The sequence below is a fragment of the Curtobacterium sp. 'Ferrero' genome, assembly GCF_002412165.1.
Lineage (GTDB): Bacteria > Actinomycetota > Actinomycetes > Actinomycetales > Microbacteriaceae > Curtobacterium.
This window is the reverse complement of the sequence record NZ_NXIA01000001.1, coordinates 228,835-426,877: the sequence shown is the minus strand read 5'-3', so window position 1 is coordinate 426,877 and position 198,043 is coordinate 228,835. Positions and strand designations below refer to the sequence as shown.

Here is a 198,043-nt window from a genome sequence, read left to right as displayed (position 1 = left end):
CGGCCGGGCGGCGTGCCGCGGTGCGGGGCCCGGCCGGGCGGCGGTGCGGAGTCGGGCCGCGACCGGGCGGCGTGGCGCGGTCAGCAGCCCGTCGTCGACAGGGTGACCTCGGCGACCGAGGCGTCCGAGACCGTCGCCTCGGCGGGGCACAGGTCGCCAGCACGAACCGTGACGGCACCGAGCGGCACCCCGGCGAACGACGCCGTCCCGCCGGGGAACACCCGCTGGTGCTCGGCGAGCTTGCCGGTCGACGCGTAGACCCGGACCTCGTAGGCGTGGTCCGCCGCGTTCCCGGAGACCGTCACGGCGATCTGGCCCGTCGAGTCGTGTGCGCCGCACCCGGTCAGGGCGAACGTCGCCGCAGCGCCGAGGACGAGGACGGGCAGGGCACGACGGAGCACCGCACCAGGCTACGCCGTGCCGTCGACCGGCCGGTGCCGGGGCCCGCCGCGTCCACCGTTGTGGGGTACGCCCCTCACGGTCCCGAGCACTACCGTGGAGGGATGGACGCCTCACCAGCGCAGACCATCACCACCGGATCAGGACGGCGGGCAACGCTGCTCGCCGCGCTCGACGTGGTCGCCGGCGGCCCGGAGGAGCGGTTCGACCGCATCACCCGGATCGCGCGGGACGCCTTCGGGGTGTCGGGCTCCTTCCTCAACCTCGCCGGTGAGTCGATGCTGACCATCAAGTCGCAGCAGAGCGCCGAGCGGTTCGGGCCCGAGATCCCGCTGCAGGACACCTTCTGCGGCCGGACGCTCGGGAGCCCCGGCCCGGTCATCGTCGAGGACGCCCGAGCGGATGCCCGCTTCGCCGACATGCCGATGGTGGTCGACGACCCGAACGTGCGCTTCTACGCCGGGGTGCCGCTCCGGCTCGGTGACGACGACGTCAAGGTCGGGACACTGTGCCTCGTCGACCAGACACCGCGGACGCTCGCACCGGAGGACCTCGCGCTGCTCGAGGACCTCGGCGTCTGGGCGGAGCGCGAACTCGCCGCGGGCGCCGACGAGGACCGGTTGCGTGCGGTGCTCGCGGGCCTCGAGCCCACCGACGTGGAGCTGCCCGGCTACCGCGTGGCGGGTCTCAGCTTGCCGCACGCCGTCGTCTCCGGGGACCTCCACGACTGGCACCGCGACGGCGACGACCTCGTGCTCACCCTCGCCGACGTGATGGGCAAGGGCATGTCGGCCGGGCTCCTCGCCGCGAACGTCCGCGGTGCGCTGCTCGCCCGGGGCGGTGACCGGCCGGACCGTGCGGTGGCCGCCCTCGAAGCGCAGGTCGGCCCCGAGTTCAACCGAGCCGAGTCCTTCGCGACGCTGTTCCACGGGCGGCTCGTGCCGACCACCGGGCAGGTGGACTTCGTCGACGCGGGGCACGGGCTCGTGCTCCACCTCCGTGCGGACGGCGGCGAGGACGTGCTCCGATCCGTCGACCTGCCGATCGGGCTGCACCCGGCGGGCATCGCCCGGTCGTCGGGCTCGCTCGTGCTCGACCCGGGCGACGTCCTCGTGGTCGTCAGCGATGGGGCGCTCGAGCTGTGGGATTCCACCCTGGCGTCGATGACGCGGCTCGGGGAGCTCTACCGGCAGGCGGACGACGTCGCGGGCTTCCTCGACCGGGTGCGTGCCCGCGCGCAGGAGCACGACCCGGGGGACGACCTCACCGTGGTCGTGGTCGCCCGCGACGCCTGAGCCGTCGCCCGCGACGCCTGAGCCGTCGTCCGGGACGCCTGAGCCGTCGCGGTCGTCCGGGACGCCTCGGTCGTCGTGGCCGGGTCAGGCGCCGAGACGCTCGATGAGCTCGCGGTACCGGGCCGCCGTGCGCGCGACGATCTCGTCCGGCAGCACGGGCGGGGTGCCCTGGCGATCCCAGTGCGCGCTCAGCCAGTCGCGGACGATCTGCTTGTCGAACGAGTCGGTCCGGCTCGTGGCGGTGTCCGTCCGGGCGTCCCAGTAGCGGCTCGAGTCGCTCGTCAGGACCTCGTCCGCGATCCGGACCACGCCGTCGCCGTCGCGCCCGAACTCGAACTTCGTGTCGGCGATGACGACGTCGTGCTCGAGCGCGATCGCCGCGGCCGTGGCGTACACGTGCAACGACAGGTCGCGGAGGGTCTCCGCGTCGGCCCGTCCGACGAGCTCGACCGTCTGCTCGAACGAGATGTTCTCGTCGTGCTCGCCCTGCGGCGCCTTGTACGCGGGCGTGTAGATCGGCTCCGGCAGCCGGTCGCCCTCGGACAGCCCTGCGGGCAACGGCACACCGCAGACGCTGCCGCTTTCGCGGTACTCCGCCCAGCCGCTGCCGACCAGGTAGCCGCGGACGACGCACTCGACCGGGAACATGCGCAGGGGACGGACGTGCATCGAGCGCGCGGCGACCGCCTCGGGGACGGGGGTGCCGCCGTGGCCGTCGTCGAGGAGGTGGTTCGGCACGTCGGCGATCCGGTCGAACCAGAAGCGGGAGAGCCGCGTCAGCAGCTCGCCCTTGCCCGGGATCGGCGGTTCCAAGGCGAAGTCGTAGGCGCTGACCCGGTCCGACGCGACGAGGAGCAGCTCGTCGGCGTCCGCCACGTCGGCGGTGCCCTCCGGCACGTAGAGCTCGCGCACCTTGCCGGAGGAGACGTGCCGCCAGCCGGGCACGGCGGGGGCGCTCACTCGGCGACCTTCGCGGCGATGTCGGTGCGGTACTGCCCGCCCTCGAGCGTGATGTCGTGCAGGCCGGCGTAGGCGCGCTCGCGGGCCTCGGTGAACGACCGGCCGGTGCCCACGACGCTGAGCACCCGGCCACCCGTGGCGACGAGTCCGCCGTCGAGGCTGCCGGTCGCGGCGTGGGCGACGTGGACCCCCTCGCGGCTGTTCGCGGCGTCGATCCCGGTGATCGGTCGACCGGTGTGCGGGTTCTCCGGGTACCCCTCGCTCGCGAGGACCACCGTCACGGCGACCTCGTCACGGAAGACGGGGGCCGGCACGGAGCCGAGACGACCGGTGGCGGCGGCGAGCATGAGCTCGCTGAGCGGCGTCGCCAGGCGCGGGAGGACGACCTGGGTCTCGGGGTCCCCGAACCGGGCGTTGAACTCGATCACCCGCACGCCCTGCTCGGTGACGATGAGACCGCAGTAGAGCAGGCCGACGAAGGGCGTGCCCTCGTGCTCGAGCCGACGGACGGTCGGGAGCGCGACGAGGTCGGCCACCTCGGCCACGAACGCCTGTTCCGACTCCCACCGGTCGGCCAGCCACGGCAGCGGCGAGTAGGCGCCCATGCCGCCCGTGTTCGGCCCGGCGTCGCCGTCGGCGAGGCGCTTGTAGTCCTGGGCGGGGCTGAGCGGCCGGACGTCGTGTCCGTCGCTCAGGAAGAACAGCGAGACCTCCTCGCCGTCGAGGAACTCCTCGACGACGACCGGTCCGTGCTGCAGCCAGTACGTCGCGTGGTCGACCGCCGCCTGACGGTCCTCCGTCACGAGCACGCCCTTGCCGGCGGCGAGCCCGTCGGCCTTCACGACGTAGGGGGCACCGAGCTCGTCGAGCGCGGCGACCGCCTCGTCCACCGTGCCGGCGTACACCGGACGGCCGGTGGGGACACCGGCCTCCGCCATGATGCGCTTCGCGAACGCCTTCGAGCCCTCGAGCTGCGCGGCGGCCTTGCCCGGGCCGAACACCGGGATGCCGCGGGTGCGGACCGGGTCGGCCACACCGGCGATGAGCGGTGCTTCGGGGCCGACGACGACGAGCTCGACGTCGTTCTCGATCGCGTAGTCCGCGACCAGCGCGCCGTTCGTCGGGTCGAGGGAGACCGTCTCGACGTCGGCGGCGATGCCGGCGTTGCCGGGTGCGACCGTGATGACGTGCCCGGCCTGCTCGGCGAGGAGGGCCGTGACGATGGCGTGCTCGCGGGCACCGGAACCGAGGACGAGGATTCGCACGGGGTCAGCCTACCGAGCCGCCGGTCCGCGTTGCGATGGGGTGGCTAGCCTGGGCGGATGGCCCGCAGGACGATCGACGACGAGGACGGACGCGCCGCCCTGCGCGCCGTGCAGCAGGGGACCCCGGGCCGTCCGGAGGTGGCGACCGCCGTCCGGTGGACCCTGCAGCGGCTCGCCGAGGACGTGCCGGGCAACAGCGTCGAGGTGCGGGTCCCGCCGTTCGCGGCGGTGCAGGCGATCCCCGGACCACGGCACACCCGGGGGACGCCGCCGAACGTGGTGGAGACGGACGCCGGGACGTGGCTCGCCCTCGCGACGGGCGAACTCCGCTGGGACGAGGCGGTCGCCGCGTCGCGGGTCAGCGCATCGGGGTCCCGGGCGGACCTGGCGGCGTTCCTCCCGGTCCGGCTTCCGGCCTGACCGGTCCGGCTTCCGGCCTGACCTGCCCGGCTGCCCGCCGGGCGCGGAGCACGAGCAGCGCCACCGCACCCGCCACGAGCGCCACGGCGACGACCGGCGGGATCGTGAACGCCCCGGTCACGAGCACGGCACCCGGACCACCGCCGACGAGCGCGACCCGCCCGCAGCGCACCAGCGTCACCCCGACCACCAGCGCGACGACCGCGCCCAGGACGACCCGCGCCTCCCGTCCGGCGCGGGAGCCGTGCCCGACCCGTTCGCGACGACCCGCCCGACGCCACCACACGGCCAGCGCGGCGAGCAGCGCGAGGAGCCCGAGCGCGCTCGACGCGTCCTGCACGACCGCCCAGGCGGGGTGACCGGCGACGTCGACCCGGAGCAGCGCGACGCGCTGGACCACCCAGCCGTGCGGGTGCGAGAACGCGTCCCACGCGACGTGGGTGACGCTCCCCACCACGCACGCCACCACCGTCCACGCTGCAGTTCCCACGGCGGGGTGCGGTGGTGTCGACCACGCCTCGGGCACCCGGCGCGCGACCGCCGGCAGCGCCGCGGTCCAGGCCGGTCGGACGAGCCACCACCAGGCCGCGACCACGACGAGCGCCACCGCGAGGTCGACGGTCACCACGCCGGCCCACGAGTGGGTGAACGCGTACGGCGGCAGCCACGGGACGAACAGCACGGCGTCGGGCGCCATCGACCCGGCAGCGACCGCGGCGACGGGCAACGCGGTGCGTCGGGCGGCGAACGCGACGACGGCGTGACTCACGGTGAAGGGCACGGCAGCATCGTCACAGCCGAGGACGGTCGATCGCATCGGTCGCGCGACCTAACCGCGACGGATCCCGTCGGCGAATTAGGTAGGTCCTACCGATGTGCACCGTGTGAGCGGCTGCGTATCGTGGAAGTCGCCGGGATTCGGACCCGACCCGAACGGGTCCGAACCCGGCGACAGGGGACACGCTACGCGATGACCGGCCTCCTGTGTCAACCGGGACGGCGAGTCGTGCTGCAACCCGCAACGTCGCGCGCGGTTTGCGGTCAGTCCACCTGGCGTTCAGAGGAGCTCGGCGAGCTCCGTCCGCGCGTGCAGGTCCCACTTCTGGAACACGCGCGACAGGTGCGCGTCGATCGTCCGCACCGACAGCCCGAGGGTCTCCGCGATGCGGCGGTTGCTGAGGCCGTCGGCCGCCAGCCGGGCGACCTCGTACTCGCGGTTCGTCAGCGCCGGCTTGACGTGTCCGGCCGTGACCGCCATGCCGTGCGATGCGAGGACGCCCTGCGCCGCGATCACCCGCGCGCGGTCGCCGGAGCGCACCGCGTCGGCGTAGTGGGCGATCGCCGCGGCGAGCGGCCCGTCCACCCGCTCCGCCGCGACCCGCATCCGGTCGAGCGACGCCGCCCCCTCGCGTCCGGCTTGCAGGTCGAGTGCGTAGTGCAGGGTGAAGCCGTAGAGCACGTGCGTCCACGAGCCGGTCGCCGTGGCGCGCTCGATCACCTCGTCCATGTGCCGGAGGCCCGCCGGGTTGCCGAGCACCGACTCGGTCCACGCGATCGACACCGCGACCTGCTCGCCGACGATCCGCATGGCGCGGAGCGGCGTCGTGCGCGCCCGCTCGAGCGCCGCGGAAGCTTCCTCGAGCCGTCCGGCGTAGGCGTACGCCATCGCCAGGCGCGCCCACGGGTACGCCGCGAAGCCGCCGTGGTCGGCGATGTCGTACCGTTCGCAGGCCGCCGAGAACGCGGTGATCGCGTCGTCCCACCGCCGCTGCCCGATGGCCTGGTTGCCGTCGCCGATGAGCTCGAGGGTGAAGTCGTACTTCAGGTACGGGCTCGACCGTCGCACCGGCACCTCGGTGAGGAGCTCGGCGATGTCGCCCCGCCACACCTGCACCTGGTGGAGCACGGACACGATCTCACCGACGCTCCACGGCGCCGACTCGAGGTGCGCGACCGCGGTGGCCAGGGACCCCTTGGCGAGCGTGACCGCGTCGTCGAGCCGACCGGCCGTCGCCAGCGCCATCACCGCGCACGGCGCGAGGCAGAGGAACCCGAACGGGACGGTCGGCGCGTGCACGATGCCGCTCCGCTCGACCTCGGCGCGGACCTCCGCGAACCGCCCGCCCCACCCGAGGTGGGCCAGGCGCAGCAGGCGCAGTCGCTCGGCCGTCTCGGGGCCGACCAGCCCGATCGCCGTGTCGGTGAGGGCGACCGCGGCGAGGACGTCGTCGTCGTGGAACTGCCGGATGTTCGCCAGTGTCTCGCACGCCTCGACGACCGCGGCGTCGGCGACGGTCTCGGTGCGGGACCGCGCGATGGCCCACGCGGCCTCGGCGTCGGCGCGCCCTGCCTCCCGCCCGGTGGAGTACCCGTGCGCGAGTGAACGGAGGACGTGCGCCGTGATCCGGAGCGTGGCCGGGAGCGGGGTCCGGAGCGCGGCCGAGGTGAGCAGGACCGCGCTCTCGTGCTCCTGCAGCCGCACCGCCACCTCCGCCGCCTCGAGGAGCTCACGCGGGTCCGGGGACACGCCGCACTCGAGCGCCCAGAGCGCGGCACGGAGGCGTGCGGCGGGCGGGGCGTCCTCGTCGTGGGCGGCACGGAACGCGTTGGCCCGGGCGAAGAGCATCGCTCGGCGGGCGACGGGGACGAGGCCGCGCACGACCTCGCCGATGAGCGGGTGGGACGGCCGGACGACGGCCGACCCGTCCTCGGTCGAGGTGATCCGGACGAGTCCGAGGGCGACGACCCGGTCGATGTCGCCGCCGGTCACCAGTCCGAGCAGGCGGGGGAGCGGGATCGGGTCGGCGAGCGCGACGATGTCGACCACGTCGCGCAGGTCTTCCGGAAGCGACCCGAGCTCGGTCCGGTACATGTCGGCGAGGCTGTTCGAGGCCGTGACCCGACCACGCCAGTACCAGCCGGACGCGGTCTGCTCGAGGGCACCGGAGGCGAGCGCAGCCCGGACCACCTCACGGAGGTAGAGCGGGTTGCCGGCGGTCGCCCGGTGCACGCGTTCCGCCGACGCGTTCTCGAGCTGAGCGCCGAGCGCCGCGGTCACGAGCTCGGTGGTCTCGCGCAGGTCGAGCGGGGCGAGGTCGATCCGCTCGAGCAGGTCGTCCTGCCAGAGGGCACGGAGGGGTTCGGGCAGTGCGGTGAAGTCGCGGCAGGTGAGCACGAGCCGCGCGCCCTGGTGTCGGACGAGCCAGGCCACGTACCGGGCGGAGACCTGGTCGAGGTGGTCGGCGTCGTCCACCCGGAGCAGCACGTCGCGGTCCTCGCCGGCGAGTGCGCGGAGTCGGTCGCCCGCGTGCTGCTCGTCGACGAGGTCGGCGAACGTCGCCGGCAGCTCGCCGAAGTGGTCGGACACGACACCGAAGGGCATCGACCGGGCGGCGGCGACCGCGGTGATCGGCACCACGAGCGTCCGGCCGGAGCCGTCCCGTCCGGCGACCCGGTCGGTCACACGCTCGGCCACGGTGCTCTTGCCGAGCCCGGGGGCCCCGACGAGCGCGACGCTCCAGCCGTGCTCGGCGACGACCGCGACGGCACGGTCCTCCTCGCGCCGCTGGGCGATGGGCCACGCGATCCGCGCCGGACGTGCCGAGGACGGTCCGTGGCCACCCCGCGCCGCTCGTTCGCGCATCCGGGTCACCTCCGCACCTCCGCTCCCTGGGTGGGGACCATCCTGCCGCGGATCGGGTGCCACGCACAGTCGGGAGCACGTCCCACAGTGGGGGACAATGGACGGGTGAGCAACACCGACGGACCCGAAGAGCGACCGGCGCCGAACGCCGTCTCCACCTCCGACGAGGTGACGATCCGCCGTGCGCCGAAGTTCGGCGCGTTCATCATCGGCGGCGCGGTGCTCGGCTTCGTGGCGACGCTCGTCGTCGTGTCGGCGACCATGGGCATCGACCGGGGCGACCAGCAGGAGACCGCCTCGTTCGGGCAGCTCGTCGGCTACTTCTCCCTCTACGGCGTGACCATCGGAGCGGCCGTCGGCGCGGTCGTCGCCATCGTGCTCGACCGGGCGCTCGGGCGGCGCTCGGCAGCGCTCACCGCCGAGCGCGTCGAGGTGGAGCCGGCCACCGAGACGGTGGACGGTGAGCTCGAGGAGCCGGGTGCGCGCGGCGCAGGCCCCGGAGACGCACACACCGACGACGCCGGTCGCTGACCCGAACGCGTTCCGGACGGGAGGCCCGTGGCGGCGCCGCCACGGGCCTCCCGTCCGACCGCTGGTCGCGTCCGCGACCTAGCTGAGCTGGTTCGCCTCGACCCAGGACAGGTACTCCGGGCTGACGGTGCCCGTCACGTACTCGCCGGTGAAGCAGCTCATCTCGAGGTCGGTGACGTCCGAACCCTCGATGATCGCGTCGCGCATGTCCGCGATCTCCTGGTAGATGAGGTGGTCGCTGCCGAGCACGCGGTTGATCTCCGGGATCTTCCGGTCGTGCGCGATGAGCTCCGCCCGGGTCGGCATGTTGATGCCGTAGACGTGCGGGAACCGGACAGGCGGGGCGGCGCTCGTGAACGTCACCTCGTTCGCGCCGGCGGCACGGGCCATCTCGACGATCTCGCGGCTCGTCGTCCCGCGCACGATCGAGTCGTCGACGATGAGGATGTTCTTGCCCTTGAACTCGGACGACATCGCGTTGAGCTTCTGCCGGACGGACCGCTTGCGCTCCGCCTGCCCCGGCATGATGAACGTGCGGCCGACGTAGCGGTTCTTGTAGAAGCCCTCGCGGTACTCGATGCCGAGCTTCTGCGCGACCTGCATCGCCGCCGGACGCGACGAGTCGGGGATCGGCATGACGACGTCGATGTTCCCCGTCGGCGCGTACCGCTCGATCGTGTCCGCGAGCCGGTTGCCGAGTCGGAGTCGGGCGTCGTAGACCGAGATGCCGTTCATGATCGAGTCGGGTCGGGCGAGGTACACGTACTCGAACGAGCACGGCACGAGGCGCGGGTCCTTCGCGCACTGGCGGGCGTGCATCTGGCCGTTCATCTCGATGAACACGGCCTCGCCGGGCGCGATGTCGCGGACGATCTCGTAGCCGCCCGACTCGAGGACGAGCGACTCGCTCGCGACGACCCACTCCGGCTGGCCGGCCTCGTCGAACTTGTGGCCGAGGATCAGCGGGCGGATGCCGAACGGGTCGCGGAAGGCGAGCAGCCCGTGACCGGCGATGGTCGCGATCGCGGCGTAGGAGCCCTCGACGCGCTCGTGCACGCGCTCGACCGCGTCGAACACCTGGCCGGGGTCGAGGTCCGCGCCGCGCACCTGGCCCTGGAGCTCGTGCGCCAGGACGTTGACGAGCAGTTCGGTGTCGGAGCTCGTGTTGAGGTGGCGGCGGTCGATGTCGAACAGCTCGCGCGTGAGCTCGCGCGTGTTCGTCAGGTTGCCGTTGTGCACGAGGACGATGCCGTAGGGCGCGTTCACGTAGAACGGCTGCGCCTCCTCCTCGTTGCTCGCGGCGCCCTTCGTGGCGTAACGGACGTGGCCGAGGCCCATGGTGCCGAGCAGGGACCGCATGTCACGCGTGCGGAAGGCCTCCCGCACGTGACCACGCGTCTTGTGCATGTGGTGGATGTGACCCTCGACCGTGGCGATGCCGGTCGAGTCCTGTCCTCGGTGCTGCAGGAGGAGCAGTGCGTCGTAGATGGATTGGTTGGCAGGACTCTGGGCGACGAGCCCGACGATGCCGCACATTCGCGGTGTGCTCCAGACCGTAGAATCGGGGGGACCGAACAAGTCTGCCATGCCCCGCGGAGGACGACGCATGACGAACCCCTACGCCGAGGCCGGCGTCGACACTGCAGCCGGCGACCTCGCGGTCGAACTCATGAAGTCGGCGGTCTCGGCCACGCACAACGCCTCGGTGACGGGCGGTGTCGGCGGGTTCGCAGGGCTCTACGACGTCTCGTTCCTGAAGGACTTCGAACGCCCGCTGCTCGCGACCTCGACCGACGGCGTCGGGACGAAGGTCGCCATCGCGCAGGCGATCGACAAGCACGACACCATCGGGCAGGACCTCGTCGGCATGGTCGTCGACGACATCGTCGTGGTGGGCGCGAAGCCGCTGTTCATGACGGACTACATCGCGTGCGGCCGGGTCGTGCCGAACCGGATCGCGGACATCGTCGCCGGCATCGCCCGCGGCTGTTCGGACACCGGGACCGCCCTGGTCGGCGGCGAGACCGCGGAGCACCCGGGGCTGCTCGGTCCGGACGACTACGACGTGGCGGGCGCCGCGACCGGCGTGGTCGAGGCCGGTGAGCAGCTCGGCGCGCACCTGGTGCAGGACGGTGACGTCGTCGTGGCCATCGCGTCCTCGGGGCTGCACTCGAACGGGTACTCCCTCGTGCGGCACATCCTGTCGACGCGGGGCGTCCAGTACACCGACCAGCTGCCGGAGTTCGGCGCGGGCGTCTCGGTCGGCGAGGCGCTGCTCGAGCCCACCCGGCTCTACACGACCCCGCTGCTGTCCCTGCTCGCCTCGCACCCCGGGGCGGTGCACTCGCTGTCGCACGTCACCGGTGGGGGCATCGCCGCGAACCTCGCCCGCGTGCTGCCGGTCGGCTCGTGGGTCGAGGTCGACCGGTCGACCTGGACGCCGCTGCCGGTGTTCCGGGTGCTCGCCGACATGGCGGGCACCGCGCTCGAGGACACCGAGGGCACGTGGAACCTCGGCATCGGGATGTTCGCCGTGGTCTCGGCCGCGGCTGCGTCGGACGTGATCGCGTCGCTCGGGGCTGCGGGCCTGCCGTCGTGGTCGGTCGGGACGATCTCGACCGCGCCGCGAGCGGACCTCGCCGGGTTCGAGCAGGGCGCGAAGGGCGTCGACGGCGGGGCCGTCCGGCTCGTGGGGGCGTACGCCGGCTGATGCCCGGGGCGCCCGCGCGTCGCCCACGGCCGGGCGCGCGCCGGGTTGGGCCGTCCCGCGCTGCCTGCTCCAGGTTCCGAAACAACGGCATCTCGGGCCCGCGCGACCCGGTCAGTGGAACCTCGGTGCTCGGCCGGCGGCGAGTCGTGGAACCGCGACGAGCGCCAGAGCGCCCGGGCCGGGGACACTGGCGGTTCGGCCGGACACTGCCTGCGGGGATCAGCTCAGCCGATGCGTCCGGCGTGGGTTCCGCGACTCGCCGCACGGCCAACGCCGAGGTTCCATCCACGGGGTGGAGGGCGATCCAGGTGCCGTGATTTTGGAACCGCTGCGTGACGCTCCGGCTCGCCGTGCCCGGCAGCGGTCGCGAGCACGACCGGCAGCGACTCGCGGCCCGCGCGACGTTCCTGAGGATCACCCAGCGTGCACGCCGAAACGCCGCGCACCCCGAGGGTGAGCGGCGCGTCACACGAGGGTGGGACTCAGGCGGACTTGTTCTGGTCCTGTTGGGGCTCGAGCTCGTCCTCGTCGTCGTACTGGTCGTCACCGTACTGGTCTGCCCAGCGGTCGACGTACGACTCTTCGTCGGAGTGCTGTCCGGCGGAGAGTTCTCGCTCGAGCGCACCGTAGTTCGTCTCCGGGCTGAAGTACTTCAGCTCCCGGGCGACCTTGGTGTGCTTCGCCTTCTGACGGCCGCGCCCCATGCGTGACCCCCTCGTGATCGGCTCTGGTCCGATCCTGGCGGCTGCGATCGTGCACCCGGGGAATCGGACGGTTTCGTGGTTTGAAATCTGCCGATCACTCTACCATGTACCCCGATCCGGACATCGCCGCCAGCCGGGCGGACCCGGCAGGATCGGATGTGATGAGCGACGCCACGAACCCCGCCCCGGACCAGGTCGCGCGTGTCGTGGTGATCGGTGCCGGGCAGGCCGGACTCTCCGTCGTCTACCACCTGCGTCGGCTCGGGCTCGAGCCGGGCCGCGACGTCGTGGTGCTCGACCGTGGACCCGATGCCGGCGGTGCCTGGCAGTACCGGTGGGAGGCCCTTCGGCTCGGCGCTGCGCACCGCGTGCACGACCTGCCCGGGATGCACGCGGTGCGCCTGCGGTTCGACGACGCCGACCGGGCCCGGCCGGCACGGGACGTCGTCGCCGAGTACTACCGGCGCTTCGAGCAGCACTACGACCTCCGGGTCCGGCGTCCGGTGACGGTCGCGTCGGTGACCCGGATCGGAGCGGACGAGGGGCTCTGTGTGACGACCCGGACCGCCGACGGCCGTGAGCAGCGCGTCCGTGCCGAGGTCGTCGTGAACGCCTCCGGGACCTGGGGCACGCCGTTCGTCCCGTGGTACCCGGGCCGTGACGTCTTCCGCGGCCGACAGCTCGACACGACGGAGTACCGCAGCGCCGCCGAGTTCGCCGGACAGGACGTCCTCGTGGTCGGCGGTGGCACGAGCGCGATCGGGTTCCTGCTCGAGCTCGACGGGGTCGCCCGGTCCACCCGGTGGTTCACCCGCCGGCCGGTGGTCTGGTCGGGCACCGCCGCGCTCGACGTCGAGTCGGCCGTCGCCGCGGTCGACGAGCAGGATCGTGCGGCGCGCGCCGGCGAGGTCCTGCCGAGCATCGTGAGCGGTACCGGCGTCCCGGTCACCCGCCGGATCCGCGCCGGCATCGACCGCGGGGTCCTCCGGGAGGCGCCGATGTTCACGCGGCTCGACGCCGACGGCGTGGTCACCGCCGACGGCGACCACGTGCACGCGGACGCCGTGATCTGGGCGACCGGGTTCCGCGCCGACCTGCGGCACCTGGCACCGCTGCGGCTCAGGACCGCGCGCGGCGGCGTCGTCGTCGAGGACGGACGCTCCGAGGACGAACCCCGGCTGTTCCTCGCGGGCTACGGCCCGCAGGCGTCGACCATCGGCGCGAACCGGGCCGGTCGACGGATCGCCCGGCAGGTCGTCGACGTGCTCGCCGGCGGCTGACGGACCGGCGGCGTACGCCACGGACGGGAGGCACGGTGCCGGTCGTCCGGCGACCGCACGCCTCGCAGGTGGTCACCTTCGCGCACCCGTCGCCCGGCGTCGCTCAGGCGCCGAGCGGCGCGCGCCGACGACGCCGCGTCCGCTGCACGACTGCGTCGAGCGAGAACCGGCCCGGACCGGTCAGCGTCACCGCGAGTGCTGCGGCCGCGAGCACGAGCACGTACTCGACACCACCGCCCTGCGCGAAGAACCCGGCGGAGACGTGCGCCAGCAGGCCGGCCACGACCATGTCCACGGCGAGGAGCCCGGCAAGGACACGCGTCGCGACCCCGAGCACGAGGAACACCCCGCCGACGAGTTCGAGACCGGCCACCAGCGGCGTGGCGACCTCGGCGAGCGGGACACCCATCCCGGCGAAGCCCCGGGCCACCTGGGGGATCCCCTGCGCGAACTTCTGCGCGCCGTGCGCGACGAAGACCACGCCGAGGACGACGCGGAGGACGGTGAGGCCGATCGAGGTCGTTGTCGTTCGCATGCCGGGACCGTACCCGGTGACGTGTCACCACGGCTGCCCGGAGGAGGGCCTCGGCGGACATCACCAGGTCATCGCCAGGACATGCCCAGCCCTCAGGACGCGCTGTCCGCCCCGCGCCCGGTCTGCTGCTGGAGGCGGTCGATGTGCTCCGAGGCCTCGGCCTTCGTGAGGTCGGCGGGCAGTTCCTCGCCGGCTTCCCGTGCGAGGGTGTCGAGGTAGCTGCGCTGCGGACCGGTCATCGGCTCGTCGCCGGTGACCCACTCCTCCGGGTCCTTGCTCGCGGTCGTCGAGGGGTCGGGTCGGGGTCCACCGAGGGTCTCGCCGGTGTGCTCGCCGTCGGGCGTCTGCTGCTGTTCGGCGCGGTCTGCATCGCTCATGGGGCGGACGCTACGCCGTACCCCCGACGACCACCCCAGCGGTGCGTCCCCCGGACGGTGCGGGCCGCCGCGTCAGGCGGGGGTGGACCGGTACCGGACGAGGTCGGGGCCGACGGCGCGCAGCGCGATCGGCACGACGGCGCCGTCGCGGTGGACCCACATCGTCGCGGCGCGCTCGTCGATCCGGTCCACCTCGTGCAGCGTGCCGTCGAGGAGCACCGACGCGGCGACACGGACGCGACCGGTCGACGCCCGGGGTGGCAGGCCGGGGACGTCGTCGGCGTACGACCGGTGGACGCCGGGGGACAGGTACGGCGAGGCCGGCGTCGTGACGATCTCGAGGCCGTCGTGCACGGCGGCGACCCGGACCAGCCGGACGGCCTGGTCGGTCGGCAACGGCACGTCGACCACCGGGGCGTCGTCGGGACCGGCCAGCGCGCGGAACGCGGGCCGACCGTCGGGGCCGAGCAGGGCCTCCTGGCCGTCGATGCGGACGCGGCCGCGCCCGCGGGAGTCGGCGTACGTGCCGGGGACGATGCCGGAGCGCCGCGCCTCGAGCCGACTGACGACGACGCGGTCGGGTCGGTACCAGTCGCGGAGCGTGGCGGGGTCGACCCAGCCGACGACGGGCTCGCCGCGCGACAGCGGACCGGACTCGTCGGCGGCCCGCTCGTCGAGCGCGCCGAGCGGGTGTTCGCCCCGGACGGCGACGAGGCCCTCGTGGGGACCGCCGGCGGTCGGTTCGTGGTCGAGGACCTCGACGCGCTTCGACACCTTGCCGCCGTGCGCGTCGAACGTCGCGAAGGCGCGGAGGTCTGCAGGGCTCATGGACATGGCCTCACATCGTACGACCGGCCACCCTCACGCGTGCACCGCCGTCACTCGTTCGACGTGGGGGAGCGGACGGTCGGCGGGGACGCGACGAGGGTGCGGACCTCGCCCGTGCAGAGCGCCGGGTCGACGCCCTCGGCGGGACCGGCGGGCCGGGTCGCGCGTCGGGGCTGCTGGGCGTCCCGCGGGACCTGCAGGCTGTTCCGCTCGGTCGAACGGCGGGCGCGGTCCTCGGCGTCGTCGGACCGGAACACCCCGTGCGGGGACCGGCGGAGCTGCGGACGGACGGGTTCGCCGCGGCGCTCCTGCCCGGGGAGCGGCCGGGAGCGGCGGCCGTAGAGGAGCTCCGACGAGTCGAGCAGCCACGGCACGAGGGCGACCGTGACACCGTGCACGAGCAGGAGCTTCTTGCGGATCCGACGGCCACGGTGGTTGTGGAGCAGGTTCTCCCACCAGTGCCCGACCACGAACACCGGCGTGTACACGGTCACGACCTCGGACCCGTGCTCGGCGCGGTGGGCCTTGATGTACTTGATGAGCGGCATCGAGATGTCGCGGTACGGACTCGGCACGATGGTCAGCGGGACCTCGATGCCATGCGCCGCCCACTGCTCGCGCAGCCGGGCGGACTCGGCGTCGTCGATCGCGACGTGCACGGCCTCGAAGCTGGCGTGCTTGGCGGCGATGGCGTAGTCGAGCGCCTTGAGCACCGGCTTCTGCAGCTTGTTGACGAGCACGATCGCGTGGTCGCCGGACGCGCCGAACTCGGTCTCCTCGTCGGCCTCGATCTCGTGCGAGACGTCACGGTAGTAGCGGTTCACGCCGAGCATCAGGACGAACAGCACCGGCATGATCACGAACACGAGCCAGGCGCCGTGCGTGAACTTCGTGATGGTGACGATGACGAGCACCACGAAGGTGAAGCTCGCGCCGATCGTGTTGATGAGCCGCGACCGGATCACCTGCCCGCGGTTCACCGGTTCGGTGGCCGTGCCCGCCCGGTCCTCGCGCAGCAGGCGGGTCCAGTGCACGACCATGCCGGTCTGCCCGAGGGTGAACGAGACGAACACGCCGATGATGTAGAGCTGGATGAGGTTCGTGACGTTCGCCCGGTAGAGCACGAGCAGTGCGGCGGCGACGAGGGCCAGCACGATCACGCCGTTGGAGTAGATGAGCCGGTCGCCGCGGGTCGACAGCGCCTTCGGGGCGTAGGAGTCGCGGGCGAGGATCGAGCCGAGCAGGGGGAAGCCGTTGAACGCGGTGTTCGCGGCGAGGAGCAGGACGGCCGCGGTGGTGGCCTGGACGACGAAGAACAGGACCGAGTCGTTGCCGAAGGTCGCGGCGGCGATCTGTGCGATGAGCGAGCGCTGCGGGGTGGTGGCGCAGTCCGCGAACCCCTGCAGGTCGCACGCGCTCTCGGCGTAGTGCACCCGGGCCACGAGGGCGAGCGTGATGAGCCCGATGAACAGCACGATCGCGATCGACCCCATGTAGACGAGGGTCTTCTGCGCGTTCTTCACCTTCGGGCGCCGGAACGCCTGCACGCCGTTCGCGATCGCCTCGACGCCGGTCAACGCCGAGCAGCCGGACGCGAAGGCCCGGAGCAGCAGGAGGACGAACGCGGCCTGGGTCGTGTGGTCGACGTTCTGCACCGTGTACGCGGCGGACTCGGCCACGGGCGCGTTCCCGACCGCGATCCGGAACAGCCCGGTGACGACCATGAGCAGCACGGAGGCCACGAACAGGTACGTCGGGATGGCGAAGGCCTTGCTCGACTCCCGCACGCCGCGGAGGTTCACCGCGGCGAGGACCACGACGAACAGCAGTGCGAGCTCGACCCGGAAGGGGTTGAGCTCTGGCAGCGCCGAGATGATGTTGTCGACGCCGGACGCGACGGACACGGCGACCGTCATGACGTAGTCGACGAGGAGGGCGCTGGCGACGACGAGGCCGGCCTTCTCGCCCAGGTTGCGGTGCGCGACCTCGTAGTCGCCGCCGCCCGAGGGGTAAGCCTTGATGAGCTGCCGGTAGCTCGCGACGACGACGACCAGCAGCAGGACGACGAGCGCGGCCACCCACGGAGCGAAGGTCAGGAACGCCATCCCGCCGAGCAGCAGGATCATGAGGAGCTCCTGCGGCGCGTAGGCCACGGACGACAGTGGGTCGCTCGCGAAGATCGGCAGCGCCAGGTGCTTCGGGAGGAGCTGCCCCTCGAGTTTCTCGGAGGGGAGGGGATCCCCGATCAATCGCGACTTCAGCGACCGGATCTCGTTCGTCACGACGGGCCAACCTACTCGAAACGGACCGCGAGTCAACACGGGACGCCGTCCACGTATTCCCGCACCGGCGCGATCCTGCGCAACGTCACGGATGACGGGCCTTGCGGTTGACGCCGCGTCAACCTCTAGCGTGGTGGACATGAGGGACTGGACAGACTCGTCGGATGCGGCTGCGAAAGCGCCGCACACGATCGCCGACGTCGCACGCTCCGCCGGGGTGAGCAGTCGCACCCTCCGTCACTACGACGCGGTCGGGCTGCTACCGGCCACGGCGACCGGTGCCGGTGGGCTGCGTCGCTACGACGACCGCGCGCTCGTGCGGCTCCAGCGCATCCTGCTGCTCCGCGGGCTCGGGCTGGGGCTCGCGGAGATCGGACGGGTGCTCGACGGGGAACAGGACGACGTGGCGGCCCTCACAGCGCACGTCGAGTGGCTCGAGGCCGAGCGCGACCGCATCGCGCGGCAGCTCGCGGCAGTGCGCACCACCATCACGAGGATCGGACGAGGAGACGACATGAACGCACAGGACACCTTCGACGGGTTCGACCAGACCCGCTTCCGGCAGGAGGTCGAGGAACGCTGGGGCGCCGACGCATGGCAGCGCGGACAGGACTGGTGGTCGTCGCAGGACGCCGCCGCCAAGACCGCCTTCCAGGACGAACAGCGTGCCGTCGCACGGGACGCCGCGGCGCTCGCCGCCTCCGGTGACGGTCCCGGTTCCGAGGCGGGCACGGCCCTCGCGCGACGACAGCTGGACTGGCTCCGGCACGCGCCGGGCCCGGGGATCGACGCCGACCGCTTCCGCACGCTCGCCGACATGTACGTGCAGGACGAGCGGTTCACGCACGCCTACGAGTGGGCGGGGGCGGGAGCGTCGCGCGCGCTGCGCGACGCGATGCACGCGCTCGCCGACGCGGGTGGCGTCGACCCGACGGCGACCGCGTGACGGACGGGAGGCACGGGGCGGTCGTGCCCCGTGCCTCCCGTCCGGAACCAGGTTCCGGACACGACACCGCGAACAAGCACGGTGCGGTGTCCGGAACCAGGTTCCGGGGCGGGGACCACCCGCCGACCGGGAGGCGCGGCGTGCGCCCGCACCGCCGCGCTCGGTTCAGAGCGACTTGCGCAGCGCCTCGAGGCCGTCGCGCAGCCGCGACACGGTGTCGCCCGTGAGCGTGCCCCGCGTCGCCTGGCGGCGGAGGTCCGCACGGACCTGCTGCCGGAACGACGACAGGACCATCTCGACCTCGCGGAGAGCGCTGGCACCGGCGGTCGGGACGTCGACCGGCTCGTCGGCCGTCTGACCGCGCGGGGCCTGGGTGCTCGCCGCGAGGTCGGCGCGGAGGGACCGCATCGCCTCGCCCACCGAGGCACGGACGCCGTCGGCGAGGGACTTCACCGAGTCGGTCACGCCGTCCTCGAGCGCGGCGACCTCGGCTGACCGGGCGTCGAGCTCGGCACGACCGGCGTCGGTGATGGCGTAGACGGTCTTCCGGCCGTCGGGCGTCCCGGTCACGAGACCCTCCTCCTGGAGCTTCGCCAAGCGGGGGTACACGGTGCCGGCGCTCGGGACGTAGGTGCCGCCGAAGCGGTCGCCGAGCGCGGTGATGACCTCGTACCCGTGCATCGGGTGGTCGGCCAGCAGGACGAGCAGGTAGAGGCGCAGGTGGCCGTGCGCGAAGACGGGGCTCATGCGGGCACCTCGCCGTCGGTCGTCGAGGTGGCGGCGGACCCGTCGGCGACGGGCGGCGCGTGCAGCACCGCGATGTCGCCCGAGACGGAGTTCACCTTGAGGTCGAGCCACTGCCCGGACAGCTCGCCGCCCTGCTTGACGTAGGAGCCGCGCACGCCGCGGATCTCCGAGTCGTCGAACTGGAGCTTGCCGGAGGCGGTCGACACCGTGCAGCGGTAGGGCACGCCGTCCTCGAGCCGGACGCTGACCGAGCCCGACACGGTGTTGACCCGGGCGGAGTCGGGCGTGCCGTGCAGGTCGAGCACGACGTCGGCGTTCACGCCGTCGGCCTGGAAGCGCGGGATCGCCCCGGTCGCCACGACGTCCCCGGACACGGTGTGCACCGTGAGCGCGCCGTCGAGCTCCCGGACCGTCGTGGTGCCCGACACGGCGTTGACCGTGACGTCGCCCGCGACGCCGTCGACGACCACGTCGCCCGACACCGTGTGGAGCGTCGCACCGCGGTTCGTGCCGGAGAGCAGCGAGCCCGCGGACACGACGCCGAGCGTCAACGGGGCGTCGCGCGGCACGAGGATGCTGACGTCCGCCTGGGCCCGACCGCGGAAGGACTTGAGGAACCCGATCGGGTCGTCCCAGCGGATCTGCGGGTGGTCGACGGTGAGGGTGTCGCCGTCCACCTCGACCATGAGGGGCTTGCCGGAGACACTGTGCACCTCCACCCGGGCGGTCGGCTCGTCGTGGGCGACGACGTCGACCTGTCCACCGACGAGTCCGACGCGCAGGCGTCGGACGATCCCGGTGTCGATGACCTTGGGCTCCTCGACGAGCCACTTCTCCTGCGCCATGTTGCCTCCTCGAACTCGCGATGTATCGCGTCTGGTGCGAACACGATACATCGCGATTCCGGGCGGGTGCAAGGGTCGGATCAGGAAGCGACCCGGGTCGTGGGCCCGGGCGTCGACGGGGTGGTGACGGCGACCCGCTCGGGGCTCCACGGGAACCGGCGGAACACCGGCAGCAGCGGCTGCACCATCGGGCCGATCACGAACGCGGCGAGGACGGTCCCGGCCCCCACGTCGCCACCGAGCAGCCAGCCCACCACGACGACGGTCACCTCGATGACGGTCCTGGCCACCCAGATCGGCCACCCGAAGCGCTGCGAGACGCCGACCATCAACCCGTCGCGCGCCCCCGTCCCGAACCCGGCACCGATGTACAGCGCCGTCGCCACCGCCAGCAGGACGAGTCCACCGACGAACAGGCCGAGGCGGGCGGGCAGTCCGTCCGGTGCGGGGACGAGCCACAGCACCAGGTCCGCGGACGGCCCGATCGCGAGGGCGTTGAGGAGCGTCCCGATGCCCGGCTTCTGCCGGAGCGGGATCCAGAGGAGCAGGATCACCCCGCTCGACACCACGGTGATGACCCCGAACGACCACGGCACGACGTGCTCGAGGCCCTCGGTGAGGACCGTCCACGAGGCGACGCCCACCACGGCGCGGACCTGGAGTGCGGTCGAGGCGCCGTACAGGAACAGGCCGACGAACAGCTGGGCGAAGCGGAGGACGAGTGCAGGGGAGCGGGACACCCTCCGATGGTGGGACGGATTGGCCTGCACGTCGAGGGCCAATCGCGCTACCGTGGACCCGTGACCCCCGTCCTGCTCAGTGCACGGTCCGCCGCGGCCCTCCTCACCGACTGGCGCGGTGACGCCGACGCCCCCGCGTACGAGGCCCTGTCCGACGCCCTCCGCGTCCTCGTGATCGACGGCCGGGTGCCCCAGGGCGCCCGCCTGCCCGCCGAACGGGGCCTGGCGGCGGCGCTCGGCGTCTCCCGCACCACCGTCGCCGGCGCCTACGCCCGGCTCCGCGAGGACGGCTTCCTCGTGTCGCTGCGCGGGTCCGGCAGCGTCGTCCGGCTGCCACGCGACCTCGTCGGCCGTCCGGACCCGGAACGCCTCGGCGGTGTGGTGGACGGCGACGTCCTCGACCTCCGCAAGGCCGCCCTGCACGCGGCACCCGGCATCGCGGAGGCCGTGGAGCGCGCCGTCCGGCACGTGCCCGCGGCGCTCGCCGGGGTCGGCTACGACACGGTCGGGGACCCGGGCCTGCGCGCCGCGATCGCCGACCGGTACACCGCACGCGGACTCCCCACGACGCCGTCGCAGGTCATCGTCACGATCGGGGCGCAGCACGCCATCGCGCTCCTCGCCCGGGTGCTCGTGCGCCGCGGGGACGCGGTGCTGGTCGAGTCGCCGACGTACCCGCACGCGCACGAGGCGTTCCGTGAGGCCGGCGGTCGACTCGTCGGCGTGCCGGTCGACGCCCGACGGGGATGGGACACCGGCGTCCTCGAGCACGTCCTCCGTCGCGCCGTACCGGCGGTCGCGTACGTCATGCCCGCCCTGCACAACCCCACCGGCGCCACGATGACGCCGGACGCCCGCGACCTCCTGGTGTCGGTCGCGGCCTCCGTCGGCACGACCGTCGTCGCCGACGAGACGATGGGGGAGCTCCGCATCGACGGCCCGGCGGCGACCCCGCTCGCGGCGGCCTCCGACGACGTGGTGATGATCGGCTCGGCCGACAAGGTCTTCTGGGGCGGTCTGCGGATCGGCTGGATCCGGGCGCGGCCCGAGCTGCTCCAGCGGTTGCTCCTGGCCCGGCCGACCGGCGACCTCGGCACGCCCGTGCTCGACCAACTCGTCGCGCGCGAGCTCGTCCCGCGCACCGAGTCCGTCCTGGAGGAACGGCGTGCGTACCTGACGCAGGCCCGCGACGACGTCGTGGGCGGGTTGCGTGCGCGACTCCCGGAGTGGGACGTCCCGTCGCCGGCGGGCGGGTTGACGACGTGGGTCGGACTCGGCCGCCCGGTGTCGAGCACGCTCGTGCTCGCGGCCCGGAACGAGGGCGTCGTGCTCGCCTCGGGCGGGGTGTTCGGCGCCGACGGCGGGTTCGAGCGGTTCCTGCGCGTGCCCTTCACGATGCCCGCGGCCGACCGGGAGCGGACGGTGGACGTGCTCGCCCGGGCCTGGGCGCGCGTCGGCGGCGAGGTCGCCGGCACGACCGGGTCGCTGGCGGCCGTCGTCTGACGCGGACGGGTCATCCCTCCGGTGGACCCGGTGCGTCCTCCGGGCGGATGCCCGTCCGAGCCCGGGTGCGGGACCGTGGGGTCATGGACACGACGATCGACCGCGACCGCACCGCCACGACCGGGGTGCCCGCCGCGGCACGGCTGACGATGGCGCTCTCGGCCGCCGTGCTGGCCGGTGCGCTCACCTCGTTCGGGCAGGCCGTCCCCGGCCTCGGCGTGCTCGCGAACTCGGCCGGGCCCTGGTTCGCGGTCGCCGTGCTCCTCGTGCTCGTCGTGCGCGTCCGCGGGGTCGTGCTGCCGATGGTGCTCGGCGTCGTCGTGCTCGAGCTCATGCACGTGGGGTACTGGGCGACGACGAACCTCCGCGGCTACCCGGACTTCCTGTCGATCACGAACTTCTGGGTGCTGATCGGGGTCCCGGCAGGGTTGCTCGCGGGCGCGGTGGCCTGGGCACTCCGGTCCGGCGCCGAACGTTGGCGTGCCGCGGCCGCCGGGGTCGGTGCCGCGGTGCTCGTGGGCGAGGGGGTCCGCGGACTCCAGGCGGTCGCCGCGACCACCGGCACCGGCTTCTGGACGGTGGAGATCGTCGTCGGCGTCGCGGTGCTGCTCGTCGGCGTGCTGACGTGCCGGACGATCGCCGGACGGCTGATCGCGCTCGGCACCGGGGTGGTCGGGACGGCCGGCGTCACCGGCGCCTACCTGCTGCTCGGCTGAACCCCGGGCTCCCGGGCCTGCGAGGATCGTCCCGTGCACCTCCTCTCCGTCTTCAGCCTCCGGAACCGTGCCCTCATCGCACTCGTCACGATCGTGGTCGCGGTGTTCGGGGGCATCGCACTGACGAACCTCAAGCAGGAGCTGATCCCGAGCGTCGAGTTCCCGCAGGTCGCCATCGTCAGCGCGTACCCCGGCGCGACCCCGGAGGTGGTGTCGAACGACGTCTCGACGAAGATCGAGCAGGCGATCCAGGTGGTGCCGGACCTCGAGTCGACGAGTGCGACGTCCTCGACCGGCCAGAGTGTCGTCTCCGCCTCGTTCCGGTACGGCTCGAACCTCGCGAGCGCCGAGGACAAGATCCAGACCGCCGTGAACGCGCTGTCCCTGCCCGACACCGTGCAGACGCAGATCGTGACCGGGTCGTTCGACGACCTGCCCGTCCTGCAGCTCGCCGTCACCGGGTCGGGCAACCAGGAGCAGCTGGTGGACCGGTTGAACGCCACGGCGGTCCCGGACCTCGAGAAGCTCGACGGCGTCCGGCAGGCCGACGTGTTCGGCAACCCCGGGCGGCGCGTCGTCATCACGCCGGACGAGGACGAGCTCGCCGCGAAGGGCCTGACGACGCAGTCCATCTCCGACGCCCTGAACGACAACGGCACGCTGATCCCGGGCGGCACGATCACCCAGGACGGGAAGACGCTCTCGGTCCAGACCGGTGAGCGGATCGCCTCCGTGCAGGACATCGAGGCGCTGCCGCTGACGGCGTCGTCGAGCGGCTCGGGCAGCTCGAGCAGTTCGGGCAGTTCGGGCAGCTCGAGCGGCTCGGGCGGTTCGGGCGGTTCCGCGGCGACCGGGTCGTCCGGTTCCGCGACCGGCGCGACCAGCGCGACCGGCGGGACGAGCGCGACCGGCGGCACGACCGCAGCCGGCGGGACGGGCGCGGGCAGCGCCTCCAGTCCGGCATCCGGCGCGACCACGACGCCGACCCTGCTGGGCGACGTCGCGAAGGTCGCCATCGAGGAGTCGCCGCGCACCTCGATCAGCCGCGTCGACGGCAAGACCGCGCTGACGATCGCCATCACGAAGACGCAGGAGGCCAACACGGTCGACGTGTCGAACACGGTCAAGGACGCGCTCCCCGGCATCGAGGCCAAGGTCGCCGGCAACCCGCAGTTCACCGTGGTGTTCGACCAGGCGCCCTACATCCAGCAGTCGATCGACTCCCTGGCCGAGGAGGGCCTGCTCGGCCTCGGCTTCGCGGTCGTCGTGATCCTGGTGTTCCTGCTGTCGCTGCGCTCGACGTTGGTCACCGCGATCTCGATCCCGACCTCGGTGCTCCTCGCCGCCATCGGCATGCAGGCCGCGGGCTACACACTCAACATCATCACGCTCGCGGCGCTCACGATCGCGATCGGTCGAGTGGTCGACGACTCGATCGTGGTCATCGAGAACATCAAGCGGCACCTGCAGCCCGGGGTGGACCGGGCGCAGGCGGTGCTCGACGCGGTCCGCGAAGTGGCCGGCGCCGTCACCGCCTCGACCCTGACGACCGTCGCGGTGTTCCTGCCGGTGGCGTTCGTCGCCGAGCTGGTCGGCGAGCTGTTCCGACCGTTCGCGCTCACCGTGACGATGGCCCTGGTGGCGTCCCTGCTCGTGTCGCTGACGATCGTGCCGGTGCTCGCGTACTGGTTCCTCCGGGCGCCGAAGTCGCACCGGCACGCGGCGGCCGAGCGGAGCGACGCTGCCGGGCACGGCGAGGCGGAGCCCGCCGTCGAGGCTCCGTCCCCGGCCCGGTCGGCGTCGACCGGTACGCTCGCGTCCGCCGACGACCTGCACGACGCCGGTCGCCGCGACCGCCTGCAGCGCGGGTACGTGCCCGTGCTCGCCTGGGTCGTACGGCGGCCCGCGGTCGTCCTGCTGCTGGCCCTCGTCGTGCTCGGCGGCACCGCGGCGGCCGTGCCGTTCGTCAAGACGAACTACCTCGGCGACTCCGGCCAGAACACCTTCACCGTGACGCAGGACCTCGAGCCCGGCACGAGCCTCACCGAACAGTCCGACGCCGCGCGGAAGGTCGAGCAGGTGCTGCAGGGCATCGACGGCGTCGAGACCGTGCAGACCACCATCGGCTCGAGCGGACAGTCGATCCAGGCGGCGTTCGGCGGCAGCGCCACCGCGTCCGTGCAGTACAACGTGACCACCGACTCCGGCGCCGACCAGACGACGATCCAGTCCGAGGCCCGTGACCGGATCGACCGCATCGACGGCGCGGGTGAGGTCTCCCTCTCGACCGCGGGCGGCGGGTTCGGCGGCTCGAGCGACATCGAGGTCGACGTCACGGCCCCGACCCAGGCTGAGCTGCGGACCGCCGCGGACGAGGTGCTGCGGAAGATGCGCGGCGTCGACGCGACGACCGGTGCGACGAGCAACCTCTCCGCGGCCGAGCCCTACCTGGCGGTGCGGGTCGACCGGACGAAGGCGGCGGAGCGCGGCCTCACCGAGACGCAGGTCGGCGCGGTCGTGGCGGCTGCCGTGTCCCCGCGGGACACCGGCACGGTCGAGATCGACGACGCGACCCTCGACGTCTACATCGCCGACGCGGACCCGCCCACGACGATCGACCAGCTGAAGGCGCTGTCGATCCCGACGTCGACGGGCACGGTGCCGCTGTCGGACCTCGCGACGGTCGAGCAGTCCGACGGCCCGACCACGATCACGACCGCGAACGCCGTCCGGACCGCGACGATCACGGTGACGCCGGACTCGACGAACCTCGGGGCCGCCGTGCAGAACGTCACCGCAGCGGTCGACGCCCTCGACCTGCCGCGCGGAGCGTCCGCGAGCATCGGCGGTGTCGCGTCGAGCCAGTCGTCGGCGTTCAGCCAGCTGCTGCTCGCCGCGCTCGTGGCGGTCCTGATCGTCTACGTGATCATGGTGGCCACGTTCCGGAGCCTGCTGCAGCCGCTCCTCCTCCTCGTGTCGGTGCCGTTCGCCGCGACGGGTGCACTCCTGCTGCAGATCGTGACGGGCATCCCGCTCGGGGTGGCGTCCCTCATCGGTCTGCTCATGCTCGTCGGCATCGTCGTGACGAACGCGATCGTGCTGATCGACCTGGTCAACCAGTACCGGCGCCGGGGACTGCGGGTCCGCGAGGCGCTCGTCGAGGGCGCGACGAGGCGGCTCCGGCCGATCCTGATGACCGCCCTCGCGACGATCTTCGCGCTCGTGCCCATGGCGCTCGGCCTGACCGGCAAGTCGGGGTTCATCTCGCAGCCGCTCGCGCTCGTCGTGATCGGCGGCCTGGTGTCGTCGACCCTGCTGACCCTCGTGGTGCTCCCGGCGCTGTACTCCGTGGTCGAGGGCGCCCGCGAGCGCCGAGCGGACCGGATCGCCGCCGGGATCAGCCGCCGGGAGTGGCGACAGCGCCGTCGCGAGGAACGACGTCAGCGGCGCGCTGTGAAGGCCGCGGCGCAGTAGCCCGCGTCGGGGACGGCGGGCACCGTCACCCGACGCGGGGGTCCGGGGTCGTCAGCGGTCGTCGGCCTCCACGCCGCGGAACCAGCTGACGAGCACACAGGTCAGGGTGACGAGGAACACCACCGCTGCGACCTGCGCGACGACCGAGCGCTCACCGGCGAGGGCGGCGAAGCCCCCGAACGCCACGGTCGCGAGGAACGAGAGCCCGAGCAGCAACTCGGCCGCAGTCCGGAGCGAGGACGCGTACGGCCACGTGGTCGGGGCGGTCGCGGGGCGCGTGGAGGTGTCGGTCACCCCGGCAGTCTGCGCCGTCCGGGCGTCGGGCAGCAGTCCCGACTCCGGGTGCCACCCGGGCAGGGGACGCGCGTTGCGCACACGCGCAGCGGCGCACGTTGCGATCCGCATCTGGCCGATCCGGTTCGCGGAACCCGGGGCGGGAACGCCCGATCGGCCAGACCGGAGATCGACAACCCATGCCGGTTGGCGGCGTGTCCGTCCTCGCGCGTAATGACCGGGCCCAGCTCGAGACCGGGCCAGCCCGCGGCGGGCCCAGCCCGAGCCGGCCGCGTCCGGTTGCGGACGCGACCCGGCGGCGGACGGGAGGCGCGGTACGGGCCCGCACCGCGCCTCCCGTCCGACGGTCGGGGCGGAGCGCCCGTCAGCCGAGACGGGCGCGCAGGAACGCGACCACGCGCTTGCTCATCGCCTCGTCGAGCTGGGCGATCGAGTGCGCCGTCCCCCGGACCTGCACGAGCGTGACCGGCACGTCGTGCGCCCGCAGCGCCGCCGCGAACTCCTGTGACTCCCACAGCGGGATGAACTCGTCCGTCGAGTGCCCGATGAAGAACGGCGGGGTGTCCGCCGTGACGTGGAACGTGGGCGAGGCCTGCTCGGCCGCCGGGCACGCGGCGTAGGTCCGGCACCCGAGGTAGAGCAGCTGCTTCCGCTGGAACGACGCCGAGACGCCGTCCTCCTCGGTCGACCGGGTGGTCAGGTCCGTCGGCCCGCTGAGGTCGATTACCGCACGGATGCGGTCGCCCGCCGCGTACGCCGCGGACTCGTGGTCGGTGACCGCCAGGAGCGCCACGAGGTTGCCGCCCGCGCTGCCGCCGAACACGCCCACGCGGTCGCGGTCGACGTCGTAGGTGGCGAGCGTCGCGTCGCGGAACACCCAGTCGAGCGCCCGCCGGACGTCGTCGTACCCGGCGGGGAACGGGTCAGTCGGGGCGAGCCGGTAGTCGACGTTGAACGTGACGAAGCCCTGCGACGCGAGGTACCGGCACACCGACCGGTAGGCCGCCGTCGCCTTGTCGCCGTGCGACCAGCTCCCGCCGTGCACCAGGAGCACCGCCGGACGGGCGCGGCTCGAGTCCTGTGCGAGCGAGCGGGCGTCCCCGGTGGCCGTGGCGGTCGGCTCCGGCGTCGCGGTCGTCGCGGGATCGCTGTCCGCCGGCAGGCACACGTCGAGCCGCTGCAGCGGATCCGCCCCGTACGGGACGTCGGCGACGACGTCGATGCCGTGGTAGCGGAGCGACAGCGGGTAGATCACGGGATCGGCGGTGACGACCTCGTTCCGGTCACCGGTCGCGCCGGGGTTGCAGGCGGCGAGGGCCAGCAGCGTGGCGAGCGCACCCGCGACGGCGAGCGAGGTGCGGCGGCCGGTTCCCATCACGTCAACGCTAACCCGGTCCGGCCCGTCCGTGCGTCGTCCGCCGGTGCCAGGATGGGCGCAGAACCCCGCAGGAGGACCCGTGAGCCGACGCAAGGCCTGGAACGCCGACCCCGAACCGCTGCTCCGCGTCGAGGAGGGCTTCCGCCTCGACCGCATCGACCCCGACGGCACCCCGGGCTTCCCCGGCCGCAAGATCGACGGGCTCGAGGCGCTCGCCGCGGGGGCGTCGCGGCTGTCCGCCCTGCAGGAACGCCTGTACGCCGCCTCCACCGCGGGCGACCAGCGCCGCGTGCTGCTCGTGCTCCAGGCGATGGACACCGCGGGCAAGGGCGGGATCGTCTCGCACGTCGTCGGCGCGGTCGACCCGAACGGCGTGCACTACGCCGGCTTCAAGGCGCCGACGGCCGAGGAACGGGCGCACGACTTCCTCTGGCGCATCGAGCGGGAACTCCCGCGCGCCGGGCAGCTCGGCGTGTTCGACCGTTCGCACTACGAGGACGTCCTCATCCAGCGCGTGCGGTCCTTCGCACCGCCGGAGGAGATCGAGCGTCGGTACGGCGCCATCGTCGACTTCGAGGACCGCCTGGTCGCCGAGGGCACGACCATCGTCAAGGTCATGCTGCACATCTCGAAGGACGAGCAGCGCGAACGCCTCGGCGACCGGCTGGACCGCCCGGACAAGCACTGGAAGTTCAACCCGGGTGACATCGACGAACGCCAGCTCTGGGACGACTACCAGCAGGCGTACCAGATCGTGTTCGACCGGACCTCGACCGCGCAGGCGCCCTGGTACGTGGTGCCTGCGAACCGGAAGTGGTACGCGCGGCTCGCGGTGCAGCAGCTCCTGCTCCGAGCGCTCGAGGACATGCAGCTCACCTGGCCGCCCGCGGACTTCGACGTGGCCGAGCAGCGGCGGCGGCTCGCCGAGTCCTGAGAGGGCTCCCGCCGGTCGGGGCTGGCCAGGGCGCGGCGCATCGCGTAGACTCACTCGGTCGGCCTTCGACGCCGTGGCACTGTGACCACGGAGTTCTTCGTTTGGGTGTGTGTTGCTCGAGGGCTGGAATCACGTCGATCCGCGACGGGATGAACCCCCGCTCCACGTACCGCCCCCGCCGATGTCGCTGCCGGGTGTCGTGGCATGTCCGCACCCCGGAAAGAACGATGGCCCCGTACGACAAGGGCGCGCGTCAGCGTGCCGACGATCGAGTCCGCCACCCGAACGGCACCCCTGCCGCTCGGTCGAGCAAGCACCGCGGCTTCCGTGCCGCCGACCCGGCGCAGCCGCGCCAGAAGCAGCGCTGGGACGCCGAGGAGCGTCGCGGCCGTGGCGCGCAGGGCGACCGTCCGGCGCGGCCGAACTGGGAGCCCCGCGAGGGCGGCCAGAGCCGCTGGAACCGTGACGACCGTCCGCGCCGGTTCGACCGTGACGACCGTGACCGTGCGCCGCGTCGTGACCAGGACGACCGCCCGCGTCGGTTCGACCGCGACGACCGTCCGCGCCGGTTCGACCGCGACGATCGCGCTCCGCGTCGTGACCGTGACGCTCCCTCCTCGCACGGCCGTCGCGACGCTCCGCAGGCTCCGCGTCGCGCCGGTACCGGCGAGCAGGGGCCCAGCGCTCCGCGTCGGTTCGACCGCGACGATCGCGCTCCGCGTCGTGACCGTGACGACCGCGCTCCGCGTCGGTTCGACCGCGACGATCGCGCTCCGCGTCGTGACCGTGACGACCGTCCGCGTCGCTTCGACCGCGACGACCGCGACCGTGCGCCGCGTCGTGACCAGGACGACCGCGCGCGTCGCTTCGACCGGGACGATCGCGCCCCGCGCCGCTTCGACCGGGACGACCGCGACCGCGCCCCCCGCCGCTCGTTCGCCGAGGACCGTCCCCGCCGTGAGCGCTTCGACCACGACGACCGCGACCGCGCCCCCCGCCGCTTCGACGACCGCCCGCGCCGCTCGTTCGACGAGGACCGCCCCCGCCGCGACCGCTCCGACCGCGACGCGTCCCGCACCCCCTACGTGCCCGCCGACGACGTCAAGCTCGAGAAGCTCCAGGCCGAGGCCACCGTCGCGGCCGACGTCGAGGGCGTGACCTTCGCCGACCTCGGCATCGGTGGCAACATCTCCCGCACCCTCGCCGAGATGGGCGCGACGAGCCCGTTCCCGATCCAGGCCGCCACGATCCCCGACGTCCTCGCCGGCAAGGACGTGCTCGGCCGTGGCCGCACCGGCTCCGGCAAGACCATCGCCTTCGGAGCGCCCCTCGTCGAGAAGCTCATGGAGCACGGCGGCGGCACGAAGCGGAAGATGGGCCGCGCCCCGAGAGCGCTCATCCTCGCGCCGACCCGCGAGCTCGCCCTGCAGATCGACCGCACCGTGCAGCCGATCGCCCGCTCGGTCGGGCTCTTCACGACGCAGATCTACGGCGGCGTCCCCTACGGTCGCCAGGAGGGTGCGCTCCAGCGCGGCGTCGACATCATCGTCGGCACGCCCGGTCGCGTGCAGGACCTCATGAACAAGGGCAAGCTCGACCTCAGCGAGGTCATCGTGTCCGTGCTCGACGAGGCCGACCACATGTGCGACCTCGGGTTCCTCGAGCCCGTGCGCGAGATCCTGTCCGCGACCGCCGAGGTCACGCCGCAGGGCAACCGCGCGCAGAAGCTCCTGTTCAGCGCGACGCTCGACGCGCAGGTCGCGTCCCTCGTCACCGAGTTCCTGCACGAGCCGAGCGTCCACGAGGTCGCCGGCGAGGACCAGGCGTCCTCGACGATCGACCACCGCGTGCTCGTGGTCGAGCAGCGCCAGAAGGACCAGCTCCTCGAGGAGCTCGTGGCCGGCGAGGGCAAGACCATCGTGTTCGCCCGCACCCGCGCCTACGCCGAGCGGCTCGCCGACCAGTTCGAGGACGCCGGCATCCGCGCGACCTCGCTCCACGGCGACCTCAACCAGTCGCGCCGGACCCGGAACCTCGGGCTCCTGTCGAGCGGCCGGGTGAACGTCCTCGTCGCCACCGACGTCGCGGCCCGCGGCATCCACGTCGACGACGTCTCGCTCGTCGTGCAGGCGGACGCCCCGGACGACTACAAGGCGTACCTGCACCGCTCCGGCCGCACCGGCCGGGCCGGCGCCGAGGGCACCGTCGTGACCATCGTCACGCGCAACCGCCGTCGGAAGATCGAGGGCATCCTCGACAACGCCGAGATCGAGGCCGACCTCGTGGACGCCGCTCCCGGCGACCGCCTGGTCGCGGAGCTCGCGGCGCGCTGACGGGTGCGGGGCACCGGAGGTGCCCGACGACGGACGGGAGGCCCGTGGCGACACCGCCACGGGCCTCCCGTCCGTTCCGGTGTCAGTTGCTGAAGAAGAGCAGGCCGCGCACGTAACCGGCCTGACCGGCGTGCTGCACGCAGTCGTCGAGGATGCTGACGAGCCGGACGCCGGCGGTCACCGGCGGGTCCCACGCGTCGTCCACGACGGCGTCGAGGTCCTCCGGAGCCAGCGACGACAGGTAGGCGACGGTGCGCTCGTGCACGGCGGCGAGGTACCCGGTGAGCAGTTCGGCCGACGCCCGGACGCGCCCGACCTCCTCGCCCGACATCCCGTAGCCGAGCGCCTCCGCCGGGAACGGCAGGCCGAAGCGTTCCACCCAGCCGTCCGCGGTCCACACCTGCTCGGAACCGGCCAGGTCGGCCACCTGGGCGTCCTGCCCGCGAGCGGTGTGCCAGGCCAGCCACGCGAGGGTGTTCGCCCCCGCTGCGGGCCGGGTGGCGAGCTGGTCCTCGGAGAGGCCGTCGACGGCGCGGCCCACCGTCTCGGGGACGCGGGAGAACGCTTCGATGAGGAGTTCGGAAGGGGTCACCCCGGCGACGCTACGCGGGCGCGCCGGCGTTCGCCCTCACCTGTCCGGTCGCGACCCCAGTGCGGCACCGAGCCGGTCGAACACGTCCGCGAGGGCGGCGCGGTCGACGGCGGGGACGACCGACGCCAGCGCATCGGTCCAGCGGGCGCCGATCGCCTCGGCGAGCTCCGCGCCCGACGGCGTGAGCTGCAGCAGGATGCTCCGACGGTCGGCGGGGTTCGGCCGCCGCTCCAGGTGCCCGCGTCGTTCGAGCCGGTCCACGAGCGAGGTCATCGCTCCGGTCGACAGCCCCAGGAACGCCCCGGCCTGCTTCGGCGTCAGGGCGGCGCCGTCCGCCGCGGCGAGGTGGAAGACGAGCCGCGCGTCCGTCGCGTGCAGGCCGCGGGCGTCGCTCTCGTGGTCGAGGAGTCGCGCGTGCTGCACCTGGAACAGTCGGAACGCCGTCCGCAGTCGGGCGAGCCCGTCGTCGGGGGAGTCGACCGGCGTGGACCCCACGGCGTCGACGTCCGGTGAGGTCGGCGGGACGGTGTCCAGCGGGCGGGGCAGGACGGGAGCGGTGTCGGGCATGGGTTCTCTCGGTCGGGAGGGCGAGGCGTCCTCGGTCTCCATGGAACAAGAATCTTGATGATCAAGATACCCCCAACGCTGGGGTGCCGACACCCTTGTGGGTCGCTCGGTCGGGAAGTAGCTTGATGGTCGTACCACTCCACCGGTCGCTCACCCCGACCGGACCCTCGGCTCGCAGCGCGACCAACCACCGCGGTTCCGGGCCACCACCGATCAGATCACTTCTCCGCTGGAGTCAGCATGTCCCGTGTCACGCCGCGCGCTGCGCGCCTCACCGCCTGGATCGCCGTCCCCGCCGCACTCGTCGCGTCGGGTGTCGTCGTCTCGACCGCTTCGTACTCGGCCTTCTCGGCCACGACCGTCAACCCCACCAGCACGTGGGCGGCCGGTACCGTCGCCCTGTCCGACGACGACGCCGACACCGCGCTCTTCACCGTCCCCGGGCTGAAGCCGGGATCCTCCGGCTCGAACTGCATCGCCGTGACCTCGACCGGCACGCTCCCGTCGACCGTCAAGCTCTACGGCACGTCCGCGGCGACCACGAAGTCGCTCGCCTCGAGCATCACGCTGAAGATCGAGCAGGGCACCGGCGGCGGCTTCGGCTCGTGCTCGGGCTTCACGCCGGCGTCGACGAACGGCACGCTCGTCGACACCACGCTCGCCGACTTCGGGTCCACCTCCACGAACTTCGCGACCGGCGTCGGGTCTTGGGCCCCGACGGGCACCGCCTCGGAGACCCGCGTGTACCGGTTCACCTACGGGCTGCCGTCCGGTGCCCTGAACTCGCTCCAGGGCGGAACCGCGTCGCTCGGGTTCACGTGGGAGGCACAGAACAGCTGACCCTCGGACGGACACCGGCATGGTCAGCACCGCGGCGCACCGTGGTGCACCGCGTCCCGTCACGCACGACGCGACCGACTGGGCTCGCGTCGTCGTCGCCACGGTCGCACGCGCGGGCATCGCGGTCGTGCTCGGACTCGCGTTCTGGGCGGCCGTCCCGGCTGCGGTGGGCTGGGAGCCGACGACCGTCGTGACCGGGTCGATGGCACCACGGCTGCTGCCCAGCGACGTCGTCGTCTCGCGTCCGGTCGACCACACCGCGGTCGAGGTCGGTCGGGTCCTGCTCGCCGACGACCCCGACCAGGCCGGACACCTCCGCCTGCACCGCTACGTCGAGCCCGGCGACCGCGGCACACTCGTCACGAAGGGCGACGCGAACCCGAGGGTCGACTCGACCCCGGTCCAGCCCGACGCCGTGCGGGGCGTCGCCGTCCTGCGCGTGCCGTTCGTCGGCCTGCCCGTCACCTGGGCACGCGACGGCGACTGGGCGAGGCTCGCGCTGCTGGCGCTCGCGGTCGCGGCCGCGCTCGCGCTCTGCTCCGCAGACCGCTCCCTCCGCCGGGCCGGACTCGACCACGCGGACGACCACGACGGTCCGGACCCCGGCCGAGACGGACGGGAGGCGCGGGGCGGGCCCGCACCGTCCCTCCCGTCCGGTGGTCCGACCGTCGGGACGCGCCGGTCGGCGCACCGGGCCGGCAGCGCGGCCGCGGTCGCACTGCTCGTGGTCGGGGCCGGGGTGCTGCCGTCACCGTCAGCGATCGCGGTGCCGTTCTCGAGGGCGACCGCGTCCACGGCGTCGTTCGGGGCGGGGACGCCCCGGGTCGTCACCGGGCTGACGTGTGCAGCGGCGTCCGCGACCTCGGTCAGGATCTCGTGGTCCTACCCCGGCAGCACCGCCGACGGCGTGCCGATCGCGTTCGAGCTGCTCTCCGGGTCGACGGTCGTGGCGTCGGCGCCCGGGACCGCGACGTCGCTTCCCTACGGCGGCAGTGGGCTGCTCTCGCTCGGCACGTTCGACCTCCAGCTGCGGACGAACCTCGGCGGGACGTGGACCGCGGAGACGACCCAACCGGTGCGGGTCACCCTGGTCTCGGTCGTCGGGCTCGGCGTCGTCGCCCAGTGTGGGTGACGTGCACCGTCCACCGTCGCCGCGGGGCGCCCACGGATGTCCGGGGCCGCCGCTACCGTGACCGCATGCGCATCCTGCACACCGGCGACTGGCACCTCGGCCGCACGCTGCTCGGTGCCGACCTCCTCGGACACCAGGCCGCCTTCCTCGACCACCTCGTCGACCTCGTGCAGCGGCGCTCGGTCGACCTGGTCGTCGTCGCGGGAGACGTCTACGACCGCGCGGTGCCCCCGGTCGAGGCGGTCCGCATGCTCTCCCGGGCCCTCGAACGCCTGTCCGAGCACGCGACCGTGGTCATCACGCCCGGCAACCACGACTCGGCGGCGCGACTCGGGTTCGGTGCCGGCGTCATGGGCGCGCGGGTGCGCATCCTCGCCGAACCCGCGGGCATCGCCACGCCGGTGCTCCTCGACGACGACGCTGGCCCGGTCGCCGTCTACGGCATCCCGTACCTGCACCCCGACCTCACGCGGTACGCACTGGCCGAGGTCCCCGACGAGCCGCTCGCCCGGTCGCACCAGGCCGTCGTCGGAGCCGCGACCGACCGCATCCGCGCCGACCTGGCGACCCGCACGGGCACCCGCAGCGTCGTGGTGGCGCACGCCTTCGTCGGTGGTGCCGAGCCGAGCGACAGCGAGCAGGACATCCGGGTCGGTGGCGTCGACATGGTCGCGCGGTCCACGTTCGACGGCTTCGACTACGTCGCCCTCGGGCACCTGCACGGCCCGCAGCGGGTGGGTCCCGACGACCGGGTGCGGTACGCGGGTTCCCCGCTGGCGTTCTCGTTCGGCGAGCGGCACCAGGCCAAGTCGGTGACGCTCGTCGACCTCGCCGCCGACGGCGCGGTGGCCGTCGAGCTGCTGCCGCTGCCCGTGCTCCGACGGCTCGCCGACGTCCGCGGCACGATCGACGAGATCGAGCAGGGCGCGTTCGCCGCCGACGCCGACGCCTGGGTCCGGGTCGCCGTCACCGACACCGTCCACCCCGAGCGGATGTACGCACGCGTCAAGGACCACCTGCCCCACGCGCTCGCGATCACCCACGAACCCGCCGAAGCCGGCACCCGGACGGCGGCGCGGGCCGTCAGCGCGACCTCGGACCCGGTCGAGGTCGCTGCGGACTTCGTGACGTTCGCCACCGGGGTCGCACCGGACGACGACGACCGTGCCGTGCTCACCGAGTCGTACGAGGCCGCGGCGCGCGCGCTCGCCACCGAGGGAGACCGCTGATGTACCTGCACCGGCTGGAGCTCCGCGCCATCGGGCCGTACCCGGACACCGTGACGATCGACTTCGCGGCACTCGCCGCGTCCGGCGTGTTCCTGCTCGAGGGGCCGACCGGCTCGGGCAAGTCGACCATCATCGACGCCGTCGTCTTCGCGCTCTACGGCGGACTCGCCGGGGCCGACGCCAGCAACGACCGCCTGCACAGCCAGCACGCCGACCCCGCGGTCGAGCCGTTCGTCGAGCTCGTGTTCGAGACCGGGGCCGGGGTGTACCGGGTCCGGCGGTCGCCACAGTACGACCGCCCGAAGCAGCGCGGCACCGGGACGGTCCGGCAGCAGGCGTCCGCGCAGCTCGTCCGGCTCGCGTCGCCGACCGACCCCGCCGGCGAGCCCCTGTCCGCCCGCATCCCCGAGGTCGGGGCGGAGATCGCCCGGATCGTCGGGCTCGACCGTGCCCAGTTCCTGCAGACCGTGGTGCTGCCGCAGGGGGAGTTCGCCCGCTTCCTCCGCTCGCCCGGCGAGGACCGCCGCAAGCTCCTGCAATCCCTCTTCGGCACGCAGGTGTACGACCGCACCGCCGAGGAACTCGCCGCCCGCCGCCGGGCCGTGCTCGCCGAGGTGGAGGGCGCGGACGCCCGGGTGCGCGATGCCCTCGCGCGGTTCGAGCAGGCGGCCGGGGTGGACCCGCTGACCGACGCCGCCCAGCCCGACCGCGCCGGGTCCGACGTCATCGAGGTCGTCGTCAACGGGGTCGTCGCTGCGGTCGACCGGGCCGCCCGACGAGCCGACGAGGACCGCGCCGCCGCCGTCACCGCTGCGGACACCGCCGCCGCACACGACGACCGACTCCGCGCCCGCGCAGCAGCACGCGACCGCCGACGAGACCTGCTGCGTCGCCGTGCCGAGCTCGACGAGGGCGCTCCGGCCGTCCAGGCAGCACGCGACCGTCTGTCGGTCGGCGCCCGGGCGGGACGGGTCGTCGGCGTCGCCGACGGTCTCGACGCTGCGCGTGACCGAGCGGCGTCGGCCCGGGCGGACGCCGCCGTGCTCCGCGACCGGCACGCCGTCGACGCCGCCGCGGACGTCCACGCCCTGGCCGAGGCGATCGCGACGGACGTCGCCCGAGACCGCCACCTCGTCGCGGTGGCCGACGGGCTGTCCGCACGCACTCGGGCGCTCGAGCGGGCACGGGCGGAGCGAGACGACCTCACGGCGCGGCTCGCCGACCTCGACCGCGAGCTCGCCGAGCGGCCGGAGGGGCGCGCGGCGATCGTCGAGCGTGCGACCGCGGCTGCACGGACCGCTTCGGGGCTCGCGGATGCCGAACACGAGGTCACGCGGCTCACGGCACTCCGCCGGGAGCTCGATGCGCTCGCGGCCGCCACCGCACGGGTGCGCACCGCTGCGGACGCCGTCGGGGCCGCCCGTGCCGCGGCGAGCTCCGCGGTCGCAGCCGAGCAGCACCTCCGTGAGCGACGCATCGCGGGCCTCGCCGGCGAGCTCGGTGCCGCACTGCACGACGGCGAGCCGTGCCCGGTCTGCGGCGCGGTCGAACACCCCAGCCGGGCACTCCCGCAGGATGACCACCCGACGCCCGAGGCGATCGACGCCGCGGCACAGCGCGCACGCGACGCGGAACGCCGCCTCGCCGACGTCGCAGCCGACCTCGCCGTCGAGCGTGCCGAGGAGCAGCGCCTTGCGCAGCTCGTCGGGGACCTCGACGCCGCCGTCCTGGCCGAGCGCCTGCTCCACGCCGAGCAGGACGTCACCGCGGCTCGCGACGCGGTCGACGAGGGCACGGCGTGCGACCAGGCCCTCGCGGCCCACGACGACGTCACCCGCCGCCGCGAACACGACCGCCACGAGCTCGTCACGCGCCGTGCCGTCCTCGACGGCGCCCTCGCCACCGACGCCGAAGCGCTCGAGCGTGACTCGGACGCCGTCGCCGCCGCGGCGGCGCGACTCGTCCGGCACGTGGACGACCCGTCGGCAGCGGACTCCGGGACGTCCGGGTCCTGGCCGGCCGACCAGGGGCTCGGGGCCGTCGTGCGGTCGCTCGACCACCGCATCGACGTGCTGCGGACGATCGCCGCCGCGGACGCCGCCGTCGCCGAGTGCGAGCGGGTGGTGGCCGACCGGGTCGCAGAGGTCGAGACCGCCCTCGCGGAGCACGGGTTCGACGACGTCGTCGCCGCGCGTGCCGCGGTGGTGGACGAGCCGACCGAGCGGGAGCTCCGTCGCACGGTGGACGCCGCCGTCACCGCCAGGGCGGTCGTCGACGCCGGGCTCGACGAACCCGCGGTCCGGGCCGCCGCCGACGACGAGGACACCGAGTTCGACCTCGAGGCCTCCGCGGCGGAACGCGCCCGGACGGCAGCCGCTGCCGAGGACGCGGTCCGCATCGCCGTGACCGCCGCCGACCGTGCCGCCGCCGTCGGGCGGTGCGCCGCCGACCTGCGCCGAGCGGTGCGGGCGCGGGACGACACGTCGGCCCGGAGCCGAGCGGTCGTGCGTCTGGCCGACATCGCCAACGGGTCCGGCTCGGCGAACCCGACCGGGATCACCCTCGGCACCTACGTGCTCATGCGCCGGTTCGAGGACGTGGTCGCCGCCGCGAACGACCGGCTGCGCACCATGCTCGGCGGCCGGTTCACGCTCGAGACCTCCGACGAGCGGGAGTCCGGGTCACGGGCCCGCAGGACGGGCCTGGCGCTCGCCGTGCACGACCACACGACCGACTCCGTCCGCGATCCACGGAGCCTGTCCGGCGGCGAGACGTTCACGGTCTCGCTCTGCCTCGCGCTCGGGCTGGCCGACGTCGTGCAGGCGGAGGCGGGCGGGGTGTCGCTCGGCACGCTGTTCGTCGACGAGGGGTTCGGCACGCTCGACCCGGAGGCGCTCGACGGTGTGCTGGCGCAGCTCGCTCGCCTGACCGCGGGCGGACGGCAGGTCGGCATCGTCAGCCACGTGGAGGAGCTCAAGCAGCGGATTCCCGAGCGGATCGCGGTGCGGCGGACGGCTTCCGGGGCCTCACGGGTGACGACGACCGTCTGACCGCCCGCCCGCTACGGACTCGGCGATGCCGACGGGTCGACGGTGCCGTCCGGCGGCGGCAGGATGTCCGCGGCGACCCAGGGGAACACCCACGTGAACAGGACGAACACGATCGCGGCGAGCAGGACGACCAGCTCGACGACCTTGAGCGCCGTCGGACCCGGCAACAGCCGCCACACGAGGGGGAAGATCACTGGGCGAGCTCCTTCGGGGTGCCCTCGGACACGGGCATCCAGTAGTCGAGCTTGGCGTGCACGATGTACCGCTCGGCCGCCGACCACATCGGGTGGCATGCCGTCAGGGTGAGCCACCGGTCGCTCGCGGTCGGCTCGACGCCGGGCTTGTTCGGGACCGGGGCGATCGTCTCGATGTGGTCCGGCGTGACGATCTGCGAGTCCGTGACCTTGTAGACGTACCAGACGTCGAACTTCGTGGCCTTGTCGGTGACCCGGACCACGATCGCGTCGCCGTCCTTGAGCTCGGCGATCTGGTTGAGCGGCTTTCCGTAGGTCACACGGTGCCCGGCGACCGCGAAGTTGCCGGGGGCTCCGGGCATCGCGGTGTCCTGGTAGTGCCCCAGGCCGATCGTGTTGAGCACCTTCTCGCGGTCCGTGCCCTCGCCGATCGGTCGGTCGTAGTCCTTGCCGAACCGCGGGATCTGCATGGTGCCGAACACGTCGGTGACGTCCTTCGGCTCGGCGAGCACCGGTGCCGTGCCGCGGTGCTCCGTGCCGGTCGTCGCCTTCGGCGCCGGCTGCTCGAGCCCGTCCACGAGCTTCGTCTGCGCCTGCACGGCCACGACGTCCGTCCACCACGCCGTCCAGACCACGTACAGTCCGGTGGCTGCGCCGGCGATGATGAGCAGTTCGGCGACCAACGACACGACCGCGCCGCCCACCGACTGCCGTCGTCGGGGGCGCCTCGAGACGTCGTGGTCGTCCTCCTCCGCGCCCCGGTGCGACGGGAGGGTGTCGTGTGCGGTCACGGGGCTCCTGATCCTGGTGGTCGGACTGTTCTACCATCCCACGCCGACGGGACGGTGACGGCGTCGTCCACAGGACCGTTACCGTGTGGAGATGGAGTACCGCATCCGAGCCTTCGTCCCGTCGGACACCGAGTCCGTCGTCGCGCTGTGGGAGGCCTGCGGACTCGTCCGTCCGTGGAACGACCCCCGCCGCGACATCGAGCGCAAGGCGACCGTGCAGTCGGAGCTCTTCCTGGTCGCCGAGGACGCCGACCGCCGTGTCGTGGCCGCGGGCATGGCCGGCTTCGACGGACACCGCGGGTGGGTGAACTACCTCGCCGTCCTCCCGGAGCTCCAGGGGTCCGGTCTGGGGCGGACGCTCATGGCCGAGTTCGAGCAGCGGCTCGCGGCGATGGGGTGCCCGAAGGTCAACCTGCAGGTCCGCGCGGGCAACGAGCGGGTGATCGGCTTCTACGAGTCGCTCGGGTACTCGCCCGACCAGACCGTGTCGCTCGGCAAGCGCCTGATCCCCGACGCCTGATCCCCGACCCCGCCCGGGCACCCGGTCAGGCCAGCGCGAGCCCGACCGACGCCGAGAACGCCAGCACGATCCCGACGATCTGCAACCGGGTCAGACGCTCCCGCAGCACCACCCCCGCGAGCACCACCGTGCCGATCGGGTACAGCGCGTTGAGCACGCTCATCACGGGCAGGGTCAGCGGGTCGTCGCTCGAGCGCAACCCGGCCTGCACGAACACGTTCGCGAGCGCGTCGAGCACCCCGCACACGACCACGACGGCGAGCAGCCGCGTCCGCGACCCGCCGGACGACGCGCCGGACGACCGGATGTCCGCACCCGCCCGGGCGGGCGGCTCGCCGCTGCCGGGAGCGGCCCCGCCCGCGACCGGGGCCGGCGGACGGAGGCGACCCGTGCCTCCCGTCCGTCCCCGCGCCACCGCGACCCCCGCCGCGATGCCGAGCAGCACCGCCTGCAGCGCCCGCGCGACGACGAGCGGCGCGACGCCGGAGGCGTCCGGCGTCTGGTCGTACGCGAGCACGATCCCACCGAACCCGCACCCCGCGACCGCGGCGGTGAGCACGCCCCTGGCCGTCACCCGTGCCCCGGAGGCGTCCCGGACCGCCGCGACGAGCACGACCGCGACGACGGCGACCACGAGGGCCACGACCGCCAGCGGGGACAGCGCGGTGCCGCGCAGGACCGCGACGACGACCGGCACGACCGCGGCGAAGACGGCGGTCACGGGGGAGAGCACGCTCATCGGCCCGATCGCGAGGGCGGTGTAGAGCAGCAGGACACCCGCACCGCCGGCGAGCCCCGCCACGACGCCCCAGACGACGGCGGACGACGAGAACGTCCCCCCGACGACGACCAGGCCGACGAGCAGCGGCAGGAGCCCGACGAGCGCTGCCGCCGCCGTGACGACCACGGGGCGGACCCGACGCGAGGCCACCCCGCCGAGGAAGTCGGCGAACCCGTAGACGAGCGCGCCGGACAGGCCGAGGACGACGGTGAGCACGGCTCCCATCCTGCCCGTCCCGGTACCCTGCGAACCGTGAGCGTTCCCTACCAGCGTCTGACCCGCATCGATGCCCGCTGGCGGTGGTGGCGTCCGCTGGTCGCGATCGCGTTCCTCGCCGGCTGGTACCTCGTGTCACAGGTGCTCATCGTGGTGGCCTACACGGTCCCGATCGGCGCGAGCGCGGGCGCCCAGGGCCTGATCGACTTCGAGCGGAAGATCTCGGACGCGGCCCTCGACCCGACCGACCCGCTCGTCCTCTCGGTGTCGCTCGTCTCGCTCGTGGTGCTCCTGCCGGGGATCGTCCTCGCCGTCCGGGTGGCCGGGCTCGGCCGGGGCGTGCTGTCGTCGGTGCGCTTCCGGGTGCGCTGGGGGTGGACGGCCTGGTGCGTGCTGCCGACCCTGGTCATCGCGGTGGTCATGTTCGCGTTCCAGGGCCTCCCGATGCTCACGTTCGACGGGGGACTGGGATGGGACCACGCCGAGATCGGGCAGTCGACGGTGACGGTGTCGACGCTCGTCCTCACCCTCGTGCTCGTGGTGGTGCTCGTGCCGTTCCAGGGCGCGGCGGAGGAGTACGTCTTCCGCGGTTTCCTCATGCAGACGGTGGCGTCGTGGATCCCGCGCTGGTTCGGCACGGTCGCCGCGGTCGTCGTCTCGACCGTCGTGTTCGCCCTCCTGCACATCCCGAACGGCTACAACGTCTGGGGCATCCTCGACGTGGGCTCGTTCGGGCTCGTGGCGGCGATCATCGTGCTCCGGACCGGCGGGCTCGAGGCCACCGTCCTCCAGCACGGCTTCAACAACATCATGATCTTCGTGCTCCAGGCGCCCGGGTGGTCGCGCATCGACCTGACCTCGCAGGACGCGGAGGGCACGGTCGGCGGGTGGCTGGTCACCCTCGGCACGTCGCTGGCGTACTGGGGCATGGTCGAGTTCCTCGCGTGGCGCACCGGCCTCGACCGGCGGTTCGCCGGGCGCGAGGCACCGCGCTTCCGCGGACCGGTGCCCGCCTGGGCGGGCGGCGCGCGCTGGGTCCGGCCGGGAGGCACGGGCTGGTCGGACGCGCCGGCCCACGCCGACGGCGCGGCCGGCTCCGGCGACCGCACGGACGGCGCTGTGGACAACGGGGTGGGTGTCGCCGGTCGCTCGTAGGCTGGTCGCATGAGTGCGCCGACCACGACCTCCCCCTCGCAGGCCGCGGCGCTCGACGTCCTGCACCGGGTGTGGGGCTACGACGCCTTCCGCGGGCAGCAGGCGGCGATCATCGACCAGGTCGTCGGCGGTGGTGACGCCCTGGTGCTGATGCCCACGGGGGGCGGCAAGTCGCTCTGCTACCAGGTGCCCGCGCTCGTCCGCGACGGCGTCGGGGTGGTCGTGTCGCCGCTCATCGCCCTCATGCAGGACCAGGTCGACGCCCTCGCCGCCAACGGCGTCCGGGCCGCCTTCCTCAACTCCACGCAGGGCCCCGACGAGCGTGCCCGGGTCGAGCAGGCGGTCGTGTCCGGTCAGGTCGACATGCTCTACCTCGCGCCCGAGCGGCTCCGGCTCGAGTCGACGCGGGCGCTCCTCGACCGTGCCCGCATCGCCCTGTTCGCCATCGACGAGGCACACTGCGTGGCCCAGTGGGGGCACGACTTCCGGCCGGACTACCTCGAGCTGAGCGTCCTGCACGAGCGGTGGCCGACGGTGCCCCGGATCGCGCTGACGGCCACGGCGACGCCGCAGACCCACCGCGAGATCTCGGCCCGGCTCGGCCTCGACGACGCCGCGCACTTCGTCGCCGACTTCGACCGGCCGAACATCCAGTACCGGATCGAGCCGAAGACGGGGGCGCTGCAGCAGCTCCTCACCTTCATCCGGACCGAGCACAGCGGCGACGCGGGCATCGTGTACTGCCTCTCGCGCAACTCCGTCGAGCGCACGGCCGCCGCGCTGGCCGAGCAGGGCATCCCGGCGCTGCCGTACCACGCCGGCCTCGACGCCCGGGTGCGGGAGCGCAACCAGTCGACGTTCCTCCGCGAGGACGGCGTCGTCATGGTCGCGACGATCGCGTTCGGCATGGGCATCGACAAGCCGGACGTCCGGTTCGTCGCGCACCTCGACCTGCCGAAGTCGGTCGAGGGCTACTACCAGGAGACCGGTCGGGCCGGGCGCGACGGGCTGCCCTCGACCGCGTGGCTGGCGTACGGCCTCAACGACGTCGTGCAGCAGCGGCGGATGATCGACCAGTCCGAGGGCGATGCGGCCCACCGACGGCAGCTGAGCGCCCACCTCGACGCCATGCTCGCCCTCTGCGAGACGATCGAGTGCCGGCGGGTCCGGCTCCTCGCGTACTTCGGGCAGGAGTCGACAGCGTGCGGCAACTGCGACACGTGCATCGCCCCGCCGGAGTCGTGGGACGGCACGGTGCCCGCGCAGAAGCTGCTGTCGACCGTCGTCCGGCTCGAGCGCGAGCGCGGGCAGCGGTACGGCGTCGCGCACCTCGTCGACATCCTCGTCGGCAAGCAGTCGCCGCGCGTGCAGGAGCTCCGGCACGACTCGCTCGCGACCTTCGGGATCGGCACCGACCTCGGCGAGGGGGAGTGGCGGGCCGTCGCACGGCAGCTGTTGGCGCAGGGCTACATGGCTGTGTCCGGCGACGGGTACGGCACCATCGTCCTCAGCCCGACGAGCGCCGACGTGCTCGGCGGCCGGGTCACGGTCCGGATGCGTCGCGACCCCGTCAAGGCGCCGCGGGGGTCGCGGAGCCGGCGCACCGTCGTGACGGACATGCCGCAGCAGGCCCTCGGACTGTTCGAGGCGCTGCGGACCTGGCGTGCCGCAGCGGCGCGCGAGCAGGGGGTGCCCGCGTACGTCGTGTTCAACGACGCGACCCTGCGCGGCATCGCCGCGGTGCGCCCGGCGGACGTCGACGAACTCGCCGAGATCTCGGGCGTCGGCGCGGCGAAGCTGGAGCGGTACGGACGCGCGGTGCTCGACGTCGTGGCGGCCACCGGCGACTGAACGACACTGCATGCCGCATGCGGCATGCAACCGCGCGAGCGCTCACTACACTCGGAACCCCCGTCACGAGGAGGCCCGGGTGTCCGGTTCGACGAAGTTCGCCACCGCGCTGAGCCGCGCGGTGGTCACGCCGCTGGCGCGCATGCTGTGGCGGCCGCGGATCGTCGGGCGGCGGAACGTCCCGAAGCACGGCCCGGTGATCCTCGCCAGCAACCACCGGTCGTTCATCGACTCCCCGGCCATCACGCTCATGGCACCGCGGAAGGTCTCCTTCCTGGCCAAGCAGGAGTACTTCACCGGGACCGGGGTGAAGGGTGCGCTGTCCCGTGCGTTCTTCGGCGGCATCGGGGCGATCGGGGTGGAGCGCGGCGCGGGGGCGGCGGCGCAGCACGCCCTCGACCTCGGACTCGAGCGACTCGAGGCGGGCGAGGCCTTCGCGATCTACCCGGAGGGCACGCGCTCGCTCGACGGCCGGCTGTACAAGGGACGCACCGGGGTCGCGTGGCTGGCGCTGACGAGCGGTGCACCCGTGGTGCCCGTCGCACTGACGGGGACCGAGGACGTCCAGCCGGTCGGCTCCCGGATCCCGCGCCTGGCGAAGGTGACCATCGAGTTCGGTGAACCGCTCGACCTCTCGTCGTTCGGCGAGGCGTCCTCCGGACGTGCCCGGCGGCACGCGACGGACGCGGTGATGGCGGCGATCCAGCAACTCAGTGGGCAGGAGCCCGCCGGCACCTACAACAACCCGCCGGCGACCATCGTGGAGCGGGTCAAGCAGGCGTTCCGGCGGGACGACCCCACCGCGGAGGTCGAGCCGGACTGACGCTCGCCATTGCACATGTGAAATATTTGTGGTTCGATGGAGGGGTGCCGTTGCACACCCGGACCGACCGAACGGTCCGGCCGACCGCCCATCGGAAGGCAGGCAGCATGTCCTCCACGCCCCTCTTCGACGCCGTCGCCCGTCACCACGAGGCTCCCGTCCGCCCGACGGCCGCTCGTGTCCCGACGGCCGCTCGTGTCGCGGCGGCCACCCCGGCCCCCGCGACCACGTCCACCCCGGTGTCACCGGCACCCGCCCCCGCCGTCCCCGCCGTCCGTCCGACCGTCGTCCCGGATGCGCTCGTCGCCGCGATCGACGCGATCCCCGCGCAGCTCACCGCGCGGCTCGGTGGAGCCGTCCCCGTGCCCGCTGATCAGCTCATGCTCGTCGAGGTCGTCACCGACGCGATCATCCGCGCGGTCGTCGACGCCGTCGCCGCGGAGTTCGACCGGATCGCCCGCGAGGGCGTCGTCCGCGTCTGACTCCCGGACGCAACCGCCGGACCCGATGCCGATGACCGCCCCCGCCGCGCGCGCCTCCACCGCGCGTCCCACCACCGTGCGCCCCGCCATCACGCGTCCCACAGCAGTGCCCCCGTCGACCGCGCCGAAGGCGGCCCGACGTTCCCGCCGCCACGGGGCAACCCCGGCCCCGGCTCCGGCTCCGGCTGCCGTGTCGAGCGCCCCCGAGACCACCGGCGCGGCGGTGTCACCTCCTGCCGCGTCGGTGCCCACGCCACGCAACGGCCTGCCGCACATCGGCCCGCTGCCGCGCACCGGTCCGCTGCCGCACACCCGTCGGCGGTCCTCGCCTGCGCCGCTGGCCGGAGCCGGCACGCTCCCGACCCGGCGGGCGGCACGAGCTGCCGAGCGCGCCGGACGGCGACCCCGCCCTGCGGCCCTCGGGCACGTGGCCGCCGCGGCGGTGACCCTGCCCCTCCGCAGCGTTGCGTCCGCGGTCGCCGCGGCCCGCGCCCTGCCGGTCACGGCCGTCGCTGTCGCGACGTGCATGGTGGTGTCGCTGGCCTCACCGCAGACCGCGGTCGCTGCGACGCCGCAGGTGGCGGCTCCCGCGCTCGGCCTCGGAGGTCAGCAGTACGTCGCGCCGGACGCGACCCTGACGGCGTCCCCACGGGACGGCTTCCGCATCGCCGAGCAGGCCCGGCGCGGAGCGACGTCCCGAGCATCGGGCACGGTGTCCGGTTCCGCGGTCGTCCGTCCGGTCCTCGGTGACGTCCCGACCGCCGGCGGTTTCGGGCACCGCACGGTCGCCGGGTGCGCGGCGTGCTCGACGGACCACCAGGGTCTCGACTTCGCCGCGGCTCCGGGGGCTCCCGTCCTCGCGGTGATGTCGGGTCGCGTCGTGTCCGCCGGGCCGTCCGGTGGCTACGGCAACCAGGTGCTCCTCGCACACCCGGACGGCACGCGCACCCGGTACGCGCACCTCTCCCGCATCGACGTCCGTGTCGGCCAGGAGGTCCGCGTGTCCGACGTCGTCGGCGCCGTCGGCAACACCGGCGTCTCGACCGGCCCGCACCTGCACTTCGAGGTCATCGTCGGCGGGACCCCGGTCGACCCCGCGGTGTGGCTGCACGCCCGCGGGCTCCTCTGACCACGCAGGCGTAGCCTCGGCGGCGTCCCGGCACGGTGCCGGACAGGACGGAGCCGCTGGTGCGCGTGTCGGTGTTGGGAACGGGTGCGATGGGGGCCGGTGTCGCCGGTTCACTGCTGCGAGGAGGTCACGAGGTCACGGTCTGGAACCGGACGCGCGACCGGGCGGTGCCGCTCGGCGACTCGGGCGCGAGCGTCGCGGACGACCCGTCGGCAGCGGTCGCGGACGCCGAGGTCGTGCTCCTGACCCTCTTCGACACCGACGCGGTGGTCGACGTCCTCGAGCAGGCAGCCGGGGACGCCCCGGAGGACGCCGTGTGGGTGCAGGCCTCCACGATCGGCACGGCAGGCACGGAGACCGTGGTCCAGCTCGCGGCGAAGTACGGCATCACCCTCGTCGAGGCGATGATGCTCGGCACGAAGGCGCCGGCGGAGCAGGGCAAGCTGACCCTGCTCGCGGCCGGGTCGCCCGAGGTGCTCGACCGGCTGACCCCGGTGTTCGACGCCGTCTCGGTGAAGACCGTGCGCGCCGGCGACCAGGTCGGCCAGGGCACGGCGCTCAAGCTCGCGGCGAACGCCTGGGTCGCGTCCATCACGGCCGCCACCGCGCAGTCGCTCGCCGTGGCGCGGGCCCTCGGGCTCGACCCGGCGCTGTTCCTCGAGGCGATCGACGGGACCGCGAGCGACTCGCCCTACGCCCACACCAAGGGCGAGGCGATGATCGCGGGGGAGTACCCGCCGCAGTTCGCGCTCGACGGAATCCGGAAGGACATCGGCCTCATCACGGACGCGGCGCGCGACGCCGGCGTCTCGACGGTCCTCCTCGACGCACTCGGACGGGTCTACGCCGACGCGAGCGCCGCGGGGCACGGTTCCGACGACATCGCCGCGGTCGCCACGGCGTTCTGACGCGGGCGGGCGTCAGGAGCGACGCAGGAGCCGTCGGACGGCCGCAGTGAACCGTCCGACGGCTTCGTCGTTCATCGTGTTCGCCAGGTCGAAGGCCTCACTGGTGGGATCCGCCCCGGCCCGGATACGCCGGAGTGCGGCGTCCGCCCGGGCACGTGCGTCGAGTTCGGCGAGGGGCATGTCGTCCTCGGGGTCGTGCTCCGGCACGTCGCCGCCGGAGGGGACGACCGGTCTCACGGTGCGCTCCAGCGCTGCGGCGTCATGCCGGCAGGCTACGCGAGGGCGACGTCGTCCGTGGTGAGGTCGTCCGGAGCGATGTCGTCGACGACGCGGGTCATCTCGTCGAGGAACGACACGATGACCCGGACGTCGTCGTGGTCGAGGCGGGACGCCACCGACGCGCCGCTGTCGTCGAGTTCGTCCAGGACCGCGAGCGCCTGCCGCATGGCGCCACCGGACGCCGTGAGGAACACCCCGCGGCGGTCGTGCGGGTCTGGGTGACGCTCGACGTGCCCGCTGCGGACGAGCCGGTCCACGAGCGCGGACGTCGACGCCGCGGTGATGCCGAGTTCCTCGGCGAGCTGCTTGGAGTTCACGCGGTGCCCGGCCTGTTCGGCGTCGAGCAGGACCTGCAGTGCGAGGAGGGCGTTCTCGCCCACGCCGAGCGCCTCGCGCGCCCGACGTCGTGCCGCGTTCGCGGCGCTGCGGTAGCGCCGGAGGGCGTTCAACACGGAGACCGCGTCGGCCCTCGTGCGCTCGTCGTACCAGTACCCCGCGGAGTCCGTTGCTGCCTCGGTGGTCATACCACAATGCTAGACGCTCTAGTTAGATTGTCTAGCGAGTGCGCGCCGAACGGCCACGCAACACCCGCGACGCCCGGCCGAAACACTCCCGCAACGACCGCTCAGTAGGTTCGCCGCATGCGGGTGCCGACGTGATGAGCCATCTCGCCGGGAGCGTGTTCCGCCTCGGCGCCGCCCTCGAGCACACCGACCTCGTGGCGCGGCTGCTGGACGTCTACGTGGTGCGGCCGTCGGCGTCCGTGCCCGCGGGTCACGCCCGGACCGCGTCGCTCCTGCGGTCGGTGGTCGGGGCGTCGGACGCGCGGGACGCCGACCCCGCCGCGACGCTCGACGCGCTCGCGCTCGACCGGCACGAGCCGGCCTCGATCGCACACGCGGTGGCGGTCGCCCGCGACGCCGCGCGCCGTGCCCGCGAGGTCGTCTCGACCGAGCTCTGGGACTGCCTCGACGTGACGCGTTCGCGGATGCCGCGCAAGGTCGGCGGCGACCGAGCTCACGACTTCCTCGGTTGGGCGAAGGAGCGGAGCGCGCTGGCCGTCGGGGTGGTCGACGGGGACGCGAGCCGCGACGACGTGTGGGCGTTCTTCACGCTCGGCCGGTCGCTCTCCCGGGTGCGGACCACCTCGGCCCTGCTCAGCTCCGGACTGCTCGACCCGTCCTCGCCCGAGGCGTGGTCGGACGCCCTGCGCGGGTGCGGCGCCGCCGAGGCCTTCCGCCGGGGTGCGCACCACGACGTCGACCCCTCGGAGGCCGCCGCGTTCCTGCTCCTCGACACGCACAGTCCGCGGACGGTGGCGTTCCTCGCGCACCGCGCGGTCGACGGGCTCGAGCGGGTCACCGCCGCGTGCGTCGCCGATGAGGTCGCGGCCTTCCGGCGCGCGGTCGCCGCCCTCGACGCGGTCGCGCCGCAGGAGGTGCTCGCGGGGCTCCGAGCGGTCACGACGCGCCTCGCGGATGCGGGGAAGGCCGTCGACGCCGCGCTCGAGGCCCGGGTGTTCTCGGTCGCGTCCGCGGTCTCCTGACGACGGCGGACGACGAACGACGGACGACGGAAGACCGGCGACGGGCGACGGACGACGGAAGACCGGCGACGGGCGACGGGCGCCGGACGACGGCCGCCGGTCGCCGGGCACCAGACGACCGGCGACGGGCGCCGAGCGGTGTCCAACGACTGCCGTCACTCCGGCCGGGAGGCGCGGTGCCGGACCGGTGCACCGCCTGCGGTGGGTGCGTGGCGGGGGCGAGCCGTTCCTCCCGGCCGGTGGGTCGGCGTCAGACGCCGCTGGACCGGTTGGCGACCGCCTCGTCGCGGGACAGGTCCTGCCGCAGCGCGGAGCGCGCGGCGCGCGTGCCGACCACGGGGACGGCGTGCGTGATCGCCAGGTGCAGGCGGGTGTCGGCGTCGTAGCGCAGCCGCAGTCGTTGGAAGCGGACGAGCCAGACGACGGCGATCGCGAGGGCGACGAACCCGGATGCCGCGCCCACGCCGATGGCCCACCGCGGGCCTGCCGCGTCGGCGATCGCCCCGACGATCGGCGCCCCGATGGGGGTGCCGCCGGCGAAGATCGCCATGTAGAGCGCCATGACGCGACCGCGCATCGCGGGGGTCGTGGTGGTCTGCACGAGGGCGTTCGCGGTGGTCATGAAGGTCAGTGACGCGAGCCCGACGAACATCAGCACGACGGCGAAGCTCCAGTACGTCGGGGCGAACGCGGCGGCGGTGCACGCGAGTCCGAACCCCGCCGACGCGACGACGAGCGTCCGCATGCGGGGCCGGTCCCGTCGCGCCGACAGCAGGGCGCCGAGGACGGAACCGATCGCCATCACCGAGTTGAGCAGGCCGAACTCGCCCGCGCCCCGGTGGAACTCGACCTTCGCCATCGTCGAGGTGAAGATCGGGAAGTTCACGCCGAACGTCCCGACGACGAAGATCATGCACAGCACGACGATGATGTCCGGCCGGGTCCGGACGTACCGGAAGCCCGCGACGATCTGGCCCTTGCCCCGCTTCGCCCGCGGCCGGTCGGCGAGCTGGGTCGGGTCGACGAACCGCAGCGCGATCAGGACCGCGAGGAACGACGCGGCGTTGATCACGAACACCCACCCGGAGCCGATCGCCGCGATGAGCACCCCGGCGACCGCGGGCCCGATCAGCCGGGCGGCGTTGAACGACGCGGAGTTGAGCGCCACGGCGTTCGCGACGTGTTCGCCCTGCACCACGTCGGACACGAACGCCTGCCGGATCGGGGTGTCGAATGCGGCGACGATGCCGAGCGCGAGTGCGAAGCCGTACAGCGACAGCAGGGTGGCGGTGTGCGTGAGCACCATCACGCCGAGCCCGAGTCCGAGCGCACCCATGAGCCCCTGCGTGAGCATGAGCATCTTCCGACGGTCGAACCGGTCGGCGACGAGTCCGGTGAACGGCAGGAGGAGCAGCTGCGGCCCGAACTGCAGCGCCATCGTGACGCCGACGGCCACCGCGTCGTCGTTCGACAGCTGGGTGAGCACGATCCAGTCCTGTGCCGTGCGCTGCATCCAGGTGCCGACGTTCGACACCAGGGCACCGGCGAACCAGATGCGGTAGTTGCGTCCCGCGAGGGACCGGAACATGGCGGTCACTGCTGGGCGAGCCTCCTCAGGATGTCGGTGGCCTCGGCGAGCGTCGTCCGCTCCGCCGGGGTGAGCCTCGCCAGGCGCGGGGTGAGCCAGCCGTCACGTCGGCGACGGGTCTCCTCGACGAACGCGGCTCCGGCCGGGGTCGGCGCGATGAGGACCTTGCGTCGGTCGACGTCGTGCAGGGTCTTCGTGACGAGGCCGCGGTCGGTGAGCACGGCGACGGTCTTCGTCATCGACGGCGGGGTCACCCCGTCCTGCCGGCTGAGCTCCGCGAGGGTCATCGGGCCGTCGCGGTGGAGCCGGGCGAGGGCGGAGAACTGGGCGTCGGTGACGCTCGTGTCGGCCTTCTGGTTCCGGAGCGTCCGCGAGAGCCGGTTGACCGCGATCCGGAGGTCGGTCGCGAGCGACGTGCGGGTGGCGGTGGCGGGCATGGTCGTTAGCCTAGCAAATTAGTTCGGTGAACGAACTGGTTGTGCGTTCCGCGGATCCGGAATGCGTGTCGCACGTGTACCGTTCGGACTGTGGGCAACAGGTGTTGTCCAGATGAACGGAAGAAGGAGCACATGTCCGAGTTCGAGCGCAAGGTCGCCGTCGTCACCGGTGGCGGCAGCGGGATCGGCGAGGCGATCGCGAAGGAGCTCGCCCGCGCGGGTGCGAGCGTCGTCGTGACCGACATCAAGCGCGACGCGGCCGAGCGGGTCGTGACCGAGATCGAGTCAGCGGGCGGCACCGCGAGCGCGTTCGAGGCGAACTCCGCGCTGGCCGCCGACAACGAGCGCATGGTGCGGTTCGCCGTGGACACGTACGGCGCGCTCCACCTCGCCGTGAACAACGCGGGGATCGGAGCCGCTCCGCAGCCGATCGGCGAGTACGACGTCGAGGCGTGGGACCGCGTCCGCGGCGTCGACCTCGACGGGGTCTTCTACGGCCTGCGCTACGAGATCCCCGCGATGCTCGCCGCCGGCGGCGGCGCGATCGTCAACATGTCGTCGGTGCTCGGCTCGGTCGGCATCGCGCAGAACGCGGCCTACGTCGCGTCCAAGCACGCCCTCGTCGGCCTCACGAAGGTCGCGGCGCTCGAGTACACCGCACAGGGCGTCCGCACGAACGCGGTCGGACCGGGCTTCATCGACACCCCGCTCGTGCGCTCGTCGCTCTCCGCCGAGGCGCTGACGGCGCTCGAGCAGGAGCACGCGGCCGGACGGCTCGGCACCGACGCCGAGGTCGCCGCGCTCGTGCTCTTCCTGCTGAGCGACAAGGCCTCGTTCATCAGCGGCAGCTACCACCTGGTCGACGGCGGCTACAGCGCGCACTGACACGGGCGGTCGAACGGGAGGCCCGGATCACGTGACCGACGTCGGTCACGTGATCCGGGCCTCCTGTCCGTCAGCCGGCCCGTCGGCCCGCCGCGCCGTCAGCGCGTCGCCGTGATCGCGTCGTGGGGGAGCAGCGCGTGCACACCCCACGTGCGGTTCGCGACCTGCGTGACCCGCATGCTCACGGCGACGCTCGCCATGGCGAGGGCCTCCGCGCGACCGATGGCGAACAGCCCGGCGATCCAGTCGACCATCGCGTCGAGGGCCGTGGTGGTGGCGGTGTTGAGGTCGGCGTCGAACCCGAAGGTGATGCGGCCGGCCGGGGTCGTGGCGTGGATGCCGGCCACGGGGGCGTCGTCCAGGACCTCGAGCGTCATCGTCGTCGTCATGCCGCACTCGATGGCGGTGCCGGAGACCTCGCCGTCGCCCTGGGCCGCGTGGCCGTCACCGACCCAGAGCAGCCCGTCCGGGACCGTGACCGGGAGGAACAGCGTGGAACCGGCGACGAGCTCCCGGCAGTCGATGTTCCCGCCGCCGACCGGCCGCGGTGGGATGGTCGAGTGCTCGCCGATCGGGTCCGGAGCGACGCCGACCACCCCGAGGAACGGTGCCGTGCGGACCGACAGCCCGAGCTGGTTCCGCGCCGTGCCCCGGTCGGCGTCGACGGACCACAGCAGCGGACCGCGCGACTCCCGCTCCACGAGGCCCAGTGCCCGGTTCACCGGGGTGTCGACACCGCCCGAGCCGGTGTACCCCCAGTCGTCGGGCACCAGGTCGTCGAAGTGGACGGCGAGCACCTGACCCGGACGTGCGCCGTCCACCGCGATCGGCCCGACGAGGCAGTGCCCGCGGCGGGACGGCAGGAGCGTCGGGACCTCGGCCCCGGGCTCCGGCTGCCGTTCGGTGTACCCGGCGGCGCTCAGGGTCCGGACGGTCACCGTGTCACCCGGATCCACGCGGAGCACCGGTGGACGCGTGGCGTCGAAGACGTCGATGGCGGTGGTGAGCGAGGCGTCGATGCGGTGTGCGGTCACCCGTCGATCCTCGCAGCAGCCGCGCCCTACCGGTGGAAGGCCGGGATGGTCAGCCAGATCCCGAACAGCACCGCCGCGCCGCACACCGCGAAGCACGTCCACGCCCCGACCAGCGCGGGGAGGGGCGTGTGCCCGGACCGCGGCGTCTCCTCGGCGTACTGCGTCCGCTCGCCACCCGCGTCGACCGGCTGTCCGGTCCCGAGGAGGCGCAGGCCCAGCGTGTAGAGCAGCACCACGCCGACCGCGGCGACGAACCCCACCCACGCGACGGTCCAGATCGCTCCGAAGTCGATGTCCACCGGGTCCTCCGATCAGGCCGCGACCGGCTGCGACGCCGGCTGTTCGTCGTTGACGTTGTCCTGCGTCACCGGCTTGCGGCGAGCGAGGACGAAGAAGCCGATCCCGGCCGCGAGCGCGAGCACGGCGACGATGACCAGCCCGACGGTCGAGGTCGCCGCCACCGCCGTCGCGAGGGCACCGACCACCGCCGCCGCCGGCAGGGTGATGACCCAGGCGACGACGATCCGGCCGACGATCGACCAGTGCACGTCGGCGAGCTTCTTGCCGAGGCCCGAGCCGATCACCGAGCCGCTCGTCACGTGGGTCGTCGAGAGCGCGAACCCGAGGTGGGACGCGACCAGGATGGTCGCGGCGGAGCTCGCCTCGGCCGCGAACCCCTGCGGCGACTGCACGTCCGAGATGCGCTTCCCGACCGTCCGCATGATCCGCCACCCGCCCATGTACGTACCGAGGCCGATCGCGAGTCCGCACGCCAGGATCACCCAGAGCGCCGGCCCGCTGCCCGACGGCTGGTAGTTCGCGGCGATCAGGGTCAGCGTGATGACGCCCATCGTCTTCTGCGCGTCGTTCGTGCCGTGGGCGAGCGAGACGAGCGACGCGGACACCGTCTGGCCGTGCCGGAAGCCCGTCGCGGCACCGTGCGTCGTCGCGTTCCTCGTGAGCGTGTACGCGAGGTAGGTGGCGACGAGGGCGATCAGCCCCGCGATGACCGGCGAGAGCAGGGCCGGCAGCACGACCTTCGACACCACCGTCGCCCAGTCGACCGAGTTCAGCCCCGCACCGATGATCGACGCCCCGATGAGCCCGCCGAACAGCGCGTGCGTCGACGACGACGGCAGGCCGAAGTACCACGTGGCGAGGTTCCACAGCACGGCGCCGACGAGGCCGGCGAAGATCATCACGGGGGAGATGTGGATACCGTCCTGGCCCTCGCGGATGATGCCCTGCGAGACGGTCTTGGCGACCTCGGTGGAGAGGAACGCGCCGACCACGTTGAGGACGGCGGAGATGAGCACGGCGGTCCGGGGCTTCAGGGCTCCGGTGGCGACCGAGGTGGCCATGGCGTTCGCGGTGTCGTGGAAGCCGTTCGTGAAGTCGAACACGAGGGCCACCACGATCACCAGCACGACGGTGACGAGGACGTCCATGCGCGAGACGGTAGGCCCGGTGCGAGCGCGCTGCGTGAACGCCGGGTGAACACACCACGGAACCCGTGCGGCGCCCGCGCGTCTGCGAGGATGCGGGGGTGCCGACCTTCTCCGCAGCCCGAGGGGACTCCTCGTTCACCGACGCGCACGGCGTCGAGATCGTCTACTCGACCTGGCGTGCCGCCCGGCCGAAGGGCGTCGTGCAGATCGCGCACGGCGTCGGCGAGCACTCGCTCCGCTACGAGCCGCTCGCGCAGGACCTCGTCCGCGCCGGCTGGACGGTCGTCGCGAACGACCACCGCGGCCACGGCCGGACCGGCCTGGCGCAGTGGGGCGGCGACCACGCGAAGCTCGGTCGGCTCGGTCCCGGGGGCCTGCGCGCCGCGATCGCGGCGGTCGAGCAGCTGAGCACCCTCGCCCGCGAGGACACCCCGGACGTCCCGCTCGTCCTGCTCGGGCACTCGTGGGGGTCGCTCATGGCGCAGCGGATCGTGAACACGTCGAGCGAGGCGTACGACGGGATCGTGCTCTCCGCCACCGCGTACCGGCTGCCCGGGTGGATGAACAGCGGCGACCTCAACGCCCGGTTCGCCGGAGCCGGGCCGACGAAGTACGAGTGGATCAGTCGCGACCGGGCGGTGATCGACGCGATCGGGCTGGACCCGCTCGCGGTCGAGGCCGACGTCATCCGGCTCTTCGGACTCCCGGACACCCTGCGGCTGCTCGGGGTGCCGCGGCGAGGGATCCCGCACGACGTCCCGATGCTCCTGCAGGTCGGGTCGGACGACTCCCTCGGCGGCCCGCGGTCCGTCGAACGCCTGGCCCGGGCCTACCGGACGCGCGAGAAGCTGACGGACGTCGAGGTGCGGGTGTACGAGGGGGCGCGGCACGAGGTCTACAACGAGACGAACCGCGACGAGGTCGTCGCCGACCTCGTCGCCTGGCTGGGTCGCGCGGTCGCGCGCTGACGGGGTGCGCCTGCCGTGCGGGCGGAACCAGGTTCCGGACACAGCACCGCGAAAGAGCGTGGTTCCGTGTCCGGAACCTGGTTCCGCAGGCGGGTCGACCCCCGGCGGGGTGGACGCGACGACGGGACGGACTGGAGGCGCGGGGCGGGCCCGCCGCGCGCCTCCAGGCAGAGAGACGGGGACGACGATGACGGAGCGGCGCGCTGACGTGGTGGTGACGGTCCTCGACGCGGCGGCGGCGGTGGCGCTCGAGCGACGCGAGCCGCCCGGGCGGCGGTACGCGCGGTGGGCAGCAGCCGCACAGGACCGCGGTGAACTGACCGTCCTCGTCGCCTGGGCCGGTACGGAGCCGGTCGGGTCGGGTGAGGTCACGGCGGGCGACGAACCGGAGCTGCGGAACCTCCGGGTCGATCTGGACCACCGTGGGCGGGGTGTCGGGTCGGCCCTCATCGCCGCGGCCGAACGCCTCGCGGCGGCGTGCGGGGTGCTCCGCATCGGCGTCGCGCTCGACAACCCGGACGCGCGCCGCCTGTACGAGCGGGCCGGGTACGTGGCGACGGGCGAGGTCCAGGAGTACGACTACACGTACGTGGACGACGACGGTCGGCAGGTGACCGCGCAGGAGGCCTCTGCGTACCTCGCGAAGAACCTCCGTGGCGGGGCCTGACCGATCCGCGGGCCGGAGTGCACGGGCGTAAGGTCGTCGTGTGCACGGTGAGTACAAGGTCCCAGGCGGGAAGCTCGTCGTCGTCGACCTCGAGGTCGTCGACGGAACCATCCAGGAGTTCCGGCTCGCCGGCGACTTCTTCCTCGAACCGGACGACGCGCTGCCGCTGATCGACGCCGCCGTGAACGGCCTGCCGTCGACGACGGACGCCGCCGGGATCGCCGCGGCCGTCCGCGGTGCGCTGCCCGAGGGTGCGCAGCTGCTCGGCTTCACGCCCGAGTCGGTCGGGGTCGCCGTCCGGCGGGCGCTCTCCCGCGCGTCCTCGTGGCAGGACTACGACTGGGAGGTCATCCACGAGGGACCGATCTCCCCGAACGAGCACCTCGCGCTCGACCAGGTCCTCACCGAGGAGGTCGGGGCCGGCCGTCGTGGTCCGACGCTCCGCATCTGGGAGTGGGACGAGTCCGCGGTCGTCATCGGGTCGTTCCAGTCCCTCAAGAACGAGGTCGACCCGGACGGCGCGGCGAAGTACGGCGTGCAGGTCGTCCGACGCATCTCCGGCGGCGGCGCGATGTTCATGGAGGCGGGCGCGATCATCTCGTACTCGCTGTACGTGCCGGCCGACCTCGTGCAGGGCATGACCTTCGCCGACTCGTACGCCTACCTCGACGAGTGGGTGATCGAGGCGCTGAAGTCCCTCGGCATCGACGCGTACTACCAGCCGCTCAACGACATCACCTCGGCGAAGGGCAAGATCGGCGGCGCCGCGCAGAAGCGCCTCGGCACCGGCGCCGTGCTGCACCACGCGACGATGAGCTACGACATGGACGGCCAGAAGATGGTCGAGGTGCTCCGCATCGGTCGCGAGAAGATGAGCGACAAGGGCACGACCTCGGCAGCGAAGCGCGTCGACCCGCTGCGTTCGCAGACCGGCCTGCCGCGCGCGGAGGTCATCGAGCGGCTCATCGGCACGTTCACGAAGCTCTACGGGGCGCACGAGGGGCACGTCACCGAGGCCGAGCGGCAGCGGGCGCAGGAGCTCATCGCGACGAAGTTCGCGACGAAGGAGTGGCTCGAGCGGGTGCCCTGAGCGCTCGACGTCCACGACGGGGTGCGCCGGCGACCGAGTCCTCGTCGCCGGCACACCCCGTCGGGCCCCTCGCGCTCAGTGCGCGTCGACCACCTGTGCCGGCCCGGGGTTCGTCGCGTCGACCGCTGCACCCGTGCCGTCGATGACGGAGTCGATGCCGCCCGAGCCGTTGAGGAACCGGGTCAGCAGGTCGTGCATGACGATCCCGCTCCGCCCCGAGGTCGTGAACGCCTCCGAGGCATGGACGTCGACCCCCTGGTCGAAGAAGCTGTAGCTCCCCATGCCCGATCCGTGGAAGCTCCGGACACGGGGCGAGATCGCCAGCGCCGGGTAGCCCTTCGTGTTCCGGGAGGCGTTCCACGCTGCCTGGGACGGCACGTCGTAGGGCATCTCGTTCTGGAAGAACACGACCCGTCCGTCCTCACCGTTCCACTGCACCTCCGTCTTCTGGAAGTGCTCGACGAAGAGCCCGGTCGCCGTGACCCGGTCACCGTTCACCACGACCCCGGTGTCGGACCTGTTGCTCGACCAGCCGACGCCCGTCCCGTGGTCCGCCCGCCAGGCCCAGACGTCGTCGAGGACGACGTCGGACGCGTCCACCGTCAGCGCGGTGTCGGTCCGTCCGGCCGTGGCACCGCCGACCCGGAAGAACACGTCCGAGACGAGGGTCGGCTGGCCGCCGGAGCGACCGCGACCGACGTCGAGGAGCGTCCGTGACCCGCGCGGACCCGCGTCGAGCACGAGTCCCGTGACCACGCTGCCGGCTGCCCCTCGGAGGTCGAGCGCGTGGCCGCCCGCCGTCGGCACCAGCGTGGCGAAACCGAGGCCCATCACCACCGTGTCGGGGTGGACGACGCGGATCGGCTCCGCGTACGAGTAGACGCCGGGGCTGAGCAGCAGGTCGGAGCCTCGCGCGAGCGCCCGGTTCACCTGCGCGACCGGTGTCCGCGGTGTCGCGACGAAGAAGTCGCGCAGCGGGACCGAACGTGCGGTGGCGTCCGACGCCCACGAGGTCCCGGAGGTGTCCTCCGTGGCGTCGGGGACGCGGACCGAGTACGAGCCGCCTGCGGAACGGACGAGGAACGGGGTCTCGCGGGTGACCGGGGTCGTGGCGAGCGTCGTGTACGGCTGGGCTCCGGACTGGCCGAAGGTCTCGGTGGGAGCCCCGGTGACGCCGGAGAACACCTGGTTCCACACTCCGTTCGACCAGCCGCCGATCGAGGAGTTCCGGACGAGGAACTGCTGCTGCGAGCCGTTGACCACCTGGCCCGAGAACGCGGAGTCGGCGATGAACCCGCCGCTGGCGTACTGCGGACCCGCGGTGCAGTAGTCCATGAGCGTGGTCGTGCCGTTCACCTGCACCCGCCGCATCGGCGAAGCCTGCGACACCGCCCAGAACTCGGTGTCCGCCCGGCAGCCGCTCGAGCCCGTCGGGTTGATCGTGAGGTTCGACAGGGACCGCCAGAAGTTGTTCAGGGCGATGCACCCGCTCGTCGCGTCGCACTGGTTGAGGACGTTCACCGCGCCGTTGACGACGACGTCGCCCGGGTCCGCTCCGAGGCCGGCGACCTGCTCGTAGTACCCCACCTGCACCACGAGCGGTTCGGCCGCGCTGCCGTAGGTGCCGGGGGCGAACAGGAGCGTGTACCGCTCCGGACCGAACTGGTTGGACACCTGCTGCGCCGACACGGCGTCGAACGCCGCCTGCACGTCGGCCTGCGGTGCCGACGGGGTGAACACCATGACGTTCGGCCCGAGTCCCGGTGCGCCGAACTCCTGCAGCGCCGAGGAGATCGACGTCGGGGTCGCTGCGGAGGCGACGGCGGGCACCCCGATGCCCGCCGCGATGAGTGCGCTGCCGGCCGTGAGGCCGATCGCGATGTGCCGGAGCGTGCTCCGGATCCGTGGTTGCATGCCGAGACCCCTTCGTCCGGCGGCCGGACGTCGTCGTCCGGACCGCACCGCGAAGCCTACGACCGGTCCGGGTCCGGGCGGCGACGCGATCCGGAACCCGCTCGAGAGCGTGTCGTCCGGCGGCCGGTCACGACCCGTCGCGCAGGTCGGCGAGCGTGCGTTCCCGGAGCTCGATCCGGTCGAACACCGCCCGGCAGCCCCGGCCGGTCGGTGCCTGGGCGAGGAACCCCACCGACCACGGCGCGTCACCGGAGCCGAGCCGGAAGACCCGCACGAAGTCCCACGTCGCTCCGTCGTCCGAGGAGTGGAACGCCCACGCCGACCCCACCCGGGCGACCCGGAGGAACACCCCGTCAGCGTCGAGCAGTCGGCCGTTCGCGTCGTCGGAGTACCCGTCCGTCACGACGCTGACGACCATGTCCCGACCCTGGGGCGACCGCTCGTCGCAGACCTTCGCCCAGTGGTCCGGGTCCGACCAGAGCGCGAGGGCACCGGCGTCGAACGTCGTCCGCGGCCCGGGCACCCGGACGCGCGCCGACAGGGTGAAGTCGCCGGATGGTGCGGCGAACGCCAGGGCGCTCGCACCGTGCTGCTGCGGACCGCCGCCGGCGTCGTTCGTCCAGTCCACGCCCGCAGCCGCGTCGAGCACCAGGGACCCGGCCCCCGGATCGACGGTGACGGACCCGGCGGCACCGGTCCAGGTGAGGGGCGGCAGGCCGGGGAGCGCGACGTCGGGCATGCGAGCAGGCTAGCGCCAGGCGACGCGCTGGCGCCCGACCCGCGGCACGGAGCGCTGCCCGTGCGCGGTACGAGGCGCTGCCCGCTCGCGGTACGAGGCGCTGCCCGTGCGCGGTACGGGGCGCTGCCCGCTCGCGGTCCGGGGCGTTGTCCGCCCGGCCTGTCCGCCCGCGCTGCCCGTCCGGGCTACGCGCTCTGCCGCCAGACCACCTCGGTCGGCAGGACCAGCCCCTGCGGCCCGTCGTCGTCCGTGCCGGCGATCTGGGCGAGGACCTGCCGCGCCGCGTGCTCGCCGAGGGTCCGGGCGGGCTGCCGCACCGTCGACAGCGGTGGGTCGCAGCGGAGCGCCCACGCACTGTCGTCGAAGCCCACCACGCCGATGTCGTGCGGCACGGAGCGGCCGGCCCGGTGCAGCACGTCCATGGCGCCGGCGGCGACCGCGTCCGACGCGGCGAAGACCCCGTCGACGTCCGGTGCCCGGTCGAGCAGCTCGCGCATCCCCTCGACCCCGGCGGTGTAGCTGAACAGGGGGTTCCTCGCCACGAGCGCGGGGTCGAAGCGGTCGCCCAGCGCCTCGGTGAAGCCCGCGAGCCGGTCCTGCCCGGAGTCGCGGTCGAGTCCCGAGGCGAGCATCCCGATCCGGCGGCGTCCGGTCTCGACGAGTCGGCTGGTGATCGCGAAGGCCGCGGCACGGTTGTCGATGCCGATCCAGGACGTGTTCGCGGCGTCGGTCGGGTGGCCGACGAAGCACGCCGGCAGGCCCATCTCCTCGATCGCCCGGGTGACGGCGTCCCCGTCGCGGGCGGACAGCACGATCGCCCCGTCGACGAACCCGCCCCGCAGGTACTCGACGACCCGCTCGTCGTCGCGGACGGAGTCGACCATGATCGTCACGAGCTGCTGGTCGGCCTCGGACAGCACCGCGTTCGTGCCGATCAGGATGTTGCCGATGTTCGGGTCGTCGAGCACCTGGACGGACGGCTCGTGCACGATGAGCGCGACCGCGCCCGACCTGCGGGTGACGAGGCTCCTGGCGGCTGCGCTGCGGACGTACCCGACCCGGCGGACGGCCTCCTGCACGGCCTCGCGGGCCTTCGGAGACACGTACGGCTCGTCGTTGAGGACGCGCGACACCGTGCCGCGGGAGAGGCCGGCTTCGTCCGCGACGTCCTGGATCGTGGCGCGGGCACGGGACGTTCGGACGTCGGACATGCGGCCACTGTAGCCGCCCGTGACGGCTCGACGGCGTGGCCCGTCTTGACAAGCGGCGCAGAACGGCGTTTACTCTGGGAGCGCTCCCAGAAGTCTCCGGCCCCGCTCGGCCGGAGCGGACTGGGAGCGCTCCCAGAACACTGGGTGGCCTTCGCCGTCGAAGGGGTCCTCGGACGCAGACGGCGGTCGCCGCCCGCGACGGACGAGGACACCGACGTGACCACCACCCTCCCGGCCCCGGCCAGCACGGCCCTCGGGCTCGGCTCGACCGGCCTGGCGTTCGGCTGCGACTACAACCCCGAGCAGTGGGACCCCGAGGTCTGGGTCGAGGACGTGCGCCTCATGCGCGAGGCCGGCGTCAACCTCGTCGCGATCAACGTCTTCGGCTGGTCGCACGTCGAGCCGCGGCCGGGTGAGTACGACTTCGCCGCGCTCGACCGGGTCATCGGACTGCTCCACGACGCCGGCATCGGGGTCGACCTCGGCACCGGCACCGCGTCGACCCCACCGTGGTTGACCACCGCCCACCCCGAGGTCCTGCCGGTCGTCGCCGACGGCACCATCCGTTGGCCGGGCGGTCGCCAGGCGTTCTGCCCGAGCTCCCCGGTCTACCGCGAGCACGCGCTGGCCCTCGTCCGCGCCACCGCCGAGCGGTACGGCGACCACCCCGCGGTCAAGCTCTGGCACGTGTCGAACGAGCTCGGCTGCCACAACGCGCACTGCTACTGCGACGTCTCGGCCGAGGCGTTCCGGGGATGGCTCCGGAACCGCTACGGCACCGTCGAGGCGCTCAACGCCGCGTGGGGGACCGCCTTCTGGAGCCAGCGCTACGGCACCTTCGACGAGGTCCTGCCGCCCCGGCTGACCCTCTCGACGAACAACCCGTCGCAGGTGATCGACTTCGACCGGTTCTCGTCCGACGAACTCCTCGGCCACCACCGGGCCGAGGCCGCCGTCCTCCGCGAGCTGAGCGACAAGCCCGTGACGACCAACTTCATGGTCGCCGCCCACATCACGGCGCTCGACTACTGGACGTGGACGGGCGACATGGACGTCATCGCCAACGACCACTACCTCGACCACCGCCTGCCCCGGCCGCACGTCGAGCTCGCCTTCGCCGCCGACACGACCCGGGGGCTCGCCGGCGGTGCTCCGTGGTTGCTCATGGAGCACTCGACCGGTGCGGTGAACTGGCAGCCGGTGAACATCGCGAAGGCGCCCGGCCAGATGCTCCGCAACACGGTCGCGCACATCGCCCACGGCGCCGACGGCGTCTGCTTCTTCCAGTGGCGCGCCTCCGTGCAGGGCAGCGAGAAGTTCCACTCGGCGCTGCTGCCGCACGCGGGCACGAACTCGCGGACCTGGCGGGAGGTCACGGAGCTCGGCGCCCTCGTCGAGCGCCTCGGCGAGCTCCGCGGTTCCCGCGTCGCCGCCGACGTCGCGCTCGTCTTCAGCTGGGAGAACCAGTGGGCGGCCGACCTGGAGGCCCACCCCAGCACCGCGCTGCGGTACCTCGAGCAGGTCCACGCCTTCCACGGCGCGCTGTGGGACGCCGGCGTCACGGTCGACGTGGTCGCGCCCGGCGCACCCCTCGACGGCTACGCCGTCGTCGTCGTGCCCGAGCTCTACATGGTGCGCGACGAGCACGCCGCGGTGATCCAGGAGCACGTCGCCCGCGNCCCGTCGAGCTGCACGGCGCCACGAGCGTCGTCGACCACGCGGAGGGACCGCTGGCCGGCAGCCCCGCGGTCACCCGCAACGAGCACGGCGACGGGACCGCCTGGTACGTGTCGACGGTCCTCGACGACGCCGCGCGGGGCGCACTGCTCCGTCGCGTGCTCGCCGAGGCCGGCACCGCACCGGACCCGGTCGCACAGCCGGGGCTCGAGGTGGTCCGGCGCCGGGACGAGCAGCACGAGTGGGTCTTCCTGCTCAACCACACCGACCGTGCCGTCGAGCACACCGTGACGGGCCACGAGCTCGTCGCCGACCGGGCTGTGGACGGCGTCACCGTCATCGCCCCGGGCGGCACCCAGATCATCCGGACGGACAGGGAGCGACCATGACCACCACAGCCCAGCGACCGCGGGTCGCCCGACGTCGGACCGGCGGGGGCTTCCGGTACCGCCGCGCGATCGTCGTCTTCGTGACGCCGTTCGCCGTCCTCTTCACCGCGTTCTACCTCGTCCCCATCCTCTACGCGGTGTGGGAGTCGCTCCAGAAGATCGAGCGGCAGGGCACGTTCGGCGCGCCGACGCAGGTGTTCGGCGGCCTGAGCCAGTACGTGCTCGTGTTCCAGAACAGCGAGTTCTGGGGCTCGGTGCTCCGGGTACTGCTCTTCGGCGTCGTGCAGGTGCCGGTGATGCTCCTGCTCGCCCTGGTGTTCGCACTGCTGCTGGACTCGCCGCTGCTCCGCGGCAAGCGCTTCTTCCGCCTGGCGTTCTTCGCCCCGTACGCCGTCCCCGGTGTCATCGCCGCCATCATGTGGGGCTACCTGTACGCGCCGAACCTCTCGCCGTTCTCGGCGGTCACGAGCCGGTTCGACCTGCTCGGCGGCAGCACGGTCCTGTGGGCCATCGCGAACGTCGTGACCTGGGTCTACGTCGGCTACAACATGCTCATCATCTACTCGTCGCTCCTCGCGATCCCGACCGAGATCTACGAGGCGGCCAAGCTCGACGGCGCCTCGCAGCTCCGGATCGCCCTCTCGGTCAAGATCCCGATGGTGATCCCGGCGATCGTCCTGACCGCCGTGTTCTCGATCATCGGCACCCTGCAGCTCCTCACCGAGCCGACCGTGTTCCGCCAGTTCACCTCGACGATCTCGTCGACGTTCACGCCGAACATGCTCGTGTACTCGACCTCGTCGGTGCCGAACTTCAACCTCGCCGCCGCGTTCTCGGTCGTCCTCGCCGTCGCGACGTTCATCCTGTCGATCGGGTTCCTCCGACTGACCCAGCGGAAGGAAGCCCAGTGACCGTCAACGCACCCGACCGGCGCGAGCTCGTGGCGGACGCGGGCCGACCGCTCGAGCCGAACCGTGCCTCCCGTCCGCACCAGCGCGGAGCGCGGGGTCCGCGTGAGAGCGTCATCTCGCGGTCCGCCGCGATGCTCGTCATGGGCGTCTTCACCGTCTACTTCCTGCTGCCGATCTTCTGGCTGCTGGTCTCGTCGACGAAGACCGCGACGAACTTCAACACGACGTTCTCGCTGTGGTTCAGTGCGTCGTCACTGCAGGACGTCGTCACGAACCTCGGGCAGCTGTTCACCTACCAGGGCGGCATCTACCTTCGGTGGATGGCGAACAGCATCGCCTACGCGGCCGTCGCCGGGCTCATCGGCACCGTGCTGTCGGCGATGTGCGGCTACGCGCTGGCGAAGTACCGGTTCCGCGGACGCGAGGTCCTGTTCAACGTGTTCCTCGGCGGCGTCCTCGTGCCGGCCACGGCGCTCGCCCTGCCGCTGTTCCTCATCTTCAGCCAGGTCGACCTCACCGACACCTTCTGGTCGGTGTTCCTGCCGAGCATCGTCAGCCCGTTCGGCGTGTACCTGTCGCGACTGTTCGCGGCGTCGAGCGTGCCCGACGAGATCATCGAGGCCGCGCGCATCGACGGCTCCGGCGAGGTGCGCACGTTCTTCACGGTCGCCGTGCGGCTCATGTCGCCCGCGCTCGTGACGATCTTCCTGTTCCAGTTCGTCGCGATCTGGAACAACTTCTTCCTGCCGCTCGTGATGCTCCGCGACTCGTCGCTGTTCCCCGTCACCCTCGGCCTCTACACGTGGAACTCGAACGTGAGCCAGTACCCGGACCTCCGCACCCTCGTGCTCATCGGGTCGTTCCTGTCGATCATCCCGCTGCTCATCGCGTTCCTCTCCCTCCAGCGCTTCTGGCGGTCCGGCCTGGGTGCCGGCGGCCTGAAGTGACCGACCCCGCCGCGGTCGCGCACGCCCCCTGGCCCGACCGCGGCGGTCCCCGAACCCGCACCACATCCCCAACCACATCCCGAACGGAAACAGCATGAAGACAACGAAGTTCCTCAGCGTCGCCGCCGTCGCGGTCGCCGCGGCCGTCGCCCTCGCCGGCTGCAGCTCCGGCAGCAGCGGCTCCGGCAGCGGATCCGGCTCCTCCTCGGCGGCGAGCTGCAAGGCGTCGGGCGGCAAGGTCACGCTCGACTTCACGACCTGGGTGCCGAACATGGACAAGGTCGTCGAGATCTGGAACAAGGAGAACCCGGACATCCAGGTCAAGGTCTCCATCGTCGCGAGCGGCAACAGCGGCACCTACCAGAACTTCTTCAACCAGCTCAAGGCCAAGCAGGCCCCGGACATCGGCCAGGTCGAGTACGACTCGCTGCCGGCGTTCCGTGTGCAGGACGGTCTCGAGGACATCGGCGGCTGCGCCGGCGTCGCCGACGCGAAGAAGGACTTCTCCGAGGGCCTCTGGAACCAGGTGACCTTCGGTGACTCGAAGTCGGTCTACGCCATCCCGCAGGACTCCGGCCCGATGGCGCTGTACTACCGCAAGGACCTGTTCGAGAAGGCCGGCCTGTCCGTGCCGAAGACCTGGGACGAGTACGCCGAGGACGCCGTGAAGATCAAGGCGATGGGCGGCAACATCACGAACTTCTCGAAGAGCGACGTCAACCAGTTCGCCGGGCTCGTCTCGCAGGCCGGTGGCCAGTGGTTCTCGAACTCGGGCTCCGACTGGACCGTCAACCTGACCGACAGCGCGTCGAAGAAGGTCGCGAACTACTGGCAGGACCTCATCTCGAAGAAGCTCGTCAACACGCTGCCGAGCTTCTCGGACCAGTGGAACAGCGCCTACGACAAGGGTCAGGACTGGACCTGGGTCTCGGCCGTCTGGGGTGCGAACACCATCTCGAGCGGCGCGCCGTCGACCTCCGGTGACTGGGCCGTCGCGCCGATGCCGCAGTGGAACGAGGGCGAGAACAAGTCGGCAGCCTGGGGTGGTTCGTCGAACGTCGTCTTCGCGGGCAGCAAGCACCCGGCCGAGGCGTCGAAGTTCCTGGTCTGGCTGAACACCTCGAAGGAGGCGCTCGCCGCGCTGAACAAGCAGGCCAACCTGTACCCGGCCTCGACCACCGGTGCCGACCTCCCCGCGCTGACCGAGGGCCTGCCGTTCTACGGCAACCAGAAGATCTACGAGGAGTTCGCGAAGGCGGCCGAGAACATCCAGCCGTTCACCTGGGGTCCGACCATGACCCAGACCTACTCGGACGTCTCGGACGGCTTCGGCCAGGCGACGGCCGGGCAGGGCACCCTGCTGGAGGCGCTCGAGTCCGGGCAGTCGAAGACGATCGCGGCGCTCAAGGCGCAGTCGATCCCGGTCAAGGGCTGACGATCCGTCGGTGACGCAGCGCTGACACGCTGACGGACGGGAGGCACGGTGCCGGTGGGCAGCGTGCCTCCCGTCGTGTGCGTGGGTGCGTGGGCGGCGCTGGTCGGCCGTGGCCGCGGTGGCGGTCCTCGGCCCGGTCAGCGCACGAGGCGGAGGGACCGCTCGATCGGGCCGAACGACGACGTCGCACCGTCGGCCGAGAACCCGTTGCGCCGGTAGAACGCGATCGCGCGGGCGTTGTCGTCCGCGACCCAGAGCTGCGCCGGCCGGGCTCCGAGCACGGCGTCGAGGAGTCCCTGTCCGGCCCCGGAGCCGTGCACCCGTGCGAGCGTGTAGAGCATCGTGAGCTCCTCGGGCCGGACGGCGCCGTCGTCGGTGGCGGGTTGCACGGCCGCGAAGCCGACGATGCCGCTGCCGTCCTCCGCGACGACCGCGGTGAACACGTCGCCGGTCAGGTTCTCCCGCCACATCGGCACGCGGCGGTCGGCGTCGAACCACGGACTCGTGTCCGGGTCGTCGACGACGTGGCCGTACGTCTCCCGCCACGAAGCCGCGTGCACGTGGGCGATCGCAACGGCGTCGGCGGGGACGGCGGACCTGATCGTGATCGACGCGGGATCTTCGTGGTGTGGCACCGTCCGACCGTACCGCCCCGTTCCCGGTGTCGTCGCGCCACCAGCGCGTCTGGCTACCAGCGCGTCGGGTAGGTCGTCGCCCCGGGGCCCGGCGGGACGCGGTAGCGCTCGAGCACCTGGCTCGTCAGGGCGCGGAACGCGGGCGCGGCGACCGACGACAGCTTCGACGTCTGCGGCTTCGTGAACGCGACCGCGACGATCCACCTCGGGTCCGCCGCCGGCACCATGCCCTCGACCGACACGATGGTGTCCGGACCGTAGCCACGCCCACCGGACAGGGCGATCTGCGCGGTCCCCGTCTTCAACGACAGGGTGTACCCGGGGATGGGCTGCATGTTCGACAGGGTGCCGTCGGCCGCGGGGTCGGTCGTGCTCTGCAGCATGTCGACGACCTCCTTCGCGGTCGTGGCCGACACCACCCGGGTGGACGTCACGTGCGGCTCGTCGGACACGATCCGGCCGGACGCGTCGGCGCAGCCCTCGACGATGTGCGGGCTCACCCGGACACCGCCGTTCGCGAGCGTCTGGTACACGCCGGCGACCTGGAGTGCGGTCGCGGTGATGCCCTGCCCGAACATCGAGTTCACGTCGGTCTGCGCGTCCCACGTCGGCGACTGCTGCTGCGGCCACGACGGCTGGCCCGGGAACGTGAGCGCGGGGTCCTGCTGGAAGAGCCCGAACGCCTCGAGGTAGCGGTAGCGGGTCTGCTCCGACAGGCGTTGGCCGAGCAGGGTGATCCCGACGTTCGACGACTGCGCCAGGACCCCGGTCAGCGTGAGGGGTTCGGTCGGGTGCGCCTCGGCGTCACCGATCGTGCCGCCCCACGGGAACGTCCGGGTGTCCGGCACCGACACCGCACTGGTCGGGGTGGCCGCTCCCTCCTGCAGGAGCGCGGCCGCCGTCACCGCCTTGATCGTCGAACCGGGCTCGTACGCGGCGGTGAGCGCCTGCGAACCGAGCGCCGCGGGGTCGTGCTCGGCGGTCGGCGTGACGTCGTCCGGGTCGACGGTCGGCCAGTCGGCCAGCGCCCGGACGGCACCGGTGTGGGCGTCCATCACGATGGCGGTCGCCGACTGCGCCCCCATCGTCGTCCCCGCGGTCGCGATGTCCTGCTCCGCCTGGTACTGCATGTCCGCGTCGATGGTGGTCCGCAGGGTGTCGCCGTCGCGGGCCGCCCGGACCACGCGGGTCGTGCCGGGGAGCGCGACACCGCTGCCGGACCGGTCGTAGGTCTCGGAACCGCTGTGCCCGGCGAGGCAGGTGTCGTCCGCGAGCTCGAGTCCCGCCTGGGCGCCGTCGGTCCCGACGAAGCCGGTGAGGTTGCCCACCGCGGCACCGTCCGGGTAGCTGCGCTGGGTCTGCTCGATCGAGTACACCCACGGCACGTCGAGCTTGCTGACGGCCTCGTGTTCGGCGACCGTCAGTCCCTTGGCGAGGTACGCGAACTGCGACGACGGGTCGGCCCGGACCGCCGCGCGCATCGTCGCCGCCGTGGCGCCCGGCACGTCCGCCGCGTGTGCGATCGCGGCCAGGGCGGTGGCGACGCTGATCCGCTTCGTCCGGGTGCCGCCGAGCGTGCCGGTGAACGCGGCGACGTGCACGGGCGCTGCGGTGACGTCGTACCGTGGCACGCTGGCGGCGAGGACGGTGCCGTCGCGGGCGACGATCGCGCCGCGGAGACCCGGCAGCGTCTCGGTCACCTGCTGTGTCGACGCGGCCTGCGCGTCCAACCCGCGCGCCTCGACGAGCTGGACGTCCACGAGGCGGCCGACGAAGGCCGCGACCAGGGCGAACACCACGATCAGGGCGATCGTCGGACGCCGCCGTCTGCGTGCCGTCGCCGTCCTGCGCTCCGCCACCACGTGCCTCCCGTCCGTGTGCCGACGACGGCGACGCTAACGATCCCGGTGATCACGCCGCTGTGCCGGGGCCGGAGCACGATGAGAAGACGCGGAGCTTCGGCCGCGCGGCGCTGCCCGGGTCGTGCCACCGGCCCGGACGGGTGTCACGCCCGTGTCGGCACTGCGGAGCCCTACGATGGCGACGACGAGAGGGGGCCGTCGTGAGCGGACCGACGGTGCAGGAACCGGCCGACTGGGAGCGAGCCGACTGGGAGCGGGAGGGTGCGCGGGCCCGTCCGGGCGAGCCGCGCGACCGGACGCCGGTACCGGGGGCGCTGCGCGCGGCGACGTGGATCGGCGTGCTCCTGCTCGTCGCCGCGGGCATCGTGCTGTCGGTCGCCGCGGTGCTCGTCGCCGGCGACGAGGAGTCCGAGGCGCACCTGCTGTTCCGGGTGCTCCTGCTGAGCGGCGTCGGGATCGCCCTCGGCGTCGTCGGTGCGGTCGCGCTGCTGCTCCGGTTGGTGGCGTCGGCCGTCGTGCGGTCCTGACCCGGCCCGTCCGCCGGCGAACAGGTCCCGTTGCTGCCGGTCCGTCCGCGATCCCGGCCGCGCTGCCGCCGGGGCGCCGGGACGTGGTCGGCGGCCCGGGAGGGGGGTACCGGGCCGCCGCGAGACCAGTCTCGGTGTCGTCCCCAAGAACGACGTGTGTGGATCAGGAGAATCCGCCGCGCGGCTGATGCGACGGCGCACAGACGGCCGTAGCGTCGTCAGCGTGAACTGGTTGATCCTCCTGGGGGCGGTGGCCGCAGCGGTCGTCGCGATGTGGATCGCCGATCGCGTGGGGTGGATCGACCTGTCGAACAAGGCCACACGCAGCGGCGGATCCGGCGGTGTCGTGTCGATGATGGACGAGGTCTTCGCGCCGACCCGTCACGAGTCGCAGGCGGAGTACGAGCGGCAGGCACGGCTCCCGCGCGAGGCGCCGACGCCGTCGGACGACGACCACGACCTGCTGAGCGGGACGGTGCTCATCAAGGTGCCGGCGCTCCGCTCCGACGTCCGGGAGACGCGCGTCGGCACCCACGACCGCTCGTACTGAGCGCACGCAGGCGCCCGCTGAGCGCACGCAGGCACCCGACGGCAGGTCAGCGGGCGACGAGTTCCTGGTAGTCCGGGTGCCGCTCGATCCACGCCTTGACGTAGCTGCACTGGGGAACGACGCTCCGGTCGGAGTTCGCCCGCACGTCGTCGAGCGCCGACCGCACGAGCATCGACGCGTGCCCGCCACCGCGGTGCGCCGGGTCCACCTCGGTGTGGGTGAACCGGATCTGGTCCCCGTCGATCTCGTAGGCAGCCAGCCCGATGACCTGGCCGTCCTCGACGAGGGAGTACTGCTGCTGGTCCGTGTCGTTGCGGACCTCTGGTGTCGCCATGCGGACGACCGTACGCCGTCCGACCGGGAGGAGCGCGCACGCCGTGGGACGGCCCGCTCCGCACGGCCGTTCCGGTGCGGGAGGATGGACCCCGTGCACGACGACCGAGGACCGGACCGGGTGGTCCACGGCGACGCCCTGGACGTCGCGTCGACGCTCGGAGACGGCTCCTTCACGCTCGTCTACCTGGACCCGCCGTTCAACACCGGCCGCAAGCAGCGCCGTCACGCGAGCACCGCGGTCCGGACGACGGCCACCGCCGACCAGCCCCGATCCGGTCGCCGCGAGACGATCACCGGTTTCCGCGGCGGCACCTACGAGCGGGTCCGTGGCGACCTGCTCCGGTTCGACGACCGGTTCGACGACTACTGGTCGTTCCTCGAACCGCGGCTGCTCGAGGCCTGGCGGCTCCTCGCCGACGACGGCACCCTCTACCTGCACCTCGACTACCGCGAGTCGCACTACGCCAAGGTGCTGCTCGACGCTCTGTTCGGCCGCGACTCGTTCCTCAACGAGATCGTCTGGGCCTACGACTTCGGCGCCAAGGCGAAGACCCGCTGGCCCACGAAGCACGACACGATCCTGGTGTACGTGAAGGACCCCGACCGGTACCACTTCGACTCCGCCGCAGTCGACCGCGAGCCCTACATGGCTCCCGGGCTCGTCACGCCGGAGCAACGCGAGCGCGGGAAGCTGCCGACCGACGTCTGGTGGCACACGATCGTGTCGCCGACGGGGCGGGAGAAGACGGGCTACCCGACGCAGAAGCCCGAGGGGGTGCTCCGTCGGATCGTGCAGGCGTCCTCGCGCGAGGGCGACTGGGTCCTGGACTTCTTCGCGGGCAGCGGGACGACGGGGGCGGTCGCCGGTGCGCTCGGCCGCCGCTACGTGCTCGTCGACGACAACGCGGCCGCGATCGAGGTCATGCGGCGACGCCTGCCCGACGCGACGTTCTCCGCCGTCGGCTGACGGCGGAGAACGCGCACGGGTCGGGCCTACTCTGCCGAGTGACGGCCGTGCGGGTGCTCGCCCTGGTCCGGCCGGGAGGCACGCGCCGGCTCCGCGGCGTCGACCCGCGATCCCGGGGTGGCCGGGTCCGCGCCGGCTGCCGGACCGTCGTCGGTCGGCGCGGCGTGCGCCGGACGGGTGCGGATGGTGCCGGTGGTGGTGGGCGGCTCGTCCACCGGGGCGGCGGCGGAGTGCGCACCGTGCGTGGTGGCCCCGGGCAGCGGGGCGCGTGTCTCACCGTGCGCACGGGCCGCACCCGAGGCGGACGGGACCGACGCGACGGGGGAGGGCGTGCCTCCCGGCTCGTCGCGGCGGGGCACCGTGACGTCGGGAGAGGTGGGGACCACCGCCACCGAACCGGTGTCCGGCGTGACGAGCGAGCCGGTGTTGGCGGCGGCCTGCTGCGCGTCGACGGTCAGCCGGTCGGCGTCGCCCGCCGCGCTGCCCTTGGCGGCGTCGGCCTGCTCCTGCAGCGCCGACACCTTGCGGAGCGGCGGCACGCGGAAGAACCACGTCAGGACGAAGGCCAGCAGGATCACCCCGAGTCCCACGTAGTAGACCGTGACGGCCGAGTCGCTGAAGCCGACGAGGAACGACCGGGTGAGCCGTGGGTCCGCACCGTTCAGGAAGGACGTGTCGCTCGTGGTCGACGAGCTCGACGAACTGGTCTTCCCGTTCTCGAGCTGCTTGCGGATCGTCGGGGCCACCTCGTCGACGACGTTCCGCCGCTGCGTGGCGTTCGAGTAGTCGACCTGGAGGGTGCCGTCGACCACGTCGGCCTTCGCCTGCGACGCCGCCTGCTCGAGGGCCTGCTGCTCGGCGTCGGACTTCGCGGCGGCGACCTGCTGGTCGATGACGGACTGCGCCTGCGAGGACGGGATCTGCCCGGCGGCGACCGCCTGCTCCACCTTCGCCGTGACCTGCTTCGTGACCGCCTGGTCGGCGGCCTCCTTCGCGGCGACGGCGGCCTTGTTCAGACCGTTCTGCACGTTCTGCTGGACCGGGTCGACGATCTTGTTCCAGATCTGGTCCATGACGGCCTTGTTCTCCGACGCGTTCGCGACCGACGGGGTCAGGGCGGCGTTCAGGCTGCTCTTCAGCGTCGACTCGTTCTGCAGCGCCGTCGTGATGTTCGTCGGCATGAGCGAGAACAGCACCGACAGCAACACGGCGGTGCCCATCGTGCCGCCGATCTGGCGGAAGAAGGTCGCGGCGCTCGTGGCGACGCCGATGTCGCGCGGGCTGACGGAGTTCTGCGCCGCCAGCGTCAGCGTCTGCATGAGCTGCCCGAGCCCGAGGCCGATGCCGAACATGCCGAGCATGAGGAACCAGAGCGGGCTGTCCGCGGTGAGGAAGGTGAGGACCGTGAAGCCGATGGCCGTGAACGCCGTGCCGGTGACGGGGAACACCTGGTACTTGCCGGTGCGGGAGATGATCTGACCCGAGGCGATCGAGGCGATCATCAGACCGAGCACCATGGGCAGCATCGCGAAGCCCGACTCCGTGGGCGTGACGCCCTTCACGATCTGCAGGTACAGCGGGATGGTGAGCATCGCGCCGAACATCCCGAAGCCGACGAGGACGCTGAGCACCGCGGCCATCGAGAAGACGTGCGAACCGAACAGCTTGAGCGGCAGGATCGCGTCGTCGCCCATCGCCCGTTCGACGATCACGAACGCGACGAGACCGGCCGCACCGACCGCGTAGCAGGCGATCGAGCCGGCGGACCACCAGCCCCAGTCACGCCCCTGCTCGGCGACGAGGAGGAGTGGGACGAGCGTGACGATGACGAGCGCCGCGCCCCACCAGTCGATCCGCGGCTTGCCCCGGTCGCCGAACTTCGGCAGGTGCAGGAAGGTCGTCACCATGACGAGAGCGATGATGCCGATCGGGACGTTGATCAGGAACACCCAGCGCCAGCCGGCGATGAAGACGAGCTCGTTGGCGCCCGCGAAGAGCCCGCCGACGAGCGGGCCGATCACGCTCGAGATGCCGAACACGGCGAGGAAGTAGCCCTGGTACTTCGCGCGCTCCCGGGGCGCGAGCATGTCGCCCATGATCGCGAGCGGCAGCGACATCAGACCACCGGCACCGAGGCCCTGCAGGGCACGGAACCCGGCGAGCATGAGCATCGAGGTCGAGAACGACGCGGCGAACGAACCGACGATGAAGATGCCGATCGCGGTGAGGAACAGCGGCCGGCGACCGAAGATGTCGGACAGCTTGCCGTAGATCGGCGTCGTGATCGTCGACGCGATGAGGTAGCCGGTCGTCACCCACGCCTGCTGGTCGAGCCCGTGCAGGTCGTCGCCGATCGTGCGGATCGCGGTACCGACGATCGTCTGGTCGAGGGCACCGAGGAACATGCCGGCCATCAGGCCGTAGATGACCAGCAGGATCTGCCGGTGGTTCATCACGGCGCTCGAGGACGTCGTGGGTGCCGCGGGTGCGGTCGCGGTCTGGGTCATCGTGGGGTCTCCAGGGGTGCTCGGCACAACTTTGCGCTCGCTGCAAAGTTACAACCTCCGCAAAGCAGAGGCCCGCTCCCAGCGCGTTCCTGAGTGGATCGGCAGCCGTCTGCCGACCGCGCTGACGTTACGCCAGGACTTCCTCGAGTGCTGCCTGGAAGCGTTCGTCGACCTCGATGCGCAGTGTTCCGGTCTCCGGGTCGGTCGAGGAGACGATGCTCGTCTCGCCGTTCCGCGAGAACAGCAGCCGGTCGCAGACGACGCCGCCCGGCGACCGGTTCGGGTCCGCGAGCACCTGCGTCAGCGCACCGGCGAGGGCGTTCACCGCCTGCAGGCTCGATGCGTCGCGGATCGGCGCCACGAGCAGCAGGTGCCGGTTGGGGACCGCGATCACCGCACCGTGCGGGAGGGCGCCCACCACCGCGGGCAGGTTCGCCGCCTTCGACGCTGTGAAGAGCGACTCGCCCTCGGCGACGATCAACCCGGGCGCGACCTCGGCGATCTCGACCCGTTCGTCGTCGGTGTTCAGCTGGCCGATCGCGAACAGCTCGTCGAGCCCGAGCGGCAGGCGTCGGACCTGGCCGGCGGACAGGGTGACCACCGTGGTGGGGAAGTCGACGCAGAGGACTGCGAGGACACCGGGGGCGAACGGCCGCGCGTACGACAGGTCCGCCGGGTCGCTGCCGACGTCGGCGACGAGCCGGAGCCGGACGCGCTGCCGGAGCTCGTCGGGGGAGAGGTCCTCGACGTCGGGGTCGGACCGGGCCGCGAGCATCGCGTCGAAGTGCCGCCGGAGGACGTCGTCCCGCGTTGCGGGGCCCGCGCCGCCCACCGTGCCGACGAGGTTGCCGAGCAGGAAGACCTGGCCGTCGGCGGCGCGCAGGGCGACCCGCTGGGGGTCGTCGACCGGACCCTCGATCGTCGTCTCGACGCCACGCTCCGCGAGCACGCGCTGGGCGGCCGCGACGAGCGACTGCGGCAGCTCGGGCTCGCGCCGCCGACGGAACCAGGGCATCAGGCGCCGAGGGCAGCGTCGACGATCTCCTTCGCCTCACGCTGGACCTGCTCGAGGTGCTCCTGCCCGACGAAGCTCTCCGCGTAGATCTTGTAGACGTCCTCGGTGCCGGACGGGCGGGCGGCGAACCACGCCCGGTCGGTGACGACCTTGACGCCGCCGACCGCCGCGTCGTTGCCGGGAGCCTTCGACAGCTTGGCGGTGACGGGGTCGCCCGCGAGCGTGTCCGCCGTGATCGCGTCGCCGTCCAGCTTCGACAGGCGGGCCTTCTGCTCCTTGCTCGCCGCGGCGTCGACGCGCTGGTACACCGGGGCACCGAAGCGCTCGGTGAGCTCGGCGTACAGCTGCGAGGGGGTCTTCCCCGTGACGGCCGTGATCTCGGAGGCCAGGAGGGCCAGGATGATGCCGTCCTTGTCGGTGGTCCAGGCCGTGCCGTCCTTGCGCAGGAACGACGCGCCCGCGGACTCCTCGCCACCGAACGCCACGGACCCGTCGATCAGGCCGGGGACGAACCACTTGAACCCGACGGGGACCTCCCACAGGCGACGGCCGAGCGACTCCGCGACCCGGTCGATGATGCTCGACGACACGAGGGTCTTGCCGATCGCGGCGTCGTCGCGCCACTCGGGCCGGTGTGCGTAGAGGTACTCGATCGCCACCGCGAGGTAGTGGTTCGGGTTCATCAGCCCGCCGTCGGGCGTGACGATGCCGTGGCGGTCGGAGTCCGCGTCGTTGCCGGTGAGCACGTCGAAGTCGTCCTTGCGCGCGAGGACGGAGGCCATCGCGCTCGGGCTCGACGGGTCCATCCGGATCTTGCCGTCCCAGTCGAGGGTCATGAACGCCCAGGTCGGGTCGACCTGCGGGTTCACGACGGTGAGGTCGAGGCCGTAGTGGTCGCGGATGCGCTCCCAGTAGGGCAGGGAGGCGCCCCCGAGCGGGTCGGCGCCGATCTTCACGCCGGCGCGCTTGATCGCGTCGATGTCGATGATGTTCTCGAGGTCGGCGACGTACGAGCCGAGGTAGTCGTACCGGCCCGGGTCGGTCTGCTCGGTGCGCTGGACGTCGGCGTTGCCGCCCGCGATGATCTCGTTCGCCCGGTCCGCGATCCAGGAGGTCGCGTCGCTGTCCGCCGGGCCGCCGTGCGGCGGGTTGTACTTGAAGCCGCCGTCCCGGGGCGGGTTGTGGCTCGGCGTGATGACGATGCCGTCGGCGGTGTCGTCGTGGCCGGCACGGTTGTACGCGATGATCGCGTGGCTGAGGGCCGGGGTCGGGACGTAGCCGTCCTGCGCGTCGGCCAGCACCGTGACGCCGTTCGCCGCGAGCACCTGCAGCGCGGTCTGCTCGGCGGGGGCGGACAGGGCGTGGGTGTCGCGGCCGATGAAGAGCGGACCGTCGGTGCCCTGGGCGCGCCGGTACTCCACGATGGCCTGGGTGATCGCGGCGATGTGGGCGTCGTTGAACGCCGTGTCGAGCGACGACCCGCGGTGTCCCGAGGTGCCGAACACGACCCGCTGCTCGGGCACCGACACGTCCGGCACACGCTCGTGGTACGCGGCGATGAGGGCGTCGAGGTCGACGAGGTCGTCGGCGGTCGCGGGGGTTCCGGCACGGTCGGTCATGTGCCCATCCTGGCACCCGGGCGCTCGGGGTGCACCGAGCTGTGGACAGCGCTGCCCTCGACGTGGAGCGAGCGGCCGCCCTGCCGGGACCGGTAGGGGGGACGGTCCTGCGGGCGACCGCTCGCGGTCTGTGGGGGTGTGGCTCAGGCGGTGCGGAACGACCCGGTCGCGGTGCGGACGGAGCCGGTCGCGGTGCGGACCGAGCCGGTCGCGGTGCGCCGGCGGCGCGGTGCGACATCGACGAAGCGGCCGAGCGCGCTGCCGGTTGGGACGCCCGTGTAGGTGCCGAGGGGGCGGGACGCGGCGGGCACGGCGTACGCGCCGCGCTCGGCACGGTCGGAGGTGCCGCTCACGTACGTGCCGCCGAAGGGGAAGTCTCGGGTCTGCATGCACCCCACGGTAGCCGACTCTTTTGCATGATGCAAAAGAAGAGCGTGATCGGGACTCGGGCGTGGCCGGGACTCAGGCGATGAGCTCGCAGAACGTCCGACCCTCGGCCGTCCAGCTCTGCCGGGCGAGCAGCCCCGCGGAGGCGGCGTGGTCGTGCAGGGCGTCGAGACCGACCTCGGCCCACGGGAACGCTGCGCTCTCGTGCCCGTCCGTGTCGACGACACGCGCGGTGTACGTCCGGTCGGCGCTCCGGTCGGGGTGGGTCTCGACGAGCACCCGGCCGCCGACGCGCACGATCTCGCGACACCGTGCGAGGAGCGCGGCGGGGTCGCCCCCGATGCCGATGTTGCCGTCGATCACGAGCGCGGTGTCCCAGCGGCCCTCGTCCGGGACGGGGTCGAACACCGATCCGTGCAGGGCGTCGCCGCCGGACCGACGGGCGATCGCCACGGCCTCCGCCGAGACGTCGACGCCGAGGGAGGGCAGCCCGACCGTGCGGGCGGCCACGAGCATCCGGCCCGGTCCGCACCCGATGTCGATCACGGGGCCGTCCGCGTCGTCGAGCAGCGACCGGTCGACCCGGTCGGCCGCGGCGCTCCAGCGGGAGACGTCCATCGTGGTCACGGTGCCGGGGCGCTCCGGGTCCGTCAGCCGCAGTCGGCCGTCGGAGCGGAGGGCGCGGGCGTACGGCTCGCCGCCGCCGGCACCGAACGTCGTCGGGGCGTGCAGGGTCATCGGGCACCTCCGGAGGGCGTGCGTTCCGCAGCGAGCGCGGCGGCGAAGGACGAACCGGGCGCGAGGGCGGCCACGCGCTCGGCATCGGGGATCTCGTCGACGTCGAGGAGCGTGCCGAGGTCGCCCACCTCGAGCCCGGCGTCGGTCAGTCGGGCGCGCTGCACGGCCCCGGTGTCGTCGCGGGACATCGGCACGCCGCGGATGAGCGCACCGTCCGGCTCGTGCATGTACAGCGACCAGAAGCCACCGTCCTCGGCCGGGCCGAACCAGGAGTCCCGCTCCGGCTGCGCGAACACGGGTGCGAGGTCGTCGGCGGTGACCTGCGGCGTGTCCATGCCGACGAGCAGGAGCGGCCCCTGGACGGCGTCGAACAGGGCGCCGAGGCGTTCGTCGAGGCCGCCGGCGGGCTGGGGGAGGACGTGGAAGCCCGCCGCCGACTCCGGCACGACGTCGCCGTCGAAGAACAGGATGCGTCGGGCGGCCGGCAGGGCCCGCACGGTGGCGATGGTGTCGGCGAGACTCGCGGCGGCCACGCGCGCGGCACCCTCGGCGCCGAGCGCGGGGATCAGGCGGGTCTTCACCTTGCCGGGCAGGCACTCCTTGGCGACGACGGCCACGGTGACGGCGGTCACGACCGGACCTCCTCGACGGCGGCGGGGGCGCTGACGGCGGCGGTGCGGCTGCCCGCGGTGTCGGTGCCGGCGGTCTCGGCGCCCGCGGTGTCGGTGCCCGCGATGTCCGCGGCGGCCACGGGGCGGACGTCGGTCGACGTCGGGGCGGCGAGCCGGGCCTCCAGGGCGGAGCGGCGGTCGCGCGACCGGTACTCGCGCAGCAGGCGCGACATGTCGCGGACGGCGTTGACGGTGCCGCGCAGCGTGCCCGTCACCTTGCTGTCGCCGATGCGCTGCGCGTAGCCGATGTCGGACTCGTCGACGCGGAGGCCCGCGGCGTGCGCGGCGAGGACCATCTCGAGCGGGTAGCCGCTGCGCCGGTCCTGCAGGTCGAGCGCGACGAGCTGCTCGCGACGCATGACGCGCATCGGGCCGAGGTCGTGGAGCCGGTAGCCGGTGGCCCGACGCATGAGGACCGCGAGCACGCGGTTCGCGAACCGGGCGTGCGGTGCCCAGGCGCCGCGCGCGGTCGGCACCCGGCGACCGAGGGCCAGGTCGACACGTCCGTTCGCGACGCGCTCGACCAGGCCGGGGAGCTCGGCCGGGTCCATCGAGGCGTCGGCGTCGCAGAACGCGACGAAGTCGGCGGTGGCGGCGGCGAGACCGGCGGCGCACGCCGAGCCGAACCCGCGCCGCGGCTCCGTGACGACCACGGCCCCGTGCGCGCGGGCCACCTCGGCCGATCCGTCCGTCGAACCGTTGTCGACGACGATGGCGCGGAAGCCCTCGGGCAGCCGGCCGATCACCCGGGGCAGGGCGTCGGCCTCGTCGAGGCAGGGGAGGATCACGTCGACGGTCATGTCGTCCATTCGGTGCGGTCGTCACGATCGACGGGGGACACGCCGTGCGGGCGTGCCGGACGCGCGTGGTGGGCGCGCCCCGGGGGTCGTGGCTGGGTGGTCATGCACCCACGGAACCCGGACCACCTGACCGGAACCGGCACGGCTTGTCCCCCGGTGTCCGGCGTGGGTGTCCCCCGAACGGGGCGGCGCGGGTCCGTCGGGTGGTGTTGTCCTGTCGGGGTGGTGTGGTCCCGTCGGGGTGGCGTCGGACCGCCGAGTCTCGGGTGGGCGGACGAAGCTCGCGGCGCGCGACCCGAGGAACGTCCGCCGAGCCGAGACTCGGGCATGCACCGGCGCCGGACGGGGCGCGCCCGCCGCACCGCCCGGCGTCAGCGCACCGCGGCCCGCAGCGGTGCGGTCGCGAACTCGCGCATGCCCCGCTCGAAGTCGACCTCGGCGTGCCAGCCGAGCTCGCGCCCGATCCGCTCCGAGGACGCCGTCACGTGCCGCACGTCCCCGAGCCGGTACTCGCCCGTGACGACCGGCTGCGGCCCGTCGGGTCCGGCGATCGCGGCGGCCATCTCACCGATCGTGTGCACCGTCCCCGACCCGACGTTGTACGCCCGGAACGAGTCGGCGGGCAGGTCCGCCGTCGCCGCGATCGAGGCCGCGTTCGCCCCGGCGACGTCGTCCACGTGCACGAAGTCGCGGCGCTGGCGGCCGTCCTCGAAGACCCGGGGTGCCTCGCCGCGGGCCAGGGCCGACCGGAACAGTGACGCGACGCCGGCGTAGGGGGTGTTCGCCGGCATGCCCGGACCGTAGACGTTGTGGTAGCGGAGCGCGATCGCCCGACCACCGGTCGCCCGGGCCCACGACGACGCCAGGTGCTCCTGCGCGACCTTGGTCTGCGCGTACACGTTGCGCGGGTCGAGCGACGCGTCCTCGTCGATCAGCCCGGGCACGAGCGGCTCGCCGTCCGGACCGATCGGGTCGAACACGCCGGCGTCGAGGTCCTCGCGCCGACGTGCCGGCGGGCGGGTCGGCTGCCCGGAGGCGGTCGCGTAGGCGCCCTCGCCGTAGACGACCATCGAGCTCGCGACCACGAGCCGGTCGATCCCGCGGCGGTCCATCGCCGCGAGGACGTGCGCCGTCCCGGTGTCGTTCGACGACACGTAGTCGGGGGCGTCCTGGAAGTCGACACCGAGGCCGACCTTCGCCGCCTGGTGGCACACGACGTCGATGCCGTCGAGTGCTGCGTCGAGCACGTCGTCGTCGCGCACGTCCCCGCGCACGAAAGCGACCCCCTCCGGCACCGGGGTCCGCCCGTCGGCTGCATCGCCGTGCACGTCAGCACGGAGCGAGTCGAGCACCCGGACCTCGTGCCCCTCGGCCAGCGCCCGGCGCACGATCGCCGAGCCGATGAACCCCGCGCCGCCGGTGACGAGCAGCCGGCTCACGCGGCACCGCCGACCGGTCGCGCCAGCACCGACGCGCTCGCACTCGCCGGCACGAGCTCGCGCGGGGTGAAGTCGTCCGGGACCGCACCGACGATCGACCCGATCGCCCGCACGATGACCTCGTTCGCCCGGGCCAGCCGCTCCATCACGAGCCCGTGCGACACCGGCTCGTCGGAGCCCGACGCGCCCTGCAGCCCGGCGTCGGCGTCGGTGACGAACGACAGGTTCACGGTGCCCATCCCGAGCTCGGCGGCGAGGGGCACCTCCGGCGTCATGGTCATGTTGATGGTGTGCCCGCCGGCCTCGCGCATCCACACCGACTCGGCACGGCTCGAGAACCGCGGGCCCTGGATGACGACGCACGTGCCGGTCGGCCGGTACGGCACGTCGAGGGCGGCGATCGCGTCGACCGCGGCCCCGCGGAGCGCCGGGTCGAACGGGTCCGCGAACGACAGGTGCTGCACCTCGTCCTCGAAGAACGTGTCGGCGCGACCCCAGGTCCGGTCGATGAGCTGGTCGGTGACGACGAAGGTGCCCGGGGCGTAGTCGGGGTGCAGGCCCCCGACCGCGCTCGACGACACCACCGCGCGGACCCCGAGGGAGCGCAGCGCCCAGGTGTTCGCCCGGTGGTTGATCCGGTGCGGCGCGACGGAGTGCGACCGACCGTGCCGGGTGAGGAACGCGACGCGCCTGCCGGACATCGTGCCGATGCTGATCGGGCTCGAGGTCTCGCCGTACGGGGTCGCGACGATGCGCTCCTCCGCCGTGCCGGACTCGAACAGTTGGTACAGGCCAGATCCACCGATCACGCCGATCGTCACGTCGTTCTCCACAGGTCCTCCGGATCGTCGTCTGCGCGGTACGCGCCCTGGATACGCTACTGACGCCGCCTGACGGCGGTCACCCACCTGATCCGGAAGGGCACCGTGCGAACGATCGGTCGACACGCGGACGCGGTGGCGACGCTCCTGCGTCCCACCCTCGCCCGGCTCACGTCCGCGGCGCCGGATCCCTCCTGCCTGGAGGCCCGGAGCCTGTCCGACCTCGCCGCCGCCGCCGGCGCCGGGGCACACCGCCGGCTCGGAACGCGCATCGTCGCGCCCCGCCCGCTGCCGGCCTTCGACAACAGCCAGATGGACGGCTTCGCCGTCCGCGCCGGCGACGCCGGTCGCGTCGTCACCGTCGCGGCGCCCGTCCCGGCCGGGCACGTGCCGGCACCGCTCGCTCCCGGCACGGCGGCACCGATCATGACCGGCGCGCCCATCCCCGAGGGCGCCGACGCCGTGTTCCCGGTCGAGCGCACCGAGGTCGGTGCGTTCCCCGCGGCGCTCGGGCTCGACCGGGTGAGGGTGCCCGACGACGTCGTCGCCGGGGCGTTCGTGCGCCCGACCGGATCGGACCTGCCGCCCGGTGCCGTGGTGGCCGAGGCCGGAGCGCTCGTCACACCGGCGCTGCTCGGCGCGCTCGCCGCGGTCGGGATCGACCGGGTCGACGTCGTCCGACGGCTGCGGGTCCTCGTCGTCAGCACCGGCTCGGAGCTCGCGCCCGCCCACGACACGGACGCGAACGACCCGGACACCGGCGACCCGGGCACCGACCGCCCGGACACGGGCACGGCGGGTGCGGCGATCGGCGATGCGAACGGGGTGGCGCTCGTGGCGGCCCTCGCCGAGGTCGGTGCCGAGGCCAGGACCGTCGTGGTGCCCGACGACGAGACCGCGTTCACCGCCGGGGTGACCGCCGGCGTCGGCGACTGGGCGGACGTCGTGCTGACCACGGGCGGGATCAGCGCGGGCGCGTACGAGGTCGTCCGCCAGGCGCTCGGACCGCGCGGCCTCGTCGTCACGCCCGTCGCGATGCAGCCCGGCGGTCCCCAGGCCCTGGGCAGCGTCCGGTTCGGGGAACGGACCGTGCCGGTGGTGTCCTTCCCCGGCAACCCGGTCTCGGCGCTCGTGTCGTTCGAGGTGTTCCTCCGTCCCGTGCTCGCACCCCTCGTCGGGCTGCCCGCCGGACGACCCACCGCGGTGCTGCCCTCGGCCGAGGCGGCGACGTCGCCCGCCACGAAGCACCAGGTGCGCCGCGGCCGGGTCGAGGACGGGCGCGTCCACCTCGTCGGCGGGCCGAGTTCGCACCTCCTCGCGCACTACGCTGCCGCCACACACCTCGTCCACGTCCCCGTCGGCACCGACACCGTCGCACCGGGCGATCCCCTCACCGTCTGGAGCCTGTAGATGACCGACCTCTCCCACGTCCGCCCCGACGGGTCCGCCCACATGGTCGACGTCTCCGACAAGGCCGTCACCGACCGCGCGGCCACGGCCTCGGCCACACTGGTGACCCGGCCCGACGTCGTCGCACGCATCCTCGACGGCTCCCTGCCCAAGGGCGAGGTGATCGGGACCGCCCGCGTCGCCGCGATCATGGCGGTCAAGAAGACGTCCGACCTGGTGCCGCTCTGCCACCCGCTGCCGATCTCCGGCGTGCAGGTCGACATCACCGGGACCGGGGACCGCGTGGTCGTCGAGGTGTCCGTCCGCACCACGTCGCGCACCGGCGTCGAGATGGAGGCCCTGACCGGTGCGAGCGTCGGCGCGCTCACGGTCTACGACATGGTGAAGGCGGTCGACCGATCGGCGACCATCACCGACGTCCGGGTGCTCGAGAAGCACGGCGGACGCTCGGGCGACTGGACGGCGGACCGATGACCTCCGAGCCGACGAAGGGGCGCGCAGCGGTGATCGTCGTGTCCACGCAGGCTGCCGTCGACGCTGCGCTCGACCGCACCGGGCCGGTCATCGCCGCCTGGCTGCGCGAGCACGGCTTCACGACGGCCGAGCCGACGATCGTGCCCGACGGCGGTCCGATCGCCGAGACGATCACGGGCGAGGTCCTCGCCGGTGCCCGCGTGGTCATCACCACGGGCGGCACCGGTGTCACCCCGACCGACCGCACGCCCGAGTCCGTCGCGCCCCTGCTCGACCTCGAGCTCCCCGGCATCGTCGAGGAAGTCCGACGTCGTGGGCTCGCCGGCGCCGGACCGACCGCGCTCCTCAGCCGCGGGGTGGCCGGGATCGCGTCCGGCGGCACCTTCATCGTGACGCTGCCGGGGTCCCGCGGCGGGGTGACGGACGGGCTCGACGTCCTCGACGGCCTGCTCGACCACCTGCTCGCCCAGCTCCACGGTGCCGGGCACGCGCCCCGGAGCGCCTCGTGACCGCCGCCGAGCAGCCCTCCGCAGCGGAGCGGGTCACACTCGCCGACGTCGTCGACCGGACGATCACCGTGGCGGAGACAGTCGACGCCGTCGCCACCGACCGGGACGGTGCGGTGGTGACCTTCGCCGGGGTCGTCCGCGATCACGACGGCGGCAAGGGCGTCACAGCCCTCGACTACGAGGGGCACCCCACGGCGGCCGAGGTCATCCGCGACGTCGCGGTGACGATCGCGACGGAGCACCCCGAGGTCCGCATCGCCGTACTGCACCGTGTGGGGGCACTCGTGATCGGGGACGTGGCGCTCGCCGCCGCCGTGTCCTCGCCGCACCGGGCACAGGCGTTCGCCGCGTGCGCCGCCCTGGTCGACCTCGTGAAGGAGCGCACCCCGATCTGGAAGCACCAGCGGTTCCTCGACGGCTCCGACGAGTGGGTCGCCGCGCTCTGAGACCGGACCCTGTGCGTCGTCGCAGGAGACCGTTGCCCGATCGCAACCGCGGCACGCGTTCGGGGCGTGGCCGCGTTCTCGGGACCTCCATAGGATTCGGCTCATGAGCGTGTTGCTGTACGGGGCGGGTACCCTCCTGCTCGTCTTCGCCCTGATCGACATCCTGACGAAGACCGACGCCGAGATCCGGGGACTCCCGAAGCTGGCCTGGGTCCTGATCTGCATCTTCGTGCCCGTCGTCGGCCCGATCGTGTGGTTCGCCGTCGGGCACGACTGGGCCCCGGGCGAGCGGAACCACGGTCGCTACATGGACCCCGTGCGGCACGAGGACCGGTACGCCACCCTCGGCGAGGCCCGCTCGGCCCACGGTGACAAGCGCGTCAGCGGCACCGAGCAGGAGCTGGCCGACCTCGAGCGCGAGATCGAGTACTGGGAGGCCCAGGCGCGCCTGAAGCGTGCCAAGGAGGCCGCGGGCGAAGGCGACACGACCCCGGCGAGCTGAGCCGCGCCTCCCGGCCGCCCGCACACAGCGCCCCCGGAACCTGGTTCCGGACACTGCACTGCGCTCTTCCACGGTGCTGTGTCCAGAACCTGGTTCCGCGGGAAGCCCGGAGCCGCCGGCGCGCCCCCGTACCCTTGTCGGGTGGCTCATCTCCTCGGCGCCGAGAACGTGCATCTCGAGTTCCCCACCCGTGTCGTCTTCGACAGCGTCACCCTCGGCATCGACGAGGGCGACCGCATCGGCGTGGTCGGCCGGAACGGTGACGGCAAGTCGACGCTCCTCGCCCTGCTGGCCCAGCGGATCGAGCCGGACGGCGGTCGGGTCACGCACCGGCGCGGCCTGACGGTCGGCTACCTCGACCAGCGCGATGTCCTGCCCGCCGGTGCGACCGTGGGCGCGACCGTCGTCGGCGACCGAGCCGAGCACGAATGGGCCGGAGACCCGACCATCCGCGACATCATCGGCGGCCTCGTGTCCGACATCCCGTGGGAGGCGAGCGTCGACGAGCTCTCCGGCGGGCAGCGGCGGCGGATCGCGCTCGCGAAGCTGCTCGTCGGCGACTGGGACGTGCTGTTCCTCGACGAGCCGACGAACCACCTCGACGTCGAGGGCATCCAGTGGCTCGCCGACCACATCAAGCGGCGGTGGTCCGCGAACCAGGGCGGCCTCGTCGTCGTGACGCACGACCGGTGGTTCCTCGACGCCGTGTCGACGGACACGTGGGAGGTCCACGACGGCATCGTCGAACCCTTCGAGGGCGGGTACGCGGCCTACATCCTCCAGCGCGTCGAGCGGGACCGGCAGGCCGCCGCCTCCGAACAGCGCCGCCAGAACCTCGCCCGCAAGGAGCTCGCGTGGCTCCGCCGCGGTGCCCCGGCCCGGACGAGCAAGCCGAAGTTCCGCATCGAGGCCGCGAACGCCCTCATCGACGACGTCCCGCCGATCCGCGACACCGTCGCCCTGTCCCAGATGGCGACCGCGCGCCTCGGGAAGGACGTCGTCGACCTGCTCGACGCGGGCGTGACGTTCGGCGACGACGTCATCCTGCGTGACGTCGAGTGGCGGATCGCGCCGGGGGAGCGGACCGGCATCCTCGGCCCGAACGGTGCCGGGAAGTCGACGCTCCTGAACCTGGTGTCCGGGAAGCTCCAGCCGACGAGCGGCCGGGTCAAGACGGGCAAGACCGTACAGGTCGCGGTGCTCGACCAGCAGCTCGCCGACCTGCAGCAGTACGCCGACGACCGCGTGCGCGAGGTCGTCGCCCGCAAGAAGACGAGCTACGTCGCCGACGGCAAGGAGATGACGCCCTCGCAGCTGCTCGAGCGGCTCGGCTTCACGTCCGCGCAGCTCTCCACGCCGGTCAAGGACCTGAGCGGTGGGCAGAAGCGACGCCTCCAGCTCATGCTCATCCTGCTCGACGAACCGAACGTGCTCATCCTCGACGAGCCGACGAACGACCTCGACACCGACATGCTCGCGGCCATGGAGGACCTCCTCGACACCTGGCCCGGCACGCTCCTGGTCGTCTCGCACGACCGCTACCTGCTCGAGCGCGTGACCGACCAGCAGTACGCGGTGCTCGGCGGCCACCTGCGGCACCTGCCCGGCGGCGTCGACGAGTACATGCGGCTGCGTGCGTCGGGTGCGGTGCCCGCCACCGCCTCGGCGGCTGCCGCCGCTGCTGCCGGGAGGCCCGACACGGCAGGCGGGTCCGGCTCGGCCGGCAGCGGGGCCGGGGCCGGGTCAGGGGCCGGGGCCGGCTCCGGCGCGTCCGCACCGCCTGCGTCCGCTCTGTCGGGGGCCGACCGTCGCGCCGCGGAGAAGGAGATGTCGGCGCTCGACCGCCGGATCGCCCGCATCGGCGCCGACCGGCAGGAGGTCCTCGACGCGTTCGCGGCGCACGACCAGTCCGACTACGCGGGCCTCGGGGCGCTGCAGGCCCGCCTGGCCGAACTGGAGGCCGAGGTCGAGCAGCTCGAGGAGCGGTGGCTCGAGGTCGCGGAGCTGCTCGGCGTGTAGTGCGCGGTGTCGGGCGTGCCGTTTCGGCGGCGTCCGCGGTTCCGCGTGACCCCGGTCGTGCCGAGCCCTGCCGCACACAGGCGTCACGTGCCCGGGCAGCCGATGTCGGCTTCGGGGTGACCACGGCCGATCCCGATGCCGAACGCCGTCCCGCTCGTCGCGATGACCGGTACGCCGAGCAGTCCACTGCCGCGCGCGACGATGCCGCGGACCCTTCCGGCACCCGAGTCGGAGCGCAGTTCGATCCGGCCGACGACGGCGAGGACGCCGCCGGGGGCCACCGCCGCACTCCGAGGAGCCGGGACGGTCCGGCTGAACTCGGCTGGCGCCGTCGACTCGTCGTCGCCCACGATCAGCGTCGGGGCAGTCGAGCCCGGGTGCACCGCGACGGCGAGGTGCGACAGGCCGACGCCCCGGACGTCGAGCGGTCGCAGGTCGTCGAAACGGACGGGAACGTCCGAGTCGTTGCGGAGCGGGACGAGGAACCACGCCGCCGCGGAGGTGCTCCCGGCGGGGAGCGTGCCGCAGATGCCGCCCTCGTCGACCACGGGCGTCTCGGTGGTCCCCTGCCCGACGACGACCGTGAACCCGGCGGCAAGCACGAACGCCGCCGCCGTCGCAGCCCCCAGGATGACCCGCCCCGCGTCCATGCCGCCACCGTAGTGGACCGGGAAACGGTCGAGGATTCCCCCCGTCCGCGTGGTCGATCAGTCGCCGAGCCCCAGGATGAGCCGCCGGAGGAGCCCCGCGAGCTGCGCCTGCTCGGACGGGGAGACCTCGGCGAGGACCGACCGCTCGGCCTCGAGCAGGTCCGCGATGGCCGCGTCCACCGCCGTCCGCCCCTTCGCGGTCAGCGCGACGAGGATGCCCCGGCCGTCGCGCGGGTCGGTGCGGCGGCTGACGAGCCCGCGGGCCGCGAGCCGGTCGACGCGGTTCGTCATCGTGCCGCTCGACACCAGTGTCTGCTGCAGCAGGGTCTTCGGGCTGAGCTCGTACGGCTCACCAGCACGCCGGAGTGCCGACAGCACGTCGAACTCCCACGGCTCGACCCCACTCGCGTCGAACGCCACACGCCGGGCTCGGTCGAGGTGCCGTGCGAGCCGGTCCACGCGCGAGAACACCTCGAGCGGGGCGAAGTCGAGGTCGTCACGCTCGCGACCCCACGCCGCGACGATCCGATCGACCTCGTCCTCTGGCGGCATCCCTCCATCTTGGCCGAACCGGGAGCGCACGGCCAGCACGGTCGGCATGGGAGGATGGACGGGCACCGGGTGGGCTCCACCCCGCCGGGTGCGTTCCGCCTTGGTGTAACGGCAGCACGACGGCCTTTGGTGCCGTGAGGTCCGGGTTCGAATCCTGGAGGCGGAGCGGAGGGGTGTTCGGAGTTTTCGGCGATCTCAGTCGGAATATTCGGGCGTGACAGCAGGCCGAGGTGGAAAACCGCGTTCAGCTCCGCTCCCAGGGTCGCTCGTCCTGTCCCGACGACCGCTGGGGAGCGTACCGCGACGCGTGCCTTGGTCTGCGTTCGCTTCGAGGAACGACGAATACCCCCTGCCGGACGTGGCGAGGGGGAGTTCAGGGTCTATGAAGTTTGGAGGCGCGGGCTCGTCAGTCCAGTAGTTGGAACTCTGGTAGCTGCGCGATTGCGTTGAAGCCGTTTCGAGAGTCGTGCTCGTCGAGGGTCAGGGTGCTCAGGCCGGCCTCGAACAGGGCGGGGCTGGTGTTGTTCATGCGGTTGATGGGCGCGAGGCTCAGTCGCTCCTTCAGCCACTCGATGATGCGAGCGAGGTTTGCGCTTGCAGCTGCAAAAGCGGCAGCGAGCTCGACAAACCAGGGTCCGCGGACGCGACGCTTCATAGCCACTCCGAGGGCTTCGCGATCGGCGTCTTTGAGGCGCGAGTTGCCGTTCTCGACATTGTTGCGCTGGCCGAACCAGGCACGCTGCTCGTCGGAACCGTACTCGAACTCCTGGTGGTACTTCAGGTGGCGCTGATTCAACACACCCGGGCGATTGCTGAGGTTGCCCGGGACCTTGACGGTCTTCCCAGGCACTTTGAGTTCCACGACTTCGCCGGATTCGGGATCGAACTCGACCTCATCGCTCTTGAACGTGGGATAGGTGTACTGCCGGGCGCCCGTCTGGTCGAAGTTGCTGCGCGGCTTCAGATGGTACTTGCTGCGCGAGTTTCGACGCTTCGTCGCGAGTGCCTCGGCCTCAGCGCGAGCGGCGCTTTGCGCTTCTTCCGGTAACTCTTCAATGGCGGCAAGTCGTGCCTGGTGAGTTTGTTCGAGGAAGACGAGGGTTGAGGGCATGCATGCCATGTACCAGTTGCCGCCCACCATGATGAGCTTGTGACGGCCGTCTTTGCTGTTGTAGGACGCCTGGATGCCGAGTTCGGTCGTCTTGTAGTCCATAACGACCTTGACGCCAGCTTTCGCGAGCGGCCCTTGGAGGTCCTGAACTCGGGCGCCGGGGAAGTACGCGCGGTCGCCGATGAGTGTCTTGACGTCGATTCCGCGCGAGCGCATCGAGTTGTAGAGGTGCAGCCCGTGTCCGCGAGTCTTGCCCGGCTTGTGCCCGCTGGTCGCGAGGAACAGGAGCGGGTATGTGAAGTCGCTTTCAGCAGGGTCGCGAGTCATGACCGCGAACTCGACCTCCCAGCCGAACTTGCGCTTGCTCTTCTTGACTCCGGACCCGTCGTGATCGCCATCGCGCGTGTACCACCCGCAGTCGAAGTTCACCGAAACCGTATCGTTCGGGCCGATTGTCTTGTCACCCTTCTGGCTGCCGGAGACCTCCGCAAAGGTGGCGTCGATGGCGACAGCGCCCTTGAACCGTCGGCGGACGTCCCTCGGCAGGAAGTTGACCGAGCCGTCAATGAGGAGGTTCGTGAGCTCGAGCATTCGCGCGTGCCGTTTGGCCATCTGCTTACGCTCTCGACTCGCGACGAGGAGGTCGTAGTCCTTCTTCAGCATTCGCTCGCCCCGCTTGCCGGGGTGTCGGTCAGTGAGGGTTCGCAGGCGCTGGATCGCCTCCCAGAGGCGGCGGTACTGCGTAGCCTGGTGCGGAGAGAAATGAAGGATGCCAACGGCTTCGCGTTGCCGAACGGTCAAGGACATCGCGACTTCGGTCATCTTCTTGATGCTGACGCTTCGTCGAGCTCGCATCGTCACGAACATCAACTTCAGAAGGCTTGCTTCTGAGAAGAGTGCGCGACGTCCTCGATTCGAGCGACGTTCCTCACGCCGCCACTCCATCACTCGTTCTTCAATCGCTGCGCGGCTGAACAGGAGAACCGCCTCGTGGACAGCGAGTTCGAGTGGAACCACTTCGCCGACGCGCATGTACTTCCCCATAGGCACACCGAAGGCTTCGAGCATGAATCGCTCAGCATCTTCGTAGTCGTGGTGCTTGGGAAGCGGCGCGGTCATCGTGCCACCTCCGCGCGGAGCTGGCTTCGGTAGGAGTCGGTGTCCAGTGCCGGGACATGGGCGACGAGTTGGTCGAGGTGTTCGAACTTCGTGACGCCGGCGGCGGTCATGAGAGCGCGCATGTCGGTGCGGGCAATGAGGTGGGTGATGAGCCAGGTGTTCCGCATGCGGGTGGTGACGGGACCTGGTTCGTTGCCGCGGTCTGTGTCGTAGAGGAACGTGGTGAGCGTACTGATGCCGTGCTTGACCCGCTTCGGCGACCCGAATACCCAGTGCTCCGGCTCGACCTCGGCAATGGAGTTGAGCAGGAGCGTCTCAAATCGGGCCAGGAGCGGAACGGTCCGGGCTCCCGCCGTGACGGTGACGAGGACACCCTCGGCGTCAGCGACGATGTCGCGGCGGCGGACCTGGAGGAGCTCGTTCGCTTTGAGCCCCGCTCCAGCGCAGAGCGCGAGGACGACGCCGGCGCTGCGCCGTCGTGCCGCGGTCGACTGGCCCGTCGCCCAGCTCTCGAGGAGGTGCAGGTCGAGGTCGTCGTAGGGTGCTGCGGTGTTCTGCGGAGCCGTCGGCGCGAACTCCAGCGGCACCTCGCCGACGAGGACCTCGGACATGCGCATCAGAGCGGACCGGTACGTGCGACGCGTGGTGTCCGACCAGGTGACGTCGGTCCGGGTGATGTAGCGCCGGATGATGACGGGGTGGAACACGACGGCGGTCTTCGCCGGGTATCCGTTGACGTTGATGACCCAGTCGACGAACGGTGCCGCAACGACGATGAGCCGGTCGGCGGGCTGAGCAATGGATGCTGCCGCGTCGGCCACTGCGCTGACTACGAAGTCCCGGACAACGCTCCATCGGTCGTCCGCGAACGTCGCGACGTACTTCACCAGTGTTCCTCCGCGTGCGAGGAACGACAAGAGGGCGCGCAGCATCGCGGCGATGTACTGACGCAACGAGCGGAGGATCTGGCTAGGCATGCCCGGCCTATGCAGGCGCAGTGAGATGAGCTGTGGGAAAGCGCTCCAGATTCTGATCTCGTTGCCTGCCGATCCGCGTGCCCGCACGGATCGGCGGGTACCGCCGCCGATGCGAACGGACGCGTGATGCCGGGCGTGTCGCCGCTTGCTTGCGCACGCGACGGTGACGTCGGCGTCGTACGCGTGACGCTCGCGATGTGCATGCGATCCGGGCGGCTCTCTGCTTCGGGGACTCAGAAAACGTAGTGATCTTCGCGGCCGGATTGGTCCTGTTTGCGGACCCCGCTCGTCCGCGACCCGCGCGTCCTCCAAGATCACGCCCGTTCCGCGCATACCCCCTCCGAGGCCGACCGCCGGCCTCGGAGAGGACCACATGCCCGCCCCGACCACGGCGCTCGCAGCGCTCCACGCCGAGTACTCCGACCACGCAACGCAGTCAGCCCTGACGCTCACCCTCGACCAACGACGCGGCGTCGCGTTCTACCTCGCCGACACCGATGACGCCGTCGAGGTTGAATCCTTCGTACGACGCTGGACCGACCGAGTGCACGACCTCGACGACTTCGTCGACAAGCACGGACGGATGCCCCGCGCCGACTCGACCCGTCCTCGCCCTGCGACCGCCGAACAGACCCTCGTTGACACCCTTACGTACTTCCGGCAGGTCGGCGCTGCGGGCGGCTACTGCTCGTACCAGGTTCGACGACTTGAAGCGGTGCCGGGCTTCGCCTGGAACCCCCGTGACGCGCAGTGGTCGTCGATGCTCGCCGCGCACCAGCAGTTCTGGGTTGATCATCAGCGACCGCCGCGTCGTCGCGCGACCGACCCTGCCGAGGTGACGATCGGACGGTGGGTTGCCCAGCAACGAGCCCAGCACGCCCGCGGCCGCCTGCTGCCCGAACGCGAACAGCAGCTCCGGGCAGCACGGTTCCGGGTCCTCTGACGGCGTTACCGAACTTCGCGAGCCTCAGCGAGGATCCGTCGACGGTGCTCGGAAGCGTCCATCGTCGGAATGTGCCGCAGGGACGTGACCAAGTGCTCCGGCTTGCGCAGTCCGCCGGCAGCCATGAGCTCCCCGACGTGCGTGCCGCCAGCGAGGTGCGTAGTGATCCACGTAGCGCGCATTCGCGTGGGGACTGGCTTCGGCTCGTTGCCGAAGTCGGTGTGATTGATGAACGGCGTGACGAAGTTGTAGGTCGCCTTTCTGTCCTCCCCGCCAAGCACCCATGCGTCGTCCGGCACGTCCGCGAGGGAGTCGATGAGGAGCTGTTCCCATCGTTCGAGCACAGGTACCGACCTCGGCCTTCCGCCCTGGACGTCGACGAGCGCTCCGTCACGGTCAACGAGCACGTCGCTCCGCCGCAGCTGCTGCATCTCCCACGGGTCAAGCCCAGCACCTGCTCCCAGGGCGAGGACTGCGCCAGCACCTCGACGTCGCAGTGCCGTCGACTGCCCAAGCGCCCAGGTCTCGAGCAGGTTCATTTCGAGGTCGGTGTACGGGGCGGTAACGGACTGCCCGTTCAACGGCGCAAACTCGATCGGTCCCTCGTCGGGGAGGACGACCTCCGAGATCCGGAGCAGAAAGGACCGGTAGTCGCGGAGCGTCTTATCCTTGAGGTGGAGGTCGTCGCGGGAGATGTACCGGCGGATCAGCACCGGGTGGAACACGTTCGCGACCTTCTGCATCCCGTTGATGTGGACGACCCAGTCAACGTACGGCGTCACCGCGACCATCAGCCGCTCAGCGAGGTAGGCACACGCGGGCGCGACGAGCGCGACAGCGTCCAGCACGAACGGCTCGATGTTGGCCCACCGGTCGGTGGGAACCGACTGGCTCCGGTACTTCCGCATCGCGTGGAGGGGCTCTGGGCGAAGCTGCGCGATAAGAGTCCCGTTGTCTGGGTTTGAGCTTCGGGCACCGAGCGTTGAGTCCCCGAGGATGAGCGGCTCGGGTTCCCAACATTGGACGTGCGAGCAGTGCTCGACGGGACCTTGACGTGGGAACGGACGGCCGAACGCGGCGCCCATCGGCCGCCCCAGGGCGGTCGCGGACGTGATGGTCTCCTGGTTCGGCACGACGAGGTGCTCGGTTGAACTCGGTGAGCGGAGCGCCGCTCGAACGGCGGAAGGGAGCGAAGGCATGCCACGGCTATGCCTGACGGCCGCGCCTTGACGTGAAGAACGTCAAAAAGTCGAGCAACCCGACCCCGAAGGACGAGTCCGAGCCGACTTCCCCGGCTGGTTCGGACGTGCCGGCATAGCTCCAGGACAACGACTCCTGGAGGACCCCTTGGACTACCGCACCGCTACCCGGGAAGAACGAGCCGCCGAGTTCATCGACTTCGCGACGAAGCTGCACGACGGCCGATACGACTACGCGCACGTTCCACTCGGCTACGTCAACGGCGACACCAAGGTCACCATCATCTGCCCCGACCATGGGCCCTTCGAGCAGACCCCGCGCGAGCACCGCCGAGTCCGCGAAACGCCCTGGGGCCCACAGCGTGGCCAGGGTTGCCGAGACTGCAGAGGGTTCAACGCTCAGGCGAAGATTCGTCGCGAGCGATTCGTTGCGAAGGCTCTGGCCACGCACGGCGACCGGTACGACTACACCGATGTCGTGTACTTGGACGCGCGAACCGACGTGACCGTGAACTGTAGCGAACACGGAGCATTCTCAGTCCGGCCAGACAACCACACCTGCAAATACGCGACCGGCTGCCCCAACTGCGCCCTCACATCTCACCGCTCGGCACCGCGGTCAAAGAAGAAGTCAGAGGAAGGCCAGTGGCGGAACCGCCCGGCAGGGACGACCACCGGACGGAAGCGGACCCCGCGCAGCGCGGAGACCCGCTAGCTGCGCCGTCGACCGCAGCCCCACTACTCGTTCGCCTCAACGTGTCAGCACCGGGCACGTCGTGAGCGACGGCGAGGCTTGCAACCAGCCGGCAGCGGGGGAGCGGCTACCCGAATCGGCTGCGGGCAGAGCGATCCGTCGGCCCAACCCACACCATCGCGATGGCGTTCCACGGGATGTTCTCGCGGTTCGTCGGCTTGCGGCAGCAGGCAGGGTTGTTGTTGTGAAGAGGGGAGCGAAAGTGTCTCGAAGTGCCTCAAACTGTCTGTTCCGCTCCTTGTTTGTCTGCCGCCAAGGCTTCCGCGACTTGGCGAGTGCTGTCGGCCGGCGGCGGAAATGGCAGCCGCTGATCTGCCTAGAAGCCCACGGGAGTGTGGCCGCCCCACCCCGATCTGGATCGGTAGTGCGCTGATCGTGATCGGCCTGGTGTGCTGGATCGTCGAGGGCGTTCTAAGCAGTCGCACGACAGGCGGCGGACCGTCTCACTAGCCGATCGTGGGTTCAGCCGGTCGTTGCAACACCACCGTGAATTGGAGTGTTGCAGATGGGATCGAGGCTGGACCACCGTGCCCGAGAGGCGCGGTTCTGGGAGCTATTGAGACAGGGTCTCGGACGCACGGCGGCCTGTGATGCTGTCGGCGTGGACCGACGTCAGGGATACCGATGGGTCAAAGCAGCCGGCGGACGGAACCCGTTCGCCAACACGCCCCGCTCCGACAGGTACCTCAGCCAAGAAGAGCGGCTCCAGATCGCAGACCTACGCCAGGACGGTGAGGGCGTGCGCGCGATCGCCAAAGCACTCGGTCGGTCGCCGTCGACGATCAGCCGCGAGCTCACCAGGAACGCAGCGGCTGGCGGAACCTACCGGCCGTACTCGGCTGAGAAGCAATGCCGTGCTCGTGCGCGACGCCCGAAACCGCGGAAACTCGACCGGCTGGAGCTCGCTCTGCAGGTCGAGCTGCGGTTGGTGCGGAACTGGTCCCCGGAGCAGATCCGTGATGACCTGGCTAGGACATTCCCCGACCGGCCGGAGATGCACGTGTCCCACGAGACGATCTACCAGTCCCTCTTCGTCCAAGGCCGCGGCCACCTGCGCGCTGACCTGCACAAACACCTCCGCACCGGCCGAGCCCTCCGCCGGCACCGCGGTGAACGTCGGCAAGCGTCGTGGTCGAAGATCCGCGACATGATCCTGATCAGCGAACGCCCCGCCGAGGCCGACGACCGGGCCGTTCCCGGCCACTGGGAAGGCGACCTGATCGTCGGGATCAACGCCCGCAGCGCGATCGGCACCCTCGTCGAACGCACCACCCGCTACGTGATGCTGCTGCATTTGCCCAACGGGCACAGCGCCGACGCGGTCCGTGACGCGATGATCCCCACCATCCAGACCCTGCCCGAGCATCTGCGCCGGTCGTTGACGTGGGATCAAGGCACCGAGCTTGCCCGACACAAAGACATCACCCTCGCCACGGACCTCGCGATCTACTTCCGCGACCCCCACAAACCCTGGCAGCGCGGCTCAAACGAGAACACCAACGGGCTGCTCCGGCAGTACTTCCCGAAGTCCACCGACCTCAGCATCCACAGCCCGGAACGGCTCCTCGAAGTCGCGGCTGAACTCAACGGCCGCCCCCGCAAGACCCTCGACTACCGCAGCCCTGCAGAAGCATTCGAACAGCTACTCTCGGACCCAAAACAACCACCCGTAGCAACGACCCCTTGAAACCGCCGGTCCTTCAACGGACGAGTGGTCAGAGCCTGTCCTTGACGCAGTTCTGTCTGTCTCAGATGTGTGAGCAGCTTCGTTCTGTGTCGTGCTTCTGGCTTCGCTTGGTGTCGGGTAGGCCGGTCGCTACGGCTGCAGGAGCTCTCGTTCGATGCGTTCCGCGACGGCGTTCCGCATCGGTCGCACGTCTGCCGGTGACCAGGAGGTGGGGTCGGGGAACGACCACTCGAGGACTGTCCCGCGTGGTTCGGCGGGGAGTTCGAGACCGGGCTTCATGAGGACGACGATGTCCGCCTGTTCGAGCAGGTCGGGCGTCACTCGCCGGGGGACGCGTCCGGTGATGTCGAGGCCGAGCTCGCCCACGGTCGCGGCGATCGAGGGGTTCACCTCGTCGGCCGGGGTGATGCCGGCGGAGGTGGCCGTGTACCGGCCGGGGGCCGCGATTTCGAGGAGGGCGGCGCCGAGTTGGGAGCGTCCGGCGTTGTGCTTACAGATGAACAGGACGGTCGGCTTCGTGGTCATGGGCGCGAGTCCGGTCAGTTGGTGCAGCACGAGGTGCTGTCAGTGGCCGGCTCCGGCAGAGTGCAGCACGCAGCCTCGTCAGCGGCAGGAGTGCCGGTGACGGCTGGGGTGGTGCAGCAGGAGCTGCCACCGATGTCGGAGGAGCAGACGCCCGTTTCGGGGAGGACGAGTTCGAGCTATCGGGCTCCGGTGTGGTCGCCAGCGAGTTCAGCGGCGATGGAGCGGACTTGCTCGTAGCCGGTGAGGAGCAGGAAGGTGGGGGCGCGGCCGTAGGACTTCATGCCGGCGATGAAGAAGTTCGGCTCTGGGTGCGCCAACTCGGCGACACCGTGCGGAGGGACGGAGCCGCAGGAGTGCAGGTTCGGGTCGATGAGCGGCGCGAGGGCTCGGGGTGCTTCGACGATGTCGTCGAGGCCGAGGCGGATCTCGCGGAGCATGTCGAGGTCGGGCCGGAACCCGGTCGCGTTCACGATGACGTCGACGGTCACCGCGAAGGGCTCTCCGGCGCGACGGCCGGTGACGGTGACCTGGTCGCCGTCGGCGCGGACGTCGTCGATCTCGTACGAGGCGATCTGCTGCACCTGACCGGACTCGACGAGCCCGTGGACGGTGGACCCGAGCTGCCCGCGGGCGGCGAGCCCGTCTGCGGCGTCGGCGCCGAGCCGGGCTGTGCCGGCGTTCCGGACAGCCCACAGCACGTCGGTACTCGGCGCGATCTTGGCGAGGCTGGCGAGCTTGATGAGGGTGTTCGCGGCGGAGTGGCCGGCACCGACGACGAGGACCCGCTTCCCCGCGAACCGGTCACGGTCGGCGCCGAGGACGTCGGGCAGTGCGTGGACGACCCGGTCGCCGAGATCCGCGGCCGGTACGAGGCCAGCGGCAGTGAGGGGGTTCGGGGACGTGTAGGTGCCCGAGGTGTCGACGACCGCACGCGCAGTCACGTCAGTGACGCCGTCGGCGGTGTGGAGGCGGAGCAGGAATGGGGTGTCTGCGCGGCCGGTGGAGCGGGTGCGGTCCATGCCCTGCCGTGACACCGCTTCCACGCGGGTGCCGTACTGGATCACCGGTGCGAGCTGCGGGGTCGCCGCGAGGGGCGCCAGGTACGTGTCGACGAGGTCCTGGCCAGTGGGCAGAGATGACGCACGGGGTGCTTCCCAGCCGGTGGCTTCCAGGAGTCGCTGGGCGGCGGGGTCGATGACGTACCGCCACGGGGAGAACAGTCGAGTGTGCCCCCACGCGCGAACGCTCGTCCCGACCGTCGGGCCAGCTTCGTAGACCACGACATCGAGGCCCTGATCGAGGAGGTGCGCGGCGGCAGCGAGCCCGACGGGGCCGGCGCCGATGACGGCAACGGGGAGTCCGGTGAGGCGGTCCGCGTCAGTCCGTGGTGGGACAGTGAGGGTGAGCGTCATGATCTGCGGCTTCCTGGTCGTTACGCGGTTGCTTCGGTGGGCAGCAGCTCGGCGAGGAGCGTCTGGACGCGGTGCTTGATGTCGTCCCGGATGGGGCGGACGTCCTCGATGCCGCGACCGGCAGGATCGGTGAGGTCCCAGTCCTCGTACCGCTTGCCGGGGAAGATCGGGCAGGCGTCGCCACAGCCCATGGTGATGACGGCGTCGGATTCCCGGACCGCGTCGGTGGTGAGGATCTTCGGCTGGTTGCCGGCGATGTCGATGCCGTCTTCGGCCATCGCCTGGATCGCGACCGGGTTGATCTGGTCCTTCGGCTCGGAGCCGGCGGAGAGAACCTCGACGCGGTCGCCACCGAGGGCCTGGGCGTACCCGGCGGCCATCTGGGACCGCCCGGCGTTGTGGACGCAGACGAACAGGATCGTGGGCTTGTCACTCATGGGTGTGTGTCTTTCCGGGTTCAGCGGATGAGGGTGAGCCAGCCGGCGAGGGCGGCGAGGGTGACGGCGAGAACGGGGATGGTGAGGACGATGCCGGTGCGGAAGTACTGCCCCCACCCGATGTGGATGCCCTTCTTCTCCAGCACGTGCAACCACAGCAGGGTCGCGAGGGACCCGATGGGGGTGATCTTCGGGCCGAGGTCGGAGCCGATGACGTTGGCGTAGACCATCACCTCGTGGGTGAGGCCGGTCGCGCCGGCGCCGCCGATGGCGAGGGCGGCGATGAGGACGGTGGGCATGTTGTTCATCAGGGACGCGAGGATCGCGATGGTGAACCCGACGCCGAGCGCGGTGACGAGGACCCCGTGGTCACCGAACACGTCGAACAGCTTCGCGAGGTGGTCAGTGAGCCCCTGGTTCTGGAGGCCGTAGACGACGAGGTACATGCCGATGGAGAACAGCACGATCTGCCACGGCGCCTCCCGGATCGTCTTCCACACCGGAATCACCCGCCCCGACGCTGCACTTGGTTCGGTGCCGCCGGCGGTGACGGTGGCGGTGCCGCGGGTGCTGACGAGGACCGGCGCTGCCTCGGCCCGGGCGAAGAGGAACGCGGGCTGCCGGGCCGCCACGGCGACGATGACGACCGCCCCGACACCGGCGACGGCCGCGAGCGGGACGCCGAGGGGGTCGGCGGCGAAGTAGCCGACCAGCAGCAGTGCCAGGACGACCCAGCCGGTGCGGAACGTCGCCCGGTCCGTGATCGCGGCGGCGGGGCTGGTGAGGGCGAGGACGTCGTACCGCTTCGGGATGCTCTTGCCGAAGTAGAGCAGCAGCATGCCGAGGGAGGCGAGGACGGAGACGATGCCGACGGGGATCATGACGGCCGCGTACTCGGCGAAGCCGAGGTGGAAGTAGTCGGCGGAGACGATGTTGACCAGGTTCGACACCACCAGCGGCAGGCTGCCGGTGTCGGCGATGAACCCGGTGGCGAGGATGAACCCGAGCGCCGCCTTCTGCGGCATGTTCAGGGCCCGGAGCATGCCGACGACGATTGGGGTGAGGATCAGCGCGGCCCCGTCGTTGGCGAACACCGCCGCGATGACGGCGCCGAGGCCGACGATCAGCACGAACAGCAGCCGTCCGTTGCCGCGGCCCCAACGGGCGACGTGGAGGGCAGCCCACTCGAAGAACCCGGCCTCGTCGAGGATCAACGAGATCAGCACCACCGCGACGAACGTCAGTGTCGCGTTCCACACGATCCCGACCACGGTCGGGATGTCGGAGAGGCCGACGACGGTGGTGGCGAGGGCGATGACGGCGCCGATGAGCGCGGTGTAGCCGATCGGGAAGCCCTTGGGCTGCCAGATCACCACCACGAGCGTCGCGACGAAGATCGCCGCAGCGAGCACAGCCATCACCATCAGGCAGTCACCCCGGCCTGGTTCGCGGCCGCGGCGCGCTCCCAGCCCTGCGCGGCGACCTGCACAGCGTCCCACGGGGACCCGAGCGGCGGCGTGTAGCTGAGGTCGAGATCGATCACGTCGTCGACGGTGAGTTCCGCGTGGAGGGCGGTGGCGAACGTGTCGATGCGCTTGCTGATCTCCGCGGTGCGCTGCCCGACGATCTGCGCGCCGAGGAGCCGACCGGTGGTCTGGTCGCCGGTGACGCTGATCGTCAGCGGGACGGCGCCCGGGTAGTACCGCTTGTGGTCATCCGCCACCGTCACCCGAGTCAGCGGCGGCACCTCGAGCGGGCTGGTTTCGTGCTGGCGGAGGCCGGTGCGGGCGGCGACGAGGTCGAACACCTTCACCACCTGCGTCCCCACCGAACCGGCGAACGTCTTCGAGCCGCCGAGCATGTTCTCCCCGGCGACGCGACCCTGCTTGTGCGCCGTCGTCCCGAGCGGCAGCCACGTCGTGCCGAGAAGCCGGTGGTGCGTCACGACGCAGTCACCGGCAGCCCACACGTGCGGCACCCCGGTCCGCATGGACGCGTCGACCACGATCGCGCCAGCCTGGCCCAGCTGCGCTCCAGCGGCTACGGCGAGTCCCGTGACGGGACGGACGCCGACGCAGACCACGACGAGGGCGAACGTGCCCTCCGCGTCGCCAGAGGTCGAGCTGGTGGCGACGCGCCACTGTCCACCGTCTGCCGGTGTGATCCCGGTGACAGTGGACCCCGTCAGCACGGTCGCGCCGTGGCGGCGGACCTCGGCGGTGACGAGGGAACCGAGTTCGGGGTCGAGGGTGGAGAGCACTTCGGGACCGCGCTGGATCAGCGTCGTGTCGAACCCACGGGCGACGAGGCCCTCGGTCATCTCCAGGCCGATGTACCCGGCACCGACGACCGCGACCCGGCTCCCCGCCGGCAGCAGCTCGAGGGCAGCGACGACCTGCTCGGCGTCGGTCATGGAGTGCAGCAGGTGGATGCCCGGTTCCCCGAACGGGACCCCGGCCGGGCGCACCGGCTCGGCGCCGGTGCCGATCAGCAGCTCGTCGTAAGCGATCTGCTCTTCCCCGGCGGGGCCCGTGACGGAGAGTCGGCGGCGATCGACGTCGACGGCCGAGGCCCACGTCGAAGAACGCACAGTCATGCCGGCAGCCTCAAGATCGGTGCGGGTGCGGTGCGCGAGGGACGCTTCCGTGGCGACGTCGCCGGACACCCAGTACGGGATGCCGCAGATGGAGAAGTTCGGGAACTCGTCGGCGAGCACCACCGTCACGTCGGTGGTCGGGTCGAGTTCGCGGGCGCGGAGTGCTGCGGCGATGCCGGCGTCGCTGCCGCCGACGGCGAGGAGGTGAGTCATCAGGCTGGTCCTTCACGGATCGAGCGGGAGCCGAGAGCCGGCAGCTACATCGAAGCACGTCGATATCGATGTGCGCAAATATAGACGCGTGTCGAAGTCCGTGGGAGGATGAGGTCATGACGATCGAGCTGCTTCCCATTCAGGACGTCACTGCGTGCTGCTCGCCCGTCACGACCGAGGCGATGGACCAGGCATCCGCCGAGGTCCTCGCGAAGTCGCTGAAGGCGATCGCCGACCCGGCCCGCTTGCGGCTGATCTCGATGGTCGCAGCGCACGACGGGTCCGAGGCATGCGTGTGCGACCTGCAGGAACCGCTCGGCCTGTCCCAGCCGACCGTGTCCCACCATTTGAAGGTCCTCGTCGACGCCGGGATCCTCCACCGTGAGAAGCGCGGCACCTGGGCGTACTTCTCCCTCGTTCCCGGCGCCCTCGACACCCTCGCCGGCCTGATCGCCGCACCAACGCGCTAACCCTCAACAGCGCCGCGGCTTCCTAGGACTGATGGGCAGTCGCCCCGATGCCGTCGGCGATTACGCACTGCATGCTGCTGTGCTCGTCACGGTCCGGGTGTGGGAAGTTCCGGGGGACTACAGAACGACTGGTGTGTTCGCGACCACCCCTTGCAGGATGGTCATGATGAGGCTCCACATCCCGGTGAGCATCGCGATTCCGGTAGCGATGAGGATGCATCCGCCGAGGAGATTGACCGCCCGGATGTGGTTCCGTAGGTACTTCACTGTTCGGCTGGCCCAGCCGAAGCCGGCAGCAATGATGATGAACGGGATGCCGAGGCCTAGGCAGTAGGCCAAGCCGAGGGCTGCGCCGCGGAGTCCTGTACCGGAGTCGAGGCTGAGAGCGGTGATGGTGGCGAGGGTGGGGCCGAAGCAGGGCGTCCAGCCCAATCCGAACGTTGCTCCCAGCAGCGGTGCTCCGAGGAGACCGGGTCGCGGTCTCCATGCCGTTCGAACGGTCTGTTGGAGCGGACGGAAGAGCCCAATGAACGCGGCTCCCATGATGATGACGACGACTCCGAGAAGGCGGATGACGAGGTCCTGCCATCGGACGAGCCATGCGCCAGCGGCGCCAAACGCTGCACCGTACGCGATGAAGACCAGTCCGAACCCGACGACGAAGAGTGTGGCGCCGGCGAGGGTGCGACGCGTTGTGACGGCGGTCGCGGAGCTGCTGACATAGCCGAGGTATCCGGGCACAAGGGGGAGGACGCACGGTGAGGCGAAGGAGATCAGTCCGGCGAGCATGGCAATCGGAACAGCGGCCAGCATCTGCCCACTGAAGACGGTCTCTTGCAACGTCAACGAAGTTCCCGGTTCTCAGGTTCAGTCGGATCGTCGGCGTTGGAAGTGCCGGCGGTGCCACGCGTGGTTCGGGGCGTTGGGGATCGAGCGAACGTGATCGCGAGGATGATGACGCCGACGAGGATCGCAATGTCCGCGACGTTGCCGATTGCGATGTCGGCGTAGTTGATCATGTCGACAACGGCGCCTTCGCCGAGGTTTTTCCCGCGGGTGAGCCGGTCGCTAAGGTTGCTGGCTGCGCCGCCGACTAGACAGCCGACGCCGACGGCGATGATGAGCCGGAGGCCGGTCGCTGCCCACACCAGCAGGCTGGCCACCACGAGTGCTGCGAGGACGGAGAGTATCCAGGTTCGTCCTTCGGCGAGGGAGAATGCCGCTCCACGGTTGAACGCCAATTGCAGGCCGACCAAGTCGCCGAGGATTGGAATGGGCCGGTGGGGGTCGAGGTGCCAGAGCGCCCACAGTTTGGTCTGCTGATCAACCGCCGCGACGAGCACCCCAACCCCGACCACCGTCGCGAAAGCGCGTCCCCGCCGAGAGGTGGAGCCGCGTTCTGCGCCGGCTGGGTGGTGTGGAGGGCTGCTGCTACTCATGTCCGGGTGAGCTCGTCTTCGATGAGTGTGGCGAGGGTTCCCGGTCCGCCGATGGCTCCGAGGATCCGCACGGCGACCCTCCCGCGGGTGTCGAGGACGATCGTGGTGGGGACAGCGTTTGGCGCCACTTCGCCGGAGAGCGCGAGTTGCATGCGACCGGTGTCAGCGTCGAGGATCGATGGGTAGGTCACGTTGAAGCGGCGTTCGAAGGCTTCTGCGGTGCCCTGAGCGTCGCGGACATTTACGCCGATGAACTGCACGTCTTGGGTTTCGAAGCGTTCGGCGACCGTGTTGAGGTGCTTCGCTTCAGCGCGGCACGGCGGGCAGGAGGCGTACCAGAAGTTGAGGACGACAACCTGCCCGCGGAGATCCTCGCTGCTCAGTTGCGTGCCGTCCGTCGCGGTCTCGTCGAAGCGCACCGGTGTGCCCCGGTTGGATGTTGGCACCTGCGTCACGGTGCCGTCGCCGGACACGTAGTTCTTCGTTTCGCCGCCGCGGTACTGGGAGCTCAGCGCACCGGTTTGACCGCCGGCACACCCAGCCAGCAGCATCACCGCGATTGCTGCCGCCGTCACGGCGACTCCTCGGCGCCGCACTCGGAGGCCGGTCATCGTGTTTCCTGTACCGCGTCTGCCACAGCAGCTTCCAGGTCCGTGTAGGTCTGCAGGGGAACCAATTCGCCGTTGATGAAGAACGTAGGTGTGCTGTTCACGCCGAGTGTCGTACCGAGATCAACGTCCCGCTGAATGCGCTCAAGCACTGCTTTGCTGGTGACGTCGCGGTCGTATTGGCTCATGTTCAGGCCCAGGTCTTCTGCGTAACCGCGGAACCGTTCGGCCTGCGAGTCGGTGCCTCGCTCGCCCCACTCCTTCTGCGTCTCGTACATCCGCTGGTACATGTCTTCGACCTTGTTCTGCTGGGCGGCGGCTTCGACGGCGGCGGCGGAAGTGCGGGAGTTGCCGTGGCCGGGGAGGGGGAAGTATCGGAATCCGAAGGTGACGTCGCCCTTGTACTTCTGGCGGAGCTCCTCGACGTAGGGGTAGAACGCCGCGCAGGCTTCGCACTCGAAGTCGAGGAATTCGACGACGGTCACGGCGCCCTTGCCGGGAGGGCCGAGCACCCGTGTTGGCGTCACGGCACCGGTTGGGCTCGAAGACGCCGCCGTTGCTGCGGTTGGCGCTGAGGGAACGTTGGCGCGGATGATGAAGACGGCGGTAACGATGAGGACGAGTGCGCCGGCGATGAGGCCGGATACGACACCGATGCGGGTGCTACGAGTCATGGGGTCCCTTTGTTGAGTGGGGATTGGGGGCGCGGCCCCGAGCGGAACGTGCGAGGAGGAGGACGGTGATGTGGCCGATGAGGGCGAAACCGAAGCAGACCGCGCCGATCACGTAGACGCTGCCCGGTCCTGGGCCGTCACGGAGCAGCATCACGCTGCAGGCGGCGACGGCGATCGTGAGGACGATTACCTGCACGGCTGACCAGGTCGTCCGTATGGACCCCATCAGGCGCCCTTGCCGTTGAGGAACGGGGTTGGCGGGGTCGCGGTGCCGCCCTGCCGCACCTCGAAGTGCAGGTGGCAGCCGGTGGAGAGTCCGGCGTTGCCGACTTCCGCGATTTTCTGTCCGGCGTTGACGCGCTGTCCGACGGTGACTTGCACGCCGGCGGTGAACATGTGCGCGTAGTTGGTGGTGACGCCGCCGCCGTGGTCGATGGTGATGAGGTTTCCGTAGCCGCCGTAGGGGCCGGCGTAGGTGACGGTGCCGGCGGACGCGGCGTAGAGGCCCGTGCCACATGCGGCTCCGAAGTCATCGCCCGCGTGGAGGCGGTAGTAGCCAAGGACCGGGTGCAGCCGGTTGCCGTACGCCTGGTACGAGCTGTACGACGTGATCGGCATCGTCCATCCCGATGCGGAAACGGCCCCGGGGTTCGACGGGGTCTGCGGACGGTTCTGCGCAGCTTGTGCTGCAGCAGCCGCCGCGGCGGCTCGCGCGGCTGCAGCGCGGCGCCGCTCAGCCTCCGTGTACGCCGCCTCCGTACTCAGCGTCCGATTGCGGAGCACCGCAAGCTGGTCGGTGAGTTCCCGCTGTCGGCTGCGCTGGGTGGCCTCCGCAGCGGCAGCGGCAGTGGCGGCCGTCGACGCGGCCGTGAAGGCGCCGGCAGCGGTGTTCCGGAGCTGGTCCCGCTTGCGCTTGGCGGCCTTCGCTTGCTTGCTCAACGCCGTCGCGGTCCCAGCCTTGGTAGCGGCGTCGCCGAGGGCGGTGTTCATGGTGTCGGTGACCTTGGACGCTGTGCCCAGACGGGAGAGGAGATCGTCAGTGTCCGCCGTAATACTCACCGTGAGATCGCGTCCTGCCGACCGGGAGAGATACGCCGACCAGGACGCGATCTGCTCCTCCGCGCCGGCGGCATCCGCTCGTGCTTCGTCGGCCTGCGCGGTGAGCGTGTCGAAGCGGCCAGCCGCAGTGTCAGCGGCGTCCTGAGCGACTTGCAGCTCGCGTCCGCGGGCGGCAGCGTTCGCCTTGGCCGTCGCGGTCGTTTCTTCGAGTTCCGCGACGAGCGCGGCGATCTGCTCGGCCTGCCGGGAGGCGGCCGCTTCGTCGCCTCGAGCGCGGAGGACGTCTGCCCAGCTCGGTGCCGTTGCTGCCGCCGCGGGTGCTGCGGGCAGCGCAGCGATGACGATCCCGATGATGGTGGCCGCGGCGAGCGTGGTGCGCCGCATCATTCGGGGGCCTTCGGGCGGCGGCGGGTGATGAGCAGGATCCCGACGACCGCGAGGACGAACAGCCCGGTCAGACCGCCAAGTGCCCAGATCGCCGGGCTGGTGTCCTTCGCGCTGCCGCCCTGGGCTGTTGCTGTTCCTGTTGCGGTCGGGGAGGCGGTTGCTGCGGGTGTCGACGGTGCGGCTGAGGCTGTCGGGGTTGCGGATGCGGTGCTGCCGGTGGAGGTGAACTGGTAGCCGCCGGAGATCGGGTGCCCATCGACGGAGACGCTGCGCCAGGCGAGTTTGTACGTGCCGGGGGCAGCGACATCGACGGGTTTGGTGAGGGTGCTGCCGTCGACGTTCAGCGTGCCCGTGGTGACTTCGGACCCGTAGGGCCCGATGACGCTGATCACCAGTCCGGATTCCAGCCCCGCCAACGGCTGCTCCGAAAACGTCAGGGTGACCGCGTTGAGGTCGCCGCTGATGGTGGTGTCGGCGGCGGGCGTTGCTGATGCGAGGGCGTCGTGCGCACTTGCCGGGGCAGCCATGGTCAGTGCCGTGGCGAGCACAGTTGCCGGGATGAGGGTTGCGATAAGGGTGCGAAGTCGCACGAGTGCCTTCCTGTTAGAAGTTGCGGCCAGCATTGCTGCGCAGCCACGCTTCCGGGTCGATGGGAGTGGCGCCGCCCTGATGCACCTCGAGGTGCAGGTGCGCTCCGGTACTGCGACCGGAAGACCCGACAAGCCCCACCCGGTCGCCGACAGCGACGCGTTGCCCCGTCCGGAGCGGGGACGAACCGATGATCATGTGGGCGTACAGCGTGGACACGAGCTGCCCGCCGACCTGGTGGTCGATGATCACGTACTGCCCGAACTCCGAATGCCGACCGGAGACGCGGACCACGCCATCCGCGACGGCGCCGATGGGGGTGCCAGCTCCGGGGGTGAGGTCGAGGCCCTGATGCGCTGTTGAGCAGGTGGCGCATGGCGCAATGCGATACCCGAAGCCGGAGCTCTGCGGCACCGGACCGGGGAACGGCCAGCGAACATCACCCCCGCCGGTGACGGCGCCCACCTGACCGGTTGCAGTACCCGGTGTGCTGCTGACCACTGCCGGGGTGCTGACGGTGAAGGAGTCGCGCTGAACGGTGGGGTCCAACGCCGCAGCCGCCACCTGGAGGCTCTGACCGGTCACGCCGGGGGCGAGGATCGTCGCCGGCGCGGCCACGGATGCCGTTGCCGGCCCAGGCAGTGCGGCAGTTGCAAAGAGCACGACGGCTGCTGCTGCACTCGTTATCACCAACTGCGAGGAGAGAGCCCTCCTCGGGCGAGTGGGGGAGCCCGTGACGATGCGCGGACGGGGAAGGGGTCGGTGTCGGAGCTGCCGGGGGGCGCGTGCTCGCTGGGCGAGGCGTTCAGCGTCGAGGGCTGCGCGGCGCGTGAGGGGAGTTGGGGGATCGGGCAGGAGAGCGGTCTGGTTCGTCACAGGTCTGCAAGAAGGCTTCCGTTGAGCGGGCAAGACGCAGTCGACGACCCCAGGGAGCGGGGTCGTCCGGAAGGAGAATCAGACGCGTGCGATCGACAGGACCGTCAGCGATACCGCTGTCTGGTCCTGTCGGATGAGCCGCGGTCGCAGTCTGGCGAGTACCCGCGACAAGGAGAACAACGGACGGCGGAGGTCGTGCGCAAGCAGCGCCAGGACGAGGCCGGCACTCATCACCAGCGCCGCCAGTCCCAGCAGTGCGCAGAAGATGCCGCTGACGCCTTCGTGCTGGTCCACGTGGGCGGCGCCGGAGGTGTCCTGTTCCAGTTCGGACACGGTGGATGCGCCGGTGAGGCTCGCCACCGGGTCGTCCGTGTGCGCGGCCAGGTTCTGCAACGTCATCGCGCCGAGCAGCAGCAGGACGGCTGCGATCACCGCGGTGGCAGCGCGAAGCAGCCGGAGCGGGAGGAGGTGGCGAAGCGTCGTCATGATGAGGATGGCCCGATCGGTGCGGCCGCATCTATTGTGCAGGACCCTGTCAAGCGCCACAGGTGAGTTCGCTGGGCGTGTTCGGACGTCTGGACGTGCGGTGCCGGTGGGTCACCCGTGCTGCTCGTGGGGTGGGATGGTCCGTCCTTGCAGCCGTGCGAGGTGCGCGTTGTAGGCGTCCAGATCGGGGTCGCCGTCGCGATCGATCGCACGGTCCCGCTCCCGGCTCTTCCGAGATTCGTGGCGGAACCAGCTGGTCATCAGGATCAGCACCAACGCGAGCGAGGGTGCCTCTCCGTAGGACCATGCCAGCCCGCCCGCGAACGCTTGGTCGCCGACGGCGGTGATACCCCACGCGGCAGGGATGTCAGTGAATGCGGGCACGAGCGGCACGGTCGCCATCATCAGGATGACACCGAAAAACGCGTGCAGCGGCATCTCCAGAAACGCATCCAGCAGCCGGCCGAGGTGCCCCTGTCGGCGTGGCAGCGGGTCGGTGGGAATCAGCGGAGCGGTGAAGAGCACTCCGGCGGCGAGGAACGCGAGCTCGAGGCCGACGTGTCCGGCCCAGGTCTGGAGGAGCGCGTCGGCGGCGCTGGTGAGGTAGAGGCCGTAGAAGGTGATCAGGAACAGCGGAATCATGAACCCGGGATGCAGCAGGAACCGTCCGATCCGTGATCGCAGCCCGAACATCGCCGACTGCAACACCAGCCGACCGGGGCCGCGATGCGGTGTCGCTCGGAGGAGCAACGTGCCCGGTGCGCCGAGGACGAGCAGCAGCGGAACGGTCATCATCAGTGTGAGCTGCTGGAACATGAACGCGGAGAACAGCACGAAGCCGTAGCCCTCGATGCCGGCGCCCATCGTGACCGCAAGCAGAACGCAGCCAGTCAGGAACAGCACGCCCCGCCACATCGGCCACGGCCGGCGTTGCAGCCGAATGCGCAGCCATCCGGTCACGTACGCGGCAGCGAGCAGCAACGCGATCACGGGGATCACGGGCACGGGCTGCAGCGTCGGTGCGAGCAACGCGGCCAGGGTGGGCGGTGCGGTCGGTATCCACGCCAGCGATTCCATGCCACCCGACGGTAGACACCTCACCATCAACATGCAACCATATTCGCATGAGCGAATATTCGAATGTGGGGTTGGCGGAGTTCGACGATGCACACGTCGAACTGGCCGCCGAGATCTTCGCCATGCTCGCCGACCCGACTCGCATCCGGCTCGTCCTCGCGCTCCGGGAGGAGGAGATGCCGGTGGGGCACCTCGCTGCCGTCGTTGACCGATCCCAGACCGCCGTGTCGCAGCATCTCGCGAAGCTGCGCATGGCCCGCATGGTCACCACCCGGCAGGAGGGCAACCGGGTCTACTACCGCCTCGCGAACGACCACGCCAACAAGCTCGTGCACGACGCCATCTTCCAGGCCGAGCACACCGTCGGCGACGTCGTCCGGCACCATCACAACACGGAGCACGACGCATGAGCACTCCGCACGACCATGGCATCGACGCGCACGCCGTGAACCGCCGGCGCCTCGCGATCGCCTTTGGCATCACCGCAACGATCCTCGTCGCCGAAGTCATCGGTGCCATTGCGACCAACAGCCTCGCGCTCCTCGTCGACGCAGCACACATGCTCACCGACGCCGGCGGGCTGGCAACTGCACTCGTCGCGGCGAACCTCGCACGACGACCCACGACTGCGAAGCGCACCTGGGGCTTCGCCCGCGCCGAGGTGCTCTCTGCCACAGCGCAGGCAGCAGTCCTGCTCGCGGTCGGGCTGTTCGTCCTCATCGAAGGGGTCCAGCGGCTGTTCGCACCTCCGGAGATTGCCTCCGGGGGGCTGTTCGTCTTCGGCATCATCGGCCTCGTCGGTAACATCGCGTCGATCCTGGTGCTCGCCTCCGGACGGAACGCGAACTTCAACCTCCGAGCCGCGTTCCTCGAGGTCCTCAACGACGCCCTCGGATCCGTCGCCGTCATCATCGCCGCGATCATCATCGCCGTCACCGGTTGGGGCGGAGCCGACGCCATCGCAGGGCTTCTCATCGGCGTGCTCATCCTGCCGCGGGCGTTCAAGCTGCTCCGAGAGACCGTGAACGTGTTGCTCGAGTCCACGCCGACAGGCCTGAACCTCGACGACGTCCGCACACACCTGCTCGAGCGGGAACACGTGATCGATGTGCACGACCTCCACGCGTCCCAGATCGCGACGGGCCTGCCGGTGCTCACCGCACATGTCAGCATTGACTCCGCCTGTTTCACCGACGGCAGCGTGCCGGCACTACTCGATGACCTCCAGCGGTGCGTCGCGGAACACTTCGAGGTCAGCGTCGAGCACTCCACCTTCCAGCTGGAACCGGCCGGACACAGCCAACACGAACACACCCCCCACGTCTGACACGTCGCATGCTTCTCCACCCCGGAACCTGCTGCACAGCGATGAACCAGCGGCCCGACAACGACCTGTGATGACCCATTGACTGACACGAACCACCGCGCGGCAAACACCCACGGCGCACCCGTTGGCGCCGCACCGGACGCGGTAGCAGTCCGCTCGACACTCGTCGTCGCGGTACCACTGGCACTGGCATGCACGCTGCTCGGGCTGACCTTGACCGGTGCGCTCGGAGAAGCGACGCAGCTCGTCGACGCCGGCAGGCTGGTCGACTACGGCCTGCCCATCGCTCGAGTAGTCCACGATGCCATGGCGGCAGTCACGATCGGGCTGCTCATCGTCGCAGCGTTCGCGCTGCCCGGGCAGCGCAAGGAACGGGGCCGAGCCTCCTGGACGCAGTACCGGGCCGCACGCTGGGCGGCGTGGAGCGGCGCGCTCTGGTTCCTCGCCGCCGTGGTCGGAATCGTCTTCACCGGCGCCAACACCATCGGCGCCCCGATCACGAGCTCCGTGTTCGCGCGAACGTTTCCGGAGTTTCTCTTCCGTCTGGAAGCCGGGCAGGTGTACCTCGTCTCTGCGAACGCGGTCCTGATTGCAACGATCGTCGCCGCGTTCGCAACGCGGGTGACCAGCATCGCCGTCGCCACGGTCTTCGCCATCTTCGCGCTTCTGCCGCTGTCGCTTTCCGGGCACGCAGCTGGCTCGCTCGAACACGCCAACGCCGTGAACTCACTCGCGATCCACCTGATCGGCGTATGCGTCTGGGTTGGTGGGCTCACCGCCGTGCTGCTGCTGCGCACAATGACCAAGGGCGCGACCGGCCGTGTTGTTGCCCGATACTCGACCCTCGCCGGCTGGTCCTTCGCCGCCGTCGCGTTCTCCGGCATCGTCAACGCGGCGCTCCGACTCACCGGACCTGCAGATCTGGTCACCACCTCGTACGGGTGGCTGATCACCGTCAAAGCGGCCGCGCTGATCCTCCTCGGCATCGCCGGCGTCGTGCAGCGCCGAAAACTCGTCCCAGGACTCCTCCGAAACCCAGCGAACCGTCGACTATTCGTCCGGTTCGCACTCGCCGAGATCATCTTCATGGCGATTGCGATCGGCGCCTCTGTCGCCGTATCCCGGAGCCAACCGCCGATCCCGCAGACACCGGAAACCGGGGCAGACACGCGTGACGGGCTGATCGGCTTCACCTACCCGCCCACCCAGACCCTGCAGAACTTCCTGAGCGCGTGGCACTGGGACTGGGCATGGACCGCACTCGCCGTCATCGGCATCGGCTGGTACCTCATCGCCGTCCGCAAACTTCGCAAGCGCGGCGACGCGTGGCCGATCGGGCGGACAATCAGCTGGGTCGCTGGCTGCCTCATTTTCATCTGGACGATGAACGGCGGCCCTGCCGTTTACGGCATGATCCACTTCTCCTCGCACATGATCCAGCACATGCTCCTGATGATGTTCGTGCCGCTGCCGCTCGTCCTCGGCGGCCCGGTGCTGCTCGCGCTCCGCACCCTGCCGGTGCGCAACGACGGCTCCCGCGGCGCCCGCGAGTGGCTGATGCTGTTCGTGCATTCGCGCTACATGCAATTCATGGCCAAGCCGGCGGTGGCCGGGGTGATCTTCGCCGGGTCCCTCGTGGTGTTCTACTTCACCCCGGCGTTCCAAGCCGCGATGCAGTCACACGAATGGCACATCGTCATGGTCGTCCACTTCGTGCTGAGCGGCTACCTGTTCTTCTGGGTCTTCGTCGGCGTCGACCCCGGCCCGCAACGGCCCGCGTACCCGATCCTCATCATCGCGCTGCTGGCGACGCTGGCGTTCCATGCGTTCTTCGGCGTCGCAGTGATGACCTCAACCGAGGTGTATGCACTGGACTGGTTCCGCGCACTCGGACAAACAAACGAAGCTGCGCTCCTCGCTGACCAACACACCGGCGGCGGCATTGCGTGGGGTGCTTCCGAGCTGCCGATGGTGTTCGTGGCGCTGCTTGTCGTGCGGAACTGGGTCACGTCGGACAAGCGCGACGCCAAGCGCCTCGATCGTCAGGCGGAACGCGACGGCGACGCTGAGCTTCGCGCCTACAACGAACGGCTCGCCGCGATGAACGGGCGTGACCGCCCACACGAGTGACCTCAGCCGTCGCCGTCCGATGCGTCGCTGCCAGCGCTGGTGCAAGTGCGGCGTTGACAGCGCGCTGCAGCGGACGCGTGAGGGTGTTCGCGTAGGTGCGAGTGATGTGCTGCGAGTCGCGATACACGAGCACGTTCCCAATCACCGCAGGACACCACCCAGCACGACAGAACGACGCCGTCATATCCAGCACCCGCGCACCACGGATGCGCTGCGCCGCAACCGTGAGGTAGTCCGTCGCAGCGAACGCGCGCGCTGTACTCAACTGGCAGCGGGAAACCGCGTCCCCATTCACATCGAGGCAACGTTGCACACCCGTACCCGCGGCGGGGGTGTCCCGAATCGCAAGGATCGTCGCCCCGCGGGCAATCAGCGGCCCCCACGATGCACGGTAGCCGCGCTGTGCCGCGCGGTCGGGGTCGGCTCCTACCGGGTTGCCGCGGAGATCCGCGCGAGCGGCTGTGAAGACCAGCGCGTATGGAGCCTCGGCCTCGAGTGAGCGGTCGACGTCATCGTTCCAGATTGCGCACCGTCGTTGATTCGCGTCCGACACGTCAGACCACCGCACGTGGGAGAAGTCGCACCCGCCCTTGACGTAGAGGTGCAGTTCCCAGCCGCGCTCGCGAGCGATCCGTGTCAGCGTCGAAGCCCATTGGTGGGCGTGGGAGTCCCCGATCAACGCCACTCGAGTGCCCCCTCGCACGCCAACCACGCAGCTGCGGGCGGCAGTGGTCTGTGCCTCGCAGTCGTCCCACGTCGAGTCGATGTCGTAGGCGGCGGTCATGGTGGCCGGGGTGAACGGCTCCCGCGGATCACCACTGAGTTGGCAGGAGCGATTCCACGCGGCCGCGGCGCCGAAGCAGCCGCCCCCGCTCAGCGTGACCGCGACCGCCCGGTCCTGACGTTCCTGACCCTGCAGCGCCGCCCAACCCGTCGTTGGGACGAGCAGCAGCACCACCATCACACCTGCCGTCACGGCGAGCACAGCTGTTGAGCGGCGGCGTGAGAGCGGTCCGAAACGACCGCGATTCTCGACCAGGACGTGCGTCAGCTGCGCGAGGATCAGCGACAGTGCGGCAGTAGCGAGGATTCGAACCGGGGACGGCAGCTCGACCGCTCGCGGGAGCAACAGTACGACCGGCCAGTGCCACAAGTACAGCGGGTAGGAGATGGACCCAAGCCAGCGCACTGGACCCCAACGGAGCACCCAGCCGAGTACGCCCGTGTCCGCGCCGGCAGTGATGATGAGCGCGGTCGCCGCGACTGGGATCGCGGCCAGGATCCCTGGATACGACACCCCGGGTGAGAAAAGCACGCCCGCGGCGGTCAGCGACGCCCACCCGAGCAGCGCGGCCCCGGCGCGCGTCTGCGATTTCAGCGGGAGGAGCGCGCCGGACTGCGGCCCGAGCAGCGCCAGCAGTGCCCCAACCCCGAACTCCCAGGCCCGCGTATGTGGCCAGAAGTACGCAGCGGCCGGCTCCAAGGCGGTCAGGAGCACGGAACCAACAAGGGAAGCCCCGGTCGCCGCCCCGACGGCCCACATCAGAGGCGGCCTCCGAGGGGCGAATCGCCAGATCAGTAGAAGCAGGATCGGCCAGACAATGTAGAACTGCTCCTCGACGCCGAGTGACCAAAAGTGCTCAAACGGGGTCGACGGCGTACCGGCAGCGAGATAGTCGGTCCTCGACGCAGCGAGCACCCAGTTCTCGACGGAGCCCACGCTCCCGGCGAACTGCGCTCCGAGCTTCGGCCAGTCCTCCTTCGGGTACAGCGCCAATGCTGCGGCCCCCGTCACCGCAAGTACGATCAGCGCAGACGGTGCGAGACGGCGCACACGCCGGGCCCAGAACGCCAGTACCGACACCCGTCCGCGGCACTCCAGCTCACGACTGAGTTGCCTGGTGATGAGAAAGCCGGAGACGACGAAGAAGGCATCGACTCCCACGAAACCGCCGGGGAACCAGCCGACCCCAAGGTGATAGACCACCACGAGTACGACGGCGACGGCCCGGACAGCGTGCACGTCGACCCGAAACGAACCGTGCTCGCTGGACCGCATCAAGTACGAAGCTAGTTGTCCTTCGTGAACCCCAATCGACTACCCGGCGACGGAAGCTGGAAGAGCAAGCAAGTTACTTGTGGACAGCACCGCTGGGTCGCGGCGCTTGGTGTCGCTAGAGAGCGGTTGTTTCAGTCGTCATCGTCATCTTCGACGAGTTCACCTTCCCAGGCTTCGCGTCCTTCGTGGATGGCGAAGAGGGCGATGACGAATCCCGCGACGGGATCGAGCCATGCTGCGCCGGTGAGGGCGTAGAGGAGGAGTCCGACGAGGGTTGAGATGCTGAGGAGGACGCAGATCCGGGTTTCTGCGGCGTCCGCGAGGATCAGCGGGTCTCCAAGCTTCTTTCCGACTCGGGTTTTCAGCGCGGCAAGGACCGGCATGACGATGATCGAAAGGACCAGGAGCACGATGCTGACCGGGGAGGTCTCGGGCGTCTCATGGTTGATCAGGCTGCGGATGCCCTCGACGACGACGTAGGCCGCGAGGAGGAAGAACGTCACCGCGACGAACTTCAGCGTACGTCGCTCCTTGGCCTCGTCCGCTTCACCATGACGGAGCCGCGCCGCGAGACGCAGACCCACCAGCACTGCGGCGATCGACTCGATCCCGGAGTCGATACCGAAGCCGATGACGGATACAAGTCCCGCGGCAATACCCGCTGCGATGGCGACGATTCCCTCGATGACGTTGTACGCGACGGTGAACTGCGCAAGGCGGAGCCCTCGTCGGGTGAGCTGCTCCGTTTCGGTCACGGTGCGGGTGCTCATTCGGTAGCCCTCGCGTCCGAGCCGTAGGTGCCGCAGAGGTCCACCTGGTAGCCGGTGGCGTGCAACAGCGTTTCCGCAGATTCGAGGAGATCCATCAGCTCCGGCTGCGCGAGCGAGTAGAACACCTGCCGGCCCTGAGTCCGCCCCTCTACGAGAGCGCAGTCACGCAAGCACGCGACATGCTCGGAGATCGTCGACTGCGCAAGCCCCAACTCCGCCACGAGGTCACTCACGCGAGCCTCTCCCAAACGGAGGCGACGCACGATGCGCAGTCGGGTCGGGTCCGCGAGCGAGTGGAACAGCGATACGGCGGCAAGATCGCCCCGTGCTTCTACGATCGGCATACACCGATGATATCGGTGCGCCTCGTTGCGCGTCCCGCTGATGCCTCGTCGACGCGATTCTTCGCAGCGACCCGCCACTCGCGTTCCGCTGCGCCGTCATGTCTGACAGCCGTGGGCCTGCGTGGTGCGATGGTCGGCCTTATTAGAGGAGGGTGACGTACTGCCCGATCTGCGCGCCGATCGTGTACATCAGCGATGACCACAGTCCGGTGACCATGAGGACACCGATGAGGATCAGCGTGCCACCACCGATCAGGTTCACGGTCCGTAGGTGCCGTTTGACGCGGCTGATCGCGGTGGTGGCCCAGGTGGTTCCAAGGGCGAGGAGGAGGAAGGGGATGCCGAGTCCGAGGCAGTAGGCGATGCCGAGCAGGACGCCGTTCCAGGTGCTCGCGGCTTGCAGGCTCAGCAGGTTGATCGCGGTGAGGGTCGGGCCAAGGCAGGGGGTCCATCCGAGCCCGAACACGATCCCGAGCAGGGGTGCGCCGGCGATGCCGGTGGCCGGCTTCCATCGTGGTTTGAGGGTGCGCTGCAGGATCCCGAAGCGGCCGATGAACACGAGTCCCATGATGATGACGAAGCCGCCGAGGATCTGCGTGAGCAGGTCGCGCCAGCGGATCAGCCAGAAGCCGGCGGCGCCGAATGCGGCGGCGTAGGCGACGAAGATGACGGTGAAGCCGAGGATGAACAGGAGCACGCCCAGGGTGAGCGTGCTGCGGCGGCGTTGTTCTGCGACACCGCCGATGAAGCCGAGGTACCCGGGGACGAGTGGGAGAACGCATGGTGAGAGGAAGGACACCAGCCCGGCCAGGAGTGCGACCGGCACGGCGATCAGGAGCTGCCCGCTGAGGATCGCTTCCGCGAAAGGGTTCCCGGTCACGCTGATCGCTCCGTGGGCGCGGGCTCGTCCTTGTGGCTGCCCGGCATCAGGAAGCGGATCGCGAATCCGGCGATCCCCAGGGTGGCGAAGATGTCGGCGACGTTGAAGATGGCGAACCAGTCGATGTTGATGAAGTCGACGACTTCGCCAGTGAGCGGCCCGGAATCGGCGCGGGTGATGCGGTCGCAGAGGTTGCCTGCGGCCCCGCCGACGGCGACGCTCATCAGCCCAGTGGCGAGCATGTCGGTGCCGCGCACGGCGCGCACGACTGCCCACGTTGCCAGGCACAACGTCAGGGCGATGATGCCGAGTGCGAGCGGCGGCCCCATCTCGCTGCCGAGGCTGAAAGCGACGCCGGGGTTGAACACGAGCTGGAGGGTCGCACCCGGAGCCAGCTCAATTGTGCGCGACGGGCCGAGGCCGGACAGTGCCCACGCTTTCGTGAGCTGGTCGATGGTGAGCGCGGCCCCGGCGATCAGCAGCACCACGACCACTCGTGTACCCGCTCTCACGAGAGCACGTCGATGAGTCGCACGATCACACCGGACTCGATCAGGATGTAGAGGCCCAGGCCCGTGAACACGGCGGGCACGAGCCAGTGCTCGATCTTCTCGAGGGCTTCCGTGACGGTCTTGTTCGTCCCCACGAAGCGAGCCACGAGGCACCACACCGCGACGAGCACAAGGAACACCGCAATCGTGACCACGGTGTCCGGGATCGGGGTCGTCCGGAACACCGGCGTGTAGAGGGAGATGTTGTCGGCGCCGTTGGCGATGGTGATCCCCGCGACCCCGAGGACCCCACCCGCGCGCACCACCGAGTCGTCATCGTCGTCGTCATCACCGCGTCGTCGCAGAGCACGGACCAACCCCACCAGACCAATACCCAGGGGGATGAGCCCCAGCAGCCCCACCCACTTGTCCGGAACGATGGTGAGCCCCGCGGCAGCGAGGACGCTGATCGCGACGAGGGCGATGAAGCCGGCGTACTGACCGACGACGACCTTCCACCCAGGCAACGTTCCACGCGTCGATGCGAGGAACAGAACCGTCAGGACCACGACGTCATCGATGTTGGTGGCAGCAAAGAGACCCACCGCCGCCGCAATCGTGCCGATCATCGGTTCGACTCAACAAGCGGCGGCCGAGACACGGGAACCATCATCCGGCAAGTGATCGTCATACGCCGATCATATCGGTATCGACCGATGATCGGCGACGTGCAGCCGGCCGGCTCTCCACAACGCTGCCGCCGGCCCGGAGGCGATCGTCGGCGCGCGATCGGATGGTTGCCGCGGAGCGGGCTGAGTGGGCGCCGCTCACAAGGTGCGCCCGGCATTCGTTGTAAGCCAGGCAATGGGGTCGATTGGGGTGCTGCTGCCGAGCATGACCTGCAGGTGCAGGTGGGCGCCGGTGCTGGCGCCGGTGTTGCCGACGAGGCCGACGAGCTGCCCGACGGCGACGCTCTGCCCGGCATGCAGCGGTGACGAGCCGAAGATCATGTGCGCGTAGAGGGTGGAGATGGTCTGACCGTCGATCTGATGGTCGATGATGACGTACTGGCCGTACTCCGGGTGGGTGCCCGAGATTCGGACGGTGCCGGCGGCGACGGCGCCGATGGGGGTGCCGGCGCCGGGGGTGATGTCGGCGCCCTGGTGGATCGACGAGCACGCCGCGCACGGGGCGAGGCGGGGGCCGAACGGGGAGCTGACCCGGATGCTGCCGGCGACGGGCCAGCGGATATCGCCGGCGCCGGTGTTCACGATCGTCCCGGTGGGCGCGACTGCAGCCGTGCTACCTGCCGCTGCTGTGGCGCTGTTCGTGGTGCTGGTGGTCGTCTTGGTGATCACGGGCTTCACGGCGGGCTTGGTGACGGTGTAGCCGTCCCGGTCAACGGTCACGGTCAGCCCGGTCGCGGTGAAGCTCTGCCCGGTAGCGGACGGGGTGCCGCCGGGCACGGTGACGGCGGGGCCGGTAGATGCCTGCGCGGGAAGCGCCGCGGCGGTGAACAGCGCCATCGCCGCAGCAGCACCGGTCAGCGGAATCGCCGCCAGCGCCCGGGATCGGAACGTCCGCGTCGGAGCCGGCGCGGCCACCGTCACGGCGGGCAGCGGCGGCCGACTCACGACAGCGGGGGTCCGGCGGATGCGGGGCGTCCGCGGAGCGGGGGGTGTGGCGCGTTCTGCGGCGAGGGCTTCGCGGCGCGTCAGCGGCGTTGCAGTGGGGGTGTGGGGGTGCTGCTGGGGCACAGGCAGGCTCCAAGAAAGACGGCGGACGGGGATGAGCCCGTCAGAAGAAACAGGGCCGCTCGGCGGGGTGCTCGAGCGGGAGAGGGGGAAAGCCGGTCGCGGATCGCGGCAGGGAGGGGGGACACCGCCGCGACCCACGGCCGGGGTCACATCGACGCGAGCATGTCCTTCATCTGGCTGATCTGCTCGGTCTGGCTCGACACGATCGACTTCGCCATCGCGACCGCGTCGGTGTTCTTGCCCTTATCGACTTCGGTCTTCGCCATGTCGACAGCGCTGGTGTGGTGCTCGACCATCTGCTGCAGGAACAGCTTCCCGGCGTCCGCCGGGGAGGCACTGTCGAGGGCGTTCATATCGGCGTCGGACATCATCCCGCCCGACATGGAGGAGTGATCCATCCCGGACATGCTCGACATCTCCGTGGGCTCGCCCCAGGCCTTCAACCAGCCGGTCATCGTCTTGATCTCCGGTGCCTGCTCGGCCTTGATTTGCTTCGCGAGCGTGACGACGTCGGGGTCCACGTCGGAGCCCTTGGCGAGGAGCATGTCGCTCATCTCGATGGCCTGCTTGTGGTGCGGCAGCATCCCCTGCGTGAACGTCACGTCCTGGTCATTGTGCGTCGACGAGGACGACGAGGACGACGAGGAGGAGTTGTCCGAGGAGCCGGCGTTGTTGGTGGAGCATCCGGCGAGGGTGAGGCCGATGGTGAGGGCGGCGGTGGCCGCGAGGGTGCGCGTGATGGTGGTGTTCATGGATCCAATCCCGTGATGCGTCAGGTGTTCCGGGCAGGCGAATACCTGCCCGTGTTCTGGGCATGCGAGAGCTTCCGAAGGGAGCGCTCCCGCCGGGGATGGATCAGATACGGATGATCTGCAGCGCCGTCAGTGATGGCGGCTTGGGTGCCGCGACGCGGCGTGCGACACGGTCCCCGAGGGCGAGGAGGCGTGCGAGGACGTAGAGGACCCCGCCGTTCCGGGTGCGCAGAAGCGCCCACGCGAACAGGGCGATCGTCAGCGCGCAGGCCATCCCCATCAGGGAGCACATCAGCGCGCACAGGCCGCCATCGCAGCCAGCATCACTGAGCACGCTCACCACCGCGCCAGCCGGCGCGGCAGCGTGCTCGGCTGCGTCGCTGTGGGTGTGCTCGGCCGTCATGGCGGTCATGGCGTGCTCGCCGGTGGTCGCGTGGCCGAGCATGCTGTGCATCAGGACCGTGAACCCGACCAGCAGCAGCAACGCCAGCACTGCCGTGGCCTGCAGCAGCAGGCGGCGGCGCGTGGTGTTCGCGGTGGTGAGCATGCGGATCCGTACTGATGGCTGGCGGGGGTGCGGGTTCTATGGTGCAGGACGAGCGCTGAGAGGACAACCGCCCCGTCTGGTGGGCGGAGAGCTGGTTAGGCGCGCACGAGGCGGGCGATCGCGTCGGAGGCTTCCTTGAGCTTCACCGCGGCCGCGTCGCCGCCTTCGGCGACGGCGTCGGTGACGCAGTGCGCGAGGTGGTCATCCAGCAGGCCGAGCGCGACGGATTGCAGCGCCTTCGTCATCGCGGACACCTGGGTGAGGATGTCGATGCAGTACTGCTCCTCATCGACCATCCGCTGCAGGCCGCGGGCTTGCCCCTCGATGCGGCGCAACCGTTTGAGGTAGTCGTCCTTCGCGGTGATGTACCCGTGGTGGTGCTCTGCTGCGGGTGCGGTGGTGTCGGTCATGGACGCTCCTCGGGGTTCACCGATTACGGTAGCGGCGCTCATGCCGCCGTCGACCAATCGAACGGGGTCGGCGCGATCGGCGTACCGGACCCACGGGTGATGACGATGGCGATGTCCTGCTGGTCCTGCAGTTCCAGATCCGGCAGGGGCGTGGTGGTGCGGGTGCCGTTGACGAACACGGCGACGTGCCGGTCGTTCTTCCCGTCGACGTACCCGCCGACCTGCCCGTCTCGCAAGGTCACGTCCCACTCGGTAAAGAGCTGTCCGAGGGTGAACGGCTGCACCTTCGCGGACTCGACGTGCACGATGCCGGAGGTGTCGTGGGTGTGGAGTGCAGACATGCCGCCCCGCTGCACGTCGACGCCGATGTTCGCCGGCACCGCCACCGGCTCCCCGTCCACCGATACGGACAGATGCTGATGGGTGTGCAGCGCTGCACCTTCCATCCCCGCCACCTCGAGCCCGGCAGCCTTCGCCCGCGCCGCCGCATCCGCGGGGGCCGGCCACGGCGGGGCCGCTGTCGCTCCGGACGCTGTTGGCGCCGTGTCGTTGCCACGGTTCAGCGCGGTGACCGTGATCGTGGTGACCGCGGCGAGGACGATGACCACGGCGGCGCCCAGCAGCCACCACCGGCGGGTGCGGCTGCGCTGCTGTTCCGCTCTGCGGTCAGCGGCTTTCCGCCGCGCCTCTTCGCGCCGATCAGTTCTGCTCGCCATCACGTCCTCTTTCCGGATGCCGGTTTGGCGGATTGGGAACACATCCGCCCGACCGGCGTTACACTCACTACGGTACCCCCCTAGGGTACCTGATGAACGTGAAGAACGAAGGGATCACCACGATGAGCGAGCAGCTGACGAACACGTACGCCATCACGGGCATGACGTGCGGGCACTGCGTGATGAGTGTCAACGAGGAACTCGTCGCCGTGCCGGGTGTCACGGACGTGACGATCGACCTCAACGTCGGCGGTGTCTCCACCGCCCGGGTGACCAGTACCCGTGACCTGCCGCAGGAGGAAGTTTCCGCCGCTGTGGAGGAGGCCGGCTACACGTTGGTCGCATCATGACCACGACCAGCACCCCGCCGGTTGAGCTGACGATCGAGGGGATGACCTGCGCGTCGTGCGCGAACCGGATCGAGCGGAAGCTGAACAAGCTGCCCGGCGTGACCGCGAGCGTGAACTACGCCACGGAAAGCGCCTCCGTCACGCTCCCCGCGGACCTCGCTGTCGACGACGCGATCCGGACCATTGAAGCGGCCGGGTACGGCGCGCGCCTGCCCGAACCGCCCGGTGCGGACACCGACGAGCTCGCGCCGCTCCGGCGGCGCCTGATCGTGTCCACGGTGCTCGCCGTCCCGGTGGTGGCGCTGTCGATGGTCCCGGTCCTGCAGTTCCCGGGATGGCAGTGGGCCGTTCTGGTGCTGGCGCTGCCGGTCGCTGTGTGGGGTGCGTGGCCGTTCCATCGTGCTGCCGCGATCAACGCCCGGCATGGGGCCGCGACGATGGACACCCTCGTCAGCGTCGGCGTCGCCGCCGCGACCGTGTGGTCCGTCTGGGCGCTCGTGTTCGGCGGCGCCGGGCACATCGGGATGCAGATGGCGTTCTCCTGGTTCCCGCACCCGGGCGCGGCTCCGGAGCCGTACTTCGAAGTCGCCGCCGCGGTGACGGTGTTCCTCCTCGCCGGCCGATACTTCGAGGCCCGCGCGAAGGACCGCTCCGGCGCCGCCCTGCAGGCGCTCCTCGCCTTGGGTGCACCGACTGCCCGGGTGCTCCGAGACGGTGTCGAAACTGAGGTGCCGACCGCAGCACTGCAGGTCGGGGACCGGTTCGTGGTCCGTCCCGGTGAACGCATCGCCACCGACGGAACCATCACCGATGGCACGAGCGCGATCGACACCAGCGTGATGACCGGTGAAGCGGTCCCCGTCGAGGTTGGCACCGGCGACACCGTCACCGGCGCGACCGTGAACGTCGGCGGCCGACTCATCGTCGAAGCCACCCGCGTCGGCCAGGACACGGAGCTTGCCCGCATCGGCCGGCTCGTCGTGTCCGCGCAGACCGGCAAGGCCGAGGTGCAGCGCCTCGCCGACCGGGTTTCCGCCGTGTTCGTCCCGATCGTCATGGGCCTGGCGGTGCTGACCCTCATCGGGTGGCTGCTGCTCACCGGCGACGTGCAAGCCGCGTTCACCGCCGCCGTTGCGACCCTGGTGATCGCCTGCCCGTGCGCCCTGGGGCTGGCAACTCCGACCGCGCTGCTCGTCGGCACCGGACGTGGCTCCCAGCTCGGGATCCTCATCCGCGGACCCCAGGTCCTCGAGGCCACCCGCCGGATCGACACCGTCGTGCTCGACAAGACCGGCACCGTCACCACCGGCAAGATGAGCGTCCACCAGGTCACCGCCGTCGGCGGGGAAACCGACACCCGAGTCCTCGCCCTCGCCGCCGCCGCGGAAGCAGGATCCGAACACCCCATCGCCCGCGCCATCACCGCAGCCGCCACCGACCACCCCACCGCGGACACGTTCCAGTCCACCGCCGGGCTCGGCGTCCAAGCCGTCGTCGACGACACCCTCGTGCTCGTCGGCCGACCCGCCTGGTTGACCGACCAGTGGGCCATCACCATCCCCGAAGCGGTCACGGACGCGGTCCGGACCGCGGAACAGGGCGGCGCGACCGCGGTCGTTGTCGCATGGGACGGCGCAGCCCGCGGCGTCATCAGCGTCGCGGACACCATCGCGCCGACCAGCCCGGACGCGATCCGTCGCCTGCACGACATGGGGCTGCGCACGATCATGCTCACCGGCGACGCTGAAGACGTCGCCCGGACCGTCGCAGCGGAGGTTGGCATCGACGACGTCGAAGCCGAGGTGCGACCCGAAGACAAGTACCGGACCGTCACCCGGCTGCAGCAGCAGGGCCGGTCCGTGGCGATGATCGGCGACGGCGTCAACGACGCCGCCGCTCTCGCCGCCGCTGATCTCGGGATCGCGATGGGTAGCGGCACCGACGCGGCCATGGAAGCCGCCGACATCACCCTCATCCGAGCGGACCTGAGCGCCGCGGCGGACGCGATCGCGCTCGCCCGCCGCACCCTCGGCACGATCAAGGTGAACCTGTTCTGGGCCTTCGCCTACAACGTCGCCGCGATCCCGCTCGCGATGGCCGGCCTGCTGAACCCAATGATCGCCGGCGCCGCGATGGCCCTTTCCTCGGTGTTCGTTGTCAGCAACAGTCTGCGCCTGCGCACGTTCCAGCCTCGCTGACCGGCGGACACCGAGCCCGCCGCCCGCCTACACTCACCCGCATTACCCCTCCGGGGTATAGCAGCTCGGGAAGGAGATCGAATGTCCGGGTACATCACCATCGGCATCGTGCTCGGCGTCGCACTGCTCGGCATCGCCGCCCTGATGCTGCTGTCTCGAGCGACAGCGGTCGCTCCGATTCGCAAAGACGTGCTGCCGTTCGGGTCCGGGTGGGATCTCCAGGAACACGCGCTCTCGCGCTTCCACACCCGCTGGTACCCAATGACGCTGGTGTTCCTCGCGTTCGACGTGGAAATGCTCTTCATGTACCCGTGGGCTGTCGTTGTCGCGCAGATGGGTGCAGAGGCGGTCATCGAGATGTTCGTCTTCCTCGGGGTTCTCCTGGCGGGTGTCGTCTGGGCCTGGCGGGAAGGAGCGTTCCGATGGGTGTGACCACGGATCGCCGCCGACCGCTGCATGTGCTCCTCGTCGAGGTGCCCGGCAACGGTGCAGCCCGGATTGCACTGGAAGCAGCGGCTGCGTCCGCCGGTCATGTCCTGGCCACCCACCCGGCCGAAAGCGACGTCCTGCTCGTGTGCGGAATCCCCGGACCAGAGATGCGGACGGTCATCGACCGCGTGTGGGATCAGATGCCCTACCCGAAGCACCGGGCGGCACTGACCAGCCCCGACGAAATCGGCACCGTCTTCACGACCGCGCAGGACTCACTCACGGACCGACGTGCACAGCGCTCCGCCGCTCGCGAGGATGGGATCGATGGCCGGCACCTCGCCGAGGACGGCCCCGACCACGAACATCCCAACGACGAGCACCCGGACGACACCGACGAATCGATGCATGAACACGACATGCCCATGGGCGGTCACGACCACATGTCGATGGATCACATGTCGATGAGCGGTCCGGGCGGCTACCCACTCGCCGACGGGGCGGATGATCGGGACGGGCTGGAGATGGACGTGCTGCACCGGCGACTCGGTCCGATCCTGCCGGTCTGGCCAGCTGGCGTGATCCTGGACGTGACGCTCACCGGCGACACCATCACCGACGCCTCCGCCTCGGTGATCGATGTCGACGACCACAAGCGGGGGGAGCCACAGAGCGGCGCGGCCTCCGCGCTCGACCAGGCCGCCCAGATACTCGCCGTCGCCGGATGGGATGCCGTGGCAGCCCGGACGCTCCGCGTACGGGATCTTGCCGTGACCGGCCGCCGGGACCAGGCGCGGGAACGCATTCGGCCGCTGCGCCGCCGGATCGAGCGCTCCGTGATGCTCCGCTGGTCCCTGCGCGGCCTCCAGGTTCGACCCGACATCGACGTCCGCACGGTCCTCCTCACTCGACTCGAGCGCGCAGACGCCGCACTCAACGGACGTCAGTTCGAGCCGGAACCGGCGACGCCGGTAGATGAGATCCCATCCCTGGTTAAAGGACGCGACATCGGCAGCGCCCGCCTCATCATTGCTGCGCTCACCGTATTTCCCATGCCTCGCGCGGACTCGGCCGATGAGGTCGGCACGACGAGACGGCATCAGCATGGTTGATGTCGGAAACGCCCTCTGGGCACTCGTCCTGCCCGGCGTCGTCCTCGTCCTCGCCATCCTGGCCGCCAGCGGCAACGCCGCCCTGGCAGCACGAGACCGCGGGATACCGGTGCATGTTGGGGTCCTCTCGCCGTTCCGGGAAACCGGCCGGCTCCTCCGCCAACAACGTCGATCCGTGCTCGGCGCGGACTCCCTTCTGTGGCGGATCGGCGGGTCCGGGCTAGCCGTCGCCGCGTTCCTCGCCGCTCTCGCCGTTCCCGTCGGCGCTCTGGTACCACTGGACATTCCGGTCGGCGTGGTGTGGTTCAACGCCGTCGACGTCTCCCTCTGGGCCTTGTGGTGGCTGCTCGGGTGGGGCGGCAACAGCGTGCACCCGCTGATCGGCGGGTACCGGTTCCTGGCGCAGGCCCTGGCGTACGAGATCCCGCTGATGTTCGCCCTGACCGCCCCCGCCATCGGTGCGCAGAGCCTTCGGCTGACCGACGTGGTCGCCGCGCAGCAACCGATCTGGTTCGCCCTGACAATGCCGGTCGCGTTCATCGTCTACTGCGCCTCCGTCACCGCGTTCTCCGCCTGGGGTCCGTTCGCGTTTCCCGCCGGCACAGACATCGCCGGCGGTGTCCTCGGGGAACTCTCCGGCGTCGACCGACTGCTCGTTCTCGCCGGCAGATGGTGTCTGCTCGTGGTCGGCGCCGCATTCGCGGTGCCGATGTTCCTCGGCGGCGGAGCTGGTCCGTTGCTTCCGTCGGCGCTATGGGTGCTGTTGAAGACGTGTTTGCTGCTCGCCGTGTTCTTGCTGCTCGGACACGCGATGCCCGCGATCCGGCCGCAGCGGCTCGCGGAGCTGGGCTGGGTTGTCGTGTTGCCGCTGGTGCTGCTGCAACTGCTGGTCACGTCGGTGCTCGCCGTGATGGGGAAAGGATGACCGGGATGGCAACGATCGTGTTCTGGGTCGCGGCGGTCGTCGCGGTGCTCGCTGCCGCCGCGGTGTTCCGGGTGGACTCGATGGCGCGCGCGACGTACGCGCTGGCGGTGTCGTTCATCGCCGTCGGCGTCACCGTGCTGGTGCTGCACCTGGACTTCATCGGGGTCATCACGATCCTGATGATGGTGATGGAGATGGCCGTGATGGCGGTGTTCATGGTCTCCTATATGGGCATGAACCCGGCGCTGATGCCAATGGATATGACCCACAGCAAACGCCCCGCGGCAGTGATCGCGGCCGCCGTGTTCGTCGGCCTCGCCGCAGCCGCGCTCTTCATCCCGTGGCCAGCCCGTGCCGGGACCGCGGCGGCGGACACCACCCGTGCCCTTGGCGAGGCGATCATGAGCTCGAAAATGCTGGTGATGCTGACGATCAGCCCGATCCTGTTCGCCACGATCATCGCCGCCCTCGTCCTGGCGAACCCTCGTGGCCGGTACGACCGGCTCGGGGACGACCTCCAGAATGCCCCCGCTGACCCGGAGCCGGGAGGTGTCGGACGATGACGCTGCAACTCGTTCTGCTCGTCGTGGCTGCGCTGTTCGCCATCGGACTGTACGGCGCGATCTCGCAGCAGGTGGTGGTGATGGTGATGATGGGCATCGAGGTGATGATCAACGCCGTCATCCTCGCCGCCGCCGCGTTCTGGTGGTACCTCGCACCGACGGTCGATGGGCAGGTGCTGCTGCTGGTGATCATCGCGGCGATGACGATCGAGATGGCGATGGGCTTCGCGGTTGCGACGATCCTGCACCGTTCCCGGAACTCCGACATGACCGATTCTGCGACGGACCTCAGCCAGTGAGCGCCGCGCTGATCACCGCCATCATCCTGCCCGCCCTCGTCGGAGCCGCACTGGCGACAGCTGGACGCTTCGCCGAACGGATCGCCGTTCCCGTCAGCCTCTTCGCGGCAGCGGTCATGGCGATCGCAGCGACCATTGCAGCCATCACGGGTGCCGAGGTGACCGGCGGGGTGCCTGCGATGCTTGGCGCCCCTGGCCCGGATCTCCGCGTCGACGCGCTGGCCGCTGTCGTCCTGCCGACCGTGGTATGGATCGGATTCCTCGTCCTCGTGTTCGCGACTGCGGACCGGACCCGACCGGCGGCGCGGTTCCACGGGCTGATGCTGCTCTTCCTCGCTGCCGTCGTCGTCACCGTGACCGCAACCGGCCTGCCATTGCTCCTCGCCGCATGGGAGGTGATGGGCGCCACCTCCTACGCGCTCATCGGATTCCGCTGGCAAGACCGGAACCGCGTCGCCGGTGGATTCACCGCGTTCACTGTCACCCGCGCCGGGGACCTCGGCCTGTACCTCGCCGCTGGCGCCGTCGTCGCCGGCGGCGGCTCCTGGTCACTGACCGCACTGCAGTCGCTGCCAGGCCCCTGGGTGCACGTCGCTGCCGCAGGATTGCTCGCTGCCGGCTTCGGGAAGGCAGCGCAGCTGCCGTTCTCGTTCTGGATCTCCCGCGCCATGGAGGGCCCCAGCGCGGTGAGTGCGCTGCTGCACTCCGCAGCGATGGTCGCCATGGGCGGGTACCTGCTCCTCCGCGTCGAACCGCTCCTGAACGTGACCGGCTGGGCAGGTCCGACGGCGGCGTGGCTGGGCGTCACGACCGCGATCGTCCTCGGTGTCATCGCACTGTCGCAGCGGGACGTGAAGCAGGTCCTCGCCGCGTCGACGGCATCCCAGCTGGGGTTCGTCGTCCTCGCCGCTGGCGTCGGCTCGGTCAGCGGCGGCACCGCGCAGCTCGTCGCACACGCCGCCACGAAAGCGCTGCTGTTCCTCACCGCGGGCGCATGGCTGACGGCCACCGGGACGAAACAATTCACCGGTCTCCGCGGCGTCGCCGCCCGCTGGCCCGCGGTCGGCGTCCTCGCGACCGTCGGTGCGTTGTCGCTGGCCGGCCTGCCACCGTTGTCGCTCTGGTACACCAAGGACGTCGTCCTCGCCGCAGCATTGGAGGAAGAACCCTGGTTGTATGCGGCGGGCCTGGCCGGAGCGGCACTTGCAGCGGCTTACTCCGCCCGGATCATCGCGCTGCTGTGGCGGCGTGCCGGCACACCGGAAGCGTCCTGGGACGACGAAGAGCGCGGCACCCGGCGGGTGCCACGCCTCGCGGTCGTCCCGATGGTGGTGCTTGCCGTTGCCGCAGCCGGACTTGCGCTTCTCGGCACACCGCTGTTGCATCCGATGCTCGCTCCGCTGTCCGGGACGTCGGTGTCGTGGCCGGAGCTCGCGGCGTCCGGGGCAATCGCGGTGGTCGTGGTCCTGTTGACTCTGTGGCGCACACCCACAGTCCGCAGTGGGATGCACTGGTTCGGGCTGGAGCGGGCAGCCATTGCAGTCATCGCCACGCCGACACTGCGACTCTCCGCCGCCCTCGCGCGTCTCGACGACCGGTACGGCACGGCAGTCGATCGGTCGGGCCGTGCGCTCGAGCAGACCGCCCGAGCCGCGCGCGCTCTTGATCAGCGTGGCCCCGCCGCCGTGACGGGGTGGATCGGTTCCGCCGTCGCGGTCCTCGGTCGACTGGCTCGGCGACCGCAGACCGGCCAGGTGCACCACTACTACATCGGCGCGACCGTGACCGTCGCTGCCGCAGCTGTCCTGCTCTTGGTCGTGAGGTGATCGTGCTCAGTCTGATCGTGTTCCTTCCCGTTGTCGTCGCGGCGGTCCTCGCCCTGACGCGATCGATGTCCGGACGGGCAGCCGCGTGGGTGTGGCTGATGACGAGCATCGTGGAGCTCGCCCTCGGGATCCTCGCGTCCATCCCCGGATCCACCGCGTCGGGGCTGCACTGGGAGGAGCGGATGGAGTGGATGCCGAGCGTCGGCACCAGCTACCACCTCGGCGTTGACGGTTTTTCCGCCCCGTTGCTGCTCCTGACCGACGTTGTGTTCCTCGTCTGCGCGCTCTGGGCGATGCGGGACACCGACCGGCCCCGCCCACAGGCTGCACTCTTCCTGTCCCTCCAGACCACATGTCTTGGGGTGTTCGCCGCGCAGGACCTGCTCGTGTTCTTCGTGTTCTTCGACCTGTCCATCGTCGGCATGTACTTCGTGATCGCCGGGTGGGGACATGGCGACCACCAGCGGTCCGCGCTGCGATTCTTCCTCTACACGTTCCTCGGATCCCTGGCGCTGCTCCTCGGCTTCATCGGCCTCTACCTCGGCTCCACACCGCACACCTTCGACATGGTCGAGCTCACCCGGAACGGCTTCACCGGCACACCCCTGACCGCCGGCGCCGTCCTCGCCGCGCTCGTCGTGGGTTTCGCCGTCAAAACCCCCACGGTCCCATTCCACTCCTGGCTGCCACCGGCACATACCGACGCACCCGCGATTGGCTCTGTCGTCCTCGCGAGCGTCCTGCTGAAGATGGGCACCTACGGGTTCCTCCGCATCGCGATGCCGATGCTGCCGGACGCGTGGCGGTCCTGGGCATGGGTGATCGTCGTCGTCGGCATCGTGTCCGTGCTGTACGGGGCACTCGTGGCGTTGGCGCAGACGAACGTGAAGCGGCTGATCGCGTACACCTCGGTGAACCACATGGGCTACGTCGTGCTCGCCGTCGGCGCCGCGGGTCTGACCGGGTCATCCTCTGCACAGGCGCAGCAGCTGGCGATCACCGGCGCAACCGTGCAGATGGTGTCGCACGGGCTCATCACCGGTGCACTGTTCCTCCTCGCGGGTGTCCTCCACGACCGGCGGGGCAGCTACGAGATCAGCGACTACAGCGGCCTCGCGAAGCCGGCCCCACGGTTCTCCGGACTGTTCGCCGTCGCCGCGTTCGCGTCCCTCGGCATCCCCGCCTTCAGCGGATTCATCGCTGAGTTCGAGATATTCGCCGGCAGCATCGGTGCGACAGCGATCGCTGCGATCGCGCTGCCGGGGATCCTCATCACCGCAGCGCTGTTCCTCCGCACCGTGCAGAAGCTGCTCAGCGGACCCACGGAACGCCTCGCCGATGGTTTCACCGACGTCACCGCTCGGGAGACCGTGACGGTCGGGGCGCTCCTGCTGCTCTCCCTGGCGGTCGGCGTGGTGCCCGGACCGTTGCTGCAGCTCATCGCTCCCGCCGCCCGACAGCTCGCCGCGCTGGTCGGAGGTCCCGCGTGAACATGAACTACGGCGCGCTCCTGCCGGAGATCATCCTGATGGGCGGTGCCATCGTCGCGCTCCTCGGCGGCAGCTTCCTGCCCCGGCGCCGGCAGGCGCTCGTGACCTGGTTCGCGATCATCGTGGCGTGCGGCAGCGCCGTCACCGCTGCTCTGAGCACCGGGCCACCGTCCGTCTTCAGTGACAGCTACGCACTCGACAACGCGACAACGACGATCAGGATCCTCGTACCGTTGGCGACCGCGGTCGTGATGCTCATCGGACGCGAAGAATCCCGAGGCTCCGCTCGGGAGAGCGAAACCGCATCACTGCTGCTCCTCGCGGCACTCGGCACGGTCGTCCTCGCCGGCGCCAACGACCTGCTCATCGTCGCCACCGGGTTCCTCCTAGCGACCGTGCCGCTCTACGCGTTGATCGGACTGTCCCGATCCCCGGCCGCAGCCGAGGCGACAATGAAGACGTACCTGCTGGGCGCGATCTTCGGCGTCGTGATGCTCTTCGGCATCGCCGTCCTCATCGGTGTCGCCGGCGGCAGCACCTACCCTGAGCTCCAACAGGCGCTGCCACACGTGCCGGCGGCAGCGATCGCGCTCGGATTCATCGGGGTCCTCGCTGGCCTGCTGTTCAAAGCCGGAGCGGTCCCAGGGCACTTCTGGGTTCCGGATGCAGCAGAGGGCGCCGGTCTCGGCATCGCCGCTTTCATCACCACCGTCCCGAAGCTCGGGGCACTGATCGCGCTGGCACGCCTCGTGGACGTCATACCCGGCACCGTGAACGCGTCGCTGCTGGTCGGTGTGCTCGCCGCCGCGAGCATGATCCTCGGCACCCTCGCGGCGTTCTGGCAGCGCAGCGCGCCGCGGCTGCTCGGCTGGTCCACGGTTGGCCAGGTTGGGTTCCTGCTGATGCCCGTCGCTGTGATCGGTGTCGAACCGTCGGCGCGCGCCGCCTTGCTGATGTACCTGGTGTTCTACGCCGTGACCAACCTGGCCCTGTTCGCCGCGATCGCCGCGGTACCAGACCGCAGGACAATTCCCTCATGGCGCGGAGCGGCACGGGAACATCCCGTCATAACCGGTGTCATCCTGGTCGGCCTGCTGAGCCTTGTCGGGACACCACCAACCGCCGTCTTCGTCGGCAAGCTCGCCGTGTTCACGGCCACCTGGCAGGGCGGCATGCCGTGGCTGGTGGTCATCGCCGCTGCCGTCTCAGTCGCGTCGCTGTTCTACACCCTCCGGTGGGTGTCAACGGCCTTCCATGCACCGGAAAAACCCCGGTCTCGCCCCGCCGCAGTTCCGCTGCAAGCGGTCACCGCCGTGACGCTCGGTGCGCTGATCATCGTCGCCGTCGCCAGCAGTCCAGCCCTCTTGCAGTTGTGACTTGGCCGGTTCATATGGGCATTGAGGCCTTCGACGCTGAGTCTCTCAGCACGGTGGCTGATGATGTTACTGCGGGATGATGTCGCAGACGCTGCGCTCCGTGCATGTGGTCGGATCTAAGGTCGAACTCGTTGTGATCATGGCGACGAGTTCCGTTTCGAGGCGAGCGAGTTCCTGTTGGCGGGCTCTGACCGCTCCGAGCCTGCTGGCGAGAAGCGAAAGCACGTGCGAGCACGGTGCCTGCCCTTCCTGTCGGAGGGCGAGAACGCCGGCGATGTCCGACAGTGTTAGCCCAGCTGCTTGAGCGGCACGGATGAACCCGACCCGTGTAGTGACCTCATCCTTGTAGACCCGGTATCCGTTGCTCCCTCGACTCGGCACCGGAAGCAGCCCCTCGCGTTCGTAGAAGCGGATGGTTTGCGTGCTTACGCCAGTGGCGGCAGCGAGGTCTCCGATGCGCATGCTTCCATCACACCACTTGACCTTGTACCTCGCTGCAACGTTTACGGTCGGCGTATGGAGATCACGTTGCAGTACTTCGATGGATGCCCGAATTGGGGAACGGTCGCGGAGCGCCTCGCCGCGATCACCGCGGAACGACCCGAGGTCACGGTAAAGCGGCACCGCATCGAAACGCAAGAGGAAGCGGAATCAGTCGACTTCCGCGGGTCTCCTACTCTTCTGGCTGACGGGGCAGCACTGTTCCCTGCGCCAGACGCTCCTCCTGGCCTGTCGTGCCGGGTGTATCTGACGCCCGAAGGCCTTGCCGGGTCCCCGACGACAGAGCAAATCCGGGATGCGATCGCGGACATCGAAGCAGGCACCCGATGAGCGACGTGTTCGACCTGCTGGTCATCGGCGCCGGAATGGCCGGCACGTCCGCAGCTAACAAGTGCGCGGCACAAGGGTGGCGGGTCGGCATCGTCGATGCTCTGCCCTACGGGGGCACGTGCGCTCTTCGCGGATGCGACCCGAAGAAGATCCTCCGCCGCGGAGCGGAAGTCATCGATGCCGCCCGATTGATGAACGGCACCGGTATTCAGGAAAACGGCCTCAGTGTCGACTGGGCAGCCTTGATGCAGAGAAAGCGCGGCTTCACGGATGGGGTACCGAAGGGCGTGGAAGACGAACTCACCGGCAACGGCGCCACCACCTTCCACGGCCATGCTGAGTTCACCGGTCCGAACACCCTGAGCATCGACGGCACGACCCATCAGGCGGAAAGGTTCCTCATCGCCTCCGGCGCCACACCAAAGCCGTTGACGTTCCCCGGGGCGGAGCACCTGATCGACAGCACGCAGTTCCTCGATCTGGAGGAACTGCCCAAGCGGATCGTGTTCATTGGCGGCGGGTTCATCTCGTTTGAGTTCGCCCACATCGCCGCCCGAGCTGGTGCGCAGTGCACGATCGTCGACCACGGTCCCCGGCCGCTGCGCGAATTCGATCCCGACTTGGTGGGGCTGTTGGTGTCACGGAGCGAGCAGGCGGGCATCCGCATCCTCCGCGGTACCCGCGTCTCCACGGTGGACGCCACTTCCACCGGACTGCAGATCGGCGTCGACAGTGACGGCATAGCAAAGCGCATCGATGCGGACCTCGTCGTCCACGGCGCCGGCCGCCTCCCGAATGTCGAGAGCCTGCGCCTGGACGCTGCCGGCATCGCCAGCGGTCCGCGTGGGGTCACGGTAGCTGGCCACCTGCAAAGCACCACCAACACCGCCGTGTACGCCGCCGGAGACGCCGCCGACACGGCCGGGCGCCCCCTGACCCCGGTGGCCGTGTTCGAAGGGAAAGTCGCCGCGTCGAACATGCTCAAGGGCACCACCACGGCACCTGACTACATCGGGGTCCCCACGACCATATTCACCATCCCGGAACTCAACCGCGTCGGCCTCCTCGAAGAAGAAGCGGCCCCGAGCCACGACATCGCCATCCGCTTCACCGACACCAGCGGCTGGTACTCCACCTACCGGGTGGCCGAAACCACCGCCGCGGCCAAGGTCATTATCGACATCCGCACCGACCAAATCCTCGGCGCACACCTCCTCGGCCCCGGCTACTCGGAACTGATCAACACTTTCGGCCTCGCCATCAAACTCGGGCTCACGACACGGCAACTCAGATCCGCCACCGCCACCTACCCCTCCCTCGGCTCCGACCTCGGGTCCCTGCTCTGAACTTGTCACATATACCTCCGTATTCGCTACACCGGTCGCTTCAGTGCGGCAAGCTGGAGTGCTTGCACGGAACGTCGTTGTTGTTCCGCGCGGTGGCGGCCGTTGGCGGGAGAGGGGTGTGGCGCCGCGATGACGGGTATGAGTCTGGGGTGCTCGTCCAGGGTGAGATGCCGCATGACTCCGTCAAGGGCAACGGTCCCGTAAGTGACGATGGCGTCGAGCACGGGGAGCGCCTCGAGCAAAGCTCCGAGGGCGCGTCGCCCCTCGTCGATGTCCGCAGGTCGTACGCGGCCGGGGACTTCCCAGGGGATGAGGTTCCAGCGGAGGTACTCGTTGCGTGCGAGTCCGGACTCGATGCGGGCTGCGCGGAACGCGGCCGCGGTCGGGCCCGGGTTGTCCTCGCTGCAGACCGCCGCGTGCGCGGCGGCAATGGTCTGCGGGCCGGGCGACTGCATGAGGACCAGCACGCGGCTTGATGTGCCGCCGGATCGTGGGTCGAAGCTCGGGACGAACCGTCGCGAGCCGTCCGGTGCGGTGCGCCATGTCTCGGCGAGGGCGTTCAGCGATCGAACGTCCGCGAGCTCGTCCGCGAGCTCCTCGGCGGAGCTCACGCCGGCTGTGGCGGTGCCAGGAGGGTGCCTCGGATGACGGAGCCGTGGAAGGTGCGGACGGCAACGGTGATCCACGCGGCGACGAGGCCGACGTAGTAGACAACTGCGAGGACGGCGACGACGGTGAGTCCGGAGTGCAGGGCCAGGCCGTTCAGGCCGGTGACGCAGGTCCCGACGGGGAACGTGAAGGACCACCAGGTCAGGCTGAACGGCAAGTGCTCTCGGGCAGTGCGGATGGTGATCGCGAGGGCGATGACGGTCCACAGCAGCGCGAAGCCGAGCATCGCGAACCCGAACACCAGCGCCACGACCAGCAGGGCATGCGCGGTACTCGCATCGACAACGGTGGGGGCGTTCGATGCGAGGAGGTTCACGGCGGTGATCGACTGTCCGACCGGCCCGAGGACGATCCACAGAGTCGGGACCATGCCCGCGGCGCCGACCTTGTGCTGCGCGAGACGGTTCCAGATCAGCGTGATCACCACCAGCGACGTGATGAGGCTGAGGCCGAAGAAGCCGTAGCAGGACCACAGCAGCGTCTCCCGCGCCTGCCCGGCGGGAGCGTACGGCAGCAGGAGCGCACCGGTGGAGGCGGACACCATCGGCGGGACGATCGGCATCAGCCAACCGCCGAACGCGGAGTCGGGCGTGTTCTCGTGGCGGGTGAACGCCAGGTACGGCACGAGCACTGCCGTGAGCAGTCCTCCGATGGTGCCGATGCTCCAGAGCACCCAGTCGACGGTGACGGCAGCCGGGAGGCCGATCCAGTCCTTGCCGAGCAGGATCGTTCCGGCACCAACGGTGAGGAACGCCATCGGCGGTGCCCCGTAGAAGTGGGAGATGACCGGGTGCAGGTGGTGCTTCGCTGCGGTGCTCCGGTAGCGGATCCAGTGCAGCACCGTCGCGATCGTGAGGGCGACGAGCAGGACCGCGGCGATCGCCCATACGACCGTCGCCGCAGTGCGCAGACCTGGGAACTGCAGCGGCAACGACGCAGCCGCGACGGCGACGATCCCGGTCCCCATGATCGATGCGAACCAGTTCGGGGTCAGGTTCGACACGATCAGCCCGGGCCGCTCCAACTCCCGGAACAACCGCCGTTCTTGCACACCATGCTCGGAACGTGCGGGTGCGGGTGCATGGGCGAGGTGAGCGGACATGCACCCAGCGTGCGCGTGTTTCCCATGGTTCGGGAACGGCGAACTCGTTGGCGGGGCACAATGTTTGCTTGTGGCACTGCGACGGCTGACCGACCGGACCCTGGACCTCGACACTCTCGAGGTCCTCGTCCGCGTCGCGGAAACCGGTTCGTTGACCCGCGCGGCCGAAGTGTTGGGGGTGACACAGCAGGCGGTGTCTGCGCGACTGCGTGCCGCGGAGCAGGCGATCGGTCAGCCGCTGGCGCACCGGAGAGCATCCGGGACAGCTTTGACCGACGCCGGCCGGGTGGTGCTCGGTCTGGCCGTTCCGGTGTTGGAGGCGTCGCAGCGGCTCGAAGCAGGACTTGTCGCGCTTCGAGAACCGGCGGGATCCCTCGTGGTCGCAGCGTCGCAGACGATCGCCGAACTCTTGCTGCCTGGATGGTTGCTCACCCACCGTGCTGCCGCGCCCGATGCGCCGGTCCGATTGATCGCGGGCAACTCCACCGCTGTGATCGACCTTGTTCGCTCCGGCGCTGCCGACGTCGGATTCACGGAGACCCCTGCTGCGCCACCTGACCTCTCCTCTCTGGTGGTCGACGAGGACGAACTCGTGGTTGTCGTCGCTCCGCACCATCCGTGGGCGCGGGCTTCGAGCATCACCGCGGATGACCTCGCGGAGACGCCGCTACTGCTCCGTGAGGAAGGGTCCGGCACCCGCGCCACGGTCGAGGCGTGGCTCGACGATGCGGGCCGCACCCTCGTTCCGCCAGCGGCGGTACTGGAGACGACGGGCATCATCCGCGCCAACGCTCGAGCGGGCATCGCTCCGGCGGTGATGAGTCTCCGCACCGTCGGCAGGGACCTCGCCGACGGTGCCCTCGTCCGAGTGCCGCTGCTCGGCCCGCCGCTGATCCGGTCGCTGCGTGCGATCTGGTCGGGCCACCCCGGGCCTGCTGTCACGGCGTTTTTGGACACCGCTCGCAGCTCGAGTGCCGGTGGTCAGATCAGTCCGTAGGGCAGATCCGGGTGCTGCTCGGCGATCTCGGTGAGCCGGTTGTACTTCGCGACCCGTTCGCCGCGGGCGGGTGCGCCGGACTTGATCTGCCCAGTGCCGGTCCCGACGACGAGGTCGGCGATGAACGTGTCCGTGGTCTCCCCGGAACGGTGCGACACCATGCTGGCCATCCCGATGCTGGTGGCGGTGGCGATCGCGCCGAGGGTCTGGGAGACGGTGCCGATCTGGTTCGGCTTGATCAGTGCCGCGTTCGTCAGGTGTTGCTCGCCGCCGTCGCGGATGCGTTGGGGGTCGGTGACGTAGAGGTCGTCGCCGACGTTCTGGATCCGGTCACCGAGCGCCGCCTGCATGCGGCGGAACCCGTCATAGTCGTCCTCAGCGCACCCGTCTTCGATGCTGCGGATCGGGTACGTGTCGATGAGCTGCCGGTAGTAGTCGACCAACCCGTCCCGGTCGAGGCTGTCGTCGAGCATCCGATACGAGCCGTCTCCGAGGGAGAACTCGTTCGCGGCCGGATCGAGGGCGATCGCCACCTGGTCGACGCCCGGCTCGTAGCCTGCGGCGCGGATCGCGGTGACCAGCAGGTCGAGCGCTTCCTCGGGTGCAGCGATCGATGGTGCGAAGCCGCCCTCGTCGCCGAGGCCGAGGCTACCGAACCGGTCCCGCACCAGGCCCGCGAGGGCGTGGTACACGTCCGCGCCGATGCGGACAGCGTCGGCCATCGATGAGGCGTTGACGGGGGCGATCATGAACTCCTGGAAGTCGAGCTTGTTCGCTGCGTGCGCGCCGCCGTTGAGAACGTTGAAGTGCGGGACCGGCATCCGCGGCGTCGAGCCGGTGATCTCGGCGATCCACTGCCAGAGCGGGAGGCCCGCGGCGTGTGCGAGCGCCCGGGATGCGGCGATGGAGGTTGCGACGACGCTGTTCGCGCCGAGCCGGCGGTACCCGGTGGTGCCGTCGAGTTCGGCGAGGGCGGCGTCGACCTGTCCGATTGCGGACCACGATCGCCCTGTGAGGAGGCCCGCAATGTCGGTGTTGATCAGGTGGAGCGCCTGGGTGATGTCGCGGCCGCCGAACGCTGTTCCGCCGTCGCGGAGCTCGATGGCTTCGTGGGCACCGGTGGATGCGCCCGCGGGGGCGTCGCCGGTGACGGTGCGGCCGTCGTCGAGTTCGAGCAGGACGCGGACGGTCGGGTAGCCGCGGGAGTCGAGGATGCGGGTGCTGTGGACGGCGTCGATGGTGACGGGGTGGTCGTGGTGGGTGACGTACTCGCCCTGGTGGGCTCCGTGGTGGTGGATGCCGCTGATGTAGTCGTTCATGGTGACGCTCCTTCTGGTCGGGTCATGCGTCGTGGTCGTGCGGATGGAAGGGAAAGCCGCGGGGAGGCGGAGGGGACGACCTGCTGGCGATCACTCAGCGCCAGTGCCTCCCCGCGGCGGTCAAGGGGCCCGTGGATCACGGGTGTCGGGTGTGGGCTTCCTGTGCGGTGCGGATAACGGCTTCGGCAGCAGGACGGTTGGCCCACCCGTTGGTGGTGACGTGCTTGCCGTGTTCGATCTCCTTGTAGTGGGAGAAGAAGTGCTCGATCTCGATGAGGGTGTGCTCCGGGACGTCGCTGATGTCCTGCAGGTCTTCGAACCGGTCGTCGCCGGCGGGGACGGCGGGGACGGCGAGGATCTTGTCGTCGCCGCCGTTCTCGTCGACCATGCGGAGCATCCCAACCGGGCGGACGTCGATCACGACGCCGGGGAACGTGGGGCGGGGTAGGAGCACGAGCGCGTCGAGGGGGTCGCCGTCCTCGCCGAGGGTGTTGTCGATGGAGCCGTAGTCCTGGGGGAACACCATGCTGGTGAACACGGCCCGGTCGAGCCGGATCCGGCCGGTGGTGTGGTCGACTTCGTACTTGTTGCCGCTGCCGCGGGGGATCTCGATCGTGACGTCGAACTGCATGGGGAGGTCCGTTTCAGGATGTGGGGTGGCGGTCACAGCAGACCGCCGAGGAGGATGCCGGCGGTCGCTGCGGCGACGGAGACGACGAGCATCCCGAGACCATTGACGGCGGCGGCGTTGATCCGGCCGCCGCGGGCGAGGCGGACGGTCTCGAAGCTGGCGGTGCTGAACGTGGTGTAGCCGCCCATCACCCCGGTCCCGAGGACCGCGACCGGCACCGCGCCGAGGTGTGTAGCAGCGCCGACGATGATCCCGAGTAGCAGCGACCCGGTGATGTTGATCGTCAACGTCCCGACCGGGAGCCGGAACTGCCGGCCCGTGTTGATCAGGCCGTCGAGAAGGAACCGTCCGGCAGCGCCGACCCCACCACCGGCCGCGACGGCGAGGACCAGGAGCGGGCTCATGCGCGCACCTCCCGCGGACGGAACCAAGACGCGACGACGAGCCCGCAGGCGGTCGCGATCGCACCAGACAAGACGGTCAGGAGCGCGTACCCGGTGCCGGCGAGGCCATGCCCGCCCAGGAACAGCGCGGCGGTGGACTCGGCGAGTGTGCTGTAGGTAGTGAACCCACCGAGGACCCCCGTGCCGAGGAGGAGCCGCAGGACGCGACGGCGGCCCTGGTCGGGCCCGCGGTGCGCGAGCGCTTCCAGGAGCACACCGAGCAGCAGTGCGCCGGTGATGTTGATCCAGAAGATCGACCAGCTCACCCCACCATCTGCGGGGAGGAGGCCGCTGATGACGTCGCGGAGCGCGGTGCCGACGGCACCGCCGAGCGCGACGAGGCCAAGGTAGCGCCACCGCAAGTGCACGGGCCGCATGACCGGTCGCGGATCGGAAACATCGACGTCGGGGTCGGATGGGAGCTGATCATCGAGTATCGGGGTGTCCGTTCGGGTGGTCATGTTCCGCCTTCTGCCGCGACGAGAGCCGCGGCGTGATGTGCTGCAGGGTCGAGGTACTCCCCACCCCGCGGCTGCAACGAACCGGCGCCAGTCGGCCGGTACAGCAAGGGCTGCCCAGTGGGCAGGTTCAGCTCCGCCAGCTCCGCATCCGACAGGTCATCGATGCAGGCGCAGAGCGCCCGCAACGAGTTCCCGTGCGCGACGACCAACACCGTCCGCCCCGCCGCCACCGCGGGTAGGAGCCGGTCGCGCAGCACTGGGCGGATGCGGGTGATGACGTCGGCGAATGATTCCGTTCGCCGGACCGCCGCCCGCGGAAGACCCCGCAGGGCTGGGCTCCGACGAAGGGTGAGCCATTGCCGGAGTGGCATCGGTGCTGGTCGGCCGTCTCGGGAACGGCGCAGCCGCAGGTACTCGGCGTCCCCAAGCGCAGCGAGGGATGCCGCCTTGGTCATCCCGGTGAGCGCGCCGAAGTTCCGCTCGTTCAACTCCCACACCGCGGTGGTCGGGATGTCCCGACCGAGGACGTCGCTGACGAGGTCCGCGGTGTGGACGGCGCGCTGCAACGTCGACGTGAGGATCAGGTCCGGGATCACGTGGTGCACGGCAAGAAGCCGACCGGCCTGTCGAGCCTGCTCCTCACCGCGAGCGGTGAGGAGCACGTCGAGCAGGCCCGTGAAGGTCCCGGCCTGGTTCGCGGTGCTCTCCCCATGCCGAAGGAGCACCAGTGCACCCGTCATGACGCATCCCACGGGAGCGGTTCATCGAACCCCACGGGGTTCACGGGGACCACGAGGACGGGACGGTGCTGCTGATGCGCGAGTCGCGCCGCGACCGAGCCGTTGAAGAACTCCGTGATCCGCCGGCGACCGGTTTGGGCGCCGACGACGATCATCACCGCGTCGCGTTCCTCGGCGACCGCGGCCAGCGCGCGTGCGGGATCGCCGACCTTCGCCAGCACCGAGGCGTGAACCGACCGAGCAGCGGCGATCTGCTCGATGACGGCCCGGTCAGTTTCGGGAAGATCCGCCGGCCCGGCGTCTGCCGAGTCCGGATCGATCGGCTCGATGATCTCGGACCCGTCCGCTCGATTCCCGGCTGACAGGAGCGCTGGGTCGACGGTCACGCACACAAGGGGAACCGTGAAGCGTTCAGCGATCTGCGCCGCGACCGTCACAACGTCACGCACCTGCCCGGCCCGCACGCCGACGACGACCGCGCCGGTCGGTACTGCTTGTCCCATGTCTTCTCCCTACCTCAGGCGCGCAGAAGCGCGACCAGCTGAGATAGGGACTGTTGTCGACGAGTGTCGAAGTTGGGTCCGGCAAGCCCCACTGCCGGGTCCGAAGACACCACCAGTATGCACCCGAATCGAATGCACCGCCGCGCCGATTTCCCGCCCCTTCCACCGCGCCGGATCGGCTATCGGACACCGGTGGGAGGGTCGGTCGGGGTCAGTCGTGCCGCAAGGGCCGCGGAGCCAGAGGCCTACAGTTCAGACGTGAGTGTTCGGAGCACGCGTGGCTGATCAGCTGACGCACGCGCTGCTCGGTGTAGTGCTGCTCCTTGGGGTCGCGTCTGCGGTGCTGGTCCTGGCGCGGGCGGAAGTGCCATGGGCGCCGGCCGTCGCGATCGTGCGTGGCGCGGCACAGCTGGCGGCGATTAGCCTGGTGCTGAGTGGAATCATCCGATCGCCGCTGCTGATCGGGGCGGCACTCCTAATGATGTTCTCCGTCGCTGTGGTGACTGCCGCGCGTCGACTCGGCAGCGTGTCCACGATGGCACTTCCGGTGGCGGTGTCCATGGCGTGCGGCGTCCTGGTGACCGGCAGCGTCGTCTTCGGCACGGGTGCGGTCGAGTTCAGCCCTCGGTACGCCCTCGCCATCGGTGGGATCGTGATCGGAAACGCGATGACGATTGCGACCATCAGCGGCCGGCGGTTCCGGGAGCTCGTGGCCGATCAGTGGGACGAGGTCGAGGGGTGGCTCGCGCTTGGAGCGTCACCTCGACGTGCGACGGAACGGCTGGTGCGTCGGGCGGTCAGCGCGGCGCTCGTGCCGACGGTAGATCAGACCAAGACGACCGGGTTGGTGACGTTGCCCGGCGCGTTTGTCGGAGCGGTGTTCGGCGGGTTGTCGCCGCTGGACGCCGGCCGGTTCCAGATCGTGGTGCTCGCCGCGATCATGGCCGCCGGATCGTGCACCGCGGTGTGCCTGACGCAGTGGTTGGCACCAGTCGCGACCAGGCCCACCACGTCAGCGCACTGACATGGGCTGAGGCTGAGACTTGGTCGTTCCTTGGTGTGCAGCGGCGAGGGTGGCCTCGGAGGTGGTTCCCCGTGGGCGTGTGGTTGGTGTGCGCAGTGGTCGTCGTGCTGCTGGTGATCGTCGGTTCGGTTGGAGCTGCTGTACTCGCAGTGGCCTCGGAAGCTGAGCGCGAGGGCCTCTTCGATGACTGAGCGGTGGCCTCAGACTGGTGTGCCGAGCCGGTATCCGACGCCGCGGATGGTGGTGATGAGGTCGCGGTCGGTCTTCCGGCGGATGTAGTGGACGTACGTGTCGACCGTGCCGAGCTGCTCGCCGTTGTCGAACACCGCGGACAGCAGATGCTGCCGGGTGAACGCGCGGGATGGTTCGCCCGCGAGCAGCCGGAGCAACGCGGTTTCCTTCTCGGTGAGCATCACCCGTCCCGCGTAGGGGGAGGTGATGCTGTGGTCCTCGGGGTAGAACGCCCACCCGCCGATCTCGACGCTGGTGCCGGTGCCGGTGTAGTCGCGGGTGAGCGCGCGGAGCCGGGCGGTGAGTTCGTCGAAGTCGAACGGCTTGACGAGGTAGTCGTTGGCGCCGGCGTCCAGCCCGGAGACACGGTCGTGGACCTCGCTAAGGGCGGTGAGCATCAGCACGGGGGTGCTGATGCGTCGCTGTCGGAGGGTCGCGATCACCGTGGTGCCGTCGATGCCCGGGAGTCGACGGTCGATGACCATGACGTCGAAGTACTCCGCGTCTGCGGTCTCGAGCGCGGATTCCCCGTCGGCGCAGAGCGTGACGGTCCACTGCTCGGCCAGCTCGTCCGCGACCAGCGGCCCGAGTCGGGGGTCGTCCTCGACGAGCAGCAGTCGCGGCATCATGCGCGGGCCTCCCGATCGTGTTCCGGTGCGCGGTCGTCTGTGATCGGGAGACGGAGTGCGAAGACCGTCCCGCTGCTATCGGTGTGCTCGACGACGACGACGGCGTCGCCGCCGGCTCTGACGGCGATGTCGCGGACCAACGCCAACCCGATGCCGTACCCCGTGCGGGTGCTGGTTGTCGTGGTCGCTTCGACGGGGGTGCCGTGAGCGAACCGGTCGAAGACCCGTGCTGGCTCGATACCGACCACGCCGGGGCCCTCGTCCGCGACGCGGATCGTCACGCGACCACCGTTAGTCACCGCGGTGATGTGAACGCTGCCACCGGCCCGGGTGTGGCCGATGGCGTTGTCGGACAAGGCAATCAGGCAGCGGTGCAGCTGGGTCTCCGACACCTGCACCACCGCGTCGACCGGGTCGACATCGAGGTGCACCTGCCGTTCAGTTGCGAGGACGTCCATGTCGCGGTGCACGGCTTCCATCGCGGCCCTCAGGTCAGCGGCGCCGTCCGAGCCACCCGACCCTGCAGCTGCTTCGAGGAGGTCGTTGACGATGTTGATCAAGATCTGCGTGTCGCCACGCAGCTCGTCGACGACCGGGCGCCGCCGATCGTGCGCCGGGGTCATGCGTTGCAGACGTTGCACGCGTGCATGGAGCACCGTCAACGGGGTGCGGAGCTCGTGGCTGGCGTCCGCGACGAAGGTGCGCTGCATCCGTGCCGCTTCCGCGATCGGCCGCACTGCTCGACGGGCGATGACCCATGCTGCGATGCCGGCGAGGATGATCGCGAGACCACCGACGCCGATGACCGCGATGCTCAGGTCGATGGTGTCGAGGTAGATGTGGATGTCGGTCGGCCCGGGGCGTTCGTGGAGCTGGTTCGGTGTCAGCTGCCACAACACGTACGTCACGACGAGGACGATGATCGCGATCACCAGCGCCGCTGACACGACCGCGACGCGGAGCGCAATCCCGACCACCGACCGTCGGTAGGTCAACCGGTCCGGGTCGGTCTCAGGACTCGACCGGAACGACCATCGAGCCAGCTTGTCTGCGACCGTTGACCGCCATCCTGCCGACGTGAGACCCCTTCCGGACAAGCGACGCCGGAACGCGAGGGGGTGCGTTCCGGCGTCGCCGTGTTGGCTCGATCCTGCCTCACTCATGGCAACACCGGTGCACGGATCCTCACCGCCGCTGGTCAAGGAACGGCCAAGAAACCGATCTCCCCACCAGTCAGGCGTGATTCTTGGTGGAGTCTTGCGCGCCGCTTTCTACCGTCGGAGCATCGCCGGTCCCGCACACCGCGGCACGGCCCGTCCCGACGAGGAGAACGCCATGTCCCACTCGCCCGCAGCGCCGATGCCAACCCGGAGCCGCTCGAACAAGGTGCCTGATCCGACCGCGTCGTTCTGGATCATCAAGGTCCTCGCGACCACCGTCGGCGAGACCGCGGCGGACCTCCTCAGCGACACCGTCGGTCTGGGCTTACCGCTGACAACGCTGATCATGGCGGCCGCGCTGGCCGTGTTCCTGGTGCTGCAGTTCCGTGCCCGCAGCTACCGGCCGCCGCTGTACTGGATCACCGTGGTGCTGATCAGCATCGTTGGCACCTGCGTCACCGACAACCTCACCGACGGCCTCGGCATCCCCCTGGCCGTCAGCACCACCGTCTTCGGCGTCGCCCTGCTGGTCGTGTTCGCGATCTGGTACCGCGTCGAGGGCACCCTGTCGATCCACAGCATCGACACGGTCCGCCGCGAAGCGTTCTACTGGCTCGCGATCCTGTTCACGTTCGCACTCGGTACCGCTGCCGGTGACCTGATCGCCGAGCAGACCGGCCTGGGGTACTTCCCGTCCCTGCTGCTCTTCGCCGGCGCTATCGCCCTGACCGCTGCGGTCTGGTTCATCGGCCGTCGCGGTCCTGTCCTGTGCTTCTGGATCGCATACATCCTCACCCGTCCCCTCGGCGCGTCCACCGGTGACCTGCTGTCCGCGTCCACGAAGGACGGCGGACTCGGGATCGGGACCATCACCACGAGCGTCGTGTTCTTCGTCGTCATCGCCGCGATCATCAGCTTCCTCGTGATCCGGCTCCGCCGCGAGGAACCCGCGCAGCGGAGCCGACTCACCGTCTGACCCCGTTCGCTGGTGCCGCCGTCGACTCGAACGGCGGCTGCACCAGCCCGTCCCGTGAAAGGCACCTCGTGCTCCACACCGTTCCGCTCGCAGTGAGCCTGTTCGACGCAGCCTCCGTGCTGCATGCGTTCGGCCCGTTCGTCCTCGCCGGGATCGCGCTGCTGATCTTCATCGAGTCCGGGGTCCTGTTCCCCTTCCTGCCCGGAGACTCGCTCCTCGTCACCGCAGCGATCATCAGCAGCACGCTCGGTGTGACACCGTGGCAGGTCGCCATCGTCGCCGCGATCGCCGCGATCGCCGGCGACCAGGTCGGCTACTGGATCGGGAAGCGCTTCGGGCGACGCCTGTTCAAGGAAGACGCCCGCATCCTCACCACCGCTCGACTCGACGAAGCGGAGGCGTTCTTCACCAAGTGGGGCGGCCTCAGCCTGGTCCTCGGCCGGTTCGTCCCGATCGTCCGCACCTACGTCCCCCTCGCCGCCGGCACCGCGCAGATGCACTACCGCCGGTTCCTGCTCTTCAACCTCATCGGCGCGATCTCCTGGGCCTGCGGCCTGACCGTTGTCGGTGTGCTCCTCGGCGGCATCCCGCTCATCGCTCACAACATCGACGCGCTGATGTTCGTCATCATCCTGGTCTCGATCCTCCCGATCGTCATCGGCGCACTCCGCCGCCACGTCGCTCGGAAGAACCGAGACACGTCCGCATCCGCGCCCGCATCCGCTGAGCGGACGGCTCGCGAGCAGTGAACACCACGCGAGGCGAGCTGAACCGGGTGCCGAAACCCACCGCATCGTTCTGGCTGATCAAGGTCCTCACCACCGGGATGGGTGAAGCACTCTCCGACTTCCTCGTCACACGCTTCGCCCCCGTCCCGACCGTGCTGATCACCGCGGTCCTCTTCGCGGTGATCCTCATCGTCCAGCTGCGGGCGGACCGATACCGGCCCTGGTTGTACTGGGGCACCGTTTCCATGGTGGGAGTCTTTGGCACGATGGTCGCCGACGTCACCCACGTCGCGCTCGGCGTCCCCTACGCGGTGTCGACGCCCGTGTTCCTCGCCGGGCTCGTCGCCGTCTTTGTCTTGTGGCGTCGCGTCGAGGGAACGGTCGACGTGCACACCATCACCAGCATCCCCCGGCAACTGTTCTACTGGGCCGCCGTGATCACCACGTTCGCAATGGGGACCGCCGCCGGAGACCTCGCCGCCAGCACCTTCCACCTCGGCTACCTCAGCGGCGGCCTCGTGTTCGTTGCCGCGATGATCGTCGTCGTCCTCGCACGGGCAACAGCGGTCCTCGGCCCTGTCACAGCGTTCTGGACCGCGTACGTCCTCACCCGACCGATCGGCGCATCCTTCGCCGACTACATCGCCGTCCCACACTCTCGAGGCGGCCTCGACGCGGGCACCGGACTCGTCAGCGCGGTCCTCCTCATTGCCATTGCCTTCACGGTGAGTTGGAAGAACTCGACGCAGCCAGCACCATCCGCCGGAACTGTCCGCTGATTCACCAGCTACCGGGACGCGGTCACGACACAAAGCGAAGGCAGAAGGACGACACAAAGCGAAGCTGCTCACATGACTGGTCCCGGGGATGTTCTCGATGAGGGCCCGGGATGCGAACGTAGGTGCGGCCTCCTACTGTCGCGGTCATGGGTCGTCTCCGTTCGGATCGTTGGTTGCCCGGCTCGCCGTTCTCGCTCAAGGAGGATGCCCGTGGCACGGAGATGCGCGAACTGCCGAAGTCGTTGCCGGTGCATGCGTGGTTCCAGTTGCCCGACCGCCTGATTCGTCGAAGTGACGCCCATGCGTACCGCCTGACTCGGGACGCCGTCTGGGTGGAAGCCGGTCGCGGCGAGACCAAGCTCGCCGCCTGGGTGTGGCGCAGTTCGGGGAAGCACCATGGCAAGGTGATGTGACTTCCACCTAATCGATTGGTCTTCGTCAGCTGGGCAGGTTGTAGCGGAGGTCGTAGCTGGTGTCGGCGGCGAACAGCAGCCAGTTCCGTACTTCTTCGAGCGAGGCCGCGTCGTCGCCGCTGCGGGAGTCGGCTCGGGGGAGCGTGTGATGGCCAGACCGCAGATGCGCCAGTCGGCGCTGCTGCATCGGAGCGCACTCCGCGGGTAGACGATTGGCCCGCAGAGCGTGAACCTTCAGACGGGCGGCTGACAAGTGGCCCACGGTGACCTACCGCGGTCGGGCGCTGCTGGCGATCTCGCCGATGATGTCCATGTGGATGTCCTTGATGTCGTGTGGTTCGCGGCCACGTCTCTGTAGACACCGAACGGCCTCGACTCTGAGGAGTCGAGACCGTTCGGTACTTGACAGTTACAGCCCGACGCTGTAGCGGATAGCCACGTAGGCTGCAACCGCGAACTTCATCAAGTCGATGATCGCTCGCAGGTCAGGCGACACAGTGATCACGGATCGCGAGGGCTTCAAGATCCGCAACTCGACACGCCCAAGGCGCGCACGGATGTTGGCCAAAGTGGGCAGTTGGGGCCTAAACTGATAGCCATGAGGGGCGGGAGTTGACATGTTCCTGACTTTCGTGGTAAGGGCTGATTTCCGATCCGTGCCGGCAAGCTAGATCCGGAATGCAGTCCCGCTGGCGCCTCCAGTCGGAATCGACTGGAGGTTCTTGCGTTACGAGGCTCGAAACTGTGTTCGGCCTCAACTCGATCCTACGACGGACCACTGCCCTGCCGCACTTGTGTCTGATGGAAGTGTTACAGCCGTGTAGTTCTCCACAACGTCTTCCACAGTCTGAACAGTTCGGGTAATCCCGGAACATCAAGCATCCACGGCCGACCACCGACACTTCCCCACACCCGTGGACGCGCTCGATCCACAAGTGTGGAATCTTCGTCTCGGCGTGTCGGATCCACTCAAAGTCGCGTGTCGGACTTGTCTGCGGGCGCGCAGAAGTGAGACGGTTCTCGGTTGCTGACCGAGGAGCACTCCCCTGCGTCCTCGTCAGTTGGGCAGGTTGTGGCGGAGGTCGTAGCCGATGTCGGCGAGGAACTGCAGCCGGTTCCGCACCTCCTCGAGGGACGCTGTGTCGTCGGCGTTGCGGTAGTCGGCGCGGAGAATCGTGTTCGCGGTGATGATGTCGTCGGTGCGGTCCGTGTAGCCGGCGGCGGCCGCGGTGAGGAAGATCGCGGGGTCCGCTGGCCGGATGAGTTCGGTGCCGGCGAAGCCGATCGTGTCGGGTTCGAACCCGAGCGCGGCCATGTCAACTTCTTCCTCGGTGAACGCGACGAGCCGGTACGGCATCTCCCGTCTACTGATGGCGGGGTAGCCGGGCCGGGCGGAGATGGCGCGCCCGGAGATGCGACAGCCCGCACCTATGAGCCGTTCCGCCTGCTCGGCCAGCGGCAGGTCGGACGTCCATCGTGTCCTGACGCCGCCCGGTCCTGGATAGCAGGCGATAGCGAAGTCCACGAGGCCACCGACCTGCCGTGACTCCCACCCGATGTCCGTGCGGTGCACGCGCTTCCCGAGGCGTGCGAGCGCGTCATCTACCTGTCCGGCAGTGAGTCCGGCCTGCACGAGCTTGTCGAAGGTGGAGCCGTTGACGGCGAGCAGCCGTGCGACGGCGAAGGTGACGTAGATGGGGGCGGCGTCCTTCCATCGTTCCTTCGTCCCGAGGGCTTGTCTGCCGTCGATCCAGACGCGGCGCCGGTCGACGTCGACCAGCAGCACCGTCGCCGTCTGCTCCGCGAGCGCGATCTGCGTCGCAGTCACGGTCCGCGGGGCCAGCAGGAGCAGTTCCGCATCAGTCGGGTCGTCGTTGCGGGGGCGTTGGGTGAGGGTCGGGAAGCGTGCTCGGCGGCCGTCGGGGAGGCGGATTGTGTCGTGCGTCTCCACGACCGCGCGAAGCCCAGCGAGTTTCAGGACGGTGAGGGTGTCGGTGAGGTCGGTGGTGTCACCGAGCCCATACGGCATCGTGATCCGCGGCCGGCCGGCGTATGCGGCGGCGACCCATTCGAGCCTCCCATCAGCTTTGTTCTCCCGGGGTGTCGGGCCGGGTGATGGCGATCAGCCAGCGGGTTTCTTCGAGGAACGGTTCCCACCCGTCGCGGGTGTCCCCGTGTACTGGTTCGCAGATGTTGCCGGTGTCGGTGCTGCGGATGATGACCTGCCGCAGCTCGCTGCTAGGCGGGTCGCGGAAGAACACGTGCCCGTGCACCCCGGTGACGTCGTAGGAGACGTTGAGGAGGAACAGGTCCGGCCGGTTGGTCATGGTCGCCACCGTCGTCCGCGGAACAGGGCGATGATCGTCGTCAGCGGTCGGCCTTCCCGCATCCAGTCGAGCGGGGTCAGGATCCGGTCGTCGACGGCGAGGAAGTCCAAGGGTGTGGTGATGAACTCCGTCATTGCTGCCGCGTCGAGGAGCGGCTGCGGGGCTGCCGCGTAGAGGACGTCAAGGCCTGGCAGCAGCGAGGACGGGTCGCCGAACTCGGGGAGGGCGGGCTTCACGAGTTGCCAGTCCGGGATGCGTTCTTCGCCATCGAGGTCGAAGCTCGTCAGCCGGCACGACTCGAACAGCTCCCCGACCTCGTCAATGCTGACCTGCAGGGCCGCAGCGACTTCGGGTTCGGTGAGGGTCGTGTTCAGGAGGTTCCGGCGGATTCGGGCCTGTGTGGTCTGCCACCAGTCCTCGGGAACGTCCGCCGGACCAACAGCACCGTGGTCGGGGGCACGGGGGATCTGTCTGCCTTCGTCGGCGTAGGCGCTGAGCTGCTCGCGGGTGACTTCACCGCGGGCGTACATCCACAGCTGCGACTGCCAGGGCATGTCGTCGGGGGACCCTTCCAAGTAGCCGGAGTGGATCACCGCCCGAACGGCTTTCTCCCGCTTCGCGATCTCGGAGGCGGGGATGAGGAGGGTCTGCACGATACGGTTCGCTTCCCGCACCGCCGGCACCGTCAGGTCCGACAGGACCGTGTTGATCCTGTCGTAGAGCTCATACCCCGGCTCGACATCCACGGCGCGGACAAGGATCTGCGCCAGGTGTGCGTCCGGGTTCTCGGTGTCCTCGAGGAGGACATGCCCCGAGAGGATCCGGTCGTTCGAGAGATGCAGGGACACCAGATGCATCATCAGCAACTATCTCCAAAGGGACGGGCGTGAGCAGAGCGGATCAGGGCTGGGGGAAGTCGGCGGGAGTGCGGCCGATGCGTTCGGGCGTGTAGCGGAGGAGGAACCGCATGATGCGTTCCGCCTCGACCATCGCCGGGACCGAACGATCCTGCCCGTCCGGGTCCACGTTGGTGAGCCGGAACCAGGGCGGTTCATCCGTGTGGTCCACCAGGACCGCGGCGGGATTGTCGTCCGGGTGGGTGGGGTCGGTGAACATGACGGAGCCGAAGAATCGGGTGTCGTCGTACGCCAACGTCAGTGACAGCAGTTGCAGCATCAGCCCTCCCTGCCCTCACCGCTGCCGGGGTGCCAGCGAAGGTCATGGGCAAGGTCCGACTTGAAGTGCAGCAGCTGCCGCAGCCCGTTCACCGCATCCGTGTTCGCGGCCACCCAGCTGTCTTCGTAGAGAACGTGCGCGGTGATGAAGTCGTCCGCGCAGCACCCCTCAGCGCCGGTCAGGACGGTGGTGTCCTGCGGGATGACGACCGACACTGTCGCCTCATTCATAGTGGCGGGCTCGTAGCCGAGCGCCTGCATGTCGGGATGCTCGGCGAAGAACGCGGTCAATCGGTCTGGCGGGACGAGTACGCCGGACTGCTGCGCCGCCCACCGGTCCGACATCACCCCACCCAACGCAATCAGCTGGTCCGCCTGCTCGTCGATGGTGGTGTCGCGGCGCCAGCAGGTCCGGATTCCACCGACACCGGGGTAGGCCGCCAGCGCCCAATCGCACAGGGCGGCGCGATCGGCTGCTTCCCACCCGATCGGCGTGAAGAACACGTGTGTCCCGAGAGCAGGCATCGCGGCACGCACAACATCAAGTGGAATGCCGATGCGGTCCGCGATTGACTGAGAACCCCCGCCGTGGATGGCGATGGCGCGGGCGATCGCGAACACGGTCCGCCACCCTGGGGTCGCTTCCCGTTGCATCGACGTGCCGGACAGCTGCCGCCCGTCAGCCCACACCCGCCCGCGTTTCCCGTTCACGACCACCAGGTCGGGGTATCGGCGCACCAGTGACAGCACCCCGCCCTCGGACCCGCCGGGCAGGAGGATCACATCATCCACCCGGCCCTCGCCGCCGTCGCCGTCGGTGACGGTGGTGGTCGGGTCCGGGGTGGCGAGAAGCGCCGTGCGGCCGTCGTCGAATCGGAGCCGGTCGAACGTCTCCACGCGTGCGGTCAGCCCGGCAGCAGCGAGGGCGGTGAGGGTCTCGGTGATGTCGATCGTGTAGCCAAGCCCGAACGGCAGCGACAGCATCGACTGCTCATGCCGGATGGTCCGCACCCACTGCCGGTCAGACATCAGCCGCACCAGCCGCTTCAGGACCACGCCCCACCGCACGAAGCTTCGACAGTGCGTCCATCACTTGAGTCGCTGCCTCACGCAGCGGGTCCGCAGGATCCGACAATGGTGTTCCGTTCAGGAGCGTGAACACCCACCCGTCTTCGCTGGTGCGGACGTTGACGGTCCGCTGCAGGATCTTCGGCCCGGTGGAGTTCGTGAACGTCATTCCGGCCAACGTCGGCCAGATCCCGGCGTCGAACTGCGCCGACAACGACAGCAGCCGCAACGGCACCGGCTCGAATCGCAGCGCCGCCCCACGCTCAGGCATCGCCAGCCAACCGTGGGTCGTCTTCGGAGAGCCGCTCGAGCCCGAGCCCTGATGCGTCGAGGATGGCGTTCTCTGACTCTTCGGTGGCTACGAACGACCCGATTTGCGCGTTGATCGCGACAAGAGTCCCGATCCGACTCCGCGCGTCCAACACGACCGCGGCGACCTCCTCAGCCGTGCAGTCAGACGTGAGCTCCGGCTTCGATGGGTGCAGGGCAGGGAACTCGAGTTGCTGCACCGGCGGGTGCCACTTCACACCGATGCGCAGCACACGGCCGTCGGTGTCGTTGCGGTAGAACATCGACCCGAACGGGTGCCCCATGTCGAGCGTGAGGTCCGCACCGTACAGCGTCCAACCCTTGGCCGCGTAAGCGGGATCCCAACGCTGGACGGTGAGAGCACCGAGCCCCATCTTCAGGCCCGGGATCAGCGCCTGGCCGTCCTGCAGTTCGGCGTAGAGGGCCTGGAGGTTCGGGGGACTCTGGTCGCGCAGGTCCGATAACGGGATGCGCGCCATGCCACGAATCGCGGCGAGCTGCTGACGCTGCTTCGCGGTCAGCGCCGTCTCGTCGGGGCTGCCATTCACGAAGCAGACCCGTCACCGGTCTCGGCAGTCCTCTCGGGACGCCCCGTCGGACTGGTGATGGCACTCCTGGTGTGACTCGCGATGCGACGCATGTTGCGCACGCTACGAGGCCCGCGCCACTCAAGGGGCCGTTCGAACGGCGCCGAGTCCACCAGCAGGAAAACCCGTCGCCGCCACGCGCTTCAGCGACTCCTGAGTCCCAGTCCGAACTCCCAGCCCGGACTCCCCACTCCGGGGGTCAGAAAACGCCGAACAGGCAACATTCTGGCCCACGAACGAGGGGCAAAACGGCTCTTAGAGTCCCAAATCAGGTCCGCGAACAGTGTCGGCGCCCCGCTCGCAAGCACGAGCTCGCATAGGGGTGGCGCAAGCGAGCAACCGCCTCGCTCCGACCTGAAGGACACCACCATGGACCGCAACCTCACCATCAGCAACACCCCCATCACGACCTGCACGCAGACGACGCACCACATCCACAGCGTCGAGGAGCTGCAGCAGCTGCGCATCGCCCTCCGCCGAGCCGGCCGCCGAGGCCGGCAGGAGTTCACCTGCCCGATGATCCGTGCCTGGCGCCGCCAGTTCGTCGACACCTACGCGGTGGACGCCACGTTCACCCCGACCGATGCGTCGCAGTCGGACAAGACGGAGCTGCACCGCAGCCGCGTGCTGGAGGCCGACATCCAGGTCAGCAACGTCCTGGTGCGCTGGCACTGCGACGGATGGCCCGTCGCCACGCCCCGCACCGTGGGGGAGACCAACCTGGACGGAAGTGCTGCAGCCGGCCCCGACGCCCGCGCCGAACGACCCGAACTGCTTCGGGTACGCGCACCGTGTCCCCGCCGCGATGCTCCCGCCCACCCGCAAGTACGACCACCTCGAGGGTGCCCAGCGGCGCTCCACGCGGAACCTCATCGAGCAGCAGAACGCCGACCAGCAGAGCGTTGACCACTGGGCCACGGACGCGTCTACGCCGCGTCAGTGGAGCTACCTGCCGGGTGTCAGCCAGCGCGTCCAGCTCGACGCGACCCCGTCGCACGCTGCGGACAACCCGACCGGCTCCCGCGAGTCGAACTACAAGCCCGGCTGGTACGACCAGCGACCGGCGACGGCGTTCCGACACGCGCCCTGGGTCATCGAGCTGATCATCATGAAGCGCGACGCGTCCGAGTCTGAGCCGAGCCTCCCCGACCCTGACCTCCTCAACTGAGTCTCGTCGGCAGCGACGACCGCCTGCGGTAACGGTGTGGCCGCTGTCGGACAGCCGCGCCGGGCCGTCGAAGCGCCGCTCACCATTGGTGAGCGGCGCTTCGTCATGCCGGCGACGCGTTACGGCCCGGTCCTGGTTCCCCCAGCTGAGAGTGCAAGATTGAAAGGAGGAGACGTCTGCTCTCGTGGTGATCCTCCAGCTGCTGCACCGACCTCGGTTCCAATGGCGGTGAGATCGACCAGAGATCGCCAGCTTGCGACGTCCCGCGTCGAGCGCACTCAGTTGAAGGATCCACCCGCGGCCGGCAGGTCGCTGCCCATCACCCTGACGCAGCATCTCGCTGACATGCTGTCGCACACCGGCACCACGAGCCCCCAGATCCTCCGGGAGCAGCGAGACCGCTTCGAGAGCGACCCCGCCCTACCCGACCCAAACGACCCCATCTTCGCCCAGTCGTCTATGCGCTGGTGCCGCACCGCCGCCGACGCGGTCCTCCTCCTCGCCTACGAGCAAGCCGCAGGTCATACCGCGACCATGCTCTGGGATCTCGACCAAGACGAGCGCGTCGTCCTCAGCACCCGCGTCCACGAGTAACCGCCAACGACGGACCGTGAAAGGCTGCGCCTCGAACCGTCCCACGCTCGATGAACCCGATTGCCGGTGTGGGCGCGCTGGACCCTGTGCATGCGGCCACTGTCCGGTCGACCGAATGAGCGTTATCGGCGCGTACGCCCGACTCCCAATCGCTCAAGGCCCGTCAAGAGGATGGACGACTCCGCATCGCGTCGACCGTGGCCTTCGCGTCCTACACCCTCGGCGCGGGGGCCATTTTGGCGGACAACTATGTTGCGCTTCTCAAGCAAGAAAGACTGCTGTCGATTTCGTCGACTGCCGCGCACGACGTCGTGCCTCGGCCTGCAAGTCTCAGTGCTGGCATTGCACGCCCCACCAATGACTGGCACGTGACCACCTAGGAAGCTCTGCACCTGATAAGGTCCGCGCGGTCGTCCAGCGCCGGTCTACCGTTCTAAAAAATCGGTCGTTCGAGTGACCAGCGAGGCCTACTCGTCAATCGCTCTCGGCAATCGCCGTGCGTACGAGTTGAGGTAGCCGAGCGACGTCGTCGGGAGTTGCAACGACGATACGCGGATCGTCGATATCCGCGAGTGCGCGCGTCAGCAGTTCCCTCGGAACGATGAGAACGGCAGCGGCATACTCCGGACTCGTCAGTACCCTCGCTAGGCGCTGCTTGACGAGTCTGCTGGTGGAGCGGCTCCAGCTGCTCTTGATCTCGATCGCGACAACCTTCCCGTCAAGGTGGAAGGTAGCGTCAACGCGTGGCGGCCGGCCGCGGGATGGCACGGCAACGTCGACGTCGCGACGGAGGCCGCTGAGAGAGCCGAGGTCGACGTTCTCGGCTGCCTCCGCTGCGGGTACAGAATCGCGGAGCATCACAGTCGTTTCGAATGCTGCTTCTTGCCGCTGCTCCTCTTGGGCGGCGCGCGCCGCTTCGTCCACGGCGTCCGGTGTCCGAGTACCGCCTCGCGCGATGTCAACGACCTGATCGAAGATCTCAGGCGCTTCCGCACGAACGACCGCGAGTATCTCTTCCAGCGAGTCGCGCCGGAATTCCATCTCAACGTCTCCCACCGACAGGCGGTCCGGGAAGCGACCAAGTACTGCGAGTAGAACCAGCACGCCTCCGACCACAATTAGCGCGGTACTGCCCAGATCCCCCGAATGAGGTCGAAGCACAGCCCAAGTGCCCATGGAGAGGGCCGCGAGTCCAGCTGCGGCTAGCGCGAGCCGCACCAGATGTGGCATGTGCCGCGCACTCTCTCTGCGAAGAGGCCAACGGCTGCTTGATGGTTCCTCGTCGCTCACCTTCAAAAGCATAGCAATCCTCACTCCCTCCTGGAAGGCGAGCCGCGAAGTCTGCTGTGTGGCTGGCGTTCGCTTCGCTGCCTCGTTGCCTGCCGTCGCCCTTCCGTGCTCCTGGCCTTCAGTGCAACGGAGGCCCGCATCTGGGCGGCGCTCGTGAGCTTGTCAGTGCGCCTTCCCTTCAACCCGGTGAGAGAAGCAGGTCACTTGTCGTGGATCGTCCGCCGCGTGTCGCGCCTGCTCGCTCTCGGCAGGAGGCAAGCTTCTGTCATGTCTCGAGGTGTACATGCCCAGCAATGAAGGTTTCTTTCAGGACCCGAAGAAGGCCGCCGCGGTCCTCAAACACGGCATCCTTCGTCGCTACCTCGCGAAGTTCGCCGGAGCGACTGCGACTACCGCGCCCGGTCGCCGAGTCGCGTTCATCGATGGGTTCGCTGGGGAAGGTGAGTACCGACACCCGGTTACTGGGGTCACGGAAGTTGGCTCCCCGAGGATCGCACTCACCATCGCGCAGGACCTTCGGTCGCGCGGCATCAAGCTGGAGTGCACCTTCGTGGAGAAGCGGCCCGACGCTTTCGCGCAGCTGAAGACCCTCGTGGACTCATGCGGAGACCGCTCGGCTCTAGCGCTACAGGGAGACATCAGCGATCACTACGAGGACGCGATCCGGCGATCCGCGAACATCCCTACGCTGGTGTTCCTCGACCCGTTCGGCCGGTCCTTGGACCATGACCAGACGGTGGCGGCGCTCGCTTCGCGCGGGGACACAGTGCCGACAGAATTACTCCTGAACTTCTCGCTGCAGGCGGTTCGTAGGATGGGGGCTCGCCTGTATGAGGATGACGGCGCTCAAGGCCGAGCGGCGACGTTGGCCAACCTCGACAGCTGGCTAGGCGGCGATTGGTGGCGTGCGGAGTTCCTCAAGGAGGAACTGCTCGCCTTGCCCCGTGAGGAGCGTGCGCATCCTGCTGCGCTCGCGGTATGGGGGCAGTACGCGGCGCGCGTGCGCGACGCGCTGGGCTATAACTCCTACGACGTGGAGATCAGGCGCAAGCCGACGGACAAGCCACTGTTCATGCTCGCTCTCTTCTTCCCTCGCATCAACGCGCTTTACAGCTACAACGACCACGTGAGCCTGGCTGCACAGGACTGGCGAAAGTTCTTGGCTGAAATGGACTTCGCTGAAGCTGAGGCCCTCGATGAGACAAATCCTCTTCTAGGCGAGAGCCGTCTCGCAGAAGCGAGACGACGTTTCGCCGACGACGAGGAGGCCACGAAGCGCCAGGCGATCGATGACGTGAAGGACTCAGTGACCCTTCACCTGAGCAAGTTGGGTCGCCTCCACGTGAGTAAGAACCTCGACAAGGTCTTGGGGACAGCCGTAGGCATCGCCCGCGAGACACACATACGGGCAGCCTGGAAGGAGCTCGCAACGGAGGGCGTCACGAACGGCTGTCCGAAGGGCAGCCTCGAGAAGCAGACGATCTGGCGAGCCTAGAGTTCTCACCGAGGTGATGTAGTGAAGAAGAGCACGATCGAGTGGACCGAGGCGACCTGGAACCCGGTCACTGGCTGTGACCGTGTCACGGCCGGCTGCGACAACTGCTACGCACTAGCACTGGCCAAGCGCTTGAAGGCGATGGGAGCCGAGAAGTACCAGAAGGACGGCAACCCCATCACCTCGGGCCCCGGCTTCGGGGTGACGACTCATCCCGAGGTGCTCGCCCAGCCCGCGAAGTGGAAGCGTCCTACAACAGTGTTTGTCAACTCGATGAGTGACCTCTTCCATGCGAAAGTGCCGAAGCCCTTCATCCAGGACGTGTTTGACGTGATGTTGGCCACACCGCAGCACACCTACCAGATCCTGACAAAGCGCCCGACGAGACTACGGCGGATGGCGGGCGACCTGCCCTGGCCAGAGAACGTGTGGGTCGGCACGTCCGTCGAGGAACCGAAGGTTCTTGACCGCGTAGCAGACCTCGCCGAAGTTCCAGCTGCCGTCCGCTTCCTCTCCTGCGAGCCGCTGATCGCGGCGCTCCCGGACCTCCCCCTCAACTGCATTGACTGGGTCATCGCTGGCGGTGAGTCAGGGCCGCGCCACCGCGAGATGCAGGCGGAGTGGGTCCGTGACATTCGAGACCAGTGCCTGGCCGCCAACGTGCCGTTCTTCTTCAAGCAGTGGGGCGGTCGCACGCCCAAACAGAACGGTCGTGAGCTCGATGGTCGGTTGTGGGATGGGTACCCTCTAGCCCACAGACGCGGCGGACGCGGCGAGGCGCGGGCTTAGCTACCGCTGAGGTCCTGCTGCATCGAGCCGCGGAGCGACCTCGTGGAACAGAATCCCGATACCCGTGGAACGTCCGTCAGCACTGGGATCCGCGATCCGCGCCACCGCTGGCATCCGCGAATAAGCCGAACACCTCGCGGAGCGGACGAGCGATCGGTCCTCCGCTCGTGGTGTCCCGTCGGTCGGACGCCACGTCGTCCCTCGCCCCGCCCTCCCTGGCCCAGGAGTCCTCGTGCACACCGCCGTCTTCGACTACTTCACCCGACCGGAGCTCCCGACGCCGGTCCTGCCCACCGCCGAGGCCACCGCGCTCCTCGCCGCCCGGTTCGGCATCGACGCCACACTCGAGTCGCTCGGCAGCCAGCAGGACCAGAACTTCCTCGTCCGCACCCCCGACGCCGACGAGCCGCTCGGTGTCCTGAAGATCAGCAACCCGTGCTTCAGCGAGGCGGAGATCGACCTGCAGGCCGTCGCAGCAGCGCGGGTCGCCGAGGTCGAGCCGGGCGTGCGGGTGCCCGCGGTCCTGGCGGCGGGTTGGTGGGACACGAGCGAGGGCCGCCTGCACGCCCGGGTGATCTCGTTCGTGGCCGGCAGCACGCTCACCGGCAGCAGGTACCTCCGGCCGGCGGCGGTCGCCCGGCTCGGCGAACTCGCCGCGCGGGTCCAGACCGCACTGGCCGGGCTCGAGCACCCGGCGGCGCACCGCACGCTGCAGTGGGACCTCCGGCACGCGGTCCGCGTCGCCCGGACGATCGCCGCCACCGAACCGGAGCGGGCGGTCGTCGACGAGGTGCTGGCCGCGGTGGACCGGGCGGCGGCCGTGGTCGACGCGCTCGGGGACCGGCTGCCACGCCAGCTCGGGCACTTCGACGTCACCGACGACAACGTGCTGCGGCCCGACGGTCCGGTGACCCTGCCGGACGCCGTCATCGACTTCGGGGACGTCGCCGAGTCGTGGGCCGTCGGGGAGCTCGCCGTGACGCTGTCGAGCGTGCTCCACCACGACGGGGCGAGCGTGTGGTCGGTGCTCCCCGCCGTCCGGGCGTTCCACGCGCTCCGGCCCCTGTCATCGGACGAGGTCGACGCGCTCTGGCCGCTCGTGGTCCTCCGCGGCGCCGTCCTCGTGCTGAGCGGGCGCCAACAGGTGCGCCTCGACGACGACAACGCGTACGCGTCGGGCGCGCTCGACCGCGAGTTCCGGATCTTCCGGCAGGCGGTGTCCGTGCCGTCCGAGGTGGTCACGGGCGTGCTCCGACGGACACTCGGGTTCCCGCCGGGCCCCGGCCCGACCTGGGCCCGACGGGTGGTCGACGTCGAACCCGTGGTCCTCGACGCCGGGACGACGAGTCCCGTCCACGACGACGGCCGCTGGACCGAGCCCGACGCACTCGCGGCCGAGGCCCGACGGCTGCTCGACGACGGCGCACCCGCCGTGGTGCTGCCCGCGTGGTCACCGGTGCTGACCAGCGCCGCGATCGACGCCGCGAGCGCGCCGGCGACCGTGCCCACGGGCGCGACCCTGTGGCTCGCCGAGCCGACCACCGTCCGACGCGAGGCGTGCACCCAGAGTGGGTCGGTCCTCCAGTTCGACCCGGCGGAGCCCACCGACGACGGGCTGGAGCTGCCCGCCGGGGTCCCCGTCCACGTCCGCGTCGTCGCTGCGGAGCACCGCGACGCCGACCTGCCCAGGACCGTCGCCGCGGTCGCCGCGCCGGGCTGGCGGACGCTCCTCGGCGACCCCGCCGCCGCACTCGGCACACCGGCGACGGACGAGGGCGGATCCCGCGCCGACGGCCTGCTCGAACGCCGCGGCCGCGTCCTCGCCGAGGTGCAGGAGCACTACTACGCCGAACCGCCGCGGATCGAGCGGGGCTGGCGCGACCTGCTCGTCGACGTCGACGGCCGCGTGTACACCGACATGGTCAACAACGTCGCGAGCGTCGGGCACGCGCACCCGCACGTCGCCGACGCCGCCGCGCGCCAACACCGTCTGCTCAACACGAACTCCCGGTTCCACTACGCCGGCATCGTCGAGTACGCCGAACGGGTCGCCGCCCTGCTGCCCGACGAGCTCGACACGGTGTTCTTCGTCAACTCCGGGTCCGAGGCGACCGACCTCGCCCTCCGCATCGTGATGGCCGCCACGGGACGGACCGACGTCGTCGCGATGCGCGAGGCGTACCACGGGTGGACGTTCGCGAGCGATGCCGTCTCGACGTCCATCGCGGACAACCCGAACGCCCTCGCGACCCGTCCCGCGTGGGTGCACACGGTGGACGCGGCGAACGCCTACAGGGGCGCGCACCGGGGTGCGGACGCGGCGCGGTACGCGCCCGAGGCGGCCGAGCGGATCCGGGCGCTCGCCGCGGCGGGACACGACCTCGCCGGGTTCATCTGCGAGCCGGTCTACGGCAACGCGGGCGGCATCGCGCTGCCGGACGGCTACCTCCGACAGGTGTACGACGCCGTGCACCACGTGGGCGGCCTGACGATCGCCGACGAGGTACAGGTCGGGTTCGGCCGCCTCGGGCACTGGTTCTGGGGCTTCGAGCAGCAGGGCGTGGTGCCGGATGTCGTCGCGGTCGCGAAGTCGGTCGGCGCCGGTACCCCGATCGGCATCGTCGTGACCCGTCGGGAGATCGCCGACCGCTACCGCAGCCAGGGCTACTTCTTCTCGTCGACCGGCGGCTCCCCGGTCTCGGCGGCGGTCGGGTCGGCCGTGCTCGACGTGATCGATTCCGAGGGACTGCAGCAGCACGCGGCCGAGGTCGGCGGGCACCTGGCCGGACGACTCCGCGCCCTCGGTGACCGGCACGCCATCGTCGGGACGGTGCACGGGTCGGGACTCTACCTGGGGCTCGAGTTCGTCCGGGACCGCTCGACGCTCGAGCCGGCGACCGAGGAGACAGCGGCGATCTGCGACCGGCTGCTCGAACTCGGCGTCGTGATGCAGCCGACGGGGGACCACCAGAACGTGCTGAAGATCAAGCCACCGCTCGTCGTGACCCGGCAGTCGGTCGACCGGTTCGTCGACGCGCTCGACCGGGTGCTCACGACGGGCTGGTAGCGGGCGCAGGGGGTTCGCGGCTGCGCGGAGTTGACTGGCGGCCCGCCCCGGAGAGGAACCCGATGCTGGCCCTGATCTACTCGAGCGTCGCGACACGACCGCTCGGCGACGACGACCTCGCCCGCCTGCTCGAACAGAGCCGTCGTTCGAACGAGCGCGAGGACGTGACCGGTGTGCTGCTCTTCCGGAACGGCTACTTCCTGCAGCTGCTCGAGGGGCCCGACGCCGCGGTCCGGGCGAAGCTCGAGCGCATCAAGCACGACGATCGGCACACGAAGGTCCGGGTGATCCTCGAGGACCACGTGGAGGAACGGCAGTTCCCGGAGTGGACCATGGGGTTCCCCGCCGCCGGGGCCGACGTCGCGCGGGTGCCGGGCTACCGGTCGACGTTCGACGACCTCGAGACCGCCGGCGACACCGACGCCGACGTGCCGTCCGCCCGGGCGGTCCGGGAGCTCATCCGCTGGTTCCGGCCCACCGGACGCTGACCGCACACTGACGCCCGTCACGCTTCGTCACGGAGCGACACCGAGCGCCACATCGTGGCGCCGGGCCCTCGGCCGGTGGCACGGTCCTCCTGTGGCGTACATCTGCTTGATCCTGTCCGGGGCCGCGCTGCTCGTGAACGGACTCACCCTGCTCGGCCGGATCCCCGGCCGCGACAGCGGCGTGTTCAACGTGCTCATCGGCGGCCTCCAACTCGTCCTCTGCACCGCCCTCGCGGTGACGGCGGACGGGTCCCTCCCCGCGCTGCTCGCCGTCGCGGGCACGTTCCTGTTCGGCCTGACGTACCTGTACGTCGGGATCGACTCCCTCGCCGGCCTGGGCGCCGTCGGTCTCGGGTGGTTCTGCGGCCTCGTCGCCGCCGTCGCGGTGTTCTTCGCCGCGATCCACGTCGTCGACGACCCGGTGCTCGCGACGCTCTGGGCCGGGTGGGCGGTGCTCTGGACGCTCTTCTTCGTCCTGCTCGCCCTCGGTCGCGCCGGGCTCACGCGGTACACGGGCTGGGCCCTCGTGCTGGCGAGCCAGACCACCACGACGGTCCCGGCCCTGCTCGGGTTGACCGGGAACTGGCCGACCGGTGCCGCGGCCACGGCGGGGGCGCTCGTCGTGCTCGTCGTGGTCTTCGGCGGAGCGGCCGTCCTGACCCGCCGTCGTCCGGCCGCCGCCAGCACCACCACCCCGGGCTCCGTGCCCGCCTGACCGCACCGCGCACCGCGCACAGCGAAGCGCAGAGCGCAGCGCGCACCGCACCGCGCAGAGCGCGAAGCGCACCACGCACCACCACCGCACCGGCACCACCACGACCGAGGAGACACCGACACCATGACCGACACCACCACCCCGCCCACGACCGACACCGGCGTCGTCGACTACGAGACGCTCGCCGGCCGGTTCCGCCCGATCTTCGACCGCATCGCCGCCGGGGCCTCCGAGCGCGAGCAGCAGCACCGGCTGCCGTTCGACGAGATCCGGGAGCTCGCCGCCGCCGGCTTCGGCGCGGTCCGCGTCCCCACGGAGTTCGGGGGAGCGGGCGCGACCCTGCCGCAGACATTCCGTCTGCTCACCGAACTGGCCGCCGCCGACAGCAACATCCCGCAGGCCCTCCGCGGCCACTTCGCCCTGGTGGAGGACCGGCTCGTCGCCCGCTCCGGGGAGCGCGACGCGTGGCTCGAGCGGTTCGGGCGGGGCGAGATCGCCGGCAACTCCTGGACCGAGGTCGGCTCGGTGCAGATCGGCGACGTCATCACGAAGGTGACGCCGCAGCCGGACGGCACGTTCCGCATCTCGGGGCAGAAGTACTACTCGACCGGCAGCATCTTCGCCGACTGGATCGACACGTACGCCGAACGGACCGACACGGGTGAGCGGGTCATCGCGATCGTCGACGCGCACCAGCCCGGCGTGACGCACGGCGACGACTGGGACGGATTCGGCCAGCGCACCACCGGGTCCGGCACGAGCACGTTCACCGACGCGGTCGTGCAGGCCGACGCGGTCATCCCGTTCGATGACCGCTTCAAGTACCAGACCGCCTACTACCAGGCGGTCCTGCTCACGGTGCTCGCCGGGTCGGTCCTCGCCGCCGAACGCGAGATCGCCCTGCAGGTCCGGAACCGCAACCGGGTGTTCTCGCACGGCAACGCCGACACGTTCGCCGCGGACCCGCAGATCCTGCAGGTCGTCGGCGAGGTCTCCGCTGCCGGGTTCGCCGCCACCGCGATCGTCGACCGGGCCGCGGAGGCGCTGCAGGCGGCGTACGAGGGCGCCGCGCTCGACACCGCCGAGGACGAGCGCCGCAACGACCGCGCCGAGCTCGCGACGGCGCAGGCGCAGGTGGCGCTGACGACGCTCGCCACGTCGGCGACGTCGCACCTGTTCGACGCGCTCGCCGCCTCCGGGGTGAGCACGACGAAGAACCTCGACCGGCACTGGCGGAACGCCCGCACCGCGGGCAGCCACAACCCGTGGGTGTTCAAGGCGCGGATCGTCGGCGACCACGCGGTCAACGGGACCGAGCCGCCGCGCGTCTGGGCGATCGGCGCGACGCGCCGCGCCTGAGCGGAGGGCGTCACGGACGTCCGCGACGTCGGACGGGAGGCCCGTGGCGGCGCCGCCACGGGCCTCCCGTCCGGCACTGGGCCGGTTCTCGGCGACGCCGCGTTGGGTGGACACGTGAAGTACGTGATCTACGGAGACAACAAGGTGATGACCGGCGACGCGATCGCGGAGGCGGTCCTCGGCTACGCGGCCGCGCTGGGGGAGAACGGCACGACGGACATCGTCGAGATCCCCACGGCCGACGAGCACGGTGTGGCATCCGTGTCCGAGGTGCTCCTCGGTCCGGCGTCATCGGTGATGGTGGAGCCGGCTCCGGACGACGAGCTCGAGCCGGAAGACGCCGACCTCGTCAACGAGCTCGTCCGTCGGACGGCGGCCGTCGGCGGCGGACGGTTCGTCGACGCGGCGTCGTCGCACTCGCAGGAGCCGGAGGCCGAGGCGGAGCGGCTGCGCACCGACCCGCCAGGAACGCCCGACGCCGACTGAGGTCGTCGCCCACACTGAGGTCGTCACCCACCCAGCGAGGTGGGTGGGCGGTTCACGCGGCCGGGCCCTCCTGCCGCGGCAGCAGGACGACGCTGCCGACGCGGTCGGCGTGCCGGAACGCCTCCTGCGCCCGCACGATCTCCTCGAGCGGGAAGGTGTCCGCGAGGACCGGGCGGACCTCGTCGCGCTCGACGTAGCCCACCAGGTCGGCGAACACGTCCGGGTGCCAGGTCGTCGTCCCGAGGACGCTGCGGTCCTGCAGGTACAGGCTGCGGAGGTCGAGCTCGACCACGGCACCGGCGATCGCGCCCGACGTGACGACCGTGCCACCGGGACGGAGCACGTCGAGCACGGCGCCGAACCCCGGCCCGGCGACGTTGTCGACCGCGACGTCGACGGGTGTGTCGGCCAGTGCGCCGCGCAGGTTCGTCCCGCGCTCGAGGACCCGGTCGGCGCCGAGCGCACGGACCGCGTCGTGCTTCGACCGGCTGGCGACCGCGACGACCTGAGCGCCCCGCCGCCGCGCGAGCTGCACGGTCGCCGACCCCACTCCACCCGAGGCGCCCGTGACGAGCACCCGGTCACCGGCGCGGACGTCGGCGCGGCGCAGCATGTTCTCGGCGGTGCCCCACGAGCACGGGATGGTGGCGAGCTCCGCGTCCGACCACGCCGAGTCCACGGGGAACGCCTCGGTGGCGGGGACGACGACGTACTGCGCGAACGCGCCGTCGCGGTCCGATCCGAGCCACTCGGCGCGGTGCGGGTCGTCGGGGTCGGTCATGCAGGACCGGACCAGCACCCGGCGGTCGATCGGGGGATCGACGACGCCCCGGCCGGCCGCGACCACCACGCCGCAGCAGTCCGCGCCCTGCACGAGCGGGAACCTCGTCGCGCCGTTGTAGCCCGTGGGGCCGTCGTCGGATCCGTCCACGGGCCCGCGGTCGTACCAGCCGACACGCGTGTTGATGTCGGTGTTGTTCACACCGGCGGCGAGGACGCGCACGAGCACGTCGTGGTCACCGACCTCCGGCACGGGGACCCGCCGGACCTGCAGCCGCTCGGGGCCCCCGGTGCCGGTCGTCACGACGGCGGTCATGTGCTCGGGGATCGGGCTCGCCACGGTGCTCCTCGCTTCCGGGGCCACCAGGGAGACGGTCCCGTCCGACCCATCATCTCCGTGTCCGGAGGTCAGCGCCCGCGTCCCCACAGGTCGCCGACCCGCCGTCCGGTCAGGTCAGCGCTCCACTCCGCGAGCGTCGTGCCGTCCCGGTGCCGGTGCAGACCCTCGTGGCCGGCGTCCAGCTCGCATCGCCAGCCCCCGAAGGTGCTCCGGCAGCGGGTTCGTTCGATCTCGTGGTTCCGGTGTTCGTCAACGTGTTCCTGCATTCCACCGGTAGGACGGATCGACGACCCCGATCGTCACACCGCGGCGAGCTCCGACCGCAGCGCCGCCACGAACGCGTCGATGTCCTGCTCGGTGGTGTCGAACGAGCACATCCAGCGCACCTCGTTGCGGCTGGCGTCCCAGTCGTAGAAGCGGAAGTGCTCGCGGAGCCGGTCGGCCACGCCGGCGGGCAGCGTCGCGAAGACCCCGTTCGCCTGGGTCTCCTGGCTGAAGCCGACGCCCGCGATGCTGCCGTCGGCGATCCCGGCCTCGAGCGCGCTCCGGAGCCGCGCGGCCATGGCGTTGGCGTGCCGGGCCGACCGGAGGTACAGGTCGTCGGTGAGCAGGGCGATGAGCTGCGCGGACACGAACCGCATCTTCGACGACAGCTGCATGTTGAGCTTGCGGAGGTAGTGCAGCCCCTCGGACGCAGAGGGCTCCAGCACGACGACGGCCTCGCCGTAGAGCAGGCCGTTCTTCGTGCCGCCGAAGCTCAGCACGTCGACCCCGGCGTCGGTCGTGAAGGCGCGCAGGGGCACGCCGAGCGTCGCCGCGGCGTTCGAGATCCGGGCGCCGTCCATGTGCAGCGTCATGCCGAGCCCGTGCACGTGGTCGGCGATCGCCCGGACCTCGTCCACGGTGTAGGCGGTGCCGAGCTCGGTGGTCTGGGTGATCGACACGACGAGCGGTTGCGCGCGGTGTTCGTCGCCCCAGCCCCAGGCCTCGCGGTCGATGAGCTCGGGCGTGAGCTTGCCGTCCGGCGTCGCGACCGGCAGGAGCTTGATGCCGCCGACCTTCTCGGGCGCCCCGGCCTCGTCGGTGTGGACGTGCGCGGTCGCCGTGCAGACGACGGCACCCCACCGCGGGAGCATCGACTGCAGGCCGACGACGTTCGCGCCGGTGCCGTTGAACACCGGGAACGCCTGGGCCTGCTCGCCGAAGTGCTCGCGGAACACCTCCTGCAGCCGGGACGTGTAGGCGTCCTCGCCGTAGGCGATCTGGTGGCCCTGGTTCGCGGCCGCGATGGCGTCGAGGACCTCCGGGTGGATGCCGGCGTAGTTGTCGGAGGCGAAGCCGCGGAGGTCGAGGTCGTGGAGTCGGAGGGTCACCGTTCGATCCTAGGTTCGATGGGGATGCGGGCACCGTTGACGACGTCCGCGGTGGCGTCCCAGAGCCCGACGACCTCGTCGGCGAGGCGCTCCTCCAGCCCCGCGAGGGACCGGACGACGAAGACGGTCGCGGCCGCGGTGTCCGGCGCGTCCTTCCGGAAGCCCTGCGCCACGGCCCGCGTCCAGGCGTCGGCCGCCGCCTTGGCCGCGGCGTAGTTCGCACCGCCCGCCGTGGGCGACTCCACGCTGGTCGAGGACACGATCGCGAGGCGTCCGGCGGGCGAGGCGACGAGGTCGTCGTGGAGCGCGCGGGTGGTGTTCCGGAGGGTGCGGAAGCCGCGTTCGAGGAAGTCCCAGTCGTCGTCGGACTGCCCCGCGAGGCTGCCGCCGCCGCGCCACCCGCCCACCAGGTGCACGAGACCGTCCACGTGGACACCGTCGGTCTGGAGGCGCGACACCAGTCCGTCGACCGCGCCGCGGTCCGCCAGGTCGCACCGCTGGGTCGTGACCTGCGGGACGGCCGTGCGCAGTGCCTCCAGTCCGTCCGCGCGTGCGCCGACGGCGATGACGGCCGCGCCGGCGACGACGAGCGCGCGGGACACGGCCGTGCCGCTGGTGCTGGTCGCTCCCGCGACCAGCACCGTGCGGCCGGCCAGGGTGCCGCCGCTCACGCGGCGGCGGCCGACGCGCGGTCGGTGGTGCCCGTGATGCCCGTCGTCGAGCCGATGACGGTCGCCATCTTCTTGTCGAGCGCCTCGTAGAACATCGAGAGCGGGAACTCGTCGTCGAGCACGGCGTCGGTGTAGCCCTTCGGCGGCCCGGCGAGCGTCTCCGACGGCAGGCCCTTCGCCCACGCCGAAGCCGGGTGCGGGGTGAGGGTCTCCGTGAGCATCTCGTAGGCGGCCAGCCAGTGCGCCGACTTCGGGCGGTCGATCGAGCGCCAGTAGAGCTCGTTGATCTGGTCGCTCAGCGCGATCACCACGTCGGGGACGGCGTCCCAGTCGATCGTGAGCTGGGTGTCGGTCCAGTGCAGGACACCGTGCTGGTGCAGCCAGGCGAAGAGGAGCTGGCCGCCGAGCCCGTCGTAGTTCCGCACGCGGCTACCGGTGATCGCGAAGCGGAAGATGCGGTCGAACAGCACCGCGTACTGCACGAGCTTCGCGTGGTCACGGATCGCACGCCGGTCGTCGGACAGCTCGGCGTCCGGCACGGCCGACAGGGTGCGCTGGAGACGCACCGATTCGCGGAACGCGGTCAGGTCGCAGCGGAGCTCCTCGAGCGAGTACAGGAAGAACGGCATCCGCTGCTTGATCATGAACGGGTCGAAGGGCAGGTCGCCGCGCATGTGGGAGCGGTCGTGGATGATGTCCCACATCACGAAGACGCGCTCGGTCAGCTCCTGGTCGTCGAGCATCGCGGCCGCGGGTTCGGGCAGATCGAGCTTGGTGACCTCGGCGGCGGCGCGGACGACCCGGCGGTAGCGGGCGGCCTCGCGGTCCTGGAAGATCGCGCCCCAGGTGAACGCCGGGATCTCGCGCATCGCGACGGTCTCGGGGAACAGCACCGCGGAGTTCGTGTCGTAGCCGGGTGTGAAGTCGACGAAGCGGAGCGCGACGAACAGCTTGTTGCCGTACTCGCCGGCCTCGAGCTCGGCGATGAAGTCCGGCCAGATGACCTCGACGAGCAGCGCCTCGACGAAGCGCGAGCTGCTGCCGTTCTGCGTGACCATCGGGAACACGACGAGGTGTCCGAGACCGTCGACCCGGTGCTGCTGCGGCTGGAAGGCGTTCAGCGAGTCGAGGAAGTCCGGGACGCCGAAGCCCGAGTCGCGCCAGCGGGCGAAGTCCGAGGGGAGGGCGTCGAGGTAGGCGGCGTCGTGCGGGAACGCCGGGGCGAGCTCGGCGATCGCCGTGACGATCTCGTCGACGAGTTCGGCGGCGCGCCCGTGGTCGACCGGGTCCGGCACGGAGCCGTCCTTCGTCTGGAGTCCCTGCAGGGCGGTGGCGGCGGCCTTCAGCCGGAGCCAGGCCGGGTGGCTGGCGACCTCGCGGACTCCCGGCGCGGACCGGGGGAGGTCCCCGGCGGTGTGGCGGACGTCCTCGGCGACGGTGTCGTGCCGGTCCTCGACGACCTCGGGCTCTCCGACGATGGCGTCCTGCGTGAACTTCTGGACGAACTGCGACATGGTCGTACCTCCCGTCACTGGGTCGGCCGCGGCGGTGCGGCAGATCCGGGCGTGCGCGCCGGATCCTGATGGAAGCCTAACGACGGGCGTCGGACGCATTCTTGCCCGTGTGCTCGCGGATCGCGCGCAGTTCCCGCCCACGCGCAACCGTTCGCACGGTCCGCGCAAGAAGTCGTCGTGCCGGTCAGTCGACGGCCGGTCGGCGCAGTCCCAGGACGACGACCGTCACGAGGTTCACGACGCTGCCGACCAGGAACCCGACCGTGCCGCCGGCCACCCCGAGGACGGGGCTGAGCACGGCCATCAGCACGGTGCCGGCGACGAACCCGGCGATCGACGCGAGCGCCACCTGCTTCGACCGCCCGGCGGACAGCAGGAGCGCCGCGGGCAGGAGCGAGACGGTGAACACCCACACGCCGACCACGAGGAACCGGAGGTCCGACACCGCAGCCGCGCCCTCGGCCGGGTAGAACAGCGGGAGGAACCACGGCGCGAGCAACGCCACGAGCCCGAACAGCGCGGCGGTCCCCGCCGCGAACCCGCCGACGAGCAGCACGGCGCCGCGGGACCGCAGGGACGAGGCGTGTGCCCGGTGCGCGAAGGCCGGGATCACGGCCTGCCCGACCGCCTGTCCGACCATCGAGGCGGGGGTGGCGAGCGTGAACGCGGCCGCGTAGACCCCGGCGTCGTGCTGCGACGCGGTGACGGTCGCGGCGATCATCGCCAGCTGCAGCAGGCCGTTGGCGGTGAGGCCGGCGAGGACGTTCCACCCCGCGAACCCCAGGACACCGTCGGTCGACGCCGTGCCCGCGGGTGCGGCTCCGCGCCGGAGTCCGGACGCTCCGCGCGGCCAGCAGGCGATCGCGAACACCGTGTACCCGACGGCGATCGGCACGAGCACGAACGGCTCGGCCCCGGTGACGCAGGCGAGCACGAGCAGGGCGAACGTCAGCGTGCTCGTGACGACGTCCCAACCGGCGACGCGCCGTGCCCGGCCGTACCCGAGCTGCGCCCCGCGGGTGTAGGCGTAGAGGCCGTACCCGACGACGACCCCCACGCCGCCGAGCACGGTGCCGGGGCCGTTGCCCCACGCGACGGCGACGGGCACGGTGCACCCGGCGAGCACCACCGAGCAGACGAGCATCGTCCGTCCGAGCAGCCGGTTCAGTGCTGCGTCCGACCGGCCGGTCCGCAGCGCGAGCGCGAGGTACCGGGAGGCGGTGTTGCCCGCGGCCGACGGCCAGAGCAGCGCCGCGAAGACCGACAGCGACAGCAGGGCGGTGGCCTGGCCGAGCGTCTCGGTGCCGAACACCCGACCGATCACGACCGTCACGACGAGCTTCGCGGCCCCCTGGACGCCGATGCCGATCGTGGAGAGCAGGGCCGACGACGCCACCCCGTCGGACGGCGTGGCCGCAGCGGGTGTGGCGACGGGGGCGGAGGCGGCCCGGGGCGCGACCCCGGCCGACCCCGGCCGTGCTGAGGCGCTCAGCGGTGGCGTCGGCTGGACAGCAGCCCGCCGATCACCACCGCACAGGCGACGGCGAAGGCGATGAGTCCGGCCGGGTCGAATCCGTCGAAGTTCACGGGGGTCCCTCCTCGAGTGTCGGACCCGACGGTAGGCCTCGTCGCCTGTGGAGGACCGGGGTGCGCCCGTCCCCGACTGAACGCACGTCGAGGACGAGGTCCGGCGACCGGGCGGGGCGCACCCCGACCGGTCGCCGGACCGGGTGCGCCCCGGCGCCGGATCAGGGCAGGTAGTACGTCGGGTTCGGCAGCTTGACGGTCCGGTCCGCCGATCCGCCGATCAGATCGCTGTACTGGTCGCCGAAGTTCGCCACGATGTCGTACCGACCGCCCTCGGGCGACTCGATGTGCGCCCGGGTCTGCGACTTGTACTCGATGGTGGTGCACTTCGCGGCCGCGCACGTGATGTACGACGGCTGCTGCGAGGTGCCGGTGCCGGTCCACTTCGTGTAGTAGGTCCGGTTGCCGTCCTGCTCCGCGGTGATCTGCGGGTAGCCGACCTTCTGCAGGTTCGCGATCGTGGCGTCCTGCTGCGCCGCGTTCCGGCCGGTGAGCCCGATCACGGTGCAGCCGGAGCGCTCCGCGACCGCGGCGAGCGACGTCATCGACGGGGTGGCCGGGAACCGCTGGTCCTGCACGTAGACGTCCTGCAGCGCCGGGTCGAACACGAAGTGCATCGCGGCGACCTCCATGTCGTACGTCCAGAGCGTCGTGTCGTCGGCGTCGAGGACGATCGCCGGGTTGCGGTGCTGGCGGGAGGCCACGAAGCACTGCGCAGCGACGATCGGCGCCTGCTTCCGGACGATGGAGCGCATCTCGCGGATGTAGGGGCTGTCGGTCTTGTCGGCGATGCCGGTGCCGGGGTCGCCGTAGTAGGTGGCGATGGTCTTCTTCACCGAGTCGATGTTCGGGATGCCCTCGCCGCCCTGCGTGGCGCCGGACGAGCCGTCAGCGGCCATCCGGAAGTGCGTGCGCGGTGCGAGCCGAGGCTCGCGGACACCGGGCAGGTCGGCCGACGGCAGGTAGTAGGTCGGGTTCGGGAGCTTGACCTGCTCCTGGGCGTACCCGCCCTGCAGGTCCGACCACTGGTCGCCGACGTTGTCGACGATCGTGTAGCCGAGGTCGCGCTCGATGTGGCGACGGGTCAGCGCCTTGTACTCGACCGTGGTGCAGGACGCCGCGGCGCACTGCACGTACGACGGCTGCTGCGAGGTGCCCTTGCCGGTCCACTTCGTGAAGTAGTGGTCGGCGGTGAAGCCCTGGTAGCCGACCTTCTGCAGGTTGGCGAGCGTCGCGGCCTTCTGGTCGTCGTTCCGCCCCGTGATGCCGAAGACCGTGAAGCCCATCGCCTTCGCCGTGTTCACGTAGGACACCATCGCCGGCACGGCCGGGAAGCGCTCGTCCTGCACCCAGACGTCCTGCTCGGCGGGCGAGAACACGAAGTGCATGTCCCCGACCTCCATGTCGTACGTCCACAGCGTCGTGTCGTCGGCGTCGAGGACGATCGCGGGCTTCTGGTGGTGCGCGACGGCCCGGCGATACTCACCGCGGAGCTCCTTCGTCTGCTTCGCCACGATCGAGCGCATCTCGCGGATGTACGGGCTGTCGGTCTTGTCCGAGATCCCGGTGCCGGGGTCGCCGTAGTAGGTGGCGATCGTCTTCTTTACGGAGTCGATGTTCGGGATGCCCTCGCCGCCCTGCGTCGCCCCGGACGAACCGTCGGCCGCCATGGTGAACGAGGTGCGCGGGGTGAGCTGGCCGTCGTGGTGGCCGGGGTCGTGCGCGGGGTGCGCGCTGGCGGTGAGCGAGCCGGTCAGGACGGAACCGGCGACGAGCGCAGCCGTGGTCGTGGTGACGAGCACGGTGCGGCGGATCGGGAAGGGCATCGGTGTCGCTTTCGATCGATGGTCACCCCTCGAACGGGGGCGGCAGCACTGTAGCTGGGAATCTGCCCAGGAATCCAGCACTCGGCGCAGCGACGCCGTGAACGGTGGGTGTCCGTTGTGCGCGGGACGCGGTTTCCGGCCGGAGCGCGGACAGGCGGCACACGCATCTGTACGTTCGCGGGAAGGTCGCTGAACGCGACCGATGCAGAGGGAGCACACAATGGCCAACACCAGCGGTCGTCCGACCACCGTCACCGTCTCGTTCATCATCTGGCTGGTGGTGATCCTGGCGAACATCCTCTCCGGCGTGCTCGGGCTCATCGCCGGCAGCACCTCGGCGGCGGCGCAGGGCGTCGGGACGGCACCGTTCATCGGCGCCGCGATCTTCGCGTTCATCCTCGCCGTGATCGAGCTCGTCATCGTCTTCAAGATGCGCGACGGCCGGAACTGGGCGCGCATCGTCCTGCTCGTCCTCGCGATCCTCCAGGTCATCGGCGTCGGCGTCGGCGCGGCGTCCGGCAACAACGCCTTCGGGTGGATCGGTGGCCTCGCGGTGATCGTCGCGACCATCCTGATGTTCGTCGGCGGCGCGAACGGCTACTTCCGCCGTCGCTGACGCGACCAGGTGACGGGCGGGAGGCGCGGTGCCAGCGGGCACCGCGCCTCCCGTCCGTCTGCGGGCTCGTTCCGCACACATGGGTGCCCGCTGCGAGCGACGGCCCCCGCTCGGTGCGAGGATGATCCGCGGTCGTCGCACGGACGGCCTCCCGACGGAAGAGACGAGCGTGACCGAGACCCGCTCTCACACACCCGCGACCGACACGGCCGACGACGCCCCGCACGGACCCGGCAAGGGCGTGGCGGCCCTCGCGCTGGCCGCCCTCGGCGTGGTGTTCGGCGACATCGGCACGAGCCCGCTCTACGCGCTGCGGACCGTCTTCACGATCGACGGCGGCCTCGTGAAGGCCAACCAGGAGGACGTCTACGGCGTCATCTCGATGATGTTCTGGTCGATCACGATCATCGTGTCGATCAAGTACGTCCTCGTGCTCATGCGGGCCGACAACAACGGCGAGGGCGGGGTCATGGCGCTCGCCGCGCTGGCCCGCCGGCTCTACGCGAAGCGACGTGGGGGAGCGGTCATCTTCCTCGTGATCGGCATCGTCGGCGTCTCGCTCTTCTACGGCGACTCGGTGATCACGCCGGCCGTCTCGGTGCTCTCGGCCGTCGAGGGCCTGCAGACGGCGACCCCGAGCATCGAGCACCTCATCGTGCCGATCGCCGCGGTGATCCTCATCCTGCTCTTCGCGGTGCAGCGGTTCGGCACCGGCAAGGTCGGCAACCTGTTCGGACCGGTCATGCTGCTGTGGTTCGTGGTGATCGCGGCGGCCGGCGTCCCGCACATCGTGCAGCACCCGGGCGTGCTGCAGGGGCTCTCGCCGACCTGGGCGATCACGTTCCTCATCGCACACCCGTACATCACGTTCGTGGCGATGGGCGCGGTCGTGCTCGTCATCACCGGAGCCGAGGCGCTGTACGCCGACATGGGCCACTTCGGGCGGAAGCCGATCCTCCGCGCCTGGTTCTTCGTCGTCTTCCCCGCCCTCGTGCTGAACTACCTCGGCCAGGCGTCGCTCGTGCTCCGCGACCCGGAGACCGCGAAGGACCCGTTCTTCCTGCTGTTCCCGAGCGCGCTGCAGCTGCCGGTCGTCGTGCTCGCCACGGCCGCCACGGTCATCGCGAGCCAGGCGGTCATCTCCGGGGCGTTCTCGCTGAGCCGCCAGGCCGTGCAGCTCGGACTCCTGCCGCCCCTGAACATCCGGCAGACCTCGCGCGAGGAGGGCGGCCAGATCTACCTGCCGGCGGTCAACCTCCTGCTGTTCATCGGCGTCCTCGCGATCATGCTCGCGTTCCGGTCCTCGGCGAGCCTCGCCACCGCGTACGGCGTGTCCGTCACGGGGGCGCTCGTGGTCGACACGCTGCTGCTGCTCCTGGTCGTCAAGCCGCTCTGGCAGTGGAAGACGTGGAAGCTCGTGCTCGCCGCGGTCGTCTTCGGGGGTCTCGAGCTGACGTTCCTCTCCGGCAACCTCTCGAAGATCGTGCACGGCGGTTTCGTCCCGCTCCTCATCGCCCTGGCCGTCATCACGCTCATGACGACGTGGCGGCGCGGACGGCAGCTCGTGCAGGAGGAACGGCAGGAGCGCGAGGGCTCGCTGGCGGACTTCATCACCAAGATCAACACCAAGGGCGTCCCGCGCGTCACCGGGATCGCCGTGTTCCCGCACCCGAACAAGGAGACGACCCCGCTCGCGCTCCGGGCGAACGTGGAGCACAACCACGTCGTGCACCGGACGGTCATCATCGTGTCGGTCCTGACCGCGAACGTCCCGCACGTCCCGCACGCGAAGGCGTTCTTCCGCGACGACCTCGGGTACGAGGACGACGGCATCGACCACATCACCGTGAAGTTCGGGTTCTCGGACGACCAGGACCTCCCGCGGGCGCTGCACGCCGCCTGCCTCGCCGAGGTCCTCGACATCGATCCGGACGAGATGGCGAAGGCGTCGTACTTCATCTCCCGCGGGGCGCTCCGGCCGCAGCCCGGCAACCGGGGCATGGCGAGCTGGCGGAAGAAGCTGTTCGTCGGGCTCGCGCACAACGCGGCCGACCCGGCGGCGCGCTTCGGCCTGCCGCCGCAGCGGACGGTGACGATGGGCAGCGACGTCGAGATCTGACCGTCGGCCCGCGCGACTAGTGCGAGCGCACGGGTTCGGCGCGGTCCCGCAGTCGGCGGACACCGAGCACGATGCCGACGACGACCATGCCGAGGACGAGCCCGAGCACGGCGGAGATCGCGGTGTCGACGATCCAGGTCACGACCGGGCCGGCCGCCTCGACGACGTGCTCGACGGCGTGCAGCAGGTCGACGGGGCCGTGCCAGATCGTCTCGCCGAGGTTCTGCACGACGAGGTGACCGCCGACCCAGAGCATGGCCACGGTGCCGACGACCCCGATCACGCGGAACACGGCGGGCATCGCGCGCACGATGCGGGCACCAGCCCGTCGGGTCGTCCGCGACGGGCTCTTCATCAGCTGCAGGCCGACGTCGTCGATCTTCACGAGCAGTGCCACGGCGCCGTAGACCGCGATCGTCATGACCAGGCCGATCACGAGCAGCGCGCCCACGGTCGGCCAGAAACCGAGGTCGGGGTCGAGCCCGGCGAGGGCGATGAGCATGATCTCGGTGCTGAGGATCAGGTCGGTCCGGATCGCGCCGAACACGAGCTTCGGCTCGGTCGTCGGCGCCTCCGCCTCGGTCTCGTGGTGCACCCCGAACCACTCGGTGACCTTCTCGGCGCCCTCGAAGCACAGGTAGGTGCCGCCGACGAGCAGCAGCCAGGGCAGCGCCCACGGGGCGAACGCGGTGAGGAGCAGCGCCACCGGCACGATGATCACGAACTTGTTGAACAGCGATCCGAGCGCGATCCGCCCGACCACCGGCAACTCCCGGGCGGGCGCGATGCCCTGCACGTACTGCGGCGTCACGGCGGCGTCGTCGATGACGACACCCGCCGTCTTCGCGCTCGCCTTGAGCGCGGCGGACAGGATGTCGTCGACGACCGCGAGCAACCCCACTGACATGCTGATCTCCTCGGATCGTGTACGACCGCACAGCCTACCGACCGGCACCCTGTCCTGCGTGTGCCGCCGACAGCGCGGACGGCCGGGACGACGGACGGGAGGCGCGGTGCCAGCCGGCTCCGCGCCTCCCGTCCGGAGGGTGGTCGCCCCAGGCGACCTCGGGTCGCCTCAGCGACCGTCGTTGATGAGTCCGAGCCACCGCCCGAAGCGGTGCTCCGGTGCGTCCGTGAGGGTGGGCACCGGGCGGCACTGCAGCTCGTCGCGGTCGGTGGACTGGGCGTCGGTCTGGATCATGGCTCGCTCCTCGTGAGATCGGTGTTCATGTGTACGCCGGAGCGGCTGGGTCCATTCCCGGGTCGCCCGGTGCTCACTCGACGTGGTCGGACGGCTCCTCGGTCTCGACGCCGGTCTCGGCCGCGCGGTCGCGGAGGTGGTCCGCCATCGCGGATGCACCCTCGTGCCCGTGGTCGTGCTCGACCTGCTCGACGAGGCCGTGGAGCTTCTCCTCGTTCGTCGCTTCCTCCGCACCGTCCATCACGGGGTGCTGCTGTTCTGCGGGTTCGCCGCGCTGTTCACTCATGCGGCGGACGGTACGCGGGGGGTGTCCGCGTCCCGTGTCCGTGCCTGTGGTCGGGGTACAGGACACGCCGTATGCTGCGCAACATGGCTGACTTCACCGCTGACCAGGCCGCCGTCGTCCGGATCGTGCGCTCCGAGACGGGGCGGTGGGACCTGACCGTCGTCAGCGACAGCGGCGTCGACATGGGCCACGGCGTCTACCTGTTCGACGCCTCCCAGGACGACGAGATGGACGAGATCGCCGCTGCACGGGAGTTCGTCGAGCAGTACGGGTTCGACTTCGCTGCGGACAGCGTGCAGGAGGAGGCGCCGGACACGTTCTGGGCGCCGCTCGTCGCCCGGGAGTGATCGCGGGCCCGGGACTGATCGAGGGCGCGGGGCGGACGGGCGGTCAGCGGGCCGGACGTGCGGTCAGCGGCCCGGACGTGCGGTCAGCGGCCCGGAGCGGCCTCCTCGAGCGCCGACGCCTGGTAGCCGATCAACCACGTGACGCCGAACGCGTCGCGGACCGTGCCGTCCCAGTCGCCCCAGGGCCGGCGCTGGAGCGGGTCGAGGACGGTGCCGTCGACCGACAGGGCCTCGAACCAGCGGGTGAGGGTCGCCGGGTCGGCGGTGCCGAGCAGCGACAGGAGCAGCCCCGTCGCCGCGAAGGCGGTCTCGCCCTCGGCGGCGTCGGCCGCGGCCACGTGGACTCCGCCGTCGAGCTGTCCGTGCGCGACGGCGTCGGCAGGACCGTCCGTGCGCCCGAGCTCGCCGTAGGTCGCGATGCTGACGGCGCCGCCGAAGACCTCCGACCAGCGGTGGAGTGCCGCACGCGCGGTGCCGGGGAGCAGGAAGTACGGCGACGGTGCGGGGGCGCTCATGCACGGAGGGTACTGCGGCTGGCTCCCGGCGTCGAGGGTGGCCGATCCGGTGCGCTGACCTCGGGGCCCCGCGCACCGGATCGGCCACGGCTCAGAGCAGGGGATGCATGATCTGACACCAGCGCCGCACGGAAGGCTCGTCGGGACGCCGCCACGGGCCCCCCGTCCGGCGGTCGGTCGCCGTGCCGCGTGGCAAGCCCGAGATGAGCCCGACCTCGTGTCAGCGCCGCGCCCGCCTGGATCGCAGGCACACGACGACTCGACGCCGCACGCGACGGAGACGTTCGCGGAAGACGTACGCGAGCGCCATGACGATCAAGGCCACGGGCAAGAACTCCGGTGCGAGGACGAACGTGCCGAACACGACCTCGAACACCTCGATCCCGACGAGGGAGACGGCGGCGACCCACACCCAACCGGAGAAGCGCACGAGTCGTGCCTCGAGGCGTCGCCGCACCCGTCGGAGTCGAGCGCGGACGTGGCGGGCGTGGCGGAACGGTCGTGCAGCGGTGCGGTGTGGCATGGGGTCCTGATCGGTCGGTGACGCGGGCGTGACGGAACGTCACCGCGTCCCGGCCGTGGTCAGGACCGGGAGCGGCGACGCTCGGTCGCGCCCGGTGCCCGCGCTCCGTGCCCGCTGGTGAGCAGGACGGCGGCTCGTGGTCGGGCGGCTCGCACGACGACACGACGAGCGGTCGGGGTCGGCCGGTGCGGCAGCGCAAGGAGCGGACCGCGACCGACACGGCGGACGGATCGCAGAAGGACGATCGCCGTGACGGCGGACAGGGTCACCGCGAGGACCACCGCGAGCGGATGCGCGACCTCGGCCTGCAGCCACACGTCAGCGTGGACGAACGCGGGCAGCAGTGCCTCGGAGACCATCGCTGCACCCCCCCCTCGCTGATCGAGGCGTGGACCTCGTCCTCCCACCCTACGGTCCGGGTGCGCTGCCCGGTCGACGTGTCTCAGACGGTCACGGGGTCAGGCGGTCGCGAGCGCGACCATCTCCCCGACGACCGTGCGGAGCAGGTCTCCGAGCTCGCGCGGCGTCGTGACGGTCTCGCGGTGGGCGACCTCGGACAGGGCGGACATCACGAGGGTGACGAGCGTCCGGGCGGTCTGCTCGTCCGTCCGGGTGGACACCGTCGCGAGCATCGCCTGCCGCGACTCGGCCATCCACTGCATGACCGTCGGTCCCATCTCGGGTCGACGCACGAGCAGGTCCTTGGTCCGCTGCCGGTCCTGGGAGAGCGGGACGGTCGCCGCGACCAGCGAGCAGACGTCGTCGACGAGCCGCCCCGTACCCGTCCGGAACCGCTCGGCCGCCCACTCGGGCGTGCCGACGGTGTCGAGGCCGAGGGCCGCGTGTGCCTTGGACGAGAAGTAGTTGAAGAACGTCCGGGGGGAGACGTCCGCGTCGGCGCAGATCTGCTCGACGGTCACGCCGTCGAGGCCGTGCTCGGCGACCCGGTCGAGGGCGGCCCGGTGCAGCGCCTGACGGGTGTGCTGCTTCTTGCGTTCGCGGAGGGAACAGGGCTCTGCGTCGACGGCGGTGTCGAGGTCGAGCGCCGAGGTGGTCACGGTGTGTGCTCCTGGTTCGGGGTGGTCGTGCTGCTGTGGTGTGGGGCGCCCGCCCGGGAGGGGGAGTCGGGCGGGCGCCCCGGTCGGTCACCGCCGCGCGTGGGCTCCGTGCGGGCGGGGCTGGCCGTCGGACGGTCCGGACGGCACGGGGACGGACCCTGTCATCGGCCCGGTGAACGACCCGGCCTCGGCCGCTGCCAGGCCGGCTTCGCTCTCGAGCTGGGCCTCGGCGGACAGGTCGGCCCGCTCCTGCAGGGCGGAGCGCTGGCGGAGCGGCGGCACCCGGAAGAACCAGGTCAGGACGAACGCGAGGAGGATCACGCCGAGTCCGACCCAGTAGATCGTCACGGACGACGCGTTGAAGCCCGCCATGAACGGCCGGGTCAATCGGCTGTCCGCGCCGGTCAGGAACGACGTGTCGTTCGCGCTCGAGGCGTTCTCGCTCGTCCCCGACCCGTCGTCGATCTGCTTCGCGAGCGTCGGGGTGAGCTGGTCGACCCAGTACGAGCGCTGCGACGCGTTCGACCAGTCCACGGTCACGGTGCCGTCCTGGACTGTGGCGTGTGCCTTGTCCGCGACGGCGGCGAGGGCCTGCTGCTCGGCGGCGGGGGTGGCTGCGGCGACCTGCTGGTCGATGACCTGCTGCGCTGCCGCTGCGGGCACGGCGCCGGCCGCGACCTGCTGCTGGACCGCGGCGGTCACCTGCTCGGTCACCGCGGTGTCGGCGGCGCGCTTCGCCTGTGCGGCGGCGTCGTCGAGCTTCGACTGCACAGCGTCCTCGATCGGCGTGACGATCGGCGTCCAGATCTTGTCCATGACGCCTCGGTTCTCGCTCGCGGTCGCCACCGTCGGGTTGGTCGCGGCACCGAGCGCTGCAGAGAGGTCCTTCTCGTTCGCGGTCGCGTGCAGGATGTTCGCCGGCATCACCGAGAACAGCACCGAGAGCAGCACCGCGGTGCCGAGCGTTCCGCCGATCTGGCGGAAGAACGTCGCCGACGACGTCGCGACGCCCATGTCCCGGGCCTCGACGGACCCCTGCGAGGCCAGGGTCAGCGACTGCATGACGGACCCGAGGCCGAGGCCGATCAGGAACATGCCGATCATCAGGAACCAGAGCGGCTTGTCGATCGTCATGAACGTCAGGACCACGTACCCGGTGGACACCAGGAAGGTGCCGATCACGGGGAAGATCCGGTAGCGACCCACGCGGGCGACGATCTGCCCGGAGGTGATCGAGGCGATCATGAGCCCGCCGACGAGCGGCAGCGTCGCGAAGCCGGACTCGGTGGGGGTCAGGCCGACGACGATCTGCAGGTAGAGCGGGATCGTCAGCATCGCGCCGAACATCGCGAACCCGACGAGGAACCCGATGACGGTCGCCATCGAGAACGTCCCGGAGCGGAAGAGCCCCAGGGGGATGATCGCAGCGTCACCCATCCGCGACTCGACGAGGAGCAGGCCGACCAGGCCGATGACACCGACGACGTAGCAGGCGATCGCGGCCGGCGATGCCCAGCCCCACGTCCGGCCCTGTTCGGCGACGAGCAGCAGCGGCACGAGCGTCACGACGACGGCGGTGGCTCCCCACCAGTCGACGACCGGCTTCGCCGCGTCGGAGTGCACCTTCGGCAGGTGGAGGAAGACGATGACCATGACGAGTGCGGCGATGCCGATCGGCACGTTGATGAGGAGCACCCAGCGCCAGCCCGTGATCCACAAGATCTCCGAGGAGCCGGCGAGGAGGCCGCCGATGAGCGGGCCGATCACGGAGGAGATGCCGAACACCGCCAGGAAGTAGCCCTGGTACTTCGCGCGCTCCCGCGGCGCGAGGATGTCGCCCATGATCGCGAGCGGCAGCGAAATGAGCGCACCGGCACCGATGCCCTGCACGGCGCGGAACCCGGCGAGCATGATCATCGAGGTCGACATCGACGACAGCACGGCGCCGAGGATGAAGACCACGATGCCGAAGATGTACAGCGGCCGGCGGCCGAAGACGTCCGAGAGCTTGCCGTAGATCGGCGTCGCGATCGTGGAGGTGATGAGGTACGCCGTCGTGACCCAGGCCTGCTGGTCGAGCCCGTGCAGGTCGTCGCCGATCGTGCGGATCGCCGTGCCGAAGACGGTCTGGCCGAGCGAGGACAGGAACATGCCCGCCATCAGGCCGTAGATGACGAGGAGGATCTGGCGGTGGGTCATCAGCGGCTGCTGACCGGCCCCACCGGCGGCCGCGGGGGCCTGCACCGGGACGGGTGCGGTGGCTGTCATCGAGCTCCTTGGATCAGGCTGCGCGGAAAGGGTTTCGCGCTGTGAAAGTTTGCAGACCGCGCAACGTTACATCCGTTGCGTTCCGAAAGCAACTAGTTGGGGCAGTACGCTGGCGCCGTGAACGAGGACCGCGCCGCCGCCGAGCGACTCCTGCGATCGCAACTCGACCGGCTCTGGGTGCGCCAGACCATCCGGGCGTCGCTCATCGAGTCGCGCGGGGGACTCGACCCGACCGCGCGGGTGATCCTCCGGGCGGTCGAGCACTCCGGCGCGGTGCGCTCCACCGCGATCGCCGACGCGACCGGTCTGTCCCGACCGGTGATCAGCCGACGCGTCGCCTCGCTCGTCGACGCGGGCTTCCTCACCTCGGCACCCGACCCGGCGGACGGCCGCGCGGCCCTGCTGTCGCTGGCGCCCCTCGGCGTCGAGGTCCTCGACCAGCTCGACCTCGCCGGTGCCGAGGTGTTCGACGAGCTCACCGAGGTCTTCGCCCCGACCGAGCTGCGCGACCTCGCCGCGCTCCTGGAGCGGCTCAACGACCGTGCCGACGCCCTGTTCGGGGTGGGCGCGACTGCGCGCGACGCGGCCACCTGACCGCCGGAACCAGGTTCCGCGCCACGTGCGGTCGTGGGCCGCGTCGGGCATTCACTCTCCGTGCCGCATCCGGGATACCGTTCTCCCCATGAGCACCGAGAGCAGCAGCACCGCCGAGACCACCGACGAGGGGCCCGTGGTGACCTTCGCCGACCTCGGCCTGAGCGATCAGGTGCTCAAGGCCGTCAAGGACATCGGCTACGAGACCCCCTCCGCCATCCAGGAGGCGACCATCCCGACCCTGCTCGAGGGGCGCGACGTCGTCGGCCTCGCGCAGACCGGCACCGGCAAGACCGCCGCCTTCGCCCTGCCGATCCTGTCCCGCATGGAGTCGGGCAGCAAGGTGCCGCAGGCGCTCGTGCTGTCCCCGACGCGCGAGCTGGCGCTGCAGGTGTGCGAGGCGTTCGAGCAGTTCGCGTCGCACATGAAGCACGTCCACGTCCTGCCCGTCTACGGCGGTCAGGCCTACGGCGTCCAGCTCTCCGCGCTCCGTCGCGGCGTGGACGTCGTCGTCGGCACGCCCGGCCGCATCATGGACCACATCGCGAAGGGCACGCTCGACCTGTCCGAGCTGAAGTACCTCGTGCTCGACGAGGCCGACGAGATGCTCAAGATGGGCTTCGCCGAGGACGTCGAGACGATCCTCGCCGAGACCCCGGACGACAAGCAGGTCGCGCTCTTCTCGGCGACGATGCCCGCGCAGATCCGCCGCATCTCGCAGCAGTACCTCACCGACCCGGCCGAGATCACCGTCAAGACGAAGACGAAGACCGCGGCGAACATCACCCAGCGGTACCTGATGGTGTCGTACCCGCAGAAGGTCGACGCCCTGACCCGCATCCTCGAGGTCGAGGACTTCGAGGGGATGATCATCTTCGTCCGCACGAAGAGCGAGACCGAGACCCTGGCGGAGAAGCTCCGTGCCCGCGGGTACGCCGCCGCGGCCATCAGCGGTGACGTCGCCCAGGCGCAGCGCGAACGGACCGTGGGCCAGCTGAAGTCCGGCAAGCTCGACATCCTCGTCGCCACCGACGTCGCCGCCCGCGGGCTCGACGTCGACCGCATCACGCACGTCGTGAACTTCGACATCCCCGTGGACATCGAGTCCTACGTCCACCGCATCGGCCGCACCGGGCGCGCCGGCCGCAAGGGTGACTCGATCAGCTTCGTCACGCCGCGCGAGCGCCGTCTGCTCGCCGCGATCGAGCGGCACACCAAGCAGCCGCTCACGCAGATGCAGCTCCCCACCATCGAGGACGTCAACGAGACGCGCCTGACCCGCTTCGACGACGCGATCACCGCGGCACTCGAGCAGCAGGACCGGATCACCGCGTTCCGCGACGTCATCGCGCACTACGTCCGCAACCACGACGTCCCCGCCGAGGACGTCTCCGCGGCCCTCGCGGTCGTGGCGCAGGGCGACGACCCGCTGCTCCTCGACCCGGACTCCGACGAACTCAGCGCCCGGGTCGGTCGGGACGGCGCGTCCGGTGGTCGTCGGGACCGCGACGACCGGGAGGACCGCGGTCCGCGTCGCTCGCAGCCGATGACGGCCTACCGCATCGAGGTCGGGCGCCGACACCGCGTCGAGCCGCGGCAGATCGTCGGCGCGCTCGCGAACGAGGGCGGACTGCGTCGCGACGACTTCGGCGCGATCCAGATCCGGCCGGACTTCTCGATCGTGGAGCTGCCGACGGACATGGACGCCGGTGTGCTCGACCGGCTGTCGGACACCCGGATCAGCGGCAAGCTCATCGAGATCAAGCCCGACCGCCGCGGGGGAGCCCGGGGTCCGCGTGGCGGTGGCCGGTACGACCGCGACGACCGCGGTCGTGACCGCGACGACCGGGGTCCGCGTGGCGGCGGCCGGTACGACCGCGACGACCGGGGTCGTGACCGCGACGACCGGGGTCCGCGTGGTGGCGGCCGGTACGACCGCGACGACCGCGGCGCGCGCAAGCCCCGCCACTGAGCACGGCCCTGGCGCACGACTCCCGCGAGCGGCCGTTCCGCTCGTGGTTGGCCGTTCCGCTCGTAGGAGGTCGTTCCGCTCGTAGGAGGTCGGAATTTCCGGCCTCCCACGAGCGGAACGGCAACCTACAGCGCACGTGATGGGATCGTTCGTCGCCGCTTGCGGGGTCCCGCCAACTCGTCGCCGACCCCGCACGATCGACCTGGCCGTCCCCGCGCCGCTCCTGCGCGGTGCTTCGATGTGCGCAGCCGTGACCACCCGAAGGTCACGGGAACGAGGGGATCGATCGTGTACAGAGCAGTGCTCACCGTCGCGGCTGCTGCGGCGTTGGTCATCGGTGGAGTGTCGCCCGCGGTGGCGGCCACCGGCTCGTCGAGGCTCCCGGGAGCCCCGACGTCCGTCCGGGTCAGCGGTGCCGGCGACGCCGCGACGCTGACCTGGGGTGCGCCGCGCTCGGGTGCCGCCGTGACCGGGTGGCGGGTGTCGATCCGTCCGGCCTCCGGGCAGCCGGGCAGCGGGACGGCCGTGGTGCCCGCGAGCGTGCGCTCGGAGCGGTACGGCTGGATCCGCGCAGGGGTGCGGTACACGTTCTCGGTGCGCGCGGTCGGGGCGAAGGGCTCGGGGCGCTCGGTCGACGTCCACTACAGCGCGCCGGCCAGCACCGCCGTCGCCCAGTCCCTCTACGGCGTCGACGCATCCGGTGCAGTGGTCCGCTTCCCGACCTCCGGGACCGGGACGCCGAAGACGATCGCCGCGGGCGGGGAGGGCTACGCCGCCGACGACGTCGGCAACGTCTTCGTCCCGTCGAGCGACGGACGGTCGCTGCTGCAGTACCCTGCCGCCGGTGGCGCCGCCCAGGTCCTCGTGACCGGGCAGCACCTCACGAAGGACCTGCGCTCCGACGTGGCCGGCGACGTCTACTGGGTCGACTCGGTCTCCGGAGCGATCGTCGAGCTCCCCATCGGGGCGGGGACGCCGAAGACGATCCTGCCCACCAGCGGCACGGCGTGGACGGTCGGCCGCGACGGCACCGTCTCGACCTTCACCACCACGAGCAACGGCGGCACCGTCGTCAGCCGCACCGCCCGCGGGACGGTGACGACCCGCACGGTGACGACCGCCGCCAAGCAGCCCATCGGCTACTTCGGCGGCCTGCTCGCCGACGGTCAGGGCACGCTCTACGTCGACTACCGCGCGTTCGGGGGCAGCTCCTCCAACAACTTCTGGTCGCTCGCCGCGGGGTCGTCGACGCTCGTGCAGGTGTCCACGCGACTGGCCTACCAGTTCAGCGCGACGAACGGTGACGCACTGCTGCTCGGTCAGTCCGCCGGGTGGTGTCCCGCGATCTCCGAGGCCGACCCGTTCCACCCCTGCACGGCCGACCACACGGTGGCCCACCTGTTCGTGCGGAGCGCATCCGGCTCGACGCAGGACCTCACGGTGACGGGTGGCCCGAAGGTCTGGACGAACGGGTTCTACCCGAGCGCCGCGGACTCGGCAGGCGACCTGTTCGTCGACGCCGACTCGGGCCTCTGGCGCATCCCCGCCGCCGGCGGCGCCGCACAGCAGCTCTCGACGGGGCAGTTCGACCGGCTCACGTCGATCTGACGCGACGGGCGACGGACGGGAGGCGCGGTGCCGGCTGGCACCGTGCCTCCCGTCCGTCGTGCGGAGCCGCGCGCTACGCGCGGTGCGACCGCCGTCGGCGCGCGAGCACGGTGCCCGTCCCGACGAGCAGCGCGAGGAGCGCTGCGACCGCGGCGGGCACGAGTCCCTCCGCTCCCGTGAAGGCGAGCTCGCCGTCCGTGCCCGCGCCGTCGTCGGCGGCGACGGTCACGGAGGTCGACCCGACGGTCACGCCGTCCACGACCACCACGACCGTGTGCGTGCCTGCAGGGAGGCTGGCCGGGACGGTCGCGGTGAGCGTGAACGAACCGGCACCGTCGGTCCGGACGGTGCCGAGCAGCACCGGGTCGGAGTGGATCTCGACCCGGGCGTCGGTGTCGGCCGCGAAGCCGGTTCCGCGGACCGTGACGGAACCACCCGCGACCAGGGTGCCGGAAACGCGCACCGTGCCACGGACGCTCGTCGGGTCGGTCGTGCCGGGGTCGGCCGGGGTTGCCGGGGTTGTCGGACCGGTGCCGGGGTCGGTCGGGGCGCCCGGGTCGGTCGGCGTGCCCGGGTCGGTCGGCGTGCCCGGGTCGGTCGGCGTGCCCGGGTCGGTCGGATCGGTGCCCGGGTCGCCGGGCTCTGCGGCGAGCGTCTTCCGGTACTCGGTCATGTAGGCGAGCTTGCCCGGCTTGTCCGACGAGTACGGCGCAGAGAGCTTCGCCCACTCGCCCTTGGTCGCGGCCTTGCCGTCGTTCCACGCGGTCAGGGTGCTGAGGTCCGCCGCGGTGTACCCGCTCTCGGCGTCGACGACCTCGTCGCGCGGCAGCGCGACCTGCGCCTTCGTGATCCGTTCGACGAGCGCGAGCGAGCCCGCGAAGTCGTCCTGGTCCCAGTCGGCAAGCCCGAGTTCCGGGTGCGACCGGAGCCAGGAGCCCCAGTAGAACTCCTGGAACGGCACGGCACCGTCGGCCGTGTAGCCGATGTCCCGTCCGAAGTACATGATGCTGCGGGCGCTGTCGTCCTGGAAGTTCGCGAGCCCGACGTTCTGCGGGAGCTGGGCGGGGGTGATGGCCCGTCCCGCGGTGTCGCGGAGCCAGACCCATCGGTTGTCCTGCATCGTCTGCCAGAACGCGGACTCGCTCATGCCGGACAGGTTGCCGAGCACCCGCAGTCGGACGTGCACGTCCGGGCCGCTGTCCTCGTCGAAGGACGTCAGCGTGTGGTGCCCGTCGGTGAGGTACAGGGTGCCGCCGGGGCCGATGACGACGGTCTTCATCGGGGCGATCGTCGCGGCCGTCTCAGAGCCGACCGGCACCGTGCACGTGAACGAGGACGGGTCGGTGAGCGTCGAGGCTGCGGTCGTGGTCGCCGCCTCCTCCTGCCCGTTCGCCTCGCACCAGTCGTCGAACTTCTTGTTGACGGCGTCCTTGCTCAGCGCCGTCGAGTACCGACCGAGCTTGTAGTACACCTCGTCGTAGCCGAGCGACGGTTGCGTCGGGTGCACGTCACCGATCCGGACGTCGAGCAGGGTGTCCGGTGCCGCACAGAGCGCGGCCGTGCTGTCGGCGGTGCAGCTCGGGTCGCGGTCGTCGGTGACGGGTGCGGCGGCCGCGGTGGTGGCGGTCGCGGGGGTGGCGGTGGCGGTGGCGGTGGCGGCGGTGGCGGTCGCGGGGGTGGCGTTGGCGGTCTCGGTCGAGATCGCTGCGGCGCCGAGGATGGCGGTCAACGCGGCGGTCAGCGCGAGGACCCGCACGGTGCGGAGGGCGGGCACGGAGGACTCCTGTCGGGAGGGACGATGCTGAGTGTCCTCGCATGGTCGCGACACCGGCTGACCGAGCGGTGACCGCGCGGTGAACGACAGGTGTTGCGCGTCGCGCTACAGGCCCTCGACCGTGCGCCGGCACACCTCCTCCCACGGCGTCGGTTCCATGGCGAAGTGCGTCCGCGCCGCGGAGTCGTCGAGCACGTACGGCCGCGTCCACTGGTAGGACATCTCCGCCATCTCCCGCATGAACGGCACGACGAGCCCCGCCGCCCGGACCACGCCCGCGGGGATGCGCCGCACCGCGACCGGCGGCCGGCCGGCCGCGGCGAGCATGTCCGTCACCGCCTGCTCCTGCGTCCGCGGCGGGTTCGAGGGCACGTTCCAGGTTCGCCCGTGCGCGGACTCGTCGCGGGCCGCGGCCACGAGGGTCCTCGCCACGTCGAGCACGTCCGTGAACGTGTGCGGCAGGTCGGTGCGGTTGAGCATCGTCACGGCCTTCCCCTGCAGGGCCGCCGGCAGCACGCGGGTGATGTGCCCGTTCCCGCCGACGCCCGGGCCGACGTAGTCCGATCCACGGACCTCGACCGCGCGCACACGGCCCGCTCGGTGCGCGGCGAGGGCGTCGGCCCAGAGCCTCGCACGCAGGACCCCCTTGTGGTCGGTCGCGGCGTCCGGCAGCGCCTCGTGCATCGGTCCGTCGACGGGGCCGTAGGGGTAGAGGTTCCCCGTGATCGCGTACACGGCACCGGTCCGCTCGGCGGCCGTCAGCATGGCGGTCATCAGCGGCGGCCAGGTGCGCTCCCACTGGGTGTAGTCGCCCGGGTTCGCGCAGTTGTAGAGCACCGCGGCGCCTTCGGTCGCCCGCGTGAGCGCGTCGGCGTCGGAGGCGTCGAGGGCGAGGTGACCCACGCCTCCCAGGCCGGTGTCGCGACCCGACCGGGTGACCACCGTGACGTCCGCGCCCTGCTCGGCGAGGAGTGCGGCGACGTGCCGGCCCACCGGGCCGGCGCCGACGACGAGGTGACGTTCTGACATACGGTTCCTCCTGAGTTCGGGAGAGCAGTGCTCTCGGAAAGGAGTCTGCACGGGTGGGACCGGAAAAGCAAGAGCACCGCTCTCGTTTGTGTGCAGTGCTCTCTCGTGGCATCGTGAGGGCATGGAACCGAAGGCCCCGACCGCACGTGCGCTCGCCCGCGAGACCGTGCACGCGAGCATCCTCGCCGCCGCCCGCGCCCGGCTCACCCGGGAGGGTCCGGCCCAGCTCAGCCTGCGGGCCGTCGCACGCGACGTCGGGCTGGTCTCCTCCGCCGTCTACCGCTACTTCCCGAGTCGCGACGACCTGTTGACCGCCCTGCTGGTCCTCGACTACGACGAGCTCGGAGCCGCGGTGGAGGCTGCCGAGGGAGCGGTCGAACGCGACGACCACGCGGGCCGCTGGGTCGCGACGTGCCGGGCCATCCGCTCCTGGGCGATCACACACCCGGGCGACTTCGCCCTGCTCTACGGTTCGCCGGTGCCCGGCTACGCCGCGCCGGCGGACACCATCGCGCCGGCGTCGCGGACGACGCACGTGCTGCTCCTGGTGGTCGCGGACGCGTGGACGGCCGGGAGGCGCGGATCGCGTCCGGCACCCACGGCGGCTCCCGGGGACCTCACCTCGTCGATCGGGGACGCCGCGGCCTACGTCCGCGACCGCGGGTTCGCCGACGATCTGCCGGACGAGCTCCTGCTGCGGATCCTGATGGCGTGGACCACCGTGTTCGGCGTCCTCTCGTTCGAGCTCTTCGGCCACACCGTCGGCTCCGTCCGCGACGCCGACGCCTACTTCGACCAGGTGGTGCTGCGGCTCGCCGACGACCTCGGACTGCTGGCCGGGACGGGAGCGTGACGGTCGCAGAGCGCGCCGCTCCACGCGCCGTCGGGGGTGTCTGCTGACAGGCACCCGTGCCCTGCGGTAGACAGGCCTGTACGCGATCACTCACCAGGTCGTGGCCAGCAGGGGCTGGACCGTCTCCCGAGGACGAGACCGTCTCCGGACGAAAGGGGCTGTCGATGAGCGCGCTCGACGTCAGTCGGCAGGACCGACGCCGTCTCGCGACCGGAACCGCACGGCGTCGGCTCGTGACGGTACGGACCGTCGCGTTGCTCGCCTCCCTCGCCGGCCTGGACTACATCGTCTGGCGCTGGGCGGCCTCGGTGAACTGGCACTCGTGGTGGATCGCCGTGCCGCTCATCCTCGCCGAGACGTACAGCGTCATCGACTCGCTGCTCTTCGCGTTCGGCGCGTGGCGGCTCCGCGAACGCGGGGAGCCGCCGACCCCGCCGGGCGACCACGTGACCGTCGACGTCTTCATCACGACCTACAACGAGCCCGTCGACCTGGTCCTCCGAACCGCCCGGGCGGCGAAGGCGATCCGGCACCCGCACTCCACGTGGATCCTCGACGACGGCAACCGGCCTGAGATGCGAGCGGCCGCGGAGTCGCTCGGCATCGGCATCATCACGCGCGGCGAGGACTGGATCGACCGGCCTCGCCACGCCAAGGCCGGCAACCTCAACAACGCCCTCCTCGCCACCCAGGGCGAGTTCCTCCTGATCCTCGACGCCGACCAGGTGCCGGACCCGGCGATCCTCGACCGCACCCTCGGGTACTTCAAGGACGAGCGGATGGCGCTCGTGCAGACCCCGCAGTGGTTCGAGAACGTGCCGGAGGAGGACCTGCTCGGCAGCCAGGCGCCCCTGTTCTACGGCCCGATCCAGCAGTCGAAGGACGGCTGGAACGCCGCGTTCTTCTGCGGCTCCAACGCGATCCTCCGCCGTGAGGCGCTCATGCAGCTCGGCGTCACCCGGTACGTGCGCGAGGTGGAGGCATCGGTCCAGCGGACCCTCACGACCTCCCGCAAGCTCCTCGCCCGTGCTCGCGAGACCGAGACCGACCCCCGCGTCCTCGAGGCCCTCGACGAGGCGGAGGGCGTCGTCGCCCGCGCACGGGAGCAGGTCGCAGCCGGCGAGCCCCTCGGCGACGTCACCTACGCGTTCCAGCGCGGCATCGACGCGATCGCGTTCCGCTTCGCCGCAGCCGACCTCGAGTCGGTCCGGAACGACCTGCAGGAGCTCGCCGCGATGTCGACCGAGGCTGACACCTTCGCCGGGCTCGACGACGCCGCACTCGACGTGCTCGGCCGACGGGACGCCTCCCCGGTCGCGGCGATCGAGTCGATCGCGGTCCTCGCCCGGGCGCTCGACGTCAACCGCGACGACGAGGCGCAGCCGATCATGCCCCTCGCCACCATCTCGGTCACCGAGGACATGGCCACCGCGATGCGCCTGCACGGCCTCGGCTGGAAATCCGCGTACCACGACGAGATCCTCGCCACCGGACTCGCTCCCGACGACCTGCCGACGATGCTCGTGCAACGGCTCCGCTGGGCGCAGGGCACCATGCAGGTGTTCTTCCGCGAGAACCCCCTCGTGCAGAAGGGCCTGTCGTGGGGCCAGCGCCTGATGTACTTCTCCACGATGTGGAGCTACCTGTCCGGGTTCGCGGCCGTCGTGTACATCGCCGCGCCCGTGCTCTGCCTGTCGTTCGGGGTCGTCCCCGTCCAGGCCTACAGCGTCGACTTCTTCGCCCGGCTCATCCCGTTCCTCGTGCTCAACCAGCTCCTGTTCTGGGTGGTCGCCGCAGGTCGGCCGACGTGGCGCGGTCAGCAGTACTCCCTCGCACTGTTCCCGGTGTGGATCGAGTCAGTCACGAGCGCCTTCGAGAACGTGTTCCGCGGCAAGCCCCTCGGCTTCCGGGTCACCCCGAAGGTCCGCGACGAGTCCGACCAGAAGCCGCGGTGGGACCTCGTGAAGCCGCAGCTGTACGCGATCGGTGCGCTCGTCGCCGCGCTCGTGATGATCGCCATCCGCTACGCCACCGGCCAGGCCGCCGGGATCGCGCCGCTCGTGAACACGGCGTGGGTGGTCTTCGACCTGTTCATCTTCAGCATCGTGATCCGCGCCGTCCTCTACCGCGCGCCGGTGTTCACGCCGCCCGTCGCGCACGAGTCGAGCACCGTGGGAGGACCCCTGTGAGCACCACGACGTTCGAGGTCCCCGCGACCGCCGAATCCCTCGACGAGGTCCAGGACCGCTTCGCCGCCTGGTGGGAGGGCGTCGGTGAGGACGACGTCGCCCTCCGCTTCAAGCTCGAGACGGCCCTCGCCGAGATCGCTGCCAACATCGTCGAGCACACCCGACGCACCGACCAGGAAGCAGGCAGGCGCTACACCGTGCGACTCGACGCCACCGACCACGAACTCACGGCCGTGCTCACCGACAACGGCCGTCCCGCCGACGTCGACCTCGCCGCGGTGACGATGGCCGACGTCGACGAGGAGAGCGGCCGCGGACTGGCACTCGCCATCGCCGCGCTCGACCGGCTGGAGCACCGGCACGAGCACGGGCACAACGTCTGGACGCTGGTGTGCAACCGGTGAGGCGGATCGTCGCGCTCCTCGCCGTGGTCGCGACCCTCGTGCTCGGGGGAGCCGTGCCCGCGAGCGCCGCTGCGTCGAGCGCTGCCGGGTCGTCCGCGGGAGCTGCGTCGTCCACAGCTCGGTCGTCCGCGGGTGCTGCGTCGTCGCCGCTGTCCGGGGCCGCCGCGACCGCGACCCCCACCGCAGCGCCCACGAAGTCGACGCCCTCCGGGCCGCCGGAGGGCAAGCGCTGGTTCGGGCCGGACCTCGACTGGGGTGACGACGCCCCCGACGGGTACGCGGGACGACTCGGCGCGATCCCGTCCGTGTACGGCGTCTCGATCGACTACCCGATCGACCGCACCGCCCGCCGCGAGCTCCTGCGGTCGACGCGTGCCGCAGCCGCGCAGGGGGCCGTCCTCGTCGTGAGCCTCGAGCCCGACGTGGACCTCGACCGCATCACGACCGATGACGCACGGACCGCGAACCGACTCCTCGAGCAGGTCCACACGCAGTACGGCACGAAGGTCCTCGTCCGGTTCGCGCCGCAGATGAACGGCACGTGGGTGTCGTGGGGGCAGCAGCCGACCGAGTTCGTCCGCACCTTCCGGTCGCTCGCGCGACAGGTGCACCAGGGCGACTCGCGGGCCGCGATGGTCTGGGCGCCCTCGTACGGTGCCGGCTACCCGTTCGGCGAGTCCGCCGGCCGGCTCCGCGACCTGTCGTCCACCGACGTCCGCGCCCTCGACACGAACGGCGACGGCGCGCTCACCGCGGCGGACGATCCCTACCAGCCGTACTGGCCGGGAGCGTCGAGCGTCGACTGGGTCGGCCTGTCGATGTTCTCCTTCGGCAAGGGCAAGGCCACCGAGGCCGCCGGACGCGACGTCCCACTGACCCGCAACGACGTCCCGCAGTCCGGCGAGGTGGCGGCCCGGTTCGACGAGACCTGGGGCTACGAGCAGCCGGTCAGCGCCGGACCCTTCTACGACCGGTTCGCGGCGGGCAAGGACCTGCCGATGCTGCTCGACACCGGGGCGCTCTACGACCACTCGCTCCGAGGTGCGGACGAGCTGGCCGTGAAGCAGGGCTGGTGGCGGCAGGTCATCGCGGCCGTGCAGGACCGCCCGCTGATCGAGGGGGTGACCTTCCTCGAGACGAACCGCCGCGAGCCCGAGGCCGGCAACCGCGTGGCCGACTGGCGCGACACCGCGGTGCCCGGGATCGCGGGGTCGTTCCGCACCGACCTCGAACGGGCGGGGGACTTCGTGTTCGGCCCGGTCACCGAGCGGGTCACGCCGCGGGAGGGTGCCGCCGCGACGAACCAGCAGTACGAGACCGGCGGCGACCAGATGGCGTGGATCGTCTGGCTCGCCGTGGGCCTGGCGGCCGTGTTCCTCCTCAGCGGCCTGTTCGGCCGGCTCGTGCCGAGGTGGCGGTACCCGGACGACGGCAAGCCCGGACGCGACCTGCGACTCGACCTGTTCCGCGGGTTCATCATCCTCGCCGTGGTCATCACGCACATCGAGATCGGTGGCCCGTACTCGTACATCACGCTGCACGCCGTCGGAGCGATCACGGGCGCCGAGATGTTCGTGTTCCTGTCCGGCGTGGTCCTCGGCATGACGTACCCGTTCGCGATCAAGAAGTTCGGCGAGTGGGCGGCCGCGGTCGGTGCGTGGAAGCGCGCGCGGAAGCAGTACCTCGTGACGCTCGTCGTCATCCTGGTCGTCTTCGCGCTGAGCTTCGTGCCGTTCCTGAACACCGACGCGATCACGACGTTCACCGACCGGGGGACCGGCACCGGGGGCGTCGGGGCGGAGGGACGCGTGTACGACCTGTACCCGAACGTGATGCAGCTGCTGGCCTACCCGCCGCCCTGGTTCGCGATCCGGCAGTTCCTGCTGCTCGAGATGGGGCCGTGGCCGTTCAACATCATGGGCCTGTTCGTGGTGCTCAGCCTGTTCATCCCGGTGTTCATGTGGGTGATCCGCCGGGGGTTCTGGTGGGCGCTGCTCATCGTCAGCTGGGCGCTGTACGTCTACCAGGCGCTCAACCCCGACTTCCGGCCGCTCAACTCGCAGTTCGAGGCCGTCTTCCCGCTCCTGACCTGGCAGGTGGTGTTCACCCACGGACTCGTCCTCGGCGTGTACCGGCGGCAGATCGTGGCCGCACTGACCGGGCGGCTCGGCAAGGTGCTCATCGGGATCGGGATGGTCGGCTACGCCCTCTTCCTCGTCTACGTGTGGGCCGGCAACCACTTCGGGTTCACGCCCGCGCCGTTCCCGTCGACGATGTACGACCAGCTGTACAACACCGCGTACCAGCGCGTGGACCTGCAGTGGGGGCGTCTGGTCGACATCGCGTTCTTCGCGATCGTCTCCTACGCCATCCTCACCGTCTTCTGGAAGCCGATCGCGGCGGCCCTCGGGTGGCTGTGGATCCCGCTCGGGCAGGCGAGCCTCTACGTCTTCGTCTGGCAGGTGTTCTTCGCCCTGGCCATCGCGTCGATCCCGGGCATCGACTGGTTCAACGGCTGGGTCGGGTTCGCCACCCACACGCTGCTGATCCTGCTCGCCTGGTACATGGTGCGGAAGAAGTTCCTGTTCTCGGTCATCCCGCGCTGACGCGCGCACGGACGGACGGGAGGCCCGGTGCCAGCTGGCACCGGGCCTCCCGTCCGTCGTGCGGTCGCGTCCCGCGACGTTCCTGCCCACAGCACCCGCAATGGAAAGCCGAATCGCTCGTAGGGGGCCGGAAGTTCCGGCCACCTACGAGCGATCTGGCAACCCATGCGCGGAACGGCCACGCACGAGCGGTTCGGCTGCCGACGTGCGGGAGGGTTGCCGATGCGCGGTCGCGCTCAGCCGAGGGCGGCCGTGTCCGGGGAACCGCTCGCGAGCGCCGACCGGACGGACCCCCACGCCGTGAGCCGCTCGCGGATCGCGGGGTCCTGCTCGTGCTCGATCGCCGTGGCGTGCGCCTGCTCGAGCACCTCGTCGATGACGATGCGCCGACCAGAGCGCGCCGAGGCGATCGCAGCGTCCACCATCGTCAGGCTCATGACGTTGCCGTGGACCTCGCCGTCCGGGACCTCACCGGAGCGGACCGCCCGCACGAACGACGCGAGCGAACCGGCGATCTCGTTCCCGACGCTCGGTGCCGACGTCGGAGCGCCCGGCGTGCCGTCCAGGTCGCTCCACGGGTCGTGGTCGCCGTCCCACAGCGCTGTCCCGCCGGCACCGGAGGCCCGCCACTCGCCGTTCCACGAGGTCTCTGCCCCCGGCGCGCACCACGAACCGTCGTACACGTACCGGACGTCGTCCTCGAAGGTGAACACGGCGGCCGCGGCGGCGTCGCCCCGGTACCAGGACCACGACGGGTTCCACGACTCGCAGTACACCGACACGGGGTCGCGTTCGAGCACGTAGCGTGCCGAGTCGAACGCGTGGATCGCCATGTCGAGCAGGAGGACGTCGTCCATCTCCTCGCGGAAGCCGCCGAAGTGCGGCGCCTTGGCGAAGCGCGTGCTCAGGCCGCCGATCGCGCCCAGCCCGCGGACGTGCTGCCGGAACGCGACGAGCTGGTCGTTGTAGCGGCGCGACTGCGACACCATGAACAGCTTGCCGGTGGCCTCCGCGGCTGCGGCGAGAGCGAGCGCCTCGGCCACGGTCTGCGCGGCGGGCTTCTCGCCGAGGACGGGCAGACCGGCTCGCAGCGCCTCGAGCGTCACCGGGTGGTGCGCGACGGGGACCGTGATGTCGAGCACGGCCTCGGCGCCGGTCGCCGCGATGAGCGCCGACAGGTCGCGGTCCACCGGCAGGTCCGGGGCACCCGCGAGCGCTGCGCCGGCCCGGGCGGCGTCGAGGTCGAGGTCGACCACGCCGACGAGCTCGACGTCGGGATCGGCCGCCACCGTCTCGAGCCACGCACGGCCCATGCCGCCCGCACCGACCTGGACGACCCGGAGCGGCGCGGTCACGCCGACATCTCCTCGTCGACCGGGGCGTCGTCGAACGGGCCGCGGTAGTGCTGGCCGTCGAAGTACTCGCCGAGGTCGTAGCGGCGGAGGGTGGGCAGCTCCCGCTCCTGCTCCGGGCGTGCCCACTCGGCGCCGTTCGCGATGACGCGGCGCACGTCGGGGTGGTGGTAGACGGGGAAGTCCTGGTCACCGGGGGAGAAGTAGAAGATCTTCCCGAAGCCGCGGCGGTACGTCATGCCGCTGCGGAAGACCTCGCCTCCGGTGAACCCCGAGATGAAGATGAGTTCGTCGGGGGTCGGGACGTCGAAGTACTCGCCGTACATCTCCTGCTCGGGGATGACGATCGGGTTCGGGACGCCACGGGTGATCGGGTGCTGCGGGTTGACCGTCCAGACGAGTTCCTGGTCGTGCTCGCTCCGCCACCGGAGCGTGCACGTGGTGCCCATGAGCTTGCCGAAGATCTTCGACCAGTGGCCGGAGTGCAGGACGACGAGCCCCATGCCGGAGAGCACGTGCTTGTGCACCCGGTCGACCACGGCGTCGTCGACGTCGGCGTGTGCGGCGTGGCCCCACCAGGTGAGGACGTCGGTCTCGGCGAGGACCTCGTCGGTGAGACCGTGCTCCGGCTCCTGCATCGTCGCGGTGCGGATGACGGCGTCCGGGAGGTTCTCGCGGATGCCGTCCGCGATGGCCCCGTGCATGCCGTCGGGGTACCGCTCGGCGACGTGCTGCTCGACCTGCTCGTGGACGTTCTCGCCCCAGACGGTGATGCGCAGGGGAGTGGTCATGGTGTGCCTTTCTGGCTGGGAGGGGTGCGTGTCCGGTCCGGACGACGGCGTCGTGGTCACTTGACCGCGCCGCCGAGCGCACCCGCGGAGATGTACCGCTGCGCGACGATGAGCAGCACGGCGGCGGGCAGGGACGCCAGGACGGAGGTGGCCATGACGGGACCCCAGTCGACGACGTTCGAGCCGATGTAGTTGTAGATGCCGAGGGTGATCGGCCGGACGGTGGGGGTGGACGTCAGGGTCAGCGCGATGAGGAAGTCGCCCCACGCTCCGAGGAACGTGAACAGCGCCGCGGTGACGATCGCGTTGCGGCTGATCGGCAGGACGATCGACACGAACGCGCGGAAGTCGTTCGCGCCGTCCACCAGGGCCGCCTCGACGAGGCTCGGCGGGATCGACTCCATGAAGGCCCGCATGAGCAGCACCGCGAACGGCACCTGCACGGCGCTGTCGGCGAGGATCAGCCCGACGTAGCTGTTGAGCAGACCGACGTTGTTGAACAGCGTGTACAGCGCGTTCGCGATCACGATCGCCGGGATCATCTGCGTGATGAGCAGCACGAGCAGGAAGACCCGGGTGCCGCGCATCCGGAAGCGGGCCAGGCCGTAGGCGGCCGGGGTCGCGATGGCCAGGGTCAGCACGACGGTGCCGAGCCCGATGATCATGCTCGACAGGAAGTTCTGGCCCTGCTGCGCGAACGCGGCCTCGTACCCGGCGAACGTCGGGGACCACGGGAACCAGGTCGCCGTCGCCGCGCCCGCGGTCGTCTGCAGGCTGGTGTTCACCATCCAGTAGACGGGGAACACCATGACCGCCAGGAACAGGATGCCGAGGACGGTGAAGGGGATGCCCTTCGTGCTCCGGCGCTGCCGGCGGACCCGTCCGCTGTCGGCGGTCGTGATCGCCCGGGTGGCCGTGACGGTCTTGCTCGCGAGTCCGACGCTCATTCGTCGACCGCCTTCCTGGAGATCGCGATGTAGACCATCGCGAAGACGAACGAGACGACGATGAGGACGTTGCTCACCGCGGCTCCGATGCCGAACTGGAAGTTGACGAACGACTGGTGGTAAGCGTTCGTGGCGAGCGTCTGGGTCGAGTTCGCCGGGCCGCCCCCGGTCAGGCCGAGGATGATGTCCACGACCTTCAGTGTGTAGACGACGCCGAGGACGATGACGACGCTGACCACGCTCCGGATGCTCGGCCAGGTGATGTACCAGAACGCCTTGAAGCCGGTGGCGCCGTCGAGCGCGCCGGCCTCGTACAGCTCCGGCGGCACCGACTGCAGCCCGCTGTACAGGATCGTCGTGTTGAACGGGATCCCGAGCCAGACGTTCACGCCGATCACGGCGACGAGCGCCAGGCTGGGGCTGACCAGCCACGGGATGGGCGAGATCCCGAAGACGCCGAGCAGCTGGTTCAGGGCGCCGCTGTCCTGGTCGAGCAGCCACTTCCAGACCGCGCTCGACGCGATCAGGGGCAGCAGCCACGGCAGGAGCAGCAGGCCGCGCAGGAACCCGGAGAGCGGGAAGTGGCGGCGGAAGAACAGCGCCAACCCGAGCCCGATCACGAACTGCAGGACGATCGACCCGATCGTGAACAGCGCGGTGTTCACCACGCTCGTCGTGAAGACGGCGCTCGTGAACACCTGGACGTAGTTGCCGAAGCCCACCCAGGGGGCCTCGCCGGTGAAGAAGGTCTTCGTCGTGTAGTCCTGGAACGACATCACGACGTTCTTGACGACCGGGTAGCCGAAGAACACGGCCACGAACACCGCGGCCGGGACGACGAAGAGCCATCGGGTGATCCCGGACCGCATGCGCGCGCGGCGCTGGCCGGGTCGGGGTGCGGGGGCGACGGTCGACCGGGGTCGGGTCGCCGCCCGTGGTGGGGTCTGCGTGGAGACGCTCATGCCGGATCCTGTTCCTTCCGAGTCCTTGCCGAGGCGCGGGAGGGAGCCGACCGGTCCGGTCGGCTCCCCGACGCACTACTGGTTCTGGGACTGCGCCTGCTGGAGCGCTGCCTCGGGGTCGGCCTTGCCGGTGAGGGCGAGCTGGACGGCGGTGTAGATCTTCGTGGCGGCCTTGGGCCAGTCCGGTCCGAGCTCACCGGTGCGGGCGCGAGCGGTCTTGACGGTGGTCACGAACGAGGCGACCTGCGGGTGGTCGGACGCCCAGGCGGCGCCGGCCTCGAGGTTCGTCGGCACGTTGCCGCTCACCTCGGCGAGGGCCTTCTGCGTCTTCGGGGAGTGCAGGCACTCGACGAACTTCGCGGCGAGCTGCATCTTCGCCTTGTCGCCGGTCTGCGGGACGGTGAACGCCTCGCCACCGAGCGGGGCGACGGTCTCCGAGCCGGTGCGGGTCGGGATCGGGACGCTGTCGAACTCCAGGCCCTTCTTCGCGTTGAGGGCGGGGAGCTGCCACGGGCCGTTGATCATCATCGCGGCCTTGCCGGCGATGAACTGGCTGTTGACGTCCGCCTGGTCCCAGCTGACCGAGCTCTTCGACAGCGAACCGGCGTCCTGCAGGTCGAGGACGAGCTGCAGGGCCTGCGCGGCCTCGGG

198 protein-coding genes, 1 tRNA gene and 2 pseudogenes (1 of these 201 cut by a window edge) are annotated in these 198,043 nt (G+C 70.7%); 87 read left to right on the top strand and 114 right to left on the bottom strand.

What is annotated here, in order from left to right:
• Nucleotides 1-80: 80 nt before the first annotated feature.
• Nucleotides 81-401: a hypothetical protein gene (locus Csp2054_RS02015; RefSeq protein ID WP_096897604.1), complete on the bottom strand. Its 321-nt coding sequence runs from the start codon at nt 399-401 to the stop codon at nt 81-83.
• A gap of 102 nt (nt 402-503) precedes the next feature.
• On the opposite strand from Csp2054_RS02015, the gene Csp2054_RS02010 reads away from it, so the two are divergent.
• Nucleotides 504-1,694: a PP2C family protein-serine/threonine phosphatase gene (locus Csp2054_RS02010; RefSeq protein ID WP_096897603.1), complete on the top strand. Its 1,191-nt coding sequence runs from the start codon at nt 504-506 to the stop codon at nt 1,692-1,694.
• 84 nt (nt 1,695-1,778) lie between these two features.
• On the opposite strand, the gene Csp2054_RS02005 is transcribed toward Csp2054_RS02010, so the two are convergent.
• Complete coding sequence (locus tag Csp2054_RS02005; protein ID WP_096897602.1) at nt 1,779-2,654, bottom strand: phosphoribosylaminoimidazolesuccinocarboxamide synthase; 876 nt, start codon at nt 2,652-2,654, stop codon at nt 1,779-1,781.
• Entirely contained in the window at nt 2,651-3,919 is a 1,269-nt protein-coding gene (gene purD / locus Csp2054_RS02000) for a phosphoribosylamine--glycine ligase (RefSeq protein WP_096897601.1), read from the bottom strand. The genes Csp2054_RS02005 and purD overlap by 4 nt, the downstream gene beginning before the upstream one ends.
• A gap of 57 nt (nt 3,920-3,976) precedes the next feature.
• Between purD and Csp2054_RS01995 the strand changes: the two genes are divergently transcribed.
• Nucleotides 3,977-4,339, top strand: coding sequence for a sterol carrier family protein (locus Csp2054_RS01995; RefSeq protein ID WP_096897600.1), 363 nt, complete (start codon nt 3,977-3,979; stop codon nt 4,337-4,339).
• Here the strand turns inward: Csp2054_RS01995 and Csp2054_RS01990 are convergent.
• A complete protein-coding gene (locus tag Csp2054_RS01990) occupies nt 4,278-5,120 on the bottom strand; it encodes a DUF4184 family protein (protein WP_176491502.1) in 843 nt (280 codons plus the stop codon). The genes Csp2054_RS01995 and Csp2054_RS01990 overlap by 62 nt on opposite strands.
• 276 nt (nt 5,121-5,396) lie before the next feature.
• On the bottom strand, nt 5,397-7,982 hold the full coding sequence (locus Csp2054_RS01985) for a helix-turn-helix transcriptional regulator (protein ID WP_141399085.1): 2,586 nt from the start codon (nt 7,980-7,982) through the stop codon (nt 5,397-5,399).
• A gap of 105 nt (nt 7,983-8,087) precedes the next feature.
• On the opposite strand from Csp2054_RS01985, the gene Csp2054_RS01980 reads away from it, so the two are divergent.
• Complete coding sequence (locus Csp2054_RS01980; protein ID WP_096897597.1) at nt 8,088-8,513, top strand: hypothetical protein; 426 nt, start codon at nt 8,088-8,090, stop codon at nt 8,511-8,513.
• Nucleotides 8,514-8,591: 78 nt separating this feature from the next.
• Here the strand turns inward: Csp2054_RS01980 and purF are convergent, their stop codons facing one another.
• On the bottom strand, nt 8,592-10,049 hold the full coding sequence (gene purF, locus Csp2054_RS01975) for an amidophosphoribosyltransferase (RefSeq protein WP_096897596.1): 1,458 nt from the start codon (nt 10,047-10,049) through the stop codon (nt 8,592-8,594).
• Between the two features lie 70 nt (nt 10,050-10,119).
• Here purF and purM point away from each other — a divergent pair, with 70 nt between their 5' ends.
• Entirely contained in the window at nt 10,120-11,223 is a 1,104-nt protein-coding gene (gene purM, locus Csp2054_RS01970; RefSeq protein WP_096897595.1) for a phosphoribosylformylglycinamidine cyclo-ligase, read from the top strand.
• Between the two features lie 482 nt (nt 11,224-11,705).
• Here purM and Csp2054_RS01965 read toward each other — a convergent pair whose 3' ends face one another.
• A complete protein-coding gene (locus Csp2054_RS01965; RefSeq protein WP_096897594.1) occupies nt 11,706-11,927 on the bottom strand; it encodes a DUF3073 domain-containing protein in 222 nt (73 codons plus the stop codon).
• A gap of 161 nt (nt 11,928-12,088) precedes the next feature.
• Between Csp2054_RS01965 and Csp2054_RS01960 the strand changes: the two genes are divergently transcribed.
• Nucleotides 12,089-13,207 carry an FAD-dependent oxidoreductase gene (locus Csp2054_RS01960; RefSeq protein WP_096897656.1) on the top strand — a complete coding sequence of 373 codons (1,119 nt, stop codon included), beginning with the start codon at nt 12,089-12,091 and terminating at the stop codon, nt 13,205-13,207.
• Between the two features lie 103 nt (nt 13,208-13,310).
• On the opposite strand, the gene Csp2054_RS01955 is transcribed toward Csp2054_RS01960, so the two are convergent.
• The 4 genes from Csp2054_RS01955 to Csp2054_RS01940 form a co-directional block, all read right to left on the bottom strand.
• Complete coding sequence (locus Csp2054_RS01955) at nt 13,311-13,742, bottom strand: DoxX family protein (RefSeq protein ID WP_096897593.1); 432 nt, start codon at nt 13,740-13,742, stop codon at nt 13,311-13,313.
• 92 nt (nt 13,743-13,834) lie between these two features.
• Nucleotides 13,835-14,119, bottom strand: a complete 285-nt coding sequence (locus Csp2054_RS01950) for a DUF3072 domain-containing protein (protein ID WP_096897592.1) — start codon at nt 14,117-14,119, stop codon at nt 13,835-13,837.
• A 72-nt stretch (nt 14,120-14,191) separates the two neighbouring features.
• Nucleotides 14,192-14,947: a hypothetical protein gene (locus Csp2054_RS01945; protein WP_141399084.1), complete on the bottom strand. Its 756-nt coding sequence runs from the start codon at nt 14,945-14,947 to the stop codon at nt 14,192-14,194.
• Between the two features lie 50 nt (nt 14,948-14,997).
• Nucleotides 14,998-17,229, bottom strand: a complete 2,232-nt coding sequence (locus Csp2054_RS01940) for an APC family permease (RefSeq protein ID WP_255252572.1) — start codon at nt 17,227-17,229, stop codon at nt 14,998-15,000.
• 139 nt (nt 17,230-17,368) lie between these two features.
• Here Csp2054_RS01940 and Csp2054_RS01935 point away from each other — a divergent pair, with 139 nt between their 5' ends.
• Nucleotides 17,369-18,175 (top strand): MerR family transcriptional regulator, encoded by an 807-nt coding sequence (locus Csp2054_RS01935; protein ID WP_096897654.1) that lies wholly within the window; start codon nt 17,369-17,371, stop codon nt 18,173-18,175.
• A gap of 165 nt (nt 18,176-18,340) precedes the next feature.
• Here the strand turns inward: Csp2054_RS01935 and Csp2054_RS01930 are convergent, their stop codons facing one another.
• The 3 genes from Csp2054_RS01930 to Csp2054_RS01920 all read right to left on the bottom strand — a co-directional run bounded on the left by Csp2054_RS01930 (nt 18,341) and on the right by Csp2054_RS01920 (nt 20,507).
• Nucleotides 18,341-18,922: a PadR family transcriptional regulator gene (locus Csp2054_RS01930; RefSeq protein ID WP_096897590.1), complete on the bottom strand. Its 582-nt coding sequence runs from the start codon at nt 18,920-18,922 to the stop codon at nt 18,341-18,343.
• Nucleotides 18,919-19,767, bottom strand: a complete 849-nt coding sequence (locus Csp2054_RS01925; protein WP_096897589.1) for a DUF4097 family beta strand repeat-containing protein — start codon at nt 19,765-19,767, stop codon at nt 18,919-18,921. The genes Csp2054_RS01930 and Csp2054_RS01925 overlap by 4 nt, the downstream gene beginning before the upstream one ends.
• 80 nt (nt 19,768-19,847) lie before the next feature.
• Nucleotides 19,848-20,507 (bottom strand): YczE/YyaS/YitT family protein, encoded by a 660-nt coding sequence (locus tag Csp2054_RS01920; protein WP_096897588.1) that lies wholly within the window; start codon nt 20,505-20,507, stop codon nt 19,848-19,850.
• Between the two features lie 60 nt (nt 20,508-20,567).
• On the opposite strand from Csp2054_RS01920, the gene Csp2054_RS01915 reads away from it, so the two are divergent.
• From Csp2054_RS01915 to Csp2054_RS01905, 3 genes are all read left to right on the top strand, one after another.
• The gene (locus Csp2054_RS01915) at nt 20,568-22,010 is read left to right on the top strand and encodes a PLP-dependent aminotransferase family protein (RefSeq protein WP_255252571.1); all 1,443 of its coding nucleotides are present in this window, start codon (nt 20,568-20,570) and stop codon (nt 22,008-22,010) included.
• Between the two features lie 83 nt (nt 22,011-22,093).
• Nucleotides 22,094-22,726 carry a DUF6518 family protein gene (locus Csp2054_RS01910; RefSeq protein ID WP_096897586.1) on the top strand — a complete coding sequence of 211 codons (633 nt, stop codon included), beginning with the start codon at nt 22,094-22,096 and terminating at the stop codon, nt 22,724-22,726.
• 33 nt (nt 22,727-22,759) lie between these two features.
• Nucleotides 22,760-26,200, top strand: a complete 3,441-nt coding sequence (locus Csp2054_RS01905) for an efflux RND transporter permease subunit (RefSeq protein ID WP_096897585.1) — start codon at nt 22,760-22,762, stop codon at nt 26,198-26,200.
• A 51-nt stretch (nt 26,201-26,251) separates the two neighbouring features.
• Here the strand turns inward: Csp2054_RS01905 and Csp2054_RS01900 are convergent, their stop codons facing one another.
• Together Csp2054_RS01900 and Csp2054_RS01895 are read right to left on the bottom strand one after the other, a co-directional pair.
• Entirely contained in the window at nt 26,252-26,494 is a 243-nt protein-coding gene (locus tag Csp2054_RS01900) for a hypothetical protein (RefSeq protein WP_141399083.1), read from the bottom strand.
• A 364-nt stretch (nt 26,495-26,858) separates the two neighbouring features.
• Nucleotides 26,859-27,869, bottom strand: a complete 1,011-nt coding sequence (locus Csp2054_RS01895) for an alpha/beta hydrolase (RefSeq protein WP_176491501.1) — start codon at nt 27,867-27,869, stop codon at nt 26,859-26,861.
• Nucleotides 27,870-27,951: 82 nt separating this feature from the next.
• Here Csp2054_RS01895 and Csp2054_RS01890 point away from each other — a divergent pair, with 82 nt between their 5' ends.
• A complete protein-coding gene (locus Csp2054_RS01890; protein ID WP_096897582.1) occupies nt 27,952-28,806 on the top strand; it encodes a polyphosphate kinase 2 family protein in 855 nt (284 codons plus the stop codon).
• A gap of 227 nt (nt 28,807-29,033) precedes the next feature.
• Nucleotides 29,034-31,139 (top strand): DEAD/DEAH box helicase, encoded by a 2,106-nt coding sequence (locus tag Csp2054_RS01885; RefSeq protein WP_096897581.1) that lies wholly within the window; start codon nt 29,034-29,036, stop codon nt 31,137-31,139.
• Between the two features lie 82 nt (nt 31,140-31,221).
• Here the strand turns inward: Csp2054_RS01885 and Csp2054_RS01880 are convergent, their stop codons facing one another.
• Entirely contained in the window at nt 31,222-31,731 is a 510-nt protein-coding gene (locus Csp2054_RS01880; protein ID WP_096897580.1) for a mycothiol transferase, read from the bottom strand.
• Between the two features lie 36 nt (nt 31,732-31,767).
• Entirely contained in the window at nt 31,768-32,298 is a 531-nt protein-coding gene (locus tag Csp2054_RS01875; RefSeq protein WP_176491500.1) for a MarR family winged helix-turn-helix transcriptional regulator, read from the bottom strand.
• Nucleotides 32,299-32,538: 240 nt separating this feature from the next.
• Between Csp2054_RS01875 and Csp2054_RS01870 the strand changes: the two genes are divergently transcribed.
• From Csp2054_RS01870 to Csp2054_RS01855, 4 genes are all read left to right on the top strand, one after another.
• Nucleotides 32,539-33,138: a hypothetical protein gene (locus Csp2054_RS01870; RefSeq protein ID WP_096897578.1), complete on the top strand. Its 600-nt coding sequence runs from the start codon at nt 32,539-32,541 to the stop codon at nt 33,136-33,138.
• Between the two features lie 19 nt (nt 33,139-33,157).
• The gene (locus Csp2054_RS01865) at nt 33,158-34,270 is read left to right on the top strand and encodes a hypothetical protein (RefSeq protein WP_096897577.1); all 1,113 of its coding nucleotides are present in this window, start codon (nt 33,158-33,160) and stop codon (nt 34,268-34,270) included.
• 65 nt (nt 34,271-34,335) lie between these two features.
• Complete coding sequence (locus tag Csp2054_RS01860) at nt 34,336-35,499, top strand: exonuclease SbcCD subunit D (protein WP_096897576.1); 1,164 nt, start codon at nt 34,336-34,338, stop codon at nt 35,497-35,499.
• Nucleotides 35,499-38,549 carry an AAA family ATPase gene (locus Csp2054_RS01855; protein WP_096897575.1) on the top strand — a complete coding sequence of 1,017 codons (3,051 nt, stop codon included), beginning with the start codon at nt 35,499-35,501 and terminating at the stop codon, nt 38,547-38,549. The genes Csp2054_RS01860 and Csp2054_RS01855 overlap by 1 nt, the downstream gene beginning before the upstream one ends.
• An 11-nt stretch (nt 38,550-38,560) precedes the next feature.
• Here Csp2054_RS01855 and Csp2054_RS01850 read toward each other — a convergent pair whose 3' ends face one another.
• The gene (locus tag Csp2054_RS01850; RefSeq protein ID WP_255252570.1) at nt 38,561-38,743 is read right to left on the bottom strand and encodes a hypothetical protein; all 183 of its coding nucleotides are present in this window, start codon (nt 38,741-38,743) and stop codon (nt 38,561-38,563) included.
• On the bottom strand, nt 38,740-39,534 hold the full coding sequence (locus tag Csp2054_RS01845; RefSeq protein WP_255252569.1) for a class E sortase: 795 nt from the start codon (nt 39,532-39,534) through the stop codon (nt 38,740-38,742). Before Csp2054_RS01845 ends, Csp2054_RS01850 begins: the two co-directional genes overlap by 4 nt.
• A gap of 91 nt (nt 39,535-39,625) precedes the next feature.
• Here Csp2054_RS01845 and Csp2054_RS01840 point away from each other — a divergent pair, with 91 nt between their 5' ends.
• Nucleotides 39,626-40,054, top strand: coding sequence for a GNAT family acetyltransferase (locus tag Csp2054_RS01840; RefSeq protein ID WP_096897574.1), 429 nt, complete (start codon nt 39,626-39,628; stop codon nt 40,052-40,054).
• A gap of 25 nt (nt 40,055-40,079) precedes the next feature.
• On the opposite strand, the gene Csp2054_RS01835 is transcribed toward Csp2054_RS01840, so the two are convergent.
• On the bottom strand, nt 40,080-41,051 hold the full coding sequence (locus Csp2054_RS01835) for an EamA family transporter (protein ID WP_096897573.1): 972 nt from the start codon (nt 41,049-41,051) through the stop codon (nt 40,080-40,082).
• Between the two features lie 36 nt (nt 41,052-41,087).
• On the opposite strand from Csp2054_RS01835, the gene Csp2054_RS01830 reads away from it, so the two are divergent.
• The 6 genes from Csp2054_RS01830 to Csp2054_RS01805 all read left to right on the top strand — a co-directional run bounded on the left by Csp2054_RS01830 (nt 41,088) and on the right by Csp2054_RS01805 (nt 47,399).
• Nucleotides 41,088-42,206 (top strand): CPBP family intramembrane glutamic endopeptidase, encoded by a 1,119-nt coding sequence (locus Csp2054_RS01830; protein ID WP_096897572.1) that lies wholly within the window; start codon nt 41,088-41,090, stop codon nt 42,204-42,206.
• A 9-nt stretch (nt 42,207-42,215) separates the two neighbouring features.
• On the top strand, nt 42,216-44,057 hold the full coding sequence (recQ, locus tag Csp2054_RS01825; protein WP_096897571.1) for a DNA helicase RecQ: 1,842 nt from the start codon (nt 42,216-42,218) through the stop codon (nt 44,055-44,057).
• Between the two features lie 79 nt (nt 44,058-44,136).
• Nucleotides 44,137-44,880 (top strand): lysophospholipid acyltransferase family protein, encoded by a 744-nt coding sequence (locus tag Csp2054_RS01820; protein ID WP_255252568.1) that lies wholly within the window; start codon nt 44,137-44,139, stop codon nt 44,878-44,880.
• A gap of 107 nt (nt 44,881-44,987) precedes the next feature.
• Nucleotides 44,988-45,362 carry a hypothetical protein gene (locus Csp2054_RS01815; RefSeq protein WP_096897569.1) on the top strand — a complete coding sequence of 125 codons (375 nt, stop codon included), beginning with the start codon at nt 44,988-44,990 and terminating at the stop codon, nt 45,360-45,362.
• 244 nt (nt 45,363-45,606) lie between these two features.
• Nucleotides 45,607-46,491: a M23 family metallopeptidase gene (locus Csp2054_RS01810; RefSeq protein ID WP_176491499.1), complete on the top strand. Its 885-nt coding sequence runs from the start codon at nt 45,607-45,609 to the stop codon at nt 46,489-46,491.
• A gap of 35 nt (nt 46,492-46,526) precedes the next feature.
• Nucleotides 46,527-47,399 (top strand): NAD(P)-dependent oxidoreductase, encoded by an 873-nt coding sequence (locus Csp2054_RS01805; RefSeq protein ID WP_317951504.1) that lies wholly within the window; start codon nt 46,527-46,529, stop codon nt 47,397-47,399.
• A 12-nt stretch (nt 47,400-47,411) separates the two neighbouring features.
• Here the strand turns inward: Csp2054_RS01805 and Csp2054_RS01800 are convergent, their stop codons facing one another.
• Both Csp2054_RS01800 and Csp2054_RS01795 read right to left on the bottom strand, forming a co-directional pair.
• Entirely contained in the window at nt 47,412-47,636 is a 225-nt protein-coding gene (locus tag Csp2054_RS01800) for a hypothetical protein (RefSeq protein WP_096897567.1), read from the bottom strand.
• 35 nt (nt 47,637-47,671) lie between these two features.
• Nucleotides 47,672-48,202 (bottom strand): MarR family winged helix-turn-helix transcriptional regulator, encoded by a 531-nt coding sequence (locus tag Csp2054_RS01795; RefSeq protein ID WP_096897566.1) that lies wholly within the window; start codon nt 48,200-48,202, stop codon nt 47,672-47,674.
• Nucleotides 48,203-48,336: 134 nt separating this feature from the next.
• On the opposite strand from Csp2054_RS01795, the gene Csp2054_RS01790 reads away from it, so the two are divergent.
• The gene (locus Csp2054_RS01790) at nt 48,337-49,224 is read left to right on the top strand and encodes an alpha-E domain-containing protein (RefSeq protein WP_141399081.1); all 888 of its coding nucleotides are present in this window, start codon (nt 48,337-48,339) and stop codon (nt 49,222-49,224) included.
• A 250-nt stretch (nt 49,225-49,474) separates the two neighbouring features.
• Here the strand turns inward: Csp2054_RS01790 and Csp2054_RS01785 are convergent, their stop codons facing one another.
• Nucleotides 49,475-50,821, bottom strand: coding sequence for an MFS transporter (locus Csp2054_RS01785; protein WP_176491498.1), 1,347 nt, complete (start codon nt 50,819-50,821; stop codon nt 49,475-49,477).
• The gene (locus Csp2054_RS01780; protein WP_096897564.1) at nt 50,818-51,249 is read right to left on the bottom strand and encodes a MarR family winged helix-turn-helix transcriptional regulator; all 432 of its coding nucleotides are present in this window, start codon (nt 51,247-51,249) and stop codon (nt 50,818-50,820) included. The genes Csp2054_RS01785 and Csp2054_RS01780 overlap by 4 nt, the downstream gene beginning before the upstream one ends.
• Nucleotides 51,250-51,381: 132 nt before the next feature.
• Between Csp2054_RS01780 and Csp2054_RS01775 the strand changes: the two genes are divergently transcribed.
• Nucleotides 51,382-52,134 (top strand): SDR family NAD(P)-dependent oxidoreductase, encoded by a 753-nt coding sequence (locus Csp2054_RS01775; RefSeq protein ID WP_096897563.1) that lies wholly within the window; start codon nt 51,382-51,384, stop codon nt 52,132-52,134.
• A 98-nt stretch (nt 52,135-52,232) separates the two neighbouring features.
• On the opposite strand, the gene Csp2054_RS01770 is transcribed toward Csp2054_RS01775, so the two are convergent.
• The 3 genes from Csp2054_RS01770 to Csp2054_RS01760 are packed head-to-tail and all read right to left on the bottom strand — an operon-like array spanning nt 52,233 to nt 54,616.
• Nucleotides 52,233-53,168 (bottom strand): acetamidase/formamidase family protein, encoded by a 936-nt coding sequence (locus Csp2054_RS01770; protein ID WP_096897562.1) that lies wholly within the window; start codon nt 53,166-53,168, stop codon nt 52,233-52,235.
• A 26-nt stretch (nt 53,169-53,194) separates the two neighbouring features.
• Nucleotides 53,195-53,467: a hypothetical protein gene (locus tag Csp2054_RS01765; protein ID WP_096897561.1), complete on the bottom strand. Its 273-nt coding sequence runs from the start codon at nt 53,465-53,467 to the stop codon at nt 53,195-53,197.
• A 12-nt stretch (nt 53,468-53,479) separates the two neighbouring features.
• The gene (locus Csp2054_RS01760) at nt 53,480-54,616 is read right to left on the bottom strand and encodes an inorganic phosphate transporter (RefSeq protein ID WP_096897560.1); all 1,137 of its coding nucleotides are present in this window, start codon (nt 54,614-54,616) and stop codon (nt 53,480-53,482) included.
• Nucleotides 54,617-54,714: 98 nt separating this feature from the next.
• Here Csp2054_RS01760 and Csp2054_RS01755 point away from each other — a divergent pair, with 98 nt between their 5' ends.
• The 3 genes from Csp2054_RS01755 (at nt 54,715) to Csp2054_RS01745 (ending at nt 57,341) form a co-directional block, all read left to right on the top strand.
• Nucleotides 54,715-55,584, top strand: coding sequence for an alpha/beta hydrolase (locus Csp2054_RS01755; RefSeq protein WP_096897559.1), 870 nt, complete (start codon nt 54,715-54,717; stop codon nt 55,582-55,584).
• A gap of 187 nt (nt 55,585-55,771) precedes the next feature.
• Entirely contained in the window at nt 55,772-56,251 is a 480-nt protein-coding gene (locus tag Csp2054_RS01750; RefSeq protein WP_096897558.1) for a GNAT family N-acetyltransferase, read from the top strand.
• A 40-nt stretch (nt 56,252-56,291) separates the two neighbouring features.
• Complete coding sequence (locus Csp2054_RS01745) at nt 56,292-57,341, top strand: biotin/lipoate A/B protein ligase family protein (protein WP_096897557.1); 1,050 nt, start codon at nt 56,292-56,294, stop codon at nt 57,339-57,341.
• A 75-nt stretch (nt 57,342-57,416) separates the two neighbouring features.
• Here the strand turns inward: Csp2054_RS01745 and Csp2054_RS01740 are convergent, their stop codons facing one another.
• From Csp2054_RS01740 to Csp2054_RS01730, 3 genes are all read right to left on the bottom strand, one after another.
• On the bottom strand, nt 57,417-59,255 hold the full coding sequence (locus tag Csp2054_RS01740) for a glycosyl hydrolase family 28-related protein (protein ID WP_096897556.1): 1,839 nt from the start codon (nt 59,253-59,255) through the stop codon (nt 57,417-57,419).
• 127 nt (nt 59,256-59,382) lie between these two features.
• Entirely contained in the window at nt 59,383-59,994 is a 612-nt protein-coding gene (locus Csp2054_RS01735) for a DUF1349 domain-containing protein (RefSeq protein WP_096897555.1), read from the bottom strand.
• Nucleotides 59,995-60,179: 185 nt separating this feature from the next.
• Complete coding sequence (locus Csp2054_RS01730; protein ID WP_096897554.1) at nt 60,180-61,205, bottom strand: LacI family DNA-binding transcriptional regulator; 1,026 nt, start codon at nt 61,203-61,205, stop codon at nt 60,180-60,182.
• 342 nt (nt 61,206-61,547) lie between these two features.
• Between Csp2054_RS01730 and Csp2054_RS01725 the strand changes: the two are divergent.
• From Csp2054_RS01725 to Csp2054_RS01710, 5 genes and pseudogenes are all read left to right on the top strand, one after another.
• A pseudogene (locus Csp2054_RS01725) lies at nt 61,548-62,883 on the top strand (beta-galactosidase); the annotation flags it as partial.
• A 1-nt stretch (nt 62,884) separates the two neighbouring features.
• Nucleotides 62,885-63,271 (top strand): Beta-galactosidase C-terminal domain (locus tag Csp2054_RS18430; RefSeq protein WP_255252566.1); only part of this gene is annotated, 387 nt, incomplete at its 5' end.
• Nucleotides 63,268-64,182, top strand: a complete 915-nt coding sequence (locus tag Csp2054_RS01720; RefSeq protein WP_096897553.1) for a carbohydrate ABC transporter permease — start codon at nt 63,268-63,270, stop codon at nt 64,180-64,182. The genes Csp2054_RS18430 and Csp2054_RS01720, both read left to right, overlap by 4 nt.
• Entirely contained in the window at nt 64,179-65,129 is a 951-nt protein-coding gene (locus Csp2054_RS01715; protein ID WP_255252565.1) for a carbohydrate ABC transporter permease, read from the top strand. Before Csp2054_RS01720 ends, Csp2054_RS01715 begins: the two co-directional genes overlap by 4 nt.
• Before the next feature lie 94 nt (nt 65,130-65,223).
• A complete protein-coding gene (locus Csp2054_RS01710) occupies nt 65,224-66,564 on the top strand; it encodes an ABC transporter substrate-binding protein (protein ID WP_096897552.1) in 1,341 nt (446 codons plus the stop codon).
• Between the two features lie 137 nt (nt 66,565-66,701).
• Here Csp2054_RS01710 and Csp2054_RS01705 read toward each other — a convergent pair whose 3' ends face one another.
• Complete coding sequence (locus Csp2054_RS01705; protein ID WP_255252564.1) at nt 66,702-67,199, bottom strand: GNAT family N-acetyltransferase; 498 nt, start codon at nt 67,197-67,199, stop codon at nt 66,702-66,704.
• A 53-nt stretch (nt 67,200-67,252) separates the two neighbouring features.
• Nucleotides 67,253-68,998 carry a peptidoglycan D,D-transpeptidase FtsI family protein gene (locus Csp2054_RS01700; RefSeq protein ID WP_176491497.1) on the bottom strand — a complete coding sequence of 582 codons (1,746 nt, stop codon included), beginning with the start codon at nt 68,996-68,998 and terminating at the stop codon, nt 67,253-67,255.
• Between the two features lie 263 nt (nt 68,999-69,261).
• Between Csp2054_RS01700 and Csp2054_RS01695 the strand changes: the two genes are divergently transcribed.
• The gene (locus Csp2054_RS01695; RefSeq protein ID WP_096897550.1) at nt 69,262-69,588 is read left to right on the top strand and encodes a hypothetical protein; all 327 of its coding nucleotides are present in this window, start codon (nt 69,262-69,264) and stop codon (nt 69,586-69,588) included.
• Nucleotides 69,589-69,811: 223 nt separating this feature from the next.
• Entirely contained in the window at nt 69,812-70,138 is a 327-nt protein-coding gene (locus tag Csp2054_RS01690) for a hypothetical protein (protein WP_141399080.1), read from the top strand.
• A gap of 46 nt (nt 70,139-70,184) precedes the next feature.
• Here Csp2054_RS01690 and Csp2054_RS01685 read toward each other — a convergent pair whose 3' ends face one another.
• Entirely contained in the window at nt 70,185-70,472 is a 288-nt protein-coding gene (locus Csp2054_RS01685) for a GNAT family N-acetyltransferase (RefSeq protein WP_096897548.1), read from the bottom strand.
• Nucleotides 70,473-70,556: 84 nt separating this feature from the next.
• Here Csp2054_RS01685 and Csp2054_RS01680 point away from each other — a divergent pair, with 84 nt between their 5' ends.
• The gene (locus Csp2054_RS01680; RefSeq protein ID WP_096897547.1) at nt 70,557-71,441 is read left to right on the top strand and encodes a DNA-methyltransferase; all 885 of its coding nucleotides are present in this window, start codon (nt 70,557-70,559) and stop codon (nt 71,439-71,441) included.
• A gap of 26 nt (nt 71,442-71,467) precedes the next feature.
• Here Csp2054_RS01680 and Csp2054_RS01675 read toward each other — a convergent pair whose 3' ends face one another.
• From Csp2054_RS01675 to Csp2054_RS01635, 9 genes are all read right to left on the bottom strand, one after another.
• A complete protein-coding gene (locus Csp2054_RS01675; RefSeq protein WP_096897546.1) occupies nt 71,468-73,948 on the bottom strand; it encodes an MDR family MFS transporter in 2,481 nt (826 codons plus the stop codon).
• A 127-nt stretch (nt 73,949-74,075) separates the two neighbouring features.
• Nucleotides 74,076-74,963 carry a hypothetical protein gene (locus Csp2054_RS01670; RefSeq protein WP_096897545.1) on the bottom strand — a complete coding sequence of 296 codons (888 nt, stop codon included), beginning with the start codon at nt 74,961-74,963 and terminating at the stop codon, nt 74,076-74,078.
• Nucleotides 74,963-76,582, bottom strand: coding sequence for a phosphoglucomutase (alpha-D-glucose-1,6-bisphosphate-dependent) (gene pgm / locus Csp2054_RS01665; protein WP_096897544.1), 1,620 nt, complete (start codon nt 76,580-76,582; stop codon nt 74,963-74,965). Before pgm ends, Csp2054_RS01670 begins: the two co-directional genes overlap by 1 nt.
• A gap of 143 nt (nt 76,583-76,725) precedes the next feature.
• Nucleotides 76,726-76,971, bottom strand: a complete 246-nt coding sequence (locus tag Csp2054_RS01660) for a hypothetical protein (protein WP_096897543.1) — start codon at nt 76,969-76,971, stop codon at nt 76,726-76,728.
• Nucleotides 76,972-77,044: 73 nt separating this feature from the next.
• A complete protein-coding gene (locus Csp2054_RS01655) occupies nt 77,045-77,707 on the bottom strand; it encodes a methyltransferase domain-containing protein (protein WP_096897542.1) in 663 nt (220 codons plus the stop codon).
• Complete coding sequence (locus tag Csp2054_RS01650) at nt 77,704-78,339, bottom strand: DUF2064 domain-containing protein (RefSeq protein ID WP_096897541.1); 636 nt, start codon at nt 78,337-78,339, stop codon at nt 77,704-77,706. Before Csp2054_RS01650 ends, Csp2054_RS01655 begins: the two co-directional genes overlap by 4 nt.
• A complete protein-coding gene (locus Csp2054_RS01645) occupies nt 78,336-79,187 on the bottom strand; it encodes a glycosyltransferase family 2 protein (protein WP_317951503.1) in 852 nt (283 codons plus the stop codon). The genes Csp2054_RS01650 and Csp2054_RS01645 overlap by 4 nt, the downstream gene beginning before the upstream one ends.
• Nucleotides 79,188-79,549: 362 nt before the next feature.
• Entirely contained in the window at nt 79,550-80,617 is a 1,068-nt protein-coding gene (locus Csp2054_RS01640) for an NAD-dependent epimerase/dehydratase family protein (protein ID WP_096897540.1), read from the bottom strand.
• Entirely contained in the window at nt 80,614-81,450 is an 837-nt protein-coding gene (locus Csp2054_RS01635; protein ID WP_096897539.1) for an MTAP family purine nucleoside phosphorylase, read from the bottom strand. Before Csp2054_RS01635 ends, Csp2054_RS01640 begins: the two co-directional genes overlap by 4 nt.
• Before the next feature lie 123 nt (nt 81,451-81,573).
• Between Csp2054_RS01635 and glp the strand changes: the two genes are divergently transcribed.
• The 6 genes from glp (at nt 81,574) to Csp2054_RS01605 (ending at nt 86,798) form a co-directional block, all read left to right on the top strand.
• On the top strand, nt 81,574-82,848 hold the full coding sequence (gene glp, locus Csp2054_RS01630) for a gephyrin-like molybdotransferase Glp (RefSeq protein WP_255252562.1): 1,275 nt from the start codon (nt 81,574-81,576) through the stop codon (nt 82,846-82,848).
• On the top strand, nt 82,849-83,322 hold the full coding sequence (gene moaC, locus Csp2054_RS01625; protein ID WP_096897537.1) for a cyclic pyranopterin monophosphate synthase MoaC: 474 nt from the start codon (nt 82,849-82,851) through the stop codon (nt 83,320-83,322). It abuts the gene before it with no gap.
• Nucleotides 83,319-83,831: a molybdenum cofactor biosynthesis protein B gene (locus tag Csp2054_RS01620; RefSeq protein WP_096897536.1), complete on the top strand. Its 513-nt coding sequence runs from the start codon at nt 83,319-83,321 to the stop codon at nt 83,829-83,831. Before moaC ends, Csp2054_RS01620 begins: the two co-directional genes overlap by 4 nt.
• Nucleotides 83,828-84,277: a molybdenum cofactor biosynthesis protein MoaE gene (locus tag Csp2054_RS01615; protein WP_096897535.1), complete on the top strand. Its 450-nt coding sequence runs from the start codon at nt 83,828-83,830 to the stop codon at nt 84,275-84,277. The genes Csp2054_RS01620 and Csp2054_RS01615 overlap by 4 nt, the downstream gene beginning before the upstream one ends.
• A 103-nt stretch (nt 84,278-84,380) precedes the next feature.
• A complete protein-coding gene (locus Csp2054_RS01610) occupies nt 84,381-84,779 on the top strand; it encodes a PLD nuclease N-terminal domain-containing protein (protein WP_096897534.1) in 399 nt (132 codons plus the stop codon).
• Between the two features lie 141 nt (nt 84,780-84,920).
• Nucleotides 84,921-86,798 (top strand): ABC-F family ATP-binding cassette domain-containing protein, encoded by a 1,878-nt coding sequence (locus Csp2054_RS01605; RefSeq protein WP_096897533.1) that lies wholly within the window; start codon nt 84,921-84,923, stop codon nt 86,796-86,798.
• Nucleotides 86,799-86,881: 83 nt separating this feature from the next.
• Here Csp2054_RS01605 and Csp2054_RS01600 read toward each other — a convergent pair whose 3' ends face one another.
• The gene (locus tag Csp2054_RS01600) at nt 86,882-87,448 is read right to left on the bottom strand and encodes a hypothetical protein (RefSeq protein WP_096897532.1); all 567 of its coding nucleotides are present in this window, start codon (nt 87,446-87,448) and stop codon (nt 86,882-86,884) included.
• A gap of 57 nt (nt 87,449-87,505) precedes the next feature.
• A complete protein-coding gene (locus tag Csp2054_RS01595) occupies nt 87,506-88,000 on the bottom strand; it encodes a MarR family winged helix-turn-helix transcriptional regulator (RefSeq protein ID WP_096897531.1) in 495 nt (164 codons plus the stop codon).
• 94 nt (nt 88,001-88,094) lie between these two features.
• Here Csp2054_RS01595 and Csp2054_RS01590 point away from each other — a divergent pair.
• Nucleotides 88,095-88,166: transfer RNA gene (locus Csp2054_RS01590), tRNA-Gln, on the top strand.
• 240 nt (nt 88,167-88,406) lie between these two features.
• Here the strand turns inward: Csp2054_RS01590 and Csp2054_RS01585 are convergent.
• On the bottom strand, nt 88,407-90,230 hold the full coding sequence (locus tag Csp2054_RS01585; RefSeq protein ID WP_096897530.1) for a hypothetical protein: 1,824 nt from the start codon (nt 90,228-90,230) through the stop codon (nt 88,407-88,409).
• Nucleotides 90,227-91,207 (bottom strand): hypothetical protein, encoded by a 981-nt coding sequence (locus Csp2054_RS01580; RefSeq protein ID WP_141399079.1) that lies wholly within the window; start codon nt 91,205-91,207, stop codon nt 90,227-90,229. The genes Csp2054_RS01585 and Csp2054_RS01580 overlap by 4 nt, the downstream gene beginning before the upstream one ends.
• A gap of 373 nt (nt 91,208-91,580) precedes the next feature.
• Between Csp2054_RS01580 and Csp2054_RS01575 the strand changes: the two genes are divergently transcribed.
• Complete coding sequence (locus tag Csp2054_RS01575; RefSeq protein ID WP_096897528.1) at nt 91,581-92,150, top strand: helicase associated domain-containing protein; 570 nt, start codon at nt 91,581-91,583, stop codon at nt 92,148-92,150.
• Between the two features lie 5 nt (nt 92,151-92,155).
• On the opposite strand, the gene Csp2054_RS01570 is transcribed toward Csp2054_RS01575, so the two are convergent.
• The gene (locus tag Csp2054_RS01570; protein ID WP_096897527.1) at nt 92,156-93,283 is read right to left on the bottom strand and encodes a hypothetical protein; all 1,128 of its coding nucleotides are present in this window, start codon (nt 93,281-93,283) and stop codon (nt 92,156-92,158) included.
• A 214-nt stretch (nt 93,284-93,497) separates the two neighbouring features.
• Between Csp2054_RS01570 and Csp2054_RS17610 the strand changes: the two genes are divergently transcribed.
• Nucleotides 93,498-94,064, top strand: coding sequence for a hypothetical protein (locus tag Csp2054_RS17610; protein ID WP_141399077.1), 567 nt, complete (start codon nt 93,498-93,500; stop codon nt 94,062-94,064).
• A 544-nt stretch (nt 94,065-94,608) separates the two neighbouring features.
• Nucleotides 94,609-95,790 carry an IS30 family transposase gene (locus Csp2054_RS01560; protein ID WP_096897647.1) on the top strand — a complete coding sequence of 394 codons (1,182 nt, stop codon included), beginning with the start codon at nt 94,609-94,611 and terminating at the stop codon, nt 95,788-95,790.
• Nucleotides 95,791-95,919: 129 nt separating this feature from the next.
• On the opposite strand, the gene Csp2054_RS01555 is transcribed toward Csp2054_RS01560, so the two are convergent.
• From Csp2054_RS01555 to Csp2054_RS01535, 5 genes are all read right to left on the bottom strand, one after another.
• Complete coding sequence (locus Csp2054_RS01555; RefSeq protein ID WP_096897525.1) at nt 95,920-96,315, bottom strand: low molecular weight phosphatase family protein; 396 nt, start codon at nt 96,313-96,315, stop codon at nt 95,920-95,922.
• Nucleotides 96,316-96,491: 176 nt separating this feature from the next.
• Complete coding sequence (locus tag Csp2054_RS01550) at nt 96,492-97,727, bottom strand: FAD-dependent oxidoreductase (protein ID WP_317951502.1); 1,236 nt, start codon at nt 97,725-97,727, stop codon at nt 96,492-96,494.
• A gap of 20 nt (nt 97,728-97,747) precedes the next feature.
• On the bottom strand, nt 97,748-98,164 hold the full coding sequence (locus Csp2054_RS01545; protein ID WP_096897524.1) for an arsenate reductase ArsC: 417 nt from the start codon (nt 98,162-98,164) through the stop codon (nt 97,748-97,750).
• A 20-nt stretch (nt 98,165-98,184) separates the two neighbouring features.
• On the bottom strand, nt 98,185-99,582 hold the full coding sequence (locus tag Csp2054_RS01540; protein WP_096897646.1) for an arsenic transporter: 1,398 nt from the start codon (nt 99,580-99,582) through the stop codon (nt 98,185-98,187).
• 5 nt (nt 99,583-99,587) lie between these two features.
• Nucleotides 99,588-100,973, bottom strand: a complete 1,386-nt coding sequence (locus tag Csp2054_RS01535; protein ID WP_096897523.1) for an FAD-dependent oxidoreductase — start codon at nt 100,971-100,973, stop codon at nt 99,588-99,590.
• Nucleotides 100,974-101,089: 116 nt separating this feature from the next.
• On the opposite strand from Csp2054_RS01535, the gene Csp2054_RS01530 reads away from it, so the two are divergent.
• Nucleotides 101,090-101,443, top strand: coding sequence for an ArsR/SmtB family transcription factor (locus Csp2054_RS01530; RefSeq protein WP_096897522.1), 354 nt, complete (start codon nt 101,090-101,092; stop codon nt 101,441-101,443).
• Between the two features lie 117 nt (nt 101,444-101,560).
• On the opposite strand, the gene Csp2054_RS01525 is transcribed toward Csp2054_RS01530, so the two are convergent.
• The 4 genes from Csp2054_RS01525 to Csp2054_RS01510 all read right to left on the bottom strand — a co-directional run bounded on the left by Csp2054_RS01525 (nt 101,561) and on the right by Csp2054_RS01510 (nt 104,164).
• The gene (locus Csp2054_RS01525; protein WP_096897645.1) at nt 101,561-102,256 is read right to left on the bottom strand and encodes a cytochrome c biogenesis CcdA family protein; all 696 of its coding nucleotides are present in this window, start codon (nt 102,254-102,256) and stop codon (nt 101,561-101,563) included.
• 29 nt (nt 102,257-102,285) lie between these two features.
• Nucleotides 102,286-102,786 (bottom strand): signal peptidase II, encoded by a 501-nt coding sequence (locus Csp2054_RS01520; RefSeq protein WP_175349921.1) that lies wholly within the window; start codon nt 102,784-102,786, stop codon nt 102,286-102,288.
• Between the two features lie 92 nt (nt 102,787-102,878).
• Entirely contained in the window at nt 102,879-103,457 is a 579-nt protein-coding gene (locus Csp2054_RS01515) for a TlpA disulfide reductase family protein (RefSeq protein WP_255252561.1), read from the bottom strand.
• 32 nt (nt 103,458-103,489) lie between these two features.
• Nucleotides 103,490-104,164 carry a DsbA family protein gene (locus Csp2054_RS01510; RefSeq protein ID WP_096897519.1) on the bottom strand — a complete coding sequence of 225 codons (675 nt, stop codon included), beginning with the start codon at nt 104,162-104,164 and terminating at the stop codon, nt 103,490-103,492.
• 70 nt (nt 104,165-104,234) lie between these two features.
• Between Csp2054_RS01510 and Csp2054_RS18425 the strand changes: the two genes are divergently transcribed.
• Nucleotides 104,235-104,366, top strand: coding sequence for a hypothetical protein (locus Csp2054_RS18425; protein ID WP_255252560.1), 132 nt, complete (start codon nt 104,235-104,237; stop codon nt 104,364-104,366).
• Between the two features lie 23 nt (nt 104,367-104,389).
• Here Csp2054_RS18425 and Csp2054_RS01500 read toward each other — a convergent pair whose 3' ends face one another.
• From Csp2054_RS01500 to Csp2054_RS01480, 5 genes are all read right to left on the bottom strand, one after another.
• The gene (locus Csp2054_RS01500) at nt 104,390-105,610 is read right to left on the bottom strand and encodes a M23 family metallopeptidase (protein ID WP_246328688.1); all 1,221 of its coding nucleotides are present in this window, start codon (nt 105,608-105,610) and stop codon (nt 104,390-104,392) included.
• Entirely contained in the window at nt 105,607-106,200 is a 594-nt protein-coding gene (locus Csp2054_RS01495) for a copper resistance protein CopC (protein ID WP_175349923.1), read from the bottom strand. Before Csp2054_RS01495 ends, Csp2054_RS01500 begins: the two co-directional genes overlap by 4 nt.
• A gap of 13 nt (nt 106,201-106,213) precedes the next feature.
• Nucleotides 106,214-106,861 carry a M23 family metallopeptidase gene (locus Csp2054_RS01490; RefSeq protein ID WP_175349924.1) on the bottom strand — a complete coding sequence of 216 codons (648 nt, stop codon included), beginning with the start codon at nt 106,859-106,861 and terminating at the stop codon, nt 106,214-106,216.
• Nucleotides 106,862-107,152: 291 nt separating this feature from the next.
• The gene (locus tag Csp2054_RS01485) at nt 107,153-107,560 is read right to left on the bottom strand and encodes a hypothetical protein (protein ID WP_141399075.1); all 408 of its coding nucleotides are present in this window, start codon (nt 107,558-107,560) and stop codon (nt 107,153-107,155) included.
• Between the two features lie 111 nt (nt 107,561-107,671).
• On the bottom strand, nt 107,672-108,637 hold the full coding sequence (locus Csp2054_RS01480) for a cytochrome c oxidase assembly protein (protein WP_096897513.1): 966 nt from the start codon (nt 108,635-108,637) through the stop codon (nt 107,672-107,674).
• Between the two features lie 47 nt (nt 108,638-108,684).
• On the opposite strand from Csp2054_RS01480, the gene Csp2054_RS01475 reads away from it, so the two are divergent.
• From Csp2054_RS01475 to Csp2054_RS01465, 3 genes are all read left to right on the top strand, one after another.
• Nucleotides 108,685-109,047 (top strand): ArsR/SmtB family transcription factor, encoded by a 363-nt coding sequence (locus tag Csp2054_RS01475; protein ID WP_096897512.1) that lies wholly within the window; start codon nt 108,685-108,687, stop codon nt 109,045-109,047.
• The gene (locus tag Csp2054_RS01470) at nt 109,044-109,964 is read left to right on the top strand and encodes a cation diffusion facilitator family transporter (protein ID WP_096897511.1); all 921 of its coding nucleotides are present in this window, start codon (nt 109,044-109,046) and stop codon (nt 109,962-109,964) included. The genes Csp2054_RS01475 and Csp2054_RS01470 overlap by 4 nt, the downstream gene beginning before the upstream one ends.
• A 78-nt stretch (nt 109,965-110,042) precedes the next feature.
• On the top strand, nt 110,043-112,094 hold the full coding sequence (locus Csp2054_RS01465) for a cytochrome c oxidase assembly protein (RefSeq protein WP_096897510.1): 2,052 nt from the start codon (nt 110,043-110,045) through the stop codon (nt 112,092-112,094).
• A gap of 85 nt (nt 112,095-112,179) precedes the next feature.
• Here Csp2054_RS01465 and Csp2054_RS18420 read toward each other — a convergent pair.
• The 11 genes and pseudogenes from Csp2054_RS18420 to Csp2054_RS01410 all read right to left on the bottom strand — a co-directional run.
• Nucleotides 112,180-114,153, bottom strand: a pseudogene (locus Csp2054_RS18420) (acyltransferase family protein); the annotation flags it as partial.
• Nucleotides 114,154-114,284: 131 nt separating this feature from the next.
• Nucleotides 114,285-114,923, bottom strand: a complete 639-nt coding sequence (locus Csp2054_RS01455) for a cation diffusion facilitator family transporter (RefSeq protein WP_096897508.1) — start codon at nt 114,921-114,923, stop codon at nt 114,285-114,287.
• Nucleotides 114,920-115,267 carry an ArsR/SmtB family transcription factor gene (locus Csp2054_RS01450; RefSeq protein WP_096897507.1) on the bottom strand — a complete coding sequence of 116 codons (348 nt, stop codon included), beginning with the start codon at nt 115,265-115,267 and terminating at the stop codon, nt 114,920-114,922. The genes Csp2054_RS01455 and Csp2054_RS01450 overlap by 4 nt, the downstream gene beginning before the upstream one ends.
• 142 nt (nt 115,268-115,409) lie before the next feature.
• Nucleotides 115,410-116,147 (bottom strand): cytochrome c biogenesis CcdA family protein, encoded by a 738-nt coding sequence (locus Csp2054_RS01445; protein WP_096897506.1) that lies wholly within the window; start codon nt 116,145-116,147, stop codon nt 115,410-115,412.
• Nucleotides 116,144-116,635: a signal peptidase II gene (locus tag Csp2054_RS01440; protein WP_175349928.1), complete on the bottom strand. Its 492-nt coding sequence runs from the start codon at nt 116,633-116,635 to the stop codon at nt 116,144-116,146. Before Csp2054_RS01440 ends, Csp2054_RS01445 begins: the two co-directional genes overlap by 4 nt.
• Nucleotides 116,636-116,655: 20 nt before the next feature.
• Nucleotides 116,656-117,267: a cadmium resistance transporter gene (locus Csp2054_RS01435; protein ID WP_096897505.1), complete on the bottom strand. Its 612-nt coding sequence runs from the start codon at nt 117,265-117,267 to the stop codon at nt 116,656-116,658.
• 198 nt (nt 117,268-117,465) lie between these two features.
• Nucleotides 117,466-118,248, bottom strand: a complete 783-nt coding sequence (locus tag Csp2054_RS01430) for a M23 family metallopeptidase (RefSeq protein WP_079238221.1) — start codon at nt 118,246-118,248, stop codon at nt 117,466-117,468.
• 293 nt (nt 118,249-118,541) lie between these two features.
• Nucleotides 118,542-119,147: a DUF305 domain-containing protein gene (locus tag Csp2054_RS01425; RefSeq protein ID WP_079238220.1), complete on the bottom strand. Its 606-nt coding sequence runs from the start codon at nt 119,145-119,147 to the stop codon at nt 118,542-118,544.
• Nucleotides 119,148-119,250: 103 nt separating this feature from the next.
• Nucleotides 119,251-119,694, bottom strand: coding sequence for a hypothetical protein (locus tag Csp2054_RS01420; RefSeq protein WP_096897504.1), 444 nt, complete (start codon nt 119,692-119,694; stop codon nt 119,251-119,253).
• A 95-nt stretch (nt 119,695-119,789) separates the two neighbouring features.
• Nucleotides 119,790-120,104 carry a metal-sensitive transcriptional regulator gene (locus Csp2054_RS01415; RefSeq protein ID WP_056120637.1) on the bottom strand — a complete coding sequence of 105 codons (315 nt, stop codon included), beginning with the start codon at nt 120,102-120,104 and terminating at the stop codon, nt 119,790-119,792.
• Nucleotides 120,105-120,142: 38 nt separating this feature from the next.
• Nucleotides 120,143-120,820 (bottom strand): hypothetical protein, encoded by a 678-nt coding sequence (locus Csp2054_RS01410; protein ID WP_141399072.1) that lies wholly within the window; start codon nt 120,818-120,820, stop codon nt 120,143-120,145.
• A 92-nt stretch (nt 120,821-120,912) separates the two neighbouring features.
• On the opposite strand from Csp2054_RS01410, the gene Csp2054_RS01405 reads away from it, so the two are divergent.
• The 10 genes from Csp2054_RS01405 to Csp2054_RS01360 all read left to right on the top strand — a co-directional run bounded on the left by Csp2054_RS01405 (nt 120,913) and on the right by Csp2054_RS01360 (nt 131,388).
• Nucleotides 120,913-121,170, top strand: a complete 258-nt coding sequence (locus Csp2054_RS01405; RefSeq protein ID WP_255252559.1) for a heavy-metal-associated domain-containing protein — start codon at nt 120,913-120,915, stop codon at nt 121,168-121,170.
• Nucleotides 121,167-123,368 carry a heavy metal translocating P-type ATPase gene (locus Csp2054_RS01400; protein ID WP_096897502.1) on the top strand — a complete coding sequence of 734 codons (2,202 nt, stop codon included), beginning with the start codon at nt 121,167-121,169 and terminating at the stop codon, nt 123,366-123,368. The genes Csp2054_RS01405 and Csp2054_RS01400 overlap by 4 nt, the downstream gene beginning before the upstream one ends.
• Nucleotides 123,369-123,449: 81 nt before the next feature.
• A complete protein-coding gene (locus Csp2054_RS01395) occupies nt 123,450-123,800 on the top strand; it encodes an NADH-quinone oxidoreductase subunit A (protein WP_096897501.1) in 351 nt (116 codons plus the stop codon).
• Nucleotides 123,791-124,909 carry a hypothetical protein gene (locus Csp2054_RS01390; protein WP_141399071.1) on the top strand — a complete coding sequence of 373 codons (1,119 nt, stop codon included), beginning with the start codon at nt 123,791-123,793 and terminating at the stop codon, nt 124,907-124,909. The genes Csp2054_RS01395 and Csp2054_RS01390 overlap by 10 nt, the downstream gene beginning before the upstream one ends.
• Nucleotides 124,872-125,834 carry an NADH-quinone oxidoreductase subunit H gene (locus Csp2054_RS01385; protein WP_217508545.1) on the top strand — a complete coding sequence of 321 codons (963 nt, stop codon included), beginning with the start codon at nt 124,872-124,874 and terminating at the stop codon, nt 125,832-125,834. The genes Csp2054_RS01390 and Csp2054_RS01385 overlap by 38 nt, the downstream gene beginning before the upstream one ends.
• Nucleotides 125,835-125,839: 5 nt before the next feature.
• Nucleotides 125,840-126,397 carry an NADH-quinone oxidoreductase subunit J gene (locus Csp2054_RS01380; RefSeq protein ID WP_255252558.1) on the top strand — a complete coding sequence of 186 codons (558 nt, stop codon included), beginning with the start codon at nt 125,840-125,842 and terminating at the stop codon, nt 126,395-126,397.
• Nucleotides 126,394-126,696 (top strand): NADH-quinone oxidoreductase subunit NuoK, encoded by a 303-nt coding sequence (gene nuoK, locus Csp2054_RS01375; RefSeq protein ID WP_092091742.1) that lies wholly within the window; start codon nt 126,394-126,396, stop codon nt 126,694-126,696. The genes Csp2054_RS01380 and nuoK overlap by 4 nt, the downstream gene beginning before the upstream one ends.
• Complete coding sequence (locus Csp2054_RS01370) at nt 126,693-128,522, top strand: proton-conducting transporter membrane subunit (protein ID WP_096897497.1); 1,830 nt, start codon at nt 126,693-126,695, stop codon at nt 128,520-128,522. The genes nuoK and Csp2054_RS01370 overlap by 4 nt, the downstream gene beginning before the upstream one ends.
• 2 nt (nt 128,523-128,524) lie before the next feature.
• Nucleotides 128,525-130,012, top strand: a complete 1,488-nt coding sequence (locus Csp2054_RS01365; RefSeq protein ID WP_096897642.1) for a NuoM family protein — start codon at nt 128,525-128,527, stop codon at nt 130,010-130,012.
• 2 nt (nt 130,013-130,014) lie between these two features.
• Nucleotides 130,015-131,388 (top strand): NADH-quinone oxidoreductase subunit N, encoded by a 1,374-nt coding sequence (locus Csp2054_RS01360; protein ID WP_096897496.1) that lies wholly within the window; start codon nt 130,015-130,017, stop codon nt 131,386-131,388.
• A gap of 66 nt (nt 131,389-131,454) precedes the next feature.
• On the opposite strand, the gene Csp2054_RS01355 is transcribed toward Csp2054_RS01360, so the two are convergent.
• Complete coding sequence (locus Csp2054_RS01355) at nt 131,455-131,850, bottom strand: heavy metal-responsive transcriptional regulator (RefSeq protein ID WP_096897495.1); 396 nt, start codon at nt 131,848-131,850, stop codon at nt 131,455-131,457.
• 54 nt (nt 131,851-131,904) lie between these two features.
• Between Csp2054_RS01355 and Csp2054_RS01350 the strand changes: the two genes are divergently transcribed.
• Together Csp2054_RS01350 and Csp2054_RS01345 are read left to right on the top strand one after the other, a co-directional pair.
• Complete coding sequence (locus tag Csp2054_RS01350; RefSeq protein WP_096897494.1) at nt 131,905-132,219, top strand: thioredoxin family protein; 315 nt, start codon at nt 131,905-131,907, stop codon at nt 132,217-132,219.
• Nucleotides 132,216-133,565, top strand: coding sequence for a dihydrolipoyl dehydrogenase family protein (locus Csp2054_RS01345; protein ID WP_096897493.1), 1,350 nt, complete (start codon nt 132,216-132,218; stop codon nt 133,563-133,565). Before Csp2054_RS01350 ends, Csp2054_RS01345 begins: the two co-directional genes overlap by 4 nt.
• Nucleotides 133,566-133,591: 26 nt before the next feature.
• On the opposite strand, the gene Csp2054_RS01340 is transcribed toward Csp2054_RS01345, so the two are convergent.
• Nucleotides 133,592-134,176, bottom strand: coding sequence for a uracil-DNA glycosylase family protein (locus Csp2054_RS01340; protein ID WP_096897492.1), 585 nt, complete (start codon nt 134,174-134,176; stop codon nt 133,592-133,594).
• On the bottom strand, nt 134,173-135,336 hold the full coding sequence (locus Csp2054_RS01335; protein WP_096897491.1) for a TDT family transporter: 1,164 nt from the start codon (nt 135,334-135,336) through the stop codon (nt 134,173-134,175). The genes Csp2054_RS01340 and Csp2054_RS01335 overlap by 4 nt, the downstream gene beginning before the upstream one ends.
• A gap of 70 nt (nt 135,337-135,406) precedes the next feature.
• Here Csp2054_RS01335 and Csp2054_RS01330 point away from each other — a divergent pair, with 70 nt between their 5' ends.
• A complete protein-coding gene (locus tag Csp2054_RS01330; RefSeq protein WP_079238227.1) occupies nt 135,407-136,333 on the top strand; it encodes a LysR family transcriptional regulator in 927 nt (308 codons plus the stop codon).
• Here the strand turns inward: Csp2054_RS01330 and eno are convergent.
• From eno to Csp2054_RS01300, 6 genes are all read right to left on the bottom strand, one after another.
• Nucleotides 136,318-137,652: a phosphopyruvate hydratase gene (gene eno / locus Csp2054_RS01325; RefSeq protein ID WP_079238228.1), complete on the bottom strand. Its 1,335-nt coding sequence runs from the start codon at nt 137,650-137,652 to the stop codon at nt 136,318-136,320. The genes Csp2054_RS01330 and eno overlap by 16 nt on opposite strands.
• Before the next feature lie 136 nt (nt 137,653-137,788).
• Nucleotides 137,789-138,283: an inorganic diphosphatase gene (locus Csp2054_RS01320; protein ID WP_096897490.1), complete on the bottom strand. Its 495-nt coding sequence runs from the start codon at nt 138,281-138,283 to the stop codon at nt 137,789-137,791.
• 32 nt (nt 138,284-138,315) lie between these two features.
• On the bottom strand, nt 138,316-138,687 hold the full coding sequence (locus Csp2054_RS01315) for a fluoride efflux transporter FluC (protein ID WP_079238230.1): 372 nt from the start codon (nt 138,685-138,687) through the stop codon (nt 138,316-138,318).
• Nucleotides 138,684-139,094: a CrcB family protein gene (locus tag Csp2054_RS01310; RefSeq protein WP_096897640.1), complete on the bottom strand. Its 411-nt coding sequence runs from the start codon at nt 139,092-139,094 to the stop codon at nt 138,684-138,686. The genes Csp2054_RS01315 and Csp2054_RS01310 overlap by 4 nt, the downstream gene beginning before the upstream one ends.
• 89 nt (nt 139,095-139,183) lie before the next feature.
• Entirely contained in the window at nt 139,184-139,927 is a 744-nt protein-coding gene (locus Csp2054_RS01305) for a 2,3-bisphosphoglycerate-dependent phosphoglycerate mutase (protein ID WP_096897489.1), read from the bottom strand.
• Nucleotides 139,924-140,430: a universal stress protein gene (locus Csp2054_RS01300; protein ID WP_096897488.1), complete on the bottom strand. Its 507-nt coding sequence runs from the start codon at nt 140,428-140,430 to the stop codon at nt 139,924-139,926. The genes Csp2054_RS01305 and Csp2054_RS01300 overlap by 4 nt, the downstream gene beginning before the upstream one ends.
• Nucleotides 140,431-140,707: 277 nt before the next feature.
• Between Csp2054_RS01300 and Csp2054_RS01295 the strand changes: the two genes are divergently transcribed.
• Nucleotides 140,708-141,454 carry an ABC transporter permease gene (locus Csp2054_RS01295; RefSeq protein ID WP_079238233.1) on the top strand — a complete coding sequence of 249 codons (747 nt, stop codon included), beginning with the start codon at nt 140,708-140,710 and terminating at the stop codon, nt 141,452-141,454.
• Nucleotides 141,455-141,654: 200 nt separating this feature from the next.
• Here the strand turns inward: Csp2054_RS01295 and Csp2054_RS01290 are convergent, their stop codons facing one another.
• Together Csp2054_RS01290 and Csp2054_RS01285 are read right to left on the bottom strand one after the other, a co-directional pair.
• Nucleotides 141,655-142,314, bottom strand: coding sequence for a response regulator transcription factor (locus tag Csp2054_RS01290; RefSeq protein WP_096897487.1), 660 nt, complete (start codon nt 142,312-142,314; stop codon nt 141,655-141,657).
• A complete protein-coding gene (locus Csp2054_RS01285) occupies nt 142,311-143,291 on the bottom strand; it encodes a sensor histidine kinase (protein WP_158521906.1) in 981 nt (326 codons plus the stop codon). Before Csp2054_RS01285 ends, Csp2054_RS01290 begins: the two co-directional genes overlap by 4 nt.
• A gap of 358 nt (nt 143,292-143,649) precedes the next feature.
• On the opposite strand from Csp2054_RS01285, the gene Csp2054_RS01280 reads away from it, so the two are divergent.
• From Csp2054_RS01280 to Csp2054_RS01265, 4 genes are all read left to right on the top strand, one after another.
• A complete protein-coding gene (locus Csp2054_RS01280) occupies nt 143,650-144,450 on the top strand; it encodes a hypothetical protein (protein ID WP_096897639.1) in 801 nt (266 codons plus the stop codon).
• A 92-nt stretch (nt 144,451-144,542) separates the two neighbouring features.
• A complete protein-coding gene (locus Csp2054_RS01275; protein ID WP_255252557.1) occupies nt 144,543-145,199 on the top strand; it encodes a DedA family protein in 657 nt (218 codons plus the stop codon).
• Nucleotides 145,196-145,957, top strand: a complete 762-nt coding sequence (locus Csp2054_RS01270) for a hypothetical protein (protein ID WP_255252556.1) — start codon at nt 145,196-145,198, stop codon at nt 145,955-145,957. Before Csp2054_RS01275 ends, Csp2054_RS01270 begins: the two co-directional genes overlap by 4 nt.
• Nucleotides 145,958-146,103: 146 nt before the next feature.
• Nucleotides 146,104-146,370 carry a hypothetical protein gene (locus Csp2054_RS01265; protein ID WP_079238237.1) on the top strand — a complete coding sequence of 89 codons (267 nt, stop codon included), beginning with the start codon at nt 146,104-146,106 and terminating at the stop codon, nt 146,368-146,370.
• Nucleotides 146,371-146,395: 25 nt separating this feature from the next.
• Here the strand turns inward: Csp2054_RS01265 and Csp2054_RS17940 are convergent, their stop codons facing one another.
• The 8 genes from Csp2054_RS17940 to Csp2054_RS01230 all read right to left on the bottom strand — a co-directional run bounded on the left by Csp2054_RS17940 (nt 146,396) and on the right by Csp2054_RS01230 (nt 151,797).
• Complete coding sequence (locus Csp2054_RS17940; RefSeq protein WP_158521907.1) at nt 146,396-146,557, bottom strand: hypothetical protein; 162 nt, start codon at nt 146,555-146,557, stop codon at nt 146,396-146,398.
• 870 nt (nt 146,558-147,427) lie between these two features.
• Nucleotides 147,428-148,399 (bottom strand): hypothetical protein, encoded by a 972-nt coding sequence (locus Csp2054_RS01255; protein ID WP_096897482.1) that lies wholly within the window; start codon nt 148,397-148,399, stop codon nt 147,428-147,430.
• A gap of 52 nt (nt 148,400-148,451) precedes the next feature.
• Complete coding sequence (locus tag Csp2054_RS01250; protein WP_141399070.1) at nt 148,452-148,697, bottom strand: hypothetical protein; 246 nt, start codon at nt 148,695-148,697, stop codon at nt 148,452-148,454.
• On the bottom strand, nt 148,694-149,557 hold the full coding sequence (locus Csp2054_RS01245) for an antitoxin VbhA family protein (protein WP_096897480.1): 864 nt from the start codon (nt 149,555-149,557) through the stop codon (nt 148,694-148,696). The genes Csp2054_RS01250 and Csp2054_RS01245 overlap by 4 nt, the downstream gene beginning before the upstream one ends.
• Before the next feature lie 40 nt (nt 149,558-149,597).
• Nucleotides 149,598-149,873 carry a hypothetical protein gene (locus Csp2054_RS01240; protein ID WP_071295108.1) on the bottom strand — a complete coding sequence of 92 codons (276 nt, stop codon included), beginning with the start codon at nt 149,871-149,873 and terminating at the stop codon, nt 149,598-149,600.
• Nucleotides 149,873-150,928 carry a hypothetical protein gene (locus tag Csp2054_RS01235; protein WP_079238241.1) on the bottom strand — a complete coding sequence of 352 codons (1,056 nt, stop codon included), beginning with the start codon at nt 150,926-150,928 and terminating at the stop codon, nt 149,873-149,875. Before Csp2054_RS01235 ends, Csp2054_RS01240 begins: the two co-directional genes overlap by 1 nt.
• A complete protein-coding gene (locus tag Csp2054_RS17605; protein ID WP_058741009.1) occupies nt 150,894-151,211 on the bottom strand; it encodes a hypothetical protein in 318 nt (105 codons plus the stop codon). The genes Csp2054_RS01235 and Csp2054_RS17605 overlap by 35 nt, the downstream gene beginning before the upstream one ends.
• Nucleotides 151,204-151,797 carry a hypothetical protein gene (locus Csp2054_RS01230; RefSeq protein WP_079238242.1) on the bottom strand — a complete coding sequence of 198 codons (594 nt, stop codon included), beginning with the start codon at nt 151,795-151,797 and terminating at the stop codon, nt 151,204-151,206. Before Csp2054_RS01230 ends, Csp2054_RS17605 begins: the two co-directional genes overlap by 8 nt.
• A gap of 769 nt (nt 151,798-152,566) precedes the next feature.
• Between Csp2054_RS01230 and Csp2054_RS01225 the strand changes: the two genes are divergently transcribed.
• Together Csp2054_RS01225 and Csp2054_RS01220 are read left to right on the top strand one after the other, a co-directional pair.
• Nucleotides 152,567-153,004, top strand: a complete 438-nt coding sequence (locus Csp2054_RS01225; protein ID WP_096897479.1) for a hypothetical protein — start codon at nt 152,567-152,569, stop codon at nt 153,002-153,004.
• Between the two features lie 345 nt (nt 153,005-153,349).
• Nucleotides 153,350-153,598 (top strand): hypothetical protein, encoded by a 249-nt coding sequence (locus Csp2054_RS01220; RefSeq protein WP_141399067.1) that lies wholly within the window; start codon nt 153,350-153,352, stop codon nt 153,596-153,598.
• Nucleotides 153,599-154,072: 474 nt separating this feature from the next.
• On the opposite strand, the gene Csp2054_RS01215 is transcribed toward Csp2054_RS01220, so the two are convergent.
• Nucleotides 154,073-154,888, bottom strand: a complete 816-nt coding sequence (locus Csp2054_RS01215; RefSeq protein WP_141399066.1) for a hypothetical protein — start codon at nt 154,886-154,888, stop codon at nt 154,073-154,075.
• Between the two features lie 283 nt (nt 154,889-155,171).
• On the opposite strand from Csp2054_RS01215, the gene tcmP reads away from it, so the two are divergent.
• The 7 genes from tcmP (at nt 155,172) to Csp2054_RS01180 (ending at nt 163,287) form a co-directional block, all read left to right on the top strand.
• Entirely contained in the window at nt 155,172-156,383 is a 1,212-nt protein-coding gene (tcmP, locus tag Csp2054_RS01210; protein WP_141399065.1) for a three-Cys-motif partner protein TcmP, read from the top strand.
• A 21-nt stretch (nt 156,384-156,404) separates the two neighbouring features.
• Nucleotides 156,405-157,172, top strand: coding sequence for a DUF5131 family protein (locus tag Csp2054_RS01205; protein WP_096897475.1), 768 nt, complete (start codon nt 156,405-156,407; stop codon nt 157,170-157,172).
• Between the two features lie 232 nt (nt 157,173-157,404).
• The gene (locus Csp2054_RS01200) at nt 157,405-160,239 is read left to right on the top strand and encodes an aminotransferase (RefSeq protein WP_096897474.1); all 2,835 of its coding nucleotides are present in this window, start codon (nt 157,405-157,407) and stop codon (nt 160,237-160,239) included.
• A gap of 62 nt (nt 160,240-160,301) precedes the next feature.
• Complete coding sequence (locus Csp2054_RS01195; RefSeq protein ID WP_096897473.1) at nt 160,302-160,727, top strand: BLUF domain-containing protein; 426 nt, start codon at nt 160,302-160,304, stop codon at nt 160,725-160,727.
• Between the two features lie 91 nt (nt 160,728-160,818).
• Nucleotides 160,819-161,442, top strand: coding sequence for an AmiS/UreI family transporter (locus Csp2054_RS01190; protein ID WP_096897472.1), 624 nt, complete (start codon nt 160,819-160,821; stop codon nt 161,440-161,442).
• Nucleotides 161,443-161,565: 123 nt separating this feature from the next.
• A complete protein-coding gene (locus Csp2054_RS01185) occupies nt 161,566-162,801 on the top strand; it encodes an acyl-CoA dehydrogenase family protein (RefSeq protein ID WP_096897471.1) in 1,236 nt (411 codons plus the stop codon).
• A 114-nt stretch (nt 162,802-162,915) separates the two neighbouring features.
• A complete protein-coding gene (locus Csp2054_RS01180) occupies nt 162,916-163,287 on the top strand; it encodes a hypothetical protein (RefSeq protein ID WP_096897470.1) in 372 nt (123 codons plus the stop codon).
• A 52-nt stretch (nt 163,288-163,339) separates the two neighbouring features.
• Here Csp2054_RS01180 and Csp2054_RS01175 read toward each other — a convergent pair whose 3' ends face one another.
• The 6 genes from Csp2054_RS01175 to Csp2054_RS01145 form a co-directional block, all read right to left on the bottom strand.
• A complete protein-coding gene (locus Csp2054_RS01175; RefSeq protein ID WP_255252555.1) occupies nt 163,340-164,407 on the bottom strand; it encodes a zinc-binding dehydrogenase in 1,068 nt (355 codons plus the stop codon).
• A 299-nt stretch (nt 164,408-164,706) separates the two neighbouring features.
• A complete protein-coding gene (locus Csp2054_RS01165; RefSeq protein WP_096897468.1) occupies nt 164,707-165,780 on the bottom strand; it encodes a threonine aldolase family protein in 1,074 nt (357 codons plus the stop codon).
• A complete protein-coding gene (locus Csp2054_RS01160) occupies nt 165,777-166,451 on the bottom strand; it encodes an SDR family NAD(P)-dependent oxidoreductase (protein WP_255252554.1) in 675 nt (224 codons plus the stop codon). Before Csp2054_RS01160 ends, Csp2054_RS01165 begins: the two co-directional genes overlap by 4 nt.
• Nucleotides 166,448-167,965, bottom strand: coding sequence for a DUF6421 family protein (locus tag Csp2054_RS01155; protein ID WP_096897467.1), 1,518 nt, complete (start codon nt 167,963-167,965; stop codon nt 166,448-166,450). The genes Csp2054_RS01160 and Csp2054_RS01155 overlap by 4 nt, the downstream gene beginning before the upstream one ends.
• A gap of 184 nt (nt 167,966-168,149) precedes the next feature.
• The gene (locus Csp2054_RS01150; protein ID WP_096897466.1) at nt 168,150-169,361 is read right to left on the bottom strand and encodes a lipopolysaccharide biosynthesis protein; all 1,212 of its coding nucleotides are present in this window, start codon (nt 169,359-169,361) and stop codon (nt 168,150-168,152) included.
• A 352-nt stretch (nt 169,362-169,713) separates the two neighbouring features.
• Complete coding sequence (locus Csp2054_RS01145) at nt 169,714-171,378, bottom strand: HAD family acid phosphatase (RefSeq protein ID WP_096897465.1); 1,665 nt, start codon at nt 171,376-171,378, stop codon at nt 169,714-169,716.
• A gap of 220 nt (nt 171,379-171,598) precedes the next feature.
• Here Csp2054_RS01145 and Csp2054_RS01140 point away from each other — a divergent pair, with 220 nt between their 5' ends.
• Nucleotides 171,599-171,994 carry a hypothetical protein gene (locus tag Csp2054_RS01140; protein WP_096897464.1) on the top strand — a complete coding sequence of 132 codons (396 nt, stop codon included), beginning with the start codon at nt 171,599-171,601 and terminating at the stop codon, nt 171,992-171,994.
• A 169-nt stretch (nt 171,995-172,163) separates the two neighbouring features.
• Nucleotides 172,164-174,113, top strand: a complete 1,950-nt coding sequence (locus Csp2054_RS01135; protein ID WP_255252553.1) for a potassium transporter Kup — start codon at nt 172,164-172,166, stop codon at nt 174,111-174,113.
• Nucleotides 174,114-174,129: 16 nt separating this feature from the next.
• On the opposite strand, the gene Csp2054_RS01130 is transcribed toward Csp2054_RS01135, so the two are convergent.
• The 3 genes from Csp2054_RS01130 to Csp2054_RS01125 all read right to left on the bottom strand — a co-directional run bounded on the left by Csp2054_RS01130 (nt 174,130) and on the right by Csp2054_RS01125 (nt 175,600).
• Complete coding sequence (locus Csp2054_RS01130) at nt 174,130-175,020, bottom strand: DUF808 domain-containing protein (protein WP_096897462.1); 891 nt, start codon at nt 175,018-175,020, stop codon at nt 174,130-174,132.
• A 168-nt stretch (nt 175,021-175,188) separates the two neighbouring features.
• Nucleotides 175,189-175,314: a hypothetical protein gene (locus Csp2054_RS18415; protein WP_255252552.1), complete on the bottom strand. Its 126-nt coding sequence runs from the start codon at nt 175,312-175,314 to the stop codon at nt 175,189-175,191.
• A gap of 73 nt (nt 175,315-175,387) precedes the next feature.
• Complete coding sequence (locus tag Csp2054_RS01125) at nt 175,388-175,600, bottom strand: hypothetical protein (RefSeq protein ID WP_096897461.1); 213 nt, start codon at nt 175,598-175,600, stop codon at nt 175,388-175,390.
• Nucleotides 175,601-175,683: 83 nt separating this feature from the next.
• On the opposite strand from Csp2054_RS01125, the gene Csp2054_RS01120 reads away from it, so the two are divergent.
• Nucleotides 175,684-175,947: a hypothetical protein gene (locus Csp2054_RS01120; RefSeq protein WP_141399064.1), complete on the top strand. Its 264-nt coding sequence runs from the start codon at nt 175,684-175,686 to the stop codon at nt 175,945-175,947.
• An 83-nt stretch (nt 175,948-176,030) separates the two neighbouring features.
• On the opposite strand, the gene Csp2054_RS01115 is transcribed toward Csp2054_RS01120, so the two are convergent.
• The 5 genes from Csp2054_RS01115 to Csp2054_RS01095 all read right to left on the bottom strand — a co-directional run bounded on the left by Csp2054_RS01115 (nt 176,031) and on the right by Csp2054_RS01095 (nt 180,311).
• Nucleotides 176,031-176,462 carry a VOC family protein gene (locus Csp2054_RS01115; RefSeq protein ID WP_096897459.1) on the bottom strand — a complete coding sequence of 144 codons (432 nt, stop codon included), beginning with the start codon at nt 176,460-176,462 and terminating at the stop codon, nt 176,031-176,033.
• A gap of 220 nt (nt 176,463-176,682) precedes the next feature.
• Complete coding sequence (locus Csp2054_RS01110; RefSeq protein ID WP_096897458.1) at nt 176,683-176,985, bottom strand: hypothetical protein; 303 nt, start codon at nt 176,983-176,985, stop codon at nt 176,683-176,685.
• Between the two features lie 59 nt (nt 176,986-177,044).
• Nucleotides 177,045-177,344 carry a hypothetical protein gene (locus Csp2054_RS01105; protein ID WP_096897457.1) on the bottom strand — a complete coding sequence of 100 codons (300 nt, stop codon included), beginning with the start codon at nt 177,342-177,344 and terminating at the stop codon, nt 177,045-177,047.
• Nucleotides 177,345-177,443: 99 nt separating this feature from the next.
• Nucleotides 177,444-178,043 carry a TetR/AcrR family transcriptional regulator gene (locus tag Csp2054_RS01100; RefSeq protein WP_096897456.1) on the bottom strand — a complete coding sequence of 200 codons (600 nt, stop codon included), beginning with the start codon at nt 178,041-178,043 and terminating at the stop codon, nt 177,444-177,446.
• A gap of 87 nt (nt 178,044-178,130) precedes the next feature.
• Nucleotides 178,131-180,311 carry an MDR family MFS transporter gene (locus tag Csp2054_RS01095; RefSeq protein ID WP_096897455.1) on the bottom strand — a complete coding sequence of 727 codons (2,181 nt, stop codon included), beginning with the start codon at nt 180,309-180,311 and terminating at the stop codon, nt 178,131-178,133.
• 117 nt (nt 180,312-180,428) lie between these two features.
• On the opposite strand from Csp2054_RS01095, the gene Csp2054_RS01090 reads away from it, so the two are divergent.
• The 3 genes from Csp2054_RS01090 (at nt 180,429) to Csp2054_RS01080 (ending at nt 184,485) form a co-directional block, all read left to right on the top strand.
• Complete coding sequence (locus tag Csp2054_RS01090) at nt 180,429-180,905, top strand: MarR family winged helix-turn-helix transcriptional regulator (protein ID WP_176491495.1); 477 nt, start codon at nt 180,429-180,431, stop codon at nt 180,903-180,905.
• Between the two features lie 88 nt (nt 180,906-180,993).
• Entirely contained in the window at nt 180,994-182,877 is a 1,884-nt protein-coding gene (locus tag Csp2054_RS01085; RefSeq protein ID WP_096897453.1) for a DEAD/DEAH box helicase, read from the top strand.
• A 288-nt stretch (nt 182,878-183,165) separates the two neighbouring features.
• Nucleotides 183,166-184,485, top strand: coding sequence for a fibronectin type III domain-containing protein (locus Csp2054_RS01080; protein WP_176491494.1), 1,320 nt, complete (start codon nt 183,166-183,168; stop codon nt 184,483-184,485).
• Nucleotides 184,486-184,558: 73 nt separating this feature from the next.
• On the opposite strand, the gene Csp2054_RS17595 is transcribed toward Csp2054_RS01080, so the two are convergent.
• Entirely contained in the window at nt 184,559-186,259 is a 1,701-nt protein-coding gene (locus Csp2054_RS17595) for a ParB-like protein (protein WP_176491493.1), read from the bottom strand.
• A 105-nt stretch (nt 186,260-186,364) separates the two neighbouring features.
• On the bottom strand, nt 186,365-187,288 hold the full coding sequence (locus Csp2054_RS01070; RefSeq protein WP_096897451.1) for an NAD-dependent epimerase/dehydratase family protein: 924 nt from the start codon (nt 187,286-187,288) through the stop codon (nt 186,365-186,367).
• Between the two features lie 121 nt (nt 187,289-187,409).
• Here Csp2054_RS01070 and Csp2054_RS01065 point away from each other — a divergent pair, with 121 nt between their 5' ends.
• The 4 genes from Csp2054_RS01065 (at nt 187,410) to opgC (ending at nt 193,340) form a co-directional block, all read left to right on the top strand.
• A complete protein-coding gene (locus Csp2054_RS01065; protein WP_096897450.1) occupies nt 187,410-188,141 on the top strand; it encodes a TetR/AcrR family transcriptional regulator in 732 nt (243 codons plus the stop codon).
• Between the two features lie 164 nt (nt 188,142-188,305).
• Nucleotides 188,306-190,330 (top strand): glycosyltransferase, encoded by a 2,025-nt coding sequence (locus tag Csp2054_RS01060; RefSeq protein WP_255252551.1) that lies wholly within the window; start codon nt 188,306-188,308, stop codon nt 190,328-190,330.
• The gene (locus Csp2054_RS01055) at nt 190,327-190,734 is read left to right on the top strand and encodes an ATP-binding protein (protein WP_096897449.1); all 408 of its coding nucleotides are present in this window, start codon (nt 190,327-190,329) and stop codon (nt 190,732-190,734) included. The genes Csp2054_RS01060 and Csp2054_RS01055 overlap by 4 nt, the downstream gene beginning before the upstream one ends.
• On the top strand, nt 190,731-193,340 hold the full coding sequence (opgC, locus tag Csp2054_RS01050) for an OpgC domain-containing protein (protein ID WP_096897448.1): 2,610 nt from the start codon (nt 190,731-190,733) through the stop codon (nt 193,338-193,340). The genes Csp2054_RS01055 and opgC overlap by 4 nt, the downstream gene beginning before the upstream one ends.
• A gap of 236 nt (nt 193,341-193,576) precedes the next feature.
• Here opgC and Csp2054_RS01045 read toward each other — a convergent pair whose 3' ends face one another.
• The 5 genes from Csp2054_RS01045 to Csp2054_RS01025 form a co-directional block, all read right to left on the bottom strand.
• Nucleotides 193,577-194,695, bottom strand: coding sequence for a Gfo/Idh/MocA family protein (locus tag Csp2054_RS01045; RefSeq protein WP_255252550.1), 1,119 nt, complete (start codon nt 194,693-194,695; stop codon nt 193,577-193,579).
• Nucleotides 194,692-195,483, bottom strand: a complete 792-nt coding sequence (locus Csp2054_RS01040) for a ThuA domain-containing protein (RefSeq protein WP_096897447.1) — start codon at nt 195,481-195,483, stop codon at nt 194,692-194,694. The genes Csp2054_RS01045 and Csp2054_RS01040 overlap by 4 nt, the downstream gene beginning before the upstream one ends.
• Before the next feature lie 56 nt (nt 195,484-195,539).
• Nucleotides 195,540-196,430, bottom strand: a complete 891-nt coding sequence (locus Csp2054_RS01035) for a carbohydrate ABC transporter permease (RefSeq protein ID WP_096897446.1) — start codon at nt 196,428-196,430, stop codon at nt 195,540-195,542.
• Nucleotides 196,427-197,392: a carbohydrate ABC transporter permease gene (locus Csp2054_RS01030; RefSeq protein WP_096897445.1), complete on the bottom strand. Its 966-nt coding sequence runs from the start codon at nt 197,390-197,392 to the stop codon at nt 196,427-196,429. The genes Csp2054_RS01035 and Csp2054_RS01030 overlap by 4 nt, the downstream gene beginning before the upstream one ends.
• Nucleotides 197,393-197,467: 75 nt before the next feature.
• A protein-coding gene (locus tag Csp2054_RS01025) for an ABC transporter substrate-binding protein (protein ID WP_096897444.1) crosses the window boundary here: on the bottom strand, nt 197,468-198,043 show its 3' portion. Its footprint extends 654 nt past the window's final position; only the last 576 of its 1,230 coding nucleotides appear in the window; its start codon lies off the right edge, out of view; it ends in the stop codon at nt 197,468-197,470.

Bases quoted from the DNA above. Each gene is read 5' to 3' on its own strand.
- Csp2054_RS01450 (WP_096897507.1), bottom strand. From the start codon at position 115,267: ATGCCGATCGTAGAAGCACGGGGCGATCTTGCCGCCGTATCGCTGTTC.
- Csp2054_RS01925 (WP_096897589.1), bottom strand. From the start codon at position 19,767: ATGGCGCAGGAGAAGTGGCTCGTCGAGGAGCCCAAGGTCATCGACACC.
- Csp2054_RS01390 (WP_141399071.1), top strand. From the start codon at position 123,791: ATGGGTGTGACCACGGATCGCCGCCGACCGCTGCATGTGCTCCTCGTC.
- Csp2054_RS01485 (WP_141399075.1), bottom strand. From the start codon at position 107,560: ATGACGACGCTTCGCCACCTCCTCCCGCTCCGGCTGCTTCGCGCTGCC.
- Csp2054_RS01320 (WP_096897490.1), bottom strand. From the start codon at position 138,283: ATGCAGTTCGACGTCACGATCGAGATCCCCCGCGGCAGCGGCAACAAG.
- Csp2054_RS01985 (WP_141399085.1), bottom strand. From the start codon at position 7,982: ATGCGCGAACGAGCGGCGCGGGGTGGCCACGGACCGTCCTCGGCACGT.
- Csp2054_RS01455 (WP_096897508.1), bottom strand. From the start codon at position 114,923: ATGAGCACCCGCACCGTGACCGAAACGGAGCAGCTCACCCGACGAGGG.
- Csp2054_RS01595 (WP_096897531.1), bottom strand. From the start codon at position 88,000: ATGCCGCCAGAGGACGAGGTCGATCGGATCGTCGCGGCGTGGGGTCGC.
- Csp2054_RS01790 (WP_141399081.1), top strand. From the start codon at position 48,337: ATGAGCCATCTCGCCGGGAGCGTGTTCCGCCTCGGCGCCGCCCTCGAG.
- Csp2054_RS01435 (WP_096897505.1), bottom strand. From the start codon at position 117,267: ATGATCGGCACGATTGCGGCGGCGGTGGGTCTCTTTGCTGCCACCAAC.
- Csp2054_RS01035 (WP_096897446.1), bottom strand. From the start codon at position 196,430: ATGAGCGTCGGACTCGCGAGCAAGACCGTCACGGCCACCCGGGCGATC.
- Csp2054_RS01550 (WP_317951502.1), bottom strand. From the start codon at position 97,727: ATGACGCTCACCCTCACTGTCCCACCACGGACTGACGCGGACCGCCTC.
- Csp2054_RS01245 (WP_096897480.1), bottom strand. From the start codon at position 149,557: ATGATGCATCTGGTGTCCCTGCATCTCTCGAACGACCGGATCCTCTCG.
- Csp2054_RS01040 (WP_096897447.1), bottom strand. From the start codon at position 195,483: ATGACCACTCCCCTGCGCATCACCGTCTGGGGCGAGAACGTCCACGAG.
- Csp2054_RS01420 (WP_096897504.1), bottom strand. From the start codon at position 119,694: ATGCTCACCACCGCGAACACCACGCGCCGCCGCCTGCTGCTGCAGGCC.
- Csp2054_RS01350 (WP_096897494.1), top strand. From the start codon at position 131,905: ATGGAGATCACGTTGCAGTACTTCGATGGATGCCCGAATTGGGGAACG.
- Csp2054_RS01955 (WP_096897593.1), bottom strand. From the start codon at position 13,742: ATGCGAACGACAACGACCTCGATCGGCCTCACCGTCCTCCGCGTCGTC.
- Csp2054_RS01305 (WP_096897489.1), bottom strand. From the start codon at position 139,927: ATGACGGGTGCACTGGTGCTCCTTCGGCATGGGGAGAGCACCGCGAAC.
- Csp2054_RS01735 (WP_096897555.1), bottom strand. From the start codon at position 59,994: ATGCCCGACGTCGCGCTCCCCGGCCTGCCGCCCCTCACCTGGACCGGT.
- Csp2054_RS01250 (WP_141399070.1), bottom strand. From the start codon at position 148,697: ATGACCAACCGGCCGGACCTGTTCCTCCTCAACGTCTCCTACGACGTC.
- pgm (WP_096897544.1), bottom strand. From the start codon at position 76,582: ATGACCGACCGTGCCGGAACCCCCGCGACCGCCGACGACCTCGTCGAC.
- Csp2054_RS01355 (WP_096897495.1), bottom strand. From the start codon at position 131,850: ATGCGCATCGGAGACCTCGCTGCCGCCACTGGCGTAAGCACGCAAACC.
- Csp2054_RS01030 (WP_096897445.1), bottom strand. From the start codon at position 197,392: ATGAGCGTCTCCACGCAGACCCCACCACGGGCGGCGACCCGACCCCGG.
- Csp2054_RS01525 (WP_096897645.1), bottom strand. From the start codon at position 102,256: ATGCTGGCCGCTGTTCCGATTGCCATGCTCGCCGGACTGATCTCCTTC.
- Csp2054_RS01655 (WP_096897542.1), bottom strand. From the start codon at position 77,707: ATGACCCTGCACGCCCCGACGACGTTCGGTGCCGGCGGCGGCGAGCCG.
- Csp2054_RS17940 (WP_158521907.1), bottom strand. From the start codon at position 146,557: ATGCAGCAGCGCCGACTGGCGCATCTGCGGTCTGGCCATCACACGCTC.
- Csp2054_RS01400 (WP_096897502.1), top strand. From the start codon at position 121,167: ATGACCACGACCAGCACCCCGCCGGTTGAGCTGACGATCGAGGGGATG.
- Csp2054_RS01145 (WP_096897465.1), bottom strand. From the start codon at position 171,378: ATGCCCTTCCCGATCCGCCGCACCGTGCTCGTCACCACGACCACGGCT.
- Csp2054_RS01855 (WP_096897575.1), top strand. From the start codon at position 35,499: ATGTACCTGCACCGGCTGGAGCTCCGCGCCATCGGGCCGTACCCGGAC.
- Csp2054_RS01300 (WP_096897488.1), bottom strand. From the start codon at position 140,430: ATGGGACAAGCAGTACCGACCGGCGCGGTCGTCGTCGGCGTGCGGGCC.
- Csp2054_RS01220 (WP_141399067.1), top strand. From the start codon at position 153,350: ATGCTGTCGCACACCGGCACCACGAGCCCCCAGATCCTCCGGGAGCAG.
- Csp2054_RS01475 (WP_096897512.1), top strand. From the start codon at position 108,685: ATGAGCGAATATTCGAATGTGGGGTTGGCGGAGTTCGACGATGCACAC.
- Csp2054_RS01065 (WP_096897450.1), top strand. From the start codon at position 187,410: ATGGAACCGAAGGCCCCGACCGCACGTGCGCTCGCCCGCGAGACCGTG.
- Csp2054_RS01395 (WP_096897501.1), top strand. From the start codon at position 123,450: ATGTCCGGGTACATCACCATCGGCATCGTGCTCGGCGTCGCACTGCTC.
- Csp2054_RS01760 (WP_096897560.1), bottom strand. From the start codon at position 54,616: ATGGACGTCCTCGTCACCGTCGTGCTGGTGATCGTGGTGGCCCTCGTG.
- Csp2054_RS01750 (WP_096897558.1), top strand. From the start codon at position 55,772: ATGACGGAGCGGCGCGCTGACGTGGTGGTGACGGTCCTCGACGCGGCG.
- Csp2054_RS18415 (WP_255252552.1), bottom strand. From the start codon at position 175,314: ATGATCCAGACCGACGCCCAGTCCACCGACCGCGACGAGCTGCAGTGC.
- Csp2054_RS01105 (WP_096897457.1), bottom strand. From the start codon at position 177,344: ATGGTCTCCGAGGCACTGCTGCCCGCGTTCGTCCACGCTGACGTGTGG.
- Csp2054_RS01140 (WP_096897464.1), top strand. From the start codon at position 171,599: ATGGCCAACACCAGCGGTCGTCCGACCACCGTCACCGTCTCGTTCATC.
- Csp2054_RS01675 (WP_096897546.1), bottom strand. From the start codon at position 73,948: ATGACCCAGACCGCGACCGCACCCGCGGCACCCACGACGTCCTCGAGC.
- Csp2054_RS01425 (WP_079238220.1), bottom strand. From the start codon at position 119,147: ATGAACACCACCATCACGCGCACCCTCGCGGCCACCGCCGCCCTCACC.
- Csp2054_RS01910 (WP_096897586.1), top strand. From the start codon at position 22,094: ATGGACACGACGATCGACCGCGACCGCACCGCCACGACCGGGGTGCCC.
- Csp2054_RS01110 (WP_096897458.1), bottom strand. From the start codon at position 176,985: ATGCCACACCGCACCGCTGCACGACCGTTCCGCCACGCCCGCCACGTC.
- Csp2054_RS01500 (WP_246328688.1), bottom strand. From the start codon at position 105,610: ATGATGCGGCGCACCACGCTCGCCGCGGCCACCATCATCGGGATCGTC.
- Csp2054_RS01945 (WP_141399084.1), bottom strand. From the start codon at position 14,947: ATGAGCCCTGCAGACCTCCGCGCCTTCGCGACGTTCGACGCGCACGGC.
- Csp2054_RS01545 (WP_096897524.1), bottom strand. From the start codon at position 98,164: ATGAGTGACAAGCCCACGATCCTGTTCGTCTGCGTCCACAACGCCGGG.
- Csp2054_RS01535 (WP_096897523.1), bottom strand. From the start codon at position 100,973: ATGACTCACCTCCTCGCCGTCGGCGGCAGCGACGCCGGCATCGCCGCA.
- Csp2054_RS01895 (WP_176491501.1), bottom strand. From the start codon at position 27,869: ATGGGAACCGGCCGCCGCACCTCGCTCGCCGTCGCGGGTGCGCTCGCC.
- Csp2054_RS02010 (WP_096897603.1), top strand. From the start codon at position 504: ATGGACGCCTCACCAGCGCAGACCATCACCACCGGATCAGGACGGCGG.
- Csp2054_RS01585 (WP_096897530.1), bottom strand. From the start codon at position 90,230: ATGACCGCGCCGCTTCCCAAGCACCACGACTACGAAGATGCTGAGCGA.
- Csp2054_RS01470 (WP_096897511.1), top strand. From the start codon at position 109,044: ATGAGCACTCCGCACGACCATGGCATCGACGCGCACGCCGTGAACCGC.
- Csp2054_RS01115 (WP_096897459.1), bottom strand. From the start codon at position 176,462: ATGAGCGCCCCCGCACCGTCGCCGTACTTCCTGCTCCCCGGCACCGCG.
- Csp2054_RS01480 (WP_096897513.1), bottom strand. From the start codon at position 108,637: ATGGAATCGCTGGCGTGGATACCGACCGCACCGCCCACCCTGGCCGCG.
- Csp2054_RS01575 (WP_096897528.1), top strand. From the start codon at position 91,581: ATGCCCGCCCCGACCACGGCGCTCGCAGCGCTCCACGCCGAGTACTCC.
- Csp2054_RS17605 (WP_058741009.1), bottom strand. From the start codon at position 151,211: ATGCCTGAGCGTGGGGCGGCGCTGCGATTCGAGCCGGTGCCGTTGCGG.
- Csp2054_RS01405 (WP_255252559.1), top strand. From the start codon at position 120,913: ATGAACGTGAAGAACGAAGGGATCACCACGATGAGCGAGCAGCTGACG.
- Csp2054_RS01995 (WP_096897600.1), top strand. From the start codon at position 3,977: ATGGCCCGCAGGACGATCGACGACGAGGACGGACGCGCCGCCCTGCGC.
- Csp2054_RS01885 (WP_096897581.1), top strand. From the start codon at position 29,034: ATGGCCCCGTACGACAAGGGCGCGCGTCAGCGTGCCGACGATCGAGTC.
- Csp2054_RS01510 (WP_096897519.1), bottom strand. From the start codon at position 104,164: ATGACTCGTAGCACCCGCATCGGTGTCGTATCCGGCCTCATCGCCGGC.
- Csp2054_RS01795 (WP_096897566.1), bottom strand. From the start codon at position 48,202: ATGACCACCGAGGCAGCAACGGACTCCGCGGGGTACTGGTACGACGAG.
- Csp2054_RS01580 (WP_141399079.1), bottom strand. From the start codon at position 91,207: ATGCCTAGCCAGATCCTCCGCTCGTTGCGTCAGTACATCGCCGCGATG.
- Csp2054_RS01130 (WP_096897462.1), bottom strand. From the start codon at position 175,020: ATGTCAGTGGGGTTGCTCGCGGTCGTCGACGACATCCTGTCCGCCGCG.
- Csp2054_RS01060 (WP_255252551.1), top strand. From the start codon at position 188,306: ATGAGCGCGCTCGACGTCAGTCGGCAGGACCGACGCCGTCTCGCGACC.
- purF (WP_096897596.1), bottom strand. From the start codon at position 10,049: ATGTGCGGCATCGTCGGGCTCGTCGCCCAGAGTCCTGCCAACCAATCC.
- Csp2054_RS01710 (WP_096897552.1), top strand. From the start codon at position 65,224: ATGAAGACAACGAAGTTCCTCAGCGTCGCCGCCGTCGCGGTCGCCGCG.
- Csp2054_RS01185 (WP_096897471.1), top strand. From the start codon at position 161,566: ATGACCGACACCACCACCCCGCCCACGACCGACACCGGCGTCGTCGAC.
- Csp2054_RS01125 (WP_096897461.1), bottom strand. From the start codon at position 175,600: ATGAGTGAACAGCGCGGCGAACCCGCAGAACAGCAGCACCCCGTGATG.
- Csp2054_RS01415 (WP_056120637.1), bottom strand. From the start codon at position 120,104: ATGACCGACACCACCGCACCCGCAGCAGAGCACCACCACGGGTACATC.
- Csp2054_RS01555 (WP_096897525.1), bottom strand. From the start codon at position 96,315: ATGACCACGAAGCCGACCGTCCTGTTCATCTGTAAGCACAACGCCGGA.
- Csp2054_RS01840 (WP_096897574.1), top strand. From the start codon at position 39,626: ATGGAGTACCGCATCCGAGCCTTCGTCCCGTCGGACACCGAGTCCGTC.
- Csp2054_RS01935 (WP_096897654.1), top strand. From the start codon at position 17,369: ATGAGGGACTGGACAGACTCGTCGGATGCGGCTGCGAAAGCGCCGCAC.
- Csp2054_RS01730 (WP_096897554.1), bottom strand. From the start codon at position 61,205: ATGTCCGACGTCCGAACGTCCCGTGCCCGCGCCACGATCCAGGACGTC.
- Csp2054_RS01540 (WP_096897646.1), bottom strand. From the start codon at position 99,582: ATGGCTGTGCTCGCTGCGGCGATCTTCGTCGCGACGCTCGTGGTGGTG.
- Csp2054_RS01070 (WP_096897451.1), bottom strand. From the start codon at position 187,288: ATGTCAGAACGTCACCTCGTCGTCGGCGCCGGCCCGGTGGGCCGGCAC.
- Csp2054_RS01530 (WP_096897522.1), top strand. From the start codon at position 101,090: ATGACGATCGAGCTGCTTCCCATTCAGGACGTCACTGCGTGCTGCTCG.
- Csp2054_RS01815 (WP_096897569.1), top strand. From the start codon at position 44,988: ATGTCCTCCACGCCCCTCTTCGACGCCGTCGCCCGTCACCACGAGGCT.
- Csp2054_RS01680 (WP_096897547.1), top strand. From the start codon at position 70,557: ATGGACCCCGTGCACGACGACCGAGGACCGGACCGGGTGGTCCACGGC.
- Csp2054_RS01645 (WP_317951503.1), bottom strand. From the start codon at position 79,187: ATGGACGACATGACCGTCGACGTGATCCTCCCCTGCCTCGACGAGGCC.
- Csp2054_RS01620 (WP_096897536.1), top strand. From the start codon at position 83,319: ATGACCTCCGAGCCGACGAAGGGGCGCGCAGCGGTGATCGTCGTGTCC.
- Csp2054_RS01600 (WP_096897532.1), bottom strand. From the start codon at position 87,448: ATGGACGCGGGGCGGGTCATCCTGGGGGCTGCGACGGCGGCGGCGTTC.
- Csp2054_RS01195 (WP_096897473.1), top strand. From the start codon at position 160,302: ATGCTGGCCCTGATCTACTCGAGCGTCGCGACACGACCGCTCGGCGAC.
- Csp2054_RS01345 (WP_096897493.1), top strand. From the start codon at position 132,216: ATGAGCGACGTGTTCGACCTGCTGGTCATCGGCGCCGGAATGGCCGGC.
- Csp2054_RS01255 (WP_096897482.1), bottom strand. From the start codon at position 148,399: ATGCCGTATGGGCTCGGTGACACCACCGACCTCACCGACACCCTCACC.
- Csp2054_RS01265 (WP_079238237.1), top strand. From the start codon at position 146,104: ATGGGTCGTCTCCGTTCGGATCGTTGGTTGCCCGGCTCGCCGTTCTCG.
- tcmP (WP_141399065.1), top strand. From the start codon at position 155,172: ATGCCCAGCAATGAAGGTTTCTTTCAGGACCCGAAGAAGGCCGCCGCG.
- Csp2054_RS01670 (WP_096897545.1), bottom strand. From the start codon at position 74,963: ATGCCCTGGTTCCGTCGGCGGCGCGAGCCCGAGCTGCCGCAGTCGCTC.
- recQ (WP_096897571.1), top strand. From the start codon at position 42,216: ATGAGTGCGCCGACCACGACCTCCCCCTCGCAGGCCGCGGCGCTCGAC.
- purM (WP_096897595.1), top strand. From the start codon at position 10,120: ATGACGAACCCCTACGCCGAGGCCGGCGTCGACACTGCAGCCGGCGAC.
- Csp2054_RS01085 (WP_096897453.1), top strand. From the start codon at position 180,994: ATGAGCACCGAGAGCAGCAGCACCGCCGAGACCACCGACGAGGGGCCC.
- Csp2054_RS01780 (WP_096897564.1), bottom strand. From the start codon at position 51,249: ATGCCCGCCACCGCCACCCGCACGTCGCTCGCGACCGACCTCCGGATC.
- Csp2054_RS01120 (WP_141399064.1), top strand. From the start codon at position 175,684: ATGGCTGACTTCACCGCTGACCAGGCCGCCGTCGTCCGGATCGTGCGC.
- Csp2054_RS01965 (WP_096897594.1), bottom strand. From the start codon at position 11,927: ATGGGGCGCGGCCGTCAGAAGGCGAAGCACACCAAGGTCGCCCGGGAG.
- Csp2054_RS01410 (WP_141399072.1), bottom strand. From the start codon at position 120,820: ATGGCGAGCAGAACTGATCGGCGCGAAGAGGCGCGGCGGAAAGCCGCT.
- eno (WP_079238228.1), bottom strand. From the start codon at position 137,652: ATGAACGACTACATCAGCGGCATCCACCACCACGGAGCCCACCAGGGC.
- Csp2054_RS01875 (WP_176491500.1), bottom strand. From the start codon at position 32,298: ATGCCCGACACCGCTCCCGTCCTGCCCCGCCCGCTGGACACCGTCCCG.
- Csp2054_RS01930 (WP_096897590.1), bottom strand. From the start codon at position 18,922: ATGAGCCCCGTCTTCGCGCACGGCCACCTGCGCCTCTACCTGCTCGTC.
- Csp2054_RS01155 (WP_096897467.1), bottom strand. From the start codon at position 167,965: ATGTCGCAGTTCGTCCAGAAGTTCACGCAGGACGCCATCGTCGGAGAG.
- Csp2054_RS01860 (WP_096897576.1), top strand. From the start codon at position 34,336: ATGCGCATCCTGCACACCGGCGACTGGCACCTCGGCCGCACGCTGCTC.
- Csp2054_RS01740 (WP_096897556.1), bottom strand. From the start codon at position 59,255: ATGCAACCACGGATCCGGAGCACGCTCCGGCACATCGCGATCGGCCTC.
- Csp2054_RS01775 (WP_096897563.1), top strand. From the start codon at position 51,382: ATGTCCGAGTTCGAGCGCAAGGTCGCCGTCGTCACCGGTGGCGGCAGC.
- Csp2054_RS01360 (WP_096897496.1), top strand. From the start codon at position 130,015: ATGAACTACGGCGCGCTCCTGCCGGAGATCATCCTGATGGGCGGTGCC.
- Csp2054_RS01685 (WP_096897548.1), bottom strand. From the start codon at position 70,472: ATGGCGACACCAGAGGTCCGCAACGACACGGACCAGCAGCAGTACTCC.
- Csp2054_RS01950 (WP_096897592.1), bottom strand. From the start codon at position 14,119: ATGAGCGATGCAGACCGCGCCGAACAGCAGCAGACGCCCGACGGCGAG.
- Csp2054_RS01380 (WP_255252558.1), top strand. From the start codon at position 125,840: ATGGCAACGATCGTGTTCTGGGTCGCGGCGGTCGTCGCGGTGCTCGCT.
- Csp2054_RS01385 (WP_217508545.1), top strand. From the start codon at position 124,872: ATGAGGTCGGCACGACGAGACGGCATCAGCATGGTTGATGTCGGAAAC.
- Csp2054_RS01095 (WP_096897455.1), bottom strand. From the start codon at position 180,311: ATGACAGCCACCGCACCCGTCCCGGTGCAGGCCCCCGCGGCCGCCGGT.
- moaC (WP_096897537.1), top strand. From the start codon at position 82,849: ATGACCGACCTCTCCCACGTCCGCCCCGACGGGTCCGCCCACATGGTC.
- Csp2054_RS01280 (WP_096897639.1), top strand. From the start codon at position 143,650: ATGTCCCACTCGCCCGCAGCGCCGATGCCAACCCGGAGCCGCTCGAAC.
- Csp2054_RS01720 (WP_096897553.1), top strand. From the start codon at position 63,268: ATGACCACCACAGCCCAGCGACCGCGGGTCGCCCGACGTCGGACCGGC.
- Csp2054_RS01290 (WP_096897487.1), bottom strand. From the start codon at position 142,314: ATGATGCCGCGACTGCTGCTCGTCGAGGACGACCCCCGACTCGGGCCG.
- Csp2054_RS01660 (WP_096897543.1), bottom strand. From the start codon at position 76,971: ATGCAGACCCGAGACTTCCCCTTCGGCGGCACGTACGTGAGCGGCACC.
- Csp2054_RS01315 (WP_079238230.1), bottom strand. From the start codon at position 138,687: ATGAGCCCGCTCCTGGTCCTCGCCGTCGCGGCCGGTGGTGGGGTCGGC.
- Csp2054_RS01960 (WP_096897656.1), top strand. From the start codon at position 12,089: ATGAGCGACGCCACGAACCCCGCCCCGGACCAGGTCGCGCGTGTCGTG.
- Csp2054_RS01560 (WP_096897647.1), top strand. From the start codon at position 94,609: ATGGGATCGAGGCTGGACCACCGTGCCCGAGAGGCGCGGTTCTGGGAG.
- Csp2054_RS01335 (WP_096897491.1), bottom strand. From the start codon at position 135,336: ATGTCCGCTCACCTCGCCCATGCACCCGCACCCGCACGTTCCGAGCAT.
- Csp2054_RS01610 (WP_096897534.1), top strand. From the start codon at position 84,381: ATGAGCGTGTTGCTGTACGGGGCGGGTACCCTCCTGCTCGTCTTCGCC.
- nuoK (WP_092091742.1), top strand. From the start codon at position 126,394: ATGACGCTGCAACTCGTTCTGCTCGTCGTGGCTGCGCTGTTCGCCATC.
- Csp2054_RS01870 (WP_096897578.1), top strand. From the start codon at position 32,539: ATGTCCCGTGTCACGCCGCGCGCTGCGCGCCTCACCGCCTGGATCGCC.
- Csp2054_RS01865 (WP_096897577.1), top strand. From the start codon at position 33,158: ATGGTCAGCACCGCGGCGCACCGTGGTGCACCGCGTCCCGTCACGCAC.
- Csp2054_RS01240 (WP_071295108.1), bottom strand. From the start codon at position 149,873: ATGCTGCAACTGCTGTCACTGACGTTGGCGTACGACGACACCCGATTC.